This is a genomic window from Geobacter hydrogenophilus, assembly GCF_018501225.1.
GTDB classification, from domain to species: domain Bacteria; phylum Desulfobacterota; class Desulfuromonadia; order Geobacterales; family Geobacteraceae; genus Geobacter; species Geobacter hydrogenophilus.
Genome location: NZ_JAHCZI010000001.1, coordinates 288,358 through 519,043 on the forward strand (window position 1 = coordinate 288,358; position 230,686 = coordinate 519,043).

Genomic DNA, 230,686 nt, shown 5'->3' on the forward strand with positions numbered 1-230,686 from the left:
ATGCGACATCACGTCCCACAAAATGCACATGTGTGCCCTCAAGGCCGAGGGATGCAGCGACGAAATTGCGAGCCTTTCCGCATCGCCCACCGTCAAGTGCGGCAACTGCGGTGCATTGGCCAACTCACCCGACAACGTCTGCAACCCTGTCCCCCTCAAGTGATCAACCGGCATCACTATGGATGCCCTGCATGCGGCCCGTGACCTTATGTGCGGGCCGCTTTTTTGTGTGCCCACCGATCATCTCCCCCCTCTTCCGTCGACCGAAAGGAAGTTCCGCTGCGGGCGGTAGCCTCCCGCAATTCCCGTCACATCAGTCCCACGATGATGAACTGAGGCGGCATCCCAGGCTGAAAGGTGAGGCACGGAACTTGCTGAGCCATCTCCTGATATGCGAATCAGATTGCTCAGACTCTGCGCAGCCGCCCTGCTCTGCATCCTGGCAGCCGCTCCGGACGGCCGGTGTCGACAAGACCCGGACCTGGCTTCACCTCCCACCGTTGACAGGGTGGTAGTCTACAAATCGAAGCGGCTGCTGGAGTTGCGCAGCGGCCAGAACCTGATCCGATCCTACCGGGTCGCACTGGGAAGAAACCCCGTCGGCCCCAAGGTAAGAGCCGGTGACTTCCGGACTCCCGAAGGAGTTTACCAACTCGACCGCCGCTCCCTCCAGAGCCGGTTCTTCCGATCGATCCACATCTCCTACCCCAATGCCGCGGACATCGCCGCCGCCCGGAAGCAGGGAGTTTCTCCCGGAGGAGACATCATGATCCATGGTCTCCCGGCCGGATTCGAGGACGTGGGCCCGCTTCATGCCACCCAAGATTGGACCAAGGGGTGCATCGCCGTCACCAACACCGAGATGACGGAAATTTGGCACCTGGTGCAAAACGGCACCCCGATCGAAATACTGCCTTGACCGCGAAAAAGAAGGATTGACCGGCGTCACCTACGGGGCAGCAGCGAGCGCCACCCACCAGGAGAACACCACCCCCACGGCACTGGCAACGGCCAGCACCGCATTGAGAGCCGGACCGGGCTCCCCGAACCTGCCGATCAGATATTCCGCCACGGCGCCAAGCGCTATCCCCCACAAAAATCCAAACAGGTGCGCTCCAAGGTCGGTGTGTTCGCCTTCCGTGCCAAGGACCGCCAGGAGGGCCAGGCCGGCGGCAACCGGGAGCGGCCACCGTCTCTGCAGGTGATGGCGATGGCGCACCACGCTGCTTGAAGCGAGGATGCCGACCGCGCCGAATACCGCGGTGGAAGCTCCGACCGAGATGTGGCCGGTGGAGTGAAGTAATGCGTTGACGAGGTTCCCGAGGATTCCCGAACCGAGGATGAGGCTCCAGGCGAGGCCCGGCCCTATTTCGCGGCAGAGGAGGATGACCAGCACCCCGCCGATCGCAAGATTCCCCACGAGATGCGGCAGATTCGCATGGAGGGTGAGGGCGGTTACTGCGCGCCACCACTGACCATCCATGATCTTTTCGGCATCGGCGCTGCCAAGGGTAAGCCAGTCGAGCGGGGGATGACCGGGAAGGGTGACATCAAGCCGGGTGATGTTGTGAAAGGTGGCCAGGAGAAAGAGGACTGACAGGGTCGCCAGGACATTCCCGTTCATGGTCCTGACCGGTGGTGCCGGCGGAGGCCAGTTGCGGTTTTCCTCTTCAAAGAGGCGCACCTCCTCCACGGCCCGGTCGTAGAATGACGCCGGCACCACCACGTGCCATCCGTTATCGCTCCGAACAATGCGGCAATGGACAGCCCGGGCCTCAAGGACCAGCCCCCAGAGTTGGGCCTTCCCCTCTTCCAATGCTCCCGGAGCCACGGGGAGCCACAGTTCCTGGCGAAGTGCGGTATGTATGGTCTCCAACTCCATAAACGATAGTCTAATCATTGCGAAGCCTGATTGCGACCCATGGGCGAGAAAAAAACGGTCGACTAAAAATAACCAGTACCGGCTTTGAACGCACAGAGGCTCAATTGAATGCTACTATTGCATTCATGACCTCTCCCGATCTCATCAACGACCCCATCCCGAAGCTCCTCACCCGGCTCGCCGTGCCGGTGGGGACCGGCTTTTTTTTCAACACCATGTTCAATGTGGTGGATACCTTCTACGGAGGGCTCATCTCCACCAGGGCGCTGGCGGCACTCTCCCTCTCCTTTCCCCTCTTTTTCATCATCCTGGCCATCGGTGCCGGCACCTCCATGGGAGCCACGGCCCTCATCGGCCACGCATTGGGGAGCGACCAACGGGAGGAGGCGGAGCTCTTTGCGGCCCAGGCCGTCTCCTTCGGCGTCATTCATGCCCTCTTCATGACCGTGGGAGGACTTGCGGCGGCGCCGGCCCTCTTCAGGCTCATGGGGGCATCGGGCGACTACCTGGATCTGGCCCTTGCCTACATGGATGTCATCATCGCCGGTACCGTCTTCTTCGTCGCCAACTATCTCCTCAACGCCATGCTCAACGCCTCGGGGGATACGAAGAGTTTCCGCAACTTTCTGGTGGCGGGATGCTTCCTGAACATGGCTTTAGACCCCTGGTTCATGTACGGAGGGGTGGGCGTGCCGGCCCTGGGGATACGGGGCATTGCCCTGGCCACGGTGGTGGTCCAGGCCGTGGGGAACGTCTACCTCCTGGGTCGGGTGCGGCGGACGGGTCTTTTGTCGGGGCGCTCATGGCAACTCCTCATGCCTCGGCGGGAGCCGTTTCGCCGCCTCTTTGGCCAGGGGATTCCGGCAAGCATGAATATGCTGACGGTGTCGCTGGGGATCTTCGTCATCACCTGGTTCGCGGGGCGGTTCGGCAAGGAGGTGGTTGCTGCCTACGGCATCGGCACCCGCATCGAACAGATCGTGCTCCTGCCGGCCTTTGGGCTGAATGTGGCGGTCCTCTCCCTCGTGGCCCAGAACTTCGGCGCAGGGAAGCTTCGCCGGGTACGGGAGACCTTGACGAGGGCGCTGCGGGCGGGGCTCCTCTTGATGACAGGAGGGACGACGCTGGTCTTTGCGGCGGCCGAGCCCCTGATGAAGCTTTTCACCGCCGATCCGCTGGTGGTTGCCCACGGGGTCACCTTTCTCCGGGTGGAGGCGTTGTTGCTGGGGGCCTATGTGATTCTCTACATGAATAATTCGGCGCTCCAGGGGCTGCAGCGGCCGGCCTTCGCCCTCTGGATCGGGCTCTTCCGTCAGATCATTGCGCCGGTGCCGATCTTCTGGCTCCTGGCCCTGGTGCTCGGCTGGGGGCCCCCCGGCATCTGGTGGGGATTCTTTCTCGTCACCTGGAGCGCGGCGATAGTGTCAGTCCTCTACACCCGCCGGGTGCTGCGGCTGGCAACCGAAGAGGCCGACGCGGCGATCATGCAGAACGGCGGCAACGGCTCCCCCCCTTGACTCCGGGCCGCTTCCCGCTACCCTTTACCCATGCCCGAATCAATCCTCGCCACATTCACCGTCAAGCGCCTGGAGATCATCGCCCCGGACGGGACCGCCGACGAGAGCCTCGTCCCGGACCTCTCGGGGGACGAGCTGCGGCGCATCTACTACCTGCTCCTCCTCACCCGCGCCTTTGACGGCCGCGCCCTGGCCCTCCAGCGGGAGGGGCGGATCGGCACCTACCCGTCGGTCCTGGGGCAGGAGGCGGCCCAGGTGGGGAGCGCCTTCGCCATCCATGAGCGGGACTGGGTATTCCCCTCCTTCCGGGAAATGGGCGCCCACCTCACCCTCGGCTATCCTCTCCACCAGCTCTACCAGTACTGGGGAGGAGACGAGCGGGGACTTCGCACCCCCGACGGCATGAATATCTTTCCCATCTGCGTCTCCGTCGGAACCCACATTCCCCATGCCGCCGGGGCAGCCCTGGCCGCGAAGCTCCGGGGTGACCGGATCGCCGTGATCGCCTATTTCGGCGACGGCGGCACCTCCAAGGGTGATTTCCACGAGGGGTTCAACCTGGCGGGAGTCATGGGGCTCCCGACGGTTTTCATCTGCCAGAACAACCAGTGGGCCATCTCGGTGCCGCTTTCGGCCCAGACCGCCTCCCGATCCCTTGCCCAGAAGGCCGTTGCCTACGGCTTCGACGGCATCCAGGTGGACGGCAACGACGTCCTGGCCGTCTACCGTGCCACCCGGGAGGCCCTGGAGAAGGCTCGAGGAGGCGGTGGCCCCACCTTCATCGAGTGTCTCACCTACCGGATGTCCGACCACACCACCTCCGACGACGCCAGCCGGTACCGTTCCCCCGAAGAAACGGAACAATGGCGGGAGCGGGACCCGATACTGCGCTACGAGCGGTTCCTGGCGAAGCGGGGACTCTGGAACGAGGACTATGCCGCCGAGATGAAGGGAAAGGCGGGAGGGGAGATCGACGAGGCGGTTCGGCGCTACGAATCGGTGCCGCCGCCGGCGCCGGGGGAGATGTTCGATTTCGTGAGTGGGGAGTTGTCGGCGCGGCAACAGAGGCAGCGAGAAGAGGCTTCTCCATGACCCAACTGAACATGGTTCAAGCCATAAACCTCGCCCTCCGGGAGGAGATGGCCCGGGACGACCGGGTGGTGCTCCTCGGGGAGGACGTGGGGAGGGACGGCGGGGTCTTCCGGGTGACGGAGGGGCTCTTCGAAGAGTTCGGCCCGGAGCGGGTCATCGACACTCCCCTGTCGGAATCGGCCATCGTGGGTGCGGCGGTGGGCATGGCGGCCTACGGCCTTCGCCCCGTGGCGGAGATCCAGTTCTTGGGGTTCATCTACGCCGCCTTCGACCAGCTCTTCACCCATGCCGCCCGCATCCGAACCCGGTCCCGGGGACGCTTCACGGCACCGCTGGTGGTTCGCACCCCCTACGGGGCCGGCATCAAGGCGCCGGAACTCCACGAGGAGAGCACCGAGGCCTTTTTCTGCCACATGCCGGGAGTGAAGGTGGTGGTCCCCTCGGGGCCATACAACGCCAAGGGGCTCCTCATGGCTGCCATCCGCGACCCCGACCCAGTCCTCTTCCTGGAGCCGACCCGCCTCTACCGGATGGTGAAAGAGGAGGTGCCCGAGGGTGAGTACACCCTTCCCCTCGGGAAGGCCCGCATCGCCCGGCCGGGAGGCGCCGTCACCGTCGTCGCCTGGGGAAGCATGCTCCAGCGGGTCATGAAGGCCGTCGAGGGGTACGACGCCGAGGTGATCGACCCCATGACCCTCTCTCCCTTCGACGGGGAGACGCTCCTGGATTCGGTGAAGAAGACGGGGCGGCTGGTAGTGGTTCACGAGGCTCCCCTCACCTGCGGCCTCGGCGCCGAGATCGCCGCCACGGTGGCCCAGGAGGCGATCCTCCATCTCCGGGGACCGATCATCCGGGTGGCCGGCCCAGACGTGCCGGTGCCGCTGGCGAAGCTGATCGACCACTACCTTCCGTCGCCGGAGCGGATTCGGGCGGCGCTCGATGAAGTGCTGCAGTACTGAGGAGCGACCCATGCCCTTCGATTTCAAACTCCCCGATCTCGGTGAAGGGATCACCGAAGCCGAACTGAGAAAGTGGCTCGTGAAGGAAGGCGACACCGTTCGCGAGCACCAGCCCGTGGCCGAGGTGGAAACCGACAAGGCGGTAGTCGAGGTTCCCTCCCCCCGTGGCGGGCGGGTCGGCCGGCTGGCGCGGCGCGAGGGGGAGACGGTGGAGGTGGGCGCGACGCTCTTCACCATTGAAGAGGAGGGTGAGGCCCCGCCGGAACGGCCCAAATCAGTAGGAATCGTGGGGGAGCTCCCCGAGGCGGAGGAGGAGCGCGAGATCATCGCCACCCCCCTGGTGAGGAAACTGGCCCGGGAACGGGGTATCGACCTGGCCACGGTCCGGGGAAGCGGCCCCCGGGGAAGCATCACTCCCGACGACCTGCAACGGATTTCTCCCTCTTCCGCTCCCCAGCCCACGGAAAGTTTCAGCCCCGTGAAGCTGGTCCCCCTGCGGGGGGTGCGCCGCGCCGTGGCACGAAACGTCATGGCCTCCCAACGGAACACCGCCTTCGTCACCGGCATGGAGGAAGCTGACATCACCGAGCTCTGGGAGCTGCGCCGCCGTGAACTGGGGGCCGTTGAAGCCCGGGGCGCCCACCTCACCTTTCTCCCCTTCTTCATCAAGGCGGTCCAGCACGCCCTGCAGCAGCACCCCTACCTGAACGCGACCATCGACGACGCGGCCGAGACCATCATCATCAAGCGCCACTACCACTTCGGCATCGCCGTGGAAACCCCCGACGGCCTCATGGTGCCGGTCATCCGCGACGTGGACCGGAAAAGCATCATCGAACTGGCGGCCGAAATCCAGGAACTGGGCTCAAAGGCCCGAAAACGGACCATCTCCCTCGACGAGCTGAAGGGAAGCACCTTTACCCTCACCAACTACGGCCACTTCGGCGGCGTCTTTGCAACCCCCATCATCAACTGGCCCGACGTGGCCATCCTCGGCTTCGGCCGCATCGGCGAGCGCCCCTGGATCCACAAGGGGCAGATCGCCATCCGCAGAATCCTCCCCCTCTCCCTCACCTTCGACCACCGGGTCACCGACGGGGCCGACGCAGCCCAGTTCCTCCTCAAGGTGGTCGCCTACCTGGAAGACCCGGCACTTCTTTTCATCGAAAGCACTTGACGGCTTTTTTGTGTTAAATTACTCGACAATACTGTCGTAATTATTTACACAACCCTCCATTTCTCGGTGGCAACGCCAACGAACCGTTGTCATATCGGTATGTTATCTATTGGCACATCACTTGTTAGAGAAGAGATAGCAACCGACCGCCGCGCCGCGGCACATCCAGTTCACGGAGGAACCATGAAACGCCTGATCGCCCTGCTGCTTCTCGTCGCTGCCCTTGCTTTCGTCCCCCGCGCAGAGGCGTTCTCCCTCTCCCTCGAACCCCCTTCGCGGACCATCACGGTGGGAGACACGGCAACCTTTACCCTGAGACTCTCGGATCTTACTTCGCCGATTTTCTTCACCGATTACGCCGTTTCCATTCTCTTTGACTCATCCATACTCTCCTTCGACTCAGCATATTTCATCACGGGCACAGGCACGGCAACTCTCCTTCCTGATAATCTCATTCTTGAGGGAGTCTCCCTTCTCACTGATCCTGTCTCAGCCCCGTTGGATCTGGCCTCTCTCACCTTCACAGGGATCAATACCGGGACAAGCGACTTGATAATTGCCGCCAACACTTTCGCGGACCTCAACACCTTGAATTTCTTCGAAGCGGATTCCGTCTCCAACGCACAAGTATCCGTTGTCCCTGAACCGGGCACCCTGATCCTCCTGGGCGCCGGCTTGGCCGGGCTGGCTGTCTGGCGGCGTAGACGCCCCTGAGGAGGAATACCGGATCCCCCCTCTTTTGACTTTCCCCTCTCCCACTTCAAGCTTTTTTCAGGCATGACTGACCGCCGCTCCCACCGGGGCGGCGGCACCCAATTTTCCCTTTCAGGGGTAATCATCGCGGTATCCAGCCCGTACCCTGAGCATCTCCGCTCCATCAATCTCTCCGTTTTCTGTTTCTTTTCTCCCCCCCGTCAATCGCCGTTTTTTTGATTCACATCATAATTTTTTCGACCGAATCGGTATACGGTAAGACCATCACGAACGAGGGAGGCGAATAATGGAACTGAAAAATGATCTCGGCACAACGGCCATCCAGGACGTCATCGAGAAACACCCTGAAATCGGCGAGATCCTGCAGCGCTACGACATCGGCTGCGTCACCTGCAAGGTGGGGATCTGCCTTCTGAAGGATGTGGTTTCCATCCACGGCCTCTCCAAAGAGGACGAGGCCCGGATCGAGCAGGAAATCAACGACTTCCTGACCCGGAAAGCGGCATAGAAGATAGAGAAGAAGACAGATTCCCCAACGCCCATACACAACTCACACGAAAAGGAGAACTCAATCATGGCAAATCTCGGTTGCGGCTGCCCCGGCAGCATGGCTCGCGTCATCGAAAGAGAAGAAAACAACACCGCCGAAACCACCGTCAAGCCCCGGTCGGAGCTTCGCCAGTGGCCGGTTCAACTTCACCTGGTTCCGCCGGCGGCCCCCTACTTCCGCAACGCCGACATCCTCATTTCGGCGGACTGCGTGGCCTTCGCCCTCGGCTCCTTCCACCAGGATCTCCTGAAGAACAAGGCCCTGGCCATCGCCTGCCCCAAGTTGGACGAGACCGGCACGTACGTGGAAAAACTCGCCACCATCTTCCGCGACAACGACGTGAAGAGCGTCACCGTCGCCATCATGGAAGTTCCCTGCTGCCGCGGCCTCGATCTCATGGTGCAGCAGGCCCTGGCCAAATCGGGAAGGGATATCTCCGTTGAAACACTCATCATCGGGATTGACGGAGAACGGAGGAACTGACCATGAAACGGGACATCACTCAGGCCCTGGTGGAGGAGCATCGGCTGATCCTCCGGATGCTGGCCCTCTTGGAGCGTAACGCCCCCCTCACTGCGGCGGGGCGATACACCAACTACCGTTTTTACCGGGACGCGGTCGATTTCATCCGAAACTACGCCGACCGCTTCCACCACGCCAAGGAAGAGGACATCCTCTTCGAGGCCCTCATAACCAACGGCATGCCTCGGGAGAACAGCCCCGTGGCTGCCATGCTCATGGAGCACGACCGGGGGCGGGCCTATGTGAAGGCCATGGAAGAGGCAGCCCTGGCCGCCGAGGGAGGCGACACCTCACGCACCGGCGCCCTGGCCGAGAATGCCCTTGCCTACCTGACCCTGCTCCGGGAGCATATCGACAAGGAGGACACCATCCTCTATCCCCTGGCGGAGCGGATCATTCCGGAGGGAAAGCGCGAGGGGATCGTCGGCGGCTACGAAGCGGCGGAATCCCGCACGCCGGCAGGCTTTGCGGAGCACTACCTGCACCTGGTGGAGCAGTATGAGGCGGAGGCAACCGCCAAGGCCGCCTGAGGGAACAACAGGATCGGCAGCACACAAAAAAAGCCCGGTTTCCCGGGCTTTTTTCTTTGCAGGTTGTCTCACGGTTATCTCACTAGTCACCGAACGTATGCGCCTCCGGAAGCTGCACTGGATCGCAGACATCGGCTGGGTCATGGGCTTTTACTCCGCACTTGCTGCAGGAAACGGTCGCATTGGCCGACAGGGAACTGATGGTTCCCGTATCCTCCATCGTGCAGAGCTTATCATGGGCTCTTCCGTGTCTCATGGTTCACACCTCCTTTGAGGTGAAGGCTAACCAGTTCTCCTGCTACAATTAAAGCACAATTCAAGATAAATTCAAATTCGAAACACAAAAGAAACACCAGCCCTCAAACGTTCAGAGACTCCCCTCCCCCAGCACCCCCATGACCCGCTCCAGATTAACCCGGGCCACGAGATAGTCGCGCCGTGCCCGGGCCAGGTTCCCCCGGGCCTGACGCAGGTTCAGCTCGGCGTCGTCCACCTCCAGACGGATCTTGACCCCCAGCTCGAATCCCTTCTCGGCCATCTGCAGAAGGCGCTCCGCCTGAACCACCGTACCGGACAGGGCTTTGACAATCTCCTCGGACTCGCGAACGGCATTGACCGCATCGCGGATTTCCAGGGCAACCGACTCCAGGAGCTTAGCCTCGTCGATCTTCATGCTTCGCCGTTCACTCTCGGCCTGGGCCACCTTGCCCCGGGTCTTGAGGCCATCGAACAGGGGAAAACTCAACTGCAGGCCCACGGTCCATATCTGGCCGCTCCCGGAACCATCCCCCACTTCCAGGTACCGCCATCCGTATTTCCCCGTCAGGTCCAGACGCGGCTTGTCGTCGGCGTCAGCCACCTTCACCAGTTCACCGGCAATGGAGAGGCGATGATTGATCTCCTTCACCTCGGGGCGTTTATCCCGGGCCACTGCAAGGGCTCTGTCGTAGGAGGGATAGGGAGTCAGCGCGGTTTCCAACGAGCCGGTCACATCCACCTCACCCTCCAGGGCCAGGAGGAAGGAGAGCCGGTCTCGGGCCACGCGGACACTGTTGCCGGCCCTGATCACATCGGGCATGGCATTTTGCACCGCAACATCCGCTGCCAGGACATCGTAGTCGGTGGCCACGCCGGCCGCATACCTGCGCTGGGCCTCATCCTGGTGCCGCACCTTCTGCGCAAGATTCTGGGAAGCAATGGCGTGCTGCTCCCTGGCAAGAAGGATATTGTAAAAGGCCACCGACACATCGCGCCAGGCGTCCTGCCGCGCCCTGCGAAGCTGCTCGTCGGCGGTGGCAAACCCCTTCTCCGCCGCCCGGATTGCCGCCCCCACCTTACCCCAGGTGTAGAGAGCCTGGGAAAGACCGAGTTCGGCGCCATAGATATCCTGGCGCACCGGCATGAACCCGCCCGCATAGGCATTCAGGCTCTCGTCGTGCTGGGTGGCGGCCTGTCCGGTGATCGACAGATGGGGAAGGGCGGCAGACCGTTCCTCCACATAGCGCCCCCTCACCTGGTTGTGGAATTCCTTTGCCTTGAGAATGTCGCGGTTGCGCTCCGCGGCCACCTCCAGGGCCTGGTCGAGGGTGAGGACCCGACGGTCGGCGGCGTCAGCCTCGGAAAGTCCGCCAGGGAGACACGGAGACACGGAGCAAAGCAAAAAAGAAACAATAACCACGTTCCTAATGAAGGTGTTTCTGAAGAGCCCTGATTCACGCATCGCCGGTCCTCCGCGCCTCAGTATCTCCGTGGTGGGTTTTCAGGGCCTTTTCACCCCGCCACTTTCGCCTGAGCCACAGTGCCAGATCGTCCATGTAAGTGTACATGACCGGCACGACGATAAGGGTGAGGAGCGACGAGGTGATGAGCCCGCCGATCACAGCCCTGGCCATGGGAGCACGTCCCTCGCCGCCGGCGCCGATACCGAGGAAGAGCGGCAGCATGCCGAAGATCATGGCCAGGGTGGTCATGACGATGGGGCGGAGTCTCGTCCGCCCCGCCTCGATGATCGCCTCCCGACGCGGAAGGCCATCCCGTCGTCGGAGAACCTTCGCGTAGTCCACCAGCAGAATGGCGTTCTTGGTGACAAGTCCCATGAGCATGATGAGGCCGATGAGCACCATGATATTGATGGTGTCGCCGGTCAGTTTCAGCATGCCGGCCATGCCGACGATGGAGAGCGGCAGCGACAGCATGATTGCCAGGGGCTCGAAGAACGACTCGAACTGGGCGGCCAGAATCAGGAAGACGAACACCACGGCCAGCAGGAGCGATTCTCCCATGTAGCCGAAGGATTCGGCCATGTCCTCGGCCTCGCCGGAGAAGTTGATGCTGTAACCCGGCTCCATGGTGATCTTCTTCGAAACCTCCTCCACCTTCTTCACCGCCGTGCCGATGGGGAGCCGATCCAGGTTGGCCGAGACCGTCACGAGACGCGACTGGTCGCGGCGATTCACCTCGGTAGGGGTGGCAGCGACGGTTTCGGTGCTGACGCTGGCCAGGGGGATCAGCTTGGTGCCGCCTGCGCCGTCGGGCACCGAGATCTTGAGGTCCCGCACCTGGGCCGGGTTCTCGCGCAGCCCCTCGGGAAGCCGGACCCGAACGTCCACGGCATCTCCGTCCTCGTCCTCGTAGGTTGTGACCGCCTCCCCCCCCACCAGGCGGGAAAGGGACATGACCACGTCGTTGCTGGAGACGCCCGCCGAGAGGGCCTTCTCCCGATCGACCCGGAGCCGGTACTCGGGGATGTCGTGCTCCAGGGTGGCGGAGATGTCGACGATCCCCGGGACGGTATACATCAAATCCTTGAGCTGGGCCGCGTACTTCTTGAGGAGGGCGATATCGTCCCCTTTCAGGTCCACGTTCAGGGGCTTCGCCGTGCTCGCAATGACCCCCACCTTTTCGATGGAAAAGGTGATGCCGGCCACCTGTCGCAGCCGTTCGCGCACCAGGCGCTCTATCTCGAACTGGCTCCGATTGCGGGCCGATTTTTCCTTCAGCTTCACATAGAGAAGCCCGTCGCGCACTGTGCCGCTGTCGCCGGCCCCGATGGTGGCATAGGAATGGTCGATCTCGGGAATGCCCTTCAGTGCCGCCAGCACCCGGTTAAGCCGATCTTCGGTTTCGGAGATGCTGGCATCGGGAGAGGACTTGAACGAAACCTGGAACTCGCTCGTATCCTCGTCGACCATGAATGATGATTCCAGGGTCCCCATGAGGGCAAGCCCCAGGAAAAAGGTGATGCCAGCCGTGGCGACCACCGTTTTGCGGTGGTCCAGTGCCCAGGCGATGGCGAGGCGGTAGCGGTCGGCGGTCCGGTCGAACCAGTCGTTGAAGGTTTCGAGCCAGCGGGCAAGTCCCTTCCGTTTGCCGTGGGCATGGATGGCCGGGTCGTGCCAGCGGGAAGAGAGCATCGGATCCAAAGTAAAGGAAACGAAGAGCGACACCAGCACCGCGAAGGAAACCGTGATGCCGAAGGGAAAAAAGAAGCGCCCGACGATCCCCTTCATGAAGGCCACGGGCACAAAGACCGCAAGAATCGACATGGTGGTGGCGAAAACCGCCAGGCCGATCTCGCTGGTGCCGAACCGCGAGGCCTCCATGTGGTCCTTCCCCATCTCCAGGTGCCGGACGATATTCTCCCGCACCACGATGGCATCGTCGATGAGGAGCCCGATGGCAAGGGAGAGGGCCATGAGGGTCATGACATTGAGGGTCATCCCCATGGCGTTCATGACGATGAAGGCTGATATGACCGAAATGGGGAGCGTCACCCCCGTAATGACCGTGGAGCGCCAGGAGTTGATGAACAGGAAGACAATGATGATGGTGAGAATGCCGCCGACGACGAGGGTCTCCTCCACGTCGGCCAGGGACTGGCGGGTCATGATGGAGCCATCGCGCACCAAGGAGAGTTCGACACCCGGGGGAAGCTCCCGCCGCACCTTCTCCATGGTACTTCTGACGTTATCCACCACCTCCACCTGGTTGGCCCCCGACTGCTTGTAGATGTCGATACCGATGGCCGGTGCTCCGTTCACCAGGGCCAGGGTCCGCCGTTCCTCTACCCCGTCGGTGACGGTGGCCACTTCCCCCAGGGTTACGGGGCGGCCCCCCTTCTGGGCGATGACCATGGCGCGGTAGTCGGCCACTCGGTCCGGCTTTCCCTCGATGCGGAGGGGATACTCGACTCCTCCCCGGGTGATGCGGCCAAGGGGAGTGTTGACGTTCTCACTCTGAAGCCCCGCCACCACGTCGTTTACTCCGAGCCCCAGGGCCTCCAGCCGCACCGGGTCCACGTGGACACTCACCTCGCGCTTGGCCCCTCCCACGACCTCCACCTTGCCGACCCCGGCCACGCCCTCGAAGCGTTTTCTGATCCGCTTGTCCACAAGCGTTGTCAGCTCCCGCTGGGAGAGGCTTCCCGACTGGAGCGCCAGGGCCGCCACCGGCAGGGCGTTGAAATCGATCTTTTGGATAACGGGATCTTCTATGCCGGTGGGAAGCTCCCCCCGCACGGAGTTGATCTTGGCCCGGGCCTCCTGGGACACCTCGTTGATCCGCTCCTCCAGCCGGAACTGAACCACCACCGTGGAGACCCCCTCCCGTGAATAGGAGAAGACGTGCTTTACCCCGGCGATCTGGTTCACCGCCTCCTCGATCCGCTTGGAAACCTCCCTCTCCACGGTCTCGGGGCTTGCGCCGGGATACTTGGTGACAATTGAGATGACCGGGAACTCCACATCGGGATACATCTCCACCGAGAGCCGCCGGTAGGAAAAGATGCCGAGGGTCACGAGCACCAGCATCATCACTGCGGCAAAGATGGGACGCTTGATGGAAAGATCGGAGAGGATCATCCGCTACTTCCTTCCGCCGGCAACGGAAACCGCATCCCCGTCCTTGAGGTTGAAGCCTCCACGGGCCACGATCTGCTCGCCGGCCCCCACCCCTTTCACGATCTCCACTGAATCGCCGCTGACGGCTCCGGTCTCCACCTGCCTGAGCTTCGCGGTGGTGCCGGCGACAACGAACAGGCTCCCCTTACGGGCCGCCGTATCCCATGTGGTCAAGGCCCCGCGGGGGACCTGAACCACCTTGGGCCGCTGACCGGTGATAATCCGTCCCTTGACGAAGAGCCCTCCCTTGAGGCGGTCTCCGTCATTTCTCACTTCGGCGATCACCCGCAACGATCGGTCGGCGGAGGAGAGCTCCGGATTGATGTACATCACCCTGCCCGTGAAGGTTTTCCCGGGGAGGGCGTCCACGGTGAACTCCAGCAGCTGTCCCACCTTGACCCGCGCCGAATCGGCCGAGGGCACGGTGACTGTCAGGTTAAGGACACGGTTGTCCACTATCCGGAATATGGGCTTGCTGGTGGCGGCATCGCTCGCCAGATCCCCCACGTTCACGTCCCGCAGGGCCACTACTCCATCGAGGGGAGAGACCACAAGCCCCTTTGCCTGCCGTGCCCGGGCCTGGCGCACCTCTTCCTGGGCCACCCGGATCTGGGCCTGGGCTGCCTCTATCCTGGCCTGAGCCGCGGCCGACTCGGTGCGGGCGTCGTCTACCCCCTGCTGAGTCGCGAGCCCCGACTCCTTCAGTTTGAGAATCCTGGTCAGCTCCCGCTCCGCCCGGTTTGCCCCCACCTGGGCCTGGGCCAAGCCGGCCCGGGCCGACTCCACTGACGCCTCAGCCCGCTTCACCATTGCCTCCACCTCGGCCACGTCGATCCGGGCAAGGGGGGTCCCCTTGCGGACCCGCAGCCATTCGGTCACATAGACCTGCTTCACGAGCCCCGGAATCTGGGTCTTCACATCGGCATAAAACTTCGGTTCAAGGCTGCCGGTCACCTCGACCCCTTCCACCAGGTCCCGGGCGGCGACGGCAATGACCTCCACCGCCACCGGCGGTTTCACCGCCATGGACTTTTTCGCTTCGTCGCCCTTGCAACCGGCAAGGGGGACGGCGAAAAGAAGCAAGGCATGCATGCATATTTTGGACACGTTCATCAGCTAACCCCTTCGACACCATCGGCAGTTAATGCAGCCTAATCAATGCACAAGCATACACTGATACCGCACCGGAAGTATAGTCTCACGACTATGACGGTCAATAAATTATCCCCAAGCGGACTGCACCCGATGAGCACAAAAAGGCCGGGAGAATTGAGTCTCCCGGCCTTAGCCCTTACCGTGCTGATCTATTTCCTTCCTTCACCACCTCACCCGATCTCCCGCACTGCCTCCAGCAGCTCGTCAATGCCGATACCGTGACGGACAACAACGCCGAAGCCGTCGCTGCCGTAGCGGCGATAGAGGTCGAAGAGGGGATGCCGCTCGCCCTGTTCGTCCTTGACGCTTTTCACGGTGGCTATCCCCACGTCGGCCAGTTGGGGATGGGAGCAGGAGTTGGGGCAGCCGCAAATGGACCAGGAGAGGCGTTCCCCCGCAGCCCCCAGAGTACCGGCAAGCTCCCGGGACACATCGCGGGTTGGCGAGAGTCCCATCTTGCACTCATGGTTGCCGGGGCAGATCCGGAAACAAACCCTCTCCGCCGGAGAATCGCCGCCGAAGCCGGCCGCCGCCAGGGCCCGGGCCGCATCATCGCGCCGTGCCCCATCATCGAGGATAAACAGGACATTCTGTTCCCCTGTGACGACCATGTAGCCCCCCGCATACTGCCGTGCGATCTCCGCAAGGTCAACAAGCCCCTTCGTCCTCAGTTCGCCGGCAAATATCCCTGCCGTAAGCCGCTCGACCGCTCCCTCGTGTGGGGCAGACGTCAGGGGGGTGGCAAGCCCTGCGCCGAGGGAAAGAGAGGGAATCGCCGCAACACGCTCCTGGACGAGTTTTACGAACTCCTCCCGACCCCGTTCCCGCACGAGATGCTTGAGTCTCTTGCCCTTGGGAGTCAATTCCCGGTACAGGGAAATGATCGCCTCGGCCAGGGGGATGAGGCGCTCTCCTGCAACTCCCTCTTCCAGAAGAAAGGATGCGTGGGGCTCCCGCCCGAGCCCTCCCGCGGCCCAAACATCATAGATGCTGTTCCCATCGGCTCCCTTCCTGAGGATGACGGAAAGGTCCTGGATAAGGTGCCGCCCGTCGCCATAGCCGGTGAATACCCCGATCTTGAATTTTTTGGGAAGCCCCTCGAACCGGGGGTTGTGGGTGAAGTGCGATAGAAGCCGGCGCGCCAGGAGTTGGGCAGCGCCATAGCCGGCATCGCCGGGCATGGCGCAGACCACGCCGCGCACCGCTCCGCCGCAGGCCCCCCGCGTGGTCAGCCCCACCGATGCCAGCATCCGCCATGCTTCTGCCAGGTTTTCCTGTTTCAGCCAATGGAGCTCAATGCTTCCCCGGGTAGTCAGATGAACCGAACCGCCGGCGAACCGGTCGGCGATCTCAGCCACCCTGAGGGCCTGTTCCGTGGAGATGATCCCAGCCGGAACCTTGATCCGGAGCATGAAATTGCCCGGTTGCCGTTGCTCGTACACCCCGTCTATCCGCACGCTTTGCGGGTCGAACACCATTGTTTACCTCTTTTGTCTTAAATTGCACCGCAATACAGAATATAATCTACACTTTTATTATCCTCAATACAACCAAAGATTGCCCGCAAAATAATAGCAACTCAAAATATGCCCGGACTCCAAATCACGTTCGGATTATGGCTTATATAACAATCCTTGCCTCGCCGCGCCGTTTCGCTATACTTGTCCGGAAATCCGCGCCATTGGAGGCCCCATGCAGCATCCGCCCCTCGACTCCATCCGCAACATCGGCATAATCTCCCACATCGACGCCGGCAAAACCACGGTCTCCGAGAGGATACTCTTCTACACCGGAGAAACCCACAAAATTGGAGAGGTTCACGACGGTGAGGCGGTCATGGACTGGATGCCCCAGGAGCAGGAGCGGGGAATCACCATCACCTCTACCGCCACGGTCTGCCGCTGGGGTGCATGGTGGATCAACCTCATCGACACCCCCGGCCACATCGATTTCACCATCGAGGTGGAGCGGAGCTTGCGCGCCCTCGACGGCGCCGTGGCCATCTTCAGTGCCGTGGAAGGGGTACAGCCCCAAAGCGAGTCGGTCTGGCGTCAGGCCGACCGCTACCAGGTTCCCCGCATCTGCTTCATCAACAAGATGGACCGGGTCGGCGCCGACTACCGGGAAACCCTTCGGCAGATGGAGGAGAAACTGGGCGCCCGGCCGGCACTCCTGCAGCTGCCGGTTGGAGTTGAGGCCTCCTTCTCCGGCGTTGTGGACCTCATCGCAGGAGAATTCCTCACCTTCAGCGAGGCCGACCAGGGACGCACCGTGGAGCGCCACCCCATTCCCGCGGAGATTGCCGGTGAAGCCATGGCCGCACGGGAGGAACTCATAGAGGCCGCCGCTGACTTCGACGACGCCATCCTCGCCGATTTTCTTGATGGGACGGCGATCGCGGCGGAACGGATCCGCGCGGCGATCCGGAAGGGAACCATCGCATGCCGGATCGTTCCGGTATTCCTGGGAACGGCCCTGCGCAACAAAGGGATCCAGCCCCTCCTCGATGCCGTGGCCGCCTACCTCCCCTCCCCCCGCGACATCCCTCCGGCAACCGGGCAACGCCCCGATGGCGAAGCCGTTGACTCCCTCCCCTGCGATCCGGTCGGCCCGTTGTGCGCCCTGGCCTTCAAGGTCCAGGCGGACGAGGGGAGAAAACTCACCTATCTCCGCATCTATTCAGGAACCGTGAAGGCGGGAGGGGCCCTCTGGAACAGCAACCGCGGCTGTTTCGAGAAGGCGGCGCGCCTCTTTCGGATGCACGCCCACAAGCGGGAGCAGATCGACGAAGCCCTGGCCGGAGACATCGTGGCTGCCATCGGCCTCAAGGAAGTGCTCACCGGCGACACCCTCTGCGATCCGGCCCACAAGGTGCTCCTTGCCGGACTCACGGTGCCGGAGCCGGTGGTGGCCCTGGCCGTTGAGCCCAAAGGGGTCGACGACCGGGACAAGCTCCTCCCGGCCCTGGAAAAGCTCCAGTGGGAAGACCCCACTTTCCGGGTCCACGAGGACGAGGAGACTGGACAGACGATTCTCACGGGAATGGGGGAGCTGCACCTGGAGGTGGTCACCGACCGCTTGGGACGTGAATTCGGCGTTCAGGTGAAGACCGGCCGGCCCCAGGTGGTCTACCGGGAAACCATCACTCGTGCGGCGGAGCGGCAGGAGGTCTTCCGGACCGAATTCGAGGGGAAGGTCCAGGGGGGAGAGGTGCACCTGCGGCTCGCCCCCCTTCACCGGGGCGAAGGGGTACGGATCGTGGTGCCGCCGGCAGAGGTTCTCGGCATCACCAGGGAATTGCACGCAGCGCTCACCGAAAGCCTCACCCGGGGAGCCTCCACCGGCTGCGTCACCGGCTACCCCCTCACCGACCTGGAGGTGCGGGTGACCGCCGTGCCGGTGGAGGCGGGCATCACCACCGAAACCGGGGTGCGGGCCGCGGCCGGCCGTGGCCTCATGCACGCGGCCCGCAACGGAGCCCCCACCCTCCTGGAACCCCTCATGGACCTGGAGATCATTACCCCCACCGAGTATGCCGGCAAGGTTCTCGGGTCGGTCCAGCAGAAGCGGGGGCGGGTGGAGGGGATCAGCTCCCAGGGAAACACCGAGGCAATCCGGGCCCTCGTTCCCCTGGCCGAGATGTTCGGCTACATGACCGAACTGCGGAGCGCCACCAAGGGGCGCGGCAGCTTCACCATGGAATTCTCCCGCTTCGACCAGGCCCCCGTTTCAGTGCTCCAGCAATTCGGCCTGGCGTGAGAAAATGCAAAAAAATAAGTTACCCTGCTTTACTTGCAGGGAAACGGCTGGTAGTATCTCATTAATAATTTTGCAACAATGGTATCAACAGCACGTCAACAAGGAGGTTACGCCATGGGAATGATGCAAGAGTTCAAGGAGTTCGCGGTCAAGGGGAATGTGGTTGACCTGGCGGTCGGCGTCATCATCGGCGGCGCGTTCGGCAAGATCGTCACGTCATTCGTCAGCGACATTGTCATGCCACCCCTAGGGCTCGCCATGGGGAAGGTGAACTTCACCGATCTGTTCATCAACCTCTCCGACAAACCCTTCGACAGCCTCAAGGCCGCCAAGGACGCCGGCGCCCCGGTCATCAGCTACGGCGTCTTCATCAACACGATGATCGACTTCATCATCATCGCCTTTGTCATCTTCCTGGTCATCAAGCAGATCAACCGCTTCAAGAAAGAGCCGGCTCCCGCCCCCCCCAACACAAAGGAGTGCCCCCACTGCCTGTCGGCCGTTCCCATCAAGGCCTCCAAATGCGCTTTCTGCACTTCCGATATCAAGTAAGCGCACGGTTTCATATAGTTCAGCCCAAGGCGATGATCCTCTGGATCGTCGCCTTTTTTCATCTCTTTTGTTGCAAAGGCACCAAGTGTGCATTACAACCATTCATGAAATGACATGTTCATAGGAGGTGAGGGATGGATGTGACTGAGCAGAGGCATTTCCAGAGGGTACCATTCGCCACGGAATCCACCATTGAATTCGGAGGGAAGCAGCACGGGGCCGACGTGGTCGACATCTGTCTCAAAGGCGCGCTGCTCAAGCTTTCCGGGCCTCCGCAATGCAGACGTGGCGATGCCTGTACCGTTTCCATCGTCCTCGACAACTCGGATATCGTCGTCCAGTTCGAGGCAGAGGTTGCCCACCTCCGTGACCAGTTCCTCGGTGTCAAACTTCTGAAAATTGACATCGACTCCATGATCCACCTGCGCAATATCGTGGAGCTCAACACCGCCGATCCCGACCAGGTCCGCAAGGAACTTTCCTTTCTCTACAGCGAGGAATGACCCGGGTACCCGTCACCCGCCTTCCCCTCCTTGACGAAATTTAAGTTGCTCCCCCGGGGCTCCCGTGCTAACAGCATTTCTTTTCAATTTCACGCACGGGAGCACCCATGATTCACCTCTCGAACATCACCAAACAGCACGGCGCCCAGGTCCTGTTCCGGGACGCCAGCTTTCAGATCCTCCCCGGCACCCGCACCGGCCTGGTTGGCCCCAACGGCGCCGGCAAGACCACCATCTTCCGGATCATCACCGGGGAAGAAGAGGTGGACGCCGGCGAGATGACCTGCGCAAAGAAGACGACCGTCGGCTACTTCTCCCAGGACGTGGGGGAGATGTCCGGCCGTTCCGCCCTGGAGGAGGTCATGGCCGGCTCGGCGGAGACGGTCAGGCTCGCCTCCGAGCTGAAGGAGATGGAAGCGGCCATGTGCGAGCCCCAATCCGACGACGAGATGGCGGCGCTCCTGGAACGCTACGGCATTGCCCAGGAGGAATTCGAGCACCGGGGGGGCTATGATCTCGACACCCGGGCCCAGACGGTCCTCACTGGCCTCGGCATCGGGCCGGACCGGTTCCATCACCCGGTAGAGTCCTTCAGCGGCGGGTGGAAAATGCGGATCGCCCTGGCGAAGATCCTTACCCTCAAGCCCGACGTGCTCCTGCTGGACGAGCCAACCAACCACCTGGACGTGGAGTCCATCATCTGGCTGGAGGAGTGGCTGGCCAACGACTTTGACGGGGCGCTCCTCATGACGAGCCACGACCGGGACTTCATGAACCGGATCGTGACCCGCATCATCGAGGTGGCCAACAGGACCGTCACCACCTACGGCGGCAACTACGATTTTTACGAGCGGGAACGGGACATCCGGCGGGAGCAGCTCCTGGCCAGCCACAAGCGCCAGCAGGAGATGCTCGCCAAGGAGGAGGAGTTCATCGCCCGTTTCGCCGCCCGTGCCTCCCACGCGGCTCAGGTGCAGTCACGGGTGAAGAAGCTGGAGAAGATCGACCGGATCGAGATCCCCGCCGAGGAGCGGATCGTGCGCTTCGAGTTCAATGAGCCGCCGCGAAGCGGCGAGGATGTCGTGGTGATGGAGAATCTGGCCAAGGTCTGGCAGACTCCGGACGGGGGGGAGAAGCCGGTTTTCGGCGGTGTTTCGGGAATCATCCGGCGGCTCAACAAGATCGCCGTGGTGGGGGTGAACGGGGCGGGGAAATCCACCTTCCTCAAAGTCCTGGCGGGGCAGACCGAGCCCACAACCGGCACCGTGACCATCGGGGCCAACGTGGAACTGGGCTACTTCAGCCAACACGCCATGGAAGTCCTCGACCCGAAGAAGACCGTCTTCGAGACCGTGCAGGAGGCCATGCCCCTGGCGAACATCGGCGTCATCCGCAACCTCCTGGCGGCCTTTCTCTTTCCGGGGGATGCCGTGGACAAGCGGGTCGAAAACCTCTCCGGCGGGGAGAAGAGCCGGGTGGTGCTGGCAACGCTCCTGGCCCGCCCCGTCAACTTCCTCGTCCTGGACGAGCCAACCAACCACCTCGACATCCGCTCCAGGGAGATTCTCCTGGACGCCCTCCAGAATTTCACCGGCACCGTGGTCCTCGTGAGCCACGACCGCCACTTCCTCCGCTCCCTGGTGAACCGGGTCTTCGAGGTGGATCACGGCGAGATGCGGGTCTACGAAGGGGACTACTCCTACTACCTCCACAAGAGCCACGAACTGCACGGTCTCCCTTGAGATGCTCATCCTTCCGCTTGCACGCCTATTCCGCTCGCGAACACGCTGATTGACATTCGGGTGTTTGCTGCTACCGTTGTTCTACGGTCAATTCGACGAAACGGGAAGCATCTGGAGAGGTTACGTTGCATCCGGACAGTTAACGGGAGGAAAGCATGCCCCATATCGAAACCGCACGCGTTAATGAAGTGATCGGAGTGCACATCGGAACCATCCAGGAGACCGCCCAGATGCTTAACGTGAACTGCGATCTCCAGGAACTCGAAGCACACCTAGCCACGCTCGAAAGAGCCGTTGCCGATCTGAAAGAAAGTCTCGCTGGGATCCCCCACAAGCCGGCGCAAACGTGATAATCATAAACACGACAGCCGGAATCATACTGCACAACAGGACTCTGCAGCCTGCACCGGCCCTCATTGGTGAAGCCACAGGTGTTTAGCGGATCTTCTGCTCGAACCTGAAGGACCAGGGGGGCTGGGGATTTTCCTGCCGCCACAGCCCCAGGCGCATCTTCCTCGCTTTATTCTCGGCGGCAACGTATCGCGACGAGTAAGGCTCCCTGAGGCGCTGCCGGTAGGCCCAGGCCCACCCCTCTTCTATCATCTCGCGGTCGATATCCCGCCCTCCGGTTTTGACCATGCCAATGACCAGGAGGTTCTTGTCCACATCGACCACGTCGATGGAGATCTTTTTCCCCTCAACCTTTTTCTCAAGGGCCTGTTTGGCTTCCGCGCCAAAGGGTTGGCCAGGCCGCAGCTTTCGGCGCACCTCGGGCGCATCGAGACCGAACAACCGGACCTTTACGGTTCTTGTACCTGTCAGCAGCAAGAATGTGTCACCGTCCAGCACCTTGACAGCAGTCCCCTCAAGGGTTTTCGGGGGTGATGCATGCGAGGAGGAAGAAAACACCGTGAAAACCACAAGGGAAAGGATGATCGTCGCGATGCGCATGGGTTACCCGCTTAGAGGCTGAAATGATGTGACTGTCCACTGCTTAATTTATAAATGACTTCAGGTGTAACGCAACAGACTCCCTACAGAGAACAAGCCCCAAAGAAAAAAGCCGCTCCCGAAGAAGCGGCTTTTATTGTCCGGCTGAAAACGGAATTACTTCGCGGCAGGAGCTTCAGCAGGAGCGGCAGCCGGAGCAGCTTCTTCCTTCTTCACGGCTTTCTTGGCTTTCTTGGCCTTCTTGTGCTTCTTGTGGGCCTTAACCGGCTTCTTCTCTTCTTTCTTCACTTCGCCAGCGGCGGGAGCAGCAGGAGCCTCAGTCTTGACGGGCTCGGCAGCGCAGACGATGCCGGCGAAAGAGATGGCGACGAGAGCAGCGGTGATGGTGGAGAGAACTTTTTTCATGTGGTGAATCCTCCTACTCCTTTGGTGTGTTACTTCTATTGGGTGAAATAGCATCTATCATGCCAGTACGCCAACATTTACAACACACTGTTTTTACTGATATTTTTACCCAAACTACCCACTACATCATTCAAAGGCAACCTTAAATTCTCCACACCATACCTTATTTGGGGTAATTCAAAGAAAAAAGGGCGACCTCGCCGGCCGCCCTCTCGCTATTTCAATCCTGCTTCTCAAAGTTCCCCTTCTCCTGGCATTGGGGACATTTCTGGGGCTTGCACCGCCCCTCCTTGGTGAAGCCGCAGGTGCTGCATTTCCAGGTTGCCATCACTTCGCTCCTTTCTCGGTTCCGTTATCCAGTTTGATCTCCTCCACCGTGCCGAAGGTGGAGAGAGGCTTGTCAAAGGTCTTGTCGTCACCGACCACAACGGTCACCATCCGCTCGGGCTTCAGGCACCTCCGCGCCACCCGGAGGACGTCGTCCTTCGAAACCTTGGCGATGTTGGCCCGGTAGTTCTCCAGATATCCCTCGGGGTAGCCGTAGAATTCAATCCGCGCCCTTTGGGCCACAACGGCGTCGGTACGGGCAAAGCCGAAAATGAAGGAATTGACGATGGCATCCTTTGCCAGGGCCAGTTCGGCATCGGTGACCGGCTCTTTGGTCATGCCGGCGATGATTGCGCGCATGAGGCCGATGGCCTTGGCGGTGGTTTCGCTCTTGGTTTCGGTTTCGGCCTCGAAGGTGCCGATGAAGCGCCTGCCGATATCAAAGGAGGCGTGGACGTTGTAGGCAAGTCCCTCGTTGGAGCGGATCTCGGTCATGAGCCGCGAGGTGAAGCCGCCGCCGAGGATGTAGTCCATGACCCGGACGGCATAGAGGTCGGGGTTGTTCTTGTCGATTCCCGGATGCCCCATGCGGATGGCCGACTGGGGCACATCCTTTCTTGCCAGAAGGACAACGGGCTTCACCTCTTTGGCCGGCTCGGGGACAGGGGGGCAGGCGATCTCCTCCCGTTGCCACCCGGCAAAGGTCTTCTCCAGGAGTGCGACCATCTCCTTCGTGTCGAAGTCGCCGGAGACGGCAAGGATCACGTTATTGGGATGAAAATATTGTTTCTGGAAGGCCACCATGTCGTCACGGGTGATGGCCGTAACCGTCTCGATGGTGGGAACCCGCCCCAGGGGATGGTTGGGGTAGACGGCCTTCTGGAACTCACGGTCGGCGATCTCCTTGGAATCATCGTTCTGGCGGCGCAGGGCCTCGATGGTCCGCTTCTTGGCCAGGGCCACCCGGTCTTCGCTGAAGGCAGGGGCCATCATCACCTGGGCGAAAAGCTCCAGGGTCCGGGGGAGGTTCCGCTTGAGACAGGAGAGGGAGACGCTCCCCGCGTCGGCGCCGATGCTCGACTCCACCGCCGAGGCCATGAACTCAAGCTCTGCATCGAGGGACTGGGGGGGAAGCTCCCTGGTGCCGCCGCTCCGCATGACCGCGCCGGTGAGGCCCGCGAGCCCCGTCTTGTCGGCCGGCTCGTAGATGCTCCCCACATTCACGTAGGCGGTGAGGCTCACCAGGGGAAGCTCCCGGTCGGGAAGCATGTGGACGACCATGCCGTTTTTCAGCACGATCCGCTCGGTCTTCGGCACCTCGAACACAAGGGGCGCAAAGGCCATGGTGCGGGGATCGGCCTTTTTCGTCTCGGCCCCGAAAGCGATGACGGGCAACAGCGCTGCAAGAATGATGAGTGCAAATCGTTTAGCGATGATCATGGATTGTCCCCGTTACCTTAGTTCTCAGTCTTCTTTGTGATGAATCCCACGATCCGGTTCTCGCGGGTGAAGTACTTTCGCGCCACACGGATCACGTCGTCGGGGGTAATCCTGGCCACCTTGCTCCGGTGCTCGATCAGGTAGCGCCAGGTGCCCGCCACCGCCTCGTACTCGGTGAGGTTGCGGGCGAGCCCGCCGTTGGAGAGCATCTGGCGGCTCTCCTCGTACTCCAGCTTGTTGAGTATCTGCTTCAGTTCCCGCTCGGTGATGGGTTCCTTCTTCAGGCGCTCCAGTTCTTCGTAGATGGCGGCCTCCACCTCGGCCACGGTGTGAGGGGCGCGGGTGGTGGCGGCAATGACGAAGAGGTTCGGGTAGCGGCTCCCCGGCGCCGAGAAGCTGGAAACCTCGGTGACCAGCTGCTTCTCCACGACGAGCTTCTTGTAGAGGCGCGAGGTGCGGCCATCGGCCAGGACCATGTCGATAACGTCGAAGACGTAATCATCAGCGGCCGGAAGGCTCGGCTTGTGATAACCGATAAGGAGCTCGGGCTCCGAATCGGCAATGATCTCCACCCGCCGCTCCCCTTCCTGGCGGGGCTCCACCACGGCCACGGGTGGGACGGGAGTGCCCAGGGGGATGGTGCTGAAGTACTTCTCCACCAGGGCAATGGTCTTATCGGGATCGATATCCCCCACCAGGGCGACGATGGCGTTGTTGGGCTTGTAGTACCTGGTGAGGAACCCCTCCGCCTTGGTCCGGGTCAGATTTTCGATGTCCGACATCCAGCCGATGATGGGCTGGCCAAAGGGGTGGGCGTGGTAGGAGGAGGCCACGAAGTTCTCCCAGAGCTTCGATCCCGGCTCGGTATCGTAGGAGCGGCGGCGCTCCTCCATAACCACGTCCCGCTCCGTGTAGAACTCGCGAAGCACGGCGTTCTGCATCCGGTCGCTCTCGATGGCGGCCCAGAGCTCCAGCTTGTTGGCCGGCATGTTGATGAGGTAGGTGGTACCGTCCTTGCTCGTGAAGGCGTTGTAGCCGGTGCCGCCGTTTCGGGCGTAGATCTCGGCGAACTCCTCCTTGATGACGTACTTGGCCGCCTCGGCCTCCAGTTCATTGAGCTTTTTCTGCAGTTCTGCCACCTTGGCCTGATCCGCCTTATCCCCCTTGGCCTTCTCCGCCACAAGGGGAAGGGCCGTTTCCTCGATCTTGTCCAAGAGCGGCTTCTCTGCGGCGTAATTCTTCGTCCCGAGGGTTTTGGTCCCCTTGAAGAGCATGTGCTCCAGGAGATGGGCGATCCCCCGCTCGTCGCTCCGCTCGTCCACGCTCCCGACCCGGAAGCGGATCCATGCGGCCACCGTGGGGGAGGTGTGGCGTTCCACCATGAGGAGCTTCATGCCGTTTTTCAGGGTATGCTCCCGCACCCGCTCCTCCAGGCCGGTTCCGAAGGCCGTAGTGGTGAGGAGTAAGGCAAAAAGCGTGAGGAGTAAAATGGGATGCAACTTTTTCATCAGTAACCTCGCACTGTTCATTGGAATCAATCAAACTAAAACACTGAAAACTTCACATACTTCTTTGGATTCTCCTTGATATCCTTCACCAGCAGATCCAGGTCATCCACGGTCCGGTTGAGCCGGTCATAGAGCTCCCGGTCGGACAGGAGCTTGCCGGCGGTCCCCTCTCCCCGCTCAAGCCGGGCGGTGACCTCTTCCAGGGAGCGAAGGGAGGTGTCGGCCCGGTTGATGAGGGTGAGTCCCTTGTTGTAGAACTCCCGGTCGGTCATGAGCATGCCGAGGGTCCCCTCCTTGGAGAGGAGCTTGCGGTTCAGTTCCCGAACCTCGTCGGCGGCGGTACTTGCCTTGCTGGCCACGGCCACGAGCTTGTCGTAGAGCTCCCGATCGTGAAGGAGCTTGCTCATGGTCCCCTCCGACGACTGGATGTCGGTGAGGGTGTTGTCGGCCCGGTTGAGGATGCTCATGAGCTTTTCGTAGGGCTCACGGCTCTTGTTGAGCATGCCGAGGGTTCCCTCACCCCGGTTGACGGAGGCGGCAACGGTGTTCAGCTCGGTGGTGAGGCGCACCAGGCTGTCGTAAAGTTTCGGGTCGTTGGCGAATCGCCCGAGGGTCCCCTCGCCCCGCTCGGTCTTGGCCACGATGGCGTCCACCCGGTCAAAGGCCCTGGCCGCCTTCTGCACCACGTCATCCAGCTTCGGCATGGGGGTGCCTTGAAGCCTCGCCACCGGCTTCGCCACGATTTCCCGGGTCGGCGTGATGTCCACGTACTTTTCCCCCATGAGCCCCCGAGTCTTGACAGTGACAACCGAATCGGCGCCGATTTTTTTAAGGGCATCCCGGTCCACCTCCAAGACGATCTCCACCTCGTTGGTGGCCTCGGGGCGCTCGAAGTCAATGCGGGTCACAATCCCCACGTCGACCCCGGCAAGCCAGACCGGCGCCCCCACCTTGAGCCCCGCCACATCGGTCATTATGACCGAAAGCCTCCCCTTGGGAACGAAGAACTTGGTCTTGTCCCCCATGAAAAGGACGCCGCCGGCGAAGAAGGCCAAGGCCACCAGGATGAAGATCCCCCCCTTGAGCTGGGACCACGATACGTTGTCGCTTCGTTTCATGTCGTTGTGGTTTCCGTGTGATTGTTGGTGGTGTACCTGAACAGGGAACGGTCCGTGGGTGCCAGGAACTCGCGGATCTCCGGCAGCTCGCACCGCTTCATCTCCTCTTCCGTCCCCTCGAAGGCAAGCCGCGCATGGTAGAGGAAGGAGAACCTCCGGGAGACGGCAAAGGCGGTTTCCAGATCGTGGGTCACCATGAGGGTGGTTTTCCCCTCCCCCTGGAGCCGGAGCATCAGGTGCTGGATGTTGAAAACCCCGATGGGGTCGAGGCCCGTGGTGGGCTCGTCGAAAAAGATGTAGTCCGGATCCGCCGCCAGGGCCCGGGCGATTGCGACCCTCTTCTTCATGCCGCCCGAAAGCTCGGCGGGATAGAGATCGATGGTCTGCTCAAGCCCCACGAAGGAGAGCTTCTCCAGCACGATCCGCTCGATCTCCTTCTCGGAAAGCCGCCCTTCCTCGAAGAGGCGGTACCCCACGTTCTCCCCCACGGTCATGGAGTCGAAGAGAGCCCCCCCCTGAAAAACAATTGCAATATTTTTCCTGACCTGGATGAGCTCCCGCTCCGAGAGCCCCCCGATGGGGACCCCGTCGATGGAGATGGTTCCCCCTTCGGGCCGCAGGAGCCCCAGGATCAGCCGCAGGATGGTGGTCTTTCCGGCCCCGCTCATGCCGAGGATGGTCCGGTTCACCCCCGGTTCCAGGAAGAGGTCGAACCGGTCGAGGATCTGCCGCCCCCCCACCGCGTAGGAGACCTGGTCCATCCGTATGCCTCTCTCACCAGTCACGGTTTCACCTGAACACGATAAAGATTTTCGTCATGAAGAAATCGCACACCAGCACCATGATGGACGAGACGACCACCGCCCGCTTGGCCGCAGCCCCCACCCCCTCGGCTCCGCCGCTGGTGGTGAGCCCCGCATAGCAACCGACCATGGCGATGATAAAGCCGAACACAAAGGGTTTCGCCACCCCTTCGATGAGGTCCTGGAAGACCATGAACTGGGGGAGCGATTCCCAGTACATGAGGATATTGATATCGTAGCCGGCGGCAATGACGTACCCCCCCAGGAGCGCCAGGGCGTCGGTTATCACTGCCAGAAGCGGCATGGCGACGAGCATTGCCTTGAGCCGCGAGGTGACGAGCCGCGTGATGACATCGGTCCCCTCCACCCGCATGGCGTCCACCTGCTCGGTGACGACCATGGTGCCGAGCTCGGCGGTGATGGACGAGCCGACCCGCCCCGCCACCATGAGGGACGAGAGGACCGGCCCCAGCTCCTTCACCATGGTGACCGCCACCATCCCCCCCACGTAGCTGGTTGCGGCGAAGGGCTTCAGCTGGATGAGGGCCTGGAGCGCCATGACCATGCCGGTGAAGAGCCCCGTGAGGCAGACGATGAAAAGGGAGCCGACCCCCATCTTGTCTAACTGGGTGACGAACTCCCGGTAGTAGTGGGGCCTGCGGAAAACCCGCACGAGAGCCCTGGCGGAGAGGACAAAGAACGCCTGAAATTCCCGGAGGAACCATTTGACGGTGCGCTCTGGATTCATACCGGCTGCAGCACCACCTGAACCGCCTCGCGCACGTCATCCACGAAGACGAAGGCGATCTCCCCCTTCACGTCGTCGGGGATGTCCTCCAGGTTCTCCCGGTTGCGGGAGGGTGCCACAACCGTCTTCACCCCGGCCCGCCGGGCCGCCAGGACTTTCTCCTTGAGCCCGCCGATGGCCAGGACCCGTCCCGTGAGGCTGATCTCGCCGGTCATGGCCACGTCGCGCCGGGCCGGCCGCCCCGACAGGAGCGAGACGATGGCGATTACCATGGTGATCCCCGCCGACGGCCCGTCCTTGGGGATGGCGCCCGCCGGCACGTGGATGTGGATATCGGTGTCGGCAAAGGCGGTTTCCTCCACCCCCCACTCGGCGCCGTTGGCCCGCACGAAGGAGAGGGCCGCCCGGGCCGACTCCTTCATGACATCCCCCAGGGAGCCGGTCAGGATCAGCTCCCCCTTCCCCTTCATCCGGGTCGCCTCCACGAAGATGATGTCGCCGCCGGTCTCGGTCCAGGCAAGCCCCGTGACGACTCCCACCCGGTCTTTCTCCGAGGCCACCTCATTGAAGAAGGTCCGGGGGCCCAGAAGCTCCTCCACCACCGCCGGAGAGATGGTCTCCCGCAGGGGCTTGCCCTGGGTAATCTCCTTGGCCACCTTGCGGCAGACCGAGGCGATGTTCCGCTGGAGGTTCCGCACCCCCGCCTCCCTGGTGTAATCGCGGATAATCTTGAAAAGTGCATCGTCGGCAAAGGCGGGAGGGGTGCCCGCCAGGCCGTTCTCTTCGATCTCCCGGGGGACCAGGTAGCGGACGGCAATCTTCTCCTTCTCCTCGTCGGTGTAGCCCGAGAGCCGGATCACCTCCATCCGGTCCTTGAGGGCCGCGGGGACCGGGTCCAGCTGGTTGGCCGTGGTGATGAACATGACGTTGGAGAGGTCGAAGGGGACATCCAGGTAGTGGTCGGTGAAGGTGTTGTTCTGCTCCGGGTCCAGCACCTCCAGAAGGGCGCTGGCCGGGTCACCCCGGAAGTCGAGGCCGATCTTGTCCACCTCGTCCAGCATGAAGACCGGATTGTTGGTGCCGCAGCGGTAGAGCTCCTGGATAATCCGGCCAGGAAGGGCACCGATGTAAGTGCGGCGATGGCCGCGGATCTCCGCCTCGTCTCGCATCCCCCCCAGGGACATGCGGATGAATTTGCGCCCCAGTGCCCGGGCGATGGACTTGCCGAGACTCGTCTTCCCCACCCCCGGCGGCCCCACGAAGCAGAGGATCGGCCCCTTCATCCGCTCCCGAAGCGTGCGGACCGCCAGGTATTCGAGGATCCGCTCCTTCACCTTTTTCAGGTCGTAGTGGTCCTCGTCCAGCACCGCCTCGGCCTGGTTGATGTCGTTGTTGTCCCTGGTGGCGTTCTTCCAGGGCATCCCGGCCAGGTAGTCGAGATAGGTGCGGGAGACCGTGTACTCCGGGGAGGCGGGATTGATCCGCTCGACCCGCTTCAGCTCCTTGTCGGCGATTTTCCGGACCTCCGAGGGCATGCCGGCCGCATCGATCTTCTTCCGGAGGTCGATCATCTCGGCGGCCCGGGTGTCCTCCTCTCCCAGCTCCTCCTGGATCTGCTTCATCTGTTCCCGCAGCAGGTATTCCTTCTGGCTCTTGCCGACCCGCTTGGTCACCTCGGCCTGGACCTCCCCCTTCACCTGGAGTCGCTGCACCTCGCTCGTCAGGTGCATGTAGACCTTCTTGAGCCGCTCCAGGGGGTCGATGGTCTCCAGGAGCTGCTGCTGATCGTCCAGGGGAAGATTCACGTAGAGGGCCACCAGATCCGCCAGCCGTGCCGGGTTGTCGATGAGATCGATCATCTTCATGACATCCTCGGGAAGGGGACGGCCATAGGAAAGGGCAATCTTGAGGAGGGCATTGAGGCTCTGGACCAGGGCCTCGGAAACCATGGAGCGCTCCACGAACTCATGGAGCGGCTCGCAGTGGGCCTGAAGGTGATGGTTGAACTCCACCACCTCCGTCACCCGGACCCGGGCAACCCCCTCAAGGACCACCTTCGCCCCCCCTTCGGAGAGACGCTGAACTTGGTTGACCTTGCAGAGGGTGCCGATATCAAAGAGAGCGGGAATCCTGCCGGGAGCGGCCTCCTCCCGTGGGCGGACGAGGGCCACGAGCTGATCGTCGCCCAGCATCTCCTCGAAAGGGGCGAGGTCCTCATCCTTCAGGAACAGGGGGAAAATCATGTACGGAAAGGCCACGATCTCCCGGACTGGATAGAGCGGCACGGTGTAGGGTACCGATATCGACACGGTTTCGGACATGGGGATAGGGTCCTCGGGTCGAACAGGGCTTGGAGTGGCGCCAGGATATAGTAACCAGACTAGCCGCTGAGGCCGCTCCTGTCAAGGAACGGCGCGGGAAATGAGCACAGGTGCGGGAAAGCGCCTGAAACCGGCCTTACCCTTCGGCGCCGACGGTTTCCCACTCCTCATACAATGCGGCGATCCGCGCCGTCAGGGCGGCGTGCTCTTCCCCACCCTGCCGGGCCGCTTCCAGATCCTGGAAAAAGGCGGAGTCGGCCATCCGCGCCTCCAACTCGGCAAGACGCTCCTCCTCCGCGGCGATGGCCACCTCCAGCTCCTCCAGACGTTTCTGGCGCCGTTTCTCGTCCCGCTGACGGGATTTCTCCTCCTCCCGCTGGCGCAGCCGCTCTTCCTTGGAATCAGTTACCGGGGAAGCAGATGCCGGGACCGGGGACCGGGGACCGGAGACCGGCGAAGCCTGGGCATCGGCCGACGCCTTCTTCGCAAGATAGTACTCGTAGTCCCCGTGGTAGCTGGCGAGCTGTCCCCCCTCCACCTCCACCACCCGGGTGGCGAGGCCGTCGATGAAGTAGCGGTCGTGGGAGACGAAGACCACGGTGCCGGGGAAGGTCTTGAGGGCATCCAGGAGCACGTCCTTGCTGAAGAGGTCCAGGTGGTTGGTGGGCTCGTCCATGAGGAGCAGGTTCGAGGGGCGCAGGAGCATCTTGGCCAGGGCCAGGCGGTTCCGTTCCCCCCCCGAGAGGACCGCCACCTTCTTGTGGATGTCGTCCCCGGAGAAGAGGAAGGCGCCGAGGATGTCCCGCAACTGGGGCACCATGGCAAAGGGGGCGTCGGCAAGGAGCTCGTCGTGGACGCTCTTGTCGCTGTCGAGAACCTGGGCCTGGTCCTGGGCAAAGTAGTCGAGGGTCACGTTGTGCCCCACGGTCCGTTCACCTTCATCGAAGGGCTTGCCGGCCATAATCCCCATGAGGGTCGATTTGCCAGCGCCGTTGTGCCCCACCAGGGCGATCCGCTCCCCCTTCTCCACGGTGAGATCGACGCCGTTCAGCACCACGTTGGCGCCGTAGGCCTTCACCACGCCGGCAAGCTCCATGGCGATCCGGCCGCTGGCCGGGGGGTCGGGGAACCGGAAACGGATTTTCTTGCGCTCCGGCGGGAGGACGATCCGCTCGATCTTCTCCAGTTGCTTGATGCGGGACTGGACCAGGGACGCCTTGTCGGCCTTGTAGCGGAACCGGCTGATGAAGTCCTCGATCTTCTGTACCTCCTCGTCCTGGCGCCGCTTCGCCTCCCGCAGGGCAGCCACCCGCTCCTCCCGCTGGACCAGATAGCGGCTGTAGGAGCAGTGGTAGTCGGTGAGGACGCTGTTCCAGACCTCGGTGATCCGATGGCAGACCTGGTCCATGAAGAAGCGGTCGTGGGAGACGAGGATCACCGAGTGGGGATACTCGCACAGGTACCCCTCCAGCCAGTTGCGGGCCTCGATGTCCAGGTGGTTCGTGGGCTCGTCCAGAAGCAGCACGTTGGGCTTTTTGAGGAGGAGCTTCGCCAGGGCGATCCGCATCTGCCACCCGCCGGAGAACTCGCCGCAGTCGCGCCCCCGGTCGGCGGGGAGAAAGCCGAGGCCGTCCAGCACCCGGCACGCCTCCGCCTCCATGGCGTAGCCCCCCCTCAGCCGGAACTCCTCCTGGAGGTGCCCGTAACGATCAAGAAGCGCATCGTGCTCAGGGTCGACGTGGGGAATTTCCTCCAGGCGCCGGGTGAGGTCGGCCAGTTCCCGCTCCATCTGCTGGAGATCGTCCAGGGCCGTCATCACCTCGGCCAGTAGTGCCCTTCCCCGGGTGACGATGCCGTCCTGGGGAAGGTAGCCGACCGTGGCACCCTTGGCGAAGATCATCTCGCCGGCCGAATGTTCCACGAGCCCGGCAACGATTTTCATGAGGGTCGACTTGCCGGCGCCGTTCTCCCCCACGAGGCCCACCCGCTCACCCTTTTTCAGGTGCCAGTTGATGCCGGTGAAGAGGGGCCTTCCCGCGAAGTCCTTGGAGAGGTTCTTGAGATGCAGCATGGGGTTCCGTTCCGTGTTGGAGTGATGGCGCCATTGTAGGGGGGGCAAATCGGCCTTGTCAATGTTCTCACTATCATCCGCGTCCCTAAATGACCGCAAATGCCAGTTTTTTCTTATTAATGGCAAAAAACTCTGGTATAGTTTATCGATTTTACGCGACTTCAAGGCCCTTCGACACCGTAGCGGGCCTTTGAATACACATCAATCGGGCTGCCCGGCTCCATGCCTGGAGCGGCCGACATTTCAGCGGCGCGGGGTGCGCCCCGCCGCCCAAAAGGACAGGAACCTATGGCAAAAAAGATGCTCATCAACGTGATGCATCCGGAGGAGGCCCGCGTTGCCATCGTCGAAGACGGCAAGCTGGACAACCTGGACATCGAGATCGCGGGGAGCGAACAGACCCGCGGCAACGTCTACAAGGGGGTCGTGGTCCGGGTAGAGCCGGGGCTCCAGGCGGCCTTCGTCGACATCGGCGCCAAAAGGCTCGGCTTCCTCCAGATGGGGGAGATCCACCCCTCCTTCTGGCAGTGGCGCGACGACGTCCCCCCCGAGAACCGCAACCGCCGCCCCCGCATCCAGGAGGTTATCCGCCGGGGCCAGGAGCTCATCGTCCAGGTGGAGAAGGGTGAACGGGACATGAAGGGTGCGGCCCTCACCACCTACATGTCGTTCCCGGGGCGCTACATGGTGCTCATGCCGGGAAGCGACTCCGCCGGCATCTCCCGCAAGGTGGAGAGCGATGCCGACCGCAAGAAACTGAAGGAGAAGCTCAACCAGATGGAGATCCCCGAAGGGATCGGCTACATCGTCCGGACCGAGGCCCTCGGCAAGACCAAGACCGAGCTGAACAAGGACCTCCAGAACCTCCTCAATCTTCACACGTCGATCCAGGAGAAGGCGGCCGCCACCAAGGCTCCGGCCCTCATCTACCAGGAGATGAACGTGGTCATCCGGACCATCCGCGACTACTTCACCGCCGAGATCGACGAAGTGCTCGTGGACAGCAAGGAGGTCTACAAGGAGGCCCGGGACTTCTTCAAGCAGACCATGCCCAAGTACGAGAAGCTGGTGAAGCTCCATACGGAGAAGCGCCCCATCTTCTCCCGCTACCAGATCGAGGAGCAGATCGACCTCATCTACGAGAAGAAGGTTCCTCTAAAATCCGGCGGCTACCTCATCATCGAACCCACCGAGGCCCTGGTCTCCATCGACGTCAACTCCGGCAAGACCACCGGCGAGAAGGGGGTCGAGGACACCGCCTACAAGACCAACCTGGAGGCAGCCGAAGAAGCGGCCCGGCAGCTGCGGCTGCGGGACCTGGGGGGGCTCATCGTCCTTGATTTCATCGACATGCGGGACCGCAAGCACAACGCCGCCGTGGAGAAGGCCCTCAAGGCCGCCCTCAAGGAGGACAAGGCCCGGGTCGAGGTGGGGCGCATCTCCCAGTTCGGCATGCTGGAGATGTCCCGCCAGCGGATCAAGCAGACCCTGGAGCAGGGGAGCACTCTGGAATGCCCCCACTGCAGCGGCCGGGGGAAGGTGAAGAGCGTTGAGAGCATGGCCCTCTCCTTCCTCCGCAAGGTCCACGCCGCCGCAGCCAAGGGGACCGTGGCCGAGGTCCACGGCGGCCTTCCCCTGGAAGTGGCCTACTACCTCCTGAACCGCAAGAAGCGGGAGTTGGCCCGGATCGAGGACGACTACGACATCGTGGTCACGGTCAAGGGGCGGACCTCCTTCCTCATGAACGAGCTGGAACTGGAGACAGTCAAGCGGGAAAAACCGGCCCACATCGAGCATCCGGCCGAAGCGGCGGAGATACCGGAAAAGAAGCAGGAACCCGTCACGGAAGCCGGCGAGGAAGAAGAGACGGCCCCCCAGGAAGGCGGGGAGGGGAAAAAGCGCAAGCGCCGCCGGAGCCGTAAGAAGGGGAAGGGAGAAGAGACTCCGGCCGTCTCCCCTGCCGAGGAGCCCCAGCAGGAAGAAGAAGCCGCAGAAGAACCGGAGACCGGTGAGGAACCAGCGGAGATCGAAGAGGGTGCCGAGGCCGCGCCGAGCGAAGAGGCCAAGAAGAAGAGGCGCCGGAGACGGCGGCGGGGCAAGAAGCCACGCACCGAGGAAACCGGCGAGGTTCAGGCCGCCGAAGCCGCCGCTGAGATTGTGACTCCTGTGCCGGCCGTCGAGCCTTCCGCGCCGATTGATGCGGAATCCGCAGCGGAAGCGGAGGAACCGGCAGAACCGGCTGCCGAGGAGGCGAAAAAAAAGCGCCGCCGCCGCAAGCGCCGCAGCGGCAAGCGAGAAGAAGAGGGACCGGTCGCCGACGAGACCGCCTCCCAGCAAGAAACAGCCCCAGGGGCGCCGGAGCCCGCGCCGGTACCGGCTGTCGAACCTGCGCCGGAACAGCCGAAGCCGAAGAAGACCCGTGCACCGCGCACCAAAAAGGCTGCCGTTGCGGCGTCAGAACCCGCGGAGCCCCAGACCGTCGAGGCGGTACCCGCCGAACCGGCACCTACCGAAGCGGCACCGGCAAAGCCTGCGCGTAAGCGGGCGCCCCGCAAGAAGGCTGCCGCGGCGGAGGAAGGAATCACCCCTGAAGCGCTCCCGCCGGAACCGACGCCGGAAGCCGAGCCCCCGAAACGCAAGCGGGCGCCGCGTAAGAAGAAGGAAACCGTTGACCCTCCGCCAGAGAATGAAACACCCTAATTCTAAATGACAGGAGACACGGCCATGATCCACTACTTAGCGATAACGATGCTTGCCGCGCTGCTTATGACCTCACCCTGCCTCGCAGCGGGCCTTGAGGATATCAGTGCCTACGGCTACGGCGGATACTTCTCCTGGCAGGAGTACAATGACGCCGGCAGCCGCGTGGCACGGGAGACCGGTCCCGTTTTCGGTGCCGGCGCCGCCGCGAGGGTGGACCTCCTCCAGAAATCCCTCATCCTGCATGGCAAGGCTGAACTGTTCGGGACGGTTGTTGATTACGAGGGGCGGACCCAGGGCTCAAACGACCCTGCTGAAAACAACCGACCCGTCGGCTCCGACACCCGCTATTTCGGCGGCAAGATCGAAGGGGATCTGGGATGGCGAGTCTCCTTCGACGGCGGGTCGCTGGAACCTTTCTTCGGAATCGGCTACCGGACGTGGCTCAGGGACATCGACAGCTCCACCTCGACCACCGAAGCGGGTACACGTTTCCCGGTCGGGGGTGCCACCGAGTATTGGGACACCATCTACACCCGCTACGGGCTCAAGGGAGAAGTCTCCATCGGCAACGAGACCGCCCTCTTCCTTGAGGCCGGCGCCAAGTATCCCCTCTACACTCGCAACGAGGCCCAGGACACCTCAGCCGGCGACGTCACCCTCGAACCCCGTTCCGACTGGTCTGCGTTCGCCGAACTGGGGATTCTCCACAAGGTGTTCCGTCCCGCCATCTTCTATGAGGGATTCCGCTTCAGGCGCTCCCCCGTTGAGGAACGGGGCATATTCCAGATGTGGCAGCCCAAGTCCGACTCGGACATTGTGGGTATTTCCTTCGCATATTCATTCCATTAAATCACTCCACTTCGACTGACGGGGCTTTGCGAGAAGCCCCGTTTTTTTACTGTTCACTGTATACATCCCGCATACACCCCTGCCGCATTACACAAAAATCCCCTAGTTATCGCAGTATCTTCCCTACCTGCCTCCCTTTGTTCCGCATAAGCTGTATTGGGAAAATATACACTGCCCTTCCCGCCCCCCTTCATCCTTCCCCTTGCCTAAAACATTGTCCAGCAATTTCGACCAGTTAGCACTGGCGCCCCCAATCAGGCGATTTGGCATACGCGGTGCATTATCGGAACAGTGCCCAACAATCGTTACAGAACCACAACAAAAAGAGGACGACCATGTCGCCTGACTTTCTGAATATCAGCTTCCCCCCCCTTGAGAACTTCTCCTCCCCGATTCTCTTGAGCGGTTTCGGCATGGAGGAGTTCCTCCTGATCTTCTTCGCCGGCCTCGGAACCATGGCGGTCGCCTGCCAACTGGTGCCGGGAGTACTGTTGTTCGTGTCAATGGTCAGAAGTATGTACTCCTGCTCCCGCACCGAAATGGAGCCTTCCGTGAAAGGAGTGGAACAGGTCTAGCTCGAAGGGGTTGAGTACAATCACCCATTGTGATGGTTCATGGGCCGTTCACCGCTATCGATGCCACCAGGCTGACTGTATAGCGGAGGGCGGCTTTTCTGTTTTCATTATCCGCTCCCAATGCAATCTTGTGCGGATGTGGTACAGTGTAAGCCATGATAACTATTGAAGCCTTTAGAGGAAACTCAACCCAGGACCAACTGGTGGAAATCGTGGAGCGGAAGGGGAAAGGCCATCCCGACTTCATCTGTGACGCGGCCATGGACGCCGTCTCCGTGGCCCTGTCCCAGGAGTATATCCGGCAGTTCGGCCGCATTCTCCACCACAACATCGACAAGAGCCTCCTTGCAGCTGGAAGCGTGGAAAAGCGGTTCGGCGGAGGCCGGGTAACCCGTCCCATGGAACTCATCATCGGTGACCGGGCCACGTTTTCCGCGGGAGATCGGCAGATTCCGGTGACGGAGATCGCCCTGGGCGCCGCCCGTGAGTGGTTCAGAAAGAACCTCCGTTTCGTGGACCCGGAGTTGCACGTAAATTTCCGAGTGGTGCTGGCACCGGGATCGGAGGAACTCACCGACATTTTCGCCCGACCGGGGGAAGTCATGGCGGCCAACGACACCTCGGCAGCCGTGGGCTACTGGCCCCTCTCGCCGACAGAACTGGCGGTCCTCTCCCTGGAGCAGCACCTGAATTCCCGGGAGTTCAAGGAGCACTTTCCCGAGACCGGCGAAGACATCAAGGTCATGGGGCTGCGCTCCGGGAACGATCTCGAGCTGACCGTGGCAATGCCGTTCCTGGCGCGTTTCATCGAATCGGAAGGGGAATACTTTGCCAGAAAAGGAGTGGTTGAGAGGGAAATTGGTGAATTTCTCACGGGACTCCCCGGTTTCGGCCGAAAAGGGGTTCGCCTCAACGCCCTTGACGAACCGGGACGCGGGCTTGGAGGCGTCTACCTGAGCCTTCTGGGCACCTCGGCGGAAGACGCCGATTCGGGCCAGGTGGGGCGCGGCAACCGGGTCAACGGGATCATTGCCCTGGGGCGTCCCCTCGGCACCGAGGCTGCTGCCGGCAAGAACCCGGTGAGCCATGTGGGAAAGATCTACAACATCCTTGCCCACCAGCTTGCCCAGGAGATCTGTGAGGAACTGGAGGGGGTCAGAGAGGCCCACGTTCTCTTGTTGAGCCGGATCGGCACCCCCATCGACCGCCCCCGCATGGCGGCGGCCCAGTTGCTGCTGAAAAAGGGAATTCGGCTCGGCGATGTTTCGGCAAAGGCCGAGGAGATCATCGGCCAAAGGCTGGCTGGTATCAACGGATTCTGCATGGAATTGGCGGCGGGACGCTATCCGGTCTGCTGAACAAACTCATTCCATTTTGCATTCAAGATGACACCACAGCGGCGAGGAGGAAGCGACGCAGGCGTAGCGTACTCAAGGGTACGCTGAGGAGCTGACGACGAAGCCAACAAAGGTGCTTGAATGCGAAATGGAATCACATGAGCATCGACAGGAGCACCTGCACAATGAGAATCTTCCCGATGGTGGCCACCGGGTAGACGGAGGCGTAGCCGATGTTGGGGAGATCGTTGCCGGTCTGCTCCAGGGCATAACCGAGAACCGCGGGCTGGGTCTGGAGGCCGGCCACCATGCCGATGAGGATCCCCATGGGAATCTTGAGGAGCCGGTGGCCGACCAAAAGGGTGGTAAGGGCTGCAAAGCAGGTAACCACCGCCCCTGCGGCGAAGATGGCGAACCCGCCCCCCTTGGCAAGGGTGGAGACGAAGCCGTAGCCGGCCCGGGTGCCGATGCCGGCCAGGAAGAGGACGAGACCGATCTGGCGCAGCGTCATGTTGGCGCTGTAGGGGAGACTCCAGATCATTCCTCCCGAGCGGCCGATGGTTCCGAGGACGAGCGCCACGATAAGGGGACCGCCGGCAAAGCCGAGTTTAAGCGTTACCCCCCCCGGCAGGGGAAACGGCACGATGCCGAGCAACAACCCCAAAGCAAGTCCCAGGCTGAAGGTAAGGATGTCCACTTCGGAAACCGCCCGGTAGGAGTCGCCGAACAGGGCCGTCACTTCCCCCATCCGGTCGCAGTGGGTAACCACCCGGACGCGGTCCCCCAACTCCAGCACCATGTCGTCGTGGGGAAGGAAATCGTCGTCACCCCTCCGGACCCTGGTCACCGTAGCGCCAAACCGTTCGAAGAGATTCAGGCTTCCCAGGCGCCGCCCGGCCACCCGCGGATTGGAAACAAAGATCCGCCGGTAGTCGATCTCGCTCCGGTCCGCGGAAATCTCCTCCTCGCTCATCTCGCCGAGAACCTCCGCCACCCGCTGCAGTTCTCCCTCGGCCCCCACTGCCAGCACCAGGTCCCCCGGCCGGAAACGGACCACGGGCCCGGTCAGGAGATATTCTTCGCCCCGCTTGATCCGGCCAAAGACCACGTCCCACTTCTGCTGCCGGGAGAGTTCCGCCACGGTCTGCCGGCTGGCCAGGGGCCAGGTGACCCGGATGGTTTTGGATCTCAGGCTCTCGGTGGCGGCACCGGCGATCTTGAACCGTGTCGCCTCATCCGCGTAATCGATCCGCCAGAGTTTCTGCACAAGGCTGATGGCGAGCACTACCCCCATCACCCCCATGGGATAGGCGATGGAGTAGCCCACGACCGGTTCAGCCAGAAACTGTTCCATGAGATTCTGCGGCGCCAGGTGTTTGATGGTTTCAAGGGCGCCGGCAAGAGCCGGGGTATTGGTGAGACTTCCGGCAAAGAGCCCGGCGGTCACGGTTCCGGGAAGTCCGAGAAACCGCTGGGCCGCCACGGTGAGGGCCGCTGCGAGCACGAGAACCCCGAGGATGAGGAGGTTGTTCCGCACCCCATCCTGTCTGAGCGACGCCACAAAGGCCGGCCCGCTGGAGAGCCCGATAGTATAGACAAAGAGGGCAAGCCCCAGGACGTAGACAATTTCGGGGAGTTTCAGCTCCGGATGGAGAGCGCCGATGCCAAGGCCCACAAAGAGCACTGCCGCCACGCCGAGACTCGATCCCCGGATTCGAATCCGGCCGAGGGGATACCCGATGGCGGCGACCATGAAGAGGAGGAGGAGCGGATTATCGATGAGTACCTTGATCATTGGCGGTCACATCCGCAGTGTCGGCTTGATGTTGTCGGGGACAAAGCTTTCGGCGATCCGCCATCCCCTCCCGGGCACGTAGACCGGCTGGAGTCGACATGCTATGAAGCCAAGCAGATCAAAGGGTTCGGGGAGTTCGGGCTCGATCTTCACCACCCGGAAGCCGACCAGGTCCCCCACGCCGGGAGACCGGAACGATTCCTTGAGGGTACAGACCTCGACCAGCCTGCCACCCTCGCGGTTGGCCAGCCGGACAAGGAAAAGCTGCTCTCCTTCAGGGCCGGTCCCCCGCCGTTCCTCCACCAGGGCAGGGATGACCGCCTCCAGAAGCATCCGGTTCTCCAGGTTGCGGCAGGCATAGCCGAAGGCATCCTCGGTACTCCCGAACTCGATTGGCTCGCCGACCTTCTTCTTGAACAGCCCGAACATGGTTCCCCCTTAATCGCCCTTCTTGCCCGGCGTCCTGAGAAAGACGACAATTGCTCCGCTACCGCCCAGTTCCCGAGGTGCAGGGGCAAACTCGGCCACCTTCCCCTTCCCGCGCTCCCGAAGCCACGAAAGGACCGCGCCCTGGAGGACCGGCTCCCCCGGCGAGTTATTCCCTTTGCCGGTAATGACGAGAACCGCTTTCTGGTCGCGGCGATGGGCAGCAGCAATAAAGCTCTCCAGGCTCTCCAAAGCTTCTTCCTTGGTGAGTCCGTGAAGGTCAAGCTCCAGGCCGATGCGGATCTGGCCGCTTTTCAGCTGCTTGAGTCGGCTCACCGGACGGAGGGTCTCCCCCTTTTCTTCCGGCAGGTGGTCGCTGAAGGTGACATCGAGCCGCAGGTTCGAAATGGCGTCGGCAAACACACGGTGCTCCTCGGCCTCCTGCCGGCGGCGGATCTCTGCCGCCTCTGCCAACTCGCGGGCGCCCGGCGCCTTCTCTCCCCCCTTCTTCGGCGACGGTTCCGCCGCAGGACGGATTCGCCGCACGTCGGCCATCTCGCGCAGGAAAAGGGAGAGATCGTCGGGCTCGGCGGCTCGCTTTGGTGGTGGGGGGGCGGGTGCCTTGGCCGGTGCCGCATCCCGAGCTGAGGCATCATCGGGCTTGAGCCCCTTGAGGGCAGCAAAGGGACGCGCTGCGAACTCCCTGGGCTTCTGTTCCGTTTTCGAACTCTTCTTTTTCATGGGCGGTCAGGCGCATCCCGGGGAACGAGGACAATCTCGATCCGGCGGTTCTTCGCCCTCCCCTCCTCGGTGTCATTGGAAGCCACCGGACGGTATTCGCCGTTGGCCACCGCCACGAGGACCGTCGGGTCTATGCCCTGACCCTGCAGATAGCGCGCCACATTAATGGCCCGGGCCGCCGAGAGCTCCCAGTTGGTGGGGAAGCGTTTTGTCAGGTTGCCGACAATCTGGACGTTGTCCGTGTGTCCCTCGATGCGGATCATCTTGTCCTGAACCCCCTTCAGGATATCGACCACCTTCGCGAGAACCTCCATTCCTCCCTGCTTCACCTCCGCCTTGCCTGAATCGAAGAGGATGGCATCCACCATGTTGACCGTCAGTTTTCCCTTGAGCTCGGAAATGGTCACCTGCCCCTGGGCGATCTCCCCCTTCATGCGGTCAAGGAGATCTTCGTAGGTTTTGCTTACCTCCCGGACTTTCTCCTCCCTGGCTTTGCGGATTTCGGCGATCTCCGCCTTGAGCCGGGTGTTCTCGGCCTCCAGATCCGTCACCTTCTGCCTCAGGTCGGCGACACTCTGCGACAGGGTATCGGTCTTGGAGCGAAGCACCTGTTCCAGCTCTTTATTGTCGGCGCCGAGCTTCTCCTTCTCCTTTGCCAGTCCGGCCGCCTCCTCCTTCACCTTGGCAAGCTGAGCCTTCAAAGCGCCATTCTCGGCGGAGAGTTTCTGATGCATTTCCTGAAGGGTGGCGGCTTCCCGGCCGAGGGTATCGGCCTCCTCCGCTTTCTTCAGGTATGTGCTCTCGGCCACAAGGCACCCTGAGTGGGAAAGGCTGGTGAACGCCAACAGCATCAGAATCACAATCCGCTTTGCCATTAAAACCTCCTCGGGTACGGAAAAAAACCGCGATGCGCAAGCATCACGGCACGGTCATGAGAAAATATACACCGGCACCACGGCCGCCGCAAGCACTAGAACCTGGGGAATCCAAAGACGACGGAAGACCCGGCCCATGTCAGCCTCGAAGTATTCCCCCGTCAACACGAGGCAGAGATGGACCGGCGAGAGCATCACCCCGGCGAAACCGCTGCCGAAGGCGAGGGAGAGAAGCCCAAGGGAAGGGATGTCTCCCCCCATGAGCGGCATCAGGATGGGAAAGGTAATCCCAACGAAGGCCACGGTGAGTCCCGTCATCACCCCCGCCAGGAACGGAATGGCCGTAATGATGACGAGCACGGGCAGGCCGCTCGCCACGAAAAAATGCGATATGCCGTCCAGGGCTCCGGTGAGCCGCAGGGTTTCCTGGAAGATCATGATCCCGAAAATAAGGGAGAGGGCCTTAACGGAAACACTCTCCCTGAGTGTCGTCACGATTCTGGCCGGTCCGTAGCGGTGGACCGCGAAAAGAAGCCCTGTCATTCCCCCCATGGCCGCCACCGGGTTGACCTGCAGCACCACCACAAAGATGAGCGTCGCCAGAATGGGTGCCACTGAAATGATGAAAGTGCGCAGCGCCCGGCGCTTACCCACCGTTTCCCCCACGGGCACCGGTGCGGAACCGACTCCCCGGAAGCAGAAGAGGACTCCCCAGAGGATCACGGAAACCGCAAAGGCACTGTTCGCCAGAACGATCTTCTGGTAGGGGATGCGAGAGAGCCCCGCCACCAGGATGATGCCGGGATAGAGGGGTGAGACATACTCCCAGACGTGACGGTACCAGTAGTTGATGAACGCCTTCTGGTCGGCGGGGAGCGTCAGGTGGGCAGAGGCCTCCCGCACCATGGGGGCCGAGAAGACCGCTCCCCCCGGAGAGGGCAGCATCCCGATCATGGCAGGCATGGCGCCCATGATGAGGCGGGAGTCGGGGAGGATCTCCGAAAGGCTCGCCACCATCCGCCTCAGGGTGCCGGTCGTGCGGAGGATATGCTCCATGATCATGGTAAAGACGAGGGTGGCCGTCATTTCCAGGGCCCTTGGTGACGCAAGGGCCGTCCAGACACCGCCCAGGAACCGAAGGGGCGGAGTGAGGTAGGAGAACGCCAGGAACGCCGCCCCCAGGGCCATGACCGCTCCCAGGTGCCACCTGCGGCGCACCATCACGACCACGGCGACGAGAACGGCGAGGGTTTTCAGGAGATCAATCATGCACCGTACCGATCAAAAGGAAAAAGGGACGCCAAACCGTCCCTTTTTCCGTAATTACACTGTATGCCTCCGAGAGCGGCTATCTCCTGACCACCCGCCTCTTCATCCCCCCCATGGCCGCCATTTGCTGCTTCATGACGACACCCTGGCGCTCCAGGTGGAACTGGAGCCACATCTCGCCGTAGACCTTCATCTTCATCTTCTTCGTCTCTTCGAGGGACTCCAGGTTCGCCTTCAGCTTCTCGTCGCCGGGGAGCTTCTTGATTCCCCGTTCCAGAACCGCCTTGGCCTGGCCGATGTCGTCGCATTCGGTCCAGCAGTAGGCGTAGAGCGCCCAGAGAAGGGACTCCTTGGGGCTCCACTGGACCGCCTTCTCGAAGGTCTCCTTCATCTTGTCGCGCTTGTTCCGCTTCATGTAGGTGACGGCCAGCATTCCCATGGAGACCCAGTTCTTGGCGAAGGACTTTTCCAGGTAGGGAAACGCGGTTGAGAAGTCCCGCTTCAGAAAATAGATCATGCCGATCTGGGAGTTGATCTGCCCATCCACGTACATCTGCCACTTGCCGTACTTGAATGCTTCCTTAAGCTCGCGGATCGCCTTGTCCACCCGCTGGGCCTGGATGTCGCGATTGGCGGTCTCCATGATCTCCAGGATCTTCTTCATGATGACGCGGGAGATGAGGAGGAACGAGGCGCCGAACAGGATGAGCCCCACGAGGATGGCCCACCACCAGGCCGACGATCCCGCGGCGATGAAGATGATGATGATTGCAATGAGGGCTATGCCGCCGGAGATCAGGAAGTTATACATAAAAATTCATGTCCTTTCATGCTGCGTAGAGCTTGGCCTGTTTATCCGTTGTCGTCGCCGGACACCGGAACCATGGAACCCTTTTTCTCCACGTACTTGGCAACGATAATCCGCTTGCCGGGGCGAAGGGCAAGTTTTCCCTTCAGGTTGTTCCAGGCGGTGAGAATGCGGGACGAGATATTGAATTTCTTTGAAAGCGACGCAATCGTGTCGCCCTTTTTCACGGTGTAGTACTTGTTGAACCCCTTGGCGCTCTCCTTGCGCGGAGCATCGGCCTTCGCGGTCTGGACCGCCGGTTCCTTGTCGGCAACCACCGGCACGAGGAGGGTCCGCCCCCGCACCTTGGCGGAGACCTTCAGCTTGTTCACCTCGGCCAGGGCCTGGGGGGTGGTGCCGTAACGGCTGGCGATTGACGCGAGGGTATCCCTCTTCTTGGCCCGGTAGCGGGCGTAAACGACCCGCTCGACGTAGCGCTGGCCCTCGGGAAGTTGCGCATAGGCCTGCTCGAAGGCCCTCTTCTTGCCAACGGGAATCTTAAGCTCGTAGCCGGGGTAGTCCGGGGGAGTGCACCAGCGGCGCAGTTCGGGATTCAGCTCCTTGACGACCTGATAGTCCACATTGCAGAGCCTCGCCGCCACCTCCAGATCGGTGCGGGAGGGAATCGTCACCGTGTCGAACTCAATGGGGGGAAGGTAGGCAACGTCGGCAAAGCCGTAGCGGGCCGGCTCCTTGGCGATAATGGCGGCGGCCAGGAGCTTCGGCACGTATTCCTTGGTTTCCCGCTTCAGATATGAACCCTTGGAGATCTCCCAGAAGTCGCGGGTATTGTAGCGATCAATGGCCCGCAGGATCTTGTTCTCCCCCGCGTTGTACCCTGCTGCCGCCAGGTACCAGTCGTTGTTGAACATGGCGTAGAGCTCTTTCAGGTAGAGGGCCGCCGCCACCGTCGACTTGAGGGGATCCCGCCGCTCGTCGATCCACTGGTCTATCCGCAGATCATAGCGCTTCCCGGTGCCGGAGATGAACTGCCACGGCCCCACGGCGCTCGCCACCGACACCGCGTGGGGGGTGAAGCCGCTCTCTATCATGGCGAGGTAGACCAGATCCTCGGGAAGGCCGTTTTTCTTGAGGACTTCCTTCATCATCGGAATATAGCGTTCGGAGCGGGAAAGCCAGCGGGTAAAAGACTTGCGGCCGGAGGTCTGGAAGTAGCGGATGAAGTATTCCACCTGGCCGTTGAGGGTAAGCGGAATATCCGAGTCGGGGAGCGGACCCTCAGGAATCTTCAGTTCAAAGTCGTTTTCGGAGATCCCTTGGTCTTCGATGACGACGAGGTCTCCCATGGAGGGTTCAAGGGAACCGGACCTCCGGCCGGGGCGCGAGTCGAACCCGGAGGGAACGGCCCCCGAAAGGTCGGGAAGCGAGGAGGCATTACCCAGCGCGGCCAGTTCCTTGAGGGGTGAGTTACGGGTTTCCGATGCCAGGGCGGGAAGAACCGGAAAGAGACATATAACGAGGAGGAGAAGTGCTTTTTTCATGAAAAACCTTCCACGCATGGCCGTAGCGGCCGGATGTGGGAAGTAGTGCCGGACGGAACCCACATTATAGGGAATCGGGGCATTGGTGTCAAGATTGGGGGGATGAAGGCCAGAAACGGCGCTCCATTTCCTGGAGGAGCGACTCCAGGCTTGGCGGATCCACGGCGCTGACGGTGATGGCGTTGAAGCGCCGGGATAGCTGACGGACCTTCATGAAGCCGAGGGGGCTCTTTTTCTTCAACTCCGGCAGAAGATCTACTTTGTTGAAGACCATGAGCCGTTGCTTCTCCCCCAGGTCCAGCTCCTCCAGGATCGTCTCCACCTGGTGGATCTGCTCCTCCACGCGGGGATTGGTACAGTCCACCAGATGGAGCAGGAGATCCGCGTCCTGCAGCTCCTCAAGGGTAGCCTTGAAGGCCCCCATGAGGGACTTGGGAAGGGAGCGGATAAAGCCGACCGTATCGGTGATGATCACCTCCCGTTCCCGGGGAAAGCGGAGCCGCCGGGTCGAGGTGTCGAGGGTGGCGAAGAGGAGGTTTTCGGTGAAGACGTGGCTGCGGGTCAGGGCGTTGAGAAGGGTTGATTTGCCGGCGTTGGTGTAGCCGACGATGGAGACGATGGGGAGCCCGGCCCGCACCCGCTTCTGGCGGCGCTGCTGGCGTCCCCGTGACAACTCTTCAAGCTCCCGCTCCAGCTTGGCGATCCGATCGCGAATTCGCCGCCGGTCCGTCTCCAGCTTCGTTTCGCCGGGGCCCCGGCCGCCGATCCCCCCCATGAGGCGCGACATCTGCACCCCCCGTCCGGTGAGGCGCGGCAGGATGTATTTGAGCTGGGCCAGCTCCACCTGCACCTTTCCGTCAAGGCTCGTGGCCCGGCGGGCGAAGATGTCGAGGATGAGCTGGCTCCGGTCGATGACCTTGAGCTCGGTCATCTCGGAGATGGAGCGAACCTGGGCCGGGGAGAGCTCCTGGTCGAAGATGAGGATCGTCGCTCCCAGCTGGAGCGCCCGGATCACCACCTCCCGCATTTTCCCCTCCCCCATGAGGTAGCGGGGGTTGAACTGCCGGGGGCGCTGGATCACCACGTCGAGGACGGCGACCCCGGCGGTGCGGGCCAACTCCTTCAGCTCCTCCAGGGAGTCCTCGGCCTCCTCACGGGACTCTTTCGTGACCGAGATGAGAATGGCCCGCTCTCCCGAAGCAGCAACCTCGCGGGCCTCGGTGGCCACCGCCTTCTCCAGCTCCCGCTCCAGGTGCGATACCAGGGAACCGAAATCCATGCGGAAGGTGGCAAGGGGTTCGGACGCCTCCACCCGGTAGGGGTGGGCAGCGCCGGCGGTGGGGGTGAGGGAGGCAGTCTGGATAGCGACCCGGCGGTCGTCCGGGTGGAGCTGGAGGATCGCCATGAGGTCGAAGCGCAGGAGCGCCAGGTCGGTCAGGTCGTCCTCGGAGAAGGACTCCCCCTTGAGGTGGGTGTGGATGTAGCGGAGCCCCCGCAACAGGCGGCGCCCCAAAGGGTAATCGGACAGTTCGGGGATGAATATCCCCTTCTCGTCACCGACGATCACATACTCCACGGCCCCGTGACGGTCGATGAGAACTCCGATCTGCCGCCGGATCTCCCGCGAGATCTCCACCATCCGCCCTGCCAGCTCGGCGGTGATGAGCTCGTCGGGGGGGACGCGGCGCCGGTAGAGCCGCTCCAGGGATGCGATCTGATTCGGCTTCAGGCCGATGAGGTTGCCGTGCAGTTGTTTGATATTCGCTCCGCCTTTACCGGTTCCCGGTTTTACAGCCCGATGATGTTATAGCCGCTGTCCACGAAGTGAATCTCGCCGGAAACGCCGCTTGAAAGGGAACTGGCCAGATAGACGGCCGCCCCGGCCACCTCGTCCTGGGTGATGTTGCGGCGAAGGGGCGCCTTTTCCGCCACGTGGCCGGCGATCTGATTGAATCCCCCCACCCCGGATGAGGCCAGGGTCTTCAAGGGGCCGGCAGAAATGGCGTTCACCCGGATCCCGTCGGAACCCACGGCCTCGGCCAGGTATTTGACACTCATCTCCAGAGCGGCCTTGGCCACCCCCATCACGTTGTAGTTCGGGAAAACCTTCTGGCCGCCATAGTAGGTAAGCGCGAGAACACTCCCCTCCCTTCCCTCCATGAGGGGGTGGGCTTCCTTCATGAGGGCAATGAGGGAATAGGCGCTTATATCGAGAGCAAGGGTGAACCCCTCGCGGGTCGTATTGAGGAACGATCCCTTGAGCTCCTCCTTGCCGGCGAAGGCGATGGAGTGAACGAGGACATCGATCCCTCCCCACGCCCTTCCTATCTTATCGAAGACATCCTTTATCTCTGCGTCGTTGCGCACGTCACAGGGGAGCACGAGGGACGCCCCGACGCTCTCCGCCAGGGGGATCACCCGCTTCGCCACCGTCTCGTTGGCATAGGTTACGGCCAGTTCGGCCCCTTCGCGACGGAACGCCTGGGCAATGGCCCATGCGATGCTCTTCTCGTTGGCGATACCGAAAATGACCGCCTTCTTGCCATCCAAAAGCCCCATTCAGATTCCTCCTGAAACAGAGACGGCGCTTTCCGGCGCCATCCATTTCGTTCCTGACAATGTTGATAATCTTCTCGGCGACAAGGGAGTTCAACGCCCGGTCCGAGAGCCGGTCAAGGGAGCCCCGCAGGCAACTCGGGCACCACAACAACAGGGGGGGATAGTAATAAAAAAACCTATTTTTGGCAAGACATATGGGGTATTTGGTGGCAAACTACTCGAAGGGGTAATCACCATGATCGACACGTTCAACGCGGTTATCGAGGGAAGTGAGCGTCTGAGCGGTCTCGCCGACGTGGACGAGGTAGTGAAGGACCTGTCCCGACTGCTCAAGAGGCTGGTCAAGAGCAGATGGATTGCCGTTTATTTCTTCGACCGGGAGCGACGCGATTTCGCACCGGCCAGAAGCTACGGCCTTCCCGCCCGCTTCGTCCCCATCTTTCGGGATATGCCTCTCGCCCCCGACAAGATCCCCCTTCTCAAGGGGCTGCTCCAGAAGAAACAGCACCTGCTTCTGTCCGACCCGGGCGTGTCGCACCTTATTCCCCAGAAGTTGAGAAAGCTCCTGCGCAACCTGACGCTGCTGGCCGTGCCGATGGTGGCCCGCAACCAGGTAATCGGGGCGGTCTTCGTGGCCCGGTCCAGGGAACTCCCACCCTTTTCGCCCGATGAAGTGGCGGTGATCCGCGACATGACCTCCCACGCGGCCCTTATTGTTTCCCACATTCAGCTCTTCGACGAATCCCTCGACATGGCCCTGGATCTGGCGGGGCGAATCGACGTGATCCTCACCCTCGACGAGATCAACAAGGCGATCTCCTCATCCCTTTCCAGCGACAAGATCCTGGGAACCGCCATGGAGCATGTGGAGCGGATAACAGGGTGTGAATTCGTGGCGATCCTCCAGGTGGAGGGGAGCAAACTGGCGATCATGGCATCCCACGCCGGAGAGCTTCCGATCCCGGACATTCTCCGCGCCGGCTCACGGCTTCCCCGGGGGCGATGCGCCGCGTGGAATGCCCGCCGAAACGGACGCAGCACGAGCGTCGTTTTCGTGGGGAAGACCGAGGGGATGCCCCCCGTGGACCAGGCACTCTACTCCCTCGGCATCCGGTCGGTTCTGGCCATTCCGCTGGTAGTCCGGAATGAGGTAAAGGGGGTACTCCTTCTGGGGGACACCGAGGCGGGGAAATTCGCCCGGGGGGAGACCTTCACCATCGAGAAGATCGCATCCCAGATGGCGGTGGCTCTGGAAAACGCCCGGCTCTACGAGGACATGCGGAGCCTCTTCATCAACACCGTGGCAAGCCTCGCCAACGCCATCGACGCCAAGAGCCCCTGGACCAAGGGGCACTCGGAACGGGTCATGCACATCGCGGCCCGCATTGCGAAGGAAATGGGGTTTTCGGAACAGGAGGTGGAGAAGGTGCGGCTCGGCGGCCTCCTTCACGACATCGGCAAGATCGGGGTGATCGAGGCGGTCCTGGAAAAACCGGCGGTCCTCTCAGACGACGAGTTCCCCCCGCTTCGGGCCCACCCGGAGAAGGGGGTTGCCATTCTCTCTCCCATCGCCCAGTTGAACGACGTTCTCCCTGCCATCCTCCACCACCACGAGCGCTATGACGGCACCGGCTATCCCAAGGGGCTCAAGGGGGAGGAAATCCCCCTCTCGGCACGGATCGTTTCGGTTGCCGACTCCTTTGACGCCATGGTGTCGGAGCGTCCCTACAAAAAAGGGTATACCATCGGCGAGGCCATTGCCGAGTTGCGCAGGGAGGCGGGGAGGCAGTTCGACCCGAAGGTGGTGGAGTGCTTCTGCCGTTACCTTGAACGGACCATGGGGAGGGAACTCTCCGGAGACTTTCCGGGGGCGTTCAAGAAGGTTTCGGGAGGGTAGCCTCGCCCTTCATTGCCGGCCCCCCTCCCGAAGCCGTTCTTCGATGGCGGCAAGGCGCCGGTCGATGGACTCAAGGAGCACATGGTTCTGTTCCACCTTCCCCTTTATGGCAAGAACCACGAACGGCATGACAAGCCAGACCACCGTCAGGACCAGGCCGAGAATCCACATCATCACCATGAAACCGCCAACGATTTCCATGCTCCCCCCTTTTATCGCCCGACATCCGCTCCTGAAGGGTAATTCCCGCTCCGCCCAATGTCAATCGCAGGAGTCTGCCCCCTGTCATCGGCGGGAAAAATTCCTTGCCTTTTTTGCCCCCCGTGCTACCATGCTTAAATTTTAAGCACACCATCGCCACGCGAACAGAAATAACAATGCTCAACCCCCTGGCCATCGGCTCCCTGACCCTGGCAAACAATCTGATCCTCGCCCCCATGGCGGGAATTACGAACCTCCCCTTCCGGCTTCTGGCCCGGGAGGAGGGGGCAAGCCTCTGCTTCACCGAGATGGTGAGCGTGAACGGCCTTGTGCGGGAGGGGCGCAAGACCTTCGAGCTTCTGCGAAGCGTGCCGGAGGACCGTCCCCTGGGGATCCAGCTCTTCGGCGACGACCCGCAGCTTCTGGCCGAAGGGGCGCGGATGGTAGAGGGGCACGGCGACCTCATCGACATAAACATGGGGTGCCCGGTCAAGAAGGTGGTCGGCACCGGGGCCGGCAGCGCCCTGTTGCGGGAGCCGGCAAAGGTCAGGGCCATCATTCGCGAGACGCGCCGCGCCACGCGCCTTCCCCTGACCGTCAAGATTCGCAGCGGCTGGGTCTGCGGCGAGGCCAACTTCCTGGAGATCGCCCGGATCGCCGAGGAGGAGGGGTGCGACGCCATCACCCTCCACCCCCGGAGCCGCGCCCAGATGTTCGAAGGGCACGCCGACTGGCAGAAGATCGCCGAGATGAAGCAAAGCGTGAAGATTCCCGTGATCGGCAGCGGCGACCTCTTCACCGCCGCCGACGTCACCGCCATGCTGGCCGAGACAGGCTGCGACGGAATCATGGTGGCCCGGGGCGCCCTGGGGAATCCGTGGATCTTCCGCCAGACCCTGGCCCTCCTGGACGACAGGGAACCGGACGCACCCTCCACCGGGGAGCGGCTCCGCGCCGCGCTCCGGCACCTGGAGCTCTTCACGGAGCTGAGCGGCGAGCGGGTGGCCTTGCGGGAGATGCGCAAGCACTTCGGCTGGTATTCCCACGGCCTGTCCGGCGCTGCCCAGTTCCGCAAGGCCGTCAACATCATCGAGGGCAAGGAAGCCCTTCTCGAAGCGCTGCACCTCTTCTTCGCGCCGGAGGCGCCATGAGTCCGGAAAGCACCAACGAAGCGTTCCTTGCCACCATCATCGACAGCGTCGGCGACGGGGTTATCGTCATCGACCTAGAGGGGCGGGTCACCCTCATGAACCCCGCGGCCGAGGAGATCATCGCCATCTCCCGGCGCCAGGCCCTGGGGCACCCCTTCGCGGCCCTCCTCGGCAGTCAGGAAATTCTGCTGGAGATGGTCGCCAAGACCGCCGCCACCTGCATGACGATCTCCGACAACGAGAATATCGTCATCAGGAAGGCAAAGCAGCTTACCCCGGTCGCTGCCACCACCTTCCCGCTCCTGCGGCAGAACGGCGAGCCCATCGGCACCATCCTCATGCTGCGGGACCTGACGAACATCCGGGAACTGGAGGATGCGGTCCGCCACGCCGACCGGCTCTCCACCCTCGGCACTCTTGCCGCCGGCCTGGCCCACGAGATCAAGAACCCTCTGGGGGGGATCAAGGGTGCGGCCCAGCTTCTGGAGATGGAACTTCCCCCCGAGAGCGAACTGCGGGACAACGTCCGGGTCGTGGTCCGGGAGGTGGACCGGGTCAACCGGATCGTGGAGGAGCTCCTGGCACTCTCATCGCCCCGGAAGCTCCAGCTCACCAAGGTGAACCTCCACAAGGTCCTCGGCGACATCGTCACCCTCCGGAAACGGGCCACGGAAGGGAAGTCCGTCACGTTCCAGCAGCAGTTCGACCCGAGCATTCCGCCGATGCTGGCCGACGAAGGGCTCCTGACCCAGCTCTTCCTGAACCTGATCAAGAACGCCGTGGAGGCGGTGGACGAGCGGGGCACCATCCGCGTCGCGAGCAGGGTCATCTCCGACTACAGCATGACCCAGAAGGGGGAGCGTCGCTCCCGCATGGTGGCCATCGACATCTGCGACGACGGCCCCGGCATCCCCAAGGAACAGCTGGAGCAGCTCTTCACCCCCTTCTTCACCACCAAGGCCAAGGGGACCGGACTCGGCCTCGCCATCTGCCAAAAGATCGTCACAGAGCACCGGGGCATGCTCAAGGTGGAGTCGGACCCGGGCACGGGGACGACGTTCACGGTGATGCTGCCGTTGATTCAGTAAATTCAGGGGAGGACTCCCCGTTTCGAGGTTTATCATGTTATTGCATCGCATACTTGTTGCCGATGACGAAGAGAGCATGCGCTGGGTCCTCTCCAAGGCCCTGCGGAAAAAGGGATTTTCCGTGGATCTCGCCCGGGACGGCGAGGAGGCCCTGCGCCTCATCCAGTCCGGCGACTACGACCTGGCGATCCTCGACATCAAGATGCCCGGCATCTCGGGGCTCGATCTCCTGGACCGGGTGAAGGAGCTGAAAAGCGATCTCCTCATGGTGATCATGACCGCCGAGGCGAGCATGAAGAACGCCGTGGAGGCCATGAAGCGCGGCGCCTACGACTACATCACCAAGCCCTTTGACCTGGACGTGATCGACGCCATCATCGAGAAGGTGAACCGGGCCCGGGAGCTCACCTCCCAGATGTCGATCCTCCGGGAGGAGTTGAAGGACCGCTACCTGCTGGAGAAGAACATCGTCGGCAACTCCCCGGCCATGCGGGAGGTCTACAAGACCATCGGCAAGGTGGCACCCAGCGACGTGACGGTGCTGGTCCAGGGAGAATCGGGGACCGGCAAAGAGCTCATCGCCCGGGCCATCCACTTCAACTCCAAGCGAATCGGCAAGCCATTCATCGCCCTGAACTGCGCGGCCATCCCCAAGGAGCTCCTGGAGAGCGAGCTCTTCGGCTTCGAAAAGGGAGCCTTCACCGGCGCCGTGGAGCGCAAGCTCGGCAAGTTCGAGCAGGCCAACGGCGGCACCATCTTCCTCGATGAGATAGGCGACATGCCCCTGGACCTCCAGGCGAAGATTTTGCGGGTCCTCCAGGAGAAAGAGGTGACCCGTACCGGCGGAAGCCAGAACATCGCCGTGGACGTGCGGATCGTGGCCGCCACCAACCAGAACCTGGAAGAACTGGCACGCGCCAAGCAGTTCCGGGAAGACCTCTACTACCGCCTGAACGTGGTACCGATCCACCTGGTGCCGCTGCGGGAGCGCAAGGAGGACATCCCGGTCCTGGTGGAGTACTTCCTCCACAAGACCTGCGCCGAGCTGGAGGTCCCCGGCAGGACCTGCTCCCCCGAGACCATGGCGCTCCTCACCGCCTACTCCTGGCCCGGCAACGTGCGGGAGCTGGAGAACACCATCAAGCGGGCCGTGATCCTCTCCTCAGACCCGCTCCTCACGCCGGCCGATTTTCCGGGGCTCCGCATCCAGCGCACCGGCGATGCCGTGGCCACCGACGAGCTGTCACTTGAGGCCCTGGTGGACATGAAGCTGCGGGCGAGCCTCACCAATCTGGACAAGATGGAGACCGGCGACATCTACAACCTGGTCCTCAAACAGATCGAACGCCCCCTCATCCGCTTCGTCCTGGAAAAGACCCGGGGGAACCAGGTAAAGGGGGCCGACATCCTCGGCATCAACCGGAACACGCTCCGGAAGAAAATTCAGGAACTGGGCATCGAAATCAGGAGAGACTGAAAGGAGGGTTAACCAGATGGGCATCATGGACACGTTTTTTCTCGATCGCAACCAGGCGGTACTCGTCGTCGTCGACGTACAGGAGAAGCTCTGCGCGGCCATGGACCCGGAGGTCCTGGCGCAACTCACGAAGAACACCGGCATCCTCCTGGAGGCGGCCAAGGAGCTCGGCATCCCGGTGGTGGCCACGGAGCAGTACGTGAAGGGGCTCGGCTGCACCGTCCCGGAGCTGCGGGAGAAGATTGAGGGGGCCGCCTTCGAGAAGATGGCCTTCAGTTGCTGCGGCGACGAGGCCTTTCTGAACCGGCTGGCGGAGCTGGGGCGCAAGCAGGTGATCGTCACCGGCATGGAGACCCATGTCTGCGTCCTCCAGACGGTCCTGGAGCTTCGAGAGCGGGGCTATCACGTCCATCTGGTGAAGGACGCGGTCATGAGCCGCAAAAAAGGGAACTGGAAGGTGGGGGTCAACGCCGCAGCCGCGGCCGGCGCGGCCATCACCTCCACCGAGGCGGCTCTGTTCCAGTTGCTTAGGGTGGCCGGGACCGAGGAGTTCAAGAAACTGTCGAAGCTGGTACGATAGACAATCGGTCCACAGCCGTCGTAAAAAAAAGAGCCGCCCCGAGGGGGACGGCTCTTTTTTTTGCGTTTCTATCCGGGTGCCGCTCAGCCAATGAGCCGGCGGGCGATGATGTCGTGGTTCAACCACAGCGCCGGGGCCTGGGGGCTCCAGGAATGATCGAACATGAGGCGTCCCACCGCCTGAAAGACGGCCTTTGAGAGTTCGGCGCAGACGATGTTCTTGGGGTCGGCGCTCATGGCCATGAGCTCGTCGGAGACGGTGAGCATGAGGCTCGCCTGCTCCGCGGTATTGTGGTGGGGCCACTCCCCGTAGGTCCCGAAGGAGTTCAGGACCGGCGACGAGAGGTAGGCCTCGGCCTTGGCCAGGAGGGCGTCGAGGGTCTCCCCTTCCTTCAGGAGCCCCTGGCAGGCGTCCCAAATGGCCTTTGCCGCGGGACCGTCCCCTTCCTTCCGCAGGGCGGCAAGGAGCGGATAGAGGGATATTTCCACCCCCAGGAAGAGAGCGCTGGAATTGGTCTGGATCTCGGGAGAGTTGTAGACCGTGGCTTTCACCCCTTCCTGCCAGGCCTTCGCGGCAACCTCCTCCAGGCGGATCTTGGCCCATCCCTGGAGGTACGGGGTGTAGGACTGCCACCGGTATTCTCCGTCGATGAGCACCGCGCAGCCGTGGTAGCCGAAGGCCGAGTAGGAAATGCGGAACCCGGTCCCCTCCACGCAACTCCGAAGCCCGGCGGTGGCGGCGATGAGGGCACCGAAGGTGTCGGCGGTCACCTCGTCGAAGGAGAGGGAGCAGAACTGCCCCACGTCGGATTTCCAGAAGGGTCCTGACGCCAGGTACCGGTCTCCCTGCCCCTTGAATACCCGGTTCAGGATCGGCATAAGGGTCCTGGCCCGGGGAATGCCGCCGGCCATAGTGTGGGCGATGAGGACATTAGCCCCGGCAGGGATGAGCCTTTCCAGCTCTTTCGTAAAGAGGGCCAGATTCTCCCGGAAGCGGGCGAGCCCCTTTTGGCGCGATTCCTCGATGGCGGCCATGTCGAGCCGCGTCTCCACAACCGTGTCGGGCTTCACCCCCTTGAGGCGGTCGGCAGGGGTGAGGCCGTCGGCGGCCGGCTCCAGGTCGAAGCCGGCTTCCAGCGGCACGTTGATGATCTTCCCACCCAGGTTCGCCTCGGCCTCGGCAAGCTCCTCGGGGGTGAGGGGACGGAGCGGTCCGTTGTTGTCGCGGCGCCCCACGGTGGCGCCGATGATGGTCATGCCGGCTTTTTTCGCCTCGTCGACGATGCCGTTGGCGTACCCCCGGCCGAAGAGTTCGCCGAAAAGGACAAAGGCATCGCCCTTCCCATAGCCGGCGGTCGCGGGAATCTGTTTCAAAGGGTTGTATTGGGTCATTAGGAAAACTCCTTTAACTAATCTTTCTCTTCCACGTCCACGATCACGCCGTGTCCGAAGCAGACACCGCGCTTGGCGCTCTTGATGAAATCCAGGAGATAGCGGACGTCATCGGTGATATTGAGAGTGCGCTCCGCCTCGGCAAGGGCGTTCTGCATGTTGAGCCCCGAGAGGAAGAGGAGCTTGAAGGCGTTCTTGATGGCCCGGATGCGGGCCTGGTCGAAGCCGTTGCGCCGCAGCCCCACGAGATTCAGGGCCTTCACCGTGTGGGTGTCGTCCATGATGCAGAAGGGGGGGACGTCGCGGGAGGTGCGGGAGAGCCCACGCATCATGGCGAACTTGCCGATGCGGCAGAACTGGTGCACCACGCAGTTGCCGGAGATGATGGCCCGGTCCTCCACCACCACATGCCCAGCCAGGAGCACCCCGTTGACCAGGATGATGTTGTTCCCCAGCACGCAGTTGTGCCCCACGTGGGAGTTGACCATGAAGAAGTTGTTGTCGCCGACCACCGTATTGGTTCCCGGCCGGTTCCCCCGGTGGATGGTGGCACCCTCGCGGATGATGTTGCTGTTGCCGATGATGGTCCAGCTCTCCTCACCCTTGTAGCCGAAGTCCTGGGGATCGTGCCCCACGATGGCCCCGTAGTGGATCTGGTTGTTCTCGCCGATCCGGGTCCAGGGGCCGATGACGGCGTTGGCCATCACCTTCGTGCCGGCGCCGATGGAGGAGTGATCCCCCACGATGACGTTGGCGCCGATCTCCACGCCTGCGGCGATCGTGGCGGAGGGGCTAATCTGTGCTGAGGGGTGGATGCTAGTAGTCATGACGTTTCTCCAGGTTTTCGAACTTGGTGTACTGGCCGTTGAACAGGAGCCTTACCGTTCCGATGGGGCCGTTACGCTGCTTGCCGATGATGATCTCGGCATCCTTGTCATGCTCCTTGGTGCAGGAGCCGTCCCGCTTCTTGCAGTCGTCGCAGTAGACGGCGTCCCGGTAGACGAACATGATCACGTCGGCGTCCTGCTCGATGGCGCCCGATTCCCGCAGGTCGCTCATGATGGGGCGCTTGTCGGTGCGGCTCTCCAGGGAGCGGTTCAGCTGCGACAGGGCCACCACCGGCACGTCCAGTTCCTTGGCCAGGGCCTTGAGGGAGCGGGATATCTCCGAGATCTCCTGCTGGCGCGATTCCGTACTGGAGCCCCGCATGAGCTGCAGGTAGTCGACCACTATGAGCCCCAGGCCGTGCTCCGCCTTGAGGCGCCGGCACTTGGCCCGCATCTCCAGCACCGGGATGGCCGGGGTGTCGTCGATGAACATCTTCGCCTTGGCGAGCTTGTCGGCCCCGCTGGTCAGCTTGTGCCAGTCGGTATCCACCAGATGGCCGGTCCGCAGGCGGCTCGCGTCGACCCGCGACTCGGAGCAGAGAAGCCGCATCACGAGCTGCTCCTTGCTCATCTCCAGGGAGAAGATGGCCGCCGGCGCCGGGGTGCTGGCGTGGGCCGCGGCATGCTGGGCAATATTGAGTGCAAAGGCCGTCTTACCCATGGAGGGACGGCCGGCGATGATGATGAGGTCCCCCCGCTGGAAGCCTGCAGTCATCTCGTCCAGGTCGTAAAAGCCGGTGGGGACGCCGGTGACATGCTCCTTCTTCTCGTAGAGGGTCTCGATGTGCTTGAAGGTATCCTTGAGGATGGTGCCGACCGGCGTGAAGGCGGGGCGGAGCTTGTTGTCCGATATCTCGAAGATGGTCTTCTGGGCCGCGTCGAGAAGCTCATCCACGCCGGTCTCCACGTCGTACCCCTTGGTGACGATGTCGGTGGCCGCGGTGATGAGGCGGCGGGTGATGGACTTCTCCTTCACCATCCGGCAGTAGTAGGCAATGTTTGCGGCAGTGGGAACGTAGTCGACGAGGGTGGCCAGATACGCGGCCCCTCCCACCTCCTCCAGCTCCCCGGAGCGCTTCAGCACATCGGTGAGGGTAATGAGGTCGCAGGGCTCGTTCCGGGTGGAGAGGTCCACCATGGCCCGGAAGATCTTCCGGTGGGTCTCCCGGTAGAAGTCGTCGGCCTCGATGATCTCCAGGGAGCGGTTGATCGCCTCGTTTTCGAGGAGAATCCCGCCGAGGATCGACATCTCGGCCTCAAGGCTCTGGGGAGGTACTTTTCTCAGGTCTACCGCGGACATGGCCTGCCTTGGAACGTAATGGAAACAAATACTGGGAGAGGATCGAAGAATGAAGCACTATACCCCGCGCCGCCTACCGGGTCAACGATTTTGACCCGCCTTACCATCGCCGAAAAATAAAGGCGAGGCGGCCAACCGGCCTGCCTCGCCCAATACCTTCCACACCGTGCCAAGCCTCAGTCGCAGTCCTCCCGCCACAGGCACTGGTCCTGCCCGCAGGTGGTCGCTTTCCCCTCGCCGTAGCAGTCGGCGTTCCCCTCCATCCGCTGGATGGCCTTGATCAGCTCGGCCTTCTTCAGGGTGCCTGCCTTGACCCCCCGCTGTTTGGCAACTTCCTTGATCTCCTGCATCTTCATGGCGCTTTCCTCCCGAGTGGGCTTCTCAACTCTTCTGAGTTATCATTGTCATATTACTGCGTTATGACATCCTTACAATATGTACCAGAAGATTCACCGCCTCGCAACCGCACCGTCGAACATTCTGATACGCTCAACTTCCCTCTCGACAAAATGAAAAATTTTACATAAGATTGCGCCTTGCATACTGTATACAGAAACTCCTCATAAACCCACGCGAAAGGAGAGCATGTATGTCCACCAAGCCGTTCGTTTACCAGGAACCCTTCCCCCTCGAAAAAGATGAAACGTCGTACTACAAGATCCCCGATTCGGAGAAGTACGTAAGCGTCGCAACCTTCGAAGGGAAAGAGGTCCTCAAGGTCGATCCCGAGGCACTTACCGTCCTGGCCAACACGGCCATGAGGGACGTCTCCTTCCTTCTCCGCCCCGAGCACAACGAATCGGTGGCCAAGATCCTGCGGGACCCGGAAGCCTCCCAGAACGACAAGGGGGTTGCCCTGGCGTTCCTGCGGAACGCCGAGATCAGCGCCAACTTTGAGCTCCCCATCTGCCAGGACACCGGCACCGCCACCGTTGTCGCCAAGAAAGGGCAGCAGGTCTGGACCGGCGGCAATGACGAGGAATTCCTCTCCAAGGGGGTCTACAAGACCTACACCGAGGAGAACCTTCGCTACTCCCAGACCGTGGCCCTGGACATGTACAAGGAAGTCAACACCGGCACCAACCTGCCGGCCCAGATCGATATCCAGGCCGTGGACGGCCCTTACTACAAGTTCCTCTTCATGGCCAAGGGAGGCGGCTCCGCCAACAAGACCATGCTCTACCAGGAGACCAAAGCGCTCCTCACCCCGGACAGCCTGCTCAAGTTCCTGGTCGGCAAGATGAAGTACCTGGGCACCGCTGCCTGCCCGCCATACCACATCGCCGTCGTGGTCGGCGGCACCTCGGCCGACGCCTGCATGAAGGCGGTCAAGCTCGCCTCCGCCAAGTACCTTGACGCCCTCCCCACCACGGGGAACGAGCACGGCCGGGCCTTCCGCGACGTTGAACTGGAGGAGAAGCTCCTCCAGGAGGCCTACAAGCTCGGCATCGGCGCCCAGTTCGGCGGCAAGTACTTTGCCCACGACGTACGGATCATCCGGCTCCCGCGCCACGGTGCTTCCTGCCCCGTGGGGATGGCGGTTTCCTGTTCGGCCGACCGCAACATCAAGGCCAAAATCACCAAGGACGGCCTCTTCGTCGAGGAGCTTGACCGCAACCCCAGCCGCCTGATCCCCGAGCAGTACCGCGGCAAGCATGAGCACGGGGTCAAGATAGACCTGAACCGCCCCATGAAGGAGATCCTCGCTGAGCTCAGCAAACACCCGGTTTCCACGCCGCTCCTTCTGAACGGCACCATCGTGGTGGGCCGCGACATCGCCCATGCCAAGTTCAAGGAGATCCTCGACAGCGGCAAGCCGCTCCCCGACTATCTCAAGAACCACCCCATCTACTACGCCGGTCCGGCCAAAACCCCGCCGGGCAAGGCCTCCGGCTCCTTCGGCCCCACCACCGCCGGCCGGATGGATAGCTACGTGGATCTTCTCCAGTCCAATGGCGGCTCCTTGATCATGATCGCCAAGGGGAACCGCAGCCAGCAGGTGACCGATGCCTGCAAGAAACACGGCGGCTTCTACCTGGGTTCCATCGGCGGTCCGGCCGCAGTCCTGGCCGAAGAGAACATCAAGAAAGTCGAGTGCATCGACTTCCCCGAACTGGGGATGGAAGCGGTCTGGAAAATCGAAGTGGAGAACTTCCCGGCCTTCATCCTGGTGGATGACAAGGGGAACGACTTCTTCAAGCAGTTGGGTCTGTAATACCCCGGTCTGAAAACGAAATAAGCCCCCGGTTGCTCACGCGGCCGGGGGCTTTTCCGTGCGCGGAAGGAAATCCTCCTCTCCCCGCACGGGGAGCGCGTTTGCGGCAACAGGCCCGGGGTTTGGACTTGACAGAGGGCGCAGGGATGACGTATACCAAAAACAACCACTGTTTTATCTTGTTTTTTCGAACCGTTAGCCGCTTTCACCTCTAATGCGCCGCTCAACTTGCATGATCAACGTCACGAAAAGAGATACCCATGCTTAACATGAAACCCGAATTCGTTGCCCAGCTCGAACGCGTCCTCAGCTCCGTGGAGATGCTCCTCCCCCGGGCCGTAAAACCGGTCAACTGGTCCACCTGCTACGCCGCCAACTGGCGCCGCCATTCCTTTTCCGGCTTCCTCCAGGCAGTCAGGGTTACCGATACTACCTCCCTTCAGGAGCTGCTGGGAGTGGAGAAGCAGAAGGAGATCATGATCAGCAACACGCGGCAGTTCCTGAAGGGGCTGCCGGCCAACAACGCCCTCCTCTGGGGGTCCCGGGGGACAGGGAAGTCGTCGCTGGTGAAGGCGCTCCTCAACGAGTACGCCGCCGAGGGGCTCCGGGTCATCCAGGTGGAGAAGGAAGACCTCATCTATCTCTCGGACATCTTCTCCGCCGTGGAGAGCGAGCCCTACCGCTTCATCCTCCTCTGCGACGACCTCACCTTCGAACCGGGGGAACTGACCTACAAGATACTCAAGAGCGCCCTGGACGGGTCGGTCTACTCCCCCCCCGAGAACGTCCTCATCTATGTCACGTCCAACCGCCGCCACCTCCTTCCCGAGTACGAATCCGACAACATCGGCTGGAAGCTGGTCAACGGTGAACTGCAAGAGAGCGAGGCCACGGAGGAGAAAATCGCCCTCTCGGACCGGTTCGGCCTCTGGGTGCCGTTCCACGTCTTCACCCAGGACCGTTACCTGGAAGCCGTGCGCCTCTGCGTGGAGCGGGAAGCCCGCACCCGGAAGGTGGATATCCCCTGGTCGGAGCAACTGAGGCTCGACGCCATCCAGTGGTCCCACGACAAGAAAAAGCGCTGCGGCCGCACCGCCTACCAGTTCTCCAAGCACTGGGTCGGCAAGTATCTCCTGAACAGACAGGCCGCATAAGGCACCGGACCCATGAAGCGGAGCATCGCTCCCCTCCTCATCTGTCCCGCCTGCCTCCCGAAGGAGCGTCCCCTGGAGCTGACGGTGACCGCCGAAGCCGACGGCGACGTAACGACAGGCCATCTCTCCTGCAGGGGATGCCGGCGCCGGTTCCCGATCCGGGACGGCATCGCCGTGCTCCTCCCGGAGCCGGATGCCGGACCCTCGGGGGGGCAGTGGAAGTACGAGGAGCAGGGGACCCTCGCCACCTATCTCTGGAGCCACTTCGCGGACCTGGCCGGGGACCCGGAGGCAGGGGACGCCTACGCCGCCTGGGCATCCGCCCTTGCAGGGAGCGCCGAAACCTCCCTCGACGCCGGCTGCGCCGTGGGAAGGCTCACCTTCGAACTGGGGCAGCGGAGCACTCTGGCGGTGGGGTTCGACCTCTCCCTCTCCTTTATCCGCGCTGCGCGAGAGCTTGCCCGGGAGCGCCGAATCACCTTCTCCCTCCCCCGGGAAGGGAACCTGCGGGATAAATTCCGCCTCGCCCTCCCCGACCAGTGGCGGACCGACGGGGTGGAGTTTGTCATGGCCGACGCATTGGCCATCCCCTTTGCCCGGGAGACCTTCGCCCGGACCGCCTCCCTGAACCTCATCGACCGGGTTGCCTACCCACTGGCCCACCTCTACGAGGTGAACCGGGTCGCACGGCAGAGTGAGGCATCGTTCCTCCTGTCCGATCCCTTTTCCTGGTCTACGGCCAACACGCCGGAGGAGAAGTGGCTGGGGGGGACCGAAACAGGCCCTTACCCGGGGCGGGGAATGGACAACGTCCGTGCCCTCCTGGAGGGGAAAGAGGGGATCATCTCCCCCCCCTGGACCGTGGCCCAGGAGGGGAGCGTCTGGTGGAAGATCCGCTCCCACCGCAACCACTTCGAGCTGATCAGGAGTGAGTTTCTGGTGGCGGAGCGGTAAAAATCACTATATCCGGCTGCGTACCCCCTGCTTCGCTTGCGCTCGCTTCCCCCTACAAAGTAGGGGGGATTGAGGGGGGTCCTTTCGTACTCTGTGACAAACCGACACACGAGCGCTTAGTGTTAATAGTAACCGCACACGACAAAACGAAAGAGGGGGAAGCCGCCAACGCAGCTTCCCCCTCTTTCGTTTTCATCGTGGCACGGTGCCGATGCACATCCTCAGCGGGGCTGACGGCGCTGCTGGCTAGAGCGCTGTCCGCCGGCTCCGGCAGTGCGGGCGGGATGGAGCTTCGCACCCTGCTGCTGGGGGCGTCTCCCCTCGGCGGGTTTTGCGCTCCCCGGCTGTTGGGATGCTCCCTGGCGGGCTCCCCCCTTCTTCGCCTCGGCGGGTCTGCGGGACGGCATCGGCTGCCGGGGAGGACGGGCGAACTCGGTGTCCTTTTTCGGCGCTGGCACGCTGTAGTCGAAGCCGGCCATGGTGCGGCGCTCCAGGGAGGTGTTCAGCTTCCGCTCGATGGTGCGGACCATGGCGCCGTCTTCGCTCGTCACCATGGTGAAGGCGTCACCGCTTCGGGCAGCCCGGCCGGTGCGGCCGATGCGGTGGATGTAGGCCTCGGCCGTGTCGGGGATGTCGTAGTTGATGACATGGGATACCTGGGAGACGTCGATCCCCCGGGCCGCGATATCAGTGGCCACGAGGATCTGGAAGGTGCCGTCCCGGAAGCCGTCCAGGGCCGCCTGACGCCGGTTCTGGGAGAGGTTCCCCTGGAGGGAGGCGGCCTTGTAGCCGGCTTTCTCCAACTGCTCCCCCAGGCGCTTGGCCCGGTGCTTGGTGCGGGTGAAGATGAGGACCGACTCGGTGTCGGTGTGGCGCAGCAACTCCAGCAGGAGCGGCGTCTTCAGGTGCTGCTCCACCGGGTAGAGGGCGTGGGTGACGGTGACCGGAGGGGCAACGTTACCCACCTGCACTGTGACCGGCTCCCGCAGGATCTCCTGGGCCAGGACCCGGATGTCGATGGGCATGGTGGCCGAAAAGAGCAGGGTCTGGCGCTTGGGGGGAAGCTGCTTCAGAATCCGGCGAAGATCAGGGAGAAACCCCATGTCGAACATCTGGTCCGCTTCGTCCAGGACGAGCACCTCCAGGTGCGAGAGGTCGATGGTCCCCTGGGCCATGTGGTCCAGGAGCCGCCCCGGACAGGCCACGACGATCTCCGCGCCCGCCTTGAGCTTCTGGATCTGGGGGTTGACGTTAACGCCGCCGTAGACGGTGACACTCCGCAAGCGGGTCTGGCGCCCCAGGGTGACGAAGCTGTCGTTGATCTGCTCGGCCAGCTCCCGGGTCGGGGCGATGATCAGTGCCCGGACGCGCCCCCGCTCCCCTTGGGCGAGCCGGTGCAGGATCGGCAGTGCAAAGGCCGCGGTCTTGCCGGTGCCGGTCTGGGCGAGCCCCATGACGTCCCGCCCCTCCATGACCGTGGGGATGGCCTGGGCCTGGATGGGGGTGGGGGTCGTGTACCCTGCCGCCGTGACGCCGGCCGCCACCTGGGGGTGGAGGTTGAACTCCTTGAATTCCATTTATTCCTTCTTTCTGTGTTCCTCAAGAAAAAAGCCCCGGTAAATTCCGGGGCTTACGATTTTCGCGGTATCCGGGAACAGCTGGTGGTAATGGCGAAACCGTAGCAGCTTTGGACGGAACCTGTCAAGGATTATACCGCCGTCGTTCGCGTTCATGATCGCCGCTTGACAGCCATTAATCGCCCTTTATGCTTAAAACGTTGCGCCAGGCGCCGGCCACTGGCTTCCTGGCCCGTTCCCCTCCCCCGCGTCCCAAACGCCCCCATCAACCGAAGGAGGTTTCCCATGGAGAAGCTGATCCGCATCGAGCCGTCCAAGTGCATCGGCTGCAAGTCGTGCGAGCTCGCCTGCTCGTTCAAGCACCGGGGCGAATTCGCGCCGAGCAAGGCCCGCATCGTCAATGCCGTGTTCGTGGAGGAGGCCCAGTTCATCACCGTCACCTGCATGCAGTGCGACGAACCCTGGTGCCTCAAGGCCTGCCCCAAGGGGGCCATCGCCAAGGACGCCGCCACCGGCGTCGTCACGGTGGACGAGCTGAAGTGCGTCGGCTGCCGCACCTGCGTGAGCGCCTGCCCCTTCGGAATGATCAAATACCTCCCCGAGACCCGCAAGGCGGACAAGTGCACCCTCTGCGCGCCCGACGTGCCCGAGTGCGTGATTTTCTGCCCCACCCACTGCCTCACCTTCTCGGAGGAGGACACGCCGCTGCGGGGGAAGGTCATGCGATTCGTCCAGACCATGAAGGAAGGCCAGGGGGAGGTGTGAGATGAAGAACGGATGGAATGGGAAAGTCCTGCGGGTGAACCTCTCGACCAGAACGTGCGCAATTGAGGATTTGAACATGGCCTGGGCCCGGGAGTACCTGGGGGGCCGGGGACTCGGCTCCAAATACCTGACGGAGGAGGTGGCGCCGGAGACCGACCCCCTCTCCCCCGACAACAAGCTGATCCTCGTCACGGGTCCCCTCACGGGGACCTACGGGGCTGCCAACGGCCGCTACATGGCGGTGACCAAGTCACCGCTCACCGGCACCATCGCCAGTTCCAACTCGGGAGGATATTTCCCCAACGAACTGAAGTTCGCCGGCTTCGACCTGGTGATCATCGAGGGGAAGGCGGACCGTCCGGTCTATCTCAAGATCCACAATCAGCGGGCCGAGGTGGCCGACGCCACCCATCTGTGGGGAAAATCGACCAACGAGACCGAGGACATGATCCTGCGGGAGTTCCACGCCGACGCCAAGGTGGCCTGCATCGGCCCTGCCGGGGAGAAGCTGGTCCGCTTCGCCTGCATCGTGAACGACAAGCACCGGGCTGCCGGCCGCAGCGGCGTCGGGGCGGTCATGGGGAGCAAATACCTGAAGGCCGTGGCGGTGCGGGGGACCGGCGGGGTCGGCGTGGCCGATGCCCCGGCCTTCCGGGAGGCGGCCCGGGAGACATTCCGTATGCTCAGGAGCCATCCGGTCACCGCCGAGGGGCTCCCGGCCCTGGGGACGGCGGTGCTGATGAACGTCATCAACCAGAGCGGGGCGCTGCCGACCCGCAACTTCCAGTCGGGCACCTTCGAAGGGGCCGAGGAGATCTCGGGGGAGCGTCTCGCCCAGACCTATCTCAAGCGGAACAAGGGGTGCATGGGGTGCGTCATCGGCTGCGGCCGCGTCACCGCCCTCTCGGACCCGCGCTGGTCAGGCAACGGCGAGGGACCCGAGTACGAGACCCTCTGGGCCCTGGGTGCTGCCTGCGGCATCGCGGACCTGGCGGCCATCACCAAGGCCAACTACCTCTGCAACGAGTACGGCATGGACACCATCACCGCCGGTTCCACCGTGGCCTGCGCCATGGAGCTCTACCAGCAGGGACTCGTCACCGAGGCTGAGACGGGGATACCCCTCACATTCGGCAGCGGCGAGGCCCTGGTCCGGATGTTCGAGCTGATCGGCACGGGTGAGGGGTTCGGCGCCAGACTAGGGCTCGGCTCCTGGGGCCTTGCCGAGAGCTACGGCGTTCCCGAGCTCTCCATGACCGTTAAGAAGCTGGAGTTCCCCGCCTACGACGGCCGCGGCATCCAGGGGATGGCCCTGGAGTATGCCACCAGCAACCGGGGGGCCTGCCACGTGCGGGGGTACATGGTCTCCCCCGAGATCCTCGGGGTTCCCGAGAAGCTGGACCCCCAGGTAACAGAGGGGAAGGCGGGCTGGACCAAGGCATTCCAGGATTTCACGGCAGTGGTGGATTCCGCCGGCATCTGCCTCTTCACCACCTTTGCCATTGGCGCGCCCCAGGTGACGAACCTCCTGAACACCGCCACGGGCCTGAATCTCTCCCAGGACCAGGTCCTCGCCGCCGGCGAGCGGGTCTGGAACCTGGAGCGGGTCTTCAACCTGAAGGCGGGGATCTCCCCCTCCCAGGATACCCTCCCTCCCCGGCTCTTGCAGGAACCCCTCCCCGACGGCCCCATGAAGGGGGAGGTGGCGAAGCTCGGCGCAATGCTCCCCGACTACTACCGGGTCCGGGGATGGGACGAGGGGGGAGTCCCCACTGCGGAGAAACTGGCCACGCTGGGGCTGGTCTGAGGTGAACCAGCACTACGACATCCTCATCATTGGCAATAGTGCGGCGGGTTTGCAGGCTTTGCGCACCATCCGGCGCCACGGCGGGAACGTCTCCGTGGCCCTGGTTGACCGGGAGAACTGCCCCGCCTACTCCCGGGTCCTGACCCCCTACTACGTGGGGGGGAAGACCCACCGGGAGAACCTCTTCATCGTGGGGCACGACTTCTACCGGCGCTTCGCCATCGCCACCCTCCTGGGGCACGCCGCCGTGGGACTCGACCCCGACCGGCACCAGGTGCTCCTGGCCGACGGCACAACAGTGGAGTACGGCAAGCTCCTCCTGGCCACGGGCGCCGAGGCCCGGGGAGTCGAGATCACGGCACACGGGGTCTCGACCCTGCGTCACCTGGAGGACGCCGACCGTTTGGAACGGCTCCTGAAGGGGGCCCGGAGCGTCACCGCCGTGGGGGCTGGGCTCGTGAGCATCCCTTTCCTCTCCCAAGCGGGGAGCGACGTGGAGCGGCACCTCGTCATCGGCTCCGACCGGGTCTTCAGCCGCGTGGTGGACCCGGAGGCGTCGGCCATCCTCGAAGAGCGGTTCCTGGCCACGGGGCTCGTGATCCACAAGCGGGACGACATCGCGGAGCTGAATGGGACGGACCGACTGGAGCTCACCCTTGCCCGGGGGGAGCGCTTCGCCACCGACCTCCTCCTGGTGGGTAAAGGGGTGGTGCCCAACACCGCCCTTGCCCGGGAAACCGGCCTGGCCGTGAAGGAAGGGATCGTCATCGACGACTTCTGCCGCACGAGCCACCCCGACATCTTTGCCGCCGGGGATGTGGCCGACGGGAGGGATTTCGTCACCGGCGAGGCCACCATCCAGGGAAACTGGATGACCGCCGTGGAGCAGGGGGAGATCGCGGCCCTGAACATGCTGGGGCTCCCCTGCGCCTGCGACGGGAGCCTCAAGAACAACACCACCGAGGTCTTCGGGGTGGATGTGGCGGTGGTGGGATACTGCGGCGACGGCGCCCACCGGACACTCTCGGCCCACGACCGCTTCACCGGCCGGTTCCGGAAGGTGTTCCTGGATGAGCGCGACCGAGTCATGGGGGCCACCATGGTGGGCGAGACTAACGACGCCGGGGTATTCTGCCAATTGGTGCGGACCAGGGCCATCTTCCCGGGGGAACGGGTACTGCGGGGGGCTAACACCTACGCGGCGCGGCTCCTGGAGCTGGCATCGTGATCCGGGTCCAGTTCTTCGGGCTTTTGCGGCTCTTGCTCCGGAAAGAGTCGGTGGAGCTTCCCTCCGAACCGGGGGACACCGTGGGGCGGGTCCTGGAACGGGCAGAGAAGACCCTGACCGGACCGATCATACACAAGCTGGCCGCCGGCGGGGTACTCAACGCGGGGACCATCATCCTCGTGAATAGGCGCAACGTCCTCCACCTGCAGGGGCTCGAAACGCCGGTCAACGACGGGGACACGGTGGCCCTCTTTCCCCCCGGCGCCGGGGGGTGAGTCGTGGCGGAAACGGAACGCTACAGCCGACAAATTCTCTGCTGGGGAGAGGAGAAGCAGCGGGTACTGAAACGGGCGACGGTCCTCGTCGCCGGGGTCGGGGGGCTCGGCGCTACGGTGGGCCAGCTCCTGGCCCGGGCCGGACTGGGGCGGCTCGTCCTCGTGGATGACGGGGTGGTGGCATGGTCCGACCTGAACCGGCAGACCCTCTACGCAGAGAAGGATGTTGGTAAGAAGAAGGTGCTGGTGGCCCGGGAGCGCCTAGGCGCCATCAATGCCGCAACGGAACTCGTCACCCTTGATGCACGGATCGACGAAGGATTCACCGTGCCGGTCAGCACCGACGCCGTGGCCGACTGCCTCGACAACTTTGCCAGCCGCTTCGCCCTCCACCGGGGCACCCCCGCCGGGGTCCCCTTCGTGCACGGGGGGATACAGGGGGAGCACGGCCAGGTGCTGACCCTCATTCCGGGGGAGTCTCAATCCATCGATCTCCTCTTTGCCGGGTGCCGACAGCCGGAGGGCCCCATTTCGGTCTCCCCCGACGGGCCGATCATCATCGCCGGCCTTATGGCCAACGAGCTGTTCCACGTCCTCTGGGGGGAACCCCGACTCCGGGACCGGTTCCTCGTAGTGGACCTGGCAACCCTTTCCCTCCAGTTTCTCGATGTCTGAGAGGGTCTGATTGCTTTTCCGCACCCTTGCCGGTACCCTTTGAAACATGCAGCGGCCATCAACTCCCCAAACAGGTGAAACCCCATGAACGGCAGAACCTACAAGCTCGTCACTGGCATCATCTCTCTTTTCATCGCCCTCTTCCTGGCATGGCGGATCGGCCTCTGGCTGGAGCCCGAACCGAAACAGGAAAACCCGGCGCCGGCCGTGCCGTCCCCCGCCGCCAAAGAGCCCCCCTTTGTGACGGGAACAGTGCGGAAAGATCTCAACTTCGAGGTGCGGAACGTCAGCTTCAGTGATAAAGGGAAAACCGTCGAGGGGATCGGGATCGTGGGGTTCGACAGCGACCGGTCGGACCTGAAGGCGGCAACGGTGGCAATGCTGAAGAAGCTGAAGGAAAAAGTCCCCGCCGCGGAGCGGATCGTCCTGACCCTGAAACCGGCGGTGGAGTGCCCGCTCTGCGCCATGGCCCAGGCGGCCTGGGAGCAGGGGAAAGTGGCGCTCCGCTACGGCATCCCCTCCCTGGAGCAGATGGAGGAGGCCAACGCCCTCATCGGAACGAAGGATAAAGAGGGAAAAACAGTGGACCGCCCCCGCCTCTACCGCCCCGACAGAGAGACCTTCGTCGCAGGGCTGGCCATCACCCAGGCAATCGATGCAGCCCGGAAGAAAAACCCCTCCCTCGGTGACGACCAGCTCCTGGAGCAGGCGGCTGCGGCCACGGGGCTCAACTACGCAGTTGCCCGGCGCGGCAGGGATTTCATGACCGCCTACTACACGGCAGACGGGTACGGGGAAGAGAGTTTCAATCTCCCCCTTCCCTGACAGAGCCGCCTTTTCCCCTCAGAGGCCGGTCAGCTCCTCCACCTTCAACTCCAGATCGTCGCCGTTCACCCGGACTACCTTACCGCCCTCATCCTCGCTCCGCACGAGGCCATCCTCGACCCACGAGAGGATCCGCGCCGTGGGAACGCCGAATTTCGCTGCCGCCTCATCGAGTGTATACCAGGTTTTGTCCATGGACATGACGCTGCCTCCTTCCCGGGAACCTGCTTTCAGTATACCACTCCGGCCGGTAACCGCTTCCATACCCCTCGTAAACTTGACGGAGCAGGAACTCCGTGATTATCTTGCTGCAAACGGTTATGAAAGGAGCCCGCAGCGATGCCGGTCTACGAATTCTACTGTGCCGACTGCCACACCATCTTCAACTTCCTCTCCCGCCGGGTGAACACCGAGAAGCGCCCCGACTGCCCCCGGTGCGGACGCCACGAACTGCAGCGCCAGGTATCCCGCTTCGCCTTCTCGAAGGGGAGAACGGAAGAACCGCTGGAAGGAATGCCCGACATGGACGAGGAGAAGCTGGAACGGGCCATGATGGGGCTGGCCGGCGAGATGGAGGGGATGGACGAGAACGAACCCCGGCAGATGGCCCGCTTTATGCGCAAACTCCAGGATGCCACAGGGATGAATCTGGGATCGGGGTTCGAGGAAGCCATGCGGCGCCTGGAGGCAGGGGAAGACCCGGAAAAGATCGAAGCGGAGATGGGTGACCTCCTCGACGCCGACAATCCCTTCGCCAGGGAAGGAATCCGGGGGATCAAAAAGCGCCTCGCCCCGCCGGCCCACGACGACACACTCTATACCATGTAGTTTTCATTGCCGGAAAAACAGAGAGGGGGGAACATTCCCCCCTCCGTAACGCCCCACCATCTCTTTTCCCATCCTACAGAATCATCTGCGAAATCCCGTAGGCAACCACCGTCGATACGCTGACCCCGATCAGGCCCGGAATCATGAAGCTGTGGTTCAGGAGGTACTTGCCGATGCGGGTGGTGCCGGTGCGGTCGAAGTTGATGGCCGCCAGGTCGCTGGGGTAGAAGGCGAAGAAGAAGTAGGCGTAGCTGGCCGGCATGAGCCCCAGCAGCAGCGGTACCGGCAGGCCGAGGGCCAGACCCAGGGGGAGCGTTATGGCCAGAGTCGCGGCCTGGCTCTTCACAAAGGCGGAGATGCAGAAGGTAGCGATGGCGAAGGTCCAGGGGGCCATCTTGACCATGACGCCGATGTTGTCCACCAGGAACTTCTTGTTGGCGGAGATGAAGGTGTCGCTCATCCATGCGATACCGAAGATGGAGACCACGGCGATCATCCCGGCGGTAAAGACGCTGGAGTGGGCGATATCCTTGGCCTTCACGTCGGCGGCGAACATGATGAACGCGCCGTAGGCGAGCATGACGAACTGGACCACCGTGGTCATGGGGACCGGCTTCTTCTCGCCGTTAAGCGGCAGCAGGTCCGGGCACACGGCAAAGAGGATGATGGTCCCCACGCCGGCGAAGAAGAGGGCCACGGACAGCTTAGCGGTGGTGCTGATCTCCTTGTCCAGGGTAGTCACGTTGGCATCGAGGGACTTGCGGAATTCGGGATCCTGGAGGCGGGCCTGGTATTCGGGATCCTTGTCCAGGTCAAGGCCGCGATTGAAGCTCCAGGCGGCGGCCACCAGGAGGCCGATAACGCCGGCGGGCAGGGTGATGGAGATGATGTCGATGAGGGTCACCGGATGGCCCGCCTTGGCGGCAAAGCCGAGGAAGAACGTCACGGCGGCGGCCACGGGGCTGGCGGTGATCCCCATCTGGGAGGCGACGCTGGAGATGGCCATGGGGCGCTCGGGGCGGATGCCGGTCTTGATGGCCACGTCGGCGATGACCGGCAGCAGCGCGTAGACCGCGTGGCCGGTCCCGACGCAGACCGTCAGGAAGAAGGTGGAGAGGGGGGCCAGGATGGTCACGTACTTGGGATGGGCTCGCAGCATCTTCTCGGTCAGCTGCACGAGGTAGTCGAGGCCGCCGGCCACCTGGAGGGTCGCCGAGGCGGTGACCACCGCCAGGATGATGAGCATGACTGCGATCGGGGGCTCCGAGGGGGAACTGCGGAAACCAAGGACCAGCAGCGAGACGCCAAGGCCGCCGATGAGCCCCAGGGCCACGCCGCCGCGGCGGATGCCGATGAGCACCGCGCCAAGGACGAGGATGAATTGGATCCAGAACATTGCCATGAGACACCTCCATGCTTGCGGTAAAGTTTTCGAGCCGCGTTGCTCGTAACCGTCTTGTCTTGGTTAGAGCATGGAGAATGCCAAGGTGGCAATTTCTTGTATCTTTCTGATTTTATTCACGAAATACAACAGTGCAACAGCTCACCGCCGATGAACATCCATAACCGCCAGTTATGGACAGCAAGGGCGTTGCACGCAATTGCGTAGTAGTTTCGGATGGTTGCCATCAAGTATAACCGAATGTTATGGTTATAACCTCCGGTTATGGGGGTTTACTTCCGCATCATCTTGAGCCGTTTGGAGAGGGCGGGCTGGGAGATGCCGAGGAGCCGTGCCGCGAGGGTCTGGTTGCCGCCGGCCCGGTTGAGGGCCTCTTCCACGAGAAACTCGGCGGCGTCGGTGAAGGTGGGGAGCCTTTCGAAACCGGCGAAGGGGTTCAGGGTCGGGGGCGGTGTGCTGACGGGCTCTTCCGCGGTGCCGATGGCCCTGACGAAGCCCTCCATGGAGAGCATCCGGTCCCGGTGGACGCTGACCGCGTCGAAGATCATGGCCTTCAGCTCCCGCACGTTCCCCGGAAAGCCGTAGGTGGACAGGAGCTGGGCGAGCCCCGGCGGCGGGGTCGGCTTTTTCTTCCCCAGGGTGCGTGCCGCCTCGGTCAGGAAATGGTCCAGGAGGAGCGGGATGTCCCCCTTACGCTCCCGCAGCGGCGGGACCTGCACCTGGTGGGTCCGAAGCCGGTAGTAGAGGTCGCGGCGGAAGGTACCCGTCCCCTCCTTGGCCGAAAGGTTCTGGTGGGTGGCAACGATAATCCGCGCCCGGAGGCGCCGGGGCTGGTCGCTCCCCAGGGGGAAGTACTCACCCTCCTGGAGGAGCCGCAGGAGCTTCACCTGGGAAGGAATGCCGAGGTCGCCGATCTCGTCCAGAAAGAGGGTGCCGTTGGCCGCCTCCTCCACCATGCCGCGCCGCACCGTCTCGGCGCCGGTAAAGGCGCCCCGCACGTGGCCGAAGAGGGTGTCGGCAAAGACCGTGTCGTCCAGCCCGGCCACGTTCACCGCCACGAGCTGTCCCTTGCAGCCGCTCAGGGTGTGGGCGGCCTTGGCCAGGAGCTCCTTCCCCACCCCGCTCTCGCCGGTGATGAGGAGGGGCTGGGGGCTCGTGGCCACCGCCTCGATGTAGGCGAAGAGGGCAAGCATGGATCGGTCGCCGGTGACGATGCCGGCAAAGGCCTCCGGGTGCCGCAGCCCGCCGGAGACGAGCCGGCTCGACATCTCCCGGTTCTCCCGCTGCAACTCCAGCATCCGCACCGCCCGGAGCACCCCTCCGATGAGCCGGTCCTCCTCGTCGGTCTTGACGAAGTAGTCGAAGGCCCCGAGCTTCATGCAGTGGACCGCCGTCTCCACCTGATTCAGCCCGCTGATGACGATGACCGCCACCTCCGGGTGGCGCTCGTTGATTTCCTTTAGAATCTCCTCCCCCGACAGATGGGGCATGGTGAGGTCCAGGAGCACCAGCCCGATGCCGCCGCCGTCCAGAAGTCCCATCACCTCGCGGCTATCCTGGCAGAGGTTGGTATTGGTGATGCCGGCGGACGACTCCAGGGTCAGGGAGAGGGAACGGAGCCAGGCCGGCTCGTCGTCCACCAGGAGGATGCCGAAGGCGGGGTAGCGGTTTTCAGTCATAATCAAACGAACTCCTCATTGAAGTTGTTTTTGTTCTTCAGCTCCCCTGCCACCGAGGTCTCCGGGAGGGGGGCGGAGGGCTCGCGGAGAAAAGAGTCCCCGCAAAAAAGCACCGGCAGTTATCCGGAGGGAAAGCGTCAGAAACGGCAGATCAGGTGACGTGAAAACCAACCGGCGACGCTTGGACTCTTTTCGGAGCGGGCCCTCCGCCCCCCGACCGCCACTGACAGCACAAAACGAATCAGGAAACAACCGGCAAAGAAAGCGTAACCGTCGTCCCCTTGCCAAGGGTCGAGTCGAAGGAAAGGGTACCCCCGTGCTCCTTGACGATGCCGGCGGAGACCGAGAGCCCCAGGCCGGTGCCGCCGCTCTCCCGCTTGGTGGTAAAGAAGGGGTCGGTCAAACGGGAGAGGTTTTCCGGCGCGATGCCGCTCCCCTCGTCCCGGACTTGGAGAATCACCCTCCCCCCTTCCGCGTCCAGGGATGTTTCCAGCTCGATCCCCCGCGACGGGTCGGGCAGGGCCTGGCAGGCGTTGAGGACCAGGTTCACCACCACCTGCTCGATCCGCTGGGTATTAGCCAACACTTGGGGCAAGTCCGGCGCGTAGCGGGCCGTGAAGCGGGTCGTGGCTTTGCGCAGCGAGGTATCCACCAGCCGCACCGCCGCCTGGGCCACGCCGTTGAGATCGAACTCCTTCCCCCCCACGTCGTCCCGCCGCGCAAAATCCTTCAGGTCCTCCACGATCCGCTTGATCCGCTTGGCCCCGTCCTGCATCTCGTCCATGAGCCGGGGCACCTCCTGCCGGACCCGGGAGTAACGGAGACCGCCGAGGGTGAAATCCCCCTCCTCCCGAAAGCGCTCCTCCAGGATGGGGGCCGCATCATTGTAAATCTTGCGCAGAATTGGAACATCCAGAAGAATCAGCCCCGTAGGGTTGTTGATCTCGTGGGCCACCCCGGAGACCAGGATGCCGAGGGCCGCCATCTTGTCGGCCTGGACCAGCTGCTGCTGGTTCAGCTGCACCTCCTCCAGGGCACGGGAGAGGGACTCGGTCCGCTGGGCCACCTGCCGGCGGAGCGAATGGGACCAGAGAACCGTGCCGCCGAGGATGAGAAGGAGCGGAACCACCACCACCGCAATATACTTGATTGTGTCCCGCCACCGCATCGGCTGGGGCTCCAGAACCCCCAGCCACTTGGCATGGATCGCGTCGTACTGGCCGGTCTTCTTGAGGATGGCGAGCCCCTCGCTGAACCGGGCCAGAAGCTCCGCATCCCCCTGCCGCACCGCATAGCCGTAGCGCTGGGCCGCGATGCTCCGGGCCACGGGGACGAGATTCGTGAGCCGGTTCTCCCGGATGATGTACATCCCCGGCACCATGGCAACCACCGCGTAGTCGCACCCCCCGGCGGCCAGGAGCCGGAGGGCGTCGGCAGGGGGCGGGGTCAGGACCAGATCCTTCCCATACCCCCGCTCCGCCAGGTACTCATGCATGATCCCGTCCCGGTGGAGCGCCACCTTTTTCCCGCGCAGTTCATCAAGGGAGCTGGCCGGCGGCGAGTCGCGCCGGGCGAAGATGGCGTGGTAGACAATGGTATGGGGCGGGGTGAAATCGATCTGCTTCGCCCGCTTCTCGGACCAGGAAATCCCCTGGAGCACGTCGACGCGGCCGCTCTTCAAGTCCGAGAGCATCTCCGCCCAGGCCCCGAGCCGGAACTCCACCTTCATCCCCATGATCTCGGCGATGGCCCGGGTCAGATCCACGTTGTAGCCGGCGGGCTTGCCGCTCTGGTCGATGAATTCGTACGGGGGATAGTCCCGGTCGCCGCCAACGACGATGGTCCGGTCCCGGCCAGGGACATCAGGGGCCGCCGGAAGAGGGGCGACACAGAAGAGGGAGAGGACGACTGCCGCAAGAAACCGCAGCAGCAGCCTTCCCCCCTCGCCATACGAGAGTTTTATGGATTCATGGCAGGACACGGGCCTCTTTCCGTCAGGGGAGTTTCGCCCGCTCATACTGGGGAGGCCAGGGAACGTTGACCCCAAGGGAACGGGCCGCGTGGAGGGGCCAGTAGGGATCCCGGAGCATCTCGCGAGCCAGGAGAACCGCATCGGCAAGCCCCGTGGCCACGATCTGCTCCGCCTGGGCCGGGTCGGTGATGAAACCGACGGTCCCCGTGGGGATTCCGGCCTCGCGCCGGATGGCGGTGGCAAAGGGGGTCTGGTAGCCGGGGCCGAAGGGGATGACGGCGTCGGGGGTGAGGAAACCGGCCGAGCAGTCGATAAAGTCGACGCCGGCCTCTCTCAGCTTCCGGGCGAGGACCACCGACTGCCCCAGGTCCCACCCCCCTTCGATCCAGTCAGTGGCCGAGATCCGCACGAACAGGGGGAGATCGGCAGGCCATACTTCCCGCACCGCCCGGGCCACCCTCAGGGGAAGGCGGATCCGGTTCTCCAGGCTTCCGCCGAAATCGTCCGTCCGCCGGTTCGAGAGGGGGGAGAGGAACTCGTGGAGGAGATAGCCGTGGGCCATGTGAATCTCCACCACCCGGAAACCGGCGGCCAGCGCCCGCCGGGCCCCCTCTCGGAACTGCCGGACCACATTGTCCATCTCCTCCACCATCAGCTCCCGAGGAACGGTATAATCAGCCGCGAAGGGACGGGGGCTCGGAGCCACCGGCTGCCACCCCCGGGCCTCTGGCCCCAGGGGGAGCCCGCCGCGCCAGGGGAGATCGGTGGAGGCCTTGCGGCCGGCATGGGCGAGCTGGATGCCGGGAACCGCCCCCTGCTCGGCGATGAAGCGGGTGATGGGGGCAAACCCCTCCACATGCCGGTCGTCCCAGATGCCGCTGTCGTCGGGGCTTATGCGCCCCTCGGGACTCACCGCCGTCGCCTCCACCATCACGAGCCCCGCCCCCCCCACGGCCCGGCTCCCCAGGTGGACCAGGTGCCAGTCGGTGGGCATCCCGTCAAGGCTCGAATACTGGCACATGGGGGAGACGAAGATGCGGTTGCGGAAGGTGACCGATCGCAGGGTCAAGGGGGTAAAGAGGGCACTCATGGGGATCTCCTCCATTCGTGGTGTTCAGGAAGAGTGTATCAGACGGGAGGGGGTAGTAAAGGAATGGAAGACGGGACAGCTAGCGCCTGCGGCGCCGGAGGAGCACCCCGTAAACCGCCAGGTTCAACGCCGCCACCAGAAGCCCCACGGCTATCTGCCATCCCCGCGTGAGCCCTGGCGGGTAGATGAGGGGAACGAGGTAGTGCTCGATGAAGCTCTCCGTGTAGCCCGTCTCGCCAGCCAGGTGCCGGAAGCGGACCTCCAGATAGGTCAGGGGGCAGACCTTGCCGCTCAACTCGATGAAGGCCCCCCAGAGAGCCGCCGGGACATGGAGCCATGCCAGCCGCGGCCACCGAAGCACCACAAGCCCGCCCAGCACCACGAAGAGGACAAACAGGCCGTGGACGAGGACCACCGCATCGGCAAGGCGCGAATACCCCATCACGCCTCCGGCACGCTCACTGCTACTCCAGCACCTTCACCTCTTCCACGAAGTATTCGGTTTCCGCGAATATCGTCGAGGGGACCCACTTGTGCTGCCCATAGTGGAGAACAACCTTCTTCCCAACGGCCCCGTTGATCTGTTGGGCAATGGCATCATCCCTCACGCTGAACAGGAACTTTTCAGGGATGGCACCGGGCACCGGGAGCATCTGCAACTCACCTTCCCAGGTCTTGAATACCCATCCCTTTTTCGAGAACTTCTGAACGTATCCGGCGCGCTCCCCCGTGGAATAGGTCCAGGTAAGAGAAAACCATGTGTATCCGGCAATCGCCACCAGCACCAGCACCACTATTCCGGCTATCCCGCCGAATACTTTCCCCTTTGTGATTGGCATCCCAGCCCTCCCTTAATTTAATTTTAATTCCGGAACAACCTACAACACCCCTCCCTGTCACTTCAAGGGAGAAATCACTCTCTTGTTCGCTTTGATCGCCCTCTCACGCAGGAACTCACCAAGTATGCGCCCCGTGTGGGACACATCCCCCATGCGCGCCACCTCCTCCGGCGTCCCCCGGGCCACGATCTTCCCGCCGCCGTCGCCCCCTTCCGGCCCCAGGTCCATGAGCCAGTCGGCCTCGGCGATGACATCCAGGTTGTGCTCGATGACGATGACCGAGTTCCCCGCCGCCACCAGCCGGTGGAGGACCCGGACCAGCTTTTCCACGTCGGCCATGTGGAGGCCGATGGTGGGCTCGTCGAGGATATACAGGGAATGGGGTGCGGTGCGCGGGACGCGGAGCCCTTCCTTCACCGGCTTCGCCTTGGCCAGTTCGGTGACGAGCTTGATCCGCTGGGCCTCCCCCCCCGAGAGGGTGGGGCTCTGCTGCCCCAGGGTGAGATAGCCGAGCCCCACGGCCTGCAGGAGCTGGAGCGGATGGAGGATGGTCCGGTGGGCGGCGAAGAACTCCACCGCCTCGTCCACGCTCATGGCCAGGAGATCGCCGATGGACTTCCCCCGGTGGCGGACCATGAGGGTCTCGGCGTTGAAGCGCAGCCCCCCGCAGACCTCGCACGCCACCTTCACGTCGGGGAGGAAGCTCATCTCGATGGTCTTCACCCCCTGCCCCTCGCACTCGTCGCACCGTCCCCCCTTCACGTTGAAGGAGAAGCGGCTCGGGCCGTACCCCCGCAGCCGGGCCTCGGTGGTGCCGGCGTAGAGCTTGCGGATGGCGTCCCAGAACCCCACGTAGGTGGCGGGGCACGATCGCGGGGTCTTGCCGATGGGGGTTTGGTCCACCTCCAGCACCCGGGCGAGCTCCTCCCATCCCCGGATCTCCCGGCACCCTGTCACGGGGTGGGCTCCCCTGCCATGGGCCAGGAGCCCTTGGAGTGAGGCATGCAGGACGTTACGCACCAGGGTGCTCTTGCCGCTCCCCGAGACGCCGGTGACGCAGACGAGCCGCCGGAGCGGGAAAGCAATATCGATCTCCTGCAGGTTGTGGAGGGCAGCCCCCAGCACCTGGATGGACGGCTCCTCCGGGGCCGGGGCAGGTCGCCGCTCCACCAGGGGATGGCGCAGGGGCTCCGCCAGGTAGCGCCCCGTGAGGGAGTCCGGGGCCGCCATGACCTGCTCCAGGGTTCCCTCGGCCACCACCAGGCCGCCGTTCACGCCGGCGCCGGGGCCCAGGTCGATGACGTGCTCGGCCCGCCGGATGGTCTCCTCGTCGTGCTCCACCACCACGATGGTGTTCCCCTTCCCCTCCAGCTTCCGCAGGGTGTCGAGGAGCATCCGGTTGTCCCGGGGGTGGAGGCCGATGGTGGGCTCGTCGAGGATGTAGCAGACCCCCCGCAGGTTGGAGCCGAGCTGGGCCGCCAGCCTGATCCGCTGGGCCTCGCCGCCGGAGAGGGTCGGGGCCGCCCGGTCGAGCGACAGGTAACCGAGCCCCACCTCGCCCAGGAAGGCGAGCCTCGTCCCGATCTCGGCCACGATATCCCGGGCGATGGCCGCCTCCCGCCCCTCCAGCCCCAGGTCGCCGACGAACGCCGCCGCCTGGGTCACGGTGAGGGCTGTCAGCTCCGCGATGTTCCGGTCACGGAAGCGGACGGCCAGGGCCTCGGGATTGAGCCGGGCGCCATGGCAGGCGGAGCAGGTCCGTTCCTCCCCCTCGAACCACTCGTTCCACCAGATCTCCTCGCCGGTCTGCTCCGCGTCGAAGCCGGGGATCTCCAGCCCCGTGCCGAAGCAGCGGGGGCACCAGCCGTGGCGGGAGTTGTAGGAGAAAAGCCGCGGGTCGGGCTCGGGGAAGCTTTGACCGCAGGAGGTACAGGCGCGAAGCGTTGAATAGAGCAAATCCGCCTTCGAACGTCTACCGGCGTTGCCTTCGTCGGTGTCTCCTCGACGTACCTCAGGGTACGCCTGCGTCGCCCCCTCCTCGCCGCCTTGGTATACGTCCGAAATCGAATTTGCCGAACTGCCTTGCTCCACCGCCATCCGCACCACCCCCTTGCCGAAGGCCAGTGCCCGGTCGAGAAGCTCCCGCAGCTCCCCCTCTCCCTTCGCCGCCACCGTGATCTCACCCACGGGGAGGTCGATGTCGTGCTCCCTGAAGCGGTCGAGCCGGGGCCACGGCTCCACGGGGGTCATGACGCCGTCCACCCGGAGGCTGGCAAACCCCTTCCCCGCGGCCCATTTGGCCAGATCGGTGTAGTACCCCTTCCGGGCCGTGACAAGGGGCGCCAGGAGCACCACCCGCTTCCCCCGCAAATCACGCAGGAGTCGCGCCACAATGGCGTCCGGCGTCTGGGGGGTGATGGGGATGCCGCAGTCGGGGCAGTGCTGGACCCCGAGCTTCACGAAGAGGAGCCGGAGGAAGTGGTAGATCTCCGTCAGGGTCGCCACGGTGCTCTTGCGCCCACCGCGGCTCGTCCGCTGCTCGATGGCCACCGTGGGGGGGATGCCGAGGACCGCGTCCACGTCGGGGCGGGCCGCGGGCTGGACGAACTGGCGGGCGTAGGCGTTGAGGGATTCCAGGTAGCGCCGCTGCCCCTCGGCGAAGAGGATGTCGAAGGCCACGGTGGACTTGCCGCTCCCCGAGATGCCGGTGATGACCGTGAACCGGTCCCGGGGGACGGCGATGGTGACGTTCTTCAGGTTGTGCTCCCGGGCGTGGACGATGCGGATGGCGCGGTCCGGGACCACGGCGGGGAGCGCCTCCGCCACCCCCTGGGCCGACTCCCTCACGAGCGCGGCCAACTCTTCCCCGTACTCCAGCAGGGCCCGGCCGGTGTGGCTCTCCCGGCATCCCATCACCTCTGCCGGGGTGCCGACGCAGACCACCCTCCCGCCGGCATCGCCACCCTCGGGCCCCAGGTCGATGAGCCATTCGGCGGCGGCGATCACATCCAGGTTGTGCTCGATCACCACCAGGGAGTCACCCGCCTCCAAAAGCCGCTGGAAGGCGGCCAGGAGCCGGGCGATATCCTCGAAGTGGAGGCCGGTGGTCGGCTCGTCAAAGAGGAAAAGGTTCCCTGCCCCCGTGCGCTTCCGCCCCCTCACCTCGGCCAGATGGCCCGCCAGCTTCAGCCGCTGGGCCTCGCCGCCGGAAAGGGTCGGCACCGGCTGACCGAGGCGGAGGTAGCCGAGCCCCACCGCCTCCAGGGGTTCCAACCCCCGAAGCACCTCGCGATGGCCGGCGAAGAAGGCCACCGCCTCGGTCACGGTCATCTCCAGCACGTCGGCGATGGAGACGGGGCGCCCCTCCCCGGCCGGCACGAGTTGCACCTCCAGCACCTCGGGGCGGTAGCGGCGGCCGTCGCAGTCGGAGCAGCGGATGTAGACGTCGGAGAGGAACTGCATCTCCACGTGCTCGAAGCCGTTGCCGCCGCAGGCGGGGCAGCGGCCGGTGCCGGCGTTGAAGCTGAAGGTGCCGGTGGTGTACCCCCGCTCCTTGGCCAGGGGCTCGGCGGCGAAGAGCTTGCGGATGGCGTCGAAGGCCCCCACATAGCTGGCCGGGTTGGAGCGGGTCGTCTTGCCGATGGGGGACTGGTCCACCAATACGACGTCGCCGATCAGCTCCGCCCCTTTGATGGCAGCATGGGCGCCCGCCGGCTCCGTCGGCTTCCCCTTCAGCTTCAGGAGCCCCCGGTGGAGGACGTCCTGGATCAGGGTCGACTTGCCGGAGCCGGAGACGCCGGTGATGCAGACGAGCCGGCCGAGGGGGATGCGAACATCGATCCCCGTGAGGTTGTGGGCGGCGGCGCCGAGGATTTCCAGGTATCCCCCATTTCCCCTCACCCCGTCCCTCTCCCCGGGGGAGAGGGAGACATCTTTACCCTCGCCCTTTGGGAGAGGGTGGCCGGAGGCCGGGTGAAGGGCAACCTTCTTCTCTCCCGCCAGATACTGAGCCGTGAGCGACATCCGCTCCCGCACCAGCTCCCCCGGCGTCCCGAAGAAGACCACCTCTCCCCCCCGTTCGCCGGGGCCGGGACCCATATCGAGAATCCGGTCGGCGGCGAGCATCACCTGGGGGTCGTGCTCCACCACCAGCAGCGTGTTCCCCGCGTCCCGCAACTGCCGCAGCACGCCGATCACCCGCCCCATGTCCCGGGGGTGGAGACCGATGGAGGGCTCGTCTAGCACGAAGAGGGTGTTCACGAGGGAGGTGCCCAGGGCCGTGGTCAGGTTGATCCGCTGGACCTCGCCGCCCGAAAGGGTCCGGGACTGGCGGTCCAAGGTCAGATAGCCAAGCCCCACCTCCCCCAGGTAGCCGAGGCGGGCGCGGATCTCCCGCAGGAGCAATTCCGCCGCCTCATCCAGGGGGGGCGGGAGCGCCAGGGCGCCGAAAAACCCGGCGCAGCGGTCCAGGGGGAGGAGCATGACATCGTGGATGGTGAGGCCGGGAAGGGTGCGGATAAGATCGTCGGCAAGCTCAACCCCCTCGGGGCGGAAGCGCTCCTCCGGCGGGAGCACCCGGTCGGCCTCCTCCCTGGTCCCGAGCCGCCAGAGGAGCGCATCGGGGCTCAAGCGCGCCCCCACGCAGGCGGGGCAGATGGTGTAGGCCCGGTACTTGGAGAGGAGGACCCGGATGTGCATCTTGTAGCTCTTGGTTTCGAGCCAGTCGAAGAAGCGGCGCACCCCGTACCAGAGCCCGTCCTCCCAGGAGCCCTCCCCCTCGATCACCCAGTGGCGCTGCTCCGCCGTCAGCTCCCGCCACGGCACGTTCACCGGAATGCCCCGCTTGGCCGCGAAGGTCATCATGTCGTCCTGACACTCCCGGTAGCTCTCGGTCTGCCACGGCTTCACCGCGCCGCCGGCCAGGCTCTTCGACTCATCGGGGATCACCAGGCCGTGGTCGATGCCGATGACCCGCCCGAACCCCCGGCAGGTGGGGCACGCCCCCACCGGCGAGTTGAAGGAGAAGAGGTGGGGCGCCGGGTCGTGGTAGGAGATGTCGCAGTCGGGGCAGTGGAGATCGCTGGAGAACCGCCACGGCTCCCCCGGCGTCCCGTCATCGCCGAGGGGGTAGACGAGCACCCGCCCGTGGCCGACGCGGAGTGCCGCCTCCATCCCCTCCGCGAGGCGGGAGCGGTTCTCCGGCTTAAGCCGCGTCCGGTCCTGGATCACCTCCAGGATGCCGTCCTCCTCCCGGTGGATGCGGGTGTACCCCTGGCCGGCCAGGAACCCCTTTACCTCGTCGGCGGAGAAGTTGGCCGGCACCGGCACCGGGAAGGTAACGAGGAGGGGCATCGCCTCTTTCCCCGTCACCCCGCCCCTCTCCCTCGGGGAGAGGGAGCCATCGTTACCCTCGCCCTCCGGGAGAGGGTGGCCGGAGGCCGGGTGAGGGTCCCGCGCCAACAGCTCATCGACAATGCTCTCCGGCGTGTCGCGCCGCACCGGCCGGCCGCAGCCGCGGCAGAAAAGCCGCGCGGCCCGGGCAAAGAGGAGCTTCAGGTGGTCGTTCAGCTCCGTCATGGTCCCCACGGTGGAGCGGGAGGTGCGGACCGGGTTGGTCTGGTCGATGGCAATGGCCGGCGGGATGCCGTCGATCCGGTCCACGGCCGGGCGGTCCATCCGCTCCAGAAACTGGCGGGCATAGGGGGAGAAGGTCTCCACGTAGCGGCGCTGCCCCTCGGCATAGACCGTATCGAAGGCGAGGGACGACTTTCCCGAGCCGGAGACACCGGTGACGACGATCAACTCGCCGAGGGGAAGGTCGAGATCGAGGTTCTTGAGGTTGTTCTGACGGGCGTTTCTGATGGAAATGGTATCGTGGGCCATGGGGGGAAGTATAGCAGGCATCAGGGCGCCGCGCGATAGGTGCAGAGCAACTCCCATCTAACCGATTGCGAGACCGTTCAGTTCACTGTAGCTCATCGTCAATCCCTTGTCCCTTCCGCGCGAAAGCCTGAACCTTATCTCGAATTACATGAAATTTTTAATTTACAGTCTTTTAAAGTGTGCGTATATTTTTGAATTCAAAAACCTGACTTTTTTGTCGACAACATTCGATCAGCGCTTGATGACAGGATAATCCAGACCACTCATCTTCAACACGGTGCTTTAGGGGGCATGATGAATCGACTCATTCTTCTGCTATTGATTTTGTTTGTGACTGCGACACCCATGGCTCTTCAGGCCAATATGAAGCAACCGTCATATCCGGCCCAGTCGGCGGCCGCTGTCTACACGCCAGGAATACCGACTGTGTATGCAGGGGACGATGTTACGGCATTCGCAGGAATTCCGGTGGTATTACACCCAATAGTCACCCCTTCAACTCCTGGGAATTCTCTAAGTTACGACTGGAAAATCATCAACAAGCCCGGCGGCAGCAAGGCAGTCCTTAGTGATCGTCATTCGATAAATCCAACTTTTGTTACCATGCTTCCGGGTTATTATGAACTTCAACTCTGGGTAACCGAGGGAAAGACGAATGTGAGCGATATCGTCGTGGTTCATGTGCTTCCTTCTCCGAAATCGAATCCACCGGTGGCAATCCCCACAGCCCCCTCAAACGTTATCGTAGGCCACCAGATCACTCTCAACGGCAGCGGAAGTTATGACCCTTCAGGGCTCTCCCTCAGCTACGCCTGGGAAATGATTTCCCAACCCCAGGGAAGCTCCGCCACCCTCATGAGCGCTTTGACAACCTTCCCAGTTTTCACGCCAGACCTTCCGGGGGCCTATGAAATCAAGCTCACCGTATCCAACGAATATGCGACTGGGGTGCCTCAAACCCTTCTGATACAGGCAAGACAGAACATTGCACCGGTTGCGAATGCGGGACCGGATCAGAGCGTTCCTCCGGGAGCGATGGTTACCCTCGACGGCAGCGCCAGCTATGACACGGACGGGGACCCTCTCACCTTTGCATGGGCGTTTCAGTCCTGCCCGAAGAACATCTGCCCAACGCTGGAGAATTCTTTCAACACAAATCCATCCTTTATTGCCGCCCTGCCGGGCACATACGTTCTCAGCCTGACCGTTGGAGACGGAAGTTACCTGACGACCACGGACACCGTGCAGGTTACCTCCTCAGCGCCTGGCCCCAGTGATCCCGATTTTCTGAAACTACAGTGGCAATATGGCATTTTCGGAACGAACATCGGTCAGGCCGGCCTCCACGTCACCGACCTTGACGGTGACGGCACGCCGGAAGTCATCGCCAGTGCTTGGGCAGGAAGCACCTCGGTGTGGTACATTCTGCGGCAGAACGCCAATGGGGCGTACGAGCAGGTCTGGCGAAGCGCGAGTTATTCCTCCCCGATCGTTCGCCTGCGGGTAGCTGACGTCACCAATGATGGGAAAGGCGATGTCATCGTAGGGCTGAGCGACGGCACCATCAGGATATACGACGGCCCGACGTGCAATGAATTGCGACAGTTTTCCACGGCCGGCACACTTACGGACATGGCTGTCAAGGATGTCGACGGTGACGGGAAGCCGGAGGTCGTGACGACCAACGTCACCGGCGTCTTTGTCTATGACATCGAAAGCGGCGCGTCGAAATGGTCGCTGCCAACGGGTGGCAGCACTTCCCTGGCAGTCGGAAACGTAGATGCGGATCAATCAGTAGAAATAGTCACGACATCTTCATCTTATGGCGGGAAGGGATATGTCATTGATGCCGCCTCACACACCATCGAATGGGAATACATCAACGGCTTCGGCTGCCGTGTCGCCCTTGGGGATCTTGACGGTGATGGCATGGAGGAAATCGTCGGCGCCGCAGCCTGGTCCAAGGTCACCGTGTTCGATGCCGACGCAAAAACACCGTCGTGGGAAATCCCCACGTCCCAGGACATAAGTGCCCTGCTTGTTATCGATGCGGATGACGACGGCAAACCCGAGATTCTGTATGGCGACGGACAATGGGGCAAGGTTTACGCGATTGATGCGTTAACACGACAAGAGAAATGGTCGATCAGCAACCCTGAGCATGGAGTGCAGGGGCTTGCCCTTGGAGACACCGATCAGGATGGGACGAAGGAGGTTCTATGGAGTGCCGGCGGTTCTTCGTCCGGTGCAGACTACCTTTACATTGCCGACCCGCAGACGCGCACCATTGAGTGGCAGAGCATCCATGTTGACGGACCGTTGAGCGCCCTTGATGTCGGCGATGTGGACGGCGACGGCGATGACGAGATCGTCATGGTCTCTTTCGAGAGCGAAAGCGGCTATGGAGAGGGTATTATCCACATTTTCGACGCCAGGACCCATACCCTCGAGTATCGGGAAAAGCTCGGGCTTATGGACTGGATGGGAGTACGGTCGGTCCGGATCGGCGACGTCGACGGTGATGGAAACAATGAGTTCGTGGTCACGACCGCAAACCTCTACGACGGCTTTATTCGGGTCTACAACGGAGTCACCAGGGCCGTCAAATACGATAGCGCCAGGTACAGCGGCAACTACTTCACGGCTCTGGCCATTGCCGACGTGGACAATGACGGCGAGAAGGAAATCATCGCCGGGCAGGGGAGAGAGCACACGGGGGCACAGGGGACATACCTGATTGTTTTCGATGGGAAAACACTGCAGGAAAAATGGCGGAGCGTCGACCTGGGAACCTACTGGGGAGCTGTCCGTGACATCAAGGTCGCCGACATCGACGGAGACGGCAATCAAGAGCTCATTGCAGCCCTCGGCAACCAACTCGTCGTCTATGACGGCGTCACGCACAATCTCAAATTCCTCGGAAACCAGTCCGCCGTTGCCCTTGAAGTCACCGATGGCAGCACAGAAATCCTTGTAGGCCGGGGAGACGGAAAGATCGATGTCATCGACGGCGTCACTTTTGCGGTAAAGAAAACCGTGCCCACCTCCAGCAACACCCAGATTGACGCACTGCAGGCCGTTGACCTGACCGGTGACGGCGCTCCCGAGTGGCTGATCACACACGGCGGCATGATGGAGATAATGGAAGGCAATACCGAGACCCTGAAATGGACCAGCCCAAACTTGGCGACAAACCTCGGGCTCTTCAATCATCTCGTCATCAGGGACACGGACAGAGACGGCCGCGCGGACGTTTTTGTAGGGGACAACGCGGGGCTGTACCACTTTGAGCAGACCCCATAACGTCAAGCGAAGTGTTTGAAAATGCGCAAAACCCGCCAGGATATCTTCTTGGCGGGTAGCACATGATAAAAAATAGCCGATGATCAAGCCCACCTTTGACAAAGGGGGTAAGCTTCAGGGCCGGCCCTCGCAGAGAGGACCGGCCCGTTGCTTTTCCCTGAGTCGGCATCATCTGGATTTATTCAAGCCCTACCCCAAACAGTCCCATCTTTCCATGGCGGCACCCGATCATGGAGAAAATCGCCCTCCCGACATTTCAGGTTTCTCGTCTTGACACCACTTTCACGACCTGAGATAGTGCCGCCATGTGGATATTCTAATCATCAAAGGAGCACCCATGGTCCGCAACGCATTGTTGGCCCTCGCAGCAATCATCGCCTCCAGTCTCGCAGGCCCGATCCCCGACTCCCGTGCGTTCGACCCTGCATTGATAGAGCGTTCAAAGGCTCTCGGCGAATGCGAGGAATGCGACTTCAGCCATGCCGACCTGAAAGGGGTCGACCTCAGGGGGGTTAAGCTGGACGGCTCCAATTTTACCGGCGCCGACCTTCGCGCCGCCAGGATAGAAGACTGCGGCGAATGTGACTTCTCCGACGCCGACCTCACCGGCCTTCTCATCGAGGGAGCAAGCCTGGACGAGGCCATATTTGAAAGAGCCAAAGTGAAGTCGGCCAAGTGCTCAGGGGCCTACATCCACCATGCCCGATTCAGCGGCGCCGATTTTACGGGAGCCGACATGAATAAGGTCAATGTGGAAAAAGGGAACTTCACCGGAGCCAACCTCACGAACGCCAGTTTCGTGGGATCACGACTCAGATACGCAACGTTCACCGGTGCGGTCCTGAAAGGGGCAAACTTCTCCTTTGCAGACCTGTCTTATACCGACCTCAGTTCTCTGGATCTGGGAGGGGCGAATTTTCGAGGTGCCTCCCTTGAGGGGACGGCACTGACGGGGGCCAAGTTCACTCAGGCGGATTTCAGGGGCGCAGACCTGACCCGTTCCCGCTACAGTGTAACGACCGTTTATGATTCTTCTTCGAGCAGACTGGTTGAAGGTTTCGCATCGGTCACCTGCATTGAACTGCAAGAAGCAGGAGCTATAATCGATTCAACGACAAAATGCTCAACGGGGCACTAATAGAGGAGACTCACGATAAGTCCGGGGATTATTGCAGGACGCTACCTGTCCAAACAACAAGGAGGGATATGGACATAAAAAGCATCCTTACAAGCAGAAGCTTTTGTTATCTTGCCGTACGCGAGTTGGGGCAAAAGGGAACAGAAGTCGGCCGACTGCTGCACTTGAGGCCGACGTGGGTAACCCTAGCGGAAAGCGTGGGGAGGGCGTTGTAAAGAACAACAGCAAGTTCTTGTCACTCTTGGGGGAGTTTTAGAAAAATAGATAAAAACGTCCCCCTACCAAGACTTAGGAGGTGAGTATGTTTGCAAAAGTTAGAAATGCGTCCGTGATGTTGTTTGCAATGTTTTTGGCTGCGTGTAGTTCATCAGGTACATTTACAATGAAGCAAGAGCTTATTGAACCGATTAACAATCAGAAAACCGTATCTATCTTGGTTAAATCAGATAAAGTTCCTGAAAGTGAAAAAGAAGACGCAAAGAAGGCTTGTAGTTCACTTCAAGAAAAATTGTATTCGCGTCTTGTTTCACAAGGTTTGTTTAAATCTTCTGCTATTTACCCAAACGAAGGCGACTACAGTTTGGAAATTGATGTACTTGGCGTTCGGTTGGTTTCAAATACTGCACGGATATGGTGGGGCGTGATGGCTGGTGCAAGCGGAATTGAAGCAAATGTATTGTTACGTGACGGAGCAGGCAAAGTCTTAACTGAGTATCATGCAGATGGAAGTTCTGCTTCGCACCCATTTTCTTCTGAAAGTGGATCTGACAATGCTGTTGATCAGCTCGCAACCCAAATTGCAGAAGCTATAAAAAAGAGATAGTCAATTCATCTAACTGACTCAACCAACAACCAGGGAGGGCAATCTTATGAAAACGATGCGTGTTAACAGATGGGCGGTCATGGGCCTTTTGTTGGCTCTCGTGCTGCAGGCGCCGGGCTGGGCCATGGCGCAAACGACATTCGGACGGATCGTGGTGTTCGGAGACAGCCTTTCCGATCCTGGCAACCTGTTTGCCCTGGAGGGCGGCGCGAACACGCCACCCTACACCTCACTGGACCAGCTCCTTATTCCCGACAGCCCCTATGCAAGGGGAGGGCACCACTTCAGTAACGGGGCCACCTGGGTTGAACAGCTTGCACGGCCATTGGGGCTCGCCGGGAACACCCGCCCGGCCTTTCAGGGTTCAGGGACCGAGGCAACCAATTACGCGGTCGGTGGCGCCAGGGCCCACGAAGACGGGATCAACGTGAACCTCCAGTCACAGGTGACCGCGTTCCTCAATGCCTTTGGCGGCGCTGCGCCGGCCGATGCCCTCTACGTGGTAGAGTTCGGCAGCAACGACATCCGCGACGCACTGGCGGCAGGCGCTGCCGGAGGCCCCATTCTCGAAGGCGCCCTTACCGCCGTCGGCAGCAACATCGGGGTCCTGTATGCTGCGGGTGCACGGAAGTTCCTGGTATGCAACGCCCCCGACATCTCGCTGACTCCTGCCGTTCTCACCCTTGACAAGTTCACCCCCGGAGCTGGCCAATTCGCCCAGTTCCTGTCGTCCACCTACAACTCGGGGCTCGACCTCCTTCTGGGGTCGATGGCGGTGCTTCCCGGCATTGAGATTGTGCGCGTCGACTTCTTCCAGAAGCTTCATGAAATTGTCGCCGCCCCTGCGGCATTCGGCCTGAGTGTGGTGGACAGAGCCTGCGTAACGCCCGACACACCGCCCTATGCCTGCCAGAACCCTGATCAGTTCCTGTTCTGGGATGGAACCCATCCGACCAAGGCGGTCCATGCCATCATGTCGCAGGAAGCGGCATCCGCGCTGGCGAACTAAATCGTTCCCAGACGCCAGAAGGCAAACAGACAAAAAGGGGCGCCGCACGAATTGCGACGCCCCTTTTTGTCAACTCTCACACCCTCCGGATCAGGTTCTGAACCGCCCCATGAGGAGCGAAAGCTCTTCAGACAGGGTATCAAGCCGATCGGCGGCTTCGGCCACATTGCGGGAACTGTCGGAATCCTGCGACGCCAGATGGCTGATGCTGGCGATTGTTTTCGTGATGTGGCCGGTGGTCGCACTCTGTTCCTCCGAGGCGGTGGCGATCTGGCTCACCTGGGATGAAACCGCGTCAATTCTCGCGATGATGGTATCCATGGCCTGCATCGCTTCTTCGGCTACCCCCACGCCGGATTTGACCTCGACCACGCTCCGCTCCATTGCCTGAACGGCGGAACCCGTTCCATCGAGCACGGTCCGGATGATCTCCTTGATTTCATGGGCCGACTCGGAGCAGCGCTCCGCCAGCACCCGCACCTCATCGGCCACAACGGCGAACCCGCGCCCCTGTTCGCCTGCCCGCGCGGCCTCGATTGCCGCGTTGAGGGCCAGCAGGTTGGTCTGGTCGGCGATATCCTCGATAGAGGTTATGATTGCCGCAATATGGTCGGTTGATGCGCCGAGCTTGTTAACGATGTCAGAGGTCGCGCCGACCTCGTCGGCGAGCTTGCGCATGGTGGTGACGGTATGGTCCATGACGCTGCGGCCGGAGGAGGTGAGGTGCGCGGCTCCCACGGCGTTTTCCGCCGCGACCTGACAGTTGTTGGCGATATCGTTGGATGTGGCGGACATCTGTTCGCTGGATGTAGCGATGCCGTCGGCCTCCTGGGCCAGCTGGCCGGAGGTCGAGACCATTTTCGACGAGAGCCCGGCCAGCCCGTCCGCTGCCGCCGATACATCCACGGCCCTTGCGGAAATAGTGACGACCGTGTCGTGGAGCTTGCCGACAAACTGGTTGAACCAGTGGGCCAGTTCGGCGAACTCGTCCTTGCCGCTCTCGTCGAGGCGCTTGGTCAGGTCCCCTTCCCCTTCGGCGATGTCGCGGACCATGGCTGTCACGCCGGAAAGGGACCGGTTGATGCGGATGATGGTGTACCAGAGCGGGATAGCCGACAGGACGGCAATGACGATGGCGAGGACGATGATGGTGCCCGTCATCTTCCGGGCCGCCGCGGTGGTCTTCTCAACCATCTGCTGCTGCCCCATGGCGGTATTACGGACCAGCTCCTCGCCGGTTTTGAGCTCTCGGTTTGCGGCCTCCTTCACCATGGCGAGGGCTTTACCCGCCTTGTCGTTGCTCTCGATGATCTTGAGCTGGGCTGCGATGATGCGATCCACCGACGCCGACGCGCCCCGGACCGAAACGGCAGCCGCATCGATGTTCCGCAGGGCGGTGGTCTGCCTGATCTGAACCAGCTCCCTGCGCGCCGTGGCCGCATTGGCGGAAATGCTGTTGAATCCCGACCGGATATCGGCTGCAACGGCCTCCGCCTCCTTGACCGTCCCGCTCAGCATGAGAGAACGGACCTTGGCGTCAAGGGTCCTGACGGCAAGACTGATGCCGTTCACCGCACCGTCGATGCCGGAAACCCGCTGGCTGGAAGCGAGCACCCCCTCAACATCCTTGCGGTTCTGTTCGACCCGCTTGTCGATGCGGGCCGTGGCGGTATTGAGGCTGATGGCGAGTTCCATCAGATCGTTGTGAATCTTGCGCTTTTCCTCGGCAAATTTCCCCCCCGTATCCTTTCCCGCCATGGCTGCCTGCTTCAGGGCCAGCAGACCGGTCTCGGGCCTGATGAACTGCTGGTAGATGTCGCTCACCGCCTTCTTGACCGTCACCACCGCTTCATCATTGACGTTAATTTCCTGTATCGACCCGACCGTACTCTTCATCTTCGACTTGTTTGCAAGGATCTCGGTACTGCTCTTGGCCACCTCAAGGTCCTTGAGCACCGCCTGCACGTCCTTCAGCTTGATAATCAGATCCTTGACCTGCTGCGCCGCGGCAGCCATCTGGGTGGACGAGGCGAAGGAGCCCGCCACCTTTTTCGAGCTGGACGCCGTGAGATTCTGCATGTCACGCCGCACCCCCCCGAGAATCCGCTCCACGTTCTGGATGTCCGCCTCCACCTTCCGCGACTCCTCCCGGAAATTGCCGAGGCTTTCGATACGGGAACGGGTGGCGTTCTTCACATCCTCGTAGACCCTGTCGATGACCGTGACGTCAATGGAGCCGGCATGGGCGGCATCAAGGGCCTTGATGCCGTCCAGTGCCGTCTTGAGACCCTTCAGCCTCTCATCGGCGGCAGTCGACAGCTCCGCCACCTCCCGTGGATCACTGGCGACTCCGAGGCGCAGCAGCACGCCGGTCAGGGACTCGATGGAGCGCTGCAGCTCGGTGGTTTTGATCTGGAGGGGGGTGGAGCGGTCGGTGAGCTGGGCGATGATGCCGCGGATGTCGTAGATGGAATAGATGCTCACGAACGCCAGCGCGGCAAGGCCGGCCAGCATGACCGCCGCGCTTGTGTAGAGCCAGGACCGGGTCTTCATGCCAATCTCCTATTTCTTGTAGATGCCGCACCCGAGGATCAGCTCGCCCGACTTCTCCACATAGGAGGTTTTCTGCTCTTCCGCCTTGGACTTGGGATTCAGGATCGTGTAATCAACCCAGCCGGTACCGTCCTTTTTGGCCAGTTCGACGATCTCGCGGCGAAACTTCTTCCCCTTGGAATCGGGGACGTCCATCAGGTTCTGGCCCACCTTGTCGGGGGCCGTCGCGTTGGCCACCAGCGTCCCCCCCTCATCGAAGGCAAACACATAGAGGGCACCCTTCACAAACGGACCCTTGGGGTCATTGAGGGTGTCAAGGGCCTTTTCCAGACCGTTCGTCTTGTGGAATGCGGCGGCAGCCTTCACCATCTTCATCGCTTCCTCCCTGTCGTCGGCCCGCGCCACGGACACGGAGACAATCAGGGCAAAACAGACTGCGACAGCTCCCAACAGTGAAACCAGTGACCTTCTCATGCTCATTCCTCCCTCATTCCTTGTAGTTCTGACCGTTTCGGTCGAAATAATGTCTACTTTTGGCTTATCGGCCCAGGCCTGAAATTCTTGAGTGATTATAATGACTAAATCTCTATCCATGCAAAAAGGGGCGGTTATCCACGCCTTTCGCGGGTGGCTATGAACAATAGATCATTGTCCCCTCGGCCAGGTTGTGATACTGAGTGGAAACGCATGGGAGGAACCGTCAGACAGTGACAGCAAGACTTTCACGGGAAAATAACGAGAACCGCACCATATGCGGCGCCTGCGGCGGCGAATGCTGCCGGACCAGGCCGGGGATCGAGTCGCCGGAGCGCTTTCTTGCCGCGGCCAATCCCGCCGAGGAACTGGCGCATCTGCTGGCCTCAGGCCTCTGGGTCCTCGACACCCACTACGGTGTCCCCTACGATCCCGAAAAGGGGGAAAAGGGGGACCCCGACCGGATTATCCTCTACCCTCGGCCGGCCACCCGGCAGGAACAGGCACAGGGGAGCCTCCAGGTCGTCCCCGGCGCCGGCGAGTGCGTGCTCCTGGGGGACGGGGGGTGCACCCTCCCCTTCAAGGAGCGCCCCCGGGCCTGCCGGGCCCTGGAACCGGCCTCCGACTTCGCATGCACCTCCTCCTGGACCCGCTTCGACGCCGCCCGGGAGTGGCAGCACCACCAGGAGATGGTCGACGAGGCTCTCGCTCTCGTCGACACTTTGCGGTGATTATTTGATTTGATTATTTTATTTTATTCAGGATGCGCAGCAGGCCATCGAGGATGGTTGCCGGATGGGGAGGGCAACCGGGGATGTAGAGATCAACGGGAACAAGACTGTCTACGCCATTGCAGACCTGAGGGGTATCGATGTATGGTCCGCCGTTGATGGCGCAGGCTCCGGAGGCGACAACGATCTTTGGATCAGGAATCGCCTCATAGGTGGTAAGAAGCGCCTTGGCCATATTTTCAGTAACCGGACCGGTTACCCACAGGCCATCGGCGTGACGTGGCGACGCCACAAACTGTATGCCGAACCGCCCGAGATCCCAACCGATGGTCGAAAGAACATTGGTATCGGCCTCGCACGCATTGCACCCGCCCGCACTGACCTCCCGGAATTTAAGAGAACGCCCGAACAGGCGCCGCAGGTCGGGAGGCAACGGTCGAGCGTTGTGATGTTCCGATCCTGGATGAACCATCAGATGGTCACGGTTCGTAACGGCCAGTCGATAATCCGTGGTAAATTGGATGGTTCCGACCGGGCATTCGGCACAGAAAAGACATTTGCCCATGTCCAGGCACCCGCCTCCGGCCTTTGAATAAGCACCGTAGGGGCACTCGGCCCCGGAAGCCGCGGTTACCGGGCTAACGATCGGATAGCCGCGGAAACGCTCGGGCATCTGCAGCGGCGCAGCGGGATATGGCATGGTGCGATGGCCTTGCTTGATTCGGGAAGCGATTGCTCGGAACATGTAACGTTATCCTCCCTAGAGGTCGAACCCGCAATAGGACAGGTTGAAGCTCTTGTTGCAAAGCGGGAAATCGGATATTTGCTGTCCCCGAAGTGCCAAGGCGAGCCCTTGCCAGTTATGGAACGAAGGGTCGACGATTTTGTAACGGATGAAACGCCCGGCATCGTCGGTGACCGCCACGTGACATATTTCCCCGCGCCATCCCTCGGTCAGGGCAACGGCCAGACGCTCGCCCGCGCAAGGGGCCGTAGCAACCCGGTGCCCCCCTCCGGGGAGTTGCCTCAGCTGTTCTTCGATAAAATCCATTGATTTCTGGGCTTCATGCCACCTGATCATGGTTCGTGCGCACACATCGCCATGGAACGCGGTAGCAACCGGAAGATGGGTCATACGATAGATGCCGAACGGATAATCAAGGCGGACATCCCTCTTGATTCCGCAGGCCCGCGCGGGAGGCCCGACCAGACCGAGTTCGTGGGCCTGTTCGCGCGTCAATCCCCCGGTACCCTCCAAACGCCCCATCACCGAAGGCGAGCTCCAGAGGAGCTCGATCGCATTGGTCAGGTCACGTCGTGCCTCTGCCAGACGCTTGAGAAGATCGTCGCGCAGCTCGGGCGTCAGATCGAAAATCGTGCCGCCCGGGACGAGAAGCCCCCGCCCGAAACGGCTGCCGCAGAGGACGGCAGTCATATTGAGGAAATCTCCCCTGATGCGGCCGCAGAAGGAGGCGGTCGGCAGATACCCCACATCACCGGCGATTGCCCCCAGGTCGCCGGTATGGTTGGCAAGCCGTTCCAGTTCGAGGGCAATGCCCCGCAGCACTTCTGCTCGGGGAGACGCCTTGATTCCTCCCAGCGCCTCCATGATCATGCAGTAGGCCTGGCCATGGCCGATGGTCGTGTCGCCGGCGGCGGTTTCCATTACCTGCAAGGTGCGCGGGTGAGGCCCGCCGACAAGCCCCGCCTCGATCCCCCGGTGCTGGTAGCCGAGGGATATCTCCAGGTGAAAGACCTCTTCACCGTGGCACTGGAAGCGGAAGTGACCCGGCTCGATGATGCCGGCATGGACGGGGCCGACGGCAACCTCATGCACTTCGTCGCCTGCCACCTGGAAATAGTCCATGACGCCAACACGGAGCGGCTCGTCCGCGGGGCGGTTCCACGCATCGCGTCCCGGCACGAACGAATGGTGAAAACGGACCGGCTTGAACCAGGGGTGCTCATCGAATATCAGGCCGCACTGTTCGGCAATCTCCCGTTCAAATAGTTGCACTTGGGTACTGAGCGAGGCAAGGGAGGGAACGTGACTGTCGCTTGTCTCCGTACGGGCTGCGGCAAGCCGGCCCTCTGCCTTGTTGGCCAGGACGCAGACAAGGGCGGTGGATGATGGCGCCGGAATGCCGAAATACGAAACAATCCGCCATCCCCGGTCCAACGAATCGAGAATGCTCTGCAGAAACTCGTTGGTATCCACGGGGGGAATCTCCGCCAGGGGGACGGCGGCTCCGTTGTATATGGTGCGGAATGGGTCACTCACGGTTGCACCCCCAGCATTGCGGCCCCCTCGGTAAGGAGCGAAACAAGGAAAGCAGGCGGCCAGATCCCGAGCCACAGGATGATCGCCATCATGAAAAGCGGTGGTCCCACGGTCAGCAGACGGTCCTCGTAAGCGGAGGGTTCAAGATCGGCGGGGGGAGCGCCCATGACCATCGGCAGCACCGTCAGGGCCATGCCGATGAACACGATGACCAGAAACAGCAGGAACAGCCACCCCACTGGGTGCCGCCCTTCGATGAAGGCGCTGCTGACAATCGTGTACTCGCTGATGAACGGCGAGAACGGCGGCGAACCGGTAATGGCGATGAAACCGGCCAGGAAGAGCCCCCCTGACCAGGGGAGCCGTGTCAGTGCCCCCTTGACCACATCGGTCGTCTTGTTTCCGTACGACCGGTGAATGTTGCCGGAGGAGAGGAACAACACCCCCTTGGTCAATCCGTTGTTCAGGAGATGAAAGAGCGCACCATACAGCGCCCCCTTGCCAAGCCCGAGACCGATGGCAAGAATCCCCACATGTTCGACGCTCGAATAGGCCAGCATCCTCTTGAAGTCAGCCTGATGCGCCATGAATACGGCGGCAAAGGCCATGGAGATGAGCCCCATGCCAACCAAAGCATCTTGGAAGAACGCCAGTTCGGAACCGGATGCCAGGCAGATCTGATAAACCCGCAGGATGGACAGAAACGCGCAATTGACCAGTCCCCCGGCAAGCAGGGCACCAACGAGGCCGGGCGCTTCGCCATAGGCATCCGGCTTCCAGGCATGGAGCGGGGCCAGACCCATCTTTGAGCCATAACCGACCAGCAGAAAAATCGCCGCCGCATGGAGCCAGCCGGGATTCAGCTCACGGGCGGACAGCATCAGCGGCCCGAGCAGCAGGGTGGCATCCCGGTGGGCCACATAGGTCGAATAGGCGAGAAACAGCAGTCCGAGCAGCGCCAGGCCGATGCCGACGGAACAGAGGAGAAGATACTTCCAGGTGGCCTCTATCGAACGTGCATTGCGATTGAAGTAGATGAGGGGGGCCATGGATACGGTGGTTGTTTCCAGTGCGACCCAGAGCAGTCCCAGATGCTGGGTCATGGTGACCAGCCCCATGGCTGAAAGGCAGACCAGCAGCCCCATGCAGAGGACCCGGTTCGAGCGCTCCTGACGGTAGGACAGGTAGCCGACGGCATAAAAGGCGCAGACGGTGAAGAGGAGGCTGATGCACAGGAGCACCACCTTCCCCAGGGGGTCGAGCCAGATCCAGCCTCCGGGGGATGGTGGCGGCGTGTTCACCAGCAATAACGCCGTCAGTGCCAGGTGAACCGTCGCAACAGCCGGCAGAGTAATGGGCCTGAGACGGTTGTCCGGCACGATCCAGGCGCATAACGCCCCCACCAGGGGGAGCAGAACAAGGGCATACAACATTTGAGGCTACTCCTCCTTCAGTGCCCGGAGGCGGGAGGTGTCGATCGACGAGAATTCCCGGCTGATATGGTTGATAACAATACCCATGACGAATATTCCCACGAGAAGGTCGAGGAGGGCGCCGGCCTCAACCATGACCGGCATTGCCTCGGTCAGGAGAAGACCGAATACGAATATCCCGTTCTCCATCACCAGATAGCCGATGACCTGGGAAATGGCCTTGCGACGGGTCGTCAGGATCAGAAAACCACACAGGAGCGTGGCGATGGAGGCAGGCACAAACAGGAGATCCTTGTGTTCGGGCGCGAGCGGTAAGCGTTCGGCAAAAACGAACGCCAGGGCGGTGAAAATGGCCCCGAGGAGCAAGGTCGGCACATACCCGACGAAGGGTTCCACTTCGCGCCTGATCTGGGCCTTGCGAACGGCGCCGCCGATGAAGTAGGGAATTGCCACTCCCTTGGCCAGGATGATGCCGGCGGTGATACCGGCCAAGTGTCCGGAGAACGGATGTATCAAGCCGGGCAGGACACCGAGGATGACCCCCTGGACGGCAACGGCACGGATGGAAAACATCAGCCTGCTCGTGCCGAGCATGATCAGATTGATCAGCATCACCAGTACCAGCAATTGATCGGCGAATGAACTCATGGGGCTACCTCAATACCAGCAGCATGGCAAAGGCGGACAGGATAGTGGCCCCGACCAGAAGTTGCGGAATGCGAACCAGACGCAATCTGGCCATCACCGACTCGACAACGCCGATTGCCACCGCCAGCACCAGCATGGCGGCAATGAAGATGCCCCAGTCGATGAGCGCATTTCCGGTGGCGACAGGGAAGGCTATGTTTATAAAGACCGCTCCGAGGATGAACAGTTTTAGCGCCGCTCCATACAGGATGATCCCGAAGGCGGGGCCACTGTGATCAAGGACCATGACTTCATGGATCATGGTCAACTCAAGGTGCGTGTTGGGATCGTCGAAGGGGATGCGGCAGTTCTCCGCCAGGAGCGTGATGAACAGCGCCCCCACCAGCAACAGCATGCTCGCCCCGGCGGCAAGCCAGATGGCGGGTGTGGGGTGGGTCAGTATTGTTGACAGGGAAAGCGACTTGCTTATGCGGGCCAGCGTCAGCAGGGAAAAGAAGAGCGTCGGTTCGGCAAGACAGGAAAAGGTGACTTCACGTGCCGCCCCCATTCCTTCAAAACTCGAACCGGTATCCAGGGCTGCAATGGTGGTAAAGAACCGGGACAATCCGAAAAGGTAGGCAAACAGGATGAGATCGCCACTGAAAGAAAGTGGCGCGCCATGGTGACCCAGCGGGATCAGCAACACTGCAATAAGCGCTGCAGAGAGTGTTATCAACGGACCGGCACGGAAAACCCAGGTGGTGGTCTCACTAAAGACCGATCCCTTGCGGAAGAGTTTGATCAGATCGAAATAGGGCTGCAGATATGGTGCTCCAACCCTTCCGGCAAAGGCCGCCTTGGTCTTGCCGATAACCCCAAGCAACAGCGGCGGGAAAAGGAGCGCCACCGCGCAGTGGATGATAATGTCGGTCATAACGTGCCATCCTCGAAGGAGACGGAAACGCCGCTGTCCTCGTTCAGTTTTTCCAGATCATCAGGACGCAGAGCGTGGCGAATATATACAACACGTAAATATGAAGCTGGCCGTGCTGCACTTTCCTGAGGAAGGAAAATGCCGTACCGACAACCTGAAAGACGGGGATCAGAATCCGATCCAGCACGGTTTCGGTTGTTTCATAACTGAAACGGGCGTCAGCGGGAGGAATGGGGGTATCAAGCGTGGGCCTGCGACGGTCGGGAGCAACGATACCCCCTAACAGGCTCACCGCCATCTCGCTGAACGATGTGCCGGTATATTGCATCCTGGGGGTAGGCTCGAGATAGCCGCACCCCCACGTGCTTCCCTGGGAACGGGGAGAGGTACGCAGTCGCCGAAGGTATGCCGCGCCGACAGCCAGAACGACCACAAGAAGGAGCACGTTGGCACAGGTGAGCGGCACAAGAGGGATATGCCCCATAACCTGTGCCATATCCTGGGGGGAGAGACCGCCATAGAAGCCGACAACCGGGGTAACCAGCCGCACCAGCAGTACCGGCGCCATGCCGGCAATGAGGCACCCCCCAGCCAGCAGCACCATTGGTCCGGTCATCACCGCCGATGCTTCATGGCCATGGGCAGAATCGGCCGAGCGGGGAGCGCCGAGGAAGACGATCCCGAAAAGTTTGACAAAGGTCAGTACCGCCAGCCCGCCAACCAGCGCCAGGACAGGCGCAACCAGGGCCACCAGCGGCAACGGAGCGACGATGCCATCGGTTATGGCACCGACATAGAGAAAGAATTCGCCGACAAATCCATTGAGCGGCGGCAAACCGCATATGGCGAGCGACCCGACCAGAAAGAGCGGCGATGTTACCGGCATGCGCCGGGCAAGCCCCCCCATCCGGTCGATCTCCCGGGTTCCGGTTCCATGTATCAGCACTCCGCTTCCCAAGAAGAGGAGCGATTTGAAGAGGCCATGGTTGACAATATGGATAAAGGCCCCCGCAAGGCCGCACACCACCAGGTATGATGCGTGTTGCTGCAGGCCGACCAGTGCCAGGCCGATGCCGATGAAGACAATGCCGATATTCTCGATACTGCTGCAGGCCAGCAGGCGCTTCAGGTCGCGTTGTCCTGCCGCCAGGGCAATCCCGTTAATGGCGGACCAGGCACCAAGCAGGAGGATGAGCCAGCCGAGCCATGCCGGCAGTTGATCGAAAAACGACACTGTCCGCAGAATGCCGTACACGCCCATCTTGAGCATCAACCCCGACATCATCGCCGATACGTGACTGGGAGCGTTGGCATGGGCGCCGGGAAGCCAGAAATGCAGGGGCATGAGGCCCGCCTTGCCGCCAAACCCGATCAGGGCGGTTATGATGACCGTTGTCGCAACGGGCACAGCCAAAGAAAGGGCATGTGTGGCTGGAAACGCGAACGTGCCGGCAGTCGCGCGCAGCAGGGAAAACATGACAAACAGTGCCATGGTGCCGGTGTGGGTGGCAAGGAGGTAGACCGTTCCGACACGCTGGACATCGGAACTCTGCTGCTCGGTGGTCAGCAGGAAATAGGCGGACAGCGCCATGACCTCCCAGGCCATGAGAAACAGTACCCCGTTACGGGCCATGACCACGATGATCATCGCTGCGGCAAAGAGTCCGAGAAAGAAGGTAAGCCTTCCGGCGCTTGCCTTTTCCCTGGCCGGCCAGTAAGCCACAGAATAGAGCGCGACAGCACCGGTAACCAGGAAGAGCGGAAAGAGGAATATTGTCGAAAGATGATCGACGGAGAAGAGCGCCGGTCCAAAAGGAAGCGGCCAGTCAATCTGGTATGATGAGGCGGGAATGCCAGACAGGAGCGAGATGACAGCCGTCTCGCCAAGGCACGACGCAGCGATTACGATTATGGCCGCGACCCGTTGCCCCCAGGCAGAGTGGTGCGCCAACAGCCCCGGAATGCCCGAGAGTGCAATACAGGACGCCGCAACCAAGAGAAATAACGTTGGATCAAGGAGGAACATCACGCCTGCCTCACGCCTGCCCCCTATCTCACGTCAACTGCGGACTTGATTACTGGGCGACACAAAAACACTATGAGTTGCCAGATTTTTATAACACTTTAAAAAAATATATGTTATAAAATATCATACGTCAATAAAATTATGAGACACCCAAACCACACACAACACATACATGTGCAAGGGAGAGTGCCGTCATGCCGAACACACGATTGAATATCACGCTGCCAACCCCCATTGTTGACGACATCAAGGCCCTGTATGGGCAACGGGGGTTGAGCCAGTTTCTTGAAGAAGCTGCCAGGGAAAAACTCGACGAGCTGAAAAAGAAGGCGCACAAAGGATTGATCGAAGGATACCAATCAACCGCGGAGGAGACGAAAGAGGTCCTCAAGAAATTCGAATCAGCGGTAACGGAGAAACGAGATGTTTAAGCGCGGCGGGATCTATGCGGTCAATCTGCCCCACGGGGAGAGGCGCGAGCCGGAGGCCTGTCCCTGTCTTGTGGTAAGCAACAACATCAGCAACGAGTACTCTCCGGTCGTAACCATCATCCCGTTGAGCTTTACCCGCCTGGAAAAGATCTATGACTTCGAGACGTTCCTGCCGGCTGCCGGGAGCGGGCTGGGAAAGGACGCCAAGATCAGTTCACACATCCTGATTACCATCGACAAGGCAAACGTGGTCGGTGAGCGTCTTGGCTTCATCAACAAATCCCTCATGTGTCAGGTGAATAAGGCGCTCTGTCTGCAACTCGGAATCGAGGAGACGCCGGGACACCTTAAAGGATAAAGTCAATGCTGCTTGAGCCATCCGAAGCCGCGCAGGCCCTGAATGTTGATGAAAAAACCATAGTTCGCTGGATCAGGAAAGACAACCTCCCCGCTGAATCCATGCATGGCGATTACCGGATCAATCCGGTGGACTTGCTGGAATGGGCAACGGAACGGGGCATCAAGGTCAATCCGGCCCTCTACAAGATGCACGATGCGGATACCCGTCCGCTGCCGACCCTGTGCCAGGCTCTCCAGGCCGGCGGTATCCATTGCGGTTTTCCGGGCACTGACAAGGAATCCGTATTGCGCAACGTTGTTTCCGCTCTGGAGTTGCCGTCCGAGATCGATCCCGAGTTCATCCTTCAGGTGCTGCTGGCCCGGGAGGCCATGGGCACCACGGCGGTTGGCGACGGCATCGCCATTCCCCATGTGCGCAACCCCATCCTGGTGCAGTTGCCGGTTCCGAAGATTTCCCTAAGCTTTCTCGCACAACCGGTTGATTTCGGCGCCCTTGACGGCAAGCCGGTACAGATCCTGTTCACCATCATCTCGCCGACCATCAGAATGCATCTCCACCTGCTCTCGAGGCTGGCCTATTGCCTGCGGGACCAGCGCCTGCGCGCCATTCTCGGCAAGCTATGCGATGCCAAAGCGATCATGGACATAATCATTGAAATCGAGAAAGACATCGGAAGCGCTCCCCCCTGACAGAAAGCGTTCTACCACCCCTCGGGCACCGACCCGGTAACACAGGCACAAAAAAGCCGCATCCGAAGATGCGGCTTTTTGTACGTCATGAGAAGTACTATTTATTTTTTGTGCGGTACAGCCGGGGTCGCCGGAGCTGCAGGGGCTGCCGGAGCAGCCGGGGTTGCGCCGGGCTTGGCTTCTTCCATCTTGGCCTTCTTCGCCTTCTTGGCTTTTTTGACCTTCTTCTCGACGGCCTTTTTCTCCTCGACTTTTACCGGCGGGTGGCCGGGAGGAAGGGCAGGAGCGGCTTTAGCTGCGGGCTCGGCTGCGAATGCGATACCGGCGAAGGCAACGGCTACGAGGGCTGCGGTGATGCTTGAGAGAATTTTTTTCATTGATGTGCTCCTCTGAGTGGAACGAGATAACTACTTCTTGAATTTCCTAAGAGCAGCAACCGTGCCACACCACACCATAACAGCTATCTAGTTGATATTACTCAGCTTAACCCATTAAACCCGCAACAACACCCACGCCGCAAAGCCCCATTCCATCCACCGGCTACCGCAAATGAGACATCAACATCCAGGGGTAATGGCGCAATAAAGTCAGGATGCTGCCCGAATTCTTCCAAGGATCAACTGACAAATTGCAGCCATAATCCAATCAGTTACGCCGCAGCGATTGATAAGCGTAAGGGAGTAGATATAATGGAGCCTTTATTTTCCAGCAGGCCCCACCCTCTGGTAAGCATCAGCAAAAGGGAGTTGAATCATGAAAAGATCAGCGGAAGAACGAGCCATCTACATCACTGAATTTGACCAGACCCGCCTCGACGAGCTGCTGGACCAGGTCAACACGGAAGATTCCCGAGACAGCAAGCACCTCAGGGAACTGGAGGACGAGTTGCTGCGCGCCGAAGTCGTCGAGCCCCGAGACATCCCTGCCGACGTAATAACCATGAACTCCCGGGTGTGCCTGAAGGATCTGGACAGCGGCGAGGAGCTGCACTATACCCTCGTCTTTCCCGGCGACGCGCGCCTGGAGGACAACCGCATCTCCATCCTGGCGCCGGTGGGGACGGCGCTGCTCGGCTACCGCGTGGGCGACACCATTACCTGGAAAGTGCCGGGCGGAACGCGGCGGCTGAAGGTGAAAAAGATCCTCTACCAGCCGGAAGCGGCGGGGGATTTCCATCTATAGAGATCTGGCGGAATTGAATTGACACGAAAAAGCCCGCTCTGCGCGGGCTTTTCTTATGGAGTACCGGCAACAATCCTGGTCTCTCAATAGATGGCGTAGTTCTCGGGGTCGGAAAAAATCTCCCGCAACAGCAGGTTGTTCAGGTGGTGACCGGTCTTGTGCGCCTCGACCTTGCCGAGCATCCGGTAGCCACAGGTGTAGAGATCGCCGATAAGGTCCAGGATCTTGTGGTTCACGAGCTCCTGCTTGTAGCGCAGGCCATGGGGATTGACGATGCTCTCCCCGCCGATCACCACGGCGTTGTCCAGGGATCCCCCCTTGGCCAGCCCCGCCTTGCGGATCGCCTCGATCTCCTCATGGAGAACAAAGGTTCGGGAGTTGATGATGGAAACGGCATTCTCCACGTCCATGACCCGCTTGCGCTGCTTCCCCACCGGGGGGCGGAACTCGATGGTCATGGTGATGTCGAGGGTGTTGAGGGGCTTCACCCGCACCCAGGCATCCTTAAGGGTTGCTTCCACGGGACGGAGGACCTTCAGGTAGACCCCTGCCTCGGGAAACTCGTAGACGCCGGCCCGCCACATCTCATGGTAGAACTCCCAGGCCGAGCCGTCCATGATCGGCACCTCGGGACCGTCGATGTAGACGAGGCAGTTGGTGATGCCAGAGTAATAGAAGGCCGCCATCAGGTGCTCGATGGTGGCAACCGACGCACCCTCGGCGGCAATCTGGGTGGAGAGCCGCGTATCCGCCACCATGTCGTAGCGGGCCGGGATGAGGCGGCCTCCGAAGACAAAGGCGATTCCGAACTCCCGCCGGGGGAGGAATTCGAGGGTCACGGTCCGCCCCGTGTGGAGGCCAATGCCGCTCAGCTTGAAGATTCTGTTGATGGTCGTCTGTCGCTTTATCATGGCTGTTGGCCCATGGGTACCACAAAAGTGGCAATGGGGGGAAGAAAAAAACCGCTGAAAACCGGCATCGGATACGAGCGCGGGACACACGAAAGCCCGGCCGGAAATCCGGTCGGGCTTTCTCTTCAACTGGTGCGCAGGGGGCTATTTGCCCCGCCGGAATGCACCAGGGTTCCGGGATGGGGGACCTAAAGCCATCAACTTTTCAGCCTCTACGCCTCTTCACGAACCCAAGACCAACGAGGCCCGCGCCAACAAACAATAATGTGGATGGTTCCGGTACCTGTGTGATGTTAAGCGTTGGGCCTCCTACGGAGACGTTTTCGCTCGATGCGAACGCCTGAACATAATTTTGAGCATTACTTGGTTGGTTTGTGTTTCTGCGGACGATTATCGTGGCGATATCATTCGAGTCACTATTCAGGAAGTCTACGAGTTCCTGGCTAGTGAAAGAGTACGTCCCAACCCCCTTCCCCGTAAGACTGAATGTCCCGAGTGAAGCTACCATCAAACTGTTGAGCCCGTTGTTCGGCCGATTCCCGGGAGCGTTGTTCCAGGTTATCGTGGATTCTCCCCATGTATCAAACAGTTCGTTGGTGAGGCCGAAAACTTCAAATTGGTACGTTGTGCCCGCAAGAGTCGCGCCCGCCCCACTGTCGACGAAATTGAAATCGAGGGTTGCCGTTGCAATAGAAAACGGCCCCAACCCGCTGAGATCAAACCCGATGTAGCTCTTGCGGTTCCAGTCAGAATTATCCTGACGTTTAACCTGATCGACAAGGGTACTTCCAAAATTCGTATTCGCGTAGGCTCCACTCTGAACGTAGGCATCCTTGTCGGCAGTGATAGAGATTGCCTCGGCAGACGCAAATGAAAGAGCGGTGATCAGTCCAGTAGCCAGAATGCATAAAATGGATTTCATGGGTTCACCTCTGCAGGAAATGGCTCAACCAAGGTAGTTGTAAAGCAATAAATATGCCCTTAATTAACCTACTGAAATCCATGGTTAATTAATTACTATGGCTGCTAGCCTTCCAGAAAACTGTAAAAAATTTCGACACAATGTTCGGTTTTCCTACAGGCAGCGAAACGAAAGGGAAACCAATTCATTGCCGGAAGATTCCCCCTCCCGTTGACGGCATCCCGATTTACTCTACACTTGAGGCACTTGCATGCATACAGGAGGACTAGCCATGCCTGAGGCCGACAGCACGGTACCCTTTGACTTTTCGTCGTATGGCAGTGAGATTGCCGATCTCGCGGCACGGGGACTGAACGACGCTGCGGGTGCGGAGGGTGTCCGTGCCGCCATGGCCCGGGTGACCGGACGGGCAGAGGAGGTGCAGACCTCCCGGCTGTCCACGAACGAGCACCTCATTGCCTGCGGACCGGGCTGCGCCGACTGCTGCAGGGTGAATGTTACGGTGCTCCTCCCCGAGGCCATCGCCATTGCGGCTTACCTTGAAGAGATTGGCGCCGGTGATGAGATCAACGCCATGAAGATACGGGTCGCTGACACGGCCGCCCGGGTTCGCTGGATGGAAGACGACGAGCGAATTCGGGCCGGAGTGGCCTGCCCCTTCCTCGACGGGCGTGGATGGTGCGCCATCTACCCGGTGCGCCCCCTCACCTGCCGGGCACTTTCATCCACCGATCCGGAACAGTGCCGCCGCGCCCTCGCAGCCCACGGTTCCGACGAGGAGGAAACGATTGTGGTCAACATCTTCCAGAAGTTTCTGATGGAAGGAACCTTCCGGGCCCTCGCGACGGCGATGGAACGGGCCGGCCTCGACACCACCGGCCGCGAACTCTGCCGGTCGGTGACCAGATGCCTCTTGGATCCGCGCCTTGCGCACGATTTTCTTGCCGGGAAACGGATCAAATTTCCCGAATCGTAGCTCCATCATGAAAAAACCCCGGCTGTTCCGCCGGGGTCCTCTCTCTACAATCTATGGTTGTTTCAGATAATCTCTTCTCTGCTCCGGGGTCATGGCCCGATAGCGGTCCCGGAGTTCGCGGCGCTCTTCGCGGCTCAGGCCCCGCCACTTCTCGCGAAGTGCCTCCCGTTCCTCGGGGGGGAGTTCCCTGAACCAGCGGTATTTCTGCCGGATCCGCTCCTGTTCGGCGGGGGGGAGCTTGCTGAACTCGTCGAACCGTTTTCTGATCCGTTCCCTCTCCTCCGGTGGCAACTCCCGCCACTTGCGGGATCGTTCCCGTGCCTGCCTCCGCTCCTCCGGCGTCATGGTCCGCCACCGTTCGGCACCCTGGCGAAGCCTCTCCTGCCGCTCTGGGGGAAGTGACTCCCATCGCCCCTCAAAGGGTTTCAGGATTTGCCGCTCCTCCGGGGTGAGCCGCTCCCAGGGGGCGGCCACGGCCTCTCCCCGAGCAAGAAGGGCCGCCATCAGCAGAGCTGCGGCCGCAACCACTCCCATCCTCTTCCTCATCACCCGCTCCTTACCCGCCGTTCTCCTGGGCCGCCAGCCAGCGGTAGAATTCGATATCTTCATAAAACTGCATCTGCTCCTGGGCGGCGACAATTTCGATATCGTCGGCGGTGGCGACGGCGCTTTCCCGCCGGGGTCCGGTCATCCAGAGGCTTACGGCCAGGACAGCGACGGCAGCCGTGGCGAACCCTCCCACCGCGATCCAGCGGGGGAAGCGAAACCACCCCCTCTTCCCTTCCGCCGACTCGACGGCCTGTAACCGTATGGACCGGAGACGGGCGGCCGTCCGGTCGTCCAGGGCATCCGCACGTGTGTCGAGATGTTCTTTAACCATTGCCACCAGCCGCTCGTTGCGTTCTTCAGGGCTCATGGTGCGTACTCCTTGAGAAAATCGCGCAGCGTATGGATCGCGCGCGAATAATGGGTCTTCACGCTTCCCTCCGAACATCCCATGACAAAGGCCGTCTGGGCCGTATCAAGCCCTTCCCAGGCCCGCAGAAGGAAGGCCTGCCGCTGTCGGAGAGGAAGCCGGCGGACCGCCGACTCGATGGCTTCGCCCAGGTCGCTTCGCTGGAGGCTCACCAAAGGGTCGGGAGAGGAGTTATCGGCCAGGTTTTCCAGAGGGTCACTCTCCTCCTCGCCCTCTCCCCCTCCCCCGAACCAGGCTCGGAAACGGTTTCTGACCCCCGTGCGGCGGTGCCAGTCAACGATGCGGTTCTGGAGGGTCCGGTAGAACAGCGGCGCCCACTCCCCCTCGGGCTTGCCGGCATAGCGGCTCACGAAGGAGAGCATGACATCCTGCACCAGATCGAGGGCCTCGTCATCGTCCGACGTGGCCAGCCGCGCCATGCGGAAGGCCCGCCGCTCAATCCCCGCCAGGAATCGGTTCAATATCTCAGTGGAGTCCAGCCGCTCCTCCTTGATTCTCATCACCTTACAGTAATCTAAAACGCACGCGCGTTAAAGAAGTTGACATCACGTCCTCCGAAGGAGGGGTCCATTGACTTTGAGATACCAGGATTTAAACTTTTCAATGTTCGAAACATCCCCACATGGATCAGGGAGGAATCATGAACAGGAGAACTTTTTTGAAGACGGCGGCCCTGGGGGCCGTGGCCGCGGGAATCACCCGCGAGGCGATTGCCGCCGAAAAGTACTTTCCCGTCAAGGCCGACCAGAGCCTCTTCGCCACCATCAACCGCGCCAAGGACCCGGCAAAGAAAAGCCCTTTGGAGCAGAAGCACGCACCGGTCATCAAGGCGCCGCACACGGTGAAAGCAGGCGAACCGTTCACCGTGGAGGTTACGGTGGGCGAGCAGATCCACCCCATGGGACCGACCCACTGGATCGAGTATATCGAGCTGAATGTGGGAAACGAGCCCGCCGGACGGGTCGAGCTGCAACCCCGCGGCTTCCTGCATCCGAAGGTGACGTTCACCGTCGTGGTACCCAAGGAGGCAGTACCCGCCGGAAAAATCACCCTCGTGGCCTTCCAGCGGTGCAACCTCCACGGCTACTGGGAAGGAAGCCTCGATGTGACGGTGAGCGGTTGACCGGAACCGCCATGACCGACAAACATTAAATGTGTAAATGCCCGGCTCAGCCCGCAAGAAAGTGAGATGCCCCATGCAGACCGATGGCAATTTTTTTATGAAACTTGTGGGGATGTCCTCGTTCCTTGAACAGCAGGAGAACCTTGACGAGAGCCTCAACGATTTTGCCGCCATGGCGGCGAACATCGTCAACGTCGAGAACTGCTCCATCATGCTCTTTCGGGAAGGGGACAAGCCGGGGGACTTCCGCCTGAGGGTCTTCGCCAAGACCGGCTATCTCCCGGAAAATGCCTTCCGCGAGGCCGTGAAGGTGAACGACGGCATTGCCGGCCGGGTGGCTGCCACGGGACAGGCCCTCCTCGTGGAGGACATCACCTGCTCCCCCTACCTCCCGCTGGCGCGAACTCCGGAGGGAGGGAGCAAGTGCTTCATCTCGGTGCCGGTCCTGATCGGCACCAAGGTTGTGGGGGTCATCAACCTGACCAATCCACGGGATAACCGTTGTTTCACCGACAATGACCTGGCACTTGCCACCTTCGTGGCGCTTCAGGTGGGAAAATCGATCCAGGTCACCCAACTGCAGAACGTGCTCCGTTCGCGCTTCGCCCAGATGGCCATCTCCCGGGAGACCAAGAGCCTCGTGGCAAGCAAGGTGACCGAGTTCTACCAGGACCCGGCGCGGCTCGCGCGGATCGCGGCCAAGACTTTCTATCGGGAGATGACCAGGGCCGGCCTCGGCGCGGAGCACATCCTCAATGCAGCCACGGAGATCGTGGGGCTTTTGGGCGACAACCTGAAGAAGCACAAGAAGCGCATGGCGGATACGCAGTCTGCGGCCCCCCAGGAGCAGATCATCGGAGCGTAGCCTCCCGGATCACTCAACCGTTGCGCGCGGGGCGTTGCAGTACTTGCACGAAGCCTCCTGCCACTTGAGATACTCGCCGCAGGATCGGCACTTCCAGAATTTTCCTTCCACCTCGCGCAGGGGTTTGTGGAAGTAGATGACCAGAAGGAAGATGGGGAATACGGCGCAGAGGATGCTCCACCCCACGAAATTTCTCGCCCGGTTGGCGGCAAGGATGCCGCCGGCTACCCCCGGCACGACGATAACGAGCAGAAACGCCAGGTATGCCGGTTTCACGAATTCGGCCATTGGTCAGCCTCCCTCTGGAGCTCATGGTTCCTTGACACAGTATAGCAGATTGGATCACCGGCGCTCATCTGCGGAACGAGCGCCTGAACGCCGTCACCACCAAGCTGTGAAACACTTCTAACAAACCGAAATTATTTGCTTTGACCGCTTGCGCACGAAATTGCGACCGCTATACTTCACTCGGATTGAACGCCCCAAAACACCTATTGACTTCCAGTGGGCTCACGGATGAGCACTGCGCGCCAGGGATGGCGCTTCTTAACCTTCCCCCGCCGCTCATCCGGTTACCGTCTCCGCCGACCTTCCCTCTCCCTTGATCATTGCCATATCCGCAGCGCACAGGAGGTGCCTGATGAAAGTCGCTCTTATCGGAGCTGAACTGGAAGAGAACCTGGGGCTCCGCTACATGGTGTCGTCCCTGGAACGGGCGGGACACCAGGCCGTCATTTTCCCCTTCAACGAGGAAGGGGAGATTCCCTCCGTGGTGCGCCAGGTGATGGCCTTCGGGCCGGAGATCGCGGGCCTCTCCATGGTCTTCACGGGCCGGGGCCGTGAGTTCTGCCGCATGGCCAAGGCCCTGCGGGAAGCGGGCTTCACCGGGCACCTCACCTCAGGGGGACACTTCGCGGCCCTCAACTGCCGGCAACTCCTGGCCGACTTCCCCGAGTTCGACTCCGTGGCCCTGGGCGAAGGAGAAGAACTCATATGCGAACTTGCGGCAAGCCTCCCGGACCTCTCGGGAGTTGCTGGCTTCTGCTACCGGTCAAAAGACGGCACCATCGCCCTGAACCCCTCCAGGGGAAATCCCGAAAACCTCGACGCCCTCCCCTTCCCCAAGCGCGACACCTTCCACGACTACTTCGGCAAGCCCATCGCCAGCATCCTCTCCAGCCGGGGGTGCTGGCGCAGCTGCGCCTTCTGCAGCATCGACGCCTGGTACCGCAGCGGCGGCGGCGCCAAGTTCCGGGTCCGGAGCATCGGCAACATCGTGGCCGAGATGAAGGAGCTGTACCACCGGCACGGGGTGCGGGTCTTCAACTTCCAGGACGACAACTTCTTCCTGCCGGACCCGCCAAAGGCCCTGGCCCGCTTCACGGAGCTGCGGGACACCCTCTGGAAGGAGGGAGTGACCGACATTGCCATCGCCGTCAAGGCCCGTCCCGACTCCATCAACCGGGAGGTAATGACGGTGCTGGACGATCTCCGGGTCTTCCGGGTTTTCCTGGGGGTGGAGAACGCCTCGGAGGAGGGTTTGAGGAACCTGAACCGCAAGAGCAGCCGGGAGGAGATCGAGAGCGCGTTGCGCATCCTCAACGACTTCGACATCCACGTGGCTTACAACCTCCTCATGTTCGAGCCCGACGCCACCATGGACCACATCCTCATCAACCTCCGCTTCATGGAGCGCCACATCGACAACCCCTTCAACTTCTGCCGGGCCGAGGCCTACGCCGCCACGGGGCTTGAGAAGAAGCTTCGCGACGACGGGATCATTTCCGGCGACTACTTCGGCTTCGACTACCGGATCAAGGACCCCCGGGTGGAGACCTTCCACAAAGTGGCCAACTACGCCTTCTTCGACCGCAACTTCAACGACTACGGCCTCCACTACTTCAACATGGAGGTGGATTTCTCCTTCCAGCTCCTGCGCCGTTTCCACCCCGAGCTCCTGACTCAGGAACTGAGGAGCGAGGTCCGCTGTTTCATCAAGGAGACCAACCTCGACACCTACCGCTGCCTCTCACGCATCTGGGACCTGGTCCAGGCCCTGGACCCGGCAGACCAGGAGGCAGTTCGCGGCGCCATGCGCGGCATGCGGCAGCGTGTGGACGACGGTGGCATCGGACTGCGAGCCAGGGGGGAGAGAATACTGGAGCGGCTGCGGCGTGCCTGGACCGAAAAGCAGCCGGAGGTCCCCCGGGAGGAGACCGCCGAAAGCCTCGAATCAGTCATCTTCGGCGGCGGGGCCGTCCCCTACACGGGCATCGAAAGCCTCGCCCGTCCCGACGCCGATCCGGTGGGGCTCGGTTTTTTCGGCTCCCTGCGGACCCCGGTTCCCTACGCCGAGTTCAAACGGCGGATGGAGGCGGGAGGATAACGTCATCCACATTCAATCGAAACCCACACGAAGGGGGGTGACGCCCACACGCATCCGCTGGCCCGCGAGGACGTTGCACTGGAGCATGCACGCAACACAAACCCTGTTCAAGGAGGAACCGACAGATGGCAAAAATCAAGCGTGACTGGGTCGAGCCGGCCCACCCGGTACTGGTGAGACGCTTCGACGACCTGGTCGACATCTACCGATTCATCAAGGATGCGATCCAGCCCAAGATCGACAAGGTGTTCGACAAGGTATCCCAGCAGATCGGCTTCGTGGTGACCACCACCCTCCCAGTGACCATGCAGATCAACGCGGACGGCAAGATCGAGAAGGTTGAGCTTGGCGCCGGAAACCTCCAGGGGACGGTTTTCGAACGGGAATTCGCCCCCATCACGAAGGAACTTACGGGAAACAGCCCCGGCAAAGTGGCCGCCGGCAGTTACTCCCTCTTTTTCCTCTGGCACGAGGCCCTCAAGCTCAAGCTGAAGGCCGACTGGATCGAGCCGGCCCATTTCATCCCCGATCGGCTCCGGGACGTCGTCCAACAGGCGGTGCCCGAGGAACTGGTGCCAGGGGTCCGTGAACCGGCCCACTGGTTTGACGCAGGGATCGCCCTCGCCCGGGAGGAGGAGATCCTCATCGCCGCCATCGATGAAGTCTACACCGACCTGAAGCTGGCCGAGCGGATCGCCGTGGCCCGGCGGGAGAACCTGAAGTTCGTTCCCGGCATCCGGGAGCCGGCCCATTTCCGTGACATGCTCGAAGAGGTCATCGTGGCCCGCAGCGGCGCCCAGCAGCTGGTGCCGGGAATCCGGGAGCCGGCCCACTTCCGCAGGCTCGCCGAGCTCCTGGACCGGGAAGACGCCCTCAGGCTGGTGGCCGAACTGACGGAGGTACTGAAGAAGTACGGCCTGTGAAGGAATCGAATATCTCTTCTAATCGAGGCCCGTGCGGCAGCATTGCACGGGCTTCCTTTCCGTATGGACGCGGAGACGAAAGGAGCACCAGGGATGGCAAAAGGACCGAAAGAGAAACTCGAAGCGGCCATAAAGGCCGAACTCCCCGACGACGTAACCATGGAGGACTTCCAGTTCGTCCTCCAGCAACTCTTGGACGCCTGGCGCCCGATCCTCCAAGAGGATCTGGAGCTGAGCAAATCGGCCGAGCGGCTCATCAAGGAAACCGAGCAGCACCCCCACACCTGCGAGGACGAACAGCTTCTGGCCGACCGTCTCTTCGCCCCCCTGGTCACGGAGGAGGTGGCCCTGCGCACCCTCGATGCCAAGGCCCGTGAGATTCTGGGCCCCATCGACCAGTGGCGCTGGTGCCTGCGGAAGATCCTCTGCTGCTTCCGCTTCGGCTGGCTCCTCTCCCGGGCCCGCACCTTCCCGGTGGCGGTCTACTACCTCTACCGCTACTGGCTCTGCATCCGCCGCCTCTTCGACGACACCATCGGCAACCGTCCCCTCACCGTGGACGAGCGGGCCGACTTCCGCCAGCTGGTGGCCAACTTTGCCACCGTCTTCAAGCCCTACCTGGAGAACGAGGCCCGCACCACCGACCGGGCCACCGAACTGGCCGACGACGCCACCGCCGGGAACCTCGACTGCCACGTCGGCGGGGATGCGGCCGAGTCCCTCTTCGAAAAGTTCCTGACTCCCGTCAACGCCGAACTCCTCATGGGCAAGGAGGCCTTCGCAAAACTGCGCCAGGATCCCCGCTTCTGGTTCTGCCGCTGCTGGTGCCTCTGCGCCTTCCGCTTCGGCTGGTGCCTGGGGCGGGCGCGAACCCTCTTCGACCTGGTCCGCTGCCTCATCGCCTATTTTGTCTGCCTGCGCCGCTGCTTCCAGCCGCTGACCTGCCAGATCACGAAGCCCGTTGGGTGCACCGACGAGGAAGTGAACCAGAACGTGGGAGGCCTTGCAGTGACCGCTGTCGGCACCGCCACCGGCGGCTTCTTCGACCACTACACCCTCGAATGGCGGAAGGTTGAGGGGCTTCCCTGCTCGGACGACAGCGGGTGGCAGTCCACCGGCGTCGCCTACCCCGGCGGCACCCCCACGGGGACCGTCTCGGTGGTAAACGGCGTCCTGGGGTGGATCAACACGACGGTCCTGCCGGCCGGCTCCTACGAGATCCGGCTCTGCGTCTACTCCTCTCTCCCCAACGTGGCCCGCACCTGCTGCTGCACCCAATTCAGCCTCTTCAAGGTGCTGGTCTGGATCGACCACGTGGCCGACGCGCCGGTGAAGACCGGCCCCGGCTTCGGCCCCTTCAACCCCGACTCGCCGCTCCTCATCCCGTCCACCAACGACGTGGCGTCGGTGGGGTGCTGCGTCACCGTGAGCGGCAGCGCCTTCGTTGGGGAGTGCAACAACCGCAAAATTAAGTGCTTCGAGCTTCGGGCCGGCATCGGCTTCCTCCCGGGCCCGGGACAGATGGGCTTCAACCCGGCAGACTACTCGATCCTCCTCTCGGGACCGGTCTGCTACACCGACCCCGATCCGCAGATCGAGGCCGGCAAGCGGGCCCAGTGGAACCAGGTCATCGGCAAGCCCCTCACCACGAACCTGGTGGACAGCATCGACATCCAGCTGGGGAACATCACGATCCACGACCTCTGGAAGCTCAGGCCCTTCTGCTGGCCCAGCGACCCGGGTCTTCCCACGAACGTCATGGACGGCCCCTGCCCCGACTCGCACCACCGGTGCCGGAGCGGCAAGTACACCCTCCTCCTCCACGTGACCGACACCCTGGGTAACGACTACTATGACACCCAGCAGGTCTGGTTCGACAACAAGCCGCTCACCGTTGAATTTGCCGGGCTCGCCGGCCTGCCGGGGTGCACCGACCTCCATATCGGCCTCAACACCCAGTTCGTGCCGCCGGGTGCCCCGTGCAACATCCCGTGGCCCGTGGGGATCCTGGGAATAGCCTACGACGAGTACATCGACGAGTCCGACCTGAACCCGCCCAGCGACAACTTCGACTTCTACATCCTCCAGATCACCCGCCAGGGAGGGCCGACGCTCCAGATCCCCATCACGCCGGACCTCATCAACTACGGTCCCGACCCCTTCAAGGGAACCACACGGGTCGGGGACCCGGGAACCCGGTGCGACCCGGTGCCGCTCGTGGTGGGCTGCCCCCCACCGCCCCCCATCCCGCCCAAGTTCGACGGCATCCTGACGCTTCTGGATCTCCGGATCTTCGACGCCACCTGCGCGCTCAGCGTGCCGGCACCCTACGTGATCCCTGCCGGGTTCCCCCTCAAGCGGGGGACCTGCTGCGGCTATGCATTCCAGCTCTACGCCCGGGACAGAACCCGGAGCGACAGCGTCTCGTGCCACGAGGCGTGGACCCCGCCGTGGGCGGTTTGCATCTGCAACGACCTGCCGGGAGATGGCAACGGGTAAGCCAACCTATCGCACAAGGAGGAAAAGCCATGTCTGATCAAATCTGCAAAGAAGAAGAATCCGCCATAACCGAAATACAGTTAAGAGCCGCAAACCTGAGAATAGCCAAGGTAAAGGCCGAAAAAGAGTTCATAGAGGCACGGGGCAAGGAGGTTTCGCCGGAAGAGAAGGCGGCGATCCAGAAAAAGCGCCATCAGGTCCTCTATCAGCTTGAGCTGGAAGGGGCGGAAATCGAACGGGAATTCATCGAAAAGTACCGCAGCAAGATCGCGGGGCTATCGGTCAGGTACCCGGGGCTGAATCTGGAGGGAGCAGCGGGCTGCCCCTTCTGCACCACCTGCATAACGAGCTGTCTGGAGTGCGTCACGAGCTGCACTGCGTGCGTTGCCTGCTCCAACGACGTGTTCTGATCTCCAGAAGGGGAAGGCGGAAGCCTTCCCCTTCCCCACCACAAGGAGCGAACAACGATGCAACTGGACTGTTCAGTATTGGGCAGGGACGTACAGATAACAGATGCGGCCATTCCGGTCATCTCCCCCTACTGGCGGCTGAAGCGCTCCGGCGACTGGTCCCTGCTGTGCAAATACGAGCCGGAGCAGATTTCCTACTCAATCCTCTCTCCCCTCGTGGGGGCGACGCTCGCCCTCATGGATGGCCGACTGACCTTCCGCCACCTGTCGATGGTCGTCCAGTACGCCCATGAATTCGACAGCCTGGAGAAGTCCAATGAATTTCTGACCCAGGTCATCGCGGCGGCGAACAAGGACAATGACGCCATCGTCGCCATGAGCGACCAACTGACCCCCTACGTGAAGAAATACGATCCCCTGGAGTTTGTCGAGGCTCCGCCGGAAGACCAGAATCAGAAGAGACTGGCAGGCCCCCTTTCGCTGAACCTCATGTTCTCCAACGACTGCGAAACGAGCTGTGCCTACTGCTACGCCCAGCGGCGCAACGTCCCCCCTGCGCGGCACCTTTCCACTGAACGCTGGCTGGAGATCTTCCGCGAGGCCCGCGCGCTGGGGATGGAACAGGTCTCCCTTTCCGGGGGCGATCCCCTCTTCAGGAGAGATTCCCTGGCCCTGATCGCCGAGCTCATCAAGCTGAAGATGCTCTTTCTCCTCTCCACCAAGTGCCATGTCACGGGAGAGATGGCAGACCGGCTCGTGGAAATCGGCATGAATGAGCCGGTCAACCAGTACACCCGCGAGATCCAGCTGAGCATGGACGGCCCCGACGAGGAGACCGCCGATATCCTGTCCGGAAGCCCCGGCTACTTCCACCGGGCCATCGACAGCATCAGGAACCTGGTGGAGAGGGGCTTCAACCTGCGCGTCAAGGCGGTGCTGACGCCGCTGAACGCCCCTCGGGTCTACGAATGGGTCGAACTGATGGCTGGCCTGGGGGTCGAAAAACTCTCTGTCGCGGCATACAACAGGACCTTTTACCGCCATGACGACGGCCTCTTCCTGAGCAGGGAAGACCGGGAACTGATCGGGGACCAGTGCCGGCGCGCCCGGGCCGATTTTCCCGGCATCGAGCTCAGGATGACCGGCATCGATCCTGCCCTCGCCCAGGATAAACCTCACCTCCCCCCAGCGGCCGAAACGGTGCGAACCGCGACTGAACCGGCGCCTGCCGCAGCGGACAAGGCCCGGCGCTGGAAGGAACGCGCCCACTGCTCGGGAGGCCGCAGCAGCATGACCATCACCCCGGACGGGAAAGTGGTCCTCTGCGACACGATCCCCCAGGAGGGGATATTCGTGGTGGGGGACGTTTCCATCCAGTCCGTCATGGAGGTCTGGAACAGCCAGAAGCTCCTGGACTTCGCCTATCCGCCACGGGAAAGATTCGCCGGTTCGGCGTGCCACGACTGCGCCGACCTGGATGAATGCCAGAGCAAGGCGGGGTACTGCTTCCGCGACACCTATTTCAACTACGGCACTGCCTTCGGGCCGCCCCCTTCGTGCCCCTGTGCTCAGGATGACGGCATGCGCATGGAATGAGCACTTTCCCGCCACCCCAAGGAGGCTGACATGAATCTCACAAAATATGTTCTTACCGTCGCCGCGATTACACTCTCAACCTTCTCGGGTGTGGCTTCAGGCCTGGCCCAACAGGCTGACATAGCAAAAGTGCTCACCTTCGCTCCCGAGGCCGAGGTTCGTTTCACCGCCCCGTGGCAACTGTCGGCCGTGAAATACACCAATGCGCAGGAGCTCGTCGTCATGGGCACGGCCCCGGCCAAGGCTGCCGAAATGAAGGCTGGGATCACCGAATATCCGGTTGCGCGACTCCTCATCACCACCGAGTCCCGCAGCGACCATGCGGATGCGTTGAAGCGTCTCGAATCCATTGCCGCGTCCCGGGACGTTCCGGCGGAGTTCATCGAAGTCGGCGGCTGGCCTGCCGTTGAGGTGACCTTCACCGAGAGCCTGCCCAGGCGTGGCGCGAAGGGAGAGGAGGAGGAAGAGCCCTCGGCGCCCGAGGTGACGGTCCAGCGAACGGTCACGGCAATTGCCCAGGGCGACAAAGTGGTGATCTTTGACAGCTCCGTGCTCCCCGAAGCGCCGCAGGGTCTGATGAAGGGTGCAAGGGAGATTACCCGCAGCGTCCGCTTTGCCCGAACGGGGAAGCCCGATGAAATCAAGAAGGCCCTTGAGACGCTGCAGAGCAAGGAGAAACAGCGGCAGTTGCTGTTCAGGAAACCGCAAAGCTCGGCACCGGAGCCGGCGGCTGCAGCGGTTTCATCGGTCGATACGGCGACGGTCGGTGCGCCCGTGCAGGTTCAAACCGGTGTCGGGGAGCTGGAAATCGCCACCAGCCCCGATGCCTCCACCGTGGTCATCGCAAGCAACAGCGGCCTCTCCTTTTCGACCAACCGCGGCACGAGCTTTGCCGCGGGAACGACCGGCGTCTTCGGCCTGAATGACCCGTCTCTCGCCCGCGGCGCCAGCGGCAACTTCTATCTGGGTGTTATCGCCATTCCCACCGGCACACCGGCGCAGCTCAACGTGTCCGGCTGCACCAACGCGATAAGCCGCTCCACCAACAACGGCGCCGGCTTCGCGCTGCAGGGCTACAGCGCCACCTGCCCCACTACCGGTGCCGGCATCTGCTTTCCGGACCAGGAGCATATTGCCGGCGATGGCCGAAACGCGGCGGTTGGGGGCGATCAGCTCTATGCGGTGTGGCGAAACTTCACGCCCAGCGGCACTGCGGCCAATTGCAGCGGTATCGGCAGCGGTTTCGTCACTGCTTCGATCACCTGCTCACAAAACAATGGCTCCACCTGGACCGCCCGGGCGGCGATCCCCGGCGCAGGGGATTTCCCGCGGGTGTCCGTGGGACGGGATGGCTCCGTGTATGTGGTCACCCTGAGCGGCAACTCGGTCCTGCTGAACCGCTTCTCCTCCTGCGCCAACGGCCTGACTCCGGCCACCGGTTTTCCGGTGACCGTCGCAACCCTGAGCGGCGGGGTCGCCTGCCCTGTTGCCGGCCTCGACCGCTGCAACGACGGCAATACCCTGAGCAGCCCCATGGTGGCTCCCGATCCCGGCAATGCCAATCACCTGTTCGTCACCTTCGCGGAGAACAACGGAGGGACCAGCGAGCGGATCGTGGCCATGGAATCGACCAACAGCGGCGCATCATTCCCCACCAGAAGGAACGTGAGTTCCAGCGCGTCCGTGCGCCGCTTCATGCCGTGGTCCTGCACCACGCGCGGCAGTGCCTGGGTCGGCTGGTATGACCGTGGCGCCGCCACCAGCGCGAACAACGATCTTACGGACTATTTCCTTGGCTCCACCTCGGGGACGCTCTGGAACCTCACTGCCAATCCCGATCCCCAGTGTGCCTCCGGCTGGCCCTGCGCGCCCCGCAGCACCAACGACTCCGAGGCATGCAGCGCCCAGCCCCAACTTGCCGGGGTGTGCCGCAACGCCACCGGCGGCGGCAGTGGCACCCGGTGCGACTTCAGCGCCGGCGGATGTCCGCCGGGCGAGACCTGCCGCACGGGCGGCGGCTGCCCCAAATACGGCGACTACAACGGCATCGCCTGCGCTGGCGACTTTGTGGTCGCCGCCTGGGCTTCAGCCACGGCTCCCGCAGGCCTCCCTCCGGCGGCGGGGCTCAGGGTCTATTCCTCCACAGAGTTTGTCGCCCGCGACGGTGCAGCCATCTGGCGCTACACGGGAACCCCCTGCAGCGGCGATTCCTGTCCGGGATGGATCCGGCTGGACAATAACCCCCATACGGTCGCAATCGTCGCGGACTCAGGTGAGCTCTACCAACTCCACAACACCGGCCGGATATGGCAGTCCACCCACGGGGCCTGCGATGCCGACTCCTGTCCAGGATGGCGGCCCCTTGACAACAATCCCAAGACGGTCGCCATCGCGGCGTCGGGGGGCAAGCTCTACCAACTCCACGACGACGGCATGATCTGGGTCTACACCGGCACCCCGTGCAGCGGCAACAGTTGCCCCGGCTGGCAACGGCTCGACAACAACCCCAAGACCGTGGCCATCGCGGCGGCGGGAAACAACCTCTATCAACTCCATAACGACGGCTGGATCTGGCGCTACACCGGCACCCCGTGCAGCGGCAATTCCTGCCCCGGCTGGCAGCGACTCGACAACAACTCCAAGACCGTGGCCATCGCGTCGGCGGGAAACAGCCTCTATCAGCTCCACAACGACGGCTGGATCTGGCGCTACACCGGCACCCCCTGCAGCGGCAATTCCTGCCCCGGCTGGCAGCGGCTCGACAACAACTCCAAGACGGTCGCCATTGCAGCGGCAGGGAGCAACCTCTATCAACTCCATAACGACGGCATGATCTGGCGCTACACCGGCACCCCCTGCAGCGGCAACTCCTGCCCCGGCTGGCAGCGGCTCGACAACAACTTCAAGACGGTCGCCATCGCAGCGGCGGGCGACAGGCTCTACCAGCTGCACGACGACGGCTGGATCTGGCGCTACACCGGCACCCCGTGCAGCGGCAACTCCTGCCCCGGATGGGAGCGCCTTGACAACAATCCTCGCACCGGGATGATCGCCCCGGGCGACGACCTCTACCAGTTGCACACCGATCCGCTCTATCAGCTGCACAATGACGGCATGATCTGGCACTACACGGGCCAGGAGTGCGAAGGGGACTTCTGCCCCGGATGGGAACGCCTCGACAACAACCCCAAGACGAGAAACATCGTGGGGGGCGACGGCCAGCTGTTCCAGTTACACGGCGATGGTCGCATCTGGCGCTCCACGGGTACGCCGTGCAGCGGCAATTCCTGTCCCGGTTGGCAGATGCTCGACAACAACCCGAAAACGGTCGCCATTGCCAGCGCCGGCACCCAACTCTTCCAGCTCCACAACGACGGCATGATCTGGCGCTGGACAGGGATCCCGTGCAGCGGCGAGAGCTGTCCCGGCTGGCAGCGGCTCGACAACAACCCCAAGACGGTCGCCATTGCCGCCGGGGAGAACCAGCTCTTCCAGCTCCACAACGACGGCATGATCTGGCGCTACACCGGCACCCCGTGCAGTGGCAATTCCTGCCCCGGATGGCAGATGCTCGACAACAACCCGAAAACAAAGGCTATCGTGGCAGGCCGGAACCAACTCTTCCAACTCCACAACGACGGTCTTATCTGGCGTTACACTGGCACCCCGTGCAGCGGCAATTCGTGCCCCGGATGGCAGCAACTGGACAATAACCCCAGGACCGCGGCGATCGCCGCCGGGGGGAGTCAGCTCATCCAACTCCACAACGACGGGCGCATCTGGCGCTATACCGGCACCCCGTGCAGCGGCACCAGCTGCCCCGGATGGCAGTTGCTCGACAACAACATAAGGACCCAGGAGATCGCCGTATCCGGCAGCCACATCTACCAACGGCACAACAACGGCAAGATATGGCGCTATACCGGCCCGGCCTGCACCGGCAACAACTGCCCGGGCTGGCGCATGCTCGATGACAACCCCAAAACCAGGCACATTGGAGTTGGCGGTTTTAACTGACGGTAAACGGTAAAGCCAGCATGCCCAGGGAGAAAGAACCATCACCATCTACCACTAAAAGGAGAAAGCCATGTTAAACGCTACAAACTCGCCCATCAGGGGCATCATTCCCCCACACATGCTGGAAGAGATCGCCAAGCGCGGCACCACGCGCCAAAAAGATTGGGCTCTCCACAACCTGACATTCGCCGGCTTCGTCCGGGGACAGCGGCAAGCCATGGCAGCGCTCCCAACGGCCGCGGCGGTGGGTCACAAGTACCGTACGGTCAATGACAACAAGCATGAGGGGGGCAATCCACCCACCGGTGCCCTTGTCTTCAAGGAAGGGGATCCGGCGAGCGCGGATCCGGCCGTCAACGAAGCCTACGACGGCGCCGGGGCCACCTATGACCTTTACTACGACGTCTATCAGCGCAACTCCATCGACAACAGGGGGATGAGCATCGTCTCCTTCGTCCACTACGAATCGAATTTCAACAACGCCTTCTGGGACGGAAGCGAGATGGTCTACGGCGATGGCGACGGCGACATCTTCGATCGCTTCACCAAGTGCATCGACGTCATCGGGCACGAACTGACCCACGGCGTGACCCAGCACGAGGCGAATCTTGCCTACTCGGGGCAGCCGGGGGCGCTGAACGAGTCCATGTCCGACGTCTTCGGCTCCCTGGTGAAGCAACGCGTCCTCAATCAGACGGCGGACAAGGCGGACTGGCTCATCGGTGCGGGACTCTTGACCTCGAAGATACAGGGCCAGGCTCTGCGCTCCATGAAGGCGCCGGGTACCGCCTACGACGACCCTGTCCTCGGCAAGGATCCCCAGCCGGCCGACATGCAGCATTACGTAAAGACCTCCAGTGACAATGGCGGGGTGCATATCAACTCCGGCATCCCCAATCGCGCCTTCTACCTGGCAGCGACCGCCATCGGCGGCAATGCCTGGGAAAAGGCCGGAAAGATCTGGTATGTCGCCCTGCGGGACCGGCTGCGCAGCAATTCCACCTTCAAGCGGGCCGCCACTGCCACCATAAGCGTTGCTAAGGAACTCTTCGGCGACGGGAGCAACGAGATGAAAGCGGTGCAGGATGCCTGGAAAGGCGTCGGGGTGATTTAACCGTGCGCGGCTTTGGGAGACAATGTGGCGCTTTGCATCCGTGGCGGGTGCTCCGCCGCATTGTCTCCGCTGTTGCGGTCACGTTCACGGCCGGTATCATTATCTCAAGCTGCGCGATGCACCAAACGCGGGACGCCGAGGAGGGTGAACCATTGAAGATATCGTTCGAACAGAGCGGCGGCATTGCCGGGTTGCGGTTTGCCACCACCCTGGATACTGCCGGTCTCCCTCCGGAAGATGCCCAGAAACTGCGCCGGATGGTTGATGAAGCGGATTTCTTCAATCTCCCGGCACGCATAGTCTCGCCTCGCCCCCAGCCCGACCGTTTCCAGTACAAGCTCCAGGTACAGGAAAGCAGCCGGCAGCACACCGTGACTGTGAGCGAGGAGGCCCTGCCGACGAGTCTGGCCCCCCTTGTCAAATGGCTGGGAGAAGAGGCCCGCCGCAAGATGCGGGAAAAGAACCCGTAGCAAATAATTGTAATGGCGCCGCTTGCCGCGGCCTTGCACCTCATTCATGCACAGGAGGAGACAGACCATGAAGCCCCCCTTTCCCGCCCAAAGCAAACTGCCACCATCCCGTCATCACCGGAAGCTCCCCTTCCTGGCGGCCCTGTTGATCATGGCGCTCCCCACGGCAGGCTTCAACGACCGGACGGCATTCGCCGACAGTTGCGCCGACGTCGTCCACCAGCTGAACCAGCAGCTCAGACCCACGATCGACGAAGGGGAACTGGCCGCCATGCTCCAGAACCTCAACGGAAGTAACAACGCGAAACTCCCGCCGAAATTCGTGACCAAGGGCCAAGCGAAAAAGATGGGATGGAGGCCGGGGAAAAACCTCTGGTCCTATACGAAGCTCAAAGGGAAGAGCATCGGCGGCGACACCTTCGCCAACAGGGAAAGGCTACTGCCGGCCGGCGGCAGGAGCTGGCACGAGGCTGATCTGGACTACAAGGGAGGACACCGGGGGGCAAAGCGCCTGATTTACTCCAATGACGGCATGAGGATGGTGACGGTTGACCACTACCGCACCTTTACGGAGGTCCGCCCATGTCAGTAAAGCGCTGCACCATTTCCGGCCGGAGTGTGCACTCCCTCAACGAGCTGTACGACGAGCTTGCCCGCCAACTCCCCCTTCCCGATTACTTCGGCCGCAACCTCGATGCCCTCTGGGACGTCCTTTCAACGGACATCGAGGGGCCGGTGGAGCTCATCTGGGAGGATAGCGAGCACTCGAAGCGCTCTATGGGTAAGGATTACGAGCGGGTCGTTTCCCTTCTCAGGGATCTGGCGAAGGAGCGGGAGGATTTCAGGGTCATATTCCGGTAAAGGTTGTGGAATCGAAGGTACGGCAACTGCCCTGTCACGCGGCATTTCGAAGCAGGCGTGCGGCATCACGGTCCACCAGCCATACCAGCTGCCCCGCTGGCCTGATCAGACTGGCAGGAACGCGATGGGGGTCAGGGGAGCCTTCCAGCACTTCCCGCAGAATCGACGCCTTGTTGACTCCCGACACCAGGAAAACGACCCGGGATGCCTGGTTGATGACAGGAACCGTCAGGGAGAGCCGGCACATCCCTTCATCGGCCAGTAAGACATCCGCCACCCAGCGCCGCCGTTCATCCAGGACAGGTGTTTGCGGGAAGAGGGAAGCGGTGTGCCCGTTTTCCCCCAATCCCAGCAGGATCAGGTCGAAGTAAGGCAAATCGCCGGGAAAATAGCTGCGAAGGAGCGCTTCATACTCCTTTGCGGTATCTTGCGGAGCCTGGCCGCAGACCATGGGATGGACCTGCCCATCCGGGATCGGAACATGGTCGAGGAGCGCCCGGCCCGCCATTCGCGCATTGTTGCGGGGATCAGCGGCAGGCACGCAGCGTTCGTCACCCCAAAAAACATGGGTTTTCTCCCATGGCACCCGGTTCCGGAATGGCTCATGGGCAAGAATTTCGTAGGTTCGGCGTGGTGTGTCTCCTCCGGCAAGGGCAACGGCAAACCTCCCCATGTCCAGCACTGCAGATTGCGCCGCAGTTGCAAAGAGTTCGGCGGCAGCCAAGCTCAAGGCTTCCCGGTCGAGGTAGACCCTGATCATGACGCCTCCGTCTCTCCCTCTTCCGCCAGAAGGTCGGGTTGGACCCAGCTGTGCCCCTCCTTGGCGATAAGGAGATCGGCGGTTTCCGGCCCCCAGCTGCCGGCTTGATAGTTGGGGAAATCGGCCGGCGGCACCGATTCCCAGGTATCGAGGATCGGCGAAATGACTCCCCAGGCACTCTCCACCTGGTCGGCCCGCATGAAGAGGGTAGCGTCGCCGCAGATGACGTCCAGGAGCAGAGTCTCGTAGGCTTCCGGAGAGGCGGCGTGGAAGGCGTCATGGTAACGAAATCCCATGTCCACTGCTCCCAGAAGCAGGCGCGTTCCGGGCTGTTTGACTTGGATGCGGGTGGCAATCCCCTCCTCGGGCTGGATGCGAAGAACGAGCCGGTTCGGCTGCCAGCTCTCCACGGCCGCAGGCGGGAAGAGCTGGTGGGGAGCCGGGCGGAAGAGGATGGCCACCTCGGAGACCTTGGCACGCAAGCGTTTACCGGTCCGGAGATAGAACGGCACCCCTTGCCAGCGCCAATTGTCGATCCACAGCTTGAGGGCGGCAAAGGTCTCGGTGGCGGAGTCGGGTGGCACCCCTGGCTCTTCCCGGTAGCCCGTCACTCCCGTGCAGGCCACCATCCCCCTGCCGTACTGGCCACGGACCGCCACCCGGTGGACTTCCTCGGGGCGAATGGGCCGAATAGCCCGCAAGACATCCACCTTCTTGTTGCGCACCTCGTCGGCTGAAAACGACACCGGCGGCTCCATGGCAATCAGGCAGAGGATCTGCAGGAGATGATTCTGCACCATGTCGCGCAAGGCGCCGGACGTATCGTAGTAACCTCCCCTCTTCCCCACCCCCACCTCTTCGGCGACGGTAATCTGCACGTGGTCTATGTAGCGCCGGTTCCAGATCGGCTCCAACAGAGAGTTGGCGAAACGGAAAGCGAGGATGTTCTGCACCGTCTCCTTGCCCAGGTAGTGGTCGATCCGATAGATCTGCGTCTCGGCAAACAGGGAGGTGAGAAGCACGTTCAACTGCCGGGCCGAAGCGAGGTCGCGGCCAAAGGGTTTTTCAACCACAAGCCGGTCCCGGGAGCAGTCCTTGCAAACGCCGAGGCTCTCCAATTGGCGGGCCGCCGCTTCCATGAGGCCGGGAGGAATGGCGAAGTAGAAGACACGAACCGCCCGACCGTTCCACTCCCGGTCCAGCTCTTGGAGCCTCCGGCTGAGGAGTGCCCCGGTTTCCGCCGTGGCCAAGTCCCCGGTAAGGTACGACAGCCGGTCCGCGAACCCACTCCACGTTGACTCGTTCGTCACGCTGCGCCGTGAGTGGAGGTCCACCCCCTCCCTGAGTTTTCGGCGGAATCCCCCATCATCCATCTCTTGCCGGGCGACCCCGACGATGGCGAACCGCTCGGGAAGACGGCCGTCAAGGTAGAGGTTGTAGAGGGCCGGCACAAGCTTGCGCCACGTAAGATCGCCGGCAGCGCCGAAGACCACCATCACGGTCGGTTCCATACGAGAATTCATCGTTGTATCCATCGCCATCTACCCCTTGGGCATGCTCAGACAGTCAGGACTTTTCCCGGTGCCCCCCGAATTCATGGCGCATCGCGGACAGGAGCCGATTGGCAAAGTCGTCCTCGCCGCGGGAGCTGAAGCGCTCGTAGAGTGCGGAGCTGAGCACATGGGCCGGGACCCCCTCGTCAATGGCGGCAGCGACGGTCCAGCGCCCTTCCCCCGAGTCCGACACCCGCCCCCGGAACTCCTGCAAATCAGGGCTATCGAGCAGTGCCGTCGCGCTGAGATCGAGGAGCCAGGAGGAAATCACGCTTCCGCGCCGCCAGACCTCGGTGATATCGGCGAGATCGAGGTCATACTGATAGAAGTCGGGGTTACGGAGTGGGGCCGTCTCGGCATCGGCACCCCGGCCCTCTGTGCCGGCATTGGCATGGCGCAGGATGTTCAACCCTTCTGCATAGGCTGCCATCAGGCCGTATTCGATCCCGTTATGAACCATTTTGACGAAGTGCCCTGCGCCGCTCGGCCCACAGTGGAGATAGCCACGTTCGGCGGTCCCCTCTCGTTTCTCGCGGCCGGGAATACGCGGCGCCGCGCCGATGCCGGGCGACAGCGTTCTGAAAACCGGGTCGAGCCGCTCCACAGCCTGTTCCTCTCCGCCGATCATCAGGCAATAGCCCCGCTCCAGTCCGAATATTCCCCCGCTTGTCCCGACATCAACGTAGGTGATTCCCTGTGCCCGCAGCTGGTCGGCACGCCGGATGTCGTCCTGGTAATGGGAGTTGCCGCCATCGATTACGATGTCGTTGGCCGCCAACAGGGGAGTAATGCGCTGGAGCATCGAATCCACCACGGCGGCCGGCACCATCAGCCAGACCACCCGCGGCTTGAGGAGTTTGGTGCAAAACTCTTCGATTGATCGCGTACCCGATGCCCCCTCGCGCTCCAGCGCCTCGACCGCATGGAGATCCAGATCGTACACGACGCACTCATGTCCCCCCTTCCGCAGGCGCCGCACCATGTCCGCACCCATACGCCCAAGGCCAATCATGCCAATTTGCATCGGTTACCTCCCGCGATGTTCCAGGGTCGCCACCTTGGCCAGGCGGCGACGGTGGCGCTCGGCCCCGCTGAAGGTGGCGGCGAGGAAGGTTCTGACCAGCTCCCAGGATTGGGCGTACCCCACCACCAGACTGCCGAGGCAGATGATGTTCATGTCGTCGTGCTCCACCCCCTGGTGGGCGGAGTAATCGTCATGAATCAGGGCCGCCCGTGCGCCGGGGACCTTGTTGGCGGCAATGGATGCCCCCACGCCGCTCGAGCAGAAGGCGATCCCCCGATCCAGCTTCCGTTCTCCAACCGCTTGTGCCAAAGGAATGACGAAATCGGGGTAATCATCGTCCGGGTCCAGCCGTTCAGCGCCGAAATCCGTCAACTCGTACCCCGCCTCCCTGAGGGCGGCAGCCATCCGCTCCTTCATGGTGAAGCCGCCGTGGTCGGCGGCGATGCCTATCCGCATGGTCGTCACTCCTGTCCGCTCTTCAGAATGAGCGGCGTCAGGTTTCAGGGTTATCCCCTATTATTTCTTCAACAACCTGTAGGGATCTGCCCTTGTCAGCCAGGGGCTGCCGGGATATTCGGCTGCAAGTCGGTCATAGATGCCGATCAGGTTTGCCACGTCATGGGTCTCGATGTAGCGGGCGACGCCATTCAGGTAGATGGCCTCCGGTGCCAGGGAATTTTTCGGGTAATCGGAGAAGATCCTGCGGAAACAGTCGCAGGCGGCCTGACGGTCTGGCTGGTTGAACCGGACTTTCCCCATGCCGAGGAGGAGCGACGGGATGAGGTCCGCCGGCGGATAGAAGCCGAGAGTGCGGTAATGCTCGTCTCCTTGTGCATCGAGAACGATGATGGTCGGCGTCCATTTGATCTTGAATTGGGGGCCGAGCACCGGGTCGTCAGCCGGAATCCGCACGGGTATGAGGTTGTCGTTGATGAATTTGATGACAGATGCATCGGGGTACGCGACCGCGTCCATTTGCTTGCAGCCGATTCAGCCGGGGTTGAAAAAATCGAGGAGTACGAGCCTGTTTTCCCTGCTGGCCCTTGAGAGTCCTTCCGCAAGGGAGGTGATCCATTCGATCTGTGCCATACTGTTCGCTCCTTTCAATCATAGGTGGATTTGCGACTTCCAGGCCGCCCGCGGAAAAGGGCCGGCCATCCGGTGCACGTCAAAGTATACCTCCACCTGCAACTTTTTAAATGAAGTCACCTCCATCCGCTGTGAAGGACAACCCTGTGAACCGTTTATTGGCGCAGGCACCTCAGAGTCGTTTAACCCATTGAGTACGTTGACATAGTCGCATCCGGTGATACGTTTGAAACACTTCGAGGCAAGTCTGACCTAAACCCTCAACGCCGGATCGAATCACCCTCAGGAGGAGGAAACCATGAGCACTCCATTCACGTACAACCGACTGTCAAAGAATGATGCCGCATGCCTGCTGGTGGACCACCAGGCGGGCCTGATCTCGCTGGTGCAGGATTTTTCCCCCGGCGAGTTCAAGAATAACGTCCTGGCCCTGGCAGCCAGCGCGAGGTACTTCAAGCTGCCGACGATACTGACCACCAGCTTTGAGAATGGCCCCAACGGGCCGCTGGTGCCGGAAATAAAGGAGATGTTTCCCGACGCGCCGTACATCGCCCGCCCCGGGAACATCAATGCCTGGGACAACGAGGAGTTCGTCAAGGCGGTGGAAAAGACCGGCCGCCGGCAGCTGATCATCGCCGGCGTGGTGACCGAGGTCTGTGTCGCCTTTCCGGCCCTTTCCGCCCGCGAGGCGGGCTATGACGTGTTCGTCGTCACCGATGCCTCGGGCACCTTCAACGACGTTACCCGTCACGCTGCCTGGACACGGATGGCCACCGCCGGGGTTCAACTGATGAACTGGTTCGGCATGGCCTGCGAGCTGCACCGTGATTGGCGCAATGATATCGAGGGGCTGGGCGCACTCTTTTCCGAGTACATCCCCAACTACCGGAACCTTATCACGAGCTACCTCGCCAAGAAGTAGCATGGTGGCGTTGGGCTGGTTGTGGAAGGGTAGAACGTCCCCCGAGGTTGCCGACAAACAGACCGCCTCGGGGGAGACGAAACGTGGCTTCCCCCCCGCCTCCCCGGCGCGGGAGTGCGCTGCGCAGGTCAGGGAGCAGTAGAAGGGGTTCTGCGCGGCATACCCCTCACCGCGCATCCTCGATAATCACATCTGAAGCCTTTTCGCTGATCATGTAGATGGCCGTCACGATGAAGTAGCCGGGTATTTTCGGAAACGCGGAGGCGTCCACGACCCGCAGCCCCTGGGTCGTGCGGACCCGGAAGCGGCTGTCGAGCACGGCCATGGGGTCGTAGTCGTTGCCGATCTTGTTGGTGCAGGAGGCGTGGTGCCCCCATGCCTCGTTCATGATGAATTCGCGGATCTGGTCGTCAGTGGCGCAGGCCGGTCCGGGGATTTCCTCTCCCTTGATCACCCCTCGGTCCGAGAGCCGCTCGTTCATGGAGCGAACGAACCGGACGCCGCTGAGCACCGCGTCCAGGTCCGGGTCGTTGGGGCGCTTGCCGTCGCCGAAATAGCGGAAGTTGATCGTCGGCCGATCCCACGGATTGGTGGAGGCTAGCTGCACACGCCCTGTGTTCTGGGTACGGGCCTTGAGGATGGCCCAGGAGAATCTGTTGCCGTAGTGGCAGAAGTTCGCGGAGTAGCCGGGCTCGTACCCCTTGAAGTAGCCGGGGAGGCCGAAGATGTAGAGGTCAGGATCGGCCAGCTCCGCGCTCGATTTCTTGATGATGCCGATGAGCGAACCGTTTGAGGCATAGACGCCGGTGCCGTCCTTCTGCCACTGAGCGAACAGTTCGTCTGCCTCCTGCCCCGGCCCGGGAGGAGCGAACGTCCCCCCCTGAAGCAGCTCGAAATCATGGGCGAACTCGGAGACCACGCAGACTTCATAGCGGTCCTGAAGATTCTCGCCGACCCCCGGCAGATCGGCGATCACCGGGATGCCGAGCCGCTCCAGTTCGGCGCGCGGACCGACACCGGAAAGCATCAGGAGCTGCGGGCTGTTGAAGGCGCCGCAGGAGACGATGATCTCGCGTTTCGCACGGACTTCCGACCTGGGGAGGGATGGAGGGTCTGCGATCCGTTGCGGGTCGGCCCCATAGACGTGTGCCTTGTCAATATATTCCACCCCCACCGCCCGTGTTCCCTCAAAGAGTATGCGGGTCGCGAGCGTATTCGTCATAATCGTCAGGTTGTCGGGAAACGCGGTCAGTATCTGGCGCAGGTACTCACGGGGGCCGTTCCGTTGGCCGTTCTTCACCGCCAGGGGGGTGATCGCCAGCCCTTCGGGGTTCTCCGTGGCGGTTCTGATGTCGTTGGGGTCGAAGCGCGATTCGATTCCCGTTATCAGGTGTCCGACATGATCATGAAGGACCTCCTTGACGCATTTCAGCACCGTGACAAGGAGCTGGGAATCCTTCAGGACCAGATCGGGATCGGCCGTGCTCGTGGCGAGCCACCCTCCGAAACCATGGGACTTGCCGGATTCGAACCAGTCCAGGTCCCCCTTGACCACGTCGATGAGCGACGAGAGAATCCCCCTGATGACGGCCTTCGGCGACCCCGGGGGAGGAACGTAGCTGCAGTTTTCGATGCGGGTGAAGTAGGAGCGCATCTTCTCGCCCTGCCAGGAATCGTCGCCGGTGATCCGGGCGATGTAGTCCCAGTCGCTATCCTGGGGGAGGACGGTGATCATGGCGTTGTGGGCGGTACATCCCCCCAGGGCACCGGCGCGGGGATACCACACATGGTCCTTACCGTCCACGCTCACCTTCTTGCTGTCTTTTGACTGCTGGGCGTCATCGGTGTAGTGGCGGACGAAGTAATCCCATTCACACGGCTTGTATTCGGTGGAGCATCCGTGGAAAATCGGCACCTCGTACATGAGGCGTCCCGTTTCGCTCTCCGCGCAGTGGTCTCCGCCGGCCTCCATCAGCAGCACCTTGAAGCCCGCCTTGGCGAGATTGGCTGCCAGCGGCCCGCCCCCCGCCCCCGAACCTACCACGATGTAGTCATAGTCAGCACCCATGTTCACCCCCCGCAGGGACTCCGTTCAGAAGGTCTTCAGGAATTCGATGAGCGCCCGCTTGTCCTGGTCGCTGAGCGCCGGTTCGTCCGTCATGTAACCGGTCCCGAAATAGTGGCCGCGGTTCACCACGTAATCGGGGCACTTGCTCATCTCCATGAGCTGCCCCACCACATCCGCGAAGACCTTCCGCCCCTCCTCATCGCTGGCGTCCTTCGGCAGCGCCTTGAGGTCATGCTTGATCTTCAGGGCGAGCTTGAGGAGCTTCTTCCGGTGGGCGATGCGCCCCTTCAGGTCAAGGTCGTCGGGCATCATGTTCAGGCTCGCGAGAAGGCCCACCGGCGTTCCCGCCGGGATCGGGCCAATCTCGATGCCGCCGCCGCTGAAGATGTACGGAAAGAACCGCTCTCCGAAATTGACGAGCCCCTTAAGCCCACCGGGCACATAACCGGGGGCGACCCGAAGGAAGCTGCGGGTGGTGGTCCGGTCGATGGTCCCCGGAACCTTGTCCCCCAGCATCGAGTCCTTCTCCCGCTTTTCGGGCCAGAGCATCTTCTCGATGGAATCCTGGAACGATTCCAACCTCGCCGCCACCGACGGGCTGGGGTTGAACTTGCCAACGCTGTTGTTCAGGAGGAACGGTGCCGTAGACCAGAGGCTGACCAGGGACGCCGGGCGGGTGTAGCCCCGTCCTCCCCCCGGCATCTTGTACCGGCCAGGCTCGCCGGTCATGGGGTTGTAGACCGTGATAGTCCCCACCGACGGGAGCTCCTTGTAGGTTTCGGACGAGAAGTTGTCCCAGATGTTGTTCCTGATGGCATTGGTCGCCAGGGGACTGCAGGCATTGGTCTGGAGGAGTGTCACCGGGACCCGGAACTCGGCGGAGAGGAAGTTGTTCTCCAGGAAATCGGGGGCGGTGACGATGGCGCGCATCTTCGCCTTGAAGTCTTCAGTCCTGGTCCACTCCCAGTACCGGTTCCAGCAGTCAAGGTAATCCGTTCCCGCGCACCCTCCCGGATCGAGCCCCGCGGCCGGGGTCGGCAGCTTGCTGGAGTGGCAGCGGGCGCAGTTTTCGGCGAACACGACCTTTCCCCGTTCCAGCACCGCGGCGTCCGTGGTCAGGTAGGCGCTCCCGCCGGGGGCGTCCTTCAGCTTGTGGGGGGCGGTGCTCTTCAGGAAGAAAAGCGCCATGTTGGGGGTCTGCGCCTCGGTGGCCTGCCAGTATACCGAGTTTTTGCGGGCCACGGCGATTTCGATCGGCGTGATCGGTTTTCCACCCACGAGCGCGTTGAAGTGGAGGAGCCACTCCTCGCTGAAGAGGCCGATGTTGAGATAGACGCGGTTCAGGGCACCGAGGGCACCCACCGAGTCCGAACCGTCCTTGAGGACCCGCGGCGTGTAGACGATGGCCGGGGGGACAAAGAACGCCGCCAGCGGGGAGTCGGCCGGCACGTAATCATTGAACTGCCTGTTGTCGAGGCTTCCGCCGGCAAGGGTCTCCTTGCCGAAACGTTTTGCCAGCTCAAGGCGGGGGCCCAGGTAATAAACCGCATTCATGGTTCGCGGGTTGTTGATGCTGTCCGTGGAGACCAACGAGGTGTCCAGGGTGCCGGGGCGGGCGGTGTGGAACAGTTGGAAAACGAAGCTGGTCGAGTCCGCCTGCCAGTCGAAGATCCGGTCGACCCAGAAATACTGGGCGCCGACGTTGGAGGAGAGGTTTTCCCACTTGGGGTTCTCCGGGTCCGCAGGGGGATTTACCGGGTTCATGCCCACATGGCAGAAGGCGCACGACATGCCGACCCGGTAGGGGCGAATCAAGTCCCGGGAGTTGTAGTAGTCCGGATCGGTGTAGTACCGCACCGGGTCCCATTTGCTGGCCGCTTCCCCATCGAAATCGGGATTCGGGAAAAGACGGAGCCCGACGATCCCCGTGGGCCAGCCATAATAGGAACCGGCCGGCAGGTTGCTGCCCCGGGCACCGAGCTTCACGCCGGGATACTTGGCTTCGTTTGCGAAGGGGTCGGGAGGTTGATTGGGAAGGCGCCGGTCGAGCCAGAGCCCGAAGCGCTCCGGGTCCGGCCCGGCGGCCTTCTCGAAGCCCGGCTCATTGACAAGGCCAAGGTAGTAAAAGCGGTTGTCCCGACTGGCCTTCAGGCTCGGGTGGGACGAGATGACCTTCAGGAGATCGAGGGCGCCGAAGCTCTTCACGGTCAGTCGGTCCCACAACCGGTCATTGCCGCCGGTCCAGACGATCCAGGTGTTCCGTCCCTTGATCTCTTCCGGCGTCAGGGGGATGCCGCCGTCCATGTCGTGGAAATAATCCTCGTCGGCGGCGGGAAAGGTGTCTGCGGTTCGATCAGCCTGTTTCGCCTCATCGGGTACGGTGCCAGGCTTCGGCGTCCTGTGCAGACACCCGGACGTAACGGCAAGACAGAGCCCCATGACCGCCAACCTGTTCAGAAAACCACGATTGCGCACGATTGTTTTCATGATTTACACCCCTTGCGCCCTTCCGCGAAGCGCTCTCTCCGCGGTTTCGGTGATCAAACTAAAAGAAAGGCTATCATATTCCGGGAGATATCAAAGAGGGTTACCGCAATCATTCCGTGAAGTTGCGCTGTAAAGGCATCCATCGGATAATTTCACGTCCCACCAACCGGATGATTCCGAAGGTTAGAGGAAAAAAATACCTCCAAATCCTTGCGGCGAAATCTCCTCGAAATATACTTGCCAAAGACTCAGGACGAGTCGGCCCCGGTGCTCGACGCACGAGGCGGTATGACAGGGATGCCACCATGTAATTCCATTCTCCTCACACCCTCTCCGATGTTTTTTCCCTCTGGTCAGTAACCCGACCGCTTAATCCCTTTTCTCTGTACTACCACCAGCGTGATCAACGACGACCGGGTCCGCCAGCGACCCAGGAAGACAAAATCGTAATACAACCCCTTTTGTGGCAGAGCTTCCACGCAAGAAAGGAGAATCACCATGACAAAACCTGTTCCCGAAGGATTTCAAACCGTTACACCGATGTTCATAGTCAAGGACGCCCGCAAGGCCATAGATTTCTACAAACGGGCATTTGGCGCGGAGGAGCGCTTCGTCATGCCGGGGCCCGACGGCAAGGGAGTGATGCACGCCGAGGTTCGGATAGGCAACTCGATCTTCATGATGGGAGAAGAGCATCCGCAGGAGGCGTGCAAAAGCGCGGAAACCCTCGGCGGCTCTCCCGTCAGCTTTTACATTTATCTTGAAAACGTCGACGAGGCTTTCGGGACAGCGCTCGCAGCAGGCGCAGAAATCCAGATGCCGGTCGATGACATGTTCTGGGGAGACCGTGCCGGTACCGTACGGGATCCCTTTGGCCATAGCTGGACTCTAGCCACCCATATCAAGGACCTGACTCCGCAGGAAATCCAGCAGGGCGCGCAGGCCTTCTTCGCCCGAATGACGCAGAAGTAGCTAAGCAAGCTGCCTGAAAGGAGGCTAGAACGACTTCGACCATTGGGCGAGAAAGCTGCTCCCCCCAACGCCGTTTCGCAGGATGCGGGTGTCGTAGGTGTATTCCAGGTAGAGCTGGGAATCCCAGGGGAGGCCGCTCGTGAGGCCCAGCGAGAACGCCCCGCTGTAGTCGTGGGTGAAGTCAAGGCGGGAGAGCTTGAGCCGGTCCTGCCGGAAGAAGGGGCGGTTCACCTCGGCAACGGTCCCCCGCAGGTGGAGGTAGAGGAAGAAGAGGAGCTCATAGCGGTATTCGAGGGAGGCGATGACGAAATCCGAAGCCGGAAACTGGTTGAACATGGCCCCCGGATACCAGTAGCGGTAGAGGTCGTCGGTCTCGCTCGGGAACGGCCCGCCCCCGATGCGGAAAGCGGAGAAGCGGTCGATGGTGTCTTTCGGCGCGAAACCGCCGTGGAGGATACCGATGAGGCGGTGGCGTTCCGAAAGGCCGGGGATGCCGGTGGCCCCGGTTAAAAAGGCAGAGACCTTGAGAAAGTCCCGGGTCCTGTCTCCCCTAAAGACGGTCCCCCCAAACGTGTGGTCGCTCCAGTGGTTTCGCCTTCCCAGTTCGAGCTCGATCCCCCCGGCCCACCCCTCGTGGGGGAGTTCCATGATGTTGCGCCGAATAGAGTCATAGTCGACACTGAGCCTGAAACCGTGAACGAACGTGCTCGGGGGGAGCTTCACGTCTGGTCCGGTATCGGACACCCTTCCCGTGTAGAGATAGCCGGCATTGTAGAGGAGCTGCGCCCTCAAGGCGTTGTCCGACTGAAACGGCTCCACCGGGAGCCGATACCCCACCCCGACGCCGCCGTTGAAGCTCCCGTAGATGATGGAGGTCGACTTGATTTCCTGCCCGTCGATGATCTCGTCGGTGGGAAAGGGGACGGTGTTGTTGTCCCAATGGCCGAGGAGCTCGAATCTGCCGAAGTCGCGCGCCACGTCAAGCTCGTTGACGAAGCCCCCCACGACGGCCCGGGAGCGCCACGGCTCCTTGTTTTTCTTCCAGTAGAAGGCGCCGAAGGGAACACCCCAGTCGCTTCCCACCTTCGGGGAGAAAAAGACCCCGCCAAGGGTAAGAGAGCGGACGTAGTCCCGGTCCCTGGCCGGGATGTCGAACGCGTGCCCCCACAGCTCCCCGCTGAGGGGTTCGCCGGCCAGAGGGGTGCGGTACTCTGCCTCTTCGGCGCAGGTGACCGTTACCGGGGCAAGAACGGAGAGGAGGGCGCAACAGGCGGCAACGGCGCACATCTTCACCCTGGCGATGAGAGGGGATCCATGGTTCATGGGAACAGGGGACATCCTTAAGGGGATTGAGCGGGGACTCCGATGGTCGCCCGGTGTCCAGAGTGTAGCACATTCCCGCGTTTTTTCAGGTCGGGCGAGGGACGGCAACGTGTGCGGGCTGATTTCATAACTCTTGACAACCGGCATTTAGCGGGTTCTAATTTGTCAACTTTCACCCGATCACCCTACTCCCCTGACGTCACGGAGGTATGAATCTTTATGGGAAAGATAATGATCCTGGTCTTTATCGTTGGCGTTTTGCTGATGGGCATTTCAAAATGCAGTCACAAGACAAGCAATTCCGCAACCTCTCCCACCAGTCCATCTAGTACGGTTTCTCCTGCCCCCCGTTGAGTACTTGCCCACGGGAGTTCAGGCGATATACTTTTCACCATCCTGCGATGAACGCTCAGGACGAGCCGGCTCCACGCGTGAAGCGGTCGGGGTTTGCCAGGGACGGCACCGGATTTTCTCTTTCCCACACCTTCCCCGGCCTCTAACGCTTTCCTTCCTGCTTCCGCCGCCCTGAATTCACCACGTAGGACACCATCCTCCCCCAACCTGGCGCCGGAGGTGCTTATGAAAACCATCGTTGGAACCCTCATCGTCATGCTGTTGCCGGCCCTTGCCCTGGGGGAAGGCCGACCGGTGGCGCCCAACGGCATCCCCCTGATCGAGGGGTACCGCAACTGGCAGGTGATCGCGCCCTCTTACCGGGATGACAAGGGGCACATCCGGCTTATCTTCGGCAACGGCACGGCCATTAAAGCCATGAAGGAAGGGACGCGCCCCTTCCCTGACGGGACGGTGATGGCAAAGGTGGCATGGACCGCAGTAAAGCACCCGAAGTTCCCGGTGGCCACCATCCCCGACAGGTTCGTGCAGGTGGAATTCATGGTAAAGGATGCCGCGAAGTACAAGGCAACGGGAGGGTGGGGATTTGCCCGCTTTGTGGGCGAGAATCTCAAACCTTACGGCAGGGATGCCGGTTTTGTTCAGGAGTGCTTCGGCTGCCACACGCCGGTAAAGGGTAACGACTATGTGTTCACGGGGTTTGCCTCTGTCCCCTGAAACCGTTATGAGATTGATTTCTTATCGGAATAAACCATCCCGCAGATTCCGGAGGTACTCGTATGAAATTGTTTTCCAAGGGAATTATCGGCCTGGCGCTCGCCGCCCTCCTGACCGGATGTGTCGGCAACGACCAGTACCGGACCTCGTATGAGCCCTGTAACTCCGCCCAGAAGGGAGCCGATTGCAGCAAATCGTCCCTCGAACAGAACGACGAATACCTTCTCGGTTTCGTGGAGTTCGACGACCAGGGGTGGTTCTGGGACAGGAAGCAGGCCGATACGCTGATCAACCGCCTCCTGGAGAAGGATGCGCTGGAATCCGGCCTCCTCATGGTCGTCTATGTTCATGGATGGCGGCACAACGCCTCATTCGACGACGACAACGTGGCGTCATTCAGGGAGACGCTCAAACGGATCTACTCCTACGAGCACCTTGCCAGCCAGAGCGAAGGGCGGCCAGAGCGGAGGGTGGCGGGGATCTATGTGGGCTGGCGGGGGCTCTCCGCCAATGTGGAGCCTTTCAGGACCCTCTCCTTCTGGGACCGCAAGAACACGGCCGACAAGGTAGGCCACGGCGCCCTGACCGACCTCCTGGTGCAGCTCGAAGGGGTACAGTTCTCCCACCTGAAGGTTTACGACTCGACCAAGAGCAGGCTGGCCCAGACCAAGCTGATCATCGTCGGCCACAGTTTCGGCGGGGAGATGGTCTACTCCGCCCTCTCGCAGATCCTCATCGACCGCTTCACGGGGGATGCGGAGTCGCCGCAAACCTTCGGCGATCTCGTGATCCTCGTCAATCCTGCCTTCGAAGCATCCCGCTTCGCGCCGCTCCACGACCTGGCCGGGGTGAGAAAGTGGTATGCCGACGGGCAGCTTCCCCTCGTGGCGATCTTCACCTCGGAAACGGATCAGGCGACCAAGACGGCATTCCCCATTGGGCGCACGCTCTCGACTCTCTTTGAAAAATACCGTCCCGACGGCAGCGGGCAGAAACAGGCGGACCGGCACACCGTGGGGCACTTCGAGCCGTACCGGACCCATGAGTTGCGCCCGCGCCCCGAGGCCGAAGCGGCTCCGCCCCCAGCATTGGAGACAGCCGAGAAGAAAGTGGCCGATGTACGCACGGCCAAATCTTTGCGCCAGCAGTGGATCGACCTTTCGTCCCGCAACGGATGGAACCTGGATTTGGGGAACGCCAGGCTTACACACCTGGGGAAGTCGGTTCCCCGCAACCCCTTGTACGTGGTGGCGGTCGACACGCGGATAATCAAAGACCACGGCGATATCTGGAACCCCCAGTTCCTCGATTTCATGCGGCAGTTCATCCTGTTCACGACCATTGTCGAAGAATAACTGCGATTAACTAACGGAGGCCCCCAATGAAAACCCGTTTCCTCGCCCCCCTGCTCATCGCCCTCGCCATGACCGGCTGCGCCACCCAGAAGCAGGCGGGCCTTCCCCTCGACACCGTCACGCAGGCGGCATCTGCCGGCCCCCTCTCCATAACCGAGGCCCAGGTCATCACCGACAACGACGCGGCGTTTCTCTCCAAACTCCGCATGGTCCGGAACGCGCAGCGCTCCATCGACATGATGTACTACATCTATGCCGATGACCACAGCTCGTCGGTGCTGACCTCAGCCCTTATCGACGCGGCCCGGCGCGGGGTGACGGTGCGGCTCCTCGTCGATTACCATACCAACTACAAGCACCTCGACCTCTTCTCCCTCATGGAGAAGGAGGGGAACGGGAACCTCCAGGTGCGGCTCTACAACCGGCCGACCCGCAACATCGTCAAGGACGCCGTCTATCTGACCATGGGATGCTCTCCCGAGACCGCGGCGGCCAGGCCCGAGGCGTGCAGCGCCGAGAAATTCGCCGCCATTGACAAGCTCTTCGCCGACGAGACGATCAACGGCAGGCCGGCGGCGGAGCGGAACATCTCCAACCTCGACATCGGCAATTCGGGGCTTTTCCTCTCGGGCCTCTACTCGAAGCGGGGCGACGTGATGGCGCTCGCCGTTCAGAGCGGACAGCATATCGACGCCCAGAGCCTGAAGGATGGCGCATCCACAACCACTCCCGAGCAGGAGGAGCAGTTGAAGCGCCTCGGCAAAGCCTACTGGGAGTCGCGTACCGGCGCGCCGTTCCAGCGGCTCGCATCAAATGCGGAGCTCTTCTTCGCCTTCGCCATGTACGGCGGCCAGCTCAACCCCATCAAGGAGACCGTCACCTCGCTCCTGCCGGTTGACAGGAAACTCTCGGACGACGAACTGCGGGACTGGGACCACCTGACCGACTACCTCCACCACAAGCTCCTCCTCGTGGACCGCAGGGAGCTCCAGATGGGGGGGAGGAACGTGGAGAACTCCTACCACATGCGGCCCAACCCCCTGACCAGCAAGTACGTCTTCATGGACACCGACATCCATGCCCTCCTTTCACAGGGAGGCGACGCGGTCGCCACGGCGTTCGACAGCCTCTGGAATTTCGACACCATGGTGGCCACGCTGGCCGAGGTGCGCCAGCATGCCCCCAACGACTTCGTCATCGCCATGAAATATGCCGAGAAGGCCTGTGACGGGGAGACGGGGAAAGCGGAGCGCGATGCCTGCATCAAGAAGGAACTGGAGGGAGCCGCTCCTTCCCTGGACAAGCGGATGGCCGACTGCCGCACGACCATGGAGGAGAACGCCCGGGCCTACAACGAGACCTACCTCCCCACGATTCCGAAGCAGCCGTCGCAAACCTTTGCCGTGGATAGCGGCAGTGTCCTCGCCTATCTGGAAAACATTCCGTTCAACAGGGCGCTCCCGCCGGAGAAGCGGGTACGGACCTACGGCGCCCCCGTCGGCGACGAGGCGAAGAGCGGAAAGTACATCCACGACGTCTGGCTCAAGGAAATTCCGGCCGTCTGCGCGGCTGCCACCCCCGATGCCCCGAAGCGGCTCATCCTCCATAACGCCTACTTCTTCCCCGCCGCCAACCTCACCCATGAGCTGAGCCGGATGGTGAACGGCGATTACGACTGCTCCAACGTCACCGTGACGGTCCTCACCAACTCCATCCAGACCACCGACCTCAACGTGGTGAACCTCGCCGCCCGCCACGCCCTCAAGGCGTTCACCGAGTTCTACCAGCAGCAGGGGGACCCGGCCAAACGGGCTAAATTCGACTACTACGAGTACCAGCCCCGGCCCGATGAGCCCCTCTCGCTCCACACCAAGGTCTCCGTGTTCGGGGACGACGTCACCATCGGCTCGGCCAACGCCGACGTCCGCAGCTTCATGATGGACAGCAACAACGTCATGTTCGTCCGCAACGCCCCCGGCTTCCTCGCGGAGTACACCGCCTTCGTGCAGCGGCTCCTCGACGATCCGGCAAGGACAAAGAAGCTCAACGACTATTTCACCGCCACCCCCCGCGACACGATGCTCCAGGAGGACCTGGCCACCTTCCGGCAGATCCTGGCCAAGTACGGTGTCGACAAGAAGCTGAACGAGGAGCAGCGGAAAGAAGTCGAGGCGCGCTTTGTCCAGATGCTCAACGACGCCTACGAACTAACGAAGGGATCCATCGACACCGGGAGCAGCGCGGCGAAGCGGCGGGAGAACCAGGACACATTCAACGGGGAATTCAAGCCGATCTGAGATCGGAAAGGAGATTCAGTTGGCGAAGTGACGCATCCTGACGATCTTCACCGGACTTCAGTAAACAAACCCCCTTTCCCGGAATAGCCCGGGATTCTCCTCCGCAACGACGAATCCCCCTCTGCCAAGGGGGATTCGTCGTTGCAGATCTATGTTCAGCGGGAGTTAAGCCGCTTTTCCCCAGGCAACATCTCCTGACCGTCCGATTTCCTACAGAACACGTCGATTTTCTTTACACAATTTTCACCACACATCCCAACTGCAAAGTGATTACGGGCAATTACACCAAAGGAACAAGAAATGCAAACTCCTTAAATGTTGCACATAAAAGGCCACGCATTTTATCAATCACCCGCCGCAGAAAGGAGATCAGCATGAACACATGGATAAAATGGTTACCTGTTTTTCTGTTGACCATCGGCTTGGCAACCGGCCAGGCAGCCATGGCTGCAACGGCCTGGGTGTCAGTTCCCTCAACCCCCGATATTTCGGGCAAGGTCACCATTACCGGCGGCAACCTGGCAACCGGCAGTCAGGTCACCGTCCAGATCGTTGACCCGAACGGAACCGCGACCCGGCAGGTGGAGACCGCCGACAACAGTGGCGCCATCAGAGTCGAATTCCTTCCCGGCATGCCCGGCGGCTACCTTGTAACGGTTATCGACCAGGGTGGCAACGAAATCGGCAAGGGCTCCTTTGGCTACAGTAAGTAACGTGGAGGCACCGTGAGCCCGATCCTGAAAACATCCATTGTAACTCTGTTGGCAACAGTCTCTCTCTCCTACGGAGCAGATGCGGCCACCACTGTCGAAAAGGTCCTGTTTGTCTCCAACCGCGACGGCAACGCGCAGATTTACATCATGAATGCCGATGGTTCAGGGCAGCGCCCCCTCACCCGCCCTCCTGAAGAGAACACGGAACCGGCCTGGTCCCCCGACGGCTCACGCATCGCTTTTACCTCCTACCGCGACGGCAACGCCGAGATTTATGTCATGGACGCAGACGGCACCAACCAGAAGCGCCTGACATCTGACAAATTCTCCGACAATGCTCCAACCTGGACCCCGGATGGACGCGTCATCTTCCGTTCCAACCGTGACCGGTGGACCAATTTCTATGTCATGGCTGCCGATGGAACCGGACTGAAGCAGCTGACTACTACCCCGGTAGACAAGGGAACGCCGGTCCTTTCGCCCGATGGCGGGTGGATAGCCTTCGTGGTTCATGGCGAGACGGGAAGCTCGGAAATCCATGTCATGCCGGCAGCAGGTGGAGTGGCGAAAAACCTCACCGGATCCCTCTCAAAGAACAAGAAAATGACCCCCTCCTGGTCTCCCGACAGCAAGCGCCTCGTCTACACCGAGGCCAAGGATCTAGCCTTGAACATCCGTGCCATTGACCCCGACGGCGGCAATCCGGGCACGGTCACCGACAATGTCTACTCCAACGCATTCCCTGCCTGGGCCCCCGACGGCAAGCGCATCGCCTTCGTTTCGAGCCGCGAAGGGACCCGCACTGAAATGGCCCGGGGCGACATCTACGTCATGAACGCTGACGGCACCGGAACCACCAACCTCACGCACAATCCCGACGAGGACAACTATCCGGCATGGTCCGCGGACAGCCGCACCATTTATTTCGTCAGCCTGCGCAACGGAACGGCCCAGATATTTTCCGTTCCCGCCGGCGGAGGAGAACAGCGGCGACTGACAAACAACAAAGGGCACGACGTGATGATCCGGCCGCAAACCCTGGCGGCTCCGAGTCCCCGGCCTGAAACTGCGAAGGACACCATTACCGCCGACCAGTCGCCCGCACACTGACATCAAGGAGCCAACCATGAAACGAGCGATTATGAAATCTCACCCGTTCAGACCACTCATCCTCCCTCCCATCGTCCTCGCCCTTGCCCTGATGGGAGGAAACGCTCTGGCTGCAAGCCAGACCTACACCCTGGACGCCGACTTTGATCTTGGGGCCATGACCGGCGTCAACCACACCGCTCCCAACAACAACCAGCTGCAGCTGAACATCACCGGCACCAGTTTCCCGGTTCTCTGGATCGCAAACGCCGGCGAGGACACCCTCTCCAAGGTGGACTCAACCCAGATCGGCGGCTCGCCGGGGCGCGAGATCGCCCGCTACCGCACCTGGTTCAACTCCGGCAACCATGCCCATGACGCCTGGAACGGACCGGCGCCATCCCGCACGGCGGTAGACGCCCAGGGGAACGCCTACGTACTGGACCGCTGGTTCGGCGGCTACCCGACCCTCTTCAAGATCCTCAACAACACCTTCATCGACCGCAACGGCAACGGTGTGGTCGACACCTCGACCGACGCCAACAACAGCGGCACCATCCAGCTCAGCGAAATGATGCCCCTGGTGGACAACAATCCCGCCAACGGCATGATCGATTCCGCAGAAATCCAGGATGAGCGGATTGCATGGGTCAAGCGGGTGCCTGACGGAACCTACACCGGCAGCGGAAGCACCCCCATAACCCGCCCCAACGGCATCGGCCGCGCCCTCTGTATCGGCACCGACGGCAACCTCTGGGTAGGGCTCTACAACAATTACGAGTATTACAAGATCAGTTCGGTTGACGGACACACCATCGCCGGACCGGTGGCAACGCAATATCCCAACTATGGCTGCCTGATCGACCAAAACGGCACCCTGTGGGGGGCTAACTGGAGTTACGGCGTGTTGACCAGGATCGCCAACACGGGCAGCGACACAGGGCCGTACACGGTACGGAACATTCCCATGCCGAATGCGGTATACGGACTTGCTCTGCGGCGCGACGCCGCCAACGTAACCCACGTTATCATGGGGGGCTCCTGCAACAGCTACGTGGAGCATATTGACGATGGAACCAACAACTGGACCAAGCCTGCCACCGTCAACTACTGCACCTACGCCGTGGGCGCCGACAACGACGGCAACATCCTTGCGAGCAAGACCGGTGGCGGCGTCGTGAAGTTCAACCCCAACGGCACCGTCATCTGGGACAAGGGGAGCCAGGTGGGAGGCTCCGACAGCCGCGGGGTCATCGCCGATGCCAACAACGACATCTGGCAGGTCCATCGCCAGACCAATAACATGGCCAAGTACAAAGGTACCGACGGCAGCTTCCTGGGAGTTATCCCCATCGGTTTCGAGCCCTACACTTACAGCGACGCATCGGGCACCGCGGCCCTGAGCATCACCACCAAGACCGGCAACTGGGACGTCGTCAAGGATGGCGGCGCGGCAGGCACCAAGTGGGGGACAGTTTCATGGAACGCCACGGTTCCCACAGGAGCCGGCGTGACCGCTGAAGCTCGCACGTCAGACACTACGGCAGGACTGGCCTCCCAGGTCTTCCAGCCGGTCACGAACGGCACACCGTTCACCATGACCGGTCGCTACATCGAGGTAAAGGTTACCCTCAACGCCAACCCCCAGAACCAGTCTCCGATAGTGCAGGACGTGACCGTAGCCAGCACCGTCCAACTCAAATGTGACGTGGACAAAGATGGCGACATCGACCAGGCCGACCTGTCCCTGATCAGCAGGGCGCGGGGCCAGCGGGCAACCGGTCCCGATGACCCGCGGGATTCCGATGGCGACGGCCTGATTACCCCGAACGACGTAAAGCGCTGCATTCCGCAATGCACAAGGCTGAACTGCACTGTCCAATAGCGGCCGAGCCGCTCCCGGCCTCCCCGGGGGCGGCGCCACGCGTACCAAAGGAGTGATACCATGAAACATCTTATCCGTGCCGTATCTGTACTGCTGCTGGTGCTCCTCACCGGTGTCGGCGCCCAGGCCACCCCCCTCTCCGACCTCTTCAACGGGGGCTCCATCACCGCGGGCGACAAGCTGTTCGACAACTGGCAACTGCGTTACTACGACACATCGGATCCCACACGCAACTTCAACGCTGCCAACATCGACGTCACCCCCCTGACCGACGGAGGCACGAACCCGGGCCCCGGCCTGCAGTTCACCGTATCCAACAGTGAACTCTCCGTGACCGGCGATGGGATATATGCCTACGTCGACCTGATGTTCGGCTTCCGTGCCACGGTTCTTGATCCCACCATGAGAATTGTGGGGAACTCTCTCGAGTTGACTGATGGTTCTGTGACAATGACCGGGGATAATGGTTTCTACATTCACGAAGACATTGGAACCACGGCGGGAGGAAGCAATCTGGGGACAAAAAGTGTGGAATTCAGCTGGTTGGACTCAAGCCTCATCGAATCCCTATCCGACTCAGCCACCTTCGCCCAGCAGTCCGGAGTATGGGTAACCAAGAACATCGTGGTGTGGGCCACCTCAACCGCGGAAACGGCTGACCTGGCAGGCTTTGAGCAGCGCTTTGCCCAGGAAGCGGGAGGGAATCCCAATGAAGTCGTTCCGGAGCCTGCAACGTTTGCTCTGATGGCCCTTGGACTTGTCGGGGTTGTGGTGGCACGACGCACGAAAAAACAGTGAACCGCTGATCGAGCTGAATCCTTTCGCAACGAAAAAGGCAGCCTCATGGGCTGCCTTTTTCGTTGCCGTAAATTCAAAGACGCTGCAAATTACAAGCTCGCCTCCACATGGCCATGGTAGAGCTCGTCCCGTTCCCGGGCCACGCCGGCATCCTCCAGGAAGTCGTCAAAGTTCATGACCCGGTCGATGACCCCACCAGGGGTTAGCTCCACGATCCGGTTCGCTGCGGTGGAGACGAACTCATGGTCGTGGGAGGCGAAGAGGACCACCTCAGGGTAGGCGATGAGCCCGTTGTTGAGGGCGGTGATCGATTCCAGGTCCAGGTGGTTGGTGGGCTCGTCCAGGACGAGGACGTTGGCGCCGGTGAGCATCATCCGGGCCAGCATGCAGCGGACCCGCTCGCCCCCGGAAAGGACGGAGGTCTTCTTGGTGGCCTCGTCCCCGGAGAAGAGCATCCGCCCCAGGAAGCCCCGGGCAAAGCTCTCCCCCTCAGCGGGGGGTGAGTACTGGCCAAGCCACTCGATGAGGTTCAGGTCCCCCTCGAAAAAGGCGCTGTTCTCCTTGGGGAAATAGGAGTAGGTGATGGTCACCCCCCAGCGGAAGGTGCCCGCGTCCGGCTCCAGTTCCCCGGTCAGAATCTGGAAAAGAGTGGTCTTGGCCTGGCTGTTGGCCCCCACGAAGGCGATTTTGTCCCCCTTGCGGACGATGAGGTCCAGGTTGTTCAGGACCTGCACCCCGTCCACGGTCTTCGAGAGCCCCTGGATCTCCAGGATGATGTCGCCGCAGGCCCGCTCGGGCTTGAAGACCACGTAGGGGTACTTGCGGGAGGAAACCGGCATCTCCTCCAGGGTCAGCTTCTCCAGGAGCTTCTTCCGGGAGGTGGCCTGCTTGGCCTTGGAGGCGTTGGAGCTGAAGCGCTGGATGAACTCCTTCAGCTCGTTGGCCTTTTCGGTGGACTTGCGGTTCTCCTCCTGCTTCTGGCGCAGGGTCAGTTGGCTCGCCTGGTACCAGAAATCGTAGTTCCCCACGTAGACCTTGATCATGCCGAAGTCGATGTCGGCCACGTGGGTGCAGACCTGGTTCAGGAAGTGGCGGTCGTGGGAGACCACGATGACCGTGTTCTGGAAGCGGGAGAGAAAATCCTCCAGCCAGGTGATGGACTTCAGGTCCAGGTTGTTGGTGGGCTCGTCCAGGAGGAGCACGTCGGGGTTGCCGAAGAGGGCCTGGGCCAGGAGAACCCGCACCTTCTCCCCCGGCTCCAGCTCCTTCATCTTTTTGTGGCGCAGTTCCTCGGGGATGCCGAGGCCGTTCAGGAGCACCGCCGCTTCGCTCTCGGCCTCGTAGCCGTTCATCTCGGCGAACTCCCCCTCCAGTTCCGCCGAGCGGATCCCGTCCTCCTCGGTGAAATCCCCCTTGGAGTAGATCTCCTCCCGCTCGGCCATCACCTTGTAGAGCCGCTCGTGCCCCATGATGACGGTATTGAAGACCACCTCCTCGTCAAAGGCGAACTGGTCCTGGCGGAGCACCGCGATCCGCTCGCCGGTGCCGATGGATATCTCCCCCTTGTCCGCCTCCACCTCGCCGGCAAGGATTTTGAGGAAGGTTGATTTCCCGGCGCCATTGGCGCCGATGAGGCCGTAGCAGTTGCCGGGGGTGAACTTGATGTTGACGTCCTTGAAGAGAACCCTCTTGCCGTAGGAGAGGGTAACGTTCGCTGCGCTGATCATGCTTTGTGTGACTCCTTTTGTCCGCTGGTAAAATAAAAAACCACAGGGGTGACCCTGTGGTTCACATGCTGGATTTAGTTTATACCATTTTCGGGTATGCGGCGGCAAACGCTTTTTCCGACGCCAGTTTCGGAAAACCCCGTTTCCCTTTCCGGACGCAATCTGGTACCATCGGGCAAAGGTTTTAAAGAAAGGCGACATCATGAGTGTAAACAAGGAATTGTATGTGGGCCACATGTCCTACGAGGCGACCGAGAACGATCTCCGAAGGATGTTTACGGTGGCCGGCACCGTCACGTCGGTCCACCTGATTACCGATCCCGAGACCGGCGAGTTCAAGGGGTGCGGCTACGTGCGGATGGCGACGGCCGAAGAGGCCAAAGAGGCCGTTGAGACCCTGGACGGGGCGCTCTTGAGAAATCGCGCCATCACCGTGAGCATTGCGCGGCCACAGAAGCAGAAACCCGGGCCCGGCGGGGTCAGGCGCGGCAAGGGAGGACCGGGCAGGGGCCCGGCCGGCGGCAGCCGTGGCGGGAGCGCTCCCGGCGGCAGCCGCAGAGCAAGCGGACCAGGCACCGGAACCTCCGAAGGGAGCCGAGGGAAGAGCGGACCCGGCGACAGCCGCGGAGGAAGCGCCCCCCGCAGCCACGGCGGCGGGAAAAGCGGCCCCACCGGCAGACCGGGGAGAGGAAAGAAATAGCGGAATGCTCTTTCGGGCTCGGGGCGGTTAAGAACAGTCCCCGAGCCTACCTGAGCCTGAGAGGCACGCTCCGCGAAGCCCTATCCAGCACTATCGCCGCATCCCTGAATTTCGGCGGCCCCATCACCCCCCTCGCATCGTTCGACACGCCTGCCGGTTCCTTCGGCACACCGATGAAGTTTCTGTCCAGCTCACCGTTGCCGTTTTCATCCTGAAACGCCGTCACCGCATAGACCCCGCGGGAAAGACCATCCATTGCCACCGTCATCTCCGCTCCGGAAACCGGCAGCACCCTCCGTGCCGCGGCATGGCGAAGATCGGTGAGAAAATGGGCCTCGTCGCCCCAGACCGTCACGTAAAGGGTTCCCCTGACGCCCCGAAACCCCGTGACCGTCACGGTGAGGGTTTCGGCAACAGCAGGCTTCAGTTGCAGGATCAGCAGGCTCGCCACGAGCAATGCAGCAAAACGCACCATTGTGTTTCCCTTCTGTCTTCTATTCAATTTTTCCCATCCGCACCACCCGGTCAGCCAGGGCAAAGCAGGCAGGGCGGTGGGTAATGACCAGCACGGTCTTCCCCTCGGTCCGCGCGGCCAGGCGCGCCACCACCCCCCGCTCGGTTGCGGCATCGAGCCCCTCGGTGGGTTCGTCAAGAACGAGGATCGGCGCATCCTTCAGCAAGGCCCGGGCAAGGGCGATCCGTCGGGCCTCTCCCCCCGAGACGGCGCTCCCCCCCTCACCCACCGGGGTGTCGAGCCCCAAGGGGAGATCGTCGACCCACGCCGCCAGACAGGCATCCTCCAGGGCGCGGCGCAACGCCACATCTCCCGCTGCTGGATTCCCCACCATGATGTTCTCCCGGATGGTGGCAGTGAAGAGATGGGGGCGCTGGGGAACCGCGGCGATCAGGCCCCGCAGCTCGTCGGCCGCCAGGCGGCTGATTTCCACACCGCCGATGGTGACGCTGCCGGCATAGCCCCTAAAACGGAGCAGTATCTCGGCCACGGTGCTCTTGCCCACGCCGCTGGGGCCCGCAAGGGCCACCTTCTCCCCGGCCGGAACTTCGAGGCTGAACCCATGGAGGACCGGCAGGGCAGGATCGTAGGCGCTGGAGACGTTGCGGAAGGCGATGCCGGTTCCGGCAGGTAGCTGCTCCGGCGCGGGGGGATCGGGAACCGGCACCGGCGCGTCGGCCAGTTCCCGAATCCGCCGCACCGCCTCCCGGGTTGAAGGAACCAGCTGGAGGGCCGCCGGCATGCCGCCAGCCGCCTCGAAGGCCGCTGCCGCGAAGAGAACGAGCATCACGAGGGAAGGGCCGGAGACTACCCCCGCAGCCACCGAGACGCTTCCGGCCGCAAGGACCGCTGCCACGCCGAGGCCGCCGCAGGCAACCCCGCCGGCCAAGGTGAAGCCGCCGATAGCAGCGAGACGCTCCTGCTCCGCCACGAGACGCGACGAGAGGTGATCGACCCGGGCCGCCTGGTGTTCTGCCGCGCCCAGGAGAATCAGCTCCTCAGCCCCCTGGATCCCTTCGGTCACTGCCGTGCGGAGTTCCCCGGAAAGCTCCGCCGAGCGCCGCCCCGGCCCCTGCGCCAGGTGCCGGGCCCAATGGGGAAGCACCACCCCGGCGACCAGGAGGAAGGCGAAGAGCGCGAGGGCCGCCGGCATGCTCCACCGGGCGGCAACGAGGACCGCCAGAACAATGGCGGCCGCGCCGGTAACAAGCGGCGCCACGATCCGGAGGTAGAGACTCTCCAATGCGTCCACGTCGGCCCTGAGCCGTCCGGCCACATCGCCGCCGGCATAGCGCTCTAGCCCGGCCGGCGCCAGGGGCTCCAGCCGCCGGAAGAGCCAGACCCGCAGGTCGGCCAGGATACGGAAGGCGGCCTCGTGGGTCACGAGCCGCTCGGCGTAGCGCCCCACGGTCCTGAGGATGGCAAGGGCCCGGATGGCGGCCGCCGGGAAGAAGTAGTTGAAGGGAACGGCGGTCACCCCGGCCACGGCCATGGAGGCGATGAACCAGCCGGAAAGGGCCATGAGGGCCGTGTTGGCCGCTATGACGACAACGCCGAGCAGAATACCGGCGGCCATCCAGGGCCACTGGCGCCGGGAGACGACAAGCATGCTGATGAGTTCCCTCATGCCCCCGCCCCCCCTGCCACGGCGGCCAGGAACTCCGCCGGCGCCACCACCCGCTCAAGACGCCCCCCGGCCATGACGGCGACCCGCGCCGCCCGGCGGATGGTCTCCTCCCGGTGGCTGATGACGAGCATCGTCCGCCCCGCTGCCAGCCGCTCCAGGGCCTCCCCTACCAGCCGCTCGTTTTCCGGGTCAAGGCCGGCGGTGGGCTCATCCAGCACCACCAACGAGGCGTCGCGCAGGAATGCCCGGGCCAGGGCCAGGCGTCGGAGTTCCCCGCCGGAGAGCCCAGCACCCTGGTCCCCCAATTCCGTGTCGAGCCCCTGCGGCAGGCGGTCCACAAAGGCGTCGGCTGCCGCAGCCTCAAGGGCGGCGCGGATCTCCACCCCATGGGCGGCGGGACGACCGAGGCTGAGGTTCTCCCGGATCGTCCCCTTGAAGAAAAAAGGGCTCTGGGGAACCCAGGCGAGACGCTCCCGCCAGGCGACCGGATCCAGGTCGGCGAGATCGGCGCCATTCACCGTGATCCGCCCCGCCTCGGGACGGGCCAGTCCCACCAGGAGGCGCACCAGGGTGCTCTTACCGGTGCCGCTCTCCCCGGCCAGGGCCGTGAGGCTCCCGGCCGGCAACTCCAGGGCGATGCCGCCCACGCCCCCCCGCTCACCGCCGTAGCGGAAAGTGACCCCTTCGAACCGGATGGCCGGCGGCCCCGCTGGAACCGGCTGGGTGCCGCCATACCCCTCGGGCTCGGGAAGTGATAATAGCGGCACGATCCGCTCGGCGGCGGCCGTCCCCTGCATCCGGGCGTGGTAGGAGAGCCCGAGGGTTCTCAGCGGCAGGTAGAACTCGGGGGCCAGCAGCAGCACGAAAAGGCCGTCGGCGAGGGCCAGCCCCCCGCCCAGGAGCCTAAAGCCGACAATGACCGCCACCACCGCCGTGCCGACGGTGGCGAAGAACTCCAGGGTAAAGGCCGAAAGGAACGCCACCCGGAGCACCGCCATGGTCCCCTGGCGATACTCCTCGCAGACCCGGGCCACGGCCTCGGCCTCGCGCCGGACCGCGCCGAAGATCTTCAGATCGGGAAGCCCCTGGACGAGATCCAGAAGGTGCCCCGCCATGCGGGAGAGGCGCCCCCACTGGCGGCGGTTGAGGCTCTCGGAGCCGCTGCCGATGAGGACCATGAGAAGCGGGATAAAGGGGGCGGAAAAGAGGAGGACGAGACCCGCCCGCCACTCTACCGGGAAGACGAAGAAGAGGGCCGTTGGCGGCAGCACCGCCGCCAGGGCCAGGTGGGGAAGGAAGCGGGCCACATAGGGCTCCAACCCCTCCACCCCGGCGGTCACCGCCTCCACGAGGGGGCCGGTCTCCTCGCCGGCGCGCCCCGCCGGCCCCAGGGCCTGGAGCTTGCGGTAGAGGTGGCTCCGCACCCCCTCCTTGACCCGGGCCGCGGCGGCAGCCGCCCGCCGCTCGGAGAAGAAGACCAGGAGCCCCCGGACAGCAGCCAGGGCAGCGACAGCGCCAGCCTGGGGAAGCACGGCGTCCAGGGTGGCGTTCTCGATCACCACCCGATGACAGGCCAGCGCCAGAAGCCGCGCCTGGAGGACAATCATGAGTCCGGCGGCAAAGGCCCACCCCACGGCGCGGACAAGCTCCCCCCTCACCCCCCGGGCTGTGTCGAGGAGCCATTTCTCGGGGCGTGCTGTGTGGTCTCTGCTCATGGAGCCTCCCTAGGTTTATCTACACGTACCACTGGCACCTGTCAACGACGCCGCCACTGGATATTGACATCCGTTTTCAGTTAAGTATACTGGAATCAGGAATACTTCAATAAAGAAAGGGGTGTTGATACATGAGGCGGCATACGGAACTCAGGACAATGTCCCGAAAAGACACCGGCGAATCGGTGGAACCCAGACGGACAACGGGATCCGGGACAAGTCATGGAACAAAAGGAATAACGAAGAGCGAAACGGAAGGGAGCAGCGGTGAGATTAACGTACTATCCCCAATCAGGGAGATGGAACGGTGGTTTGAAGAGTCTCTGAACCGTCCCTTCTTCGGCATGCACTGGATGCCGTTCAGACAGATGTTCCACGAGTTGGGAGAACGGGGTGACATGATGCCTGCGGTAGACATGTTCGAGGAAGGTGGACATCTGGTGGTTAAAGCCGAACTCCCCGGCATCAACAAAGAAAACCTCAGTCTCCGGATTGTCGATAACAACCTGATCCTCTCCGGCGAAAAGAGCACCGAGGACAAGATCGAACGGAGCAACTATCTGAGGCTTGAACGGTCCCATGGGTCCTTCAGCCGAACCCTGAACCTTCCCGATGGCCTCGACACCGAGCACATCAAGGCCAGCTTCAAGGATGGTGTTCTCGAGGTACGAATCCCGAGGACCGAGAGCAGCACGGTCCGGCAGATCAGTGTCGAGTAACCGGAGTGAGAACGCTGAGGAGAGTTGCAGCATGAGGGGAAGCATTCCGCTTCCCCTTTTTTGTACGCGGGGATTGCGCTCCGGGCAAGGGAGACGTACAATCTGCCGCAGGTACCCCTGATCAGTGCATGCTCCAAGGAGACCCCATGTCCAATCTCTCCCTGTTTCTTCTCATGATGGGCGGCGGCGCCGTGTTGGCGCTTCAGCCATCCATCAATGCCCGTCTCGCCCAGAAAATCGGGATCATCGAAAGCTCGTTCGTCTCCTTTACCGTTGGAGCCCTGGTCCTCGCCGTGGCGGTTTCCTTCTGGGGACGCGGGAGCCTGCGGGCCATCACGGCAACGTCTTGGTGGGAACTTACCGGCGGGCTCCTGGGGGCCGCCTTTGTCACCCTCACCATCGTAGTCGTGCCGCGTATCGGCACCGCTGCGGCCATGGCCGCCATCATCGCTGCCCAGCTCACCACCGGCCTTCTCATGGATCACTTCAGCCTGTTCGGCTTCAGAGGCGCTCCCCTGGACGGCAAACGGATCGCCGGGACGCTCCTCCTCATGGCAGGGGCCGCGCTGGTGTTCCGGCGCTAACGACGCCATGCCCACCTCCGCACGGCACCCAAAAGCCGCGCTTCACACCGTCGCCCTGTTCGAGGCAACCAAAGGGGCCCTTGTCATCGCGGTCGGGTTCGGGCTCCTCGCCCTCATTCACCGGGATGTGCAGGCCTTGGCCGAGGAAATCGTGCGGCACCTCCACCTGAACCCCGCAAGCCGCATACCCCGCATCTTCCTTGAGGCTGCCGGCAAGGCCGATGGCGGGCGCCTGCAACTTCTGGCCCTCGGCGCTTTCGGCTACGCATCGGTTCGCTTCGCCGAAGCCTGGGGCCTCTGGCGTGGCCGCCCATGGGCCGAGTGGCTGGGAATAATCTCCGGCGGCATCTACCTCCCCGCGGAGATTTACGAACTCTTCATCTCCGTCACCCCTGTCAAGCTGGGCACCTTTCTCGTCAACTTTGCCGTCGTGGCGGTGCTTGCCAGAGAGAGGCTCAATGCCCGTCGTGCAGCACGCAAACCTTGACCCTCACTAAAAAAATTTGCTGAAAGTGAATTTTTCACATTGAATGAAACACCGTTAAAGCTTATCATGGCCGAATCCCTTCGCAGAATCACGAGGGGGCTAACTCATTAACAATGGCATAAGGAGGCAGTCGGCATGAGCTACGAGTTACCAGCAAACGAACAGCTTTTGAAGTGGGTGGACGAGGTCAGAGCCCTGTGTGAACCGTCCCGGATTCACTGGTGTGACGGCTCCCAGGAGGAGTACGACGAGCTGTGCAATCTGCTGGTGGAGAATGGCACCTTCAAGAAGCTGAACCAGGAAAAGCGCCCCAACAGCTATCTGGCCTGCTCCGATCCCATCGACGTGGCGCGGGTCGAGGACCGCACCTTCATCTGCAGCATCTCCAAGCAGGATGCAGGGCCCACCAACAACTGGATGGCCCCCAAGGAGATGAAGGAGAAACTCCACGGCTTCTTCAAGGGATGCATGAAGGGACGCACCATGTACGTCATCCCCTTCAGCATGGGCCCCCTCGGTTCCCCCATCGCCAAGATCGGCGTTGAGATATCGGACTCCCCTTACGTGGCCGTCAACATGCGGATCATGACCCGGATGGGCAAGGCCGTTCTGGATGTCCTTGGCGACGGCGAGTTCGTCCCCTGCCTCCACTCGGTGGGCGCCCCCCTGGAGCCGGGACAGAAGGATGTGCCCTGGCCCTGCAACAAGGAGAAGTACATCGTCCACTTCCCCGAAGAGCGCGCCATCTGGTCTTTCGGTTCCGGCTACGGCGGCAACGCCCTTCTCGGAAAGAAGTGCCTGGCTCTGCGCATCGCCTCCAAGCAGGGGAAGGATGAGGGGTGGCTGGCCGAGCACATGCTGATCCTCGGCGTCCAGTCCCCCGCCGGCGAAAAGACCTACGTGGGCGCCGCCTTCCCGAGCGCCTGCGGCAAGACCAACTTCGCCATGCTGATCCCCCCCAAGCCGCTGCAGGACAAGGGGTGGAAAGTCACGACGCTGGGTGACGACATCGCCTGGATCAAGCCCGGCCCCGACGGTCAGGTCTATGCCATCAACCCCGAGTACGGCTACTTCGGCGTCGCCCCCGGCACCAACGTCAAGACCAACCCCAACGCCATGGCCTCCTGCGCCGCCAACACCATCTTCACCAACGTGGCCCTCACGCCTGACGGCGATATCTGGTGGGAAGGGATGACCGACGAGCCCCCCGCAAAGCTCATCGACTGGCAGGGGAACGAGTGGACCCCGGACTGCGGTCGCCCCGCCGCCCACCCCAACGCCCGCTTCACTTCTCCGGCCTCCCAGTGCCCCTCCATAGACCCTGACTGGGAAAACCCCAAGGGCGTCCCCATGAGCGCCTTCATCTTCGGTGGCCGTCGCAAGGATACGGTGCCGCTGGTCTACCAGGCCTTCAACTGGAGCTTCGGCGTCTACCTCGCCTCCACCCTCGGGTCCGAAACCACCGCCGCCGCGGTGGGAGCCACCGGCAACGTCCGCCGCGACCCCTTCGCCATGCTCCCCTTCTGCGGCTACCACATGGCCGACTACTTCAGCCACTGGCTCCAGTTCGGCCGTTCCATCGCCAAACCGCCCCGCATCTTCAGCGTCAACTGGTTCCGCAAGGACGCCAACGGCAAGTTCATCTGGCCCGGCTACGGCGACAACATGCGGGTCCTCAAGTGGATCGTCGAGAGGGTCCAGGGAAAGGCCGCGGCCGTCGAATCCCCCCTGGGGTGGATGCCGCGTTACGAGGACATGGAATGGGAAGGGCTCGACATGCCGCGCGAGAAGTTCATCGAGCTGACCTCCGTGGACCGCGAGGTCTGGCAGAACGAGCTCGTTTCCCACGAGGAGTTCTTCCTCAAGCTCTATGACCGCCTCCCCAAGGAGTTCCTCCACATGCGCCAGCTGATCATCTCCGGCCTCTGGCGCTCGCCGGAACACTGGGAGCAAATCGGCGACGTCCATCCTGAAGGGTGGAACGAGTAACGCCCAGCCTCCTGTTACCCACAAAGGCCCGTCGGGATTTCCCGGCGGGCCTTTGGTTTTCTGCATGAAAGCTGTGACTGTCAAAGGGTAAAAAAGAACGTCGCTCCCCTGTCCGGTTCGGCTTCCGCCCAGATCTTCCCGCCGTGGCGCTGGATGATGTTCTGGGCGATGGCAAGGCCGACCCCTGTCCCTTCATACTCGTTTCCGTTGTGCAGGCGCTGGAAGACCGCGAACAGCTTGTCGGCATACCGCATGTCGAAGCCTACGCCGTTGTCCCTGACAAAGTAGACGGTCTCACCCTTGTCCGGAAAAGCCCCCACCTCTATTTTCGGCATCTCCCGCCTGCTGCTGTATTTCAGGGCATTGCCGATCAGGTTCGCATAGACCTGCCGCACCAGAATCGGGTCGGCCTGGGATTCGGGGAGTTCGGAAACCGCAAACTCCACCTCTTTTCCTTCATACTGCTCTCTGCACTGCGCAAACGTTTCCCGTGCCAGCCGTTCCATACTCACCGGCATCTTGTTGATGGGCTGACGCACGGTCCGCGAAAGGGCAAGAATGGCATCGATGAGTTTTCCCATGTTGTCGCACCCCGCCACGATGCGGTGAAGCAGGCCCCGGGCCTCTCCATCAAGAGCCTGGGAATAATCGTCCATGAGGATATGGCTGAAGGCGTCGATATGCCTGAGGGGCGCCCGGAGGTCGTGGGAGACCGAATAGGCGAATGACTCCAGCTGGCGGTTCAGCTGCTGGAGCTCCTCGGTCCGTTCGATGACACGCTGTTCAAGCTCCTGGGCAGCCAAGCGGAGCTGGATGGTTCTCTGATCCACAAGCTCCTGCAGATTCTTGCGATGAAATTCCAGCTCCATGCGCTGCAGGTAGAGGTCCCGGAAGACTCGCACCTTGCTCCGGAGGATGACCGGTTCAATGGGCTTGGCCATGTAATCGACCGCGCCGGCGTCATACCCCTTGAACTGGTACTTCAGCTCCTTCATCCCTGCCGTCACGAAGATTATCGGCAGGTGCCTAGTCTTCGGATTGGAGCGCATCAGTTCGGCAGTCTCGAACCCGTCCATCTCGGGCATCTGCACATCCATGAGAACCAGCGCGAAGTCCTGCTTCAGCGTCAGTCTGAGCGCTTCGTTGCCCGACAGTGCCCTGACGAATACCAGGTTCAGCTCGTCCAGGAGCCCTTCAAGGGCCGCAAGGTTTCCCGGCCGGTCATCCACGAGCAGGATCCGCGGTTTCATCGAAATGAACTGTCCGTCCATCTCCCCCCCATTTGCATGCGAGACAGGCTCGCCCCTTGGATTATGCTGACGAAGCGCGTCAGCCGGCATCCATGCCTGAATTCATTCCTGATAGTTACGGCTCTGTTGCCAGCCTGACCAGAAGCGGCGCGATCCGCTCAAGCGGCACGATGTAGTCCGGAACAACCGCTTCGATGGCGCTCCGCGGCATCGCGTCGGCAACGGCGCCGGCGGGGTCCTGCACCACCGCAATCCCGCCGGCTTCCTTGATCCGCCTGAGCCCCTCGCTCCCGTCGCATCCGGCCCCGGTCATCACCACCCCAATGAGTGCGGGGCCAAAGGCGTCTGCCGCGGCCTCGAACAGCACGTCCACCGACGGCCGGGCAAACCTGACCGGTGGATCCACCGACAGGGAGAGGGTGGCGTCCTTCTCGACCTGAAGATGATAGTTCGGAGGGGCGAGGAACACGGTGCCAGCTGCCGCCTTCTCAAGTTCGTCGGCCTCCTTGACCCTGATGGCGCACAAATCGTCCAGAAGGAGCGCGAGGCCGTTGTCCGCTTCAGGCGAAATGTGGGCGACGACCATAACTGGGAGGGGAAAATCTCCCGGCAGGGAGCCGATCACCTGCTTCAGCGCCTCCACGCCGCCGGACGATACGCCGACAACTACAGCGCGGAACTTACTCTGACTGTTCCCGGTCATAGCTTTTCCGGTAGATTCTCATTTTCGGCACCGTTTCGGCATAGCGCGGCGCAATCCTCCTCCCGTCGAGGGCCTCCTTGAGGCCCAGACAGAGAAAGCCGCCAGGGATCAGACAGGTGTCAAAAAGCCGCAGCACCCGCTCCTTAAGGGTCGGCTTGAAGTAGATGAGCACATTCCTGCAGAGGATCAGGTGCATCTCCCCGAAATCGGAGTCGACCGCCAGATTGTGGGAGGCGAACACAATCTGGTCCCGTAAGGACTTTGTCATTATGGCATGCTCATAGCGTGCCAAGTAGTAGTCGGAAAACGTCCCCCTGCCTCCGGCCAACTGGTAGTTCCTGGTGTACTTCTGCATCTCCTTCAGGGGGAATATCCCCTCCTGGGCATTCTGAAGCACCTCGTTGTTGATGTCGGTCGCATACATCCTGAAACGCCCCTTCAACCCCTCCTCTTCGAGGAGAATGGCCAGGGAATATGCCTCTTCTCCGGAAGCGCACCCCGCATGCCATATCTTGACAAAGGGGTAGGTCTTCAGATGCGGCACCACCTGTTCCCGCAGTGTCTGAAAGAAGGCGGGATCCCTGAACATCTCGGATACGTTGACCGTGATGCTGCGGAGGAGGGAGTCAAAGGCCTCCCGGTCCCGCAGGATGGAGGCCTGGGCTTCGGAGAGGGTTCCATAGCCGGATGTGGCCAGCCAATGGGTGATCCTGCGCCTGATGGATGCCTCGGAGTAGTCGGTGAAGTCGTGGCCGTACACCTGACGGACACCGTTCAGGAGCAGACGCATCTCGATATCGAAGAGCTCTTCCGGGTCCATGGTCAGCTCCCGTAGAGCCATACCCGCAGCAGCGAGAACAGCTTGTCCACGTCCACCGGCTTTTGAATGTAATCGCTGGCCCCAGCCTTGAGGCACTCGTCCCGGTCCCCCTTCATGGCCTTGGCCGTGAGGGCGATGATGGGGAGCCGGGCGAACCGCGGGTCCTTCCGTATGGCGCGGGTCGCCGCAAAGCCGTCCATCTCCGGCATCATGATATCCATGAGTACCACGTCGATGCCGGGTTCATGGGTGAGACGCTCCAGGGCCTCCCTGCCGTTTTCCGCCTCAAGGACGATCATCTTCTTCTCCGACAGGATACTGGAGAGGGAGAAGATGTTGCGCATATCGTCATCCACGATCAGAACCTTTTTCCCTTCAAGCATCGCCTCGCTGTCGAGGGCCGCGCGGATCATCCTCTTCTTCTCGGGTTCCATGCCGCTTTCCACCAGATGCAGAAAGAGCGAGACCTCGTTAAGGAGCCGCTCGGGGCTCTTGGCTCCCTTGATGATGATGCTCTCGGCATAGTGGCGGAGCCGCTGCTCGTCTTCCCGGGAAAGGTCACGGCCGGAATGGATTATCACCGGAATGCGCCGGTTTTCATCGAAGGACTGGATCTTCTCCAGCACCTCGAATCCGGACATGTCGGAAAGGCCCAGGTCGAGCACGATGCAATCGAAGCGCTCGGCGGCAAGAAGTCCCATGGCTTCGCGGCCGGTCCCGGCGATGGTAATGGCCACATCCCGCTCTCCCAGCAGCGCCTCCATGCTCTTTGCCTCGTTCCGGTCGTCTTCGACGATCAGGAGTTTCTTGACGCTCTTTGCCAGGGAATGCTCGATGGTCGTGAACACCTCGTCAAGCTGCTTACTGTTCACCGGCTTGGTCACAAATCCTATGGCGCCCATGGTCAGCGCCTTCTGGCGGTCTTCCAGGCAGGTGATGAAATGCACCGGTATGTGCCGGGTTTTCAGGCTGTCCTTGAGACTCCGCATGACCCCCCAGCCATCGATATGGGGAAGCATCACATCGAGAATAATCGCGCTCGGCAGGTAATGGTGGGCGAGGGTTATCCCGCTTTCCCCGCTTCCGGCAACGATGGCGGAAAAATCGTGGTCGTGCACCATATCCATGAGGATGGAGGCAAAGGAGAGATCGTCCTCGATGATCAGGATACTTCTCTCCCCGGGCTTAAGCTGTTCGCGGTCGTCCGCCAGAACCGGCGCCGGGAGTTGAACATCCGCCTCCTTTCCGGAGGGCTTCTTCTCCGATGGTTTCTCAACGGGAGGCAACAGGGGCACGGCCTCGGCCGAATGGCTCCCGGCACCATGGGCAGCATGATCCAGCGGGAGATACAGGGTGAAGGAACTCCCTTTCCCCTCTTCGCTTTCAAGAAGGACGTCGCCATGGAGCCCCCGCGCCAACTGCCGCGAAATGGAAAGCCCCAGTCCGGTTCCGCCGAACTTCCGGCTCGTCGTTCCGTCCGCCTGCTGGAACGCCTGGAATACAAGATCATGCTTACCGGCGGGAATGCCGATTCCCGTGTCGGAAACCTGAATGGCAATGGCAGGGACCGGCAGGGGATTTTCTTCTGAATTCGGCACATACGCCCTGACGGCCACCCTCCCCTCCCGGGTGAACTTGCAGGCGTTGGAGATGAGATTCTTCAGTATCTGCTGCGTCCGCTGGCCATCGGTGCTTATCTCTTCCGGAACCCCCTCCTCGATGGTCGTGTCGAAGCCCAGTCCCCGCTGCTCCGCGACGGGAATGAACATCGTGCGAAGCTGCTCGAAAAGGGCGCGAACCGTCATCCCTTCATAATTGAACTCCAGCTTTCCCGACTCGATCTTCGAGAGATCGAGGATATCGTTGATGAGGGTGAGAAGGTCATTGCCAGAGCTGTTTATGGTAGCGGCATACTCCACCTGTTTCTCGGTCAGATTATTCTCCCGGTTTTCCTTCAGCAGGGATGAAAGAATCAACAGGCTGTTGAGGGGAGTCCTCAGCTCGTGGGACATGTTGGCCATAAATTCGGACTTGTAGGTACTGATCCGCTCAAGCTCCCCGGCCTTCAGCTGCAGCGCCCGGCTCGTCTCCTCCACCTCCCGGTTCTTGGCGCGGATCTGCTCCCTCTGCTGCTCCAGCATCTGGGCCCGCTCCTCAAGCTCCTCGTTGGTCTGCTGCAGCTCTTCCTGCTGGACCCGCAGCTCCTCGGTCTGGGCCTGGGTCTGCTCGAGCAGCTCATCCACAAGCTTCCTCGAACGATTGACGCTGATCCCGATGGAAAGCCCCTCCTGTGCATGCAGGAGGAACTCCAGCTCCCGCTCCGTAAAGTCCCTGAAGGAGCCTAGTTCCACAACCCCCACGAGAAGGTTGTCGTGGAGCAGCGGCACCGCGGCGATGTTGAGGGGCGTCGCCTCGCCGATGGCCGAACGTATGGGGAGATAGCCGGGGGGGACATCGGTGAGGCGGATGATCTTTCTCTCCCTGGCCGCTTCCCCCACCAAGCCCTCCCCGAGGCCAAACCGCTTCTTCAGATCCTCTCGGCGGGCAAGGGCGTAGGTGGCGGCAATCTCCAGATCACGGGTTCTGTCGTTGTACAGATAGAGGGCACCGACGCCGGCGCCCAGGTATTCGCAGAGGAAGGAGAGGCTCTTTTCAACCATTTCCTCCAGCCGCCGGTCTCCCCGCAGCAAGGCGCTGAGCTCGTTTGTGCCGCTTTTCAGCCAGTCCCGTGCCTGCTCCTCCTGCCGGTTCCGGCGCAAAGAGTCCGTCATCCGTGAAAATGCGGCGTCAAGGGATGCCTGAATGCCGCTCATGCCGGCCACCGCCCTGAGCAGCATCCCCCCCTCGTCCCTGGCTGTGGTCTCTGGATCTACCTGAAGGCGTTCAGACACCGTCACATCCTGACTCAGGTCGCCGGCAGCGATGGCCTCCGCCAGTCGGGCCTTTGCCACGCCGGACTCCTCCATCCGGCGCACCGCATCGAGGACCACCCGAATGGGACTGGCGACACTCCGGGTGATGAAGAACGCCATGGCCAGGGCAATGGCAATGGCGCCGAGAAGGAGTGTTATAAGCCATGTGCGGATAGAGGAGTAGCTGGTATTCCCCTGTTCCAGATGCTGGTGCCCTTCTTCGACTATGTGCTGCACAAGCTGTTTCGTCCGGGTTTCGACGTTCGTGAAAAGCCCTCTCAGACGTGCATTATCGTCAACCAGCGTCTCGTGGTCGGCACCCCCATCGACAGCGGCTTTCAGTCTGGCCGCACCGTCCAGATACTCCTTCGAGGCCGTGGCGACTTCACCTATGGCTCTGTGCTCCACGGGATGAATCGCAGTAGTGGAAAACTTCTCCAGTGACTCCTGTATTTCTACCTCTTCATGATGGAGTATTGTCTCCAGATCCTTGCGGCGCTGCGGTCTCTCCATCAGATAGTTCAAAAGAGTTCGTCGATGCTGCTGGTGGTGGCGCTCAATCATTGCCGCCGTTTCTATGCTCGGAATCAGGTGATCGTGCATGACATCCATGTGCGACTTGATTTCCGCCAGTCCGGTGACGCCGAAATAACCGGTCAGGCAGCTGAACGCAATGACCGTTCCATAGCCGAGGAGCAGCTTGTTCCCGATCTTCAGATTCGCGTACCACCCCATGAGTTCCCCCTGTTTGAATGACATCACTGCAAAATTGCCAGCTTTTAATGTAGCACATACAACCGACCTGACAATCCATGGGTACCGCCATGCAAAAAGCCCGTCAGACTTTTCTGACGGGCCTTTGCCGGCCACCGCGCCGTCGGTTCAGCCTGTGGCCTGTTCCAGCAGCGTCGCCAGCATTTCAACACGAGGCATGGCGATTCCCTGCCGGGCGCCGTAGGCCAGGGGCGTCCTGAATATGGCGGCAATCTCCAGGGATCGCCCCTCTTCGCGGTCGATCTGCATGGAGGGGCGGTACTCTCCCATGGCGTCGGTGAATTCCAGCATGCCGTCGGCGTATTCTTCTGCAAGGGGAGTGGCAAGCCCCTGGGCGTTGGCGGCGGCGATCACTTCAAGCATGATCCCGCGCACCAGCTTGCGGCTCGCATCCCGCGCCAAAATCAGGTTCACCGGCTGCTGCAGCAGGGCGCACAGGCCGTTGAACGGGATGTTCCAGACCAGCTTCTCCCACCGGGCCCGCTTCAGGTCATCGGTTGTCCGGCAATCAACGCCTGCCTTGACGAACATGGCGGACAACTGCTCGATCCGCTCCCTGTCGCGGGGGAGAAATTCTCCCAGGATGATCCGCCCCGCCCCCAGGTGGTGCACCTCTCCCGGCTCGCCACGGTTGGAGCAGAGAAAGGCCACGCCGCCGATGATCCGCTCGGCGCCGAACAGGGAGGCCAACTCCTCCTCGTTCCCCAGGCCGTTCTGGAGCGTCAGTATCTGCGTCCCCTCCCCCACCAGCGGCCGGATCAGTTCTTCAAGCCGGTCGTTGGCAAAGGTCTTCAGCCCCACCAGCACCAGATCCACGGTGCCGATCTCCCCGGGAGACCGGTATCCCTTGACCTGGGGAAGCATGAAATCGCCGTTGATGGAAAAGACCTTCAGGCCGTTCCTGGTGATGGCCTCGTAATCGCGGCGAAGGAGGAAATGGACATCCTCGCCGCTCCGCTGCAGCAGTGCGCCATAGTAAAGCCCCAAGGCCCCGGCGCCGACAATTGCTATTTTCATCGAAACAACTCCACTGGGCAGATTGTAAGGTCGCTACCGAATCAAGATAGTTGCTCAGGCAGCTTGCCACAAAAACGCCTCCATGGAAAGTGTCCCATGGAGTGCCATTGAGGGGGGGAAATAACCGGCAGCAAAATCAAGTAAGCGTCAGCACCGTTGCCTCGGGCGGACAGTTCAGCCTTATCGGCGCGAGCAGGCACCCGACTCCGCGGGATATGTATGTCTGCCGGTCGCCGTCGCGCACCAGCCCGGCACGGTACTTCTGGCCGAACTTCGACGGCATGACCGGCTGCCCCAGAAGCGGCATGACAACCTGTCCGCCATGGGTATGGCCTGACAGCACCAGATCGATCCGTTGACGCGACAGCGCGATATCGTCATTGATGTCCGGGTTGTGGCTGAGAAGTATCCTGACCGAATCCGCGGCAAGCCCCCTGCAGGCCCCGGTGAGCGAACAGCTCTCCTCCCAGTAGTCATCAACCCCGAGCAAATGAAACGAACTTCCTCCCTTATGGAGTTCGACGCTGCGGTTTCTGAGCCAAACCATTCCTATCTGCCGCGTGAACGCCTCACAAATTGCCTTGACCGACTCGTGCCCACTCCAGAAATCGTGATTCCCCAGGACGCCGTAAATCCCCAGGGACGCCTTCAGGTTTGCAAGCGCGTCGACGCACCGAGAAAGATGCTCGTGCTTAAACTCCCCGATGCTCCCTGACAGGAACCTGGTGGAGCCTGAGATGTAGTCCCCGGCCATGACTATCAGGTCGGGATTCTCCGCCATGAGCAGCCGGCCGGCGGTCCGGATCGTCTCGCCGGACACGATGAAGGAGGCGTGGAGATCCGTCAGCAGGCCAATCTTCAGCCCCCGCAGGGAGGCGGGCAGGTTCCTGATCGTCACCGGCATCCGCACGAGTTCCACCTGTCCGCTTGTGGTGTTGTGGAACCCCTTGCCAAGGCCGGCGATAATAATGCCCCGAAGGCAGCATTTCAAGAAATCCCGTCGGTTCAAATCAGGTATCCCGTGAACAATGCAACTCCCAGCGATAACCGCCTTCGACCGCCATGGGCAGTGATCTTGGACACGTCATGATTCTCCTCCTCATCTGGTCATGAACCAGGCCCACGCCAGAAACATTCCCGCAAAGAGCAGCAGCACCCCCCATGACAGGAGGCTCGTGCGGGCACCGGCAGCGGGAAGGGGCTCCCCTGCTAACTGGTCCGACAGGCGTCTTCGCAGCGCCCGGGCCGACAGGGCAAAAACGGCCACCCCCGCGCACCCCGCCAGAAGCGCCGGGAGAATGTCCCCCACCGACCAGCCGGGCCTCCGGGTGGCGATCGCCACCGCTGCCGTAAACCCGATGACCGCCGCGATCCCCCCCGCCAGCTTGCCGAGCATCAGCGGCAGCTGTCTCAGTTCCGCCCTGGCCTGACGCCGTATCTCTCCCATGCTCCACCTCCAGCCATGCGGGCAGTGTGAATCGTTCATCGCCTCCGAAACTACTTCCGTCCCCCCGCCGCCAGTTCCTTGAGCTTCGTGCGTACCTCATCGGAGGCGGCATCGTCGGGATGCGCGGCCAGCCAGCGGGAAAGGTTCATCTCGGCGTATCCCCAGAGCTCCTTGTATTCCGTCTCCACCAACCCGCAGGTAAGTTGCAGGTCCGGCAGCCCCATCGGCTCGTCGCGCAGGAAGGTCACCCGCACCGGCATGCCCGGTGTCAGCTTGGCTGCCACAGCGATAACCTCGTCGGCATCCTTCATCTTCTGGGTATCGAGGGCCAGGATGATGTCGCCGGCCTTCAGCCCGGCACGCTCGGCGGGGCCGCCAGGTAACACCCCCTGGACGTAGGCGCCTCCCTCAGCCCGTTTCAGCAGTTTCAGTCCCATCTGCGGCTTCCCCTGCCCTCCCGGCGGTTCCGGGACGACATCCACCTGGGCTGGGCGGTAGCCGGCCTCGGACAGCTTGAACGCCTTTTCGCAGTGCTCATGCACCCTGTACTTCATGTCGTATTGATCCCGAGCCCTGGCCGTCAGTTCCCGGACCCTGCTCAGATGGGTGACGAGGGCCAGTTCCCGTATTGCCGGGTCTTTTGACTCGGTGGCCCCTTCCAGGGCCGCGTCGTCCTGTTCCAGGGTTCTGATCATATCCACCGGTTCGAAAAAGGTCGGTCCCTCGCCCACAAACATGAGTCGACCATCGCCCGCATTGATGGACCTGATCTCATCCTGTTGCCGCATGTAATCATCCCTCGGGATATCGAAGAATGCCGATGTCGCCAGCTTCTTCCCCGGCCTGAAAGTGGCCCCTTTCTGCAGCAGCAGGCGAACGATGCGACGCAGTGCGGTCTTGTCCTTGGGCTCCGACCGGTCGAGGGTACTCAACGCCACATAGAGCGCGGAACGTGGGGGGCGATTCGGCTCCCGCTGCGCGATGGCGGTTGATGCCCCTTTGTCCAGAAGCAGCTGCATACAGCGTTCGTCAGCGTGGTAATAGATGGCTCTGCCAAGGGGGGAGTAATTGGAGGGTCCGATGGTCTCGTTCAGATCCGCCCCCCGCTGAACGAGGAGTGTCAGGATTTCATCGGTGCAGGTGTTCATCCCCTGGCTGAAAATGCTCTGCGTACCATAACTGGTTTCGTACCGGTGATTGGCCCCTTTTTTCAGCAGAAACGCAGTAAAGTCGGCTGAATAGCCGGCCACCAGCGGTGGGCCGCCCGCAAATCTCGGGGCGTTGACATTGGCGCCGTGACGCACCAGCAGTTCGGCCTTGGTCATCCAGTCGCCGGCATACTCGGCCCTTGCCAGGGGCGAGTACCCCTCCTTGTCGGTGGCATTGGGGTCGGCGCCCCGCTCCAGCAGCAGCTGCATCGTCCGAACGGTCCCGAATCTCACCGCCGTGGTAATGAGCGGCTCGCCCTCATCCGATTTGCGACCGGCACTGAGACCCTGGTCGAGCATTGTTTTGAGGGCAGCCAGGTCGTCCTGGGCGATGGCTTCGCCGGGGGTGATCTGACCGGTGAGGGTAAAGGACCATTCACCGGCGGCAATGCCGTCCACCTGTACCAGCATTCGATAGCGGCCGGGATATTTGTTCGCCAGTTCATCGGTATATCTGATAAATGCCGATCCATTTCTGGTCCAATGGGGAGGAGAATATCCACGTTCGGTCTTTCCGCCGAGAGTGACAAAGAGCTGGCCACCGGACTGCTTTGTCACCTGATGATTGGCACTTTTCAGCATGCCGCCGTTCGGCTCGTGCCAGGAAACCGTGACCACATGGTCCCCCCGGCTTCTGGCCAGAGAGGCCTGGTCGAATTCGATCCGGGCGACAATCCGCCGGGCCCCCTTGCGGTCGAAACTTTCGGCGAATCCCTGGGTATTGTCGAGGGAGTCGCTCTCGTAGAAGCGGACGCTGCTGATTGCGAGGGGGGGCGCCGCCTCGCCGGGGGCCACCGGCCTCACTGACAGGTTGAAGCGCTTGAGGTCAGCCAGGTTGTCGATGGCTAGCACCCCAAGGGAGGTGTTGAAGAGCACGTAGAGGGTATCGCCGGCCATGGCTATCCGGTGTCCCGATGAGCGCATGATCTCCATGGCTCCGGTCCGGCCGGCGAGGACGATCTCCTTGCCGGTGCTGACCACAAGCCCGGCCGGGGTATTGGCCAACCCCGTCACCGAGGACGAAGGGTGGGTGTAGAAAGGCTCCTCGGCACCGTCCTTGACGGAGTACCTGACGACCGCGCGACCCTTGGCTACATAGAGGGCTTCGGCGTCGCCGGTGACGGCAGTGATGGCCTCGGTCGACTCATAGGCCAGCTCCATATCGAGGATGCCTCCCCCCTTGAGGGAGCGGAGAAGGTAGAGGGCGTGGCGGCCGCTCCGGGCATCGACGCCGGCGCAGTAGACGGTGTTGCCGGCGCTTGCCAGAACCTCGATCGTGTGCAGGGGAATTTTCGTCAGGGGCTGCAGGGCGGCGTAAGGGACCCCCTTCTTGTCGAAGGTTTTCCCCTTGGGCTCGGCGGGGAGAAGCAGATCGTTGCCGGCCGACAGCAGGAGCGCGCCGCTGGAGAGGTGGGTAATCCCCGAGATCGCGGCTTTCACGGCCACCAGGTAGTTTTTGTCGGGATAAAGCAGGTGATACGTACCAGAATCGCCGCTGACCGCCAGGACGGGCGAACCCGTCGCATTCACGCTGAAGATGGCGTCGTTCCTGGTCTTTTCGGTGGGGGGAAGCACCCAGCGCGGCTCAACCTTTGCGCCTTTGGGGAGCAGGAAGGTGGCCTCCTTAAAGGGGCGACGTTCGGGTTCCTTCACGGCAATGGCGGGAGCCGTTGCCGTGGTGGGCTTGACCGGGGCCGGCGGTGGTTTGGGTGCCTTTTTGCCGGCAGCCAGGCCCGGCATGGTCAGGAAAAAGAGCAGAAACTGCGCCGCAAGGGCCGGGAGCAGAGCCTTACGCACGGTTATTCGCCAAACTCGATCCATGCCTTCACCCCCTTTTGAGATGCGGTCAGTTCATCGTTGAAGCGCTTCCAGAAGGCCTCGGAATCGAAGCTGGTGCCGGTCGCCTCCGCGGCATCCACCATGAACCGGTTAAGGGCCTGGTAGGCGACCTTCGAGTACATCCGCCCCCCTTCCACGGCAAACCCCGCGTGGGGCCCCACCGGTTCGGGTATCTTGGAAATGAGGAAATCCACCGTCTCGGCACCTGCTGCCGGGGCACCGCCCTCCAGTGCCGCGACCGCGATGCGCCCCACGGCGAGCATCTTTTCGTAATTTCCCTTGAATTTCTCGCCGTGGACCTTTTCGATGGCGTCGCCGGTCTCCGATTCAAGGACTCCAGTAATCTTGTCGGCGAAGAAATCCGCGGCGAATGCAGTGGAAATCGAATCATTGGCCGAAGATTGCGGATTTGAGGCGGAAGCGAGCCGGCGGTCAGGGGATTTGATGGCCGGGGAGGGAGAGGTGCCGGACGAGCCCCCCTGCTGGACCATCCCCATGACGGAGCTCAGGAGAGTCTTGCTCACTATGCGGGGGAGCGGGAGCCGGAGTGTATCCCGCTCGTCGTCGGCGAGGGGTTGACCCGCGGCCATAGTCCACAGCTCGTTGCGCTTGCGCAAGGCCGAATAGAAGGTGGCGGCATCGGCATCGGAAAGGACCCCGTCCCGGTTGAGCTGGGCATAAAGCCTGGCTACCGTGTCCTGGGCCGCGAGATACTCTTTCCACTGATCCTGGGAGAAGCCGGGGAGCGGGACGACCGGCTGCGGGGCCTTCACCGTCTTGCTCAGGGGCTTTGCGGCGGGCATAACCGTTACGAGCTGTCCCATCCGCTTGCGGTACTCCGACTGTTCCCTGCGGAGCTCTTCCAGGCGCTGCAGCTCCCGCTCGGCACGACGGAGGTTTTCCTGGATAACCTTATCGTTGGGGGACTTGCTCACGGCGCTCCGGTAAAGATCCACGGCCGTCGCCCAATCGCTTTTCTCGAAGGCGCGGTTCCCCTGCTCGTTGAGGTTGAAGGCCTCCTGCTTTTTCTGCCGCTCCTCCTGCTGTTGTCTCTGGGCTTCCTGCCGCTGCGCCTCCTCCCGCTGTTCCTGCCAGCGGTCGATCGCCCCCCAAATGCCCCTTCTCCCTTCATAATTGTCGCTGTCACCCCCCCCTTGGGAGTCGGACCCTCCACAGCCGCTGACGCACTCCGGACCGCTTACGGGGGGGATATAACCCGATCCTCCGGTCATGGACTGCAACTGGTCAAAGGCGCCGGCAGAGGCTTCGGAGGTGTACGCGGCAACGGCGCAAAGCTGGCATGCAAGCAGGAGCGCAAGCCCCTGCCCGCGCATGTTGGTGGAAAACGATGATTTCAAAGCCATGGGATGGTCCCCCTCAACCATTTTTTTCGGGCGTCGATGCGCCTAGCGCCTGGCGTAAAACCTCTTCGTCACCTGCTCGAAGACCGGAAGGAACTCCTGGAATTTTCCTCGCATGGCCTGCGGGTTGCGTCGTTTCGTCGGGCTGCCGATGCCTCTCATATCGTGTTTTTCCCCCACCCTTTGAGCAGATTCACAATCGATTCGAAGCCGCGCTCCTCCGCCAGCCCCAGGGGGGTCAGCCCCTTGTCGTTTCTGATGGACGTGTCGGCCCCCCGGGCGAGGAACAGCCTGACGAGTTCATCATCACCAAAGCCGACGGCGTAGTGGAGCGGTGTGTCGCCGTATCGGCCGGCGACATTGATGTCCGCGCCGGCGTCGAGGAGGATGGTCGCGGCCTCCCGCGCCGCCACGGAAACGGCGGCATGGAGCGGTGTGTATCCCTTGTCGTCCGTAACGTTCAGATCGGCCCCCTTTGCCAGCAGCAGGCGCACCATCCCGGTGTTGCCCCTCCGACAGGCCTCCCGCAGGGGGGTATACCGGTAGACGTTGGCGATGGCCACATCGGCACCGGCATCGAGAAGAATCCGGGCAACGTCGTCGTGCCCCTCGTGAACGGCGGCGTACAGGGGGGTATTCCCCTCGCCGTTGACGGCATTCACCCGGGCCCCGGCAGCGAGCAGAATCCGCGCCGCCTCGGCATGGCCGTAATGGGCCACATTGTGGAGGGGCGTGATGCGGTACTCCTTGTCCGCGTAGTTCGCATCGGCCCCCTTGGCAAGGAATTCCCCGATGGCGCCGGCATCGCCGCATCCCCGGTTGAGGTAGAGGAGGAGTGCTTCCGAGGGGGGCGTCCCTTCCGGAATCTCCAGGGGCTTCACGACCGGCTCGTACTTCCTGCCGAGGAACTGCTCCAGAAGATCGCCGCTTTCATCGGCGGCAAAGGCCGGGGTCGCCATGAGCAGCGTTGCGAGCAGAAGGGGGCCATTCATCCGAATAGTCATGCTGATCTTTCCTTTCCCATGGCAGCAACAGGTTCCCGTGGGTGAATGCCGTTCATTTCAGCCATCAGTGCTTCCTGGTGCGCGTGTTTCACCTCGCTGGGGGAGGCGTCAAGGGCCGCCAGGGCCATCTCATAATTGAGCCGCGCACCCTCGGCGCCGCGGCGCAGGCCGAGAATCCGCGCACTGTTCCACCAGGGGAAGGGATTGTCCCGGAAGATGCGTACCGATTCCCCAAAGCTGGCGAGGGCCTCCCCGTACTCCGCCCGATGGAATTCCTTGAGGCCCCGGGCAAACAACTTGTCCGCCAAAGACTTCAGGAGCGGTACGGAGAACACCGGCACCGGCTCCCCATCGGCCCTCGCCAGTCTCACGTTTATTCCCGCAAGTAATCCCGAGATGATTGCGATTCCCTCCCGCAGGGTTCCCCGATAGGCATCTTTCTGTCGGCCGCCCCCCGCCGGGTGGGACTTCAGCATGGCCAGAAGAGCCTCCTGGAACCGGCTCTCCGCCAGACGGGCCGCAATGGCCTGGCATTTTCCGGCATCGGCATCGACCCCGTCCTTCAGGGCGAAAAACTCGCGGACGATCTCCGCGCTGTACACGGCAAGCCCCATGGTCTCGGCGGCGTCCCGCCTGAAGGCATCGGAAAGGCACGTCAGCAGCTCCTCCTGCCCGGCCATGGCAAGCTCATCCTCAAAAGACGGGATTTCCTGCATCACGAGCCGTTTCCTCAGTTCGGCCATGAACTCATGCTGCTCCCGGTTGGCCGGTTTCCGCAGGATCAGCCGCAGGGAGGGCCGGTTATCCTGGTAGAGGAAGGATTCGTGGTGCACGAGGGCGAACCCGGCCTCGGCAACCAGATCCTGCAGCAGCTCCAGGGGGAAGCAGAACCGATGCTGCATGTTCGTGGTCTCGGCGCCGTAAAGCCATGTCAGGGCGTCCTCCCGGGCTGTCCGGTCTCCGGCCAGGAAAATCTCGAAGGAGCGCTCCAGGTGCGGCGTTTCAAGGAGGAGCGTCCCCCCCGGCCGCAGCACCCGGAAGCACTCGGCAAGGAAATACTTCCCCTTGAAAAAACCGAGGTGCTCCACGAGCTGGGAGGCCGTTATTTCATCGACGGAGGCTGAGTCGAGACACAGGTCATGGGCCTCCATGATGGCATCCGCCAGGGAATCGCCACTGGCGTCGACATTGAGGTACCCCTTCAGGTAGGTATAGCCGCAGCCGATGTTTAGTTTCATCGTGATTACCGATGGCCGAGAAACGAATTCCTCAGACTTTTTTCATCCCCCTGGGCGCCGAGGACCGCAAGCCTCCTGCGCGCATTCAACAGAAGCCGGTACCAGGGGTTCCGCAGCTCCTTGTGGAAAATCCGCTGTTCGATCCGGTGAAAGCAGTAGGGGTCGTTGTGGAATTCCCCGGTCTTCATGAGGGACATCTCGTTGCACCCCCCCTTGCAGGTTGCCAGGTGCGGACAGGCGCGGCAGTTCTCCCCGGCGTCGTCGGCGGTAAAGCCCCGCGAATAGGGAAAGGCCCCGGCGCTGTGCCAGAGATCGCGGACCGATGTCTCTCGCACATTGCCGGCAATGGTGCTGTCGTCCATGGAGAGGCACCCCTTGATGTTGCCGTTGCTCTGGATGCCGATGACCGACACCCCGGCCTGGCACCCCGTCCATTGGCCGGTCAACGAGATGTTGTCCAGCATCAGGGAGTGGTAGCCCATGTCGTGGGCGCCGATGACCGGCATCGCGTGGATTGGGTACGTTTTCCTGGTGGAGGCGATGAAGAGCCCCACGGAATAGAACTCTTCCTCGTCCAGGAGCAGTTCCCGGGGGAACCTCCTTCCCTCGGCCCCGGCCACCTGGATCTGCCACGCGATATTTTTTCCCAGCAACTGCTCCCGCATGGCGGTAAGCTCCGTCAGGTTCATCGCGTGGACCGTGGTGATGACACTCACCGGCAGCCCCGCCTCCCCTGCCGCCCGGATGAAATCCCAGGTCTCCCGGAAGGCGCCGCTCCGCCCCCGGATATGGTCGTGGACGGCGGGGGTTGCGGCGTCAAGGCTCACGGCAACGGCCCGGGGGTCCAATTCCCTGAGCCGCGCGAAGGTCTCGGGGTCATGGATCGTCCCGTTGGTTATGACGGAGAGTTCCATGCCGAGCTTCCTGATGAGGCCGGCGATCTGCCAGAAATCCTTCCTCAGGAGCGGCTCTCCCCCCATGAGGGCAACGCCGAGACAGCCGGCCCGTTTGAGGTTATGGCACAGGGCCACGGCCTCTGCTGTCGTCAGCTCGTCGGTTCTCCTGCTCCCCGCGCTCGACCCGCAGTGGATGCAGTTCAGGTTGCAGGCTAGGGTAAACTCCCAGACCGCGCATTCGAGGGTATAGGCGCCGCTCACCACATGCCCCGTTCAGCGGGAGAGGTGCCGGAAATCCCGGACGCTAACGGTGTAGTACTTGGTGCCGCAGGGATAGCCGGGGAACGGGCCGCCGCAGTCCTCATCGGGAATCACCGGCTCCGCCTGCTGCTCTAGGCACTTCTGTGCGCACTCCTCCTTGGTTTCGAAGGGAACCACCCCTTCGCAGCCCCCGTAGACGAACTCCTTGCACTCATTGGTCTTCGGGTCGAAATAGTATTTCCAGAACAGGGCCTTGCAGGGACCGCCGTCCGGCTTGAGGCGGCACTTCTCCGGCAGCGGCTCCTTGGCCTGGGGCTTTAAATCGAACGGTGGGGTGAGGGGCTCCTTGTCAGCACCCCCTGCCTGGGCCGAACCGGTGAATATGGACAGGGCCACGGCAATAAGTCCCGAAACACCGATCCTGACAAAGTTCCTGACCTCGCCATCTCCCAGTCCCGCCTTTTTCCCGATCCGGGCAATTTTTTTGTTCATGGCCGCACCTCCCCCATGTTGTCCATAATTCCCCCGCACTCCCTGCCGGATTCGACACCGGCAGGCCCCACGTTCCTCTCCCTCATTATGGGACAGACACTCCACAACGTCCTGTATCTCTTATCGGTTTGCCTGATAGTTTCTTGACCAAATTCACCGCTTACCATCCAACATCTGTCTCTAATCCTTGAAGAGCAGTGAGGCTTTCACCACCTGTTCCCCGTCGTGCTCGATTTCACAGACATACCGCCCCAAGACGCCGCTGGCCGTGACCAGGGCCTTGGTGCGGGAAGATTGGTCTGAAAAGCGGAAACCACTTTGCAGCGCCTTTTCTTTGGCGATAGCCAGCGAAGTGCCGGCCACCGTCTCATGGCAGTAGCGAACCAGGTTCTTTTTGGTTCGGTATCCGTTTGCCACACTGACCAGAAACATTAGAACAATAATGGCCAGTACCAGCTTAAATATTTTCTTTACCATACCCCCTCCTTTGCGATGATTTCGGGAATTCCATATACATCGAACGCCTCAACCGGAACGACAAGGACACAGCCTTCAAACATGTAAACAGGAAGCTATTGGATCTTTGACATGAATTGTCACTTTCGTTGAGACATAGGCGAGAAATGTATTGCTGCACGCCGTTCCGCTGAAAGGAGCCTACTGAAGGATTGCGGAAAGGTTTTCTGAGATTGAGCAAAGAAGAAGGGAATGGGGGAAACAGGAGAAGAAAATGGGGCAAGCAGGCGGGTAACCATGGGTACCACCTCGTCTTTGATCAGATTTCAAAGACTTTGCAAAAAAGGTACCCTATAAAGCCATCCCACCGGTGACTATCAGGAGGGCAACAGCAATCACTTCCGTTTTATTCTAAAAATCGCGGTAAACGTGGCGGCCTTTACCCCTTTTTCGTCAAAGACCTCCGCCACCCCCTTGATGGTCCGCTCGTCTTCCCTGAGCGCTTCGGCTTTCGCCGTGACCATCCCCCCATGGATGGGAGCATGGAATTTCAGGTTGAGTTCCATGGTCACGAAGTGGCTCCCTTCGGGGAGCATACTCTTGATGGCCATGGCCACGGCCGTATCGGCCAGGGCGGTGACGGCGCCGCCGTGCATGAGCCCCTTTCCCTGGGCATGCTTCACCTGGAACGGCATGGTGAGGCGCGCCTTCCCCCCCTCGGCCTCCTCGATGGTCATCCCCAAGTATTCCTCGAAGGGGGCGCAGGCGATCCACTCGGGAAGCTCGAAGGGGAGCGCCACATCCTCTCCCATGGGCTCGTCGTAGAGATGCTCGTACATGCTCTTTCCTCTCTCCGTTAGGCCTTACTTGAGCAGTTCGGCCTTCACGGTCTCGTCGATGAAGCTCTCCTCGATGGCCTCCCGGATCCAGGCTTCCTTGCTCTTTGCCAGCACCTGGGCAGCCCCCTCTGCCACGGCCGGGACCGGGCTCCAGAGGGCATTGCGGATCTCGCGCAGTTCGTGGAGGTCTCCCCGGCGCCCCTCGGCCATCTCGCGGCAGCGGCCGCAGAGAAGGGCCAGGGTTTCCTCTGACGGCTCTTCATCGGGGCGGTAGTCCCAGGGGCGCAGGTCGCCCTTTCCCTCGCACCACTCGCAGGCAAACCCTGCCCGTTTGGCCAGGGCTTTCCCCAGCGCGCCTATCTGCTCCTGCCGTTCCCTGTTTGCCTGGTACCCTTTTGCCATCGTTCCTGCACCCTATCCCTTCTTGGCCGGCATTTCCTTCCCCAGGAGCGTCATGACCTGCTTCATGTCATCCCACACCTCTCGCTTGCGTTCCGGATAGCGCACGAGGAACGCCGGATGGAATGTGGGCATGAGGGGGATGCCATGGTAGTCGTGGAAGCGCCCCCGGAGAGCGGAGATCGGCTCCTTGGTGGCCAGGAGGGTCTGGGCCGCGAAGGTGCCCAGGGCCACGACGGCCTCGGGGCCGATGGCCCGCACCTGCCGGAGCATGAAGGGAGCGCACTGGACGATTTCGTCGTGGTGGGGGTTGCGGTTCCCCGGCGGACGGCACTTGAGGACATTGCAGATGTAGACTTCGTCCCGGGAGAACCCCATGGCCTGGATGATCTTCGTGAGAAGCTGCCCCGCCTCCCCCACGAAGGGCTCTCCCTTGAGATCCTCGTCCCGCCCCGGCGCCTCGCCGATGAAAACGAGCCGGGCCCGGGGATTCCCCACGCCGAAGACGAGGTTTGTGCGCTGGGCTCCCAACTGGCAGCGAACGCACTCCCCCAGGTCGCGGCGGATGTCGTCCAGGGTCTCGCCAACGGTCGCCGCTTGCGGTTCGGCAACGGGCATCAGCGGAGCGGATGAATCCACGGAGCTGGTTGCCTCCGTCTGCTGAACCGGCTTCTCTTCCTGCAGCACCGCTGCCCGGGGAAGCTCGTCCACACCGGTCTCCTTTAACTCCTCCAGGTAGCGCCTGAGCGAAGCGATCGTATCCCGTCCCCCCTCAGTTCCCATGGCGGCAAAATCCTTTACATTTTTCCGATGGTTTCATACCATGATTCCCATGTTCATCCTGCTGGCTCTTCTGCTCATCATACTTTTGGTACCTGTCAACGCCTTCGCCTGGGGCGCCGGCGTCCACCTCCAGATCGGCACCGCCGTCATCAACAACCTCCAGGCAGTGAGCCCGGCGGTGGCGACCGTGGTGGGCGAATTTCCCCACGATTTCCTCTACGGCTGCATCGCCGCGGACATAACCCTCGGCAAGAAGTTCACCCACTACCTCCAGCACTGCCACCGCTGGCGGATCGGGATGAAGGTGCTGGAGTACGCCTGGAACCCGCCCCAGAAGGCCTGCGCCTACGGCTATCTGTCGCATCTGGCCGCCGACACCGTGGCCCACAACTACTACGTCCCCGCCAAAACCATGGAGAGCTTCTCCACCCTCACCCTGAAGCACGCCTACTGGGAGATGCGTCTGGAGACCTATGTGGACCAGGAGATCTGGGAGACGGGGAAGAAGGTGGCCACGGAGAACTACAAGGCCAATGACGCCCTGCTGCGGAACGTCCTCTCGGACACCATCTTCTCCTTCGGCACCAACAAGCGGATCTTCAACTCAATCCTCCTGGTGAGCCGCCTGGAGAAGTGGCAGCAGGTGCTCAAGACCCTCTCCGACACCTCACGGTACACCCTGGAAGAGGACGACCGGAGCGAGTACCTGGACTTGGCCGAGGAGGCGGTATTCGACTTCATGAATCGGCTGGAGGAGTCCCGCTACTTCCAGGCCGACCCCACGGGGGAGCGGGCACTGGCCACCGCCGAGGCGGTCAGGAAAAACCTCCGGCTCCTCTACAACGCCGGCAAGATCACCAAGGAGGATGCCGTTGCCCAGGTGGACACCATGCGGCAGCGGCTTCGGGAGGCCATCTGGGAGCCGGAAAAGCTCCTCCAGATCCTGTCTAAAGGATAATCAGAATACAGAAGAAAGGCACCATCCGAAGAAATAGACGGCTTTCGCGTTCTTCTGACTCCTGGCTCCTGACCACTGACTCCTGAATCTCCCCTACTCTTCTCCTCTCATTCCCTGCTTCCGCAGCCCGGCCGCCCGGTCGAGGATGATCGTCGCCATCTCATCCTTCCCCATGAGGGGGAGTTCCTCGACACGGCCATCCCGGTGGAGGAGCTTGGCGATGTTGGTATCCACGTTGAAGCCGGCCCCTGCCTGGCCGATGTCGTTGGCCACCACCAGGTCCAGGTTCTTGCCGGTCAGCTTCTTCCGGGCATTCTCCACCAAATCGTTGGTTTCGGCGGCAAATCCCACCAGAACCCGATCCCCTTTCATCCGCCCCACTTCCGCCAGGATGTCGGGGTTTTTCTCCAGTTCCAGCACCAGGGCATCGGCTGACTTCTTGATCTTCCCTGTGGCCCGACTCTTGGGGCGGTAGTCAGCCACGGCCGCCGCCTTGACGATGACGGTGCTCGCCGCGACCCGCTCCATGACCGCGTCGCGCATCTCGGCGGCGGAGCAGACATGGACCGTCTCGATCCCCCAGGGGTCGTCGAGGCAGGTGGGGCCGGCCACGAGGACCACCTCGGCCCCGCGGCGACGGGCAGCCCGGGCAATGGAGTATCCCATCTTTCCCGACGAGTGGTTGCTGATGAAGCGGACCGGGTCGATCTCCTCAAGGGTCGGCCCTGCGGTCACGAGAACCCGCTCACCTGCCAGGTCCTGCCGCGTAAGGGCGCGGACCGCCTCCTCCATGATGATGGCCGGGTCCTGGAGCTTCCCCTCCCCCTCCCAGCCACAGGCGAGCATCCCCTTCACCGGAGCCACGAAGCGGTAGCCGTGGCGACGGAGCTTCTCCTCGTTTTCACGGTAGATGGGATTGGTGCACATATTCACGTTCATGGCCGGGGCGATGAGGACCGGCGCCCTGGTGGCCATGACGGTGGTGGTGAGCATGTCGTCGGCGATGCCACCCGCGATCTTGCCGATGACGTTGGCCGTGGCCGGGGCGATGATGAAGAGATCGGCCCGGTCGGCCAGGGCGATATGGCCGATCTCCCGCTCGGCGATGAGATTGAATATCTCCGTGTGGACCGGGTTCGCGGTGAGGGTCTGGAAGGTGAGGGGCCCCACGAATTCCATGGCCGAGCGGGTCATGATGACGTGGACGTCGGCCCCCGCCTTGGTCAGGAGTCGCACGAGCTCCACCGCCTTGTAGACGGCGATGCCGCCGGTGACGCCGAGGACGATCTGCTTGCCGTTGAGCATGGATGGTCTCCTACCCGTTCAGGTACGGATTGTACAGCTTCTCCCGCCCGATGGAGCTCGTCTCGCCGTGCCCCGGGAAGACCTGGGTCTCGTCGGGCAGGGAGAGAAGCTTCGTGCGGATGGAGGTTATAAGGGCCTCGTGAGAGGAGCCGGGGAAATCGGTTCGCCCCACCGACTCGGCAAAGAGGGTGTCTCCGGTGATGACCTTACCCTCTCCTTCCAGGTAGAGGCAGCATCCCCCCGGCGTGTGACCCGGTGTATGGAAGACCTTCATGGCGCATTTGCCGAAGGTGACCGTCATCCCATCCTCCAGAAGTTCGTCCGGCGGGGGGGAGTTCTCGGTGGAAAGGCCGTAGTTGGCCGCCACGTCGGCGGCCCGGGAGAGGAAGTGGACGTCCTCCCGGTGGATCATGAGCCGGGCGCCGGTGGCCTCCAGGACCGTCTTGTTCCCCCCGATGTGGTCGAAGTGACCGTGGGTGTTGATGACCGTGCGGATGGTGAGGCCAAGAGCCCGGACCCGGTCGAGGATGCGCTCGGCATCGGCGCCGGGGTCCACCACCACCCCTTCCCTGGTTTCCTCGCAGCCGAGGATAAAGCAGTTGACCCCCAGGGGGCCGACAACAACAATTTCGAAGATCATAAGGTATCTCCCGAGACAGGTTACTGGTTAAACAGATCGAGATTCTTCCCCTGGAGCTGCTCGAAGGGGTTGTTGTGGAACCCTTTTTTCTTCTGCTCCTCCCGCCGGGGGTGCGGTACCGGTGCTGCCGGCGACTCAGGCGCCGCTGCCGGTTGCTGGACCGGCGGCTCGGGGGCGGCTCCTTCGGCTTCCGCCTCGGCCGCCTCGTCGTACTCTTCCCCGTAGCTGTAATTCTCCTTGTAGAAGTAGCGGTCGTAGAGGCGGTGGTAGGAGCTCCAGCGACTCTGGCTCTCGGCTTCCTTCCGGATGTGGGTCCGGATGCCGTTGATCTTGGAGTCCAGGTCGTCCAGGTAGTTGAGGATCGTGGCCTCCACGGTCTTGGGCCGCTTGGGTGAGCCGTACTCGTACTGGCCGTGATGGGAGAGGAGCATGTGCTTGAGGAGCATCGCCAGCTCCGTGGGGAAACCGGGGATGGCGGCGATCCGCTCCTGCACCATCTCAACGCCGATGGTGATGTGCCCCAGGAGCTTCCCCTCGTCGGTGTAGTCGAAGGAGCGCTGGTAGGTCATCTCCCGCACCTTCCCCACGTCGTGGAGGAGCGCCCCGGCCACGAGGAGGTCGCGGTTGAGCCCGCCGTAGAGGGGAATGATGACATCAACGAGGCGCGCCACCGCCAGGGAATGCTCCAGGAGCCCCCCCAGGTAGACGTGGTGCATCCCCTTGGCCGCCGGCGCGATCCGGTAGAGGGCCATGAGCTCGGCATCGCCGAAAAAGGCATCCATGAGGGCCTTGAGGTGCGGATCAGTGAAGCTCGCCAGCAACACGGCCAGTTCCTGCTCCATCTCGGCCACGGGACGGTCCGATTCGGGAAGAAAGTCGGCCAGCTGCACCCGGTCGTCTGGCACCCGCATCAGCTCGGAGATGATGAGCTGCATCTTCCCCAGGTAGACGCTGGCCTTGCAGCGGATGGCGATGAAGTCGTCCCGGTCAAAGATGGCGGAGAGCTCGTCCACGTTGTCCCAGACGCGCCCCTCGATCTCGCCGGTCTTGTCCATGAGCTTTAGCGTCATGTACGGCTTGCCGTTCTTGGCCATGGCCATGATCTTGTCTTTTACGAGAAAGACCGACTCCAACTGGTCCCGGTCCCTGATGCTGCTCACGTACACTTTGTTCAAATCGCGCTCCTTGTCTCGGCGGTTATCTTCCCTGCGATGATGTCGGCCACCCGGATGCCGTCCAGGGCGGCGCTCATGATTCCCCCGGCGTAGCCGGCCCCCTCGCCCGTGGGATAGAGCCCTTGCAGGCTCACCGACTGGCAGTCCTCTCCCCGCACGATCCGCACCGGCGCCGAAGTCCGCGTCTCCACCCCGGTGAGGGTCGCCTCGGCGGTGACGAAGCCCCGCATCTTCCGGTCGAAGACCCGCAGCCCCTCCCGCAGGGTACCGGTCACGGCAGCGGGGAGGACCCGGGAGAGGTCGGTTTCCGTTACCCCGGGGCGGTAGGAGGAAGATACCCCCTTTCTCCCCTTCATGCCAAGGAAGGAGAGGAGATTCTGGGCCGGAGCCCGGTATCCTCCTCCGCCTGCTTCAAAGGCCCGCCGCTCCCAGTGCCGCTGGAACTCCACCCCTGCCAGGGGAGAGGAGGAGCCGAAGTCATCGGGCCCCACGGTGACCACCAAGGCGCTGTTGGCAAAGGGGGTGTTGCGCAGGTGAGCGCTCATGCCGTTGGTGACGACGCCCCCCTCTTCGGAGCTTCCCGCCACCACCACGCCGCCGGGGCACATGCAGAATGAGTAGGCCGAGCGGCCGGTGCGCCGGTCGTTATGGGCCAGGGCATAGTCCGCCGGAGGCAGGGCCGGGTGATGCCCCTTGCCGTACTGGATGCCGTTGATGAGTTCCTGGGGATGCTCCACCCGCACCCCCATGGCAAAGGGCTTTGCCTGGAGGTGAACTCCCCGGCGGGCAAGCATGTCGTAGGTATCGCGGGCACTGTGGCCGGGAGCGAGGATGAGGACATCGGCTGCGACCTCATCGGAACCATTCACGGTCACCGCGCCGACCCTTCCCTCCCGCGGAACGATGTCGGTCACTCGGCTCCGGAAGCGGATGTCACAGCCGGCGGCCAGAAGCCCCTGCCGGATGCCCGCCACCACTCGCCGCAGTTGGTCGGTCCCCACGTGGGGCTTGGCCAGGTGCAGGATCTCCGGCGGCGCGCCAAAGTCTACGAGCTTTTGGAGGACGTAACCGATCCGGGGGTCGTTCACCCGGGTGGTAAGCTTGCCGTCGGAGAAGGTACCGGCCCCCCCCTCGCCGAACTGGACGTTGCTCTCCGTGTCCAACTCGCCCAGGCTCCAGAAGGCCTGCACGTCCCGGGTCCGCTCCTCCACCGGCCGTCCCCGCTCCAGGATGGTGGGGGCAAGGCCATACTCGGCGAGCCGAAGGGCCGCAAAAAGCCCCGCCGGCCCCATGCCGACGATGACGATCCGCCCTCCCCCGGCAAGCCGCGGGAAGACCGGCTGCGGCTCATCCTTCACGGCCTTCACGTCCGGATCATGGCCATGCCGCGCGAGGAACCCCGCCTCGTCGAGCAGCCGGCACAGGACGGTACAGACGATGATTACGCGGGGCTTGCGTCGGGCGTCGATGCTCTTGCGGACCAGATGCACCGACTGGATATCCCGCTCCGGCACCCCGAAGCGCTCGGCAACCCGCGTACCCAGAACGTCGTCCCCCTCTCCGGGGGCGAGGACAATGTTTCGTATCAGAATCGGCATCGTAGTAATTCGTCAAAAACCCTGAAAAACAGGGCGCCATCATACAAAATCGGGGTGGAAAAGAAAAGGGGAAAGGGGGAAGGGTCAGGAAGGGAGAAGGGGGAGCCTGATGGCAAAGGTGGTGCCGGTTTCGTCGCTCTTCTCCACAGTGATCTTCCCCTGATAGGTCTTGACGATGCGGAGCACCACCGCAAGGCCGAGGCCGCTACCACTGGTCTTGGTGGTGAAGAAGGGATCGAAGATCTTCTTCACGTTTTCCGGCGGCATTCCCTTGCCGGTGTCGGAGATCCGAATGGCGACCTCCCGGTCGTCATGGTCGAGCAGGACGGCAAGGGTCCCCCCCTCCTGCATCTCGTGGATGGCGTTCAGGAAAAGGTTGGTGAAGATCTGCTCAATCTCGGCGGGGTCTGCCTGAAAGGGGGGAGGGACACGACGGAAGGCCCTCACCACCTCGATGCCGTAGAGGGTTGTCTGGGGCCTGAACACCTCCAGGGTGGCATCGATGACCCGGTCGAGCCGCACCTCGCTCAGTTGGAAGCGGGGGCGCTTGGACGCATCGAGGAGCTTGCGCATGATGTCGTCGATCCGGTCCACCTCCTTGAGGATCTTGTCGATATAGTCAAGCTTCTCCGGTTCTTCGCAGCCGCTTTTCAGGAGTTGGGCAAAGAGATTGATGGAGTTGAGGGGATTTCTGATCTCATGGGCCATGCCGGCAGAGAGATACCCCAGCGAAGCGAGCTTCTCCGACTGGACAATTTCCGCCTGGGCTTTCTGGAGAGCCTCCGTCTTCTCCCGCACCCGTTCCTCCAACTCCCGGTTCCACTCTGCAATCTCGGCCAGAAGCTTGTCCCGCTCCTCCATCAGCTCGCGGTTCCTGAGTTCCACCGCCCTGATCCGCAGAACGCTCTCGATCCGCTCCACCAGATCCTGGTTATTGAAGGGCTTGAGGATGTAATCGGAGGCGCCGGCCTTCATGAGTTCAACGGCGATCTCCTCGTTTCCCTTGCCGGTGAACATGATGACGTAGGTATCGGGGAATCGCTGGCGGATCTGCTTGAGGGCCGTAAAACCGTCCATGACCGGCATCATGTAGTCGAGGAGCACCAGGCTTGGGCGATGCTCCTCCAACTCTTCCAGGCCGACCACGGCGTCCGGAGCGGTGTAGACCGTGTAGCCGCGGTTACTGAGGACGATGGAGGTGAGGTCAAGGATTACCTTCTCATCGTCGATGATGAGGATGGTACCCTTAGAGGCGTTAGTTACCGTAGTCATGGAGTGGCAAATCTCTTCCTGTCAGAATAAAAACAAAGGGCAGCCAAAGCTGCCCTTCGTCCGCCCTGCATGAAACAGAGCTCACATCTCTACTCTTCGGGGGGGCGGACCGTCATCACCGGACACTTGGCGTTTCTTACCACCCGTTCTGCCGTGCTCCCGAAAAGGAAGTGGTCAATCCCCCGGCGGCCGTGGGTTCCCATCACGATAAGGGAGGCATTCTCCTCATCCGCCTTCTTGAGAATCTCGTCATAGGGGATGCCCGACACGATGCTGCTGGTGAAGTTGACGTAGTCCTTGAGCTTGGTCCTGCAGAACTTTTCCATCATCTTCTCGGCCGCCGCAACGATCTCTTCTTCAAGCTTCTCAAAGGAGACATGGGGGACGTAAAAACCACGCAGATCCACTGGTTCGTTGATGACGTGCACGACGACAAGCCGCGCGTTGAATTGCCGGGCGAGGGTCAGGGCATGGTCAAAAGCATACTCCGAGTTTTCGGAAAAATCGGTCGGAAAGACAATGGTGGAAAAGGTTTTCATTGCTTTACCCCCTGGAGGAATCTGGCTTGAGTGGACAAAATCAGTGGCGGTGTTCCTTCTCCTTGAAAATCTTCTTCAGGATCGACTTCAGCTCGTCGATCTTGATGGGCTTGTTGATATACTCGAAGGCCCCCAGGTTCATGGCCTCAATATACGACTCAACGCCGCCATAAGCGGTAATCATGATGACGTTGCTCGCGGGGAAATTCTTGTTGAGCTCTTTAAGGAAAGTGATGCCGTTCATCTCCGGCATGTTGATATCGGTGACAATAACGTTCACCTGCCGCTGGTTCAGATAGTTAAGGGCTTCATAGCCGTTCGATACGCTTTCGACTTCGAATCCCTCCCGTTCGAGAAGTTTCGACAGACCTATCCGGGCATTTTCTTCGTCGTCAACAACCAGTATCCGTTTTTTTGCCTGCTCTGCCAATGATAAACTCCGCTTCTGGCGCGTGGTACGATGAATCTGAGTCTAGCATGGTGTCCCCCCCTGTCAAGCAGGCGGTTACAGCGCTTTTTTGCCCGTGGCCACCTGCTGTCGAAGCTTAATGGCTGTAAGGATCAGGTTGGCAATAATGGAGACGAAGTAGATCTCATCCTCCTGGAACGACTTGATGGAGGTGGTATTGAGATTGATGACTCCATACACCTCCTTCTTGTCGCTGATGGGGAAGGAGAGCATGGAGTTGTATTTCTCCTCCTGAAGTTCGGAGAAATGCTTGTAACGGGAATCGCGAGAGGCATGGGTAAGGGATATGTGGCTCCCCTCCTTGGCAACGGTACCGGTGATCCCCTCGCCGATCCTGAGCCGGATCTTGCCGATGAAGGCAGGGTCAAAGCCATGGGTAGCGGCCAGCACGAGATCGTCCCCCTCCCGGAGGTAGATGCTGCAGACACTCACCTTAAGCTGCCCGGCCACCTTTTTCGTCACGTGTTGGAGAACTTCCGGCAGGTTGAAGTCGGAGGAGACAAGCATGCTGATCTCTTCCAGGGAGATGATCTCCAGATGTTCCCGGTTGGCCCGCTGCATGGTCAGAACCATCTTCCCCTTTTCACTCTCGACAATGGGGGTCAAACTCGCCTTCTGATAGAAGGGATTCACTGTTTTGGCCTTGTCGGGAACGGTCCGGAAATCGGAAAAGCCGCAGACACAGGACAGCTTCACCCTGTAGGGATCGATCCGTTCACTCTTCATTACTCTTCCGCACTTTCTGCAGCGTACCATATGCATGAAAAACCCTCTCCTTGAAGTAATCTCCAGTGTGCCGTAGTCTTGCCGAGACTACTGCTCCTCAGTATATTCTGCCGGAAGTGTCACATGGGCGGTTTTGCCAGCCTCTCCGAACGAGGGAAGCACCTTGCCGTTGAATTCGGCCTCCACTCCGCCGGCATTGCCGAGATCGAGTGAAAAAAACCGCTCTCCTTTCCATTCGATCAGATCGCCGGCCTTCAGGTCGTACTGCTGGGAGACGGCACCGTCGATGGTTATATCCAGCCAGCAATCCTGGTTCACCTTGAGCTTGAGAACCATCCCACCCGGCATGGTTGAAGGAACGGCCGCTTCCGGGGAAGTTGCCTCAGCGGATTCCGCCGGTGCCTCCTGCTTTGACAGCGGAGCCGCCGCAACCGAGGATAAGGGTGACTGAACGGGTGGCGGGGGAAGAAGCACCCTGGCGGGAACCGGCTCGGGCACAGGCCGCACCGGCGCGGGCTCTCTCTGAGGAATAATCGTAGCGGTGACGAGCACCAAGGCAAGGAGAACCAGGGGAATCATCCAGCGGTTGCGGATAGGGGGAATCGCTAGGCGTACAACAGGCGGCGCCCCTCCTCCCTCATCCTTCACCTGCTCCGTGGCAGGTGCAGGAGCCAGCTTCTCCTCGTACCTGGCGATCAAGTCATCCGGAGAGAGTCCCAGGTGCTTTCCGTACACCCGCAAAAACCCCTTTACGTAGGCGGAACTCGGGAGCTTGTCAAAGGATTCCTCTTCGAGGGCGGCAAGATAATTCTTGCCGATGCGGGTGACGCGGGCGGCGTCCTCCCGCGACTCCCCACGGGACTCGCGGGTCTCTCGCAGCAGGATGCCGATGGATGTTCCCCCTTTCCCGGGGGTGAGCGCGTCAGACAAGTGAACCTCTCAGCGCATTGATTCCAGATATTCCCGGGAAAGACGCCCCTTCTCCGAATCGGGCGCTATCCGGATCGCCTCGCGGAACGCATCGGCTGCAGACACATAGTCTTTCCCCTTCAGATGGGCAAGGGCAAGATAGTAGTATCCGTTCTGATAATTCTTGTTAAGCTCAACGGCCTTGGTGAATTCCTGAATCGCCAGATCGTTGCGGTCCATGGCAAAGTATACCCTGCCGAGGCCAACCCGGGCGACAATGTTCTGGGGAGAGGTTGCAACCGCCTGACGCAGAATGTCGAGGGCCTTCGGATAATCGCCCTTGCCCAGATAGGCGAGACCGAGGTTGATCCGGGCATCCTCGTGGTTGATGAAGAACAAATCGGCCAGAACCAGCGTGAACTGGGCCACGGCATCATCCCACCGCTGCATCTCCAGGTAGTTCACCCCTAGGTTGTTCCTGGCCTCGGAATAATCGGGCTTCAGCTCGATGGCCCGGCGATACTTGAGCTCGGCGAGATCGTACCGCTTCTTGTAGAAATAGGCGAGGCCGAGGCTGTTCAGGAGGGGGGGATCGTTGGGGGTTAGTTTCTCCGCTTCAGTGAGTTCGATGAGGGCACGGGTAGCATCGTTTTCCCCTAGATAGGAAAGACCCATTTGAAAGTGATAGGACGCCTGCTTCCGGGAGGCGTCGGTAACGGCACAGGCTGTGAGGGAAAAGAGCGCCATGGCGATCAGCACAAGAAGACGTTTCACGTTATCACCTCAAGCCGGGAAATTGAAAACAGAGCTGTGTGCGAAGAGCGAAAACCGGCTCAGAAAGCCTGTTCACGCCCCGTGAACCGTAACAGATTTGCCTTGTGTTGTCAACGCACGGCGCCGCGCTCCCTACCCTCCGGCAAGCCCTTCGAAGTGGGTCAGGGCCTTGAAACTGCGGTAACGGTCCTCGATCTCCCGATACTCGAGCCGCTTCAAGCGGTTGAGGCTGAAATCCTCCACATTGAACGACGCCATGACGCTCCCGAAGATGATGGCTTGACGGATCCCCGCCTCGGAGGTGTCGCCCGTATTGGCCAGATACCCCATGAAACCGCCGGCAAAGGTGTCGCCGGCCCCGGTCGGGTCAAAAACATCCTCAAGGGGAAAGGCCGGCGCGGCAAAGACCGAATGATCAGTGAACATGAGGACGCCGTACTCGCCCCGCTTGATGACCAGGGTTTTCACCCCCATGGCGAGAATTTTCCGTGCCGCCTTGGTGAGGTTGGCCTCCTGTGTAAGCTGCCGGGCCTCCCCTTCATTGATAATGAAGATATCCACCTTGGCGATGACCGCCTTGAGGGCCTCGGGCTTGGAGGAAATCCAGAAGTTCATGGTGTCGCAGGCGATGACCCGCGGCTTCTCCACCTGGCTGAGAACCTCCATCTGGAGCTCCGGATCGATGTTAGCCAGGAAGAGGAATTCGGCATCACGGTACGCGGCAGGAATCTGCGGTTTGAAACTCTCAAACACGTTCAGATGGGTTTCCAGGGTCTGGGCCTCATTCAGGTCGTAGCCGTACTTCCCCTTCCAGTGGAAGGTCTTTCCCCCTTCCCGGGCAAGACCGCGCAGATCGATATTGCGGGACTTGAGGAACTCCACGTGCTCCTGGGGGAAGTCATCTCCCACTACTGCCACGAGGCTCACATCGGTGAAAAAGCTCGCCGACGTCGAGAAATAGGTGGCCGAGCCGCCGAGAACGTTCTCCACCCTGCCGAAGGGGGTCTCCACCGAATCAAATGCCACGGAACCGACAACGAGTATGCCCATGGGAATCTCCTTGCTCTCTAGAGTCTCTTATTACAGGTACTTGCCAATGATCAGATTAAGGCGCTCTTTTGCTTCGGTGGAAATGGCGCCGCGATCGGTGATGATGGCATAGGTAAGGGCCGAGGCACAGGGGCACGTCCGCTCGGCGGAGATCCGCTTCACGGCGTGGCTGATGATGGACTTTGACATGGCGACGTTCTGGCGGATGATTGCCAGGATCGCATCCACCGAGACATCGTCGTGGGACTCGTGCCAGCAGTCGTAATCGGTGGAGAGGGCGATGACCCCGTAGCAGATCTCGGCCTCCCGGGCCAGTTTCGCCTCGGGGATGTTTGTCATGCCGATGACCGAGACGCCGAAGGAGCGGTAAAGGTTCGACTCGGCCCGAGTCGAGAATGCCGGCCCCTCCATGCAGATGTAGGTCCCGCCCCGGTGAACGGTTGCTCCGGCGGCCAAGGCCGCCTCGAACAGCCAGCCAGAGAGATCAGCGCAGACCGGGTCGGCGAACTGCACATGGGCCACCACGCCGTTACCGAAAAACGTGTTGGCCCGGGTTGCGTTGGTGCGGTCGATGAACTGGTCGGGGATAACGATGTGCCCCGGCGCGATCTCCTCCTTCATGCTCCCGACGGCGGAAACGGAGATGATCCGCGTTACACCAAGCTTCTTCATCCCGTAGATGTTAGCCCGGTAGTTCACCTCCGATGGCAGGAGGCGGTGTCCCTTACCGTGGCGGGGAAGGAACACCATCCGCACCCCGTCAAGAACACCAGTGATAAACTCGTCCGACGGGGCCCCGAAGGGGGTTTCTACAGCCACGCTCCGGACATCGCTCAGCCCTTCCATCTCGTAGAGGCCGCTTCCTCCAATGACGCCGATAACCTGCTCACTCATGCCAGATTCCTCCCAGGCCGCAGAAAATTAGATACCCGAAACGTTCTTGTCCAGCTTACCCTTGAGCTGACCGCACGCCGCGGAAATATCGGAGCCGCGGCTCGATCGGGTGATGACCGTAAAATGCTTGCTCAAGAGATAGCTGTGAAACACATCGATAGCTCCCTGATCGGGACACTTGAAGGAGCAACCGTCGTGCTCGTTGAAGGGAATGAGATTTATCTTGGAGGGGATGTCACTCAAGAGCTTCACCAGCCGCTTGGCATCCTCCAGAGAATCGTTGAGCCCCTTGATCATCACGTACTCGATGGTGATCTTCCGGCGCCCCGGCAGGGGATAGCTTCGGCAGGCGTCCAGCAGTACCCTGAGAGGATATCGCCGGTTCACGGGCATGATCCGGTCCCGCACCTCGTCAGTGGTAGCATTCAGGGAGACAGCCAGATTGACCGTTACCTCGCGCCCAAGGCGCTCCATCTCCGGAACAAGCCCCGATGTGGAAACCGTGACCCGACGGGTCGAAAACTGGAGGCCGTCATCGTGAAGAATGATCTTGAGTGCCTTCACGACATTATCGAGGTTGGCCAGCGGCTCTCCCATCCCCATGAAGACGATGTTGCGAACCGGCACGTCCCTTCGCACTGCGCATATCTGGTTAACAATCTCGGCTGCGGTCAGGTTCCGGGTGAACCGGAACGTGCCGGTGAGACAGAATTCGCAGGCCATGGCACAACCGACCTGGCTCGAAATGCAGAGGGTAGTGCGGTCTTCTTCGGGGATGAGGACTGACTCGACGGTGTTACCGTCCTCGAGGCGAAACAGATACTTCCGCGTACCATCCCGGGATACTTCCATCGCCTCGGGCTCAAGATCGCTGATGACCGTTGTTTCCTCCAGATCCCGCCGAAGGTCCTTGGCCAGATCGGTCATCTCGGCAAAACTCCGGGCGTCCTTCTGATAGAGCCACTTAAAAATCTGCCGCGCCCGATAGCGCTCCTTCCCCTTACCGGCAAGAAATGCAATGAGATCGTCAAGGGTCAGGTTTTTAATATCAATTTTTCCGTTCATCATAGTTTATTGAATATAAAAAAGCCCTTCAAGGGAAGGGCTTTTTTCCTCGCAATCTTGGTATGACCTAGAGGAGTTCAAGCTGGCTGAAAAAGTAAGGAATCTCGAAAGCAGCCGACTCGGGTGAATCGGAACCGTGAACCGTGTTCTCCTCGATGCTGAGACCGAACTCCTTGCGAATCGTGCCGGCATCGGCGTTGGCCGGATTGGTGGCGCCCATAACTTCGCGCCACTTGGCAATGGCGCTCTCACGCTCCAGTGCAAGCACAACTACGGGACTGCGCGACATGAAGGAGCAGAGATCGCCAAAGAAGGGACGCTCACTGTGAACATAATAGAAGCCCTCGGCCTCTTTTTTTGAGAGCTGAATCTTCTTCATGCCCACAATCCTGAAGCCAGCGGCCTCAACTTTCTCGAGGACCTTACCAACAATATTCCTCTCAACCGCATCAGGCTTGATAATAGCGAATGTTCTTTCCATCGTGGCCTCCAGTATATATCGAGATAAAATGACCTCACCAGATACCACGTAACTGGCCCTGTGTCAATCCGGTTAGAAGGCTTACAATAGAAAAAGGCCTACAGAACGTGTTCTGTAGGCCTTTTTCTATACTCACTGGAGTAAGCTGATTACTTCTTCTCAGCCGGGGCAGCCGGAGCAGCTTCAGGGGCCGGAGCCTTAGCAGAAGTCATCGGAGCTTGAGCCGGAGCAGCCGGAGCCGGAGCAGCTTGCTCTGCAGGAGCCGGAGCCGGAGCTTCTTCTTTTTTCTTGCAGCCAGCAGCAAAAGCTACAGCCATAGCAAGGCACAGAGTCAGAGAGAGCAGTTTTTTCATTGACGTTTCACCTCTTTTCCTTTTTTTGATTGCCATATTCGCGCACAGCGCATGGTTTATAAACACAACGAAGGGAGAATATACTGGCTTTGAAAATTATGTCAAGATTTTTTTAATCGCCACATTATTTCGTGTTAGCGCAATCATTTCAGGACATTAGAGCACAAAAACAACACTGGCTGCCATGAATTATAAATAAATACACACCATTTTCACATTCATCCTCTCTTCCCCCGACCAGCCACCACTATTCCAATCCTCTCCAACAGGGCCCAATCCGCTTAGCTATGCGCCCTCTCAAATAACAGGAATTAGCTCTTGTCACCAACGGAAAAAGTTAGTAGCGTACGAAATGAATAGACCTTCAAGAAGGGGGAGAATGTGTCACAGAATCTAACTCTCACAGAGAAGAAGAAGCTTCTCTCTCTTGCAAGAGAAGCAATCATTGATTACATACGCGAAGGGAACTTACCGCATCGCCTCGAAACGGAACCCTCCCTTCAAGGTCAGCAGGGCTGTTTCGTCACCATCAAGATGAACGGCGCCCTCCGTGGATGTATTGGCAGCTTTGTTTCAGACAAGCCACTCTACAGGCTCGTTCAAGATATGGCCATATCCGCCGCCACCCGCGATCCTCGGTTTTACCCTATGAAACCAGCAGATCTCGAAGGATTTTCCATTGAAATCTCCGTCCTCAGCCCCCTTGAAAGAATATCGTCCCCAGAAGGTATCAAAGTGGGAACCCATGGCATCTACATAGAGAAGAACTCCTGCCGCGGCGTACTCCTTCCCCAGGTGGCAGTCGAATACAACTGGGACAAGGATACTTTTCTGTCGCAGACATGCCTCAAAGCGGGCCTGAAACCCGATGACTGGAAGGAAGGTGCCGACCTCTATGTATTCAGTGCCCAGATAATTTCCTGAGCAATTACACCTTCAAGAAGACCGCACGTATGAAAAAGGGGAGATGTCTAGGCATCTCCCCTTTTTCTGCACTTCAGGCCACATGCGGGAGCCCTTGGGAGACTCCCGCATGTATAGGAAGTATTAGAACTTCCGGCCACCTTCTTCAGCCCACTTCTCAAGCATCGGGGTGGTAACGGACTTGGGACGCTCGATGGCGTAGCCGAGGCCACGGTCCCAAGTGATGTTCGCCATGCAACCGAGAGCGCGGCCTACACCGAAGAGGACGGTGTAGAAGTCCCACTCGCGGAGGCCATAGTACCACTGGATGACGCCGGACTGGGCATCGACGTTCGGCCAGGGGTTCTTGGCTTTGCCGTGCTCCATGAGGACGCCCGGGGCGGTCTCAAAGATCATGGCAACAAGCTTGAAGAGCGGATCGTCTTTGAGACCCGGGGTCTTGAGGCAGAACTCACGCTGCGACATGTAGCGCGGGTCGGTCTTGCGGAGAACGGCGTGGCCGTAGCCCGGTACGACTTGGCCGGCGTTGAGGGTATCCCAGAGGGCCTTGGTGACCAGTTCCTTGGTCGGTTCCACATCCTTGCAGTACTTCTCCTGGAACTTGATGGTCCAGTCGAGAACTTCCTGGTTGGCAAGGCCGTGCAGCGGACCGGCAAGGCCGTTAAGACCGGCAGAGTATGCATAGTAGGGGTCGGACAGGGCAGAGTGTACCAGGTGCGTAGTGTGGGCAGAAACGTTGCCGGACTCGTGGTCGGAGTGGAGGATGAAGTACATCCGGGCAACGTCCTCGTACTCCTTGCACTGACCGATCATGCGGGCGAAGTTGGCGCCGCAGTCGGCAGTCGGGTCAATAGCAGTCTGCTTGCCACCCCTGTACTTGAGGTTGTAAATGAACGCGGCGATGATGGGGATACGGGCAACGAGATCGCAGGCATCCTCGTACACAGATTCCCAAGCGGTCATCTTGTTGAACTTGCCCGAGTTATAGAAACCAGCAAACTTGGAGTCTTTCTGCAGGGCAAGGATACCGACCGACAGCATAACCATCGGGTGGCTATCCTTCGGCAGGGCGCTAATGGCGTCGAACACATACTGGGGAACAACCTGACGGGTCTTCCACTCGGCAACCACCTCGTCAACCTGGGCCTGTGTCGGGACGTCGCCGGTAAGGAGGAAGTACCAGAAGGACTCAACGGTCGGATAATCAGATCCGGCGGCCTTGGGGAGCGCCTCAAAGGTCTCGGGAATGGTCTTGCCGCGGAACCGGATACCTTCCTGCGGATCGAGGTAGGAGATATCGGTTACCAGGCAGCGGATGTCACGGGCACCGCCAATGGCCTGATCGATTGTTACCTGGTCGATAACCACTTTCCCAAACTCTTTCACAAGCCTGGTGGTACGGGGACGCATCTCCTCAATTTTTTGCTTCAGGGTGTCCTTGAGTGCCATGTTACGTACTCTCCTTTCACGTTATAGTGTTTTAATAAACAAAAACAAACCATAAGCCTCGACTACCTTTTCTTCCCCCTCCTTTCCACTGGTAGTATACCGGGACCGCTAAACCGTTGACCCTACACCATTAACACCTATAAATCACGCATTGCTTCGACGGGTTGCAGGATTACTAGTAGGGCAGAAATATTTTTTTAGTATACTGTATACAATTTTCTATAAAAATTTATACCACTCAATTTGATTAAACTCAACATAATTTTTACGGAAAAAAGGGACGCGGACGGAAAGCGTAAACAGCAACCGTCGTCTGAAGGCGAAGAGGACTCCGTGGACTGCGGACACACAGCCACGGAGCAGGTAAAGAGAGCGGCGAAAGGCGGGAAAAATTCAGAGGAGAAGCAGTTCCTGGTCAGAGAACGTGAGTTGCTTCAACCCTTCATAATGGGAGATATAAAAAGTATTCTCAATGCCGATGGCCCCTTCTCCGGGGAAGATGACCTTCGGCTCGAACGCGAAAACCATTCCCGGCTCGAGAACCATGTCCGTAAATCCCTTGGCGATAAAGGGGTATTCGTCGACCTCTATGCCAATGCCATGACCAATAAAGGAAACCCGCGCCCCCTTTGCCCCCATGAAGTTGTCGGCATAGCCGAGCTCAGCGGCCAGGGCGACACAGACGTCGTAAACGTGACTCCATGGGATGCCGGGCACGGCCACTTCGGACATCCGTTCCTGAACTCGAAGCATGTCATCATAGGCCTTTTTCATGCGATCGGAGAGAGCGCCGAGAGCAATGACACGGGTCTGGTCCACAAGGTAACCGTCAACGCAACCGGCGAAGTCGACAATGATCGGCTCCCCCCTCTCTATCCGTTTCAGCCCAGCCCCCTGTCCAAAGGAAGGATTGAGCCCGAGCCCCCCGAGGGGGGTGTCCATATAGGCGGGAACTGCGGTATCGGTTCCCGAGAAGACCTGGGCAAAAAAGAGTTCGGAATTGAAACCCCGCATGCGGACATACCCCTGGTGCGCTTCCTTGCGGGCGGCGAACTCAAGCTCCGCTGCCAGTTCCAAGTCGGTCATCCCCTCGCGGACAACCTCCCGGGCACGGCGGTAGACCTTGTCGACCTGATTGGCCGCATCCTGGAGCAGGTGAATCTCGTATTTGCTTTTTATCATCCGGACGCGCCGGATAAGGGTTGATGCATCGACAAAATCGGCAGCGGGGAAGACCGCGCGGTAGCGGGCGAAGAAGTTGACCGGCACGACATCGAATTCCATGCCGATACGGGTGGGCGTGGCATAACCGTACGTTGCCAGGATCTCGGGGATTTCTCTCATGGTGGCAAAGGGAACAATCTCTTTCAACCCGGATTCCATCCGAGCCCGGGAGAACTCCTTGCGGACCATGTAGATGGGGTCGCCCGCCACAGGCACATAGAGAGCGCCGTTCTGAATGGTGCCGGTGAAATAGAAGAGGTCGGCATTCTGGACAACTATGACGGCATCGAGCCCTGCTTCCGCCATGTAAGCCTGGAGCTTTTTGATGCGATATTCGAGTTCATCCCTCGGGGTAAGGCGCATGGTTCGGTTCTCCCGGACTGAATCGCTAAAAAGTTACTGTTGCTGCTGTTCCGGCTCTGAAGCGGCGGCCCGCGCCTTGCGCTGGAGCTGGCGACGCTTCCGGCCGCCGAGAAAGGCTTCCTCGACGATGATCGCCACAAAACAGGCGACAAAAAGGACAAGGAGTATGCCCAGTATCTTTTCTCTCATGACCGAGCCCCTCTACGCGGCATCGCCCGCACCTTCGAGGCCCAGTTCCTTGATGGCCATTTCCCGCAGTTTGAACTTTTGGATCTTGCCGCTGGCGGTCATGGGATAGCCAGCCACAAACTTCACGTACTTGGGAATTTTATAGTTGGCAATTTTCCCCCGGCAGAACTCCTTGACCTCGTCCTCGGTCATTTCCACCCCATTTTTCAGGATGATGGCAGCCATGACCTGCTCGCCGTACTTGCGATCCGGCACGCCGTAGATCTGCACGTCGGAGATCTTCGGGTGGGTGTAGAGAAACTCCTCGATCTCCTTGGGATATATATTCTCGCCGCCGCGGATGATCATCTGCTTGATGCGGCCGGTGATCTTGCAGTAGCCGTTCTCGTCCATCACCGCCAGGTCGCCGGTATGGAGCCAGCCATCGGCATCGATGACCTTGGCGGTTTCTTCCGGCATTTTGTAGTACCCCTTCATGACCATGTAGCCCCGGGAGCAGAGCTCGCCCTGCTTCCCCGGCGGCAGCGTGGCGCCGGTCTCGATATCGACGATCTTCACCTCGGCGCCGGGGAGCGCCCGCCCGACAGTGGAGACGCGCAGCTCAACCGAATCCTCGGTGCGGGTCTGGGTGATGCCCGGGGAGGATTCGGTCTGCCCATAGACACTGGTAATCTCGGTCAGGTTCATATCCTTGACGCACCGCTTCATGACCTCGATGGGGCAGACCGAGCCGGCCATGATGCCGGTGCGGAGGGTGGAGAGATCGAACTTTGCGAACTCAGGATGCTCCAGCTCGGCGATAAACATGGTCGGCACGCCATGAACGGCGGTGCAGCGCTCCTTTTCAACGGTCTGCAGAACCTTGAGCGGGTCGAAAATCTCCACCGGCACCATGGCGGTGGCGTGAGTAACGCTGGCCATGACAGCCAGCACAGAGCCAAAGCAGTGGAAGAAGGGGACGGGAATACAGAGCCGGTCCTTATCCGTGAACTTCATGCACTCGCCGATGTGATAGCCGTTGTTGACTAGGTTGTAGTGGGTCAGCATGACCCCCTTGGGAAAGCCGGTAGTGCCGGAAGTGTACTGCATATTAATGACGTCGTGGACATCAAGGGAGGACTCAACCGCCGCCAGCTGCTCGTCGGGCACCTCTTTCCCCATCTCCACGATCTTCTCGAAATTGAGCATCCCTGCCGGCGTATCCTCACCGATAAAGACAACTCTTTTCAGGAAGGGGAGCTTGGGAGTAGTGAGGAGACCCGCTTCGGCCGATGCCAGCTCTGGCACCACCTCGGAAAGGGTCGCCACATAGTCCGTGTCCTTCCAGGACCTGACCATGAAGAGAGTGGTGGAATCGGACTGGTCAAGGAGGTACTCCAGTTCCGCCGACTTGTATGCGGTGTTGACCGTCACCAGAACGACGCCGATCTTGGCGGTGGCGAACTGGAGAATGACCCACTCGGGAACGTTGTAGGCCCAGATGGCCACATGGTCCCCCTTCCTGACGCCGAGCTTCAGCAACCCCTTGGCCACCTGGCGGCAGATGTCGTTGAACTGCCGGTAGGAGTACCGGAGCCCCCGTTCCGGGTAGACAAGGGCATCATTGTCGGGAAACGTTACAGCCATGTGGTCGAGCAGTCCGCCGATCGTAAAATCAAGATGTTGCGCCATGGAACCCCCTCCATTGTTTCATTCTGTCGACCCCACCTTTGACAAACCACAACCATTTGATTTAATGGAGTTTTGATGAATTATCACGCTACAGACGGCAAGTCAAGGAATTAGAACGGAGTATTATTTAGTACGCTTCTTCACCATTTCCGTGTTACACATTTCTGAAAATAATGCTTGACAGCAAGTAAGCTCCACCTTTCAGATACTTACGACAACAGCCTGATTTAATTGGCTTTTATCATCTGAAGCCGCCGACTTCAACTGCACATTTTTTATGCATAGTGCTATATGTGGCCGTTTTAAAGACCCTTTGCATTTCGTTTCTGTTTTTTTCCACAAGGGTATCCACATTTTGTGTGGAAAGTCCGCTTACAGGCCGTTTTTACGGCTTTTTTTCACATCTGTAACACGAATGCAATATTCTGAGCATACCATCTCCGGCAAGGAGATACCAAACGAATGCAAACCGTTCTGATCATCGAAGACGAAAAAGACCTGGCTGAACTCGTTTCCTTCAACCTGGAGAAGGAAGGATACCGGACCATCTCGGCCCCCGATGGCATCAGCGGCCTCGACGAGGCACAGAGGCAGGTACCGGATCTTATCTTACTCGACCTGATGCTCCCCGGCATGATGGGAACCGAGGTCTGCAAGATACTGAAAAAATCGGAGAAGACTGCAACCATCCCGGTCATCATGCTGACGGCCCGGGGAGAAGAGATCGACCGGGTCGTGGGGTTCGAGGTAGGTGCCGACGATTACGTGGTGAAACCCTTCTCCACCCGGGAACTGCTGCTGAGGATCAAGGCGGTGCTGCGCCGCTCCCTGCCGGACAAGCCCGAGGGAAAGATCCTCGCCATCGGGCCGGTCACCATCGACACCGAACGCCACACGGTGGCCGTGTCCGGGGAGGAGATTGTCCTCACCTCCACTGAATTCAAGCTGCTCCTCAATCTCGCCGAACGCCTGGGGCGGGTCCAGAGCCGCGACCTCCTCCTGAAAAACGTCTGGGGATACAACTACGTGGGGGACACCCGCACGGTTGACACGCACATCACGCGTCTGCGCACAAAGCTGGGCCCGGCCGGCGACCTGATCAGGACGGTTCGGGGCTTCGGCTACAAGATGGAGGAACAGTGAGGTTCACGATCCAGTGGAAGCTCATGGCTTCCTACCTCCTTCTTGTACTCTTCATCGGCGGGGTCTTCTTCGCCTACCTGAGCCACACCCTGAACCGGCACCTGACGGCGGAGATCCGGCAGAACCTCGCCACCGAGGCCCGGCTGACCCGGATGATCGCCCACCGCGACATCGGCAGAATGAGGGACGATGCGCCGGCAGTGGCTGCCGCAATCTCGCGGGAGACGAGGGCGCGGGTGACCATCATCCTTGCCGGCGGCGAGGTGGTCGGGGATTCGGAGATAGCTCCCGGCCAGTTGAAGGAACTTGAGAACCACCTGAACCGGCCGGAGGTCCAGCAGGCGCTGAAGAGCGGCAGCGGTGAATCCATCCGCTACTCGGCAACCATCAAGACCCCCATGCTCTATGTGGCGGTTCCGCTGAGGACCGCCGCCGGCGAAGAGGGTGTTGTCCGGCTCTCACTTCCGCTCACCGCCCTGGAGAAGGCAGAGGGGAGCATCAGAACGCTCCTGGGGGCGTCCCTGGCGGTATCCCTTCTCGTTGCCCTCGTCCTGAGCTACATCCTCTCCCGGGTGACGTCCCGGTCACTGCGCACCATCACGGCGCTGGCGAAACAGATCGGCAAAGGAAACTACAGCCGGAGAATCCCGGTCCCGACCCGCGACGAGGTGGGGGAACTGGCCCGGGTCATGAACGACATGGCGGCCCGGATAGAACAGCAACTGGAGCGAACCTCGGCAGAAAAAAAACGGCTCGACACCATCCTGCGGGGGATGGGGGAAGGGCTTATGGTAACGGATGCCAACGGCCTGATCACCCTGGTCAATCCGGCCTTTCTCGACCTGTTCTCCCTGAACGAGAACGTGGAGGGAAGGCACATCATCGAGATCGCACGCCATCCGGCCCTCAACGATGCCTTCAAGGCCATTGTCGCGTCCAGTGACGAGCGGATCGAGAAGATGACCCTGGGTTTGGGAGTCGAGAAGCACGTACTGACCCACTGGGTGCCCCTTGTGGACAACGGGGAGTTGCAGGGAGTCGTGGCGGTCTTCCACGACATCACCGACCTGACGAGGCTGGAGAACATCCGGCGGGACTTCGTGGCCAACGTCTCCCACGAACTGAGAACGCCGGTTACCGTCATCAAGGGGTATGCCGAGGCGCTCATTGACGGCACCATGGAGACCGACCCCGAGCGGGCGCGAAAATTCGTCGGGATCATCCTCAGCCATTCGGAGCGGCTCGCGGCCCTGATCGGTGATCTCCTCACCCTCTCCCAACTGGAGGCGGGGAACATGAATCTTGAGAAGGCGACGGTCCGTCCCGATCTGGTGGCGAAACACGCCCTGGAGCTCCTGGAGCCGAAGGCAGTCCGGAAGGGGATTGCCATTGACTCCTCGAGGATAGCCGGAGCGCCGCCGGTGCTGGCCGACCCGGGCCGCCTCGAACAGGTGCTGGTCAACCTCATCGATAACGCCATCAAGTACACCCCCGAGGGTGGCTCCATCTCGTTCACGGTCTCCGGCGAGGAGAAGATGGTCCGCATCGGCGTGAAGGACACCGGCGTCGGCATCCCGCCCAAGGACCTGCCGCGGATCTTCGAGCGGTTCTACCGGGTCGATACGGCCCGCAGTCGCGACGAAGGGGGGACCGGCCTCGGGCTCTCCATCGTGAAGCATATCATTCAGCTCCACGGAGGCACCGTGGGGGTGGAGAGCGAACCGGGGAAGGGATCGGAATTCTGGTTCACGCTGAAAAAGGCGTAACAGGAAATCGACGAAATAAAAAAGGGCACCGATTCGCCGGTGCCCTTTTTCGCATCCTACCCAGCTATTGTGACCTCACGGCACCACCACCCCGCCCGACACCACGAATTTCACCGCATCCTCCACGGTCATGCCGCTCTCGTACACCTCATCCTCCCGGAAAAAGAGGGCGAAGCCCGAGGTGGGGTTCGGCATGGTGGGAACGTAGACCACCACGAGCCGCTCCCCTTCCCGCTCCACCTCGGCAGTCACGAAGCCGACGGCCCGCACCCCTTTTCGGGGCCATTCCACGAACACGGCACGGCGGTAGGAGCTCTTCCCCTCCTGGAACACCTGAGTCAGCTGCTTGCTGGAGGTGTAGATGGATTTCACCAGGGGAATGCGCGCCAGAAGGGCGTCCCACCAGCGCAGGAGCCGCTTTCCCATGACGTTTGCGGCCAAGAGCCCCGTCAGGTAGACCACCACGGCGCCAGTGATCATGCCGAGGCCGGGGAAATAGTAGTCGTGGTTCGTGACGGCAATCAGGAACTGATCCAGGTAGGAGCCCAGGAGACCGTCGGCGAAGCTGAAGAGAAACTTCAGGACGAAGATGGTGACCCCGACCGGCACCACCACGAAGAGACCGGTGACGAACCGCGATCTGAGATGGTTGATGATTTTTTCCATGCCGAACCCCTTATGGATAAACATTTCCGACGAAGATACCGCCAGCGCCGGCAAAGTCAACAGTTTCCCACTCCTCACCCGGGTTTCACGCCACTGTAACACTCCCCTGCTACCCTTGCCCAAAACAAACGAGAGAAAAAGGAGAGAACATGTGGAAAGAAAACGTTGTCGACCTGAAGCTCACGCGGTTTTTCGAGACCTCGGCCCGGGCGCTGTTGAGCCTCCTCATCGTTGCCATTCTGCTGGCCATCCTGGCGGCCATCATCGGCACCTTCCACGACCTGCGGCTGGTCATGGGGAGCGATTTCCACGGGGCCTTCAGGACCATCCTGGTGGATGTGCTGACGGTGCTCGCCATCGTGGAGGTGCTCCGCACGGCCTTAGCCTACTTTACTGAGGGGCGGGTGAAGGTGACCTACATCATCGACACGGTACTGGTCACGGTCCTCACCGAGGTGATGGCCTTCTGGTACCGGGAGATGGACTGGGAAAAGATCGCCATGGTGATTGCCCTGGTGCTGTCCCTGGCAACGGTGCGGATCATTGCCGTGCGCTACTCCCCCCGCCGGCTCAGGGAGGAATTGTAACAGCGAAAGCAGTCCGTTTCTTCGACGGTTTTTTGAGTTTTCAGAGGATCTTTGCAGAGCCGTAACCCGAATGTAACAGAAGCAGGTCTATTATTTCCAAAACGTTGAAAACAAACTCCCAGGAGGAACCAGATGCTCAAAGCATTACGGAAAAGTCTCGCGATCCTCGCGACCCTGGCGGTGACCGCCGCAGCCGGGCAGGCCAGTGCCGCAACCCTCATCAACGGCGCAGGCGCCACCTTCCCCTATCCGCTCTATTCCAAGTGGTTCAGCGAATACGCCAAGATCGATCCGTCGGTTAAATTCAACTACCAGTCCATCGGCAGCGGCGGCGGCATCAAGCAGATCACCGCCCAGACCGTCGACTTCGGCGCCAGCGACAAGCCCCTCTCCGATGCTGAGCTGAAGGCGGCTCCCGGCAAGCTTCTCCACATCCCGACCGTCATGGGCGCGGTCGTCGTCACCTACAACATCTCCGGCGTGTCCAAGGGGCTGAAGCTCAAGCCCGAAGACGTGGCCGACATCTTCCTCGGAAAGATCACCAAGTGGAACGACCCGCGCATCGCCGACGACAACCCGGGCCTCAGGCTCCCCAACGCTCCGATCATCGTCGTGCACCGTTCCGACGGCAGCGGCACCACGTCAATCTTCACCGACTTCCTCTCTGGCGTGAGCTCCGAGTGGAACGGGAAGGTCGGCAAGGGGACCTCGGTGAAGTGGCCCATCGGCCTTGGCGGCAAGGGGAACGAGGGTGTCGCCGGCCAGATCAAGACCACGGCCAACTCCATCGGCTATGTTGAGCTTGCCTACGCCTTCGAGAACAAGCTCCCCACCGCCACCCTGCGGAACAAGAGCGGCAACTGGGTAGAGCCCTCCATCCAGAGCACCAGCGCCGCCGCTGCAGGCGCCGTCAAGAACATGCCGGCCGACTACCGTATCTCCCTCGTGAACCAGCCGGGCAAGAACGCCTATCCGATCGCCGGGTTCACCTATCTCCTCGTGTACCAGCAGCAGAAAGACGCCGTCAAAGGGAAAAAGCTTGTGGAATTCCTGAACTGGAGCCTCAAAAACGGACAGAAGCTGGCCGCTCCGCTCCTCTACGCGCCGCTCCCCGAGAATGTGAAGAAAATGGTGGAGAAGACCATCAGGACCATCAAGTAGTCACCCAGCACCGCCCGGCGGCCCCCATGGAGACCATGGGCCCGCCGGGCGTCTTCGTGTCGTCGCAATTGTTACAGAACCATTGAATACGGGTTACGACTGCAAACCCGCCACACAAGGCTACTTACATGAGCAATCACACCGGTGACCTGACCATCAGCCAACCGCCCGGATGTACGGAGAACACCGTGACGAACGAAACTCCTCCTGCCCCGATAGCATCGACGAAGGGACTGAATGCCGACCTTGTCTTCAAGGGGGTCACCGCCGCATTCGCCTTCAGCATCCTTGTCATCCTTGCCCTCATGGCCCTGGAGATGGTCAAGGAAAGCCTTCCCACCATCAAAGCCTTCGGCTGGGAGTTCATCAACTCCTCCGACTGGAACCCGGTCCAGGACACCTTCGGCGCCCTGCCCTACATCTGGGGCTCGGTGGTCTCCTCCATCCTCGCCCTGGCCCTGGCAACGCCCCTCAGTGTGGGGACGGCCCTCTTCATCACGGAAATAGCTCCCAGAAAGTTCGGCGGCGTGGTGGCTTCCCTGGTCGAGCTCCTGGCGGCCATCCCGAGCGTCATCTACGGCCTCTGGGGAGTTCTGGTCATGGCCCCCTGGCTCCAGCAGACGGTGCAGCCGTTTCTCATCGAGCACTTCGGGTTCCTCCCCTTCTTCCAGGGGGCACCCTACGGTGTCAGCATGCTGGCAGCGGTCTTCATCCTGATGATCATGGTCATCCCGATCATCACCTCCATCACCAAGGAGGTGCTCCTCGCCGTCCCCCAAAGCCAGCGCGAAGCGGCCATCGCCCTGGGGGCGACCCGCTGGGAGATGATCCGGATGGCGGTCCTCCCCTACGGACGTTCCGGAATCCTCGGGGCGGTGATCCTCGGCCTCGGCCGCGCCATCGGCGAGACCATGGCGGTCACCATGGTGATCGGCAACACACCGCAGATATCCCTGTCGCTCCTCTCCCCGGCCTACACCATGCCGAGCGTCATCGCCAACGAGTTCGCCGAGACCACCTCCAAGCTCCACGCCTCCGCGCTCATGGAGATCGGCCTCATCCTTCTGGCAGTGACCCTTGTCATCAACGTCATGGCCCGGCTCCTCCTCTGGGGAATGACACGGCAGGCGGCAGGAGGTGCGAAATGATGAACACCGTCACGCTCCGGAACCTGAAAAACTCCCTGATCACCGTTTCCATGGTGTGCGCCACCGTGGCCGTCCTCGTGCCGCTGGGGCTGATTTTCTTCCACATCATGAAGATGGGGGCCAGCTCCATCAACCTGGACTTCTTCATCCACATCCCGAAACCGACTGGCGAAACCGGCGGGGGCATGGCCAACGGCATGGTGGGCTCGGCGCTCCTCATCGCACTGGCGTCGACCATCGGCATACCAGTCGGGGTCTTTGGCGCCCTCTACCTGGTGGAGTTCGGCGGAAGCCGCGCCTCCAACGCCATCCGCTTCGCCGCGGACGTCCTTGCCGGCGTGCCGTCCATCATCACCGGCATGGTGGCTTACACCCTCCTGGTGGTGCCCATGAAGGGGTTCTCGGCCCTGGCCGGAGCGGTGGCCCTGGCGCTCATCATGGTCCCCATCGTGCTCCGAACCACCGAGGAGCAGTTGAAGATGGTCCCCGGCTCCCTGCGGGAAGCCTCCCTGGCCCTGGGGGTGCCGCTCTGGCGCACCTGCCTCAAGGTAACGCTCCGAAGCGCCACCAAGGGGGTTATGACCGGCATCCTCCTCTCCATCGCCCGGGTCGCCGGCGAGACCGCACCCCTTCTCTTCACCGCCCTGGGGAACCAGTTCTGGAGCCATAAGCTGACCGAACCGATTGCCGCCATGCCGCTCCAGATCTTCAACTTCGCCATTGCCCCCTACGAAGACTGGCACCGGCTCGCCTGGGCGGGAGCACTGGTCCTCGTAACCGTCATGTTCGCCCTGAGCCTCACGGCTCGCTACCTGGGACGCAGCAAACAGCAGTCGTAACCATTTATCCAGAGGAACCAATGAACCCCAAGGTCAAAATCGACAAACTGAACGTACACTTCGGGCAGACCCACGCGGTCAAGGACGTATCCATCGACGTCCCCGAGAACACCGTCACCGCCATCATCGGGCCGTCGGGGTGCGGAAAATCAACAATGCTCCGCTCCCTCAACCGGATGCACGACCTCTTTCCCAGCGCCAGGGTAACCGGAAAGGTCCTCCTGGACGGAGGCGACATCTATGACCGCAAGGTGGATCCGGTCTCCATCCGGCGCCGTGTCGGCATGGTCTTCCAGAAACCGAACCCCTTCCCAGCCATGTCCATTTACGATAATGTGGTGGCAGGGTACAAACTGAACGGGCGCGTGAAGAAGAGCGATGCCGACGAGATCGTCGAAACCAGCCTGCGCCGGGTGGCCCTCTGGGACGAGGTCAAGGACCGCCTCAAGAACAACTCCATGGAACTCTCCGGCGGCCAGCAGCAGCGGCTCTGCATCGCCCGGACCATCGCCGTGCAGCCCGAGGTCATCCTCATGGACGAGCCCGCCTCGGCCCTCGACCCGATATCCACCCTGAAGATCGAGGAACTGATCGAAGAACTGGCGGAGAAGTACACCATCATCATCGTCACCCATAACATGCAGCAGGCTGCCCGGGTCTCCGACTACACCGCCTTTTTCTACATGGGGGACCTGATCGAGTGGGGCGAGACCAAGAAGCTCTTCACGACTCCCGAAAAAAAGCAGACCGAGGACTACATCACGGGACGGTTCGGCTAGCCCGCACATAGCCCACGTACGACACTCAGCAAATTCTCACCCTGGAGATATGATGGAACGCGAACATTTCAGCAGACACTTCGACGAAGAACTGAACGAGATCAGAAACAAGCTTCTGGAGATGGGGGGCAAGGTGGAGCAGATGATCGCCGACGCCATGAAGGCCCTGGTGGAGCGGGATTCCGACCTGGCCCGGCGCCTCATCGCCACGGACCACGAGATCAACCACCTGGAACTGGATATCGACGAGAAGTGCCTCCAGGTGCTGGCCCGGCGCCAGCCGGCGGCCCGGGACCTCCGGTTCATCACCCTGGCCCTGAAGATCGTCACCGACCTGGAGCGGATCGGCGACCAGTGCACCAGCGTGGCCAAGCGGGCTATCGAGCTGAACGAGGAACCGCCGCTCAAGCCCTACATCGACCTTCCCCGCATGTCGGCGGCGGCCGGGACCATGGTGAAGGAGGCCCTCGACGCCTTTGTCCGGGGCGATGCCGAACTGGCCATCAAGGTCTGCAAGGAAGACGCCTTCGTGGACGGCCTCAACGACCAGATCCAGCGGGAACTCCTCACCTTCATGATGGAGGACCCCGGCACCATCACCAGGGCCATGAAGCTGCTCTATATCTCCAAGTACATGGAGCGGATCGCCGACCACGCAACCAACGTGGCCGAAATGGTGATCTTCATGGTCAAGGGGAAGGACATCCGCCACACAGCGCCGCCCAGCGGCGAAATCGCATAGTCGTTGCAGGGGGGCGCGTCAAGCGCCCTCAACTTTATTCCCTACAGCACAGGTCAACATCTTGTCTCATAAACGCTTTTCTGTTACTATCTTCCCCTAATTAAGTCATTCCGATTTCCCGTCGCATCCTTTCCGCCTGAAACCGGATAACGGTTGAAAATGTACTGCAAGTCCACCGTCACCTCCCGCGATGGTTTTCAGCGCAGACACACCCTTGCAACCATAAGGCGATGGCCCCGTGAGCGAATCCTGTCACCTCGTTATCTTCACCCTCGACGATCAGCGCTATGCGCTGCACCTTTCAGCCGTGGACCGGACCGTCCGCATGGTCGAGATCACCCCTTTACCGAAAGCGCCGGGGATCGTGCTCGGCGTCATCACCGTGAACGGAATGATTGTACCGGTCCTGGATATCCGCCGCCGTTTCGCCCTCCCGGAGCGAAAAACGGGCCTGGGCGACCACCTGGTCATCGCCCGGACGGCGAAACGGACCGTGGCCCTTGCGGTAAACGGGGTCCATGAGGTCATCGAACGGCCGGCAGGCGAAATCGTCCCTCCCGAGGCGATCCTTCCCGGCATGGAGCATGTGCACGGAGTGGTGAAACTTGAGGATGGGATGGTCTTCATCCACGATCTCGACGGCTTCCTTTCCCTGGAGGAAGAACAGGCCCTGGACTCGGCAATGGAACAGGAACGCCATGCATGATCCCCTCTTGGCGACAGAGCCATGACGCACCATATTTCCCGTCAGCTCCTGTCACGGTTCAGCGAGTTCGTTTCCTGCCAGCTCGGCCTCCATTTTCCGGAAAAGCGCTGGCGCGACCTCGAACGCAGAACGATCCATGCTGCCCGGGACCTCGGCTTCAAGAAGGGGGAAGCATGCGTGCAGTGGCTCCTGTCGTCGCGGGTATCGCGGGCCGAGATCGAGGTTCTCGCCAGCCACCTGACCATCGGTGAAACCTATTTCTTCCGCGAGAAAGGAGGATTCGACGCCCTCGAATCCCGCATCCTCCCGGAACTTATCGGCTCACGGCGGGGCAAGGAGCAGCGGCTGCGGATCTGGAGCGCCGGCTGCTCATCGGGCGAGGAAGCGTATTCCATCGCGATCCTGCTCAAGAAGATGATCCCTGACATCGATGAGTGGAACGTCACCATCCTGGCCACTGATATCAACCCCCGGGCCCTCGCCAAGGCGGCAGCGGGGATTTACAGCGACTGGTCGTTCCGCGGCGTGCCGGAGTGGATGAAAGAGCGGTATTTCACCCGCTGCCCAGACGGGCGCCTCGAAGTCCCCTTCGCCATCAGGAAGATGGTGACCTTCGCCAACCTCAACCTGGTGGAGGACGCGTTCCCGTCACTCGTGAACAACACCAATGCGATGGACATCATCTTCTGCCGCAACGTGCTGATGTACTTCGGGACGGAACAGGCCGGCCAAGTGACCGGGAATTTTCACCGTTCCCTCCTCGATGGGGGGTGGCTCCTTGTCAGCCCCTGCGAGGTATCGTCGGCTATTTTCGCGGACTTTGACGCCGTCGCATTCCCGGGAGCGCTTTTCTACCGGAAGGACGGGACAGGGAAACGTCCCGCCGCGTTTTCATGCCCGCTGCCGAGTGAAGAGACTCTTCACTTGGAAGAGCCATCACCATTCATAGTGCCTGTTCCCATGGAGCATCTTCCCCTGGAAACCGGTAAAAAGACGCACCCCTCCCCGCAGCCGGAACCGTCGGCCTATGAGGAAGCCCTGGCGCTCCACCGACAGGGTGACTACCGGGAGGCGGCGGGAAAGCTGTGCAGCTTTCTCTCCGGCAGTGGGGCAACCGACGCCCCTCATCCCCTGTTCGGCAAGGCTGCCGCCCTCCTGGCGCAACTCTTCGCCGACCTGGGCGACCTGGAGGAGGCGCTCCGGTGGTCCGGAGAGGCAATCGCCGCCGACAAGCTCAACGGGGAGCTTCACTACCTCCGCGCAACCATCTTCCAGGAGCAGGGGGCCATCGACGACGCGGTGGCATCGTTGAAGCGGGCACTGTATCTCGACCATACGTTCGTGCTCACCCACTTCGCCCTGGGCAATCTCACCCTGGGGCAGGGGAAGAAAAGGGAAGCGGACCGCCATTTCGCCAACGCCCTGGAACTCCTGAGCGCATACCGTGACGATGATCCGGTGCCGGGGGGGGACGGGATGACCGCCGGCAGGCTTGCCGACATCATCGGCTCGACCCGGGAAGCAGGACAAAGGCCGTGATGGGCATGAAACGAGGAGTTCGCCATGACGCATACCCCCTTCGCACAATCGGGGAAAACCATCGACTGGAATGACATCCACCAGCGGCTGGAAGCGGCCCGCGTGGCCCTCAGCCAGGAGCTGTCTCCCGAGGAAGAGAAGCGCATCCTGAAGACGCGGGCGGCAGCCCTTGCCCGGGAACCCCTCTCCGGGGAGACAACCGAAGGGCACCTGGAAATCCTCGAATTCCTCCTGGCCTACGAACGGTACGGCATCGAGATGTCCTGGGTGCGGGAAACCTGCCCCCTCAAGGACCTCACCCCTATCCCCTGCACGCCAGCCTTCGTCCTCGGCCTCATCAACGTGCGCGGGGAGATCATTTCCGTCATCGACCTGAAGAAATTCTTCGACCTCCCGGAAAAGGGGTTGACGGACCTCAACAAGGTGGTCATCGTCCATGGCGGCGACATGACCTTCGGCATCCTGGCGGACGAGATCCTCGGCGTGCGCCCGGTCCCCGGTGAAACGATCCAGCCCACCCTCCCTACCCTCACCGGCATCCGGGAGGAGTACCTGAAGGGGATCACCGGGGAGCGGACGATAATCCTGGACGGGAACCGGATTCTCAACGACAGGCGCATCATCGTCAATGACGAAGAGTGAACGCCCATCGGGTAAAGCTTTCAATCGATAACTACGCACTGAAGAAAGGAAGAACGGGAACATGATGGATATACGAATACGGACACGGCTCCTTGTGAGTTTCGCGATCGTGCTGGCGCTCCTGGTGGGCGTCGGGGGTTATTCCCTGAACCGGATGAACCTCCTGGCGGACCTCACCAACGATCTGTACGAACACCCCTTCACCGTCAGGAAGTCGATCCGCGACGCCTATCTCAACCTGATGCAGATGAACCGCTCCCTGAACAGGATGGTAACGTCGCCGGACAGCACGACGGTCTCTGCGGACATGCAGGCGATCAACGATTCCGAAAAAGAGTTCATGAGGAACATGGGGATCGTAAGGGAGCGGTTCCTCGGCAAGCAGGGCGATGTGGACGACGTCATCAGGGCCTATGAAGAGTGGAAGCCGCTCCGGGACCGGGTGATAGCCCTAGCGAGCGCCAACCAGAAGGTTAAGGCGAAGGAACTGCTCACCGGTGTCGATGCGAAGCTCTTCACCGCACTGGACAAGGAGTCCGGGGACATCCTCACCTTTGCCGACCGCAAGGCGGCCGAGTTTTTCAAAGGGGCGCAGAGTACGGCAAGGATGTCTCTGATCATCACCGCCCTCGCCGTCGTCGCCGCCGCCGGAATCGTCGTTCTGGTTGCCGTCACCCTCACCCGCAGCATCATCCGCCCCCTCGGCTCGGCAATGGAGGTGGCGGCGCGGGTGGCCGACGGCGACCTGACCGTGACGGTCCCCCCCACCACGGGGCGCGACGAGATGAACCTCCTGCTCCAGACCTTCGGCAGGATGGTGGAAAGTCTCCGCCGGCAGACCATGGATATCCACGAAGGGGTGAACGTCCTTGCGGCTTCGGCGGGAGAGATCCTGGCCTCCACCACCCAGGTTGCCTCCAGCGCGGCCGAAACGGCGAGCGCCCTGAACGAAACCACCGCCACCGTGGAAGAGGTGAAGCAGACCACGCAACTGGCCGCCCAGAAGGCCCGGAATGTGGCCGACACCGCCCAACGGTCGCTGCAGGTATCCCAAGGAGGAAGAAAAGCGGTAGAAAACTCCGTCGAAGGGATGAACCGGATCCGCGAACAGATGGCGACCATCGCCGAGAGCATCGTGAACCTCAGCGAGCAGAGCCACGCCATCGGGGAGATTATCGCCACGGTCAACGACCTGGCCGAGCAGTCGAACCTCCTGGCCGTCAACGCCTCCATCGAGGCGGCAAAGGCCGGGGAGCACGGCAAGGGGTTTGCCGTGGTGGCCCATGAGGTCAAGAGCCTGGCCGACCAGTCGAAGCAGGCCACCGCCCAGGTGCGAGCGCTGCTGAACGATATCCAGAAAGGGACCAACGCCGCAGTGATGGCCACGGAGCAGGGGAGCAAGGCTGTTGAGGCGGGCGAGAAGCAGGCGTCAGAGGCGGGAGAGGCGATCCGGCTCCTGACGGAGAGCATCGCCGAATCGGCCAACGCCTCGGCCCAGATCACCGCCACCAGCCAGCAGCAGATGGTCGGCATGGATCAGGTGGCCCTGGCCATGGAAAACATCAGCGAGGCAAGTACCCTGAGCGTCACCAGCACGAAGCAGTCCGAGGCCTCCGCCCAGAATCTCCACGAACTGGGGCAGAAACTGAAGCGGCTGGTTGAGCAGTTCAAACTGTAACGGACGACTTGAGCGACAGGCGATGGATAAAGACTTTCTGAAAAAACTTCAGGCAACCTTCGCGGTCGAGTCCAGGGAGCGCCTCGACGCCGTCTCCACGGCACTTGTGGAACTGGAGCAGAGCAGTTCACCCGAGAGGAAGATGGAGCTCGTCGAGGCGCTTTTCAGGGAAACCCACAGCCTGAAGGGTGCTGCCCGCTCCGTTAATGCGGCATCCATCGAGGCGGTGAGCCATGCCATGGAGAGCCTCTTCTCGGCCATGAAACGCCGGGAGGTGGAGCCGGTGCCGGAACTGTTCGATCTCCTCCACACGGCGGTCGACACGATAGGTGGATTGCTCACTTCCCTCGGAACCGGCCCCTCCACCGCGGAAAAGGAGCGCCTCAAGGAGGTGGTGTTCCGCCTGCACCATGCCCAGCGGGGCTCCCTTCCTCCCCGGCCTCCGGCACCCGCTCCACCCACGGAACAGGAGGAACCCTCCCACGCCGGGAAAACGACAGCGCCGCAGACCGTGAGAATATCCACCGAGAAGCTCGACACCCTTCTCCACCAGACCGAAGGGATGCTGACGGCAAAACTGGCCGCGGCCCAACGGGTGGAGGAGCTGCGTGGTGAACTCCAGGCACTGGCCCTCTGGGAAAAGGAGTGGAAAAAGCTGCTGCCGTCATTGCGGCGCCTGCGCAGGGAGCTGAAAACCGGGGCGAACGGCGAAACCACTTCGGAGGGAAGCGATGCGTCCACCAGAAGACTCCTCGAATTTCTCGACTGGAACCATGTGGTGGTCAAGATGGGACGGTATCGGCTGAACCGCCTGACCAGAGGGGCGGAGCACGACCTCATGCACCTGGGGGACATGGTGGAGAGCCTCCTGGGAGATGTGCGGGAGGCGCTGATGCTCCCCTTCTCGTCACTGCTGTCGCTCCTCCCGAAGCTCGTCCGCGACCTCTCCCGGGACCGGGGCAAGGAGGTGGAACTGGTCGTGGAGGGGGAGGCCATCGAGATCGACCGGCGGGTCCTGGAGGAGATGAAGGACCCCTTCGTCCACCTGGTGCGGAACTGCATCGACCATGGCATCGAACGCTCTGCGGAGCGGGAGCGGCAGGGGAAGCCCCCCCGCGGGAGGATCGCAATCACCATCGCCCTCTCTGATAACAACAGGGTCGAGATCGTCATTGCCGACGACGGGGCCGGCATCAACGTCATCCGTCTTCAGGAAGCGGCCGTGAAGCTGGGCCTTGTCTCCCTGGAAGGGGCGGAACAGGAGGAGGGACAGGATCCCCTCTCACTCGTCTTCGCCTCGGGACTATCCACGAGCCCTGTCATCGACGACATCTCGGGAAGGGGGCTCGGCCTCGCCATCGTGCGGGAGAAGGTGGAGCGGCTCGGCGGAACCATCGCCGTCGAAAGCGAGGCGGGGAGCGGGACCACCTTCCGCATCACCCTCCCCCTGACCCTCTCCACCTTCAGGGGGGTGCTGGTCCGGGCGGGCGGCCACCTCTTCGTGCTGCCGACCACCGACGTGGAGCGCGTGGCCCGGAAGGGGAAAACCGCCATCGCCACCGTGGAAAACCGGGAGACCATCGAACTGGACGGCCGAACCCTCTCCTTTGTCAGATTGAGTGACGTCCTGGAGCTTCCGCGTGCGGAAAGGGCCGAGGGGGACGGGAAGCACCTCTCCTTCTTCGTCCTCCCCACCGAGCACGGGGGAATCGCCTTCGGTGTGGACGAGGTCGTGGGGGAGCAGGAGGTGACGGTCAAGGGGCTCGGGGCCCAACTGCGCCGCGTGCGCAACATTGCCGGCGCCACGGTTCTGGGGAGCGGCAAGGTGGCGCCGATCCTGAACAGCAGCGATCTGGTAAAGTCGGCGGTCAGGGTCGCCGGGGCGGGCACTGCCCCCGGTTACGCGCCTCCACCAGAGGAAGCGGCTCCGCGCTCAATCCTGGTCGTGGAGGACTCGATCACCGCCCGGACGCTCCTGAAGAACATCCTGGAAGCGGCAGGCTATCAGGTGAGAACCGCCGTGGACGGCGTCGACGCCCTGACGCTGCTCGGCACCGAGGATTTCGACCTGGTGGTCTCCGACGTGGACATGCCGCGTATGAACGGCTTCGAGCTGACCGGGAGGATCCGTGAATCCCGGCAACTGGCCGATCTGCCGGTGGTGCTGGTAACCTCCCTCGATTCCCGCGAGGACCGGGAGCGGGGGGTCGATGCCGGGGCCAACGCCTATATCGTGAAGAGCAGTTTCGACCAGAGCAATCTGCTGGATGCCATACGGAGGCTGATTTGAGCTGTGGAGTAAGAGGCTGAGATGGTGAAGGTTCTCATTGTGGACGACTCGGCGAGCGTGCGGCTGTTCCTTCAGGAACTTCTCGCCGCCGACCCGGATATAGAGGTGATCGGAACCGCGGCGGACGGGGATGAAGCCGTCGAAGCGGTGGCGCGGCTGAATCCCGACGTAGTAACCATGGACATCTACATGCCGCGGATGAACGGCCTGCTCGCCACCCGCCAGATCATGGAAACCCACCCGGTCCCCATCGTCGTGGTGAGCGGAAACCTTGACGCCGAGGAAGTCGCCTCGACCTTCCGCGCCATAGAGGCGGGAGCCGTCACCGCCTTGCCGCGCCCCCAGGGCCCCGGCCATCCGAACCACGAACGTGAAGGCAGGTCCTTCGTCCAGACCGTGAAGCTGATGGCTGAAGTCAAGGTGATAAAGCGGTGGCCCCGGCGCGATAAACCAGCCACCCTTCCCCTGTCACCATGCCAGGTGACGGTTCCGGCGCGGCTCAAGGCGGTGGCCATCGGCGCCTCGACCGGCGGGCCCATGGTTCTCCAGACCATTCTTGCCGGTCTGCGAAGGGATTTCCCGCTGCCGGTCCTCATCGTCCAGCACATGGCCACGGGCTTCATCAAGGGATTTGTCGAGTGGCTCAACCTCACCTCGGCCCTGCCGGTGCACATTGCCGGCAACGGCGACCGGCTCATCCCCGGCCACGCCTATGTGGCGCCGGACTGCTGCCACATGCTCGTGACCGAAGACGGCACCGCAATCGAGCTGCAGAACACCCCCCCGGAAAACGGTCTCCGGCCATCGGTCTCCGCCCTCTTCCGCTCCGTGACGCAGGCCTTTGGCGCCCAGTCGGTCGGCGTGCTCCTCACCGGCATGGGAAGCGACGGCGCCAAGGAACTGAAGCGTATGCGGGAGGTCGGAGCCGTCACCATCGTGCAGGACCGGGAAAGCTCAGTCATTCACGGAATGCCGGGCGAGGCCCTGAGACTGGAGGCAGCGACCCACACGCTCCCTCCCGACCGGATCGTGACCGCCCTTACCAGCCTGGCTATGGAGAAGTGACATGGGAGCAACCACAGAACAAAGCAACGGCACCATCCTCATCATCGAAGACAGCCCCACCCAGTCAGCGCAACTGCGCCACATCCTGGAATCGAACGGCTACCACGTCATTTCGGCCTGCAACGGCAGGGAGGCCCTGTCGCTCCTTTCCGGGCAGACACCTTCTCTTATCATCAGCGACGTCATCATGCCGGAAATCGACGGCTACGAGCTGTGCCGCAGGATCAAGGAGCGGGAAGATTCCGGGAACATACCCGTCATCCTCCTGACCTCCCTTTCCGACCCCCATGATGTCATCAGGGGGCTCGAATGCGGCGCCGACAATTTCATCACCAAGCCCTGCAACGAGAAGCACCTTCTCTCCCGTGTCAGCTACCTGCTGGAACCCCGGAAGATATGCCACGTTGAAGCGCGAGCAGGGCTGGAAATCCTCTTTGGAGGAGAACGCTACTGCATCACCGCGGACCGACGGCAGATCCTCGACCTCCTCCTCTGCACCTACGAAACCGCCATCCAGAAGAATGACGAACTGATCAGGGCGCAGGACGAACTGAGCCGACTCAACCAGCAACTCGAAATCGCAAATCGTGAGCTGGAGGCATTCAACTACACGGTTTCCCACGACCTCCGCTCCCCTCTGACAAACATCAGCGGCTACTGCCAGGTGCTTCAGGAACTCCACGGCGACACCCTTGACCCCACCTGCCAGGATTACATCCAGGAAATATATCGGGCGACCCTGCGGATGAACGACCTGATCGGCGACCTGATGGAATTTTCGCGGCTGAACCACCAGGAACTGCAGCGGCAGGAGGTGAATCTCAGCACCATGGCCCGAATCATTGCCGTGGAACTGAAATCGAAAGACAGGGAGCGCCGGGTCGAGTTCAGAATCGCCGATGGAATCGTCGGCAACGGGGACTCGCGGCTGCTGAACCTCGTGCTGGTGAATCTCCTGGGGAATGCCTGGAAGTACACCGGCAAAAAGGAGAACGCCGTGATTGAGTTCGGCGTCACAAATACGGAGGGGAAACAGGTCTACTTCGTCCGCGACAACGGAGCAGGCTTCGACATGGCCGAGGCCCACCGCCTTTTCGGAACCTTTCAGCGACTGCACAGCAAGCAGGAGTTCGAAGGAACCGGCATCGGCCTTGCCACGGTTCAACGCATCATCCAGCGGCATGGGGGAAGTATCCGGGGCGAGGGAGAGGTCGGAAAGGGAGCAACCTTTTACTTCACGCTGTAATTACTTCGTTCCCCCCGCCACCTTTTGCAGCACCTCCCAGCTCTTCAGGAGATCCAGGGCACGGACGAGCTGAAAATCCTTCTTCGCATCATCCTCCGGTCCAACGGCGTGCCTTGCGGATTGGCCCTTTTTCCCACTCTCCGCGTTCTTGTCAATCGGACCCTTTTCGGGAACCGCTTCCTTCCCTCCCCCCAGGTGATTGTCCAGATCCTTCTCGTGGAAGTCCTCCCGCCTGTCCTTGGTCACACTCTTCAGTTCGGCATTCTCCACGATGACGTCGGGGATGATTCCCCTGGCCTGGATGGAGCGCCCCTTGGGGGTGTAGTAGAGGGCCGTGGTAAGCTTGAGCCCGGCGCCGTCCTTCATGGGGATTACGGTCTGGACCGACCCCTTGCCGAAGCTGGGGGTCCCCATGATGACGGCCCGGCCATAGTCCTGCAGCGCCCCGGCCACAATCTCCGAGGCACTGGCGCTGCCGCTGTTGATGAGCACCACCAGGGGATACTGAGGTTCCTTCTCGCCGACGGTGGCGCTGAAACGCCGCTTGGCGAACTCCTCGCGCCCCTCGGTGTAGACGATGAGGCCATTGTCGAGCCGCTCACCCACGAAGCGGCCGGCCACCGCCACCGCCACCTCCAGAAGCCCTCCGGGATTGTTGCGCAGGTCGAGCACGAGCCCCTTGAGAGTACCGCCGTTCTCGGCCCGCAGGTTCCGCAGGGCATTGGCGAAATCCTCTCCGGTCCGCTCCTGGAAATGGCTGATCCGCACATAGCCGTACCCGGGCTCCAGGCTCCTGGCCTTGAGGCTCTTGGTCTGGATGATGTCCCGCACGAGGGGAAATACCCGGGGCTCCGTTTCGCCATTGCGCAGGATCGTGAGGGTCACCTTCGTCCCCCGCTCCCCCCGCATCCTTTTCACCGCCTGAACGATGGTGAGGTCGCGGGTGGGGGTGCCGTCGATCTTCCAGATATGATCTCCGGCCTTGACGCCGGCCCGCCAGGCGGGGGTGTCTTCAATGGGCGAAACAACCGTGAGCCTTCCCTCCTTCTGGGCAATCTCGATGCCCAGGCCGCCGAATGAGCCCGATATCTCCACCTTCATCTCCGAGAACGGCTCGGGAGGAAGATAGGCACTGTGGGGATCGAGGGCGGCGAGCATGCCGTTGACGGCCCCTTCCAGGAGCTTCTTCCGGTCCACCTTCTCCACGTAGTTCTCTTCCACCTGGCGGAGCACTTCGGCCAGGAGCTTCAGGGAGGCTCCCGTCTCACGGTCGGGAGAAGTCGCAGTAAGCCGCCAGAGGGTGGCGCCGCCGAATGCAAGGCATACGATCGTGGCCACGAGTCCCAGCGTGATTTTCGTTCTTGTCAACAGCATCGGATCTCCATCCGTCGGCGGCACCTGATGACAGCTGCGGCCGAAACCGGCGTAATGACCTCTACTGTAGTGCCCAGCCCCCGTCTTGTCAATCGCCGGGACCAGGGTCGGAAGTATCCGGCAATAGCCCGCCGAGGTCGCCATCCCCCAACGAATTCAGCCTGTTGTGCAATGGCCGGAATTATCAACGAATTCCTTGACAAATCAAGGCATTGTGCGTTTCAATAACTACAAAAATCTATCAGGGACTCTTTTTCCATGAAAAGCCGTTTCTACCGACCTCTTTCCCTGGCATGCATATCCCCCACCTACTTCCCCGACATCGCCCTCTTCGTCAGGAACAGCGGCAACTATATCCTGTACAAGAACCACGACCGGAAGTTCACAGAGGCCGACCAGCACCGGCTCGCACGGACCAACACCCAATTCCTCTACGTGAGAAGCGGCGACATGGACGTGGTGACCGAATACCTTGAACAGAACCTGGACACCCTCCTGGCGCGGGACGACATCGACAGCGGCGCCAAGGGGACCATCCTTTACCAGACCGCCGCCAACTATGTTACCGACGTCTTCGATGAACCGGGAAAGACCGCGGATATCATCCGCTGCCGGAACCTGATCCGCCACCTCATGAAATACGTGGCGGGGCATGAGGACGCCCTGAAGGCGCTCCAAGCCATAACATCCCAAAACTATTACATTTTCACCCACAGCGTACAGGTGGCCGCCCTGATGATGCTGGTCCACGACCGGCTCTTCAACCTGAACCAGGATGAAATGACCGATGTGGGGGTCGGCTCCCTCCTCCACGACGTGGGGCTGGTCTTTCTCTCCGGGAATCTCCTCGACACCCCCGAGGCCCTGACGGCAATCGAGTACCACAAGGTGAAGCAGCACGCCCAAAAGGGTTACGAGCACCTGAGCGCCGCAGGCACCCTGGGGGAGGTTTCGCTGACCATCGTGCGGCACCACCACGAAAAATACGACGGCAGCGGCTACCCCGCCGGCCTCAAGGGGGACGACATCCCCCGCAGCGCCCAGCTGGCGGCCCTCTGTGACACCTACTGCGCCATGACCACCAACCGCCCCAAGCACACCGCCCTCCCCGGCAAGGAAGCCCTCCGGATCATGGAAGACGAGGTGGGAAGCTCCTTCAGCCCGGAGATGTTCGAACGCTTTGCAGCCGTTGTTGAAAGAAAGGGGAAGGCCCGAAAGCTCTCTCTGATACCGTCACACACGGCGGCACCATGACTCTCCAAAACTAAGAGGCCCGCACTTGGCGGGCCTTTTTCGTTGAATGATCACATCTTCGGAAAGAACACGAAGAGCGACACTGCCAGGAGCGCCAGCACCCACATGCCGGCCGGCACCTCGCGCCCCCGGCCGGCTGCGGCCTTGAGGAGCGGATAGGTGAGGAGCCCCGTGCTCATGCCGACGCCGATGTTGTAGGTGAAGATCATGAGGACGATGGTGAGGAAGGCGGGAACCAGCTCGGTGAAGTCGTCGAATGCGATCCGCTTGACGGGCTCGATCATGAAGGAGCCGATGACGATGAGGGCGATGCCGTAGGCGTGGGAAGGGACGATGGTGAACAGCGGGGCGAAGAAGAGGGCCAGGAGGAAGAGCCCCGCAACGACGAGGGCCGTGAAGCCGGTGCGCCCCCCCTCCTCGATGCCGGCGGCCGACTCGATGTAGGCGCCGGTGGTGGTGGTCCCCAGAAGAGGCGCCACGGTGGTGGCCAGGGCGTCGGCCAGCATCGGCTTCTCGATCTCGGGGAGATTCCCGTTCTCGTCCAGGAGGTCGGCCCGCATGGAGAGGCCAATGAGGGTCCCCACCGTGTCCAGGAACGCCATGATGAAAATGGTGAGGACCACCGGGAAGAAACGGAGATCGAAGACGCTCCCGATATCCAGCTGGAAGAGGATCGGCGATATGTCGGGGGGGAGGCTCACGAACTCCTTCGGCATGGGGGTTACGCCAAAGGCGATGGAGAGGGTTGTGGTGGCCACGATGCCGATGACGATGGCCCCGCGGACCCGCCGCGTCATGAGGAAGACGGTAAGAAGGTAGCCGAAGACCGCCAGGAGCACCGACGGCGCGGCAATGTTCCCCATCTTCACCGGCGCCCCGGCAACCCCTAGGGTGACGAGGCCGGTCTCGTTGAGGCCGATGAAGGTTAGAAAGAGGCCTATCCCCACGGCAAAGGCGCACTTGAGGGAGAGGGGGATCGCCTCCGCCAGCCAGCTCCGGACCCTGAATACCGTAAGAATGGAAAAGACGATGCCGGCCACGAAGACCGCGCCCATGGCCGTCTGCCAGGTATAACCGAGGGTCTTCACCACCGTGAAGGCGACAAAGGCGTTCTCGCTCATGTAGGGGGCGATGGCGAAGGGACGGTTGGCCCACAGCGCCATGACCACGCAGCCGAAGACCGCGGCCAAGATGGTGGCCGTGGTCTGGGGCCCCCGGGGAATCCCCCCCGCCTCCAGGATGGCCGGGTTCACGATGATGATGTAGGCCATGGTCAGGAACGTGGTGATCCCGGCCACGGTCTCCTTTCGGAAGCTGGTACGGTAGTGGTCGAAACGGAAGAACGAAGCGACGGTTTTCATATATAAAAGGAACCCCGAACTATTCCCCTCACCCGGCCTAACGGCCACCCTCTCCCCGGGGGAGAGGGGCTGGGGGTGAGGGGTTTGAGCCACGTTTCAGTACCCTTTGAGGGCAAAAATTCCCGGTGCGTTCCGCCAGTACCCCTTGTAGTCCATGCCGAAGCCGAAGAGGTAGCGATCCGGCGTCCTGAGCCCCACGAATTCGGGGACCAGGTCGGGACGGGCCTTGCGGTCATGCTCCTTGTCGATCAGGACGGCCGTCAGCACCTCCTTCGCCTCCATGTCCCGGCACCAGTCGGCAATGGCGCCCAGGGTTTCCCCCTCGTCCAGGATGTCGTCAATGATGAGGACGGTGCGGTCCTTCAGCTCCTTGGTTGGCCGCACCTTCCAGTCGAGGACGGTGCCGTAGAGTCTGTGGCCGTAGCGGGTGGCGTGGAGGTACTCCGCCTCCAGGGGGAATTCCAGCTTTGGCAGGAGCTTGCCGGTGACAATGAGCCCCCCGTTCATGACGCAGAAGACGACGGGGTTGGTATCAGCCAGCCGTGCGGTGATCTCCCGCGCCATCCGGTCGATTGTCTCCTCAACCTGGGCGGCGGTGCAGAGGCAGTCGGCCTCCGCGTAGACCTGTTTTACCTCGTCGAGGGTAACGGACATGGGAACCTCCGGGCATTGAATTAGTGGAAATGAAAAAACCGTGTAAGAATAACTTATTGCCTTAATCGAGCCGAACAAATACTCACGAATTGTTCCGGATCACCTCAAGAAACGCCGTGCCGTAGCGCCCCAGCTTCTGCTCCCCTACCCCGTTCACCCGCAGGAGGTCGTCCATGGTTGCCGGTCGCAGGGTCGCCATCTCGACCAGGGTCGCGTCGCTGAAGATGACGTAGGGGGGGACCTGCTGCTCGTCGGCCAGCCCCTTGCGGAGAGCCCGCAGCTGCTGAAAGAGCCCCTCGTCCCCCTCGGCCAGCGATGCCACTGCACCCTTGCGCTTCGGCTCCTTTTTGGCCGGGGCCACCTTCACCCGGGGCTTCGCCAGGGTAAGGCTCTCCTCCCCCCGCAACAGGGGGCGGGCCGCCGGGGTCAGCTTCAGCACCGAGTAGTTGGCCAGGTCCTGCTCCAGGTACCCCCGGTGGATCAGCTGGCGGATGATGCTTCCCCACGCCTCGGCGGAGCGATCGGCGCCGATGCCGTAGGTGGAGAGGCGGTCGTGGCCCAACTGCTGGATGCGCTCGTTTTTCGATCCCCGCAGCACGTCGATCACGTGCCCCATGCCAAAGCGCTGCCCCACCCGGTAGACGCAGGAGAGAGCCTTGCGGGCGTCCTCGGTGGCGTCGAAGCTCTCGGGGGGATCGAGACAGAGGTCGCAGTTGCCGCAGGGCTCGGCAAGCCGCTCGCCGAAATAGCCCAGGAGCGCCTCCCGGCGGCAGGTGCCGGCCTCGGCGAACCCCACCATGGCGTTCAGCTTGTGGAGCTCGATACGCACCTGCTCCGGATTGTTGCCGGACTCGATGAGGGAACGGGAGACGGCGATGTCGCCGTAGCCGAAGAGAAGGAGGGCCTCGGCCGGTAACCCGTCCCGCCCGGCCCGGCCGGTCTCCTGGTAGTAGCTCTCGATGTTCTTGGGGAGGTCGTAGTGGACCACGAACCGGACGTTGGGCTTGTCGATCCCCATGCCGAAGGCGACGGTGGCCACCACGACGCGCACGTCATCCCGCAGGAACGCCTCCTGGACCCGGCTCCGCTCGCCGTCGGCCAGCCCCGCATGGTAGGCGGCCGCATCAATGCCGGCGTCCCGCAACTTGCCGGCCACCTCCTCCACCCGCTTGCGGGAGAGGGCGTAGACAATGCCGGCATCCTGGGGGCGGTTCCCCAGAAACGCCGTGAGCTGATGAAAGGGCTTCTGCTTATCGACGACGGTATACCGGATGTTCGGCCGGTCGAAGCCGGTGACGTAGACCTGGGCGTCCCGAAGCCCCAACCGCTCGATGATGTCGCTGCGGGTCTGGACGTCGGCGGTGGCGGTGAGGGCGATGACCGGCACGCCGGGGAAGAGCCCCCGCAGCCGCCCCAGCCCCACGTACTCGGGGCGGAAGTCGTGCCCCCACTGGGAGACGCAGTGGGCCTCGTCGATGGCGAAGAGGGCCAGAGGAATCTCCCGGAGCCGCTCCAGGAAGGCGTCGGTCATGAGCCGCTCCGGCGCCACATAGAGGAGGTCCAGTTCGCCCGCGTGGAGCCGGGCCAGGACCTGCCGGGCCTCCCGCTCGCCCATGGCGGAGTTGTAGGCGGCAGCCGCCACCCCGTTCTCCCGCAGCGTATCCACCTGGTCCTTCATGAGGGAGATGAGGGGAGAGACCACGATGCCGACGCCGGGACGGTGGATGGCCGGAATCTGGTAGCAGAGGGACTTCCCCCCGCCCGTCGGCATGAGGACAAAGGCATCGCCGCCGCCGATGAGGTGGGTGACGATCTCCTCCTGGAAGGGGCGGAAGGCGCGGTAGCCGAAGACGGTCCGGAGGGTGTCGAGGGGATTTTGGGCGATCACAGTTCCCTCAGCACCCGGAACCCCAGATAGACGTACTGCCCGTCCGGGGCGCCGCGCCCCCGGGCCGAGGAGCGGATATAGCGGGGCTTGCTCCCGAAGGATCCCCCCCGCTGGACTCGGCGGGTGTCGTCGCCGCCGAGCCAGGGGGAGCCGTCGGCGGGGGCTCCGGTGTAGCTGTCATGCCAGGTGTCGAGACACCACTCCCAGACGTTGCCTGCCGTATCGAAGAGACCATAGGGATTCGCGGCGAAGGAGCCCGCCGGCGCCCCCTTCTTGTTGTCCCATTTGCTGCCGCACCCCTTGCAGTTCGCCCGTTTTTCGCCGGCGGTTCCCCCCCACCAGAAGGGGGTATCCTTCCCCCCCCGGGCTGCGAACTCCCACTCAGCCTCGCTGGGGAGCCGGTACTTCTGCCCCGTCTGCTCCGACAGCCACTTGGCGTAGGCCGCGGCATCCTCCCAGCTGACGTTCATGACCGGCATCCGCCCCCGGCCCCATTCCCGGGAGAGGGGACCGAACCAGCGCCTGCCGTCCTTGGGCTTTTCCCGGCCGGTGGCATCGCAGAACCGGTCGTACTCCTCGAAGGTCACCTCGTACTTCCCCATGGCGAAGGGGCGGGCGATTGATACCCAGTGGACCGGCTTCTCGTCGGGGTCTCCCCCGCCGAAGATGGCCCCCATCCGGAACCGGCCGGCGGGGATGACCACCATCTCCGGACCGGAGGAGCCATTCTTCAGCCGGTCGCGGAAAACCGAGCCCGCCGTGGGGACTGGCGAAGAAACTTTTGATCCGGGTTTCACTTCGGCAGCCGCTGGCGATACAATAACAAGAAATGCCAGGAGCGCCGCTCCCGTGGCCAGACGGTAAGGATTCGTCATGTGCGGTACTCCTCTTATGCACTGAATGGGGAAAAAGGAAAGACTGGCCGCTGAAATACGAACCATGGCATTTTACGCGGCAGGAGTCCCGGAGGCAACGAATTTAACTCGTCTTCCCCCTAACCACCGAGGAACACAGCACTTGTAAAGCACACTTTTTTATGTTGTTTTTTAGGCACTTGCGTGTTAAAAAGTACAAATTATCATTATCGGGAGCACCGTGTACCAGCCCACTGAAATCACCCGCTATTTTCAGGTCCCGCGCCATGACCTCGCCTACCTGAAGTTCATCGTGGAAGCCTACGAAGGCCTTGCCACCCTCAGTACGGCTGACCGGAAAACCAGCACTGTCGTCATCACGTATTACAGTTATTTCACGGAAACATTGGACGCCCTCCTCAAATCGCTCGGCACTGAAATTGCTATTAAAGAGGTGTCAGCCACGGAGTTTTTCAGCCATGCTTGACGGAATGAACCTGAGTGTCATCCTGCGCCGCGCCCTCGCGGGAGGCGGTGAATTCGCGGATATATACTACGAGGAGGGCTCAAGCACCTCCATCATCTGCGAAGACGGAAAAATCGAAAAAGTCCTCGCCGGCACCGATCGGGGGGTGGGGATCAGGGTCATCTCGGACCTGCGCACCGCCTACGCCTACACCAACGAGGTGACCGAAACGGCCCTCCTGGCGCTGGCTGAGACCGTGAGCAGGGCGGTTAAGGGGGAGCCGTTCGACCGCGCCATCGACATGCGGACGAAGCTCGTTGGGCCGGGCTTCCCCATCGAGATTCCGCCAGATGGCGTATCTCTTCAGGACAAAGTTGCGCTCGTGAACCGGGGCGACGCGGCGGCACGCGGATTCGACAAAAGAATACGCCAGGTTACCGCCGTCTACCGCGATGGCGCCGTCAAAACCCAGATCGCTAACTCGCTTGGTGATTTCACGGAATCCCTCCGTACCGGCACCCTCTTCCTGACGCAAGTAGTGGCGGCGGACGGAGAGGTGATCCAGACGGGATACGAGCCCGTGGGGCGATTCATGGGTCACGAGATCTTCCGGGAGCGGAGCCCCGAGGAAGTTGCCTTGGCGGCCGCCCGGAGGGCCGTGATGATGCTCGGCGCCCGCAAGGCCCCCGGGGGGCTGATGCCGGTGGTCCTCTCCTCCGAGGCAGGGGGAACCATGGTCCACGAGGCCATCGGACACGGTCTCGAAGCAGACCTGGCCGGCAGCGGCATGTCGGTCTACACCGGGAAGGTGGGGGAGCAGGTGGCCTCGCCCCTGGTGACCGTCATTGACGACGCCACGATCCCCAACGCCCGGGGCTCCTTCTCCTTCGACGACGAAGGGACGCCGGCCCAGCGGACCGTGCTCGTGGAAAACGGCATCCTCAAGGGATACCTCTACGACCGGCTCTCGGCCATGAAGGACGGGTGCGCCTCCACCGGCAACGGCCGGCGGGAGGGATACCACGCAAAGCCCATCGTCCGGATGACCAACACCCTGATCGCGCCGGGGGAAAGCTCGCCGGAGGAGATCGTCCGGGGGGTCGGAAAGGGGCTCTTCGTCCGCAAGATGGGTGGCGGACAGGTGAACACGGTTAACGGAGATTTCGTCTTCGAGGTTTCCGAGGGTTACCTCATCGAAAACGGGGTGGTGACCGAACCGGTCCGGGGTGCGACCCTTACCGGCAATGGCCCCGACGTGCTGAAAAAGATCGTGAAGGTGGGAAGCGACCTGGGCTTCGGCATCGGCACCTGCGGCAAAGACGGCCAGGGGGTGCCGGTGTCCGATGCCCAGCCGACGCTTCTCATCGAGGAAATAACCGTGGGCGGAGCCGCCTGACCTTTGGAAGAAACGGGACAACTATCGTGCACCATGCTGAACTGACTACAATCCAGCCGGTGGAGCTGCTTGAGGTACTCAAGTCGTACCCCTTCCTCGCGCCCTATCAGCTTACCTTCTGCGCCGAGACAGAAGGGGGAATGCCGCTCTACCGGTCCCTCTTCCCCGTCTGCGAGACCATCGCCCAGAGCCTCCTCTGCGGCAAGGCCTGCCAGACGGCCGTGGAGGATGCAGTCCAGAGGGCCATGGGCGAAAACAGGGCGGTGGTCTTCCGGTGCCAGATGGGACTCCTCAATTTTGCCGTGCCGCTCCGGGGGAGGGACATCCCCTTCACCTGCCTCATCGGCGGCGGGGTCAGGGAAAAAGATGTCGACCTGGCCCCCATGGAATCCCTCGCCCAGACAGACAGCGTGGACGCCATTGCCCTTCTGGAGGAACTGGAAAACCTCGTCGCCGTCACCGAGGAGGAGGTGACTGAAACTGCCCGCAAGGTTCACGAACTGCTCCCGACACTGCTCGGCCGGAACATCCACACCCTCGTCTTCGAAAATACCATGCGGCGGCTCGCCTCCATCTCCGGGGTTGCCGGCGGCATCGACGCGGCAAAGACCGCCGACGAAGTCCTGGGTCTGTTGAGCGAGACCCTCGGCATTCTCTTCGATATCGGCCGGATCGCCATGCTCTCCCCCGAAGGAAACAGCACATTCTCCATGAAGGGGCTCTGGGGGATGGAGCCCGACCTGGGGACCATGCCGGCGGCACGGGCGTTGTCGATCTTTCCCCGCAACAGGAAAGAAAACGTCGTCGCCCTCGACGATGAGTGCCGGACCATCTTCCCTGAAATCGCCGCCAATAAGGGGTTGTGCATCCGCTTCGCCTCCAACAGTGATTTTCTCGGCATCATGGTTCTCTTCGATGCGGCCATCACCCGCCGGGACAAGCTCCTCGTGCAACTGGTCGCCGACCGGGCCTCGGCGAAACTCCTGCGCCTGCAGGAGGAGGAAAAGCACTCCGCCGACAATGCCCAGGCAACCAAGCTCATGACCATGTTCACCGCCCTCTCCCGGGCCGCCTCCAAGGAAGAGCTCAACGAGCGGATCCTCGCCATGGCGGCCGACCTGGCGGATGCCTCCTGCGGCTCCCTCATGTTCATCGACGAAAACGGCGAGAACCTCAAAATCGAGGCGGCCCTCGGCATGAACATGCAGTTGGCCCAGAGCATGGTGGTCCAGGTGGGAAGCGGCATCGCCGGCAAGGTGGCGGCCAGCGGCCATCCCCTCCTTGTGAACGACATCGAGAAGGACAAGCGGATCGGCATCCCCAATCGTCCCCGTTTCAAGACAAAGTCATTCGTCAGCATCCCCATCAAGCTCAGGGAGAGCGTCGCCGGCGTCCTGAACCTGTCGGACAAGAAGAACCAGGGGATTTTCACCGAGGACGACCTGAATCTGCTCATCACCTTCGCCGACCATGCCTCCATCATGATCGAGCGGGCCCTGTCCATCGAGCGGGCAGACTTCCTGGAACAGCTGTCAATCACCGACCCGCTGACCGGCCTCTACAACCGCCGCTTCCTCAAGCGCCGCATGGAAGAGGAACTGGCCCGGAGCATCCGGCAAAATCTCTCCCTCACCGTGATGCTCATCGACCTGGACAACTTCAAGATCTACAACGACCTCTGCGGCCACCTGGCCGGCGACCGGGCACTGAAGAAAATGGCACGGATACTCTCCGACACCGCCCGGCAGATGGACGTGGTAACCCGATACGGCGGAGAGGAGTTCTGCATCATCCTTCCCGGGACCTCCAAGAAGGAATCGCTCTTCGTGGCCGAGCGGATTCGGCGCGAGATCGAAGGGGAGGAGTTTTCCCACGAGGAGAACCTCCCCCAGGGGCGCCTCACCGCCAGCATCGGCGTTTCCTCCTTCCCCGAGGACGGCAACACCGAGGCAGTACTCGTCAAGGCCGCCGACGTGGCCCTCTACCGCGCCAAATCGGAGGGACGCAACCGGGTGGTTATCTCCGGCCCACCGCCGGCCGAGGAGGAACAGGGCACGCGGCTCAAGACCGTCACTAATCTGCCATGACAAAGGCCGCCCGATGACTCGGACGGCCTTTTTATCTGCCCTCAACCTGTTCTAGTTCCCCTCACCCGGCCTTCGGCCACCCTCTCTCCAGGGAAGAGGGGCGGGGTGAGGGGAAGAATCCAGCCTACCCCACCACGGAAGCCTTGGTAATAAATACCGGCTCCACCGGCACGTCGGAGTGGCCGGCCTTGTTGCCGGTCTTCACCTGGGCGATGGCATCCACCACATCCATCCCCTCCACGACCTGGCCGAACACGGCATAGCCGAACATGTCCGGGGTTTTCCCCTTGTGATCGAGGAAGGCGTTATCCACAAGGTTGATGAAGAACTGCGAAGTGGCGCTGTCCACCACGGCGGTCCGGGCCATGGCCAAGGTCCCCCGACTATTCTTGAGACCGTTGGTTGCCTCGTTCTTGATGGCGAACTTGAATTTTTTCTGCTGCATATTCTCGTCGAGGCCACCCCCCTGGATCATGAAATTCTTGATGACCCGGTGGAAGACGAGGCCGTCATAGAACCCCTCGTTCACATAGGAGAGGAAGTTGCGGACGGTGATGGGGGCCTTGTCCTTGAACAGTTCGACGGTGATGTTCCCTTGGGATGTCTCGATGACGACGCGGGGATTGGTTTCTTCGCCCATGGCGTGCTCCTTTCTCGATGAAAAATCGCTCTCTTGTACCACAAAAGCCGTGGCAGGAGAACCGTTTTCTGAATCACCCTGCCCACTTGCAACTTCCTTTGATGGGGATATGCTTGTGACGTTTCCGTCGTCATTCAATCTCACCAGGAGGTTCCCATGAACCGCATAACGGTACTAGTGACAGCAATCCTCGCCACCTCGCTCTTTGCGGGCACTGCCTGCGCCGCCCCCGAAAAAGCCGACGACATGACCAAGGCCACGGAACTCATGGTCCAGCACCACAAGGGGATGGTCCGCACCGCTCCCGAGGTGGCCAAGGTGGGGGAGCAGGCTCCACCATTTACCCTCGATGCGGTGGTGGACAAGGACTTCAAGAAGGTGAGCCTGGGCGACTACCGGGGGAAGTGGGTGGTCCTCTTCTTCTACCCGGCCGACTTCACCTTTGTCTGTCCCACGGAGATCACCGGCTTCAACAAGGCCATGGACCGGTTCACGGAACTCAATGCCCAACTCCTCGGCGCCTCCGTGGACAGCAAGTACTCCCACCTGGCCTGGATCAAGCGGGGTGACCTGGGTGACCTGAAATACCCTCTCCTGGCAGACAACAAGAAAGAGGCAACGGCCCGCTACGGCATCCTCGACGAAAAGGAAGGGGTGGCCCTGCGCGGCCTCTTCATCATCGACCCCAACGGTGTCCTCCAGTACCAGGTGGTGAACAACCTCTCGGTGGGACGGAGCGTGGATGAGACCCTGCGGGTGCTAGAGGCGCTCCAGACCGGCGAGCTCTGCCCCCTGGGGTGGAAACCGGGGGAGAAGACGATCAAGTAGGCATCCGAAAAAAAAAAGACACTGGGACACACGAGAGAACGTCGACGACCTACGACTACGGTAGAGCAAGGAGCATGGCTTGTTGGCAAGCTGCTCTGTGAGGTACGTTTCAAGGACTCTTTGTGCCTCTGTGTCTTGTGTTTAGCTGCCTTTTTTCGGCTTGATCCCCACCCCGTACACCACCGTATAGGTGGCCGGAATCCCCCGCGCCCCGCCGTACCGCTCCCCGTAGACCCGCATCATCTCCACCATGACCCGCCGCTCCGCGAGGCCCCGGCCCCGGAGCGGCGAGGCGTTGCCGGCGCCGACCCGCTTCACGGAGCGGAGGAAGGCCGGCACGTCCGGGTGCCACTCCACCTCATCCTCGACGCAGAGGCGCCTCACCCCGAAGCCGGTCCGCGCCAGGGCCGCTCTGGCCTCGGCTTCGGTGAAAAAGCGCTGGGTCCGGTCCTCGTCCTCGCGCCCCACGGCAGCCAGGGCAGACCGGTAGGAACTCTTCAGTTCGTGGAAGGTGCCGTGGCCGAAGAGGGCGAAGGCGAAGAGCCCTCCGGGGGCCAGCACCCGCCACGCCTCGGCAAAGGCGGCATCGAGGGTGGTGAGCCACTGGAAGGTGGAGGTGGAGACGACGCAGTCGAAGGAGGCGTCGGCAAAGGGGAGGTGTTCCGCATCGGCCACGGCCACCACTGCCCGGGAGTCGAGGCGTTGTCGCGCCGTTGCGGCCATGCCGGGGGCCAGGTCGACGCAGGAGAGAAGCGCCGCGGGGTGACGGTCGGCAAGCTGACGGGCTAGGAGTCCGGTGCCCGCCCCCACGTCGAGGATCCGGGCGGGAGAGCCCTCCCCGTCGTCCAAGATCTGGAGAAAACGTTCCACGACCCGTTTCTGGACGGCGGCATGGGCGTCGTACTCCAGGGCCTGCCGGTGGAAGGAATGTCTCACCCTGCGGCGGTCAATCACGGTCGCTCACCTCCGCAAGAAAGCGGCTCAGCTCCCGGTTGAACAGCTCTGAGCGCGAGAGGAACGGGGCATGCCCTGTCCCCTCCAGGGAGAGGAAGCGGGCGCCGGGAATCCCCTCGGCCAGGTACCGGCCAGCACCGGGGGGACAGATGGCGTCCCGGTCGCCATGGATGACGAGGGTCGGCGCGGCGATAGCGGGCAGGAGATTGCGGTGGTCGCCGCCGGCGAGGGTGGCGAGGCATGCCTGCACCGCCTCGGGATCGGGGAGGGGCCGGGGAATCACGATCTCCCGGACGATGCGCTGATACTGGTCGTGGGACAACTCCCCCTCCGCGAACATCTGCCGGAAAAAGTCCCCAAGGGTGGCGTCATAGGCCCGCTTCAGCCGCAGGCCGAGCCCCCGCGCCTCATGTGCCGGCAGGCCGTGGGGCCAGCCATCGGCGGCAGTGAACTTGGGAGTGCCGGCCACGAGCACCAGGGCAGCAACGCGGTTGCCCAGGAGCGGAACGGCCTCCAGGGCAACCTGTGCCCCCAGGGACCACCCCACAAGCCCGGCGCGCTCAATGCCCAACCGGTCGAAGAGGGCCACCAGGTCCGCGGCAAAGTCTCCAAAGGCGTAGCCGGGAGCGGCGGACGATTTCCCGTGCCCCCGAAGGTCCAACGTAATGAGGCGAAAGCGGTCCGCCAGGGGCTTCTGGAAGGCCCAGACCTTCCCGGACATGGCCCAGCCATGGACGAAGACAAGGGGAAAGCCCGAACCTTCGTCCCCATAGTGAATCGTTACCTTGTCGGCGGTTTCCATGGAGGGCATCGGTCAGATTACCCCCATCCCTTTGCCGATTTTCACCATGAGCGCCATTGCCCGTGCAAGATCCTCCTCCCCGTGGGTGGCCATGAGGGTGCAGCGGAGCCGACAGGTCCCGGCGGGCACCGTGGGAGGACGTATCCCCTGGGCAAAGATCCCTGCCTCCAGGAGCCGGGCCGTGAAGGCCATGGTCTCTTCGGCTCCCCCCACGAAGAGGGGGACGATCTGGGTCTCGCTCCCCATGGTGTCGAAACCGGCGGCGCGCAGCCCGTCCCGGAAAAAGGCGGTGTTGCGGGAAAGCCGCTCCCGGAGCGCAGCTCCCTCGGGTGAGTCGATCAAATCGACGGCGGCCAGGGAAGCGGCCAGGACTGCCGGGGGGAGCGACGTGGAGAAGATGAAACTGCGGGCCTTGTTCGCCAGGTAATCGATCACTTCCTCCGAAGCCGCGGCGTAGGCGCCGAAGCTGCCGAGGGCCTTGCCGAGGGTCCCCATGTGGATGTCGATCTCCGCCATCACCCCCTGAAGCTCGGCGCTCCCTCGGCCGGTCGCGCCCAGGACGCCGGTTCCGTGGGCATCGTCCACCATGAGAAGGGCGCCGAATTCCCGCTTGAGGGCCGCCAGTTCCCGCAGCGGCGCCATGTCGCCGTCCATGCTGAAGACCCCGTCGGTTACGATGAGCCGCCGGCCGGCAGTCTGATGCCGCTCCAGGAGCCGCCGCAGGGCAGCCGTGTCGTTGTGGGGATAGCGGACCATGGTGGCCCGGGAGAGGAGGCTGCCGTCCACGATGCTCGCGTGGTTGAGCCGGTCGGAGAAGACCACGTCCCCCTTCCCCACAAGGGCCGGAATGATGCCGCTGTTGGCGGCGTAGCCCGAGTTGAAGACCAGGGCCGCGCCAGTCCCCTTGAAGCGGGCGATCCGCTCTTCGAGGAGGTGGTGGAGTTCCATGGTGCCCGAGACGAGACGCGATGCGCCGCTGGAGGTGCCGTAGCGCTCCACGGCCCGCATCGACGCCTCCGCCAGGCGGGGATTGTCGGCAAGCCCCAGGTAGTTGTTGGAGCAGAGGAGGAGCGCCTCCTTCCCGTCCACAACGACCCTGCTCCCCTGGCTCCCGGCGATGCGGCGCATCCTCCGGTGAAGCCCCTGGGCCTTCAGCATCTCCAGTTCTTCGGCAAAGCTCTTCGGCACGGGTTCTCCTTTCATCGGCGCTCCGTTTGTAGCACATTCACCTTCTATTCGTCAACCAAGCCAGGCATCAAGGTTGACAATAAGCGACCGTTTACTTGACAGGGGTCCGCGTGGTATAAGGGGTCATTACTTCGAATGAATTTTGCTTTCCGAATGGAATTTCCTTGAAAAGAGCCAACCTTTCCCGCCGCTTCGTCATCCCCGATATTCACGGCTGCGCCCTGACCCTGGACCGGCTCATCCGGCAGGTCATCCACCTGAAGCGCCACGACGAGCTCTATCTCCTGGGGGACTACATCGACCGGGGCCCCCGCAGCAGGGACGTCCTCGACATCCTCATGGGACTCACCCTGAAGGGGTACCGGGTCTTCCCCGTGCGGGGAAACCACGAGGAGATGCTCCTGGAGAGCTGCGGCGACCGCGACATGTTCCGGATGTGGTTCGAAAACGGCGGCCGCGCCACCCTCGACAGTTTCGGCGTGGAGGATGCCTGCGAGATCCCTCTCTCCTACCGCCGCTTCATGGCCGAGATGCCCTACTATCGCATTCTTCCCGACTTCGTGTTGCTCCACGCGAGTCTCAACTTCGCCATCCCCTCCCCCTTTGTCGACACCGAGGCAATGCTCTGGAGCCGATCCCTGGAGGTCCGCAAGGAGATGATCGGTGGCCGGCGCGTCATCGGCGGCCACACCCCCATGAGCCGCTCAGAGATTCTCCGGGGGCTCTCCACCGACCGTATCGTCCTGGACAACGGCTGCGTCTACCGGGAGCGGGCCGGCATGGGGTGCCTGGCCGCCCTGGAGCTCGATTCCATGACCATCTCTTTTCAGGAAAATATTGATTAAACCCTCTAAAGTTTTCTCGTTTTTTTCCGATATGCTTGCTTAGGACCCATCAACCAGGAGCCTTTGCAGCGTGCATGCTCTTTCAATGAAAAACCTGACCATTTTCCTTATTCCCGCTGCGTTTCTCACGGCCACCATCTGGTTCTTCCCCCAGGTGGCTGCGCTGCCGCCGGGACGGTTGGAGCTTCTCCCCTTCACCCCCTATCTGACCATGGCTTTGGGCATGATGCTCTCGTTCCATTTTCACCGGGGGAGGGCATTTTTCGTTTTTCTCGTGCTGATTGCCGTTTACTGGAGCTTCCGGGGACACCTGACCGGCGCGCCGACCGGAATCACGGCCTCAGTCCTGTTTCAGTTCGTTTGCGTTCTTGTCCCCCTGAACATCGCACTCTTTTCCCTCATGCGCGAGCGGGGGATCATGACCGTTGCCGGCCGGCTCCGCTTTGCCTTCCTGGCGTGCCAGGCGCTCTTCGTCGGGTGGGCCATGGAACCGGGGCACGTGGCCGTCCAGCAATTCCTCTCCTGCCGGTTCACGGAAAACCGTCTGTTCGCCGGGCTCCAACTCCCCCAACCGGCCCTGCCGGTAATCGTCCTCGGGGCCATCGTGGTAATCGCCCGGGCCGCCAGGCGCCAATCCCCCATCGACGCGAGCCTTCTGGGGGTCATGGCGGCCTTCGTGGTGGCTTGCAACGGCATCGGGACAGAGTTCGTCACGCCGGTCTTCATGACTGCCGCCGCGGCCATCCTCACCCTTGGGGTTTTGAAGGACTCCTACAACATGGCCTTCAGGGACGAACTGACCGGCCTCCCCTCCCGCCGCGCCCTCAACGAGCAGCTGACGTGGCTCGGGCGGCGCTACACCGTGGCCATGGTGGATGTGGACCACTTCAAGAGGTTCAACGACACCTACGGCCACGACGTGGGTGACCAGGTGCTGCGGATGGTGGCTTCGAAGCTGCGTGGCGTTGGGGGTGGCGGAAAGGCCTACCGTTACGGC

The 230,686-nt window shown here is 61.8% G+C and carries 205 protein-coding genes (2 of these 205 running past the window's edge); 94 read left to right on the plus strand and 111 right to left on the minus strand.

Translation table 11 applies throughout. The features are described from left to right. Positions 1-163, plus strand: the 3' portion of a protein-coding gene (locus KI811_RS01265; RefSeq protein ID WP_004514643.1) for a hypothetical protein. The gene continues 5 nt to the left of window position 1, outside the view; the window shows 163 of its 168 coding nt (coding positions 6-168); its start codon lies off the left edge, out of view; its stop codon occupies positions 161-163. Positions 164-391: 228 nt separating this feature from the next. After that, entirely contained in the window at positions 392-919 is a 528-nt protein-coding gene (locus KI811_RS01270) for a L,D-transpeptidase family protein (RefSeq protein ID WP_214184675.1), read from the plus strand. A 30-nt stretch (positions 920-949) separates the two neighbouring features. Here the strand turns inward: KI811_RS01270 and KI811_RS01275 are convergent, their stop codons facing one another. Then, positions 950-1,900, minus strand: coding sequence for a rhomboid family intramembrane serine protease (locus tag KI811_RS01275; RefSeq protein ID WP_214184676.1), 951 nt, complete (start codon positions 1,898-1,900; stop codon positions 950-952). A gap of 86 nt (positions 1,901-1,986) precedes the next feature. Here KI811_RS01275 and KI811_RS01280 point away from each other — a divergent pair, with 86 nt between their 5' ends. From KI811_RS01280 to KI811_RS01315, 8 genes are all read left to right on the plus strand, one after another. Next, positions 1,987-3,399 (plus strand): MATE family efflux transporter, encoded by a 1,413-nt coding sequence (locus tag KI811_RS01280; protein WP_246551216.1) that lies wholly within the window; start codon positions 1,987-1,989, stop codon positions 3,397-3,399. Positions 3,400-3,429: 30 nt separating this feature from the next. Continuing rightward, positions 3,430-4,491, plus strand: a complete 1,062-nt coding sequence (gene pdhA, locus KI811_RS01285) for a pyruvate dehydrogenase (acetyl-transferring) E1 component subunit alpha (RefSeq protein WP_214184677.1) — start codon at positions 3,430-3,432, stop codon at positions 4,489-4,491. Further along, the gene (locus KI811_RS01290) at positions 4,488-5,450 is read left to right on the plus strand and encodes an alpha-ketoacid dehydrogenase subunit beta (protein ID WP_214184678.1); all 963 of its coding nucleotides are present in this window, start codon (positions 4,488-4,490) and stop codon (positions 5,448-5,450) included. Before pdhA ends, KI811_RS01290 begins: the two co-directional genes overlap by 4 nt. 10 nt (positions 5,451-5,460) lie before the next feature. Further along, the gene (locus KI811_RS01295) at positions 5,461-6,627 is read left to right on the plus strand and encodes a dihydrolipoamide acetyltransferase family protein (protein ID WP_214184679.1); all 1,167 of its coding nucleotides are present in this window, start codon (positions 5,461-5,463) and stop codon (positions 6,625-6,627) included. A gap of 183 nt (positions 6,628-6,810) precedes the next feature. Next, on the plus strand, positions 6,811-7,341 hold the full coding sequence (locus tag KI811_RS01300; protein ID WP_214184680.1) for a cohesin domain-containing protein: 531 nt from the start codon (positions 6,811-6,813) through the stop codon (positions 7,339-7,341). A gap of 286 nt (positions 7,342-7,627) precedes the next feature. Beyond that, a complete protein-coding gene (locus KI811_RS01305) occupies positions 7,628-7,849 on the plus strand; it encodes a hypothetical protein (RefSeq protein ID WP_214184681.1) in 222 nt (73 codons plus the stop codon). Positions 7,850-7,915: 66 nt separating this feature from the next. Beyond that, entirely contained in the window at positions 7,916-8,374 is a 459-nt protein-coding gene (locus KI811_RS01310) for an iron-sulfur cluster-binding oxidoreductase (RefSeq protein WP_214184682.1), read from the plus strand. Between the two features lie 2 nt (positions 8,375-8,376). After that, entirely contained in the window at positions 8,377-8,943 is a 567-nt protein-coding gene (locus KI811_RS01315) for a hemerythrin domain-containing protein (protein ID WP_214184683.1), read from the plus strand. An 82-nt stretch (positions 8,944-9,025) separates the two neighbouring features. Here KI811_RS01315 and KI811_RS01320 read toward each other — a convergent pair whose 3' ends face one another. The 5 genes from KI811_RS01320 to KI811_RS01340 form a co-directional block, all read right to left on the minus strand. After that, on the minus strand, positions 9,026-9,199 hold the full coding sequence (locus KI811_RS01320) for a hypothetical protein (protein ID WP_214184684.1): 174 nt from the start codon (positions 9,197-9,199) through the stop codon (positions 9,026-9,028). Positions 9,200-9,310: 111 nt separating this feature from the next. Next, the gene (locus KI811_RS01325) at positions 9,311-10,663 is read right to left on the minus strand and encodes a TolC family protein (RefSeq protein ID WP_214184685.1); all 1,353 of its coding nucleotides are present in this window, start codon (positions 10,661-10,663) and stop codon (positions 9,311-9,313) included. After that, positions 10,656-13,802: an efflux RND transporter permease subunit gene (locus KI811_RS01330; protein ID WP_214184686.1), complete on the minus strand. Its 3,147-nt coding sequence runs from the start codon at positions 13,800-13,802 to the stop codon at positions 10,656-10,658. The genes KI811_RS01325 and KI811_RS01330 overlap by 8 nt, the downstream gene beginning before the upstream one ends. Positions 13,803-13,805: 3 nt before the next feature. After that, a complete protein-coding gene (locus KI811_RS01335) occupies positions 13,806-14,954 on the minus strand; it encodes an efflux RND transporter periplasmic adaptor subunit (protein WP_214184687.1) in 1,149 nt (382 codons plus the stop codon). Between the two features lie 212 nt (positions 14,955-15,166). Next, entirely contained in the window at positions 15,167-16,474 is a 1,308-nt protein-coding gene (locus KI811_RS01340) for a nitrite/sulfite reductase (RefSeq protein WP_214184688.1), read from the minus strand. 214 nt (positions 16,475-16,688) lie between these two features. Between KI811_RS01340 and fusA the strand changes: the two genes are divergently transcribed. From fusA to KI811_RS01365, 5 genes are all read left to right on the plus strand, one after another. Beyond that, positions 16,689-18,755, plus strand: a complete 2,067-nt coding sequence (gene fusA / locus KI811_RS01345) for an elongation factor G (RefSeq protein WP_214184689.1) — start codon at positions 16,689-16,691, stop codon at positions 18,753-18,755. A gap of 114 nt (positions 18,756-18,869) precedes the next feature. Continuing rightward, positions 18,870-19,307 (plus strand): large conductance mechanosensitive channel protein MscL, encoded by a 438-nt coding sequence (gene mscL, locus KI811_RS01350; RefSeq protein ID WP_214184690.1) that lies wholly within the window; start codon positions 18,870-18,872, stop codon positions 19,305-19,307. Between the two features lie 134 nt (positions 19,308-19,441). Then, on the plus strand, positions 19,442-19,810 hold the full coding sequence (locus KI811_RS01355) for a PilZ domain-containing protein (protein ID WP_214184691.1): 369 nt from the start codon (positions 19,442-19,444) through the stop codon (positions 19,808-19,810). A gap of 107 nt (positions 19,811-19,917) precedes the next feature. Further along, the gene (locus KI811_RS01360; protein WP_214184692.1) at positions 19,918-21,552 is read left to right on the plus strand and encodes an ABC-F family ATP-binding cassette domain-containing protein; all 1,635 of its coding nucleotides are present in this window, start codon (positions 19,918-19,920) and stop codon (positions 21,550-21,552) included. Between the two features lie 155 nt (positions 21,553-21,707). Beyond that, positions 21,708-21,902, plus strand: a complete 195-nt coding sequence (locus KI811_RS01365; protein WP_214184693.1) for a hypothetical protein — start codon at positions 21,708-21,710, stop codon at positions 21,900-21,902. 85 nt (positions 21,903-21,987) lie between these two features. Here KI811_RS01365 and KI811_RS01370 read toward each other — a convergent pair whose 3' ends face one another. The 10 genes from KI811_RS01370 to KI811_RS01415 all read right to left on the minus strand — a co-directional run bounded on the left by KI811_RS01370 (position 21,988) and on the right by KI811_RS01415 (position 33,244). Then, positions 21,988-22,503 (minus strand): thermonuclease family protein, encoded by a 516-nt coding sequence (locus KI811_RS01370; protein WP_214184694.1) that lies wholly within the window; start codon positions 22,501-22,503, stop codon positions 21,988-21,990. Between the two features lie 156 nt (positions 22,504-22,659). Beyond that, complete coding sequence (locus KI811_RS01375) at positions 22,660-22,908, minus strand: hypothetical protein (RefSeq protein WP_214184695.1); 249 nt, start codon at positions 22,906-22,908, stop codon at positions 22,660-22,662. A 220-nt stretch (positions 22,909-23,128) separates the two neighbouring features. After that, positions 23,129-23,236, minus strand: a complete 108-nt coding sequence (locus KI811_RS01380; RefSeq protein WP_207163680.1) for an RCKP-type rubredoxin-like domain-containing protein — start codon at positions 23,234-23,236, stop codon at positions 23,129-23,131. Beyond that, positions 23,236-24,675 carry a M16 family metallopeptidase gene (locus KI811_RS01385; RefSeq protein WP_214184696.1) on the minus strand — a complete coding sequence of 480 codons (1,440 nt, stop codon included), beginning with the start codon at positions 24,673-24,675 and terminating at the stop codon, positions 23,236-23,238. The genes KI811_RS01380 and KI811_RS01385 overlap by 1 nt, the downstream gene beginning before the upstream one ends. Before the next feature lie 17 nt (positions 24,676-24,692). Beyond that, complete coding sequence (locus KI811_RS01390; RefSeq protein WP_214184697.1) at positions 24,693-26,183, minus strand: M16 family metallopeptidase; 1,491 nt, start codon at positions 26,181-26,183, stop codon at positions 24,693-24,695. A 35-nt stretch (positions 26,184-26,218) separates the two neighbouring features. Next, positions 26,219-27,301, minus strand: a complete 1,083-nt coding sequence (locus tag KI811_RS01395) for an MlaD family protein (RefSeq protein ID WP_214184698.1) — start codon at positions 27,299-27,301, stop codon at positions 26,219-26,221. Next, positions 27,298-28,086 carry an ABC transporter ATP-binding protein gene (locus KI811_RS01400; protein ID WP_281876108.1) on the minus strand — a complete coding sequence of 263 codons (789 nt, stop codon included), beginning with the start codon at positions 28,084-28,086 and terminating at the stop codon, positions 27,298-27,300. The genes KI811_RS01395 and KI811_RS01400 overlap by 4 nt, the downstream gene beginning before the upstream one ends. 4 nt (positions 28,087-28,090) lie before the next feature. Next, positions 28,091-28,852 carry an MlaE family ABC transporter permease gene (locus KI811_RS01405; RefSeq protein ID WP_214184699.1) on the minus strand — a complete coding sequence of 254 codons (762 nt, stop codon included), beginning with the start codon at positions 28,850-28,852 and terminating at the stop codon, positions 28,091-28,093. After that, positions 28,849-31,173, minus strand: a complete 2,325-nt coding sequence (gene lon / locus KI811_RS01410) for an endopeptidase La (RefSeq protein ID WP_214184700.1) — start codon at positions 31,171-31,173, stop codon at positions 28,849-28,851. Before lon ends, KI811_RS01405 begins: the two co-directional genes overlap by 4 nt. Before the next feature lie 136 nt (positions 31,174-31,309). Next, the gene (locus KI811_RS01415) at positions 31,310-33,244 is read right to left on the minus strand and encodes an ABC-F family ATP-binding cassette domain-containing protein (RefSeq protein WP_214184701.1); all 1,935 of its coding nucleotides are present in this window, start codon (positions 33,242-33,244) and stop codon (positions 31,310-31,312) included. Positions 33,245-33,532: 288 nt separating this feature from the next. On the opposite strand from KI811_RS01415, the gene KI811_RS01420 reads away from it, so the two are divergent. The 4 genes from KI811_RS01420 to KI811_RS01435 all read left to right on the plus strand — a co-directional run bounded on the left by KI811_RS01420 (position 33,533) and on the right by KI811_RS01435 (position 38,729). Further along, positions 33,533-35,944, plus strand: coding sequence for an Rne/Rng family ribonuclease (locus KI811_RS01420; RefSeq protein WP_214184702.1), 2,412 nt, complete (start codon positions 33,533-33,535; stop codon positions 35,942-35,944). A gap of 24 nt (positions 35,945-35,968) precedes the next feature. Then, positions 35,969-36,796, plus strand: a complete 828-nt coding sequence (locus tag KI811_RS01425; protein ID WP_214184703.1) for a hypothetical protein — start codon at positions 35,969-35,971, stop codon at positions 36,794-36,796. Between the two features lie 335 nt (positions 36,797-37,131). Continuing rightward, on the plus strand, positions 37,132-37,371 hold the full coding sequence (locus KI811_RS01430; protein WP_214184704.1) for a hypothetical protein: 240 nt from the start codon (positions 37,132-37,134) through the stop codon (positions 37,369-37,371). Positions 37,372-37,526: 155 nt separating this feature from the next. After that, positions 37,527-38,729: a methionine adenosyltransferase gene (locus KI811_RS01435; RefSeq protein ID WP_214184705.1), complete on the plus strand. Its 1,203-nt coding sequence runs from the start codon at positions 37,527-37,529 to the stop codon at positions 38,727-38,729. 133 nt (positions 38,730-38,862) lie between these two features. On the opposite strand, the gene KI811_RS01440 is transcribed toward KI811_RS01435, so the two are convergent. The 9 genes from KI811_RS01440 to KI811_RS01480 all read right to left on the minus strand — a co-directional run bounded on the left by KI811_RS01440 (position 38,863) and on the right by KI811_RS01480 (position 48,722). Beyond that, the gene (locus KI811_RS01440; protein WP_214184706.1) at positions 38,863-40,503 is read right to left on the minus strand and encodes an aspartate:alanine exchanger family transporter; all 1,641 of its coding nucleotides are present in this window, start codon (positions 40,501-40,503) and stop codon (positions 38,863-38,865) included. A gap of 6 nt (positions 40,504-40,509) precedes the next feature. Next, positions 40,510-40,932 carry a hypothetical protein gene (locus KI811_RS01445; RefSeq protein ID WP_214184707.1) on the minus strand — a complete coding sequence of 141 codons (423 nt, stop codon included), beginning with the start codon at positions 40,930-40,932 and terminating at the stop codon, positions 40,510-40,512. A 9-nt stretch (positions 40,933-40,941) separates the two neighbouring features. Then, positions 40,942-41,670 carry a Smr/MutS family protein gene (locus KI811_RS01450; RefSeq protein WP_214184708.1) on the minus strand — a complete coding sequence of 243 codons (729 nt, stop codon included), beginning with the start codon at positions 41,668-41,670 and terminating at the stop codon, positions 40,942-40,944. Next, positions 41,667-42,545 (minus strand): OmpA/MotB family protein, encoded by an 879-nt coding sequence (locus tag KI811_RS01455; RefSeq protein ID WP_214184709.1) that lies wholly within the window; start codon positions 42,543-42,545, stop codon positions 41,667-41,669. The genes KI811_RS01450 and KI811_RS01455 overlap by 4 nt, the downstream gene beginning before the upstream one ends. 54 nt (positions 42,546-42,599) lie before the next feature. Then, positions 42,600-43,814 carry a DUF401 family protein gene (locus KI811_RS01460; protein ID WP_214184710.1) on the minus strand — a complete coding sequence of 405 codons (1,215 nt, stop codon included), beginning with the start codon at positions 43,812-43,814 and terminating at the stop codon, positions 42,600-42,602. Positions 43,815-43,893: 79 nt separating this feature from the next. Beyond that, on the minus strand, positions 43,894-44,625 hold the full coding sequence (locus KI811_RS01465) for a tetratricopeptide repeat protein (protein ID WP_214184711.1): 732 nt from the start codon (positions 44,623-44,625) through the stop codon (positions 43,894-43,896). 41 nt (positions 44,626-44,666) lie between these two features. Next, positions 44,667-46,163: a lytic transglycosylase domain-containing protein gene (locus KI811_RS01470; RefSeq protein WP_214184712.1), complete on the minus strand. Its 1,497-nt coding sequence runs from the start codon at positions 46,161-46,163 to the stop codon at positions 44,667-44,669. Between the two features lie 88 nt (positions 46,164-46,251). Next, positions 46,252-47,892: a GTPase HflX gene (gene hflX, locus KI811_RS01475; protein ID WP_214185118.1), complete on the minus strand. Its 1,641-nt coding sequence runs from the start codon at positions 47,890-47,892 to the stop codon at positions 46,252-46,254. A 59-nt stretch (positions 47,893-47,951) separates the two neighbouring features. Next, the gene (locus KI811_RS01480; protein WP_214184713.1) at positions 47,952-48,722 is read right to left on the minus strand and encodes an enoyl-ACP reductase FabI; all 771 of its coding nucleotides are present in this window, start codon (positions 48,720-48,722) and stop codon (positions 47,952-47,954) included. A gap of 235 nt (positions 48,723-48,957) precedes the next feature. On the opposite strand from KI811_RS01480, the gene KI811_RS01485 reads away from it, so the two are divergent. Continuing rightward, the gene (locus KI811_RS01485) at positions 48,958-50,619 is read left to right on the plus strand and encodes an HD domain-containing phosphohydrolase (RefSeq protein ID WP_214184714.1); all 1,662 of its coding nucleotides are present in this window, start codon (positions 48,958-48,960) and stop codon (positions 50,617-50,619) included. A 9-nt stretch (positions 50,620-50,628) separates the two neighbouring features. Here the strand turns inward: KI811_RS01485 and KI811_RS01490 are convergent, their stop codons facing one another. Next, the gene (locus KI811_RS01490) at positions 50,629-50,820 is read right to left on the minus strand and encodes a hypothetical protein (RefSeq protein ID WP_214184715.1); all 192 of its coding nucleotides are present in this window, start codon (positions 50,818-50,820) and stop codon (positions 50,629-50,631) included. A gap of 176 nt (positions 50,821-50,996) precedes the next feature. Here KI811_RS01490 and dusB point away from each other — a divergent pair, with 176 nt between their 5' ends. The 4 genes from dusB to KI811_RS01510 are packed head-to-tail and all read left to right on the plus strand — an operon-like array spanning position 50,997 to position 55,116. Continuing rightward, entirely contained in the window at positions 50,997-51,971 is a 975-nt protein-coding gene (dusB, locus tag KI811_RS01495; RefSeq protein WP_214184716.1) for a tRNA dihydrouridine synthase DusB, read from the plus strand. Then, entirely contained in the window at positions 51,968-53,059 is a 1,092-nt protein-coding gene (locus KI811_RS01500) for a two-component system sensor histidine kinase NtrB (RefSeq protein WP_214184717.1), read from the plus strand. The genes dusB and KI811_RS01500 overlap by 4 nt, the downstream gene beginning before the upstream one ends. Positions 53,060-53,093: 34 nt before the next feature. Then, positions 53,094-54,536, plus strand: a complete 1,443-nt coding sequence (locus tag KI811_RS01505) for a sigma-54-dependent transcriptional regulator (RefSeq protein WP_214184718.1) — start codon at positions 53,094-53,096, stop codon at positions 54,534-54,536. Positions 54,537-54,552: 16 nt separating this feature from the next. Continuing rightward, the gene (locus KI811_RS01510) at positions 54,553-55,116 is read left to right on the plus strand and encodes a hydrolase (RefSeq protein WP_214184719.1); all 564 of its coding nucleotides are present in this window, start codon (positions 54,553-54,555) and stop codon (positions 55,114-55,116) included. Between the two features lie 83 nt (positions 55,117-55,199). Here the strand turns inward: KI811_RS01510 and KI811_RS01515 are convergent, their stop codons facing one another. The 4 genes from KI811_RS01515 to KI811_RS01530 form a co-directional block, all read right to left on the minus strand. After that, positions 55,200-56,507: an enoyl ACP reductase FabMG family protein gene (locus tag KI811_RS01515; RefSeq protein ID WP_214184720.1), complete on the minus strand. Its 1,308-nt coding sequence runs from the start codon at positions 56,505-56,507 to the stop codon at positions 55,200-55,202. Positions 56,508-56,524: 17 nt separating this feature from the next. Then, a complete protein-coding gene (gene lpxA, locus KI811_RS01520; protein WP_214184721.1) occupies positions 56,525-57,334 on the minus strand; it encodes an acyl-ACP--UDP-N-acetylglucosamine O-acyltransferase in 810 nt (269 codons plus the stop codon). Beyond that, the gene (dnaB, locus tag KI811_RS01525; RefSeq protein ID WP_214184722.1) at positions 57,324-58,694 is read right to left on the minus strand and encodes a replicative DNA helicase; all 1,371 of its coding nucleotides are present in this window, start codon (positions 58,692-58,694) and stop codon (positions 57,324-57,326) included. The genes lpxA and dnaB overlap by 11 nt, the downstream gene beginning before the upstream one ends. A 176-nt stretch (positions 58,695-58,870) precedes the next feature. Next, on the minus strand, positions 58,871-59,050 hold the full coding sequence (locus tag KI811_RS01530; RefSeq protein WP_214184723.1) for an SAP domain-containing protein: 180 nt from the start codon (positions 59,048-59,050) through the stop codon (positions 58,871-58,873). Between the two features lie 233 nt (positions 59,051-59,283). On the opposite strand from KI811_RS01530, the gene KI811_RS01535 reads away from it, so the two are divergent. The 3 genes from KI811_RS01535 to KI811_RS01545 all read left to right on the plus strand — a co-directional run bounded on the left by KI811_RS01535 (position 59,284) and on the right by KI811_RS01545 (position 63,017). After that, positions 59,284-60,909: a fumarate hydratase gene (locus tag KI811_RS01535; protein ID WP_214184724.1), complete on the plus strand. Its 1,626-nt coding sequence runs from the start codon at positions 59,284-59,286 to the stop codon at positions 60,907-60,909. 260 nt (positions 60,910-61,169) lie between these two features. Next, positions 61,170-62,063 carry an ATP-binding protein gene (locus KI811_RS01540; protein WP_214184725.1) on the plus strand — a complete coding sequence of 298 codons (894 nt, stop codon included), beginning with the start codon at positions 61,170-61,172 and terminating at the stop codon, positions 62,061-62,063. A 12-nt stretch (positions 62,064-62,075) separates the two neighbouring features. Then, a complete protein-coding gene (locus KI811_RS01545) occupies positions 62,076-63,017 on the plus strand; it encodes a Trm112 family protein (RefSeq protein ID WP_214184726.1) in 942 nt (313 codons plus the stop codon). A 221-nt stretch (positions 63,018-63,238) separates the two neighbouring features. Here KI811_RS01545 and KI811_RS01550 read toward each other — a convergent pair whose 3' ends face one another. Continuing rightward, positions 63,239-64,594, minus strand: a complete 1,356-nt coding sequence (locus KI811_RS01550) for a DEAD/DEAH box helicase (RefSeq protein WP_214184727.1) — start codon at positions 64,592-64,594, stop codon at positions 63,239-63,241. Positions 64,595-64,879: 285 nt separating this feature from the next. Here KI811_RS01550 and KI811_RS01555 point away from each other — a divergent pair, with 285 nt between their 5' ends. The 6 genes from KI811_RS01555 (at position 64,880) to KI811_RS01580 (ending at position 70,169) form a co-directional block, all read left to right on the plus strand. Continuing rightward, complete coding sequence (locus tag KI811_RS01555; protein ID WP_214184728.1) at positions 64,880-65,359, plus strand: 4Fe-4S dicluster domain-containing protein; 480 nt, start codon at positions 64,880-64,882, stop codon at positions 65,357-65,359. A 1-nt stretch (position 65,360) separates the two neighbouring features. Next, complete coding sequence (locus KI811_RS01560) at positions 65,361-67,166, plus strand: aldehyde ferredoxin oxidoreductase family protein (protein WP_214184729.1); 1,806 nt, start codon at positions 65,361-65,363, stop codon at positions 67,164-67,166. Position 67,167: 1 nt separating this feature from the next. Further along, entirely contained in the window at positions 67,168-68,394 is a 1,227-nt protein-coding gene (locus KI811_RS01565; protein ID WP_214184730.1) for an NAD(P)/FAD-dependent oxidoreductase, read from the plus strand. After that, positions 68,391-68,669 carry a MoaD family protein gene (locus KI811_RS01570; RefSeq protein WP_214184731.1) on the plus strand — a complete coding sequence of 93 codons (279 nt, stop codon included), beginning with the start codon at positions 68,391-68,393 and terminating at the stop codon, positions 68,667-68,669. Before KI811_RS01565 ends, KI811_RS01570 begins: the two co-directional genes overlap by 4 nt. A 3-nt stretch (positions 68,670-68,672) precedes the next feature. Further along, entirely contained in the window at positions 68,673-69,344 is a 672-nt protein-coding gene (locus KI811_RS01575) for a HesA/MoeB/ThiF family protein (RefSeq protein WP_214184732.1), read from the plus strand. Between the two features lie 84 nt (positions 69,345-69,428). Beyond that, positions 69,429-70,169: a hypothetical protein gene (locus KI811_RS01580; RefSeq protein WP_214184733.1), complete on the plus strand. Its 741-nt coding sequence runs from the start codon at positions 69,429-69,431 to the stop codon at positions 70,167-70,169. Positions 70,170-70,187: 18 nt separating this feature from the next. Here the strand turns inward: KI811_RS01580 and KI811_RS01585 are convergent, their stop codons facing one another. Next, entirely contained in the window at positions 70,188-70,370 is a 183-nt protein-coding gene (locus tag KI811_RS01585; protein WP_214184734.1) for a MerR family transcriptional regulator, read from the minus strand. Between the two features lie 138 nt (positions 70,371-70,508). On the opposite strand from KI811_RS01585, the gene KI811_RS01590 reads away from it, so the two are divergent. Continuing rightward, positions 70,509-70,997, plus strand: a complete 489-nt coding sequence (locus KI811_RS01590; RefSeq protein ID WP_214184735.1) for an FmdB family zinc ribbon protein — start codon at positions 70,509-70,511, stop codon at positions 70,995-70,997. Between the two features lie 73 nt (positions 70,998-71,070). Here KI811_RS01590 and KI811_RS01595 read toward each other — a convergent pair whose 3' ends face one another. From KI811_RS01595 to uvrA, 7 genes are all read right to left on the minus strand, one after another. Then, the gene (locus tag KI811_RS01595) at positions 71,071-72,399 is read right to left on the minus strand and encodes an anaerobic C4-dicarboxylate transporter (protein ID WP_214184736.1); all 1,329 of its coding nucleotides are present in this window, start codon (positions 72,397-72,399) and stop codon (positions 71,071-71,073) included. A 272-nt stretch (positions 72,400-72,671) separates the two neighbouring features. Continuing rightward, a complete protein-coding gene (locus KI811_RS01600; protein WP_214184737.1) occupies positions 72,672-74,078 on the minus strand; it encodes a sigma-54-dependent transcriptional regulator in 1,407 nt (468 codons plus the stop codon). A gap of 241 nt (positions 74,079-74,319) precedes the next feature. After that, positions 74,320-76,059, minus strand: coding sequence for a transporter substrate-binding domain-containing protein (locus tag KI811_RS01605; protein ID WP_343213587.1), 1,740 nt, complete (start codon positions 76,057-76,059; stop codon positions 74,320-74,322). Positions 76,060-76,072: 13 nt separating this feature from the next. After that, a complete protein-coding gene (locus tag KI811_RS01610) occupies positions 76,073-77,140 on the minus strand; it encodes an NADH:flavin oxidoreductase/NADH oxidase (protein WP_214184739.1) in 1,068 nt (355 codons plus the stop codon). Positions 77,141-77,219: 79 nt separating this feature from the next. After that, positions 77,220-77,582: a DUF2784 domain-containing protein gene (locus tag KI811_RS01615; protein ID WP_214184740.1), complete on the minus strand. Its 363-nt coding sequence runs from the start codon at positions 77,580-77,582 to the stop codon at positions 77,220-77,222. A gap of 22 nt (positions 77,583-77,604) precedes the next feature. Continuing rightward, the gene (locus tag KI811_RS01620) at positions 77,605-77,979 is read right to left on the minus strand and encodes a hypothetical protein (RefSeq protein ID WP_214184741.1); all 375 of its coding nucleotides are present in this window, start codon (positions 77,977-77,979) and stop codon (positions 77,605-77,607) included. A 57-nt stretch (positions 77,980-78,036) separates the two neighbouring features. Continuing rightward, positions 78,037-83,883 (minus strand): excinuclease ABC subunit UvrA, encoded by a 5,847-nt coding sequence (gene uvrA, locus KI811_RS01625; protein WP_425513817.1) that lies wholly within the window; start codon positions 83,881-83,883, stop codon positions 78,037-78,039. A gap of 273 nt (positions 83,884-84,156) precedes the next feature. Between uvrA and KI811_RS01630 the strand changes: the two genes are divergently transcribed. From KI811_RS01630 to KI811_RS01645, 4 genes are all read left to right on the plus strand, one after another. Then, entirely contained in the window at positions 84,157-87,165 is a 3,009-nt protein-coding gene (locus KI811_RS01630) for an FG-GAP repeat domain-containing protein (protein ID WP_214184742.1), read from the plus strand. Between the two features lie 337 nt (positions 87,166-87,502). Continuing rightward, a complete protein-coding gene (locus KI811_RS01635) occupies positions 87,503-88,303 on the plus strand; it encodes a pentapeptide repeat-containing protein (RefSeq protein WP_214184743.1) in 801 nt (266 codons plus the stop codon). A 301-nt stretch (positions 88,304-88,604) separates the two neighbouring features. Then, on the plus strand, positions 88,605-89,126 hold the full coding sequence (locus KI811_RS01640) for a DUF4410 domain-containing protein (RefSeq protein ID WP_214184744.1): 522 nt from the start codon (positions 88,605-88,607) through the stop codon (positions 89,124-89,126). A gap of 46 nt (positions 89,127-89,172) precedes the next feature. Continuing rightward, positions 89,173-90,135: an SGNH/GDSL hydrolase family protein gene (locus tag KI811_RS01645; protein ID WP_214184745.1), complete on the plus strand. Its 963-nt coding sequence runs from the start codon at positions 89,173-89,175 to the stop codon at positions 90,133-90,135. 90 nt (positions 90,136-90,225) lie between these two features. Here the strand turns inward: KI811_RS01645 and KI811_RS01650 are convergent, their stop codons facing one another. Further along, positions 90,226-92,688 (minus strand): methyl-accepting chemotaxis protein, encoded by a 2,463-nt coding sequence (locus tag KI811_RS01650; RefSeq protein ID WP_214184746.1) that lies wholly within the window; start codon positions 92,686-92,688, stop codon positions 90,226-90,228. A 9-nt stretch (positions 92,689-92,697) separates the two neighbouring features. Next, positions 92,698-93,162 carry a cache domain-containing protein gene (locus KI811_RS01655; protein WP_214184747.1) on the minus strand — a complete coding sequence of 155 codons (465 nt, stop codon included), beginning with the start codon at positions 93,160-93,162 and terminating at the stop codon, positions 92,698-92,700. A gap of 233 nt (positions 93,163-93,395) precedes the next feature. Here KI811_RS01655 and KI811_RS01660 point away from each other — a divergent pair, with 233 nt between their 5' ends. Further along, the gene (locus tag KI811_RS01660; protein ID WP_214184748.1) at positions 93,396-93,893 is read left to right on the plus strand and encodes a hypothetical protein; all 498 of its coding nucleotides are present in this window, start codon (positions 93,396-93,398) and stop codon (positions 93,891-93,893) included. Between the two features lie 13 nt (positions 93,894-93,906). On the opposite strand, the gene KI811_RS01665 is transcribed toward KI811_RS01660, so the two are convergent. The 6 genes from KI811_RS01665 to KI811_RS01690 are packed head-to-tail and all read right to left on the minus strand — an operon-like array spanning position 93,907 to position 101,119. Continuing rightward, a complete protein-coding gene (locus KI811_RS01665) occupies positions 93,907-94,638 on the minus strand; it encodes an NADH-quinone oxidoreductase subunit B family protein (protein WP_214184749.1) in 732 nt (243 codons plus the stop codon). A 15-nt stretch (positions 94,639-94,653) separates the two neighbouring features. Continuing rightward, positions 94,654-96,174, minus strand: a complete 1,521-nt coding sequence (locus KI811_RS01670) for a hydrogenase large subunit (RefSeq protein ID WP_214184750.1) — start codon at positions 96,172-96,174, stop codon at positions 94,654-94,656. Beyond that, positions 96,171-97,607, minus strand: coding sequence for a proton-conducting transporter transmembrane domain-containing protein (locus KI811_RS01675; RefSeq protein WP_214184751.1), 1,437 nt, complete (start codon positions 97,605-97,607; stop codon positions 96,171-96,173). The genes KI811_RS01670 and KI811_RS01675 overlap by 4 nt, the downstream gene beginning before the upstream one ends. A gap of 6 nt (positions 97,608-97,613) precedes the next feature. Continuing rightward, entirely contained in the window at positions 97,614-98,255 is a 642-nt protein-coding gene (locus KI811_RS01680; RefSeq protein WP_214184752.1) for a hydrogenase, read from the minus strand. Positions 98,256-98,259: 4 nt separating this feature from the next. Then, positions 98,260-99,168, minus strand: a complete 909-nt coding sequence (locus tag KI811_RS01685) for a respiratory chain complex I subunit 1 family protein (RefSeq protein ID WP_214184753.1) — start codon at positions 99,166-99,168, stop codon at positions 98,260-98,262. Positions 99,169-99,211: 43 nt separating this feature from the next. Then, on the minus strand, positions 99,212-101,119 hold the full coding sequence (locus KI811_RS01690) for a proton-conducting transporter transmembrane domain-containing protein (protein ID WP_246551218.1): 1,908 nt from the start codon (positions 101,117-101,119) through the stop codon (positions 99,212-99,214). 269 nt (positions 101,120-101,388) lie between these two features. Here KI811_RS01690 and KI811_RS01695 point away from each other — a divergent pair, with 269 nt between their 5' ends. Genes KI811_RS01695 through KI811_RS01705 form a run of 3 tightly spaced genes read left to right on the plus strand, consistent with a single transcriptional unit; the run spans position 101,389 to position 102,675 of the window. Next, positions 101,389-101,625 (plus strand): antitoxin, encoded by a 237-nt coding sequence (locus KI811_RS01695; RefSeq protein ID WP_214184755.1) that lies wholly within the window; start codon positions 101,389-101,391, stop codon positions 101,623-101,625. After that, a complete protein-coding gene (locus KI811_RS01700; protein WP_214184756.1) occupies positions 101,618-101,983 on the plus strand; it encodes a type II toxin-antitoxin system PemK/MazF family toxin in 366 nt (121 codons plus the stop codon). The genes KI811_RS01695 and KI811_RS01700 overlap by 8 nt, the downstream gene beginning before the upstream one ends. A gap of 5 nt (positions 101,984-101,988) precedes the next feature. Beyond that, positions 101,989-102,675, plus strand: coding sequence for a PTS sugar transporter subunit IIA (locus tag KI811_RS01705; protein WP_214184757.1), 687 nt, complete (start codon positions 101,989-101,991; stop codon positions 102,673-102,675). Positions 102,676-102,776: 101 nt separating this feature from the next. On the opposite strand, the gene KI811_RS01710 is transcribed toward KI811_RS01705, so the two are convergent. Then, on the minus strand, positions 102,777-103,052 hold the full coding sequence (locus tag KI811_RS01710) for a hypothetical protein (RefSeq protein WP_214184758.1): 276 nt from the start codon (positions 103,050-103,052) through the stop codon (positions 102,777-102,779). A gap of 376 nt (positions 103,053-103,428) precedes the next feature. Between KI811_RS01710 and rnk the strand changes: the two genes are divergently transcribed. Next, positions 103,429-103,857 carry a nucleoside diphosphate kinase regulator gene (rnk, locus tag KI811_RS01715; RefSeq protein WP_214184759.1) on the plus strand — a complete coding sequence of 143 codons (429 nt, stop codon included), beginning with the start codon at positions 103,429-103,431 and terminating at the stop codon, positions 103,855-103,857. Positions 103,858-103,940: 83 nt separating this feature from the next. Here the strand turns inward: rnk and lpxC are convergent, their stop codons facing one another. Together lpxC and KI811_RS01725 are read right to left on the minus strand one after the other, a co-directional pair. After that, entirely contained in the window at positions 103,941-104,768 is an 828-nt protein-coding gene (gene lpxC / locus KI811_RS01720; protein WP_214184760.1) for a UDP-3-O-acyl-N-acetylglucosamine deacetylase, read from the minus strand. A 205-nt stretch (positions 104,769-104,973) separates the two neighbouring features. Beyond that, positions 104,974-105,690, minus strand: a complete 717-nt coding sequence (locus KI811_RS01725; protein ID WP_214184761.1) for a PEP-CTERM sorting domain-containing protein — start codon at positions 105,688-105,690, stop codon at positions 104,974-104,976. A 271-nt stretch (positions 105,691-105,961) separates the two neighbouring features. Between KI811_RS01725 and KI811_RS01730 the strand changes: the two genes are divergently transcribed. Further along, entirely contained in the window at positions 105,962-106,666 is a 705-nt protein-coding gene (locus tag KI811_RS01730) for a YkgJ family cysteine cluster protein (RefSeq protein ID WP_214184762.1), read from the plus strand. Between the two features lie 51 nt (positions 106,667-106,717). On the opposite strand, the gene KI811_RS01735 is transcribed toward KI811_RS01730, so the two are convergent. Genes KI811_RS01735 through KI811_RS01745 form a run of 3 tightly spaced genes read right to left on the minus strand, consistent with a single transcriptional unit; the run spans position 106,718 to position 108,142 of the window. Further along, complete coding sequence (locus tag KI811_RS01735; protein WP_214184763.1) at positions 106,718-107,212, minus strand: DUF3106 domain-containing protein; 495 nt, start codon at positions 107,210-107,212, stop codon at positions 106,718-106,720. 10 nt (positions 107,213-107,222) lie between these two features. After that, positions 107,223-107,582, minus strand: a complete 360-nt coding sequence (locus KI811_RS01740) for a hypothetical protein (protein ID WP_214184764.1) — start codon at positions 107,580-107,582, stop codon at positions 107,223-107,225. Beyond that, complete coding sequence (locus KI811_RS01745; RefSeq protein WP_214185120.1) at positions 107,579-108,142, minus strand: RNA polymerase sigma factor; 564 nt, start codon at positions 108,140-108,142, stop codon at positions 107,579-107,581. Before KI811_RS01745 ends, KI811_RS01740 begins: the two co-directional genes overlap by 4 nt. Positions 108,143-108,282: 140 nt before the next feature. Here KI811_RS01745 and KI811_RS01750 point away from each other — a divergent pair, with 140 nt between their 5' ends. After that, complete coding sequence (locus tag KI811_RS01750) at positions 108,283-108,765, plus strand: class II SORL domain-containing protein (protein ID WP_214184765.1); 483 nt, start codon at positions 108,283-108,285, stop codon at positions 108,763-108,765. 73 nt (positions 108,766-108,838) lie between these two features. Next, positions 108,839-109,630 carry a GAF domain-containing protein gene (locus tag KI811_RS01755; protein WP_214184766.1) on the plus strand — a complete coding sequence of 264 codons (792 nt, stop codon included), beginning with the start codon at positions 108,839-108,841 and terminating at the stop codon, positions 109,628-109,630. Positions 109,631-109,639: 9 nt separating this feature from the next. On the opposite strand, the gene KI811_RS01760 is transcribed toward KI811_RS01755, so the two are convergent. After that, positions 109,640-109,918 carry a hypothetical protein gene (locus KI811_RS01760; RefSeq protein ID WP_004511846.1) on the minus strand — a complete coding sequence of 93 codons (279 nt, stop codon included), beginning with the start codon at positions 109,916-109,918 and terminating at the stop codon, positions 109,640-109,642. Positions 109,919-110,270: 352 nt separating this feature from the next. On the opposite strand from KI811_RS01760, the gene KI811_RS01765 reads away from it, so the two are divergent. The 10 genes from KI811_RS01765 to KI811_RS01810 all read left to right on the plus strand — a co-directional run bounded on the left by KI811_RS01765 (position 110,271) and on the right by KI811_RS01810 (position 123,906). Beyond that, entirely contained in the window at positions 110,271-112,016 is a 1,746-nt protein-coding gene (locus tag KI811_RS01765; protein ID WP_214184767.1) for a B12-binding domain-containing radical SAM protein, read from the plus strand. A 125-nt stretch (positions 112,017-112,141) separates the two neighbouring features. After that, a complete protein-coding gene (locus KI811_RS01770) occupies positions 112,142-112,939 on the plus strand; it encodes a hypothetical protein (protein ID WP_214184768.1) in 798 nt (265 codons plus the stop codon). A gap of 93 nt (positions 112,940-113,032) precedes the next feature. Further along, complete coding sequence (locus KI811_RS01775) at positions 113,033-115,438, plus strand: hypothetical protein (protein ID WP_214184769.1); 2,406 nt, start codon at positions 113,033-113,035, stop codon at positions 115,436-115,438. Positions 115,439-115,467: 29 nt separating this feature from the next. Next, entirely contained in the window at positions 115,468-115,848 is a 381-nt protein-coding gene (locus KI811_RS01780; protein WP_214184770.1) for a hypothetical protein, read from the plus strand. 57 nt (positions 115,849-115,905) lie between these two features. Then, on the plus strand, positions 115,906-117,444 hold the full coding sequence (locus KI811_RS01785; RefSeq protein ID WP_214184771.1) for a radical SAM/SPASM domain-containing protein: 1,539 nt from the start codon (positions 115,906-115,908) through the stop codon (positions 117,442-117,444). A gap of 30 nt (positions 117,445-117,474) precedes the next feature. Continuing rightward, positions 117,475-121,461 carry a hypothetical protein gene (locus tag KI811_RS01790; protein WP_214184772.1) on the plus strand — a complete coding sequence of 1,329 codons (3,987 nt, stop codon included), beginning with the start codon at positions 117,475-117,477 and terminating at the stop codon, positions 121,459-121,461. 70 nt (positions 121,462-121,531) lie between these two features. After that, positions 121,532-122,575 (plus strand): M4 family metallopeptidase, encoded by a 1,044-nt coding sequence (locus KI811_RS01795; RefSeq protein ID WP_214184773.1) that lies wholly within the window; start codon positions 121,532-121,534, stop codon positions 122,573-122,575. Positions 122,576-122,727: 152 nt separating this feature from the next. After that, a complete protein-coding gene (locus KI811_RS01800; protein WP_214184774.1) occupies positions 122,728-123,045 on the plus strand; it encodes a protealysin inhibitor emfourin in 318 nt (105 codons plus the stop codon). Positions 123,046-123,112: 67 nt separating this feature from the next. After that, positions 123,113-123,637, plus strand: coding sequence for a ribonuclease domain-containing protein (locus KI811_RS01805; RefSeq protein ID WP_214184775.1), 525 nt, complete (start codon positions 123,113-123,115; stop codon positions 123,635-123,637). After that, positions 123,628-123,906, plus strand: a complete 279-nt coding sequence (locus KI811_RS01810) for a barstar family protein (RefSeq protein ID WP_214184776.1) — start codon at positions 123,628-123,630, stop codon at positions 123,904-123,906. Before KI811_RS01805 ends, KI811_RS01810 begins: the two co-directional genes overlap by 10 nt. Positions 123,907-123,940: 34 nt before the next feature. Here KI811_RS01810 and pgl read toward each other — a convergent pair whose 3' ends face one another. Genes pgl through KI811_RS01835 form a run of 5 tightly spaced genes read right to left on the minus strand, consistent with a single transcriptional unit; the run spans position 123,941 to position 128,332 of the window. After that, positions 123,941-124,666, minus strand: a complete 726-nt coding sequence (gene pgl / locus KI811_RS01815; protein ID WP_214184777.1) for a 6-phosphogluconolactonase — start codon at positions 124,664-124,666, stop codon at positions 123,941-123,943. Further along, positions 124,663-126,189, minus strand: a complete 1,527-nt coding sequence (gene zwf, locus KI811_RS01820; protein WP_246551219.1) for a glucose-6-phosphate dehydrogenase — start codon at positions 126,187-126,189, stop codon at positions 124,663-124,665. The genes pgl and zwf overlap by 4 nt, the downstream gene beginning before the upstream one ends. A 43-nt stretch (positions 126,190-126,232) precedes the next feature. Further along, the gene (gene gnd, locus KI811_RS01825) at positions 126,233-127,243 is read right to left on the minus strand and encodes a phosphogluconate dehydrogenase (NAD(+)-dependent, decarboxylating) (protein WP_214184779.1); all 1,011 of its coding nucleotides are present in this window, start codon (positions 127,241-127,243) and stop codon (positions 126,233-126,235) included. Positions 127,244-127,246: 3 nt separating this feature from the next. Continuing rightward, positions 127,247-127,699 carry an RpiB/LacA/LacB family sugar-phosphate isomerase gene (locus tag KI811_RS01830; protein ID WP_214184780.1) on the minus strand — a complete coding sequence of 151 codons (453 nt, stop codon included), beginning with the start codon at positions 127,697-127,699 and terminating at the stop codon, positions 127,247-127,249. A gap of 60 nt (positions 127,700-127,759) precedes the next feature. Beyond that, the gene (locus tag KI811_RS01835; RefSeq protein WP_246551220.1) at positions 127,760-128,332 is read right to left on the minus strand and encodes a thioredoxin fold domain-containing protein; all 573 of its coding nucleotides are present in this window, start codon (positions 128,330-128,332) and stop codon (positions 127,760-127,762) included. Positions 128,333-128,630: 298 nt separating this feature from the next. On the opposite strand from KI811_RS01835, the gene ycaC reads away from it, so the two are divergent. Continuing rightward, on the plus strand, positions 128,631-129,254 hold the full coding sequence (ycaC, locus tag KI811_RS01840) for an isochorismate family cysteine hydrolase YcaC (protein ID WP_214184782.1): 624 nt from the start codon (positions 128,631-128,633) through the stop codon (positions 129,252-129,254). 166 nt (positions 129,255-129,420) lie between these two features. On the opposite strand, the gene KI811_RS01845 is transcribed toward ycaC, so the two are convergent. Both KI811_RS01845 and KI811_RS01850 read right to left on the minus strand, forming a co-directional pair. Next, positions 129,421-131,322, minus strand: a complete 1,902-nt coding sequence (locus KI811_RS01845; protein WP_214184783.1) for a GMC family oxidoreductase — start codon at positions 131,320-131,322, stop codon at positions 129,421-129,423. A gap of 24 nt (positions 131,323-131,346) precedes the next feature. Next, on the minus strand, positions 131,347-133,809 hold the full coding sequence (locus tag KI811_RS01850) for a c-type cytochrome (RefSeq protein ID WP_214184784.1): 2,463 nt from the start codon (positions 133,807-133,809) through the stop codon (positions 131,347-131,349). A gap of 498 nt (positions 133,810-134,307) precedes the next feature. Between KI811_RS01850 and KI811_RS01855 the strand changes: the two genes are divergently transcribed. Beyond that, a complete protein-coding gene (locus KI811_RS01855) occupies positions 134,308-134,781 on the plus strand; it encodes a VOC family protein (protein ID WP_214184785.1) in 474 nt (157 codons plus the stop codon). A gap of 24 nt (positions 134,782-134,805) precedes the next feature. On the opposite strand, the gene KI811_RS01860 is transcribed toward KI811_RS01855, so the two are convergent. Then, a complete protein-coding gene (locus KI811_RS01860; protein WP_246551221.1) occupies positions 134,806-136,104 on the minus strand; it encodes a BamA/TamA family outer membrane protein in 1,299 nt (432 codons plus the stop codon). Positions 136,105-136,683: 579 nt separating this feature from the next. Between KI811_RS01860 and KI811_RS01865 the strand changes: the two genes are divergently transcribed. The 7 genes from KI811_RS01865 to KI811_RS01895 all read left to right on the plus strand — a co-directional run bounded on the left by KI811_RS01865 (position 136,684) and on the right by KI811_RS01895 (position 145,312). Further along, complete coding sequence (locus KI811_RS01865) at positions 136,684-137,175, plus strand: cytochrome P460 family protein (RefSeq protein WP_214184786.1); 492 nt, start codon at positions 136,684-136,686, stop codon at positions 137,173-137,175. Positions 137,176-137,237: 62 nt separating this feature from the next. Further along, entirely contained in the window at positions 137,238-138,530 is a 1,293-nt protein-coding gene (locus KI811_RS01870) for an esterase (protein ID WP_214184787.1), read from the plus strand. Between the two features lie 26 nt (positions 138,531-138,556). Then, positions 138,557-140,827, plus strand: coding sequence for a phospholipase D-like domain-containing protein (locus KI811_RS01875; protein WP_214184788.1), 2,271 nt, complete (start codon positions 138,557-138,559; stop codon positions 140,825-140,827). Positions 140,828-141,201: 374 nt separating this feature from the next. Then, on the plus strand, positions 141,202-141,540 hold the full coding sequence (locus KI811_RS01880) for a hypothetical protein (RefSeq protein WP_214184789.1): 339 nt from the start codon (positions 141,202-141,204) through the stop codon (positions 141,538-141,540). Positions 141,541-141,552: 12 nt separating this feature from the next. Next, entirely contained in the window at positions 141,553-142,650 is a 1,098-nt protein-coding gene (locus KI811_RS01885) for a PD40 domain-containing protein (RefSeq protein WP_214184790.1), read from the plus strand. A 16-nt stretch (positions 142,651-142,666) separates the two neighbouring features. Further along, positions 142,667-144,514 carry a hypothetical protein gene (locus KI811_RS01890; protein ID WP_214184791.1) on the plus strand — a complete coding sequence of 616 codons (1,848 nt, stop codon included), beginning with the start codon at positions 142,667-142,669 and terminating at the stop codon, positions 144,512-144,514. 60 nt (positions 144,515-144,574) lie between these two features. Continuing rightward, complete coding sequence (locus tag KI811_RS01895; protein ID WP_214184792.1) at positions 144,575-145,312, plus strand: PEP-CTERM sorting domain-containing protein; 738 nt, start codon at positions 144,575-144,577, stop codon at positions 145,310-145,312. A gap of 89 nt (positions 145,313-145,401) precedes the next feature. Here the strand turns inward: KI811_RS01895 and KI811_RS01900 are convergent, their stop codons facing one another. Continuing rightward, positions 145,402-147,039 (minus strand): ABC-F family ATP-binding cassette domain-containing protein, encoded by a 1,638-nt coding sequence (locus tag KI811_RS01900; protein WP_214184793.1) that lies wholly within the window; start codon positions 147,037-147,039, stop codon positions 145,402-145,404. A gap of 202 nt (positions 147,040-147,241) precedes the next feature. Between KI811_RS01900 and KI811_RS01905 the strand changes: the two genes are divergently transcribed. Continuing rightward, the gene (locus KI811_RS01905; protein WP_214184794.1) at positions 147,242-147,739 is read left to right on the plus strand and encodes an RNA recognition motif domain-containing protein; all 498 of its coding nucleotides are present in this window, start codon (positions 147,242-147,244) and stop codon (positions 147,737-147,739) included. Between the two features lie 46 nt (positions 147,740-147,785). Here the strand turns inward: KI811_RS01905 and KI811_RS01910 are convergent, their stop codons facing one another. The 3 genes from KI811_RS01910 to cydD are packed head-to-tail and all read right to left on the minus strand — an operon-like array spanning position 147,786 to position 151,595. Continuing rightward, positions 147,786-148,214 carry a DUF2141 domain-containing protein gene (locus KI811_RS01910; protein ID WP_214184795.1) on the minus strand — a complete coding sequence of 143 codons (429 nt, stop codon included), beginning with the start codon at positions 148,212-148,214 and terminating at the stop codon, positions 147,786-147,788. Between the two features lie 19 nt (positions 148,215-148,233). After that, complete coding sequence (gene cydC, locus KI811_RS01915) at positions 148,234-149,880, minus strand: thiol reductant ABC exporter subunit CydC (RefSeq protein WP_214184796.1); 1,647 nt, start codon at positions 149,878-149,880, stop codon at positions 148,234-148,236. After that, positions 149,877-151,595, minus strand: coding sequence for a thiol reductant ABC exporter subunit CydD (gene cydD / locus KI811_RS01920; RefSeq protein WP_214184797.1), 1,719 nt, complete (start codon positions 151,593-151,595; stop codon positions 149,877-149,879). Before cydD ends, cydC begins: the two co-directional genes overlap by 4 nt. A gap of 299 nt (positions 151,596-151,894) precedes the next feature. Between cydD and KI811_RS01925 the strand changes: the two genes are divergently transcribed. From KI811_RS01925 to KI811_RS01940, 4 genes are all read left to right on the plus strand, one after another. Next, positions 151,895-152,314: an Hsp20/alpha crystallin family protein gene (locus KI811_RS01925; protein WP_246551222.1), complete on the plus strand. Its 420-nt coding sequence runs from the start codon at positions 151,895-151,897 to the stop codon at positions 152,312-152,314. A gap of 146 nt (positions 152,315-152,460) precedes the next feature. Beyond that, positions 152,461-152,898, plus strand: a complete 438-nt coding sequence (locus KI811_RS01930) for a DMT family transporter (RefSeq protein ID WP_214184799.1) — start codon at positions 152,461-152,463, stop codon at positions 152,896-152,898. Between the two features lie 7 nt (positions 152,899-152,905). Next, a complete protein-coding gene (locus tag KI811_RS01935; protein ID WP_214184800.1) occupies positions 152,906-153,385 on the plus strand; it encodes a DUF2127 domain-containing protein in 480 nt (159 codons plus the stop codon). Between the two features lie 135 nt (positions 153,386-153,520). Continuing rightward, the gene (locus tag KI811_RS01940; RefSeq protein ID WP_214184801.1) at positions 153,521-155,374 is read left to right on the plus strand and encodes a phosphoenolpyruvate carboxykinase (GTP); all 1,854 of its coding nucleotides are present in this window, start codon (positions 153,521-153,523) and stop codon (positions 155,372-155,374) included. Between the two features lie 80 nt (positions 155,375-155,454). On the opposite strand, the gene KI811_RS01945 is transcribed toward KI811_RS01940, so the two are convergent. From KI811_RS01945 to KI811_RS02025, 17 genes are all read right to left on the minus strand, one after another. After that, positions 155,455-156,645, minus strand: coding sequence for a sensor histidine kinase (locus KI811_RS01945; protein ID WP_214184802.1), 1,191 nt, complete (start codon positions 156,643-156,645; stop codon positions 155,455-155,457). 94 nt (positions 156,646-156,739) lie between these two features. Then, positions 156,740-157,327 (minus strand): chemotaxis protein CheB, encoded by a 588-nt coding sequence (locus tag KI811_RS01950; protein ID WP_214184803.1) that lies wholly within the window; start codon positions 157,325-157,327, stop codon positions 156,740-156,742. After that, positions 157,305-158,147, minus strand: a complete 843-nt coding sequence (locus KI811_RS01955) for a CheR family methyltransferase (protein WP_214184804.1) — start codon at positions 158,145-158,147, stop codon at positions 157,305-157,307. Before KI811_RS01955 ends, KI811_RS01950 begins: the two co-directional genes overlap by 23 nt. Before the next feature lie 2 nt (positions 158,148-158,149). After that, positions 158,150-161,794: a response regulator gene (locus KI811_RS01960; protein WP_214184805.1), complete on the minus strand. Its 3,645-nt coding sequence runs from the start codon at positions 161,792-161,794 to the stop codon at positions 158,150-158,152. Between the two features lie 147 nt (positions 161,795-161,941). After that, complete coding sequence (locus KI811_RS01965) at positions 161,942-162,850, minus strand: putative 2-dehydropantoate 2-reductase (protein ID WP_214184806.1); 909 nt, start codon at positions 162,848-162,850, stop codon at positions 161,942-161,944. A gap of 136 nt (positions 162,851-162,986) precedes the next feature. Continuing rightward, positions 162,987-163,841 carry a metallophosphoesterase gene (locus KI811_RS01970; RefSeq protein ID WP_246551223.1) on the minus strand — a complete coding sequence of 285 codons (855 nt, stop codon included), beginning with the start codon at positions 163,839-163,841 and terminating at the stop codon, positions 162,987-162,989. Between the two features lie 108 nt (positions 163,842-163,949). Further along, positions 163,950-164,297, minus strand: coding sequence for a hypothetical protein (locus KI811_RS01975; RefSeq protein ID WP_214184808.1), 348 nt, complete (start codon positions 164,295-164,297; stop codon positions 163,950-163,952). A gap of 50 nt (positions 164,298-164,347) precedes the next feature. Next, the gene (locus KI811_RS01980; RefSeq protein WP_214184809.1) at positions 164,348-167,326 is read right to left on the minus strand and encodes a PDZ domain-containing protein; all 2,979 of its coding nucleotides are present in this window, start codon (positions 167,324-167,326) and stop codon (positions 164,348-164,350) included. Next, complete coding sequence (locus tag KI811_RS01985; RefSeq protein WP_214184810.1) at positions 167,305-168,708, minus strand: hypothetical protein; 1,404 nt, start codon at positions 168,706-168,708, stop codon at positions 167,305-167,307. Before KI811_RS01985 ends, KI811_RS01980 begins: the two co-directional genes overlap by 22 nt. A 155-nt stretch (positions 168,709-168,863) precedes the next feature. After that, positions 168,864-169,709 carry an ankyrin repeat domain-containing protein gene (locus tag KI811_RS01990; RefSeq protein ID WP_214184811.1) on the minus strand — a complete coding sequence of 282 codons (846 nt, stop codon included), beginning with the start codon at positions 169,707-169,709 and terminating at the stop codon, positions 168,864-168,866. Then, a complete protein-coding gene (locus KI811_RS01995; RefSeq protein ID WP_214184812.1) occupies positions 169,706-170,947 on the minus strand; it encodes a class I SAM-dependent methyltransferase in 1,242 nt (413 codons plus the stop codon). The genes KI811_RS01990 and KI811_RS01995 overlap by 4 nt, the downstream gene beginning before the upstream one ends. 5 nt (positions 170,948-170,952) lie before the next feature. Further along, positions 170,953-172,104 (minus strand): radical SAM/SPASM domain-containing protein, encoded by a 1,152-nt coding sequence (locus KI811_RS18855; RefSeq protein ID WP_214184813.1) that lies wholly within the window; start codon positions 172,102-172,104, stop codon positions 170,953-170,955. Positions 172,105-172,116: 12 nt separating this feature from the next. Further along, positions 172,117-172,596 carry a BPTI/Kunitz domain-containing protein gene (locus tag KI811_RS02005; protein ID WP_214184814.1) on the minus strand — a complete coding sequence of 160 codons (480 nt, stop codon included), beginning with the start codon at positions 172,594-172,596 and terminating at the stop codon, positions 172,117-172,119. 180 nt (positions 172,597-172,776) lie between these two features. Next, positions 172,777-173,073, minus strand: a complete 297-nt coding sequence (locus tag KI811_RS02010) for a hypothetical protein (RefSeq protein WP_214184815.1) — start codon at positions 173,071-173,073, stop codon at positions 172,777-172,779. Positions 173,074-173,447: 374 nt separating this feature from the next. Further along, positions 173,448-173,891 carry a PaaI family thioesterase gene (locus tag KI811_RS02015; protein WP_214184816.1) on the minus strand — a complete coding sequence of 148 codons (444 nt, stop codon included), beginning with the start codon at positions 173,889-173,891 and terminating at the stop codon, positions 173,448-173,450. Positions 173,892-173,915: 24 nt separating this feature from the next. Next, the gene (locus KI811_RS02020; RefSeq protein ID WP_214184817.1) at positions 173,916-174,293 is read right to left on the minus strand and encodes a hypothetical protein; all 378 of its coding nucleotides are present in this window, start codon (positions 174,291-174,293) and stop codon (positions 173,916-173,918) included. Between the two features lie 12 nt (positions 174,294-174,305). After that, the gene (locus KI811_RS02025) at positions 174,306-175,073 is read right to left on the minus strand and encodes a uracil-DNA glycosylase (RefSeq protein ID WP_214184818.1); all 768 of its coding nucleotides are present in this window, start codon (positions 175,071-175,073) and stop codon (positions 174,306-174,308) included. Positions 175,074-175,113: 40 nt separating this feature from the next. Between KI811_RS02025 and KI811_RS02030 the strand changes: the two genes are divergently transcribed. Then, entirely contained in the window at positions 175,114-176,031 is a 918-nt protein-coding gene (locus tag KI811_RS02030; RefSeq protein ID WP_214184819.1) for a zinc dependent phospholipase C family protein, read from the plus strand. A gap of 93 nt (positions 176,032-176,124) precedes the next feature. On the opposite strand, the gene coaBC is transcribed toward KI811_RS02030, so the two are convergent. From coaBC to ndk, 14 genes are all read right to left on the minus strand, one after another. Continuing rightward, positions 176,125-177,336, minus strand: coding sequence for a bifunctional phosphopantothenoylcysteine decarboxylase/phosphopantothenate--cysteine ligase CoaBC (gene coaBC / locus KI811_RS02035; RefSeq protein WP_214184820.1), 1,212 nt, complete (start codon positions 177,334-177,336; stop codon positions 176,125-176,127). A gap of 10 nt (positions 177,337-177,346) precedes the next feature. Then, positions 177,347-177,976: an MBL fold metallo-hydrolase gene (locus KI811_RS02040; RefSeq protein ID WP_214184821.1), complete on the minus strand. Its 630-nt coding sequence runs from the start codon at positions 177,974-177,976 to the stop codon at positions 177,347-177,349. 20 nt (positions 177,977-177,996) lie between these two features. Then, positions 177,997-179,151, minus strand: a complete 1,155-nt coding sequence (locus tag KI811_RS02045) for a 3'-5' exoribonuclease YhaM family protein (protein WP_214184822.1) — start codon at positions 179,149-179,151, stop codon at positions 177,997-177,999. Beyond that, entirely contained in the window at positions 179,148-180,749 is a 1,602-nt protein-coding gene (locus KI811_RS02050) for an NAD(P)/FAD-dependent oxidoreductase (RefSeq protein WP_214184823.1), read from the minus strand. The genes KI811_RS02045 and KI811_RS02050 overlap by 4 nt, the downstream gene beginning before the upstream one ends. 84 nt (positions 180,750-180,833) lie before the next feature. Next, the gene (locus KI811_RS02055) at positions 180,834-182,021 is read right to left on the minus strand and encodes a hybrid sensor histidine kinase/response regulator (protein WP_214184824.1); all 1,188 of its coding nucleotides are present in this window, start codon (positions 182,019-182,021) and stop codon (positions 180,834-180,836) included. 89 nt (positions 182,022-182,110) lie between these two features. Further along, positions 182,111-182,560 (minus strand): universal stress protein, encoded by a 450-nt coding sequence (locus tag KI811_RS02060; RefSeq protein WP_214184825.1) that lies wholly within the window; start codon positions 182,558-182,560, stop codon positions 182,111-182,113. 40 nt (positions 182,561-182,600) lie between these two features. After that, positions 182,601-182,990 carry a response regulator gene (locus KI811_RS02065; RefSeq protein ID WP_011366081.1) on the minus strand — a complete coding sequence of 130 codons (390 nt, stop codon included), beginning with the start codon at positions 182,988-182,990 and terminating at the stop codon, positions 182,601-182,603. 75 nt (positions 182,991-183,065) lie between these two features. After that, complete coding sequence (locus KI811_RS02070; protein ID WP_246551224.1) at positions 183,066-183,755, minus strand: GAF domain-containing protein; 690 nt, start codon at positions 183,753-183,755, stop codon at positions 183,066-183,068. Positions 183,756-183,842: 87 nt separating this feature from the next. Then, positions 183,843-184,685 carry a helix-turn-helix domain-containing protein gene (locus KI811_RS02075; RefSeq protein WP_214184827.1) on the minus strand — a complete coding sequence of 281 codons (843 nt, stop codon included), beginning with the start codon at positions 184,683-184,685 and terminating at the stop codon, positions 183,843-183,845. Positions 184,686-184,694: 9 nt separating this feature from the next. Further along, positions 184,695-185,438 (minus strand): tetratricopeptide repeat protein, encoded by a 744-nt coding sequence (locus KI811_RS02080; protein WP_214184828.1) that lies wholly within the window; start codon positions 185,436-185,438, stop codon positions 184,695-184,697. A gap of 132 nt (positions 185,439-185,570) precedes the next feature. Further along, on the minus strand, positions 185,571-186,488 hold the full coding sequence (locus KI811_RS02085; protein ID WP_214184829.1) for a carbohydrate kinase family protein: 918 nt from the start codon (positions 186,486-186,488) through the stop codon (positions 185,571-185,573). 30 nt (positions 186,489-186,518) lie between these two features. Then, a complete protein-coding gene (gene mtnP, locus KI811_RS02090; RefSeq protein WP_214184830.1) occupies positions 186,519-187,382 on the minus strand; it encodes an S-methyl-5'-thioadenosine phosphorylase in 864 nt (287 codons plus the stop codon). Positions 187,383-187,409: 27 nt separating this feature from the next. Next, complete coding sequence (rlmN, locus tag KI811_RS02095; protein ID WP_214184831.1) at positions 187,410-188,450, minus strand: dual-specificity RNA methyltransferase RlmN; 1,041 nt, start codon at positions 188,448-188,450, stop codon at positions 187,410-187,412. Between the two features lie 64 nt (positions 188,451-188,514). Beyond that, complete coding sequence (ndk, locus tag KI811_RS02100) at positions 188,515-188,928, minus strand: nucleoside-diphosphate kinase (RefSeq protein WP_214184832.1); 414 nt, start codon at positions 188,926-188,928, stop codon at positions 188,515-188,517. Positions 188,929-189,662: 734 nt separating this feature from the next. On the opposite strand from ndk, the gene amrA reads away from it, so the two are divergent. Beyond that, positions 189,663-190,205, plus strand: a complete 543-nt coding sequence (amrA, locus tag KI811_RS02105; RefSeq protein ID WP_214184833.1) for an AmmeMemoRadiSam system protein A — start codon at positions 189,663-189,665, stop codon at positions 190,203-190,205. A 123-nt stretch (positions 190,206-190,328) separates the two neighbouring features. On the opposite strand, the gene KI811_RS02110 is transcribed toward amrA, so the two are convergent. The 4 genes from KI811_RS02110 to KI811_RS02125 form a co-directional block, all read right to left on the minus strand. Continuing rightward, on the minus strand, positions 190,329-191,654 hold the full coding sequence (locus tag KI811_RS02110) for a citrate (Si)-synthase (protein ID WP_214184834.1): 1,326 nt from the start codon (positions 191,652-191,654) through the stop codon (positions 190,329-190,331). Positions 191,655-192,047: 393 nt separating this feature from the next. Further along, complete coding sequence (locus tag KI811_RS02115; RefSeq protein ID WP_214184835.1) at positions 192,048-193,241, minus strand: M24 family metallopeptidase; 1,194 nt, start codon at positions 193,239-193,241, stop codon at positions 192,048-192,050. A 33-nt stretch (positions 193,242-193,274) separates the two neighbouring features. After that, complete coding sequence (locus KI811_RS02120) at positions 193,275-193,430, minus strand: hypothetical protein (protein ID WP_214184836.1); 156 nt, start codon at positions 193,428-193,430, stop codon at positions 193,275-193,277. Positions 193,431-193,442: 12 nt separating this feature from the next. After that, positions 193,443-195,101: an AMP-binding protein gene (locus KI811_RS02125; protein ID WP_214184837.1), complete on the minus strand. Its 1,659-nt coding sequence runs from the start codon at positions 195,099-195,101 to the stop codon at positions 193,443-193,445. Between the two features lie 462 nt (positions 195,102-195,563). On the opposite strand from KI811_RS02125, the gene KI811_RS02130 reads away from it, so the two are divergent. Continuing rightward, entirely contained in the window at positions 195,564-196,244 is a 681-nt protein-coding gene (locus tag KI811_RS02130; RefSeq protein WP_214184838.1) for a response regulator, read from the plus strand. Next, positions 196,241-198,010, plus strand: a complete 1,770-nt coding sequence (pnpS, locus tag KI811_RS02135) for a two-component system histidine kinase PnpS (protein ID WP_214184839.1) — start codon at positions 196,241-196,243, stop codon at positions 198,008-198,010. Before KI811_RS02130 ends, pnpS begins: the two co-directional genes overlap by 4 nt. A gap of 75 nt (positions 198,011-198,085) precedes the next feature. Here pnpS and KI811_RS02140 read toward each other — a convergent pair whose 3' ends face one another. After that, positions 198,086-198,676, minus strand: coding sequence for a DUF502 domain-containing protein (locus KI811_RS02140; RefSeq protein WP_214184840.1), 591 nt, complete (start codon positions 198,674-198,676; stop codon positions 198,086-198,088). A gap of 149 nt (positions 198,677-198,825) precedes the next feature. Between KI811_RS02140 and KI811_RS02145 the strand changes: the two genes are divergently transcribed. From KI811_RS02145 to KI811_RS02205, 13 genes are all read left to right on the plus strand, one after another. Then, positions 198,826-199,263 carry a phosphate-starvation-inducible PsiE family protein gene (locus tag KI811_RS02145; protein ID WP_214184841.1) on the plus strand — a complete coding sequence of 146 codons (438 nt, stop codon included), beginning with the start codon at positions 198,826-198,828 and terminating at the stop codon, positions 199,261-199,263. Between the two features lie 132 nt (positions 199,264-199,395). After that, positions 199,396-200,424 carry a phosphate ABC transporter substrate-binding protein PstS gene (gene pstS, locus KI811_RS02150; protein ID WP_214184842.1) on the plus strand — a complete coding sequence of 343 codons (1,029 nt, stop codon included), beginning with the start codon at positions 199,396-199,398 and terminating at the stop codon, positions 200,422-200,424. A gap of 128 nt (positions 200,425-200,552) precedes the next feature. Continuing rightward, the gene (gene pstC, locus KI811_RS02155; protein WP_246551225.1) at positions 200,553-201,572 is read left to right on the plus strand and encodes a phosphate ABC transporter permease subunit PstC; all 1,020 of its coding nucleotides are present in this window, start codon (positions 200,553-200,555) and stop codon (positions 201,570-201,572) included. Then, a complete protein-coding gene (gene pstA, locus KI811_RS02160; RefSeq protein ID WP_373878776.1) occupies positions 201,572-202,411 on the plus strand; it encodes a phosphate ABC transporter permease PstA in 840 nt (279 codons plus the stop codon). Before pstC ends, pstA begins: the two co-directional genes overlap by 1 nt. A gap of 20 nt (positions 202,412-202,431) precedes the next feature. Next, the gene (pstB, locus tag KI811_RS02165) at positions 202,432-203,190 is read left to right on the plus strand and encodes a phosphate ABC transporter ATP-binding protein PstB (protein ID WP_214184845.1); all 759 of its coding nucleotides are present in this window, start codon (positions 202,432-202,434) and stop codon (positions 203,188-203,190) included. Positions 203,191-203,242: 52 nt separating this feature from the next. Next, positions 203,243-203,932, plus strand: coding sequence for a phosphate signaling complex protein PhoU (gene phoU / locus KI811_RS02170; RefSeq protein ID WP_214184846.1), 690 nt, complete (start codon positions 203,243-203,245; stop codon positions 203,930-203,932). 238 nt (positions 203,933-204,170) lie between these two features. Then, positions 204,171-204,638: a chemotaxis protein CheW gene (locus KI811_RS02175; protein ID WP_214184847.1), complete on the plus strand. Its 468-nt coding sequence runs from the start codon at positions 204,171-204,173 to the stop codon at positions 204,636-204,638. A gap of 21 nt (positions 204,639-204,659) precedes the next feature. Next, positions 204,660-206,177, plus strand: coding sequence for a CheR family methyltransferase (locus KI811_RS02180; protein WP_214184848.1), 1,518 nt, complete (start codon positions 204,660-204,662; stop codon positions 206,175-206,177). 24 nt (positions 206,178-206,201) lie between these two features. Then, complete coding sequence (locus KI811_RS02185) at positions 206,202-206,819, plus strand: chemotaxis protein CheW (RefSeq protein ID WP_214184849.1); 618 nt, start codon at positions 206,202-206,204, stop codon at positions 206,817-206,819. A gap of 61 nt (positions 206,820-206,880) precedes the next feature. Beyond that, complete coding sequence (locus tag KI811_RS02190) at positions 206,881-208,497, plus strand: methyl-accepting chemotaxis protein (protein WP_214184850.1); 1,617 nt, start codon at positions 206,881-206,883, stop codon at positions 208,495-208,497. A gap of 22 nt (positions 208,498-208,519) precedes the next feature. Further along, positions 208,520-210,787, plus strand: coding sequence for a hybrid sensor histidine kinase/response regulator (locus KI811_RS02195; protein WP_214184851.1), 2,268 nt, complete (start codon positions 208,520-208,522; stop codon positions 210,785-210,787). A gap of 21 nt (positions 210,788-210,808) precedes the next feature. After that, on the plus strand, positions 210,809-211,852 hold the full coding sequence (gene cheB / locus KI811_RS02200; protein WP_214184852.1) for a chemotaxis-specific protein-glutamate methyltransferase CheB: 1,044 nt from the start codon (positions 210,809-210,811) through the stop codon (positions 211,850-211,852). Between the two features lies 1 nt (position 211,853). Beyond that, positions 211,854-213,098: a response regulator gene (locus KI811_RS02205; protein WP_214184853.1), complete on the plus strand. Its 1,245-nt coding sequence runs from the start codon at positions 211,854-211,856 to the stop codon at positions 213,096-213,098. Here the strand turns inward: KI811_RS02205 and KI811_RS02210 are convergent, their stop codons facing one another. Next, entirely contained in the window at positions 213,099-214,472 is a 1,374-nt protein-coding gene (locus KI811_RS02210) for a S41 family peptidase (protein ID WP_214184854.1), read from the minus strand. Between the two features lie 258 nt (positions 214,473-214,730). Between KI811_RS02210 and KI811_RS02215 the strand changes: the two genes are divergently transcribed. Beyond that, entirely contained in the window at positions 214,731-215,726 is a 996-nt protein-coding gene (locus KI811_RS02215; RefSeq protein ID WP_214184855.1) for an HD-GYP domain-containing protein, read from the plus strand. A 50-nt stretch (positions 215,727-215,776) separates the two neighbouring features. Here the strand turns inward: KI811_RS02215 and KI811_RS02220 are convergent, their stop codons facing one another. The 4 genes from KI811_RS02220 to KI811_RS02235 all read right to left on the minus strand — a co-directional run bounded on the left by KI811_RS02220 (position 215,777) and on the right by KI811_RS02235 (position 220,504). Further along, positions 215,777-217,087: an NCS2 family permease gene (locus KI811_RS02220; protein WP_214184856.1), complete on the minus strand. Its 1,311-nt coding sequence runs from the start codon at positions 217,085-217,087 to the stop codon at positions 215,777-215,779. A gap of 96 nt (positions 217,088-217,183) precedes the next feature. After that, positions 217,184-217,741 carry a hypoxanthine-guanine phosphoribosyltransferase gene (locus tag KI811_RS02225; protein ID WP_214184857.1) on the minus strand — a complete coding sequence of 186 codons (558 nt, stop codon included), beginning with the start codon at positions 217,739-217,741 and terminating at the stop codon, positions 217,184-217,186. A gap of 82 nt (positions 217,742-217,823) precedes the next feature. Next, the gene (recQ, locus tag KI811_RS02230) at positions 217,824-219,629 is read right to left on the minus strand and encodes a DNA helicase RecQ (RefSeq protein WP_281876210.1); all 1,806 of its coding nucleotides are present in this window, start codon (positions 219,627-219,629) and stop codon (positions 217,824-217,826) included. Next, on the minus strand, positions 219,626-220,504 hold the full coding sequence (locus KI811_RS02235) for a formylglycine-generating enzyme family protein (protein ID WP_214184858.1): 879 nt from the start codon (positions 220,502-220,504) through the stop codon (positions 219,626-219,628). Before KI811_RS02235 ends, recQ begins: the two co-directional genes overlap by 4 nt. Before the next feature lie 220 nt (positions 220,505-220,724). On the opposite strand from KI811_RS02235, the gene KI811_RS02240 reads away from it, so the two are divergent. The 3 genes from KI811_RS02240 to KI811_RS02250 are packed head-to-tail and all read left to right on the plus strand — an operon-like array spanning position 220,725 to position 224,432. After that, complete coding sequence (locus KI811_RS02240; protein WP_214184859.1) at positions 220,725-220,970, plus strand: DUF4911 domain-containing protein; 246 nt, start codon at positions 220,725-220,727, stop codon at positions 220,968-220,970. Further along, positions 220,963-222,345 (plus strand): TldD/PmbA family protein, encoded by a 1,383-nt coding sequence (locus KI811_RS02245; protein WP_214184860.1) that lies wholly within the window; start codon positions 220,963-220,965, stop codon positions 222,343-222,345. The genes KI811_RS02240 and KI811_RS02245 overlap by 8 nt, the downstream gene beginning before the upstream one ends. A gap of 26 nt (positions 222,346-222,371) precedes the next feature. Continuing rightward, positions 222,372-224,432 (plus strand): diguanylate cyclase, encoded by a 2,061-nt coding sequence (locus KI811_RS02250; protein WP_214184861.1) that lies wholly within the window; start codon positions 222,372-222,374, stop codon positions 224,430-224,432. Between the two features lie 124 nt (positions 224,433-224,556). Here the strand turns inward: KI811_RS02250 and KI811_RS02255 are convergent, their stop codons facing one another. Continuing rightward, positions 224,557-225,072 (minus strand): peptidylprolyl isomerase, encoded by a 516-nt coding sequence (locus KI811_RS02255; protein ID WP_214184862.1) that lies wholly within the window; start codon positions 225,070-225,072, stop codon positions 224,557-224,559. 156 nt (positions 225,073-225,228) lie between these two features. Here KI811_RS02255 and KI811_RS02260 point away from each other — a divergent pair, with 156 nt between their 5' ends. Then, complete coding sequence (locus KI811_RS02260; RefSeq protein ID WP_246551226.1) at positions 225,229-225,900, plus strand: peroxiredoxin; 672 nt, start codon at positions 225,229-225,231, stop codon at positions 225,898-225,900. Positions 225,901-226,041: 141 nt separating this feature from the next. On the opposite strand, the gene bioC is transcribed toward KI811_RS02260, so the two are convergent. Genes bioC through bioF form a run of 3 tightly spaced genes read right to left on the minus strand, consistent with a single transcriptional unit; the run spans position 226,042 to position 228,859 of the window. Next, positions 226,042-226,854 (minus strand): malonyl-ACP O-methyltransferase BioC, encoded by an 813-nt coding sequence (gene bioC / locus KI811_RS02265; RefSeq protein WP_214184863.1) that lies wholly within the window; start codon positions 226,852-226,854, stop codon positions 226,042-226,044. Continuing rightward, a complete protein-coding gene (locus tag KI811_RS02270; protein WP_214184864.1) occupies positions 226,847-227,665 on the minus strand; it encodes an alpha/beta fold hydrolase in 819 nt (272 codons plus the stop codon). The genes bioC and KI811_RS02270 overlap by 8 nt, the downstream gene beginning before the upstream one ends. A gap of 3 nt (positions 227,666-227,668) precedes the next feature. Then, positions 227,669-228,859 (minus strand): 8-amino-7-oxononanoate synthase, encoded by a 1,191-nt coding sequence (gene bioF / locus KI811_RS02275; protein ID WP_214184865.1) that lies wholly within the window; start codon positions 228,857-228,859, stop codon positions 227,669-227,671. Positions 228,860-229,008: 149 nt separating this feature from the next. Between bioF and KI811_RS02280 the strand changes: the two genes are divergently transcribed. After that, positions 229,009-229,689, plus strand: coding sequence for a metallophosphoesterase family protein (locus tag KI811_RS02280; protein WP_214184866.1), 681 nt, complete (start codon positions 229,009-229,011; stop codon positions 229,687-229,689). Between the two features lie 70 nt (positions 229,690-229,759). Then, positions 229,760-230,686: the 5' portion of a GGDEF domain-containing protein gene (locus tag KI811_RS02285; RefSeq protein WP_214184867.1), read on the plus strand. It continues 309 nt past the right edge of the window; 927 of the gene's 1,236 nt are visible here — the first part of the coding sequence; its start codon is at positions 229,760-229,762; the stop codon falls past the right edge of the window.

Excerpts from the sequence above, each read along its gene's own strand:
- KI811_RS01270 (WP_214184675.1), top strand. The coding sequence starts at position 392 with ATGCGAATCAGATTGCTCAGACTCTGCGCAGCCGCCCTGCTCTGCATC.
- KI811_RS01275 (WP_214184676.1), bottom strand. The coding sequence starts at position 1,900 with ATGATTAGACTATCGTTTATGGAGTTGGAGACCATACATACCGCACTT.
- pdhA (WP_214184677.1), top strand. The coding sequence starts at position 3,430 with ATGCCCGAATCAATCCTCGCCACATTCACCGTCAAGCGCCTGGAGATC.
- KI811_RS01290 (WP_214184678.1), top strand. The coding sequence starts at position 4,488 with ATGACCCAACTGAACATGGTTCAAGCCATAAACCTCGCCCTCCGGGAG.
- KI811_RS01295 (WP_214184679.1), top strand. The coding sequence starts at position 5,461 with ATGCCCTTCGATTTCAAACTCCCCGATCTCGGTGAAGGGATCACCGAA.
- KI811_RS01300 (WP_214184680.1), top strand. The coding sequence starts at position 6,811 with ATGAAACGCCTGATCGCCCTGCTGCTTCTCGTCGCTGCCCTTGCTTTC.
- KI811_RS01305 (WP_214184681.1), top strand. The coding sequence starts at position 7,628 with ATGGAACTGAAAAATGATCTCGGCACAACGGCCATCCAGGACGTCATC.
- KI811_RS01310 (WP_214184682.1), top strand. The coding sequence starts at position 7,916 with ATGGCAAATCTCGGTTGCGGCTGCCCCGGCAGCATGGCTCGCGTCATC.
- KI811_RS01315 (WP_214184683.1), top strand. The coding sequence starts at position 8,377 with ATGAAACGGGACATCACTCAGGCCCTGGTGGAGGAGCATCGGCTGATC.
- KI811_RS01320 (WP_214184684.1), bottom strand. The coding sequence starts at position 9,199 with ATGAGACACGGAAGAGCCCATGATAAGCTCTGCACGATGGAGGATACG.
- KI811_RS01325 (WP_214184685.1), bottom strand. The coding sequence starts at position 10,663 with ATGCGTGAATCAGGGCTCTTCAGAAACACCTTCATTAGGAACGTGGTT.
- KI811_RS01330 (WP_214184686.1), bottom strand. The coding sequence starts at position 13,802 with ATGATCCTCTCCGATCTTTCCATCAAGCGTCCCATCTTTGCCGCAGTG.
- KI811_RS01335 (WP_214184687.1), bottom strand. The coding sequence starts at position 14,954 with ATGAACGTGTCCAAAATATGCATGCATGCCTTGCTTCTTTTCGCCGTC.
- KI811_RS01340 (WP_214184688.1), bottom strand. The coding sequence starts at position 16,474 with ATGGTGTTCGACCCGCAAAGCGTGCGGATAGACGGGGTGTACGAGCAA.
- fusA (WP_214184689.1), top strand. The coding sequence starts at position 16,689 with ATGCAGCATCCGCCCCTCGACTCCATCCGCAACATCGGCATAATCTCC.
- mscL (WP_214184690.1), top strand. The coding sequence starts at position 18,870 with ATGGGAATGATGCAAGAGTTCAAGGAGTTCGCGGTCAAGGGGAATGTG.
- KI811_RS01355 (WP_214184691.1), top strand. The coding sequence starts at position 19,442 with ATGGATGTGACTGAGCAGAGGCATTTCCAGAGGGTACCATTCGCCACG.
- KI811_RS01360 (WP_214184692.1), top strand. The coding sequence starts at position 19,918 with ATGATTCACCTCTCGAACATCACCAAACAGCACGGCGCCCAGGTCCTG.
- KI811_RS01365 (WP_214184693.1), top strand. The coding sequence starts at position 21,708 with ATGCCCCATATCGAAACCGCACGCGTTAATGAAGTGATCGGAGTGCAC.
- KI811_RS01370 (WP_214184694.1), bottom strand. The coding sequence starts at position 22,503 with ATGCGCATCGCGACGATCATCCTTTCCCTTGTGGTTTTCACGGTGTTT.
- KI811_RS01375 (WP_214184695.1), bottom strand. The coding sequence starts at position 22,908 with ATGAAAAAAGTTCTCTCCACCATCACCGCTGCTCTCGTCGCCATCTCT.
- KI811_RS01380 (WP_207163680.1), bottom strand. The coding sequence starts at position 23,236 with ATGGCAACCTGGAAATGCAGCACCTGCGGCTTCACCAAGGAGGGGCGG.
- KI811_RS01385 (WP_214184696.1), bottom strand. The coding sequence starts at position 24,675 with ATGATCATCGCTAAACGATTTGCACTCATCATTCTTGCAGCGCTGTTG.
- KI811_RS01390 (WP_214184697.1), bottom strand. The coding sequence starts at position 26,183 with ATGAAAAAGTTGCATCCCATTTTACTCCTCACGCTTTTTGCCTTACTC.
- KI811_RS01395 (WP_214184698.1), bottom strand. The coding sequence starts at position 27,301 with ATGAAACGAAGCGACAACGTATCGTGGTCCCAGCTCAAGGGGGGGATC.
- KI811_RS01405 (WP_214184699.1), bottom strand. The coding sequence starts at position 28,852 with ATGAATCCAGAGCGCACCGTCAAATGGTTCCTCCGGGAATTTCAGGCG.
- lon (WP_214184700.1), bottom strand. The coding sequence starts at position 31,173 with ATGTCCGAAACCGTGTCGATATCGGTACCCTACACCGTGCCGCTCTAT.
- KI811_RS01415 (WP_214184701.1), bottom strand. The coding sequence starts at position 33,244 with ATGCTGCATCTCAAGAACCTCTCCAAGGACTTCGCGGGAAGGCCCCTC.
- KI811_RS01420 (WP_214184702.1), top strand. The coding sequence starts at position 33,533 with ATGGCAAAAAAGATGCTCATCAACGTGATGCATCCGGAGGAGGCCCGC.
- KI811_RS01425 (WP_214184703.1), top strand. The coding sequence starts at position 35,969 with ATGATCCACTACTTAGCGATAACGATGCTTGCCGCGCTGCTTATGACC.
- KI811_RS01430 (WP_214184704.1), top strand. The coding sequence starts at position 37,132 with ATGTCGCCTGACTTTCTGAATATCAGCTTCCCCCCCCTTGAGAACTTC.
- KI811_RS01435 (WP_214184705.1), top strand. The coding sequence starts at position 37,527 with ATGATAACTATTGAAGCCTTTAGAGGAAACTCAACCCAGGACCAACTG.
- KI811_RS01440 (WP_214184706.1), bottom strand. The coding sequence starts at position 40,503 with ATGATCAAGGTACTCATCGATAATCCGCTCCTCCTCCTCTTCATGGTC.
- KI811_RS01445 (WP_214184707.1), bottom strand. The coding sequence starts at position 40,932 with ATGTTCGGGCTGTTCAAGAAGAAGGTCGGCGAGCCAATCGAGTTCGGG.
- KI811_RS01450 (WP_214184708.1), bottom strand. The coding sequence starts at position 41,670 with ATGAAAAAGAAGAGTTCGAAAACGGAACAGAAGCCCAGGGAGTTCGCA.
- KI811_RS01455 (WP_214184709.1), bottom strand. The coding sequence starts at position 42,545 with ATGGCAAAGCGGATTGTGATTCTGATGCTGTTGGCGTTCACCAGCCTT.
- KI811_RS01460 (WP_214184710.1), bottom strand. The coding sequence starts at position 43,814 with ATGATTGATCTCCTGAAAACCCTCGCCGTTCTCGTCGCCGTGGTCGTG.
- KI811_RS01465 (WP_214184711.1), bottom strand. The coding sequence starts at position 44,625 with ATGTATAACTTCCTGATCTCCGGCGGCATAGCCCTCATTGCAATCATC.
- KI811_RS01470 (WP_214184712.1), bottom strand. The coding sequence starts at position 46,163 with ATGAAAAAAGCACTTCTCCTCCTCGTTATATGTCTCTTTCCGGTTCTT.
- KI811_RS01480 (WP_214184713.1), bottom strand. The coding sequence starts at position 48,722 with ATGGGGCTTTTGGATGGCAAGAAGGCGGTCATTTTCGGTATCGCCAAC.
- KI811_RS01485 (WP_214184714.1), top strand. The coding sequence starts at position 48,958 with ATGATCGACACGTTCAACGCGGTTATCGAGGGAAGTGAGCGTCTGAGC.
- KI811_RS01490 (WP_214184715.1), bottom strand. The coding sequence starts at position 50,820 with ATGGAAATCGTTGGCGGTTTCATGGTGATGATGTGGATTCTCGGCCTG.
- dusB (WP_214184716.1), top strand. The coding sequence starts at position 50,997 with ATGCTCAACCCCCTGGCCATCGGCTCCCTGACCCTGGCAAACAATCTG.
- KI811_RS01500 (WP_214184717.1), top strand. The coding sequence starts at position 51,968 with ATGAGTCCGGAAAGCACCAACGAAGCGTTCCTTGCCACCATCATCGAC.
- KI811_RS01505 (WP_214184718.1), top strand. The coding sequence starts at position 53,094 with ATGTTATTGCATCGCATACTTGTTGCCGATGACGAAGAGAGCATGCGC.
- KI811_RS01510 (WP_214184719.1), top strand. The coding sequence starts at position 54,553 with ATGGGCATCATGGACACGTTTTTTCTCGATCGCAACCAGGCGGTACTC.
- KI811_RS01515 (WP_214184720.1), bottom strand. The coding sequence starts at position 56,507 with ATGACCCAATACAACCCTTTGAAACAGATTCCCGCGACCGCCGGCTAT.
- lpxA (WP_214184721.1), bottom strand. The coding sequence starts at position 57,334 with ATGACTACTAGCATCCACCCCTCAGCACAGATTAGCCCCTCCGCCACG.
- dnaB (WP_214184722.1), bottom strand. The coding sequence starts at position 58,694 with ATGTCCGCGGTAGACCTGAGAAAAGTACCTCCCCAGAGCCTTGAGGCC.
- KI811_RS01530 (WP_214184723.1), bottom strand. The coding sequence starts at position 59,050 with ATGAAGATGCAGGAGATCAAGGAAGTTGCCAAACAGCGGGGGGTCAAG.
- KI811_RS01535 (WP_214184724.1), top strand. The coding sequence starts at position 59,284 with ATGTCCACCAAGCCGTTCGTTTACCAGGAACCCTTCCCCCTCGAAAAA.
- KI811_RS01540 (WP_214184725.1), top strand. The coding sequence starts at position 61,170 with ATGCTTAACATGAAACCCGAATTCGTTGCCCAGCTCGAACGCGTCCTC.
- KI811_RS01545 (WP_214184726.1), top strand. The coding sequence starts at position 62,076 with ATGAAGCGGAGCATCGCTCCCCTCCTCATCTGTCCCGCCTGCCTCCCG.
- KI811_RS01550 (WP_214184727.1), bottom strand. The coding sequence starts at position 64,594 with ATGGAATTCAAGGAGTTCAACCTCCACCCCCAGGTGGCGGCCGGCGTC.
- KI811_RS01555 (WP_214184728.1), top strand. The coding sequence starts at position 64,880 with ATGGAGAAGCTGATCCGCATCGAGCCGTCCAAGTGCATCGGCTGCAAG.
- KI811_RS01560 (WP_214184729.1), top strand. The coding sequence starts at position 65,361 with ATGAAGAACGGATGGAATGGGAAAGTCCTGCGGGTGAACCTCTCGACC.
- KI811_RS01580 (WP_214184733.1), top strand. The coding sequence starts at position 69,429 with ATGAACGGCAGAACCTACAAGCTCGTCACTGGCATCATCTCTCTTTTC.
- KI811_RS01585 (WP_214184734.1), bottom strand. The coding sequence starts at position 70,370 with ATGTCCATGGACAAAACCTGGTATACACTCGATGAGGCGGCAGCGAAA.
- KI811_RS01590 (WP_214184735.1), top strand. The coding sequence starts at position 70,509 with ATGCCGGTCTACGAATTCTACTGTGCCGACTGCCACACCATCTTCAAC.
- KI811_RS01595 (WP_214184736.1), bottom strand. The coding sequence starts at position 72,399 with ATGGCAATGTTCTGGATCCAATTCATCCTCGTCCTTGGCGCGGTGCTC.
- KI811_RS01600 (WP_214184737.1), bottom strand. The coding sequence starts at position 74,078 with ATGACTGAAAACCGCTACCCCGCCTTCGGCATCCTCCTGGTGGACGAC.
- KI811_RS01610 (WP_214184739.1), bottom strand. The coding sequence starts at position 77,140 with ATGAGTGCCCTCTTTACCCCCTTGACCCTGCGATCGGTCACCTTCCGC.
- KI811_RS01615 (WP_214184740.1), bottom strand. The coding sequence starts at position 77,582 with ATGGGGTATTCGCGCCTTGCCGATGCGGTGGTCCTCGTCCACGGCCTG.
- KI811_RS01620 (WP_214184741.1), bottom strand. The coding sequence starts at position 77,979 with ATGCCAATCACAAAGGGGAAAGTATTCGGCGGGATAGCCGGAATAGTG.
- uvrA (WP_425513817.1), bottom strand. The coding sequence starts at position 83,883 with ATGCCTGCTATACTTCCCCCCATGGCCCACGATACCATTTCCATCAGA.
- KI811_RS01630 (WP_214184742.1), top strand. The coding sequence starts at position 84,157 with ATGAATCGACTCATTCTTCTGCTATTGATTTTGTTTGTGACTGCGACA.
- KI811_RS01635 (WP_214184743.1), top strand. The coding sequence starts at position 87,503 with ATGGTCCGCAACGCATTGTTGGCCCTCGCAGCAATCATCGCCTCCAGT.
- KI811_RS01640 (WP_214184744.1), top strand. The coding sequence starts at position 88,605 with ATGTTTGCAAAAGTTAGAAATGCGTCCGTGATGTTGTTTGCAATGTTT.
- KI811_RS01645 (WP_214184745.1), top strand. The coding sequence starts at position 89,173 with ATGAAAACGATGCGTGTTAACAGATGGGCGGTCATGGGCCTTTTGTTG.
- KI811_RS01650 (WP_214184746.1), bottom strand. The coding sequence starts at position 92,688 with ATGAAGACCCGGTCCTGGCTCTACACAAGCGCGGCGGTCATGCTGGCC.
- KI811_RS01655 (WP_214184747.1), bottom strand. The coding sequence starts at position 93,162 with ATGAGAAGGTCACTGGTTTCACTGTTGGGAGCTGTCGCAGTCTGTTTT.
- KI811_RS01665 (WP_214184749.1), bottom strand. The coding sequence starts at position 94,638 with ATGTTCCGAGCAATCGCTTCCCGAATCAAGCAAGGCCATCGCACCATG.
- KI811_RS01675 (WP_214184751.1), bottom strand. The coding sequence starts at position 97,607 with ATGTTGTATGCCCTTGTTCTGCTCCCCCTGGTGGGGGCGTTATGCGCC.
- KI811_RS01680 (WP_214184752.1), bottom strand. The coding sequence starts at position 98,255 with ATGAGTTCATTCGCCGATCAATTGCTGGTACTGGTGATGCTGATCAAT.
- KI811_RS01685 (WP_214184753.1), bottom strand. The coding sequence starts at position 99,168 with ATGACCGACATTATCATCCACTGCGCGGTGGCGCTCCTTTTCCCGCCG.
- KI811_RS01695 (WP_214184755.1), top strand. The coding sequence starts at position 101,389 with ATGCCGAACACACGATTGAATATCACGCTGCCAACCCCCATTGTTGAC.
- KI811_RS01700 (WP_214184756.1), top strand. The coding sequence starts at position 101,618 with ATGTTTAAGCGCGGCGGGATCTATGCGGTCAATCTGCCCCACGGGGAG.
- KI811_RS01705 (WP_214184757.1), top strand. The coding sequence starts at position 101,989 with ATGCTGCTTGAGCCATCCGAAGCCGCGCAGGCCCTGAATGTTGATGAA.
- KI811_RS01710 (WP_214184758.1), bottom strand. The coding sequence starts at position 103,052 with ATGAAAAAAATTCTCTCAAGCATCACCGCAGCCCTCGTAGCCGTTGCC.
- rnk (WP_214184759.1), top strand. The coding sequence starts at position 103,429 with ATGAAAAGATCAGCGGAAGAACGAGCCATCTACATCACTGAATTTGAC.
- lpxC (WP_214184760.1), bottom strand. The coding sequence starts at position 104,768 with ATGATAAAGCGACAGACGACCATCAACAGAATCTTCAAGCTGAGCGGC.
- KI811_RS01725 (WP_214184761.1), bottom strand. The coding sequence starts at position 105,690 with ATGAAATCCATTTTATGCATTCTGGCTACTGGACTGATCACCGCTCTT.
- KI811_RS01730 (WP_214184762.1), top strand. The coding sequence starts at position 105,962 with ATGCCTGAGGCCGACAGCACGGTACCCTTTGACTTTTCGTCGTATGGC.
- KI811_RS01735 (WP_214184763.1), bottom strand. The coding sequence starts at position 107,212 with ATGAGGAAGAGGATGGGAGTGGTTGCGGCCGCAGCTCTGCTGATGGCG.
- KI811_RS01740 (WP_214184764.1), bottom strand. The coding sequence starts at position 107,582 with ATGAGCCCTGAAGAACGCAACGAGCGGCTGGTGGCAATGGTTAAAGAA.
- KI811_RS01745 (WP_214185120.1), bottom strand. The coding sequence starts at position 108,142 with ATGAGAATCAAGGAGGAGCGGCTGGACTCCACTGAGATATTGAACCGA.
- KI811_RS01750 (WP_214184765.1), top strand. The coding sequence starts at position 108,283 with ATGAACAGGAGAACTTTTTTGAAGACGGCGGCCCTGGGGGCCGTGGCC.
- KI811_RS01755 (WP_214184766.1), top strand. The coding sequence starts at position 108,839 with ATGCAGACCGATGGCAATTTTTTTATGAAACTTGTGGGGATGTCCTCG.
- KI811_RS01760 (WP_004511846.1), bottom strand. The coding sequence starts at position 109,918 with ATGGCCGAATTCGTGAAACCGGCATACCTGGCGTTTCTGCTCGTTATC.
- KI811_RS01765 (WP_214184767.1), top strand. The coding sequence starts at position 110,271 with ATGAAAGTCGCTCTTATCGGAGCTGAACTGGAAGAGAACCTGGGGCTC.
- KI811_RS01770 (WP_214184768.1), top strand. The coding sequence starts at position 112,142 with ATGGCAAAAATCAAGCGTGACTGGGTCGAGCCGGCCCACCCGGTACTG.
- KI811_RS01775 (WP_214184769.1), top strand. The coding sequence starts at position 113,033 with ATGGCAAAAGGACCGAAAGAGAAACTCGAAGCGGCCATAAAGGCCGAA.
- KI811_RS01780 (WP_214184770.1), top strand. The coding sequence starts at position 115,468 with ATGTCTGATCAAATCTGCAAAGAAGAAGAATCCGCCATAACCGAAATA.
- KI811_RS01785 (WP_214184771.1), top strand. The coding sequence starts at position 115,906 with ATGCAACTGGACTGTTCAGTATTGGGCAGGGACGTACAGATAACAGAT.
- KI811_RS01790 (WP_214184772.1), top strand. The coding sequence starts at position 117,475 with ATGAATCTCACAAAATATGTTCTTACCGTCGCCGCGATTACACTCTCA.
- KI811_RS01795 (WP_214184773.1), top strand. The coding sequence starts at position 121,532 with ATGTTAAACGCTACAAACTCGCCCATCAGGGGCATCATTCCCCCACAC.
- KI811_RS01805 (WP_214184775.1), top strand. The coding sequence starts at position 123,113 with ATGAAGCCCCCCTTTCCCGCCCAAAGCAAACTGCCACCATCCCGTCAT.
- KI811_RS01810 (WP_214184776.1), top strand. The coding sequence starts at position 123,628 with ATGTCAGTAAAGCGCTGCACCATTTCCGGCCGGAGTGTGCACTCCCTC.
- pgl (WP_214184777.1), bottom strand. The coding sequence starts at position 124,666 with ATGATCAGGGTCTACCTCGACCGGGAAGCCTTGAGCTTGGCTGCCGCC.
- zwf (WP_246551219.1), bottom strand. The coding sequence starts at position 126,189 with ATGAATTCTCGTATGGAACCGACCGTGATGGTGGTCTTCGGCGCTGCC.
- gnd (WP_214184779.1), bottom strand. The coding sequence starts at position 127,243 with ATGCAAATTGGCATGATTGGCCTTGGGCGTATGGGTGCGGACATGGTG.
- KI811_RS01830 (WP_214184780.1), bottom strand. The coding sequence starts at position 127,699 with ATGCGGATAGGCATCGCCGCCGACCACGGCGGCTTCACCATGAAGGAG.
- ycaC (WP_214184782.1), top strand. The coding sequence starts at position 128,631 with ATGAGCACTCCATTCACGTACAACCGACTGTCAAAGAATGATGCCGCA.
- KI811_RS01845 (WP_214184783.1), bottom strand. The coding sequence starts at position 131,322 with ATGGGTGCTGACTATGACTACATCGTGGTAGGTTCGGGGGCGGGGGGC.
- KI811_RS01850 (WP_214184784.1), bottom strand. The coding sequence starts at position 133,809 with ATGAAAACAATCGTGCGCAATCGTGGTTTTCTGAACAGGTTGGCGGTC.
- KI811_RS01855 (WP_214184785.1), top strand. The coding sequence starts at position 134,308 with ATGACAAAACCTGTTCCCGAAGGATTTCAAACCGTTACACCGATGTTC.
- KI811_RS01860 (WP_246551221.1), bottom strand. The coding sequence starts at position 136,104 with ATGAACCATGGATCCCCTCTCATCGCCAGGGTGAAGATGTGCGCCGTT.
- KI811_RS01865 (WP_214184786.1), top strand. The coding sequence starts at position 136,684 with ATGAAAACCATCGTTGGAACCCTCATCGTCATGCTGTTGCCGGCCCTT.
- KI811_RS01870 (WP_214184787.1), top strand. The coding sequence starts at position 137,238 with ATGAAATTGTTTTCCAAGGGAATTATCGGCCTGGCGCTCGCCGCCCTC.
- KI811_RS01875 (WP_214184788.1), top strand. The coding sequence starts at position 138,557 with ATGAAAACCCGTTTCCTCGCCCCCCTGCTCATCGCCCTCGCCATGACC.
- KI811_RS01880 (WP_214184789.1), top strand. The coding sequence starts at position 141,202 with ATGAACACATGGATAAAATGGTTACCTGTTTTTCTGTTGACCATCGGC.
- KI811_RS01890 (WP_214184791.1), top strand. The coding sequence starts at position 142,667 with ATGAAACGAGCGATTATGAAATCTCACCCGTTCAGACCACTCATCCTC.
- KI811_RS01895 (WP_214184792.1), top strand. The coding sequence starts at position 144,575 with ATGAAACATCTTATCCGTGCCGTATCTGTACTGCTGCTGGTGCTCCTC.
- KI811_RS01900 (WP_214184793.1), bottom strand. The coding sequence starts at position 147,039 with ATGATCAGCGCAGCGAACGTTACCCTCTCCTACGGCAAGAGGGTTCTC.
- KI811_RS01905 (WP_214184794.1), top strand. The coding sequence starts at position 147,242 with ATGAGTGTAAACAAGGAATTGTATGTGGGCCACATGTCCTACGAGGCG.
- KI811_RS01910 (WP_214184795.1), bottom strand. The coding sequence starts at position 148,214 with ATGGTGCGTTTTGCTGCATTGCTCGTGGCGAGCCTGCTGATCCTGCAA.
- cydC (WP_214184796.1), bottom strand. The coding sequence starts at position 149,880 with ATGAGGGAACTCATCAGCATGCTTGTCGTCTCCCGGCGCCAGTGGCCC.
- cydD (WP_214184797.1), bottom strand. The coding sequence starts at position 151,595 with ATGAGCAGAGACCACACAGCACGCCCCGAGAAATGGCTCCTCGACACA.
- KI811_RS01925 (WP_246551222.1), top strand. The coding sequence starts at position 151,895 with ATGGAACGGTGGTTTGAAGAGTCTCTGAACCGTCCCTTCTTCGGCATG.
- KI811_RS01930 (WP_214184799.1), top strand. The coding sequence starts at position 152,461 with ATGTCCAATCTCTCCCTGTTTCTTCTCATGATGGGCGGCGGCGCCGTG.
- KI811_RS01935 (WP_214184800.1), top strand. The coding sequence starts at position 152,906 with ATGCCCACCTCCGCACGGCACCCAAAAGCCGCGCTTCACACCGTCGCC.
- KI811_RS01940 (WP_214184801.1), top strand. The coding sequence starts at position 153,521 with ATGAGCTACGAGTTACCAGCAAACGAACAGCTTTTGAAGTGGGTGGAC.
- KI811_RS01945 (WP_214184802.1), bottom strand. The coding sequence starts at position 156,645 with ATGGACGGACAGTTCATTTCGATGAAACCGCGGATCCTGCTCGTGGAT.
- KI811_RS01950 (WP_214184803.1), bottom strand. The coding sequence starts at position 157,327 with ATGACCGGGAACAGTCAGAGTAAGTTCCGCGCTGTAGTTGTCGGCGTA.
- KI811_RS01955 (WP_214184804.1), bottom strand. The coding sequence starts at position 158,147 with ATGGACCCGGAAGAGCTCTTCGATATCGAGATGCGTCTGCTCCTGAAC.
- KI811_RS01960 (WP_214184805.1), bottom strand. The coding sequence starts at position 161,794 with ATGGGGTGGTACGCGAATCTGAAGATCGGGAACAAGCTGCTCCTCGGC.
- KI811_RS01965 (WP_214184806.1), bottom strand. The coding sequence starts at position 162,850 with ATGAAAATAGCAATTGTCGGCGCCGGGGCCTTGGGGCTTTACTATGGC.
- KI811_RS01975 (WP_214184808.1), bottom strand. The coding sequence starts at position 164,297 with ATGGGAGAGATACGGCGTCAGGCCAGGGCGGAACTGAGACAGCTGCCG.
- KI811_RS01980 (WP_214184809.1), bottom strand. The coding sequence starts at position 167,326 with ATGGATCGAGTTTGGCGAATAACCGTGCGTAAGGCTCTGCTCCCGGCC.
- KI811_RS01985 (WP_214184810.1), bottom strand. The coding sequence starts at position 168,708 with ATGGCTTTGAAATCATCGTTTTCCACCAACATGCGCGGGCAGGGGCTT.
- KI811_RS01990 (WP_214184811.1), bottom strand. The coding sequence starts at position 169,709 with ATGACTATTCGGATGAATGGCCCCCTTCTGCTCGCAACGCTGCTCATG.
- KI811_RS01995 (WP_214184812.1), bottom strand. The coding sequence starts at position 170,947 with ATGAAACTAAACATCGGCTGCGGCTATACCTACCTGAAGGGGTACCTC.
- KI811_RS02005 (WP_214184814.1), bottom strand. The coding sequence starts at position 172,596 with ATGAACAAAAAAATTGCCCGGATCGGGAAAAAGGCGGGACTGGGAGAT.
- KI811_RS02010 (WP_214184815.1), bottom strand. The coding sequence starts at position 173,073 with ATGGTAAAGAAAATATTTAAGCTGGTACTGGCCATTATTGTTCTAATG.
- KI811_RS02015 (WP_214184816.1), bottom strand. The coding sequence starts at position 173,891 with ATGTACGAGCATCTCTACGACGAGCCCATGGGAGAGGATGTGGCGCTC.
- KI811_RS02020 (WP_214184817.1), bottom strand. The coding sequence starts at position 174,293 with ATGGCAAAAGGGTACCAGGCAAACAGGGAACGGCAGGAGCAGATAGGC.
- KI811_RS02025 (WP_214184818.1), bottom strand. The coding sequence starts at position 175,073 with ATGGGAACTGAGGGGGGACGGGATACGATCGCTTCGCTCAGGCGCTAC.
- KI811_RS02030 (WP_214184819.1), top strand. The coding sequence starts at position 175,114 with ATGATTCCCATGTTCATCCTGCTGGCTCTTCTGCTCATCATACTTTTG.
- coaBC (WP_214184820.1), bottom strand. The coding sequence starts at position 177,336 with ATGCTCAACGGCAAGCAGATCGTCCTCGGCGTCACCGGCGGCATCGCC.
- KI811_RS02040 (WP_214184821.1), bottom strand. The coding sequence starts at position 177,976 with ATGATCTTCGAAATTGTTGTTGTCGGCCCCCTGGGGGTCAACTGCTTT.
- KI811_RS02050 (WP_214184823.1), bottom strand. The coding sequence starts at position 180,749 with ATGCCGATTCTGATACGAAACATTGTCCTCGCCCCCGGAGAGGGGGAC.
- KI811_RS02055 (WP_214184824.1), bottom strand. The coding sequence starts at position 182,021 with ATGACTACGGTAACTAACGCCTCTAAGGGTACCATCCTCATCATCGAC.
- KI811_RS02060 (WP_214184825.1), bottom strand. The coding sequence starts at position 182,560 with ATGAAAACCTTTTCCACCATTGTCTTTCCGACCGATTTTTCCGAAAAC.
- KI811_RS02070 (WP_246551224.1), bottom strand. The coding sequence starts at position 183,755 with ATGAAGAGTGAACGGATCGATCCCTACAGGGTGAAGCTGTCCTGTGTC.
- KI811_RS02085 (WP_214184829.1), bottom strand. The coding sequence starts at position 186,488 with ATGGGCATACTCGTTGTCGGTTCCGTGGCATTTGATTCGGTGGAGACC.
- mtnP (WP_214184830.1), bottom strand. The coding sequence starts at position 187,382 with ATGAGTGAGCAGGTTATCGGCGTCATTGGAGGAAGCGGCCTCTACGAG.
- rlmN (WP_214184831.1), bottom strand. The coding sequence starts at position 188,450 with ATGATGAACGGAAAAATTGATATTAAAAACCTGACCCTTGACGATCTC.
- ndk (WP_214184832.1), bottom strand. The coding sequence starts at position 188,928 with ATGGAAAGAACATTCGCTATTATCAAGCCTGATGCGGTTGAGAGGAAT.
- KI811_RS02110 (WP_214184834.1), bottom strand. The coding sequence starts at position 191,654 with ATGGCACTCAAGGACACCCTGAAGCAAAAAATTGAGGAGATGCGTCCC.
- KI811_RS02115 (WP_214184835.1), bottom strand. The coding sequence starts at position 193,241 with ATGCGCCTTACCCCGAGGGATGAACTCGAATATCGCATCAAAAAGCTC.
- KI811_RS02120 (WP_214184836.1), bottom strand. The coding sequence starts at position 193,430 with ATGAGAGAAAAGATACTGGGCATACTCCTTGTCCTTTTTGTCGCCTGT.
- KI811_RS02125 (WP_214184837.1), bottom strand. The coding sequence starts at position 195,101 with ATGGCGCAACATCTTGATTTTACGATCGGCGGACTGCTCGACCACATG.
- KI811_RS02130 (WP_214184838.1), top strand. The coding sequence starts at position 195,564 with ATGCAAACCGTTCTGATCATCGAAGACGAAAAAGACCTGGCTGAACTC.
- KI811_RS02140 (WP_214184840.1), bottom strand. The coding sequence starts at position 198,676 with ATGGAAAAAATCATCAACCATCTCAGATCGCGGTTCGTCACCGGTCTC.
- KI811_RS02145 (WP_214184841.1), top strand. The coding sequence starts at position 198,826 with ATGTGGAAAGAAAACGTTGTCGACCTGAAGCTCACGCGGTTTTTCGAG.
- pstS (WP_214184842.1), top strand. The coding sequence starts at position 199,396 with ATGCTCAAAGCATTACGGAAAAGTCTCGCGATCCTCGCGACCCTGGCG.
- pstC (WP_246551225.1), top strand. The coding sequence starts at position 200,553 with ATGAGCAATCACACCGGTGACCTGACCATCAGCCAACCGCCCGGATGT.
- pstA (WP_373878776.1), top strand. The coding sequence starts at position 201,572 with ATGAACACCGTCACGCTCCGGAACCTGAAAAACTCCCTGATCACCGTT.
- pstB (WP_214184845.1), top strand. The coding sequence starts at position 202,432 with ATGAACCCCAAGGTCAAAATCGACAAACTGAACGTACACTTCGGGCAG.
- phoU (WP_214184846.1), top strand. The coding sequence starts at position 203,243 with ATGGAACGCGAACATTTCAGCAGACACTTCGACGAAGAACTGAACGAG.
- KI811_RS02180 (WP_214184848.1), top strand. The coding sequence starts at position 204,660 with ATGACGCACCATATTTCCCGTCAGCTCCTGTCACGGTTCAGCGAGTTC.
- KI811_RS02185 (WP_214184849.1), top strand. The coding sequence starts at position 206,202 with ATGACGCATACCCCCTTCGCACAATCGGGGAAAACCATCGACTGGAAT.
- KI811_RS02190 (WP_214184850.1), top strand. The coding sequence starts at position 206,881 with ATGATGGATATACGAATACGGACACGGCTCCTTGTGAGTTTCGCGATC.
- KI811_RS02195 (WP_214184851.1), top strand. The coding sequence starts at position 208,520 with ATGGATAAAGACTTTCTGAAAAAACTTCAGGCAACCTTCGCGGTCGAG.
- cheB (WP_214184852.1), top strand. The coding sequence starts at position 210,809 with ATGGTGAAGGTTCTCATTGTGGACGACTCGGCGAGCGTGCGGCTGTTC.
- KI811_RS02205 (WP_214184853.1), top strand. The coding sequence starts at position 211,854 with ATGGGAGCAACCACAGAACAAAGCAACGGCACCATCCTCATCATCGAA.
- KI811_RS02210 (WP_214184854.1), bottom strand. The coding sequence starts at position 214,472 with ATGCTGTTGACAAGAACGAAAATCACGCTGGGACTCGTGGCCACGATC.
- KI811_RS02215 (WP_214184855.1), top strand. The coding sequence starts at position 214,731 with ATGAAAAGCCGTTTCTACCGACCTCTTTCCCTGGCATGCATATCCCCC.
- KI811_RS02220 (WP_214184856.1), bottom strand. The coding sequence starts at position 217,087 with ATGAAAACCGTCGCTTCGTTCTTCCGTTTCGACCACTACCGTACCAGC.
- KI811_RS02225 (WP_214184857.1), bottom strand. The coding sequence starts at position 217,741 with ATGTCCGTTACCCTCGACGAGGTAAAACAGGTCTACGCGGAGGCCGAC.
- KI811_RS02235 (WP_214184858.1), bottom strand. The coding sequence starts at position 220,504 with ATGACGAATCCTTACCGTCTGGCCACGGGAGCGGCGCTCCTGGCATTT.
- KI811_RS02245 (WP_214184860.1), top strand. The coding sequence starts at position 220,963 with ATGCTTGACGGAATGAACCTGAGTGTCATCCTGCGCCGCGCCCTCGCG.
- KI811_RS02255 (WP_214184862.1), bottom strand. The coding sequence starts at position 225,072 with ATGGGCGAAGAAACCAATCCCCGCGTCGTCATCGAGACATCCCAAGGG.
- KI811_RS02260 (WP_246551226.1), top strand. The coding sequence starts at position 225,229 with ATGAACCGCATAACGGTACTAGTGACAGCAATCCTCGCCACCTCGCTC.
- KI811_RS02270 (WP_214184864.1), bottom strand. The coding sequence starts at position 227,665 with ATGCCCTCCATGGAAACCGCCGACAAGGTAACGATTCACTATGGGGAC.
- bioF (WP_214184865.1), bottom strand. The coding sequence starts at position 228,859 with ATGAAAGGAGAACCCGTGCCGAAGAGCTTTGCCGAAGAACTGGAGATG.